The organism is Pseudomonas sp. TMB3-21, from assembly GCF_054898145.1.
This window is the reverse complement of the sequence record NZ_CM142718.1, coordinates 2,567,501-2,796,883: the sequence shown is the minus strand read 5'-3', so window position 1 is coordinate 2,796,883 and position 229,383 is coordinate 2,567,501. Positions and strand designations below refer to the sequence as shown.

The window sequence follows — 229,383 nt, the reverse complement described above, 5'->3', positions numbered from 1 at the left end:
TCGCGTTCATGATGGACGACGCACTGCTGGCAGGCGAAGCGGCCAAGGCGAAGAAGGCCGCTGACTGGGAAGTGACCGGCGATCCGCAGTCATACGAAATCTATGGCTGCATGGTCCGCAAGGGTGACGCACCGTTCAAGAAAGCTGTAGATGACGCGATCGTTGCCACCTACAAGTCTGGCGACATCAACAAGATCTACGAAAAATGGTTCATGCAACCGATCCCGCCAAAAAACTTGAACCTGAACTTCCCGATGAGCGACGAGCTCAAGGCCCTGATCGCCAATCCGACCGACAAAGCGGCTGACGACAAGAAATCCTGATTACTGACTAATCTTGTCTCCTGAGAGGGCAGCTGCCCTTTCAGGGGTTTGTCACTCCCTGCTGGTATTTTTGGAAACACTCGAACCGGTCGCTGTCGAGCCGCTCGTGTGTGTCTGACCATAAGGTCGGACGGGAACGGAATTCCCCAGGCGGGCACTTGTACATCGATCGTATCCGAGGGGAGACCCCTGATGAATTACAACTGGGACTGGAGCGTGTTCTTCAGGTCCACCGGCGTGGGCAGCGAGACGTATCTCGACTGGTACATTTCCGGTTTGGGCTGGACCATTGCCATCGCCATTGTGGCCTGGATCATTGCCCTCCTGCTGGGCTCGATTCTGGGCGTCATGCGCACTGTGCCTAACCGCTTCGTGGCAGGCATCGCAACCTGCTACGTCGAACTGTTTCGTAACGTACCCTTGCTGGTTCAACTGTTTGTCTGGTACTTCCTGGTACCCGACCTGCTGCCGCAAAACCTGCAGGACTGGTACAAGCAAGACCTCAATCCGACCACATCCGCTTACCTGAGCGTGGTCGTCTGCCTCGGTCTGTTCACCGCTGCCCGCGTCTGCGAGCAAGTGCGAACGGGGATCCAGGCGCTGCCTCGTGGTCAGGAATTCGCCGCTCGCGCGATGGGTTTCAAACTGCCACAGATCTACTCGAACGTGCTGCTGCCCCAGGCTTACCGGATCATTATTCCGCCGCTTACCTCTGAATTTCTGAACGTGTTCAAGAACTCTTCGGTTGCGTCGCTGATCGGCCTGATGGAACTGCTCGCGCAGACCAAACAGACTGCCGAGTTCTCCGCCAACCTCTTTGAAGCCTTTACCCTGGCGACCCTGATCTACTTCACCCTGAACATGAGCCTGATGTTGCTAATGCGCATGGTCGAGAAGAAAGTCGCCGTACCGGGCCTGATCTCCGTAGGGGGTAAATGATGGAATTCGACTTCTCGGGCATCATCCCTTCCCTGCCGGGTTTGTGGAACGGCATGGTCATGACCCTTCAACTGATGGTGTTGGGCGTGGTCGGCGGGATCATCCTCGGTACGATCCTGGCCCTGATGCGTCTGTCCCACAGCAAGCTGCTGTCGAACATCGCGGGCGCCTACGTCAACTATTTCCGCTCGATTCCGCTGCTGCTGGTGATCACCTGGTTCTACCTGGCGGTGCCGTTCGTGCTGCGCTGGATCACCGGCGAAGACACCCCGATCGGCGCGTTCGCTTCGTGCATCGTGGCGTTCATGATGTTCGAAGCCGCGTACTTCTGCGAAATCGTCCGCGCCGGTGTGCAATCCATTCCCAAAGGCCAGATGGGTGCAGCCCAGGCGCTGGGGATGAATTACAGCCAGGTGATGCGTCTGATCATTCTGCCGCAGGCATTCCGCAAGATGACCCCACTGTTGCTGCAGCAGAGCATCATCCTGTTTCAGGACACCTCGCTGGTATACGCGGTCGGCCTGGTGGACTTCCTCAATGCTTCGCGGGCCAGTGGCGACATCATCGGCCGCTCCAATGAGTTCCTGATCTTCGCAGGTCTCGTGTACTTCATCATCAGCTTTGCCGCCTCGCAGCTGGTCAAGCGTCTGCAAAAAAGGTTCGCCGTATGATCTCTATCAAGAACGTCAACAAGTGGTATGGGGACTTCCAGGTACTGACTGATTGCAGCACCGAGGTCAAAAAAGGCGAGGTGATTGTGGTGTGCGGGCCTTCGGGTTCCGGCAAATCCACCCTGATCAAATGCGTCAACGCTCTGGAACCGTTCCAGAAAGGCGACGTGGTGGTTGATGGCACATCCATCGCCGACCCGAAGACCGATCTGCCGAAACTGCGCTCCCGGGTGGGCATGGTGTTCCAGCACTTCGAGCTGTTCCCGCACCTGACCATCACCGAAAACCTGACCATCGCGCAGATCAAGGTGCTGGGCCGCAGCAAGGAAGAAGCGACCAAGAAAGGCATGCAATTGCTCGAACGCGTCGGCCTCTCCGCTCACGCCCACAAGCATCCGGGTCAGCTCTCCGGTGGTCAGCAACAGCGTGTGGCCATTGCCCGTGCGCTGGCGATGGACCCGATCGTCATGCTGTTCGACGAACCGACTTCGGCGCTCGATCCGGAAATGGTCAACGAAGTGCTCGACGTGATGGTGCAACTGGCCCACGAAGGCATGACCATGATGTGCGTGACCCACGAAATGGGCTTCGCTCGCAAAGTCGCCGACCGGGTGATTTTCATGGACCAGGGCAAGATCATCGAAGACTGCCAGAAAGAGGAATTCTTCGGCGACATCAGCGCCCGCTCCGAACGTGCGCAGCATTTCCTCGAGAAAATTCTGCAGCACTAAGAAAGGCACCGCTCCCCAAATGCGGGAGTGGGCTCTGTGGCGAGGGGGCTTGCCCCCGTTCGGCTGCGCAGCAGTCGTAAAATTGTACTGTTGCTGCAATTTTGGGGCGGCTTCGCCACCCAACGGGGGCAAGCCCCCTCGCCACAGGCCAGCTCCCACAAGGACCGCTGGTTGTGCTCCAAGTAAGTGTTGTGGTTGACCCAAGGCATCTGTGATGAAATGCGACCCCACTCTTTATCGCGCCGCGCCGCCATCACTCGCCGTGAAACCCCGTCTGATCCGTCATTTGTTCCTGCCGCCGCTGGTCATCGCCCTGATGATCGGATTGGGCTATGTCGGCTATTGGGTCAGCGAACATTATGGAATTCGCAGCCTCAGCGAAAACGGCCAGCGACAGCTCGAACTGCACGCCCGCGCCGTGGAAAGCGAAATCAGCAAATACACTTACCTGCCCAGCCTGCTGGAACTCGAATCCAGTGTTTCCGACTTGTTGGCCGAGCCTTCTGCGGCGAACCGGCAAACGGTGAATGAATACCTCGAAGGCCTCAATCGACGCAGCCGGAGCCGGGCCATCTACGTGATGGACACCACCGGTCGTGTCATGGCCAGCAGCAACTGGCGTGACTTCGACAGCTACCTTGGAGAAGACCTGTCCTTTCGCGCTTATTTTCAGGACGCCGTGCGCGGTCAGCCGGGACGCTTCTATGGCATCGGCAGCACCAATGGCGAGCCGGGTTACTACCTGGCCCACGGCCTCGAGGAACAAGGCAAAATCATCGGCGTGGCCGTGGTCAAAGTGCGCCTCGAAGCCATGGAAGAACGCTGGCAGCGAGCGCGCCTGGAAGCCTTCGTCAGTGACGAAAACGGCATCATCATTCTCTCCAGCGATCCGGCGCGACGCCTCAAGTCAGTCATACCGCTGAGCGAAGAAACCAAGGAAAAACTGGCGCGAAGCCTGCAGTACTACTGGTTTCCACTGAACGAATTGCAGCCGCTGGCCCGGGAGAAACTTGCCGAAGGGGTGGAGAAACTGACCTTCCCCGCCAACAGTGAGGTGGAATCCGAGGCGGAAGACATCAGCTACCTCTCGCAAACCCGCCCGCTGAGCGACACCCCATGGAATTTCACTCTGCTCACGCCGTTGCAGGATTTGCGCCGTGAGGCGATCAATCAGGGCATTCTGGTGGCGGTCGCGTTTGCCTTGGTGGCCTTCCTGCTGATCGCCTGGAATGAACGCCGCAAGGTCATCGCCACCCGCCTCGCCGCGCGGGAAGCCTTGCAGGAAGCCAACAATCAACTGGAGCGTCGGATTACCGAACGCACCACCGATCTGCGCGCCAGCAACGATCGGCTCAAGAGCCAGATCCGCGAGCGGCGGCAGGCTGAAGAGACCTTGCGCCGCGCTCAGGATGAACTGGTGCAGGCCGGTAAACTGGCGGCCATCGGTCAAATGTCCACCAGCATCGCGCATGAACTGAACCAGCCGCTCGCCGCGCTGCGGACGTTGTCCGGCAACACCGTGCGTTTTCTCGAGCGCGGTCAGCTGGACGTCGCCAGTACCAACCTTAAAACCATCAACGAATTGATCGACCGCATGGGCCGGATTACCGCCAGCCTGCGCTCCTTCGCCCGTCGCGGCGATGACAAAGGTCAGGCGAGCCTCGCTAAAGCCGTTGAGGCGGCATTGCAATTGCTGGGCAGCCGTATTGAAAGCGCGAACTTGCAAGTGCTTCGCGATTTCGCCGACGTCCAGGTGCAGATCGACCAGACCCGGCTGGAACAGATTCTGGTCAACCTGATTGGAAACGCGCTGGATGCCATGCAGGCGCAGCCGTCGCCGGCGTTATGGCTGGAAGGCGAAACACTCGATGACAAATATCGCCTGCGCGTGCGCGACAACGGCCATGGCATTGATGCCGAAGCGCGCAAGCATTTGTTCGAACCGTTTTTCACGACAAAACCCGGCGAACAGGGTCTGGGCCTCGGCCTGACACTTTCCGCCAGCCTCGCCGCTGCCACGGGTGGACATCTGGGTGTCGAGCATCCGTCCAGCGGCGGTACCACCTTCGTTCTCAGTTTACCGTTGGTAAGCCTTTCTCCCGCCGAGCCAATATGAACAAAGACCTAAGTGTATTGATCGTCGAAGACGATCCCCATGTGCTGCTCGGTTGCCAGCAGGCCTTGACCCTCGAAGACATTCCCTGCGTGGGCGTCGGCAGTGCCGAAGAAGCGCTCGAACGCGTTGGGGATAACTTTGCCGGCATCGTCATCAGCGACATTCGCCTGCCGGGCATTGATGGCCTGGAACTGCTGACCCGTCTCAAGGCCCGCGACCGCAGTCTGCCGGTGGTGCTGATCACCGGCCACGGTGACATTTCCATGGCCGTTGGAGCCATGCAAAAAGGCGCCTACGATTTCATGGAAAAACCGTTCTCCCCGGAACGCCTGGTCGACGTCGCCCGCCGCGCGCTGGAGCAACGCAGCCTGGCGCGGGAAGTCTCGTCGCTGCGGCGACAACTGGCCGAGCGCGACTCCCTCGAAGGGCGAATCATTGGCCGCTCGCCGGCCATGCAAAACCTGCGCGAACTGATCGCCAACGTCGCCGACACCTCGGCCAATGTGCTGATCGAAGGCGAGACCGGCACTGGTAAAGAGCTGGTCGCGCGTTGTCTGCACGATTTCAGTCGGCGCCACACCAAACAGTTTGTCGCCCTCAACTGCGGCGGTTTGCCAGAGAATCTCTTCGAAAGTGAAATTTTCGGGCACGAGGCCAATGCCTTCACCGGCGCGGGCAAACGGCGGATCGGCAAGATCGAACACGCTGACGGTGGCACGCTGTTTCTTGATGAAGTGGAAAGCATGCCGCTGCCGCTGCAGATCAAATTGCTGCGGGTCCTGCAGGAACGCACCCTCGAACGCCTCGGCTCGAACCAGAGCGTCGCCGTGGATTGCCGGGTAATCGCCGCGACCAAATCCGACCTGGATGAATCGAGCAAGGCCGGCGAATTTCGCAGTGACCTGTATTACCGCCTCAACGTGGTAACCCTCGAACTGCCGCCGTTGCGTGAACGTCGCGAAGACATCCTGCAACTGTTCGAACATTTCCTGCAGCAGTCATCGCTGCGTTTCGACCGTGCAGTGCCGGAGCTGGACAACCAGACCCTGTCGAACCTGATGAGCCACGACTGGCCGGGCAACGTGCGCGAACTGCGCAACGTCGCCGAACGCTTCGCCCTCGGCCTGCCAGCCTTCAAGAAGACTGGTCCGAGCGGCAGCAATCAAGGCCTTGCGTTTGCCGAAGCGGTCGAAGCATTTGAGCGCAATCTGCTCAGCGATGCCTTGCAGCGCAGCGGCGGCAACCTCACTCAAGCCAGCCAGGAACTGGGCATGGCCAAAACCACGCTATTCGACAAAGTGAAGAAATACGGGTTGAGCCACTGATGGACCTGATGTTCAAAGCGCTCCTCGGCGCCGGGGTGGTATTGATCCTCGCCGCACTGGCCAAAACCAGAAACTATTACATTGCCGGGCTGGTGCCGTTGTTTCCGACGTTTGCGTTAATCGCTCACTACATTGTCGGCAAGGGACGTTCGCTGGAGGACCTCAAAGCCACCATCGTGTTTGGCATGTGGTCGATCATTCCGTATTTCATTTACCTGGCGACGTTGTACGTGATGGTTGACCGGATGCGCCTGGAGGCTTCGTTGGCGATAGCGGCCGTGGCGTGGCTGATGGCGGCCACGGCGCTGGTCTCGGTCTGGGTGCGAATCCACGGCTGAATCAATCAGCTGTGGAGGGCGACGCTACAACAGGTTGGGAATCGGCGCGGGATCGACTTGCGCCCAATGCGACGTGTCTTCGCGGTGCGCCTGCAAGTACGGCAACACAGCCGCGAGCAGTGGCACTTTGAACGCCTCCTGAAAGCGATGGGCCAACCCCGGGATCAATTTCAACTGACTGCCCCGGATGTGCGCCGCCAGATGAACGCCATGCATCACCGGTAACAAAGGGTCCGCCGTGCCATGCACGACAAGGGTCGGCACGCGTAACTGATTGAGCAGCGCCACCCTGCTCCGCTCCGCAAGAATCGCCATGATCTGGCGCTTTACGCCCTCAGGGTTGAATGCCCGGTCATAGGATTGCGCCGCTTGCTCCAGCAACGCCTGTCGGTCATCGCTGATCGTCGGGCTGCCCAGTGCCGCAAGCAAATCCGCCTGTTGCTCAAGGGCCACCTCGCGATTCGGTGCACTGCGGCGCGAGAGCAATTGCACCAATGCCGCCGTCGGCGCCGGCAGCCCTTCGGCACCGGAGGTGGTCATGATCAGCGTCAGGGTCTCGACCCGTTCTGGCGCCATGGCGGCCATGTGCTGGGCGATCATGCCGCCCATGCTTGCGCCCAGCACGTGAAACTGCTCGACGTGCAGCGCGTCCATCAAACCGAAGGCATCACCGGCCATATCGGTCAGCGTGTAAGGCGCCGCGACGGGCAAGCCGAGTTTGTAGCGCAGCACTTCGAAGGTCAGGTTGGCGTCCACCGGTGAGGTCCGCCAAGTGGACAGGCCGACATCGCGATTGTCGTAACGAATCACCCGAAAGCCTTGCTGACAGAGGGCGACCACCACCTCGTCCGGCCAGTGAATCAACTGCCCGCCCAGGCCCATCACCAGCAATAGCGCCGGGTCCGACGCACGGCCGATGCTCTGGTACGCCAGGCTGACCTGCGCCAGATCGACCCGCTCGGTGGGAACATCGACATCACATCGCGAAGCCGCAAAGGACGGCAAGCCGAAAAATAACGCGGCCAAAAATATGGCCCTTGATAAAAACAAAGCACGCATGAAAAAACACCGAAACACAGAACCCCAGTAGAGCGCGAGTCTGATGAATTTTGTTCAAGCGCGCTGCCACAGTTACGTGACAGTTTGATGAAGAGTGCTGAGCGGTCGTATTGCGGCTGGCTAGGCAACTGCCGCGCCGCCTGATCAGTTCCGGGTCGAAATTGTGTTCGCGAAAGAGGTCTGCCGGCTGTGCAGCAGCGAACAGGAACTGCTGACCCACAGGTTGTCGCCGAAGCGTTCCTGCGCCGGTTGCAGTTGCGCCAGCGCCTGCTCCAGTTCGCAGCGCCAGGCGTTGGCAGCGCTGACCAGGCCCACCGACAGAATTTTGTAAGTCGGCAGGCGATCCAGCACCTGACCAAGTTGATCCGGCGCGCGCACTGCGTCGATGTGCAAGCCTTGCACAGGTAGGCTGACTGCCAGGCCGAGGTTGCCTCCCAGACCACTTAAGTGAGTGGCCACCAGTTTTTTCAACGGCGAGTATTGAAGGATGTGATAAGCACGCTCGAACGCGTTCTTCCAGGCCTGCGGCAAGTCGAGGGTCAGAATCGGTTCGTCGATCTGGACCCATTCCACACCTTGCCCGGCAAGGCGCACAAGAATTTCGTTGTAAGCCGGCAGCAACCGCTCCAGCAGGTCGAGCTTGTCGAAGTCCTTGCCATCGCCCTTGCCACCGGGGTTGACCTTGCCCTGCCAAAGGTAAGTTAGCGGGCCGATGATCACCGGTTTGACCTGACCGAGTGCCCGGGCTTCACAGACTTCATCGAACAGCTGCTCCCAGCTCGGTTTGAACGACTGTTCAGCGCTGAAGTCCGGAACCTGATGGTGGAAACCAAGTGTGTGTGCCAAGACCATAATGAAATTGCGCTCCATAAAAGATGCAGTAAACCATGGCGCCATTGTCGACAGCTAAAGCAACATGAGACAAACTCAACCTTTTCGTGTTGATCACAAATTTTCCTCATGGAGCCGCCGGTGCTTGAAATCCGTCACCTGAAAACCCTGCATGCCTTGCGCGAAGCCGACAGCCTGGTCGATGCGGCTGATCGCCTGCACCTGACACAATCGGCACTGTCGCACCAGTTCAAGGAACTTGAAGAGCGCATGGGCATGCCCTTGTTCGTGCGCAAGACCAAACCGGTGCGGTTCACCAGCGCCGGTTTGCGCCTGCTGCAACTGGCCGACGCGACGCTGCCGTTGCTGCGCGGCGCCGAGCGCGACATTGCGCGGCTGGCGGGCGGCACCGCAGGGCGTCTACACATGGCGATCGAATGCCACAGCTGTTTTCAGTGGTTGATGCCGACCATCGACCAGTTCCGCGATGCCTGGCCGGAAGTCGAACTTGACCTGGCGTCAGGTTTTGCTTTCGCACCGCTGCCAGCCCTGGCCCGCGGCGATCTGGATTTGGTGGTGACGTCCGATCCTCTGGAGCTGGCGGGCATCACTTATGTGCCGCTGTTCACCTATGAAGCGATGCTCGCGGTGGCCAATCAGCACCGCTTGGCGAGCAAGGCTTATATCGTCCCGGAGGACCTGCTCAGCGAAACCCTGATCACCTACCCGGTGGAGCGCGATCGGCTGGATATCTTCACTCGTTTCCTTGAGCCGGCCGATATCGAACCGGCGCAGGTGCGCACCTCGGAACTGACGGTGATGATGATGCAACTGGTCGCCAGCGGACGCGGCGTGTGCGGCATGCCGCATTGGGCGCTGCATGAATACAGCTCACGGGGTTACGTGAAAGCCAAGCGGTTGGGTGAGAAAGGTCTGTTTGCGACGCTGTATGCGGGGATTCGCGCGGACATGCTGGATGCGCCGTACATGCGTGATTTTTTGCTGACAGCGAAGGACACCTCGTTCTCGACGCTCGACGGGGTCAGTGCAGTTCGTTGATCACGCCACGCTCCCTGTGGCGAGGAGACTTGGCGAAACGATCACCGGGGAAGTTTCAGAGCTCGCGCCACATGTGGATCTTGTCGAAATAATCCTCGCCCACCCGCACAGCCATCGGCTCCAGTCCGAACTGAACAAAACCGCAGCGCTGGTACAGCTTGAACGCTGCGTCGTTGCCGGCCGTGACGGTCAACTGGATCAGCCTCAGCTTGGGATGGTTTTTCGCTTCAACCAATGCTGCCTGCACCAGTTGAGCACCCAGCCCACGTTGACGGGCTCTAGCCGACACGTACATGCCGAACAGGGTCACCTTGTGCCAGGCTTTTTCTCGAGGTTCGAACGCAAGGCCGACGATGCCGGCCAGGCCCGCCTCGTCGAATGCACCGAGCACCACATCCAGCTTGCCGGTGAGGCGCGATTCCCACCAACTTAGCGGCGTCACCGCGCGCTCGCGGACACTGGAAGTAAACGCCTGGGGATGCAGGTCATAGGCTTCGAGCATCAGCGCCCGATAATCCAGCGCATGGCTGACATCCAATCGCTCGATCCACATCGTCATGCCGTCCTGCGTTGCTCGAGCATCAGCCGCACCGCCAGCGCCGCCAGCACGAACCCCATCAAATAGCGCTGCACCGCCAGCCACGTCGGGTTACTGACGAACCATGAGGCAATACCTGCCGCAAACAGCGCGATCAGCAGGTTGACGCTGAAACTGACGCTGATCTGGGTCAGCCCCAGCACAATGCTTTGGGCGAACAACGAGCCATGCTCCGGCGTGATGAACTGCGGAAACACCGAGAGATAAAAAACCGCGATCTTCGGGTTTAACGCACTGGTGAGAAAACCCATGGTGATCAGTTTTCGCGAGGAGTCCGGTGGCAATTGCCGGGCTTCAAACGGCGAACGGGCGCCCGGTCTGACCGCCTGCCACGCCAGCCACAACAAGTACAAGGCACCGGCCCACTTGAGGACTTCGTAGGCCATCGGTACCGCCAGAAACACTGCGGTCAAACCGGCGGCTGCCGTGAACATGTGCACAAAAAAACCCGCGACCACGCCCAGCAGCGAGGTCACCCCGGCCCTGCGGCCCTGACAGATCGAACGGGAGATCAGATAGATCATGTTCGGCCCCGGCGTGAGCACCATGATCAGTGCGGCGGCGGCGAAGATCAGCAGATCTTGAAGCGGAATCATGGCGAGTCCCTTTGACATGAATGGGTAGATGGTCGCGCTTGGCGAACCTCGATCAAACGGCAGGATGAGGTTTGTGTCAATGGCGCCAGCGTGACATCACCGGGGCAACGGAAAGGAGATTCCAGGCTGCGGAAATGATTCGTCTCAGTCAGCTACGCGAAGTCGAAGCCGGGCGACTATGCTCCATTGACTCGGATCCACAATCTCCCCTTCGCCAGGTGATCAGGGAAAGGATGCCCCGTATGAATGTTTCACACCCACTCCCTGCCATTGCAGGCAGATGTTGATGAGCAGGCCGCTGGCCCGGGCCAATCGGCGCATCCTGATCGTCGACGACGCGCCCTCCATCCATCAGGATTTTCGCAAAATCCTCGGCCCTGTACCGGACGGCGAGCAATCTCTGGCAGACACCGAAGCAGCTTTGTTCGGCACCTTGCAGCCACAACGGCCGACCTTTGAACTGGATTCCGCCTATCAGGGCCAAGAAGCCCTGCAGCTGGTAAAACGTGCGCTGGCAGAGGGCCGCCCCTATTCGCTGGTGTTTACCGACATGCGCATGCCGCCGGGCTGGGACGGTCTGGAGACGATCGAACAGCTGTGGAAAGTCGATCCGCACCTGCAAATTGCGTTGTGCACGGCGTATTCCGACTACAGCTGGGAAGCCATGGCCGATCGACTGGAGTTCGGCGACCAGTTGCTGGTGTTGAAAAAGCCCTTCGACAGCCTGGAAATCCGCCAGATGGCCAGCGCCCTCACTTGGAAATGGCAGATGGCTCAGGACGCGGCCAGCAAGATGCTCAGCCTGGAGCAGACCATCGAGGCTCGGGTTCACGAGCTGCTCAAGGTCTCCCATCTGCTGCAGTTCGATGTTCTCACCGAGTTGCCCAACAGCACCTTGCTTGGCGACCGCCTGAATCAATCGCTGGCACTGTCGCGTCGGCATGACAAGCAACTGGCGGTGATGTTTCTCGGGCTCGACCGTTTCAAGCGCATCAACAATGCCCTCGGTCATCCGGCCGGTGATGAAATGCTGAAACGGGTCGGGCAAAACCTGGTGGCGACCGTGCGCGGGTCCGATTCGGTGTTTCGTTACGGCTCGGACGAGTTTGTGCTGATCCTCTCTGACATCCGCCATCCGCAACAAACCAAAGGCATTGCCGAAAAGCTGCTCAAGTCCATCCGCCGTCCGCAGCACATTGCCGGCCACGATTTAAGCGTCACTGCTTGCCTGGGCATCAGCATTTACCCGGACGATGGTGTGGACGCCATCGATCTGATCAAGAAAGCCGAAACCGCAATGCGCAACGTCAAGGAAAGCGGCCCGAACGATTTCAGCTTCTTCATCGAAGAAATGAACCAGCGTGCCCGGGACCAGCAAAGCATCGAAACCGGCATTAGGCTGGCGCTGGAACGCAACGAATTTGTCCTGCATTACCAGCCGAAACTGGGCCTCAGCAGTGGCCAGGTGGTGGGTGCCGAGGCGCTGATCCGCTGGCAGAAACCGGGGCAGGGTTATATCTACCCTTCGGATTTTATCGGGGTTGCCGAAGACAGCGGCCTGATCGTCCCCCTCAGCCGGTGGGTGTTGGTCCAGGCCTGTCGACAAACGTGTGCCTGGCGTAAGGCCGGTCTGCCAAAGATCTGCATGTCGGTAAACATCTCGGCGATCGACTTTCGCCAACGCGACTTCGTTGAAAGTATCGAGCAGATCCTCCAGCAAACCGGTATGGACCCGACCTGCCTGGAGCTGGAGATTACCGAAGGCGTACTGATGCAAAACGTCGAAGCCACGGTCAATACGTTGAACCGGATCAAAGCGTTAGGGGTTCGCCTGGCCATCGACGATTTCGGCACCGGCTACTCCAGCCTCAGTTACCTGCGTCGCTTCCCGATCGATGTGTTGAAAATCGATCAGTCATTCATCCGTGGCTTGAGCAGCGACAGCAATGACGCGGCGCTGGTCAGCGCGATTATCAGCCTGGGCCGCAGCCTCAACCTGACCATCATTGCCGAAGGTGTGGAAACGCTCGAACAACTGGAATTTCTCAAGGCCCGCCAATGTGAGGAAGTGCAGGGTTATTACTTCAGCAAACCGGTGGAACCGGATGCCTTCGTGCAATACCTGAAATCGGTGAAGACCGCTTCCTCTGCCCCTCTGTGAACGGTGCCCAACGGCAGGCGTGCGTTCAACCAAGGAATCACATGATATCGCCGTCCCTGCTCTGCCTGATTCTGATGCTGCTGTCTGGGCTCGGCCTGAACGCCCAGGCCGGGATGCTCAACGAACCGATCAAACCGTTACCGGCCGTACCGCAGCTCAATCCATTACAGGTCGAACTGGGGCGCCAGCTGTTCAACGAACCACGGCTATCCGCCAACAGCACGCTGTCTTGTGCCAATTGCCATCAACTGAACAAAGGCGGGGCTGATACCGTCGCCTTTTCTGTGGGCGTCCTGGGCCTGCCGGTTTCGGTGAACACCCCCAGCATTTTCAACGCTGCGCTGAACTTCAGCCACTTCTGGGACGGGCGTAGCATGACGCTGCGCGCCCAGGTACACGAAGCCGTGCAGAGCCCGGGCGAAATGAGCGGCAACTGGAGGGACGTGGTGCAGATGCTGGGCGCCGATGCCAACTACCGGGCGTCATTCGAGAAGGCGTATCCGGACGGGGTGACTGAAAGCAACGTAAATAACGCGCTCGCTACTTACGAACGGACGCTGATCAGTAGCAATTCGCGTTTCGACCAGTACCTGCGAGGCGATACCGGGATCCTCAGCCAGGAGGAAAAATATGGCTACCAGCGTTTCAAAAGCAACGGCTGCATAGCCTGCCATCAAGGGGTGAACATCGGCGGCAACATGCTGCAGAAATTCGGCGTGATGGGCGACTACTTCAAGGCTCGCGGCAATCCCACCCCGATTGACCTGGGACGCTATCAAGTCACCAAGGACGACATGGACCGCAACGTGTTCAAGGTGCCTAGCCTGCGCAACGTTGCCGTGACCGCGCCGTACTTTCATGACGGCTCGGCAGAAACCCTCGAAGAAGCGGTAGAGGTCATGTTCAGGTACCAGCTGGGGCGCATTCCTTCTGCCGAAGACAAGACGCTGATCATCAAGTTTCTCAAGACCCTGACCGGTGAGTGGGAGGGCAAACCGTTATGAAGATGTCCCGCGGGCGCAGCCTGATACTGCTCAGTGTCGTTGCTGTTCTACTGGCATCGACCCTGCTTTTCTTGTACCTCAAATCAAACTCCAACCAGACATCCACCTACGCAGAGTCGCGAGACCTCATCGGCCGGATCAAACAGCTGAACGCGCATTGGGAGTTACAGATTCTCAAAGCCAGGGTCGCTACCGATCCCAATTACGATCTTCTGGTGATACCGCTGGCCGAGATGAGCGAGTTGTGGGAACGCTTCGACACCATGAAATCGAATCACGGCCGTAACGTCTCGCCAGTCTGGCGCGCCAGTCATGCGGGCTACAGCGATGCACTCGCGGAAAAAATCCGACTGGTCGAGCAGTTCAAATCCCACAATGCACTGCTGCGCAACTCACTGGCCTTTCTGCCCGCGGCCGAAGACGCTATTCAAGAGCAACTCGCTCAACTCGTCGATGGCGACAAACTGCAACTGCAGAACTTCGCCACCGATACTTACGATCTGCTGCTCAGCAGCCTCGAGTTTGCCCAGGTCACTTCCGACGAAAAAGCCGCCGACATTTTAGTCGGCCTGAACAAGCTGGCCGTGAACAAGCTGCGCCTGCCCGAGCAGTTTCACAGCCCCATCGAGATTCTCAGCAACCACATCGCGCTGATCCTGCGCGAGCAGCCGGTGGTCAACGATCTGCTCCAACGTATTGAAGCGATTCCTGTGGCTGAACGCCTGGATGAGATCACCCACTTGCTGAATGCGGATCAGCAGCAGGCTGATGCGGTCGACCAGCGCTACCACTTCCTCATGCTGTTATTTTCGGTGCTGCTGGTGCTGTTGCTGGTGTACCTGGCGATTCACCTGATGCGCAGTTTCACGGTGATTCATCGGGTCAACAACGACCTGCAAACCGCCAATGACGAACTGGAGGTACGGGTCGAAGAACGCACGCGTGAACTCCAGGACACACAAAGCGAACTGCTCGACACAGCGCGCCTGGCCGGCATGGCAGAGATCGCGACGAATGTGCTGCACAACGTCGGCAATGTACTCAACAGCGTGAACATCTCGGCGGATCAGGTCAGTCGCAAACTGCGCGGCAGCAAAGCCTTGGGGCTGGGTAAAGCCATGCAACTGATCAACGAACATCCAGATGATCTCGGCACTTTCCTGACCCGCGACGAGAAAGGCAAGTTAGTGGTCAATTACCTCAATCAACTGGTCGATGCGATTGCTCAGGAGCAGCACGACATGGCTGAGGAGCTGGCGCAGTTGAGTAAAAGCGTCGATCACATCAAGGACATCGTTTCCACCCAGCAATCCTACGCTGGTGCCAACAGCCCGATGGAGCCGCTGAACATCAGCGAATTGCTGGAAGATGCCCTGCGCATGAATGCCGGCGCCCTGACCCGGCATCAGGTCGTCGTGGTCAGAGATTACAGCGAAGTGCCGTCGGTCATGGGCGACAAGCACCGCCTGCTGCTGATTTTGATCAACCTGATCAGCAACGCTAAATACGCGATGTCCGACCTCAACAAGCGACCGCGCGAAATGACGCTGAGTGTCAGAATCATCGATGAGACGACCCTGCAGATCAGCGTCAAGGACGATGGCGAAGGCATCGCTGCGGAGAACATGACGCGCATTTTTGCCCACGGGTTCACCACCCGCAAAGAAGGCCATGGTTTCGGATTGCACAGCTGCGCCCTGGCCGCGATCGAGATGAATGGGCAACTCAGCGCCCACAGCGACGGACCGGGCAAGGGTGCCAGGTTTACCCTGCAAATTCCCCTGACGCCGGTGCCGACTGAGGAGTGACTGCGGATATCAAGTGGCTTCCTGAAAATCCATTTCCGGCGGTTGGCGCCGGAACCCACCGGTCCACTCCGCGAGCCATTGCGGATGTACAGCCTGACCCCGCCTGCGGGCCGTAATCGAGACATTCAGTAATAGCCGTTTTTTTGCAATTCTCTGCAATTCGCGCCACCCTGCGCCCCGCCTTGCACCTGTGGCGAGGGGGCTTGCCCCCGTTCGGCGGCGCAGCCGTCGTACAACCTGCTTTCGCGATATGCCTGAACCAACGACTCATTACTCAATACCCGTTCACGAGCCCGCAGCCATGACGTCTGAACGCGATCACCGAATCGACTTTTTTCGAGGCCTGGCGCTGATCTTCATTTTCTGGGATCACGTGCCGCACAACCCGGTGGGGCAAATTACCCCGCGCAATTTCGGCTTCAGCGATGCCGCCGAGATCTTCGTATTTCTCGCCGGTTATGCGGCCGTTCTGGCGTACGGAAAAATCCTTCAGCGCGACGGTTATCTGATCGCCTGCGTGAAAATTCTACGCCGTGCCTGGGTGCTCTATGTAGTACACATTTTCCTGTTGGCGATGCTGATGGGCATTGTGTTCTTCGCCAACAGCCACGTGGAGACCCGCGACCTTGTCGAGGAGATGGGGCTGCAACACTTCATCAGCAATCCTCAACAGGCGCTGACGGACGAGTTGCTGCTGCGCTTCAAACCGAACCTGATGGACCCGCTGCCGCTGTATATCGTGCTGCTGGCGGGCCTGCCGCTGGTGTTGCCGTTGATGATGCGTAACGCTTGGGCGGTTGTTGCTGCATCGCTGACGGTGTATTTGCTCGCGCCTGCGTTCGACTGGAACCTTGCGGCGATCAAGGACGGCGTCTGGTACTTCAACCCTGTGACGTGGCAGTTGCTGTTTGTGCTGGGCGGATTTGCGGCGATTCAGGGGCAGCGCCCACGCTTGCCGGAGACGCGGCCCGTGTGGCGTCAGCCGCTGTTTAGGGTGGCGGCACTGTACGCGTTGGTGACCGGGATCATTACGCTGCTGTGGCGCTGGCCGGACGTTCACGACGCGTTGATGCCGGCGAGTCTGAGTAATGTGTTGTACCCGATCAGCAAGACCGATCTGTCGCCGGTGCGCCTGCTGCACTTCCTGGCGATCGCTTATGTCACTGCAAAGCTTTTGCCGGACAGAGGCTGGACGCAAAACTGGCTGGCGCAGCAGAGTTGTCGCATGGGGCGCTATTCGCTGGAGATCTTTTGCCTGGGTGTGCTGCTGGCGCCGTTGGCGGATATGGTCAATGCGATGGCTGACGATGCTGTTGCCATACAGGTGATGACGGCGTTGGCAGGTGTCGGGTTGATGGCGTTGCTGGGGGCATGGCTGGATTTCAATAAGCGTTTGAATCGTTCGCTTAGTGCAGTTCCGGGGTGAAGATGGCGGATACTGGTTCCGCTACTTGTACGCATATCCTGTAGGAGCCGAGCTTGCTCGCGATGGCTTTGTCTTGGGCGACGTAGGTTTTGAGGGTGTACATATCCGTTGCTGCGGTCAGGGCTATTGGTTCCGCCCTTAAGCCATAACGGCGAAACCAATATCAGAAGCAAACACAGCAACGGATATGTACACCAGCAAAACCCGGTCGCTCAAAACACAGCCATCGCTGGCAAGCCAGCTCCTACAGTTAACCGAGTACACCGCCCACCCCATCCCCAGTCCACAAAAAAAGCCCCAGTCACCAAAAACCAGGGCTCACCTCAGAACCAGCTCAACTCAATCCCGCAAATCCGACTCATGAATCGGCTGATCCCGATGCGTCGCCCGCTGATACTGCGCTGGCCAGATTGCCTTGCGGCCACCCAGATCATCATCCGCATGCAACGCCCAATACGGATCCCGCAGCAACTCCCGCGCCAGGAAAATAATGTCCGCCTGACAGGTTCGCAAAATATGCTCAGCCTGCGCCGGCTCGGTAATCATCCCCACCGTGCCGGTGGCCATGCCCGATTCTTTGCGCACGCGCTCGGCAAACCGCGTCTGATAACCCGGCCCCGTAGGAATCTCCGCGTTGGCCGCAGTGCCGCCTGAAGAAACGTCGATCAGGTCCACGCCCAAATCCTTGAGCCGTCGCGCGAGTTCAACGGTTTCATCCGGATTCCAACCATCCTCTACCCAATCGGTAGCCGACACCCGCACGAACAGCGGCAACTCCTCAGGCCATACCGCACGCACCGCTTCGGTCACCTGCAGCACCAGACGAATACGATTTTCAAACGATCCGCCATACTGATCGCGTCGCTGATTGCTCAGCGGTGAAAGAAATTGATGCAGCAGATAACCATGCGCCGCATGAATTTCCACCACTTTGAAACCCGCCGTCAGTGCCCTCTTCGCCGAGTCGACAAAAGCCTGGATAACCTCGGCAATCGCGCCCTCGTCGAGTGGCTTGGGCTGAGTGTGTTGCGGGTCGAAGGCAATCGGCGAAGGGCCGACCGGGGTCCAGCCGCCGTCGTCCGGTTTGACGCTGCCATGCTTGCCCAGCCATGGCCGAAAAGTGCTGGCCTTACGCCCGGCGTGCGCCAGTTGAATACCAGCCACAGCCCCTTGAGCCGCGATGAAGCGAGTGATGCGTTGCAGGGGTTCGATCTGTTCGTCGTTCCACAGGCCGAGGTCCTCGGCGGTGATACGTCCGTCGGCAGTGACCGCCGTGGCTTCGGTGAAAATCAAACCGGCGCCACCGACAGCGCGACTGCCGAGATGGACCAGGTGCCAGTCATTGGCCAGGCCATCGACGCTGGAATACTGGCACATAGGCGAGACCGCAATGCGGTTGAGCAGGGTCAATTGGCGAAGTGTGTAGGGTTCAAGCAGCAGACTCATGGGGCACCTCTCAAATCAGTGGGCAGGCTCCAGGGTTCTGTTTGAAAAGTCGACGAGTGACAGGATAGAAGGCACAGCACCCGCCCCCGCGGGCAAAAAAATTCGACAAGACGTCACAAGGATTTCAAGCAGTGCCTAGAGCCTAGTCGACATCGCGGGATGAGCGAGGGTTCATAGAGATTCGGTGTGAGGGAAGATCGCTTTCGCGGGCAAGCCCGCTCCCACAGTGGATATGCGTCGTGCGCAAAACCAGTGTGGGTGCGGGCTTGCCCGCGAAGGGGTCAACGCGGTTCGATATGGGCAATCATCAACTGCACGGTTTCATTTCCGCGAAATTCGTTGAGGTCCAGCTTGTACGCCAACTCCACCCATTTGATGGTCGGATTCGGCCACACCTCGCGGTCAATGCCGAATGCGATCCCGTCCAGCTTCACCGCACCGCATTCGCTTTTGAGCACCACTTTCAAATGTCGCTCGCCGACCACTCGCTGCTCGACCAACTGAAACACGCCATGAAACAGCGGCTCCGGAAAATGCTGGCCCCAAGGCCCGGCATGCCGCAGCGCGCGGGCCAATTCCAGATGGAATTCCTCCACGGCCAGCGTGCCGTCCGAGAGCATTCTTCCGGTCAGGTCTTCCTCGCGCAATTGCCGGCGCACTTCTGCATCGAAGGCTTCAGCGAACAACGGAAAATTCGCTTGCGGCAAAGTCAGACCGGCTGCCATGGCGTGGCCGCCGTATTTGCTGATGAGGTTGGGATGCTGTGCCGCCACCACGCTCAGGGCGTCGCGGATATGGAAGCCCTGAACCGATCGTCCCGAGCCTTTGAGCAGGCCGTCTCCCGCATCAGCGAAGGCAAATGTCGGACGGAAATAGCGCTCTTTCATACGCGACGCGAGGATTCCGATGACGCCTTGGTGCCACTCCGGATCGAACAGGCACAAACCGAACGGCATCGAATCCACCGGCAAATCCTTGAGCTGAGCCAGCGCTTCGCGTTGCATGCCCTGCTCGATGGATTTGCGATCCTGATTCATGCCGTCAAGTTGCACCGCCATTTCCCGCGCCAGCGCTGCACTGTCGGTCAGCAGGCATTCGATGCCCAGGCTCATGTCATCCAGCCTGCCCGCCGCATTCAGGCGCGGGCCGACAATGAAGCCCAGGTCGGTGGAGGTAATGCGCGCGTGATCACGCTTCGCCACTTCGAGGATCGCCTTGATGCCCGGCCGAGCACGCCCTGCGCGAATCCGCTCCAGTCCCTGATGCACCAGAATGCGGTTGTTGGCGTCCAGTGGCACCACGTCGGCGACGCTGCCCAATGCCACGAGATCGAGCAACTCACCGATGTTCGGCTGCGGCGTGTTGTCGTACCAACCGAAACTGCGCAACCGTGCACGCAAGGCCATCAGTACATAAAAAATCACCCCGACGCCGGCCAGCGCCTTGCTCGGAAATTCACAGCCTGGCTGATTCGGATTGACGATGGCGTCGGCCAATGGCAACTCGTCGCCTGGCAAATGGTGATCGGTAACCAGCACTTGCAGGCCAGCCAGTTTCGCGGCGGCCACGCCTTCGACACTGGAGATGCCGTTGTCCACCGTGATCAGCAACTGTGGCGTTCGCGTCAGTGCCACTTCGACGATTTCCGGAGTAAGGCCGTAGCCATATTCGAAACGGTTCGGCACCAGATAATCGACATGAGCCGCGCCCAGCAACCGCAAGCCCAGTACGCCAACAGTACTGGCCGTGGCGCCATCAGCGTCAAAGTCGCCGACGATCAGAATCCGCTGGCGCTGCTCCAGCGCCGTCACCAACAAATCCACTGCGGCATCGATGCCTTTGAGTCGCTGAAACGGGATCAACCGCGCCAGGCTCTTGTCCAGTTCGGCTTCAGACTGCACGCCTCGCGCCGCATATAAACGGGTCAAAAGCGGTGGCAGATCACCAAGGAATGGCAGGGTGTCGGGCAACAGGCGAGGTTCGATGCGCATGGGGTGACAGGTGCTTCTCTTCTAGACGTAGGATAAAACCGGATGAAGCGACGGAAATCAGCCGCGTTCGCCGCTCAGCCACTGCAACTGGACTTCGTGTTGACCGCGGTCGTCGGTGACGAAAATCGTCCCCTCGCTGATCATCACATCCCACTTGATAACGCGGGGCATGTCTTTAGCCAGGGTTTCGAGGATTTCCTGAGGCACGGCCGCGATGTGCACGTTCTTCAGGTTCTTGATCGCCGGGATCACTTTGGTTTCCCAGACGCGCAGGCTGCCGTAGGCCAGCAGACTGGTGCGCTCGGTGCGCCGCGAGCACCAGGTCAGACGGTCGGCGTCAGGCTGGCCGACTTCGATCCAATGCAAAACGCGATCGTCCAGGCTCTTTTCCCACAGGGCAGGCTCGTCCACGTCTGACAGACCGCGGCCAAACGACAGCTGCTCGTTGTACCAGAAGGCGTAGGCCAGCAGCCGAACGGTCATGCGTTCTTCGGTTTCCGAAGGGTGACGGGCGATGGTCTGCTTCACGCTCTCGTAGACGCTGCGATCGAGGTCGGTAAGGTTCAGTTCGAACTTGTAAGTGGTGGACGGCTGGGCCATGAACGGGCTTCTTGATACGTGGAAAGGCGGCAAGTCTAACCGATGCAGCGGGCAATCATCGAATAGAAGGCGATCAACCCCGAGCGACTGACGACGGGCTGTGCTAAAACCCTCTACCAGTCAACCATTGTCCTACAGGAGCCAGCATGCCGTTCACCGCCAAACCGCTCTCAGGCCTGAAAGTCATCGAATTGGGAACCTTGATCGCCGGGCCCTTTGCCTCGCGCATTTGCGGCGAGTTCGGGGCCGACGTGATCAAGGTCGAGTCGCCCGACGGCGGTGATCCGTTGCGTAAATGGCGCAAGCTGTATGAAGGCACGTCCTTGTGGTGGTTCGTCCAGGCGCGCAACAAGAAGTCTCTGACGCTGAACCTGAAACACCCGGAGGGTTTGGCGATTCTCAAGAAACTGCTCAGTGAAGCCGACATTCTGATCGAGAATTTTCGCCCCGGCGTATTGGAGAAACTCGGCTTGGGCTGGGACGTTCTGCACGCCCTCAACCCGAAGCTGGTGATGGTGCGACTTTCGGGTTTCGGTCAGACCGGCCCGATGAAAGACCAGCCAGGATTTGGCGCGGTCGGCGAATCCATGGGCGGCCTGCGTTACATCACTGGTTTCGAAGACCGCCCGCCGGTGCGCACCGGGATTTCCATCGGCGATTCGATCGCCGCGCTGTGGGGTGTGATTGGCGCGCTGATGGCGTTGCGTCATCGCGAAGTCAACGGCGGTCTCGGCCAAGTGGTCGACGTGGCATTGTATGAAGCGATCTTTGCGATGATGGAAAGCATGGTCCCGGAGTTCGACGTGTTCGGCTTCATCCGCGAAAGAACCGGCAACATCATGCCCGGCATCACGCCCTCTTCGATTCACACCAGCGCGGACGGCAAACACGTGCAGATCGGCGCCAATGGCGATGCGATCTTCAAACGTTTCATGCTGATCATCGGTCGCGAAGACCTCGCCAACGACCCGATGCTGGCCAGTAACGACGGCCGCGACAGCCGGCGTGACGAGCTCTATGGCGTGATTGATCGCTGGGCTAATTCGTTGCCGCTGGACACCATCATCGAGCAACTGAATCAGGCCGATGTACCGGCCAGCCGTATCTTCAGTGCCGAAGACATGTTCAGTGATCCGCAGTACCTGGCGCGGGAAATGTTCCTCAAGGCAAAACTGCCGGATGGCAAAGATTTCAAGATGCCGGGCATCGTGCCGAAACTGTCTGAGACACCCGGCAGTTCGGAATGGGTCGGACCGCAGTTGGGCGAACATAATGCGCAGGTACTCAACGACCTTGGCTACGACTTGCAACAGATCGCGAAGCTTCGTACAGACGGAGCCATTTAAGCTGAGACGCCTGTTTGCCTGCGCGATGCTCGGCCATCGTGCGCTCGCGGTTTTGCTGCTGCTCGCCACGCCGACTTCGTCAGCGTTCGCGCAACCAAAGCAAACGCTCGTCTGGCTACTGCGCGATCTGCCGCCGCTGATGATTTTCGAAGGGCCGGAAAAGAGTCGCGGCGTCATCGATCAGTTGTTGCCGTTGCTGATCGCGCGGATGCCGCAATACCAACACACCCTGATGCGGGTAAATCGCGCGCGCGGTTTGCAAATACTTCAGGAGCAGACACTCGTCTGCGATGCGGCGCTGAACCGAAGCGAGGTCCGCGAACAGTGGATTGTCTTCACCGCCCCGGTTTTCCGAGCGATGAGCAACGTGCTGGCGGTGCGGCGCTCCGATCAGGAATTCCTCAAACCCTTCATCAAGGAAGGCGAAGTTGACCTCGGGGCGTTACTGGCCAACGGTGACGAGAAGCTCGGCGTCATTGCCGAGCGCAATTATGGCGACCATCTCGATGCCGTGATCCAACATGCGCCGGCCTCTTCGCTGACCCTGCATTACGGAAATGATGCCCTTGGCAGTCTGTTGCAGATGCAGCGCCTGGGACGTTTGCGAATGCTCTTGGGCTACCGCCCGGAGATCCGCTACCAGGCCAGGCATCAGGGCATCGCCGAAGACGAACTGCAGTTTTTTCCGATTCGCGACACGGGCAAATACCTCTCCGGCTACATCGGCTGCAGCGCCACAACACAGGGTCGACAGGTGATCCGGGAGATCGATCAACTGCTGCGCACCCTCCCTCGCGCAGCCGTGAGCCAGGCGTACGCCGCCTGGCTCGACCCTGAGAGTCGGCATGATTATCTGGAAGCCAGCAGGTTGTTCTTTATCGAGCACGACGCTTGGTGACAAATCGCAGGCAAAAGAAACCCCGAGAAGTGGGGAGACAACTCGGGGTTAAACGTGGTCTATAAAGACCAGTAACGACAGGCTACAAGCACCGGAGCACAATGCTCGATCCCGTCGTTACATGCTCTGACTGACGTCAACGCAGGAAGTTTCCTACCAAAAATAATTCAATTTCGGCCGGCCAGCACCTTGTCCTGAGCGGCATTGCGCAACGCTGCGATGACGCAGGGCTCCAGGCGTCCTTCAGCGATCATCAGATCGCGACGCAGACCGTCGACCACGTCCGTGAGCAGGCGTTTGTCGCTCAGTTGTGCCTGGTTGAATTCGCGCTCGACCACGATTGCGCCGGTTGAGCTCTTGAGTGTCACGAGGCATTCGCCCTGCGCGCCCGACGGCGTCAACGAAACCTGATAAGGGCTCAGAGCCTCGCCGAGCAATAGACTGATACTTTCCATCTCGATCACCACTCAATAGTCCGAAAACAATGTGCCTGGGGGCGTGTCCACAGTAAATGACCACCGGGCCGTTAGGAAAGTTCTGGATTTGCGCTGCGAGCGCTTTGGTGTGTTTGGTTGACTGAGCATGCATGGCGAATATGACAGGGAGAAAACAGTGACTGCCTGGGGTGGCTTTGCACTGTGTGGGAGCGGAGCTGATGACGTTGGCGTTGGCGTTGGGTCAGGCGACAAACCTCTGCGAATGTCCTCGACCAACTGTAGGAGCTGGCTTGCCAGCGATAGCTCGCTGATAGACGACCATTCCCCTGCACATGCCCCCGATCACCTGTGGGAGCTGAGCTTGCTCGCGATGGCGTTGGGTCAGGTGACGCGGATGTGGAAGGGTGTTTATATCCTGAATTTTGGTGATGGCTACTATCGGTTCCGCTTTTACAGCGGGTCACTTGGTGCTGTTCCGTGACTCGCCGTAAGGGCGAAACCAATAAAAGCCATCACCACAGCAATGGATATGTACCCGGCAAATCTAAACGCCCTGTACATAGCCATCACTGGCAAGCCAGCTCCTAAAGTAGACCGAGTACACTCTCGAGAATCCCGCCGAATCCAGACAAGCCATCGTGAGCAAGCCTTGCTCCCACAAAGCTCGCAAGCGACGGCTAGGACCTGTCAGTCAGACGCACAAGTCGAAGCAGTCAAAGCGGCTTCCCACGATTCCCATGCTGAGCAACAAACGCCTGCACCGCCTTCAAATCATTAGGCAACACCGTGCAACGCTCATCCCGCTCAAACAGATCAGTCAAATGCACCGGCAACTCCAGCGCTTTACCCACGCCCGCTTTCAGCACCGCATCCGGGAACTTGACCGGATGCGCCGTCCCCAGGATCACCATAGGAGTATCCAGACTGCGCCGGCATTCGCGCGCAGCTTTCACACCGATTGCAGTGTGCGGATCCAGCAACTCACCCGTCTGCTCGTAAACCTCGGCAATGGTCTCGCACGTCTGCGCGTCATCCACTGCCAGCGAATCGAACAGCTTGCGAGCCTCGGTCCAGCGCTCCTGTTCGACGCTGAAACCACCCCCTTGGCGGAAGCTGTCCATCAAACCGGCAATCGCCGCGCCGTTGCGACCATGCAGGTCAAACAGCAAACGTTCGAAGTTCGACGACACCATGATGTCCATCGACGGCGACAGCGTCGCGTGCAGGGTTTCCTTGGCGTACTGATTGCCGCTCATGAAGCGGTGCAGGATGTCATTGCGGTTAGTGGCTACGATCAGTTGGTTGATCGGCAGGCCCATGTTGCGCGCCAGGTAACCGGCGAAAATGTCGCCGAAGTTACCGGTTGGCACCGAGAACGACACCGAACGCGCCGGGCCACCCAACTGCAGGGACGCGTGGAAGTAGTAAACGATCTGGGCCATGATCCGCGCCCAGTTGATCGAATTCACCGCCACCAGACGCGTGCCCTTGAGGAAGCTCTGGTCCGCGAAGCTCGCCTTGACCATTTCCTGGCAGTCATCGAAGTTGCCTTCGATGGCGATGTTGTGGATGTTCTCGCCGAAGATGGTGGTCATCTGCCGACGCTGCACTTCGGACACACGGTTGTGCGGGTGCAGGATGAAGATGTCGACGTTTTCGCAGTGCTTGCAGCCTTCGATCGCCGCCGAGCCGGTATCGCCCGAGGTCGCGCCAACAATTACCACGCGCTCGCCGCGCTTTTCCAGCACATAGTCGAGCAAACGACCGAGCAGTTGCAGAGCGAAATCCTTGAACGCCAACGTCGGGCCGTGGAACAGTTCCAGAACCCACTCGTTACCGTTCAGCTGACGCAACGGTGCGACGGCGCTGTGCGAAAACACACCGTAGGTCTCTTCCAGAATTCTTTTGAAATCAGCATCGGGAATGCTGCCGGTAACGAACGGACGCATCACCCGGAAGGCCAGCTCGTGATACGGCAGCCCGGCCCAGGATGCGATCTCTTCCTGGGTGAAGCGCGGCAGGTTTTCCGGGACGTACAGACCGCCGTCGGTGGCAAGACCGGTCAGCAGGACATCTTCGAAATTCAGGGCCGGTGCCTGGCCGCGGGTACTGATATAACGCATGACTGGCTCCAATAGACAGTGTTCGTAGAACCGGGCCCTTCAGAGAACCCGGCGAACGTTGAAGGCTTAGTTCAGGTGCTCGACACGAATCCGTACAACCGGACCGACCACACCCGCCAAGGCCTCAAGCGCGGCGATCGCGTCGTTGATGTGCTGCTCGAGCACACGATGCGTGATCAGGATCATCGGCACCAGGCCGTCGTGTTCTTCGACTTCCTTCTGCATGATCGACTCGATGTTGATCCCGCGTTCCGAGAGAATGCTTGCGACCTGCGCCAGCACACCCGGATGATCCTTGGCCTGAATGCGCAGGTAATAGGCGCTTTCGCAGGCTTCGATCGGCAGTATCGGGTGCGCGGACAGCGAATCCGGCTGAAAGGCCAGGTGCGGCACGCGGTTTTCAGGGTCGGACGTCATGGCGCGAACCACGTCGACCAGGTCGGCAATCACCGACGAAGCGGTCGGTTCCATGCCGGCGCCGGCACCGTAGAACAAGGTTGAGCCGGCGGCATCACCATTGACCATCACGGCGTTCATCACGCCATTGACGTTGGCGATCAGACGATCAGCCGGGATCAGCGTCGGGTGCACGCGCAATTCAATGCCGGAAGCCGTACTGCGCGCCACACCGAGGTGCTTGATGCGGTAGCCCAACGCCTCGGCGTAATTGACATCGGCGGTGGTGAGTTTGGTGATGCCTTCGGTGTAAGCCTTGTCGAACTGCAGCGGAATGCCGAACGCGATGGACGCGAGAATCGTCAGCTTGTGAGCCGCGTCGATGCCTTCCACGTCGAAGGTCGGATCCGCCTCGGCGTAACCCAGCGCTTGCGCTTCCGCGAGGACGTCTTCGAAGGTACGACCCTTCTCACGCATTTCCGTGAGAATGAAGTTGCCGGTGCCATTGATGATGCCGGCGACCCAGTTGATGCGGTTAGCAGACAGGCCTTCACGGATCGCCTTGATCACCGGAATGCCACCGGCTACGGCTGCTTCGAACGCTACAATCACGCCCTTTTCGCGAGCCCTGGCGAAAATTTCATTGCCGTGAACGGCGATCAGCGCCTTATTCGCGGTTACTACGTGTTTTCCGTTCTCGATCGCTTTGAGTACCAGCTCGCGGGCAACGGTGTAGCCGCCCATCAGCTCTATGACGATATCGATCTCAGGGTTCGTGGCCACATCGAAGACATCGTTGGTAATCGCAATACCGGTCGTCTGGAACTGAGGCTTTGGCGTGCGCATGGCAATTTGTGCCACTTCGATTCCACGCCCGGCACGACGAGCAATTTCCTCGGCGTTGCGCTGAAGTACGTTGAAGGTTCCGCCACCGACGGTCCCTAACCCACAGATGCCTACTTTGACCGGTTTCACTGTGAACTCCCCATAAAACGGCCGACTCAAGGCCGGCCGTGAAAACAGCCGCAAGCTCGCGGCTCTCTATTAATGGCCCGGCAATAATGCCGCCGGACCATGATCGTCAAAGGCTGGCCGTGACGATGCGAATTTACTTCGCGCCCAGCGCCAGTTTGGCGACTTGTGGCGCAGGCTGGTAGCCCGGAATGACCTGGCCGTCCGCCAAAACGATGGCCGGTGTGCCGTTCACGCCGATCGACTGACCGAGGGCGAACTGCTTGGAAACCGGGTTATCGCATTTGGCGGCTTTGATTTCCGTGCCGTCGACCATTTTGTCCATCGCCGCTTTCTTGTCTTTCGAGCACCACACCGCTTGCAACTGTTCGTCACCCGGCGAGCCAAGGCCCTGGCGCGGGAACGCCACATAGCGCACTTCGATGCCGCGCTTGTTCAGCTCGGGCACTTCGGCGTGCAGCTTGTGGCAGTACGGGCAAGTGGTGTCGGTAAAGACGGTGATGTGCGATTTGGTTTCGCCGATGGCCGGGTAAACCACGGTTTCCGCGAGCGGGATGGCGTTGACCAGCTTGGACACACCGAGGCGCTCGGTTTTCTCGGTCAGGTTGACCGGCTTGCCATCTTTGAGCTGGAACATGTAACCCTGAACCACGTACTGGCCATCGGCGCTGGCGTAGAGCACGCGGCTGCCCTGAAGCTTGACTTCGTAAAGGCCCGGCAACGGACTGGCGGAGATGCTTTCTACCGGGACTTCGAGCTGGAGGTTTTCCAGGCTTTTACGGATGGCTTTGTCGGCCGCGTCATCGGCGACGGCAAAGGTGCTGACCAACGCAAGGGCTGCGGCGGCGAAAATCTGGGTCAGACGCATGAGAACTCCTGAAGACGGACAAATGGGTCGATCAGAACGCCCGTGCCGAAACACCGGGTCATAACCGCCCACCGTGCAAACCGGCAAAGCCTATCACATAAGGGTCCTGTGGCCGAATGCGGCTGTCGCCAGAGATGTTCAGAGCGTCGAAGAACCTGTAGGAGTGAGCCTGCTCGCGATAGCATTAGTCCTGCCAACACAGCGGTGGCTGACAAACCGCCATCGCGAGCAGGCTCACTCCTACAGGGATTTTGTTCAGCCTCTGGGGTGGTGCCTGGCGTGCAGGTCCTGCAGACGTGCGCGGGCGACGTGGGTATAGATTTGCGTAGTCGACAGGTCACTGTGGCCGAGCAGCATTTGCACCACGCGCAGATCGGCGCCGTGGTTCAGCAGGTGCGTGGCGAAGGCATGGCGCAGGGTGTGGGGCGACAGTGATTTGCCGATCCCGGCCACCTTGGCCTGGTGCTTGATGCGGTGCCAGAACGTCTGTCGGGTCATCTGCTCGCCGCGCAGGCTGGGGAACAGCACATCACTGGGACGTCCGCCCAGCAGTTCGCCACGCGCATCGCGCATATAGCGCTCGACCCAGACAATTGCCTCTTCGCCCATCGGCACCAGCCGTTCCTTGCTGCCTTTGCCCATCACCCGCAGCACGCCCTGGCGCAGATTCACCTGCTCGAGCGTCAAACTGATCAGCTCGGTGACCCGTAACCCACAGGCATAAAGCACCTCGAGCATGGCGCGATCGCGCTGACCGATGGCTTCACTCAAGTCCGGCGCTTTCAACAATGCTTCCACGTCAGCTTCTGACAGGGACTTCGGCAGCGGCCTACCCAATTGCGGCATATCGACACGCAGAGTCGGGTCCACAGCAATCAGCTTTTCCCGCAGCAGATAGCGATAAAAGCCACGCACGCCGGATAAAAATCGCGCCGTGGAACGTGGTTTGTAGTTTTGCTCCAGACGCCAGGCCAGATGATCGAGGATCAATTCGCGGCCCGCGCTTAGCAGCTCCACCCCTTGTTCCTGCATCCAGCCGTTGAACAGCGCCAAATCGCTGCGATAGGCATCACGGGTGTTGTCGGAAAGGCCTTTCTCCAGCCACAGGGCATCAAGGAACTGGTCTATCAATGGATGATCGATGGCGGGCATAAGCGCTCAGGCAACGGGAATCAGACAGCAAGTCTTTCACAGCCCGTTCATTCGCGGAACCACCAAGGTATGTCAGGCGGCGAAACCCGGCAGCACCGGCACTGGTCGTTTATCTTCATCGATCGCCACGAAGCTGAACTGCCCATGAATGGCTTTCTCGCGGCCATCGCAACTCATGCTTTCAACAAACACCTCGACCTCTACCTTCAGGCTGGTGTTGCCCACTTTAATCACGCGCCCCACCAGTTCGACGATGGAACCGGCAGGGATCGCGTGATTGAAGTCGATGCGGTCTGTGGACACGGTCACCAACGGCAAGCGGCAGAAGCGTGTAGCGGTGATGAACGATACTTCGTCCATCCAGGCCAGCGCCGTGCCGCCGAACAATGTGTTGTGGTGATTGGTGGTCGACGGGAAAACCGCCTTGGTCACGCGGCTCACCGAGAGTTCGGTGCGGCGTTCGACTTCCTGTTCACGGGTGGTCATGGGCATGGCTCATAAAGGGTGGACCGCAGAGGAATGCAAGATCAACAGATCACAGCCTTCGGCAGTTCCTACAGGGGATCGCATAAACGGCGGCCAACAAAAAAGCAGCCCGTAGGCTGCTTTTTTCTGCATCGGGAAGCTGGACTTAAGCCAGTTTTTCCTTGATGCGAGCTGCTTTACCAGACAGGTCACGCAGGTAGTACAGCTTGGCTTTACGTACGTCACCGCGACGTTTAACGGCCATGCTGTCGATTTGCGGGCTGTAGGTCTGGAAAGTACGCTCTACGCCAACACCGTTGGAAATTTTACGCACGGTGAAAGCACTGTTTACGCCGCGGTTACGCTTGGCGATAACAACACCTTCGAACGCTTGCAGACGCGAACGGTCGCCTTCCTTCACTTTCACCTGAACGACAATGGTGTCGCCCGGGGCAAAGGTAGGGATTTCTTTGGTCATCTGCTCTGCTTCGAGTGCAAGGATGATTTTGTTAGTCATGCTGTGCTCCTAAGGTAAATCGTCGGATTTACCATCGATACGTTGTTAACTATCGTCCCGCTCGCGGATGTATTCCTCGAGCAGCTTCTTCTCTTCTCCAGAAAGCGAGCGGCTTTCCAGAAGATCGGCGCGTCGTTCAAAGGTCCTACCAAGGGACTGCTGTAAACGCCAACGCCGGATATGCGCGTGATTGCCACTTAGCAATACGTCGGGAACACGCTGATCCGCATACACCTCCGGTCGGGTGTAGTGCGGGCAATCCAGCAAACCATCCGTAAAGGAATCTTCCTCGGCGGAGTCCGCATGCCCTAAAGCTCCAGGCAGCAGTCGTGTAACCGCATCGATCAGGACCATCGCCGGCAGCTCGCCACCAGACAGTACATAGTCGCCAATCGACCACTCTTCATCGACATGAGCATCAATAAAACGCTCGTCAATGCCTTCATAACGGCCGGCAATCAGGATCAATGCATCCAGATTCGCCAACTCGCGTACCGCCGACTGAGTCAGTTGACGGCCTTGGGGGGACAGGTAAATCACCTTCGCCGCCTCCCCGGCTGCTGCCTTGGCCTGAACCAGAGCATCTTCCAGGGGCTTGATCTTCATCACCATGCCCGGGCCACCGCCAAATGGGCGATCGTCCACAGTGTGATGTCGATCCGTCGTGTAGTCTCGCGGATTCCAACAGGTGAGCTGCAAGAGCCCCTGTTTCACCGCACGACTGGTGATGCCGTACTCGCTGATGGCGGAGAACATCTCGGGAAACAAACTGATCACTTCTACGCGCAAGTTAGCCACGCTTAGAAGTCCGCATCCCATTCCACCTTCATCTCGCCTGCGGCAAGGTCGACGGCCAACACGCATTGCTCCGTATAGGGCAACAGGCGTTCGCGATCATCCAGGCTGCCAGCGCAAGGCTTGACCACCATTACATCATTGGCGCCGGTTTCCAGAAGATGATCGATTTTCCCGAGCATTTGCCCAAGTTGATCAATAACCTTCAGACCTTCCAGCTGGTACCAGTAGTACTCGCCGTCGGTCAATTCAGGGAACAGGTTGCGCGGCACGCAGATCTCATAACCGGCCAGAAGACGGGCTTCTTCACGATCATCAAGACCCTTGAGCTTTGCGACCAGGAACTTGTCGTTCCCACGTCCGCTGACCAGCTCGACCTGTTTGACATTGCCTTCGCGCTTGAGCGTCCAGGTTTTGTACTGCAACAGGTTTTCAGTCGGATCAGTAAAGGAATACACCTTCACTTCGCCGCGAACGCCATGAACAGAATAAATCTTGCCGATAACGATCAAATCATCAGCAACCGCTGGCGTCGCGTTCATATTGCTCAGGCCGCAGCCTTAGATGCGTCCTTCAACAACTGAGCAACACGCTCAGAAGGTTGTGCACCAACGCTCAGCCAGTAGGCTACGCGCTCTTGGTTCACGGACAGACGAACTTCCTGACCACGAGCAACAGGGTTGAAGAAACCAACCTGTTCCTTGTGCGAACCGTCGCGCGGGTTGCGGCTGTCGGTTACGGTCAAGTGGTAAAACGGGCGCTTTTTGGAGCCGCCAAGGGCAAGACGGATTGTTAGCATGTGAACATCGTTCCTGTAGTCGGTGCTGCAAATCTAAAGGCACAGCGGGCATAGGTGCCCGAAAGGCCGCATATTCTAAGGAATATCCGGACTTTTGCAAATGTCTTTTTCCGGCGCTCTACCAGCCGCCATCCAGATTTGCTATAGAGCCGTCGTTGAAAACGGCCAGTCAGCTCCCGCCAAGTGCGGGTTTGCTGTGTATCCCACGTCCGTGTGGGTTGGCGCCGACATGACTGCCGGCGCGAAATATTTACATCTTCGGCATGCCGCCGCCGGGCAACATACCGCCCATGCCGCGCATCATTTTGGCCATTCCGCCTTTCGCGGAGAATTTCTTCATCATCTTCTGCATCTGCTTGTGCTGCTTGATCAAGCGACCGATGTCCTGCACCTGGGTTCCGGAACCCATGGCGATCCGGCGCTTGCGCGAACCGCTGATCAACTCAGGGTCGCGGCGCTCGGCCGGGGTCATGGAATTGATGATGGCTTCCATTTGTTTGAACTGCTTCTCTGCCGCGCCCTGGGCATTGCCCATTTGCGCCAGATTGACACCGCCGATGTTCGGCAGCTTGTCCATGAGTCCGCCAAGGCCGCCCATGTTCTTCATTTGTTGCAGCTGATCACGGAAGTCTTCGAGGTCGAAGCCCTTGCCCTTCTTCAGCTTTTTAGCAAGCTTGTCGGCCTTGTCTTTGTCGAGAGTCTGTTCAGCCTGCTCAATCAGGCTGAGCACGTCGCCCATGCCGAGGATGCGCGAAGCGATCCGCTCAGGGTGGAAAGGTTCGAGCGCATCGCTCTTCTCACCCATACCGATGAACTTGATCGGTTTGCCGGTGATGGCGCGAACCGACAGCGCCGCACCGCCACGGGCGTCGCCGTCGACCTTGGTCAGGATCACACCGGTCAGCGGCAATGCATCACCGAAGGCCTTGGCCGTGTTCGCGGCATCCTGACCGGTCATGGCGTCGACCACGAACAGGGTTTCGACCGGATTGATCGCGGCGTGCAACGCCTTGATCTCGCCCATCATCTCTTCGTCGATGTGCAGACGACCGGCGGTATCGACGATGACCACATCAATAAACTTGAGCTTTGCTTCTTTAATAGCGGCTTGCGCGATCTCGACCGGCTTCTGACTCAGGTCGGACGGGAAGAAGGTCACACCGACTTCACCGGCCAGCATTTCCAGCTGCTTGATCGCCGCCGGACGGTAGATGTCCGCGGACACCACCATGACCGACTTCTTCTTGCGCTCTTTAAGGAAGCGCGCAAGTTTGCCGGCGGTGGTGGTTTTACCCGCGCCCTGCAGACCGGCCATCAAGACGATGGCGGGTGGCACGGCACTCAGGTTCAAATCTTCGTTGGCCGCGCCCATCAGGCTTTCGAGTTCGGCCTGGACAATTTTCACGAACGCCTGACCCGGCGTCAGGCTGCGCGACACTTCCGTGCCGACAGCGCGTTCCTTGACCGAATTGACGAAGTCCTTCACCACCGGCAAGGCAACGTCAGCCTCGAGCAACGCCATGCGCACTTCGCGCAGGGTGTCTTTGATGTTGTCTTCGGTCAGCTTGGCCTTGCCGGTGACATGGCGCAGCGTCTGCGAGAGACGGTCGGTTAAGTTTTCAAACATTGCGCGATCCTTTCAGGCCCTGTGTTGACCGGGATAATGGCGGCCCGGACCGTGATAAACATGAGCTCGGCGAGCCTGCGGCGTGGGCAGGTCGCGGATTATAGCGAAGACTGCGTCTGGCGGACACCTCGCACTTTCGTGGTGTGGGGGTTCTATGCCAAACTCAGCGCCTTTCGGGCTTGCCTAACAGGATTTATGCTCCCCTTGTCACCCAGTTTGCTTACCACCCTCGCCGCCGCCTGCCTCTATGCCGCTGCGACTCTCTATCAAGGCACTCGTCTGGCCACCGGCGCCAAGGCGAACAAGCGCCTGCTGGTCACGCTCGGCGTGCTGGCGGTGCTGGCCCACAGCGCCAGCCTGCTCACTCACCTATTGACGCCGATCGGCCTGGGCCTGGACTTTTTCAGTGCCGCCAGCCTGATCGCCGCCGCTGTCATTGCCCTGACGCTGCTGGCCTGCTCACGGATTCCGGTGGAAAACCTGCTGGTATTGCTGTTCCCGCTGGGCGCTGCAACCGTCTTGCTGGCGCAGTTCGCGCCGGCCGGCACAGTGCAGATCATCGACGAAGAACCGGGTATTCTCGCTCACATCCTCCTGTCGATCCTCGCGTATGGCATGTTTACCATCGCGGTGTTCCAGGCCTTGTTGCTGCTGGTTCAGGACCATCAACTCAAGCACAAGCACCCGTCCGGGCTGATCAAGAACTTCCCGCCGCTGCAAACCATGGAAAGCCTGCTGTTCGGTTTCCTGTGGGCCGGCTGGACCTTGCTGTCGATGTCACTGATCTCCGGCTGGTTGTTCGTCGAAAACCTGTTTGCCCAACATCTGGTGCACAAAACCTTGCTGGCATGCCTCGCCTGGATTGTTTTCAGCGTGCTGCTGTGGGGTCGCAACCGCCTCGGCTGGCGCGGGCACAAGGCCATTCGCTGGACCCTCGCCGGTTTCTGCCTGCTGATGCTGGCGTACTTCGGCAGCAAGCTGGTCCGTGAATACATTCTGCACATCTGACGGGCGGCACTAATGGACGACTTGCCCTTGGGGCCGATGCTCGCAGTGATGGCCCTGCTGATTTTATGGTCGGGCCTGTTTACCGCGATCGAAGCGGCGCAACAACATGTGCTCGCCCAGCGCACGGCGTCGCGCGCCAAAGACAAGCCGCTGGCGAAGCTGAGTTTTCCGCTCAGCAGCCTGATTCTCTGCAACACGCTATGCCGCTCACTCGTGGTGGTGATCTGCACCTTGCTGGCAATTTTCACCTGGGCCGAAAACGGTCCGTGGGCGGCATGCCTTGGCGCAGCCGCGATTCTGCTGGTATTCGCCGATTACCTGCCGCGTACCCTCGCCGTGCGCTATCCAGACGCTGTGCTGGCGCTGGGCAACACCTTGCTGCGCATCCCTCTGAAAATTCTTTACCCTGCCGCCTGGCTGCTCAGCGGCATCAGCCAGCTGCTGACGCGACCTTTCGCGCGTAAGAGCAAAGTGGTGCAGCAAAGCGAAGACGAAGCGCCGACCGATCGCAATGAGGACCATGACAGCCAGGTCAGTCGCCCGCACCCGCTACCAGGTATTCATGCGCTGGACAACATTACGGTCAACGACATTCTGGTGCCGCGTAGCGAAGTCGACGGGATCAACCTTGATGACTCGATCGAAGAAATCCTAGAACAGCTGCGCGCCAACCGACGCACGCGCCTGCCGGTATTCCATAGCGACATCAATCAGGTGGAAGCGGTGCTCAATACCCGGCAGATCCGCCATCTGCTGGCCGGTGGCGAGCTGACGCGCGAAGCGCTGCAGTCCGCGTGTCACGACCCCTACTTCGTGCCGGAAAGCACCCCGCTGCAGCTGCAACTGCTCAATTTTCACAAGCAGCAGCGACGCCTGGGCATGGTGGTCGACGAGTACGGTGAAGTGCTGGGTATTGTCACCCTCGAAGACATTCTTGAAGAAATTGTCGGCGAATTCGAAAGCCAGCACAGCCTGGAGAATCCGCACATTCATCCGCAGGCCGACGGGCGCATGATGATAGACGGTGCCGCGTCGATTCGCGATGTGAACAAGAACCTCGGCTGGCACTTACCCAGTGACGGCCCGAAAACCCTCAACGGGCTGGTCACCGAGGCGCTGGAGACGATCCCCAAAAGTCCGGTGTGCCTGAAGATCGGACGTTATCGGCTGGAGATTCTCGAAACCGAGGACAACCGCGTTACGCGCGTGCTGATCTGGCATAACAGCACCGTTCCAACCGTTGTGCCCGCCCGCTAGATATTAAAAAGGTTGCAGCCTGAGGCAGCTCCCACAGTTGGAATGTGCTCCGCTGGAGGCTGCGATCTTTTCAGGTTGTTCCCCTTGTTCAATCGTTAGCCGCCTTCCTATAATCGAATCCGCTTACCCAAGCCCCGCCCCACCCCGTGCTACCCGCACCCCGAGTCAAACCCACATCCCTGGGTGTTTCACCATAATAATTCGCTCCACTGGGGCATGACTGTCAGGGATTAACGCATGACGACCAGCACGACTTACAGCGAAACCACGCCCGAACAACCGACCAACTCCGCCACCCGCGTGGCCACGGCGAGCTTTATCGGCACGGCCATCGAGTTCTACGATTTCTACGTTTACGCCACGGCCGCCGCCTTGGTGATCGGCCCTGTGTTCTTTCCGCAGACCTCCGGCACCGCGCAAATGCTCTCGGCATTCCTCACGTTCGGTATCGCCTTCCTCGCCCGCCCGCTGGGTTCGGCGCTGTTCGGCCATTTCGGTGATCGCATCGGGCGCAAGTCGACGCTGGTCGCCTCGTTGCTATTGATGGGCGTGTGCACAACGCTGATCGGCGTGCTGCCGGGTTATGACAGCATTGGCGCCTGGGCACCGATTCTGCTGTGCGTGTTGCGCTTTGGCCAAGGCTTGGGACTGGGCGGCGAATGGGGCGGTGCGGCATTGCTGGCGACGGAGAACGCGCCCAAAGGCAAGCGTGCCTGGTTTGGCATGTTTCCGCAGCTCGGCCCTTCGATCGGTTTCCTGGCGGCGAACGGGCTGTTTCTGACGCTGGCCATGACTCTGGATGACGAACAGTTTCGCTCATGGGGCTGGCGCATCCCGTTCCTGCTGAGTGCTGCGCTGGTGATGGTGGGCCTGTACGTGCGCCTGAAGTTGCATGAAACGCCGGTATTTGCCAACGCCATGGCCCGCCAGGAACGGGTAAAAATCCCGCTGGTCGAACTGTGCAGCCAATACTGGGCACCGATGCTGCTCGGCGCCGGCTCGATGGTGGTGTGTTACGCGCTGTTCTACATCTCCACCGTGTTCTCGCTGAGTTATGGCGTGTCGACGCTTGGGTATACCCGCGAAACCTTCCTCGCGCTGTTGTGCTTCGCGGTGCTGTTCATGGCGGCGGCAACGCCGCTGTCAGCGCTGGCAAGCGATCGTTATGGGCGCAAACCGGTGCTGATCGTCGGTGGCGTGCTCGCGGTGCTGTCCGGGTTTCTGATGGAACCGTTGCTCACCCAGGGTTCGACCTGGGGCGTGGCGCTGTTCCTGTGCATCGAGTTGTTTTTGATGGGCGTAACGTTCGCGCCGATGGGGGCGCTACTGCCCGAGTTATTTCCGACGCATGTGCGCTACACCGGAGCGTCGGCGGCCTACAACCTTGGCGGAATCGTCGGTGCTTCAGCGGCGCCGTTTTTTGCGCAGAAGCTGGTGGCGATGGGCGGATTGAGTTACGTCGGCGGGTATGTGTCGGGAGCAGCGGTGCTGAGTCTGATTGCGGTGCTGTGTCTGAAAGAGACGCGCGATAACGATTTGAATCGGGTTGCCTGATAGACCGCCATCGCGGGCAAGCCTTGCTCCCACAGGTCAATGTCGACACCCAATTATGCGTGCGACGCGAACCTGTGGGAGCAAAGCTTGCTCGCGATGCTTTTAAAGCTCTACAACAACAGCCTGCGAAGCACGGGTCGCTTTAGCGCGAGCAGCCTCGATCGACTCATCCCGCGCCAGCGCCACACCCATCCGACGCTGGCCATGCACTTCTGGCTTGCCGAACAAACGCAACGCCGTATCCGGTTCGCTCAGCGCAGCACCCAGGTTTGCGAACGCTGTCTGCGTCGACTGGCCTTCCACCAGAATCACCGCCGATGCCGAAGGCGCGAACTGGCGGATCAATGGAATAGGCAGCCCCAGAATCGCTCGCGCATGCAAGGCAAACTGCGACAAGTCCTGAGAAATCAGCGTGACCAGACCCGTGTCGTGCGGGCGCGGCGAGACTTCGCTGAACCACACTTGATCACCCTTGATGAACAGCTCGACACCAAACAGGCCACGACCGCCCAAGGCTTCGGTGACGGCTTTGGCGACACGCTCGGATTCAGCCAGTGCCACCGGGCTCATGGCTTGCGGCTGCCAGGATTCCTGATAGTCGCCCTTCTCCTGACGGTGACCCACCGGTGCGCAGAAGGTGGTGCCGCCGACGTGGCGCACGGTCAGCAGGGTAATTTCGTAATCAAAATCGATGAAGCCTTCGATGATCACCCTACCTTTACCGGCGCGACCACCTTCCTGGGCGTAATCCCAGGCGGTTTTCACGTCATCGGCGCTGCGCAGCAGGCTCTGGCCTTTGCCCGACGAACTCATCACCGGCTTGACCACGCACGGGAAACCGAGGTCTTCGACGGCTTTGCTGTAGTCCTCGAAGGTATCGGCGAAAAAGTACGGCGAGGTCGGCACGCCCAGTTCTTCAGCGGCCAGACGACGGATGCCTTCGCGGTTCATGGTCAGCTGCGCGGCGCGCGCGGTCGGGATCACGGTGAAGCCTTCAGCTTCCAGCTCGACCAGGGTCGAAGTGGCGATGGCTTCGATTTCCGGCACGATGAAGTGCGGCTTCTCGGCTTCGATGACCGCACGCAGGGCAGCGCCGTCGAGCATGTTGATCACGTGGCTGCGATGGGCCACCTGCATGGCCGGAGCGTTGGCGTAGCGATCCACGGCAATGACTTCAACGCCCAAGCGTTGCAGCTCGATCACCACTTCCTTGCCCAACTCGCCACAGCCACACATCAATACGCGGGTCGCGGTGGGCGACAATGGAGTTCCGATACGGGTCATCTCAGGTCCTCAAAGAAGCGGATCAGCGAGGGACGCGAGCCTGGCACGCTTCCCATGGGGAGAAAGCGCGGCATTTTACATGAACCGGAGGGTTTCGCTCAGCTGGTGACGGCCTGTTTGCGCAAGCGCCACGCCATGATCAGCCACACCGCCGTGACGCCAGCGAATTTCGAGGCCATGGCAGTCAGGATCACGGCCGGGGTGAAGGCGTCGATCATGCCGAAGAAGATGAAGGTATCGAGCGGGATGCTCAGCGCGGAACTTATCCACAGACGGTCGTGCAGTGGGCGTTTCGTGATGGTGAACACCAGCCAGTCGATGCACTCCGACACAGCGAATGCCGTCGCGCTGGCCAAGGCGATGGAGGGGTCGGAGGTGACGTAGGAAAGTACCAGCGCAGCGAGCATGGCCACAATCGCGCCATGACCAAAGCGGATTTGCACCATGTCGCGGAGAACGAACACCAGCCCGCCCCACGCCGACCAGATGATGTCCAGGTGTGGCGCGGTGGAAAAGGCGTAGTTGATCAGCACGACGCTGCTGATGTAGGCGATCAGAAAGAGCATGTTAGTGGTGATACCTGTCAGTTTGGTGCGCAGGGTACTGCAGCCATCCACAGCTGCCAAACCTGGATACGGTCTTTGTAGCAGCTGGCGAAGCCTGCGTTCGGCGGCGCAGCCGTCGTAAAACCTGAGCGCGAGGTCTTTCTGAAACACCGCGTCGCCTGAACTCACGACGGCTGCGCCGCCGGACGCAGGCTTCGCCAGCTGCTACAGGTCGGGGGTTTTTCCCAGCATCCAGAGCAGCCCACTGGATTTGGCCCGCTCATGACAAAACCCCAGCACCGTTCGGCGCTCGTCGTTACTCATCCGGCTCCAGCGCGTGATCTCTTCCACGGTGCGCTGACACCCGGTGCAGATGTCCGCCTCGTCCAGCGCACAGATATTCACGCAGGGTGAGCGGACCGGGCGCTCCGCTGTGGTCATTGCTCCTGCTCGGCCAGATCGCGGGCATAACGCTGCGAGTTATGCACGTAATGCGCGGCGCTCGCTTCGAGCATGCTCTTCTGTTGCTCGGTCAATTCGCGCACCACTTTGCCGGGCGACCCCATGACCAGCGAGCCGTCGGGAATCTCCTTGCCCTCGCCGATCAGCGAGTTGGCGCCGATGATGCAGTGCTTGCCGATTTTGGCACCGTTGAGGATCACCGCGTTGATCCCGATCAGGCTGTAGTCACCCACCGTGCAGCCGTGAAGCATGGCGTTATGGCCGATGGTCACCCCGGTGCCGAGGGTCAACGGGTAGCCCATGTCGGTGTGCATAACCGTGCCATCCTGCACGTTGCTGTTCTTGCCGATCAGGATCAGCTCATTGTCGCCACGCAGCACGGCGTTGAACCAGACGTTGGCGCCTTCTTCCAGCTTGACCTTGCCCACCAGCACGGCGTTAGGCGCGACCCAGCTCTGTGGGTGGGTTTCGACGCGGGCGTCGCCCAAGCGATATTTCATTTTATTGTCCTCAAGGGCCAGGCAGGCTCACACGCTAATTCACACCATACGAATGGCTTCAGGTATTGATGAAACTCTTGGGCGGTTGGTGCAGGCTGATTTTCGCGTCATACAGAAGGTTGATCAACTCGACGATCATGATTGCCGTCAAACCCCAAATCTTGTACTCGCCGTAACGGTAGCTTGGCACGTACCAGCTGCGGCCCTGGTAATCGATGCGGTGCGTATGTTCGCGCGGGTCCTCGCGAAAGAACTCCAGCGGCACGCTGAACACCGCAGCGATCTCGGCATCATTGGGTTGATACTCGACGAAATCAGGGATCACCCCGACATAGGGCGTCACTTTGATGCCGTGCAGAGAAATCAGCGGGCTGAGCGGGCCAATCACCTCGACCAGGCCCGGCGGCAAACCGATTTCTTCCTGGGCTTCGCGCAAGGCTGTGAAAATCAGGTCCGGGTCTTCGGGGTCACGACGACCGCCGGGGAAGGCGACTTCGCCGCCGTGAGTCGAGAGCCCGCTGGCGCGCAGGGTCAGCACCAGCTCCGGTTCATCGCTGCGGGTGATAGGCACCAGGACGGCGGCCTCGGGGAAACGTTTATCGGTTTCCAGCGTTCGCGGCGTGTGATTGCTTACACGGTGAAGTAGCTCGTCCAGCATGAGTCTTCTCGATTTATTCGCTACCTTGCATCATGCACCAATCACATCGGCCGCCCAACCCCCGAACAACCTCGTGTCGCGAAACGACAACTTGCCGACTGACACCGCCACACGCCAAGATAGGCGCAGACTTCAGGAACCCAAGCATGAAATTTTGCAGTCAGTGCGGCAAACCGGTGACCCAGCGCATTCCAGAAGGCGATTCACGCCTGCGATTTGTTTGCGACAGCTGTCAGACCATTCATTACCAGAACCCCAACATCGTGGCCGGTTGCGTGCCGACGTGGGGCAGCAAGGTGTTGCTGTGTCGCCGCGCGATCGAGCCGCGACTCGGCTACTGGACGCTGCCGGCCGGCTTCATGGAAAACGGCGAAACCATCGAGCAGGCAGCCGTCCGCGAGACGGCGGAAGAAGCCTGCGCGCGGGTGCGTGATTTGAATATCTATACATTGATCGACGTGCCGCACATCAGTCAGGTGCACGTTTTTTTTCGCGCCGAACTGGTTGACCTGGATTTTGCTGCCGGCCCCGAAAGTCTCGAAGTGGCTTTGTTTGAGGAAACCGACATCCCTTGGTCCGAGCTGGCTTTCCGCACGGTGGGCCGTACTTTAGAATGCTTCTTCGCCGATCGGCGCAATGAGGTCTATCCCGTGCGTTCGGAGTCGATTCCACCACTGGTGCAATCCGCCCTGACTTGATTCGCACTCTGCGCAGACGTGGCAAGATCGCAGCCTGCAGCAGCTCCTACAAACATCGCGACACTCTTTGGGATACCGTTTTGATGCGCTGGTTGCTTGCCTTTTTTTGCCTGTCGTTGGTTGCAGTGTCCCAAGCGTCCCCCGTGGGAACCTATGACGGCAAAGTCATCGAGAAAGTCCTGGTTCTCAAATCCGCCCACCAGTTGCAATTGATCAACGACGGCAAGGCACTCAAGACCTATCGCATCTCCCTGGGCAAAGGCGCGAAGAAAGGCCCGAAACTGATAGAAGGCGACAAACGCACCCCGGAGGGGTTTTATTGGCTGGACTGGCGCAAGACCAGCGACAAATTCAACCTTTCGATGCACATTTCCTATCCGAACATCAGCGATGCCGCGCGAGCCCGCCGTGAGGGCGTTGAGCCGGGCGGCATGATCATGATCCATGGCACTCCGCATTCAGAGGAAAACCCCGAAGACCTGTTCCATACCCTGGACTGGACTGACGGCTGCGTCGCCATGCGCAATGTCGACATGCGCGAAGTGTGGGATCTGGTGCCAGACGGCACGATGATCGAGATTCGCCCGTAGGCCTGAATGTCTGGCGCCGTGCAGACCGCCTTCGCGAGCAAGCCCGCTCCCACATTTGATCGGTATACGACAGAACAAATGTCAGAGCAGGCTTGCTCGCGAAAGAGGCCCTGAGAGATAACGCCGCACCGGGCAATAAAAAACCCGCTGATCTGCATCAGCGGGTTTTTCATTTCAGCGACCGGAGACCTAGAACTCCTCCAACCGCACCACTTCATAAGCCGGTGTTTCGTAAGGGTGGCTGAGTTTCAGCGCGGCTACTGCGGCCACAATCAACTCGTCTGCCACTACCAGCTCAACCTTCCATTCCTCAACCTGCTCGACCTGCCCCGCTTCACCGATAAAGGGCTGACTGCCCTCCAGCGGACGAAACTGGCCTTGGCCCAGCACTTGCCACGCACAGTGATCGTAAGCGCCGATCCGACCGCCACCGGCGGCGAATACGGCACTCTTGACACCGTCGACGTGACTGTCGGGAACGAAAAAACTCAGCTTGTACACAGTGCTTAGTTCACCCACACGCGAGCGTTACGGAACATGCGCATCCATGGCGCGTCTTCGTTCCAGTCTTCCGAACGCCACGAGTTCTGCACCGCGCGGAACACGCGTTCCGGGTGCGGCATCATGATCGTCACGCGACCGTCGCGGCTGGTGAGACCGGTGATCCCGCGCGGCGAGCCGTTCGGGTTGGCCGGGTAGCTTTCGGTGACCTTGCCGTGGTTATCGACGAAACGCATCGCCACGCAACCGGACAGATCGGCTTCGAGCAAGGCTTCTTCGCTGGAGAACTCGGCATGCCCCTCGCCGTGAGCGATGGCGATCGGCATACGCGAACCGGCCATGCCCTGCAGGAAGATCGAGTTCGACTCCTGAACCTGAACCATCGCCACGCGCGCTTCGAACTGCTCGGAACGGTTGCGCACGAAGTGCGGCCAGAACTCGCTGCCCGGAATCAGCTCGTGCAGGTTGGACATCATCTGGCAGCCGTTGCACACGCCAAGCGTGAAGCTGTCGGTGCGCTCGAAGAAACCCTGGAACGCATCGCGGGCGCGGCTGTTGAACAGTGCCGATTTGGCCCAGCCTTCGCCGGCACCCAGTACGTCGCCGTAGGAGAAACCGCCGCAAGCCACCAGACCTTTGAACTCGTTCAGGTCGACACGGCCGGCCAGAATGTCGCTCATGTGCACGTCGATCGCGTTGAAACCGGCGCGGTCAAACGCAGCCGCCATCTCCACCTGACCGTTGACGCCCTGCTCACGCAGCACGGCAACCTGTGGGCGGATGCCTTTCTTGATGTAGGGCGCCGCGACATCCTGATTGACGTCGTAGCTCAGCTTGACGCTCAGGCCCGGGTTGTCTTCTTCCAGCAACACGTCGAACTCTTGCTCGGCGCAGTCGGCGTTGTCACGCAGACGCTGGATCTGGTAGCTGGTCTCCGACCACTGACGTTGCAGCAGACGACGCTGACCTTCGAACACGGTGTCACCGTTGAAGGTGATGTTGATCTGGCCGTTGTTCATTGGCTGACCGATTACCGACACGCAATCGCCCAGACCGGCAGCGCTGAATTGCGCGAGGATGTCCGGGGTAGCGTCCTGGCGAACCTGGATGACCGCGCCCAGCTCTTCGTTGAACAGGATCGCCGCGATGTCGGCAGAGGTTTCCGCCAGACCGTCGAGGTTCAGGCTCAGACCGCAGTGGCCGGCAAAAGCCATTTCCACGGTGCTGGTCAGCAGGCCGCCATCGGAACGGTCGTGGTACGCCAGCAGATGACCGTCGGCGTTGAGGCCCTGGATTACCGCGAAGAAGGCTTTGAGGTCTTCGGCATCATCGACGTCCGGCGCTTGCGAGCCGAGCTTGCCGTGAACCTGGGCCAGGATCGAAGCGCCCATGCGGTTCTGCCCACGGCCCAGATCGATCAGGATCAGGTCAGTGGTGCCTTTGTCCATGCGCAGTTCCGGGGTCAGGGTCTGACGGATGTCAGCCACTGGCGCGAAACCGGTCACAATCAGCGACATCGGCGACGTCACGGTTTTGTCGACGCCTTCGTCGTTCCAGCGTGTGGCCATGGACATGGAGTCCTTGCCCACTGGAATGGTGATGCCCAGCTCAGGGCACAATTCCATCCCGACCGCTTTCACGGTGTCGTACAGACGCGCGTCTTCACCCGGGTGGCCGGCCGCGGACATCCAATTCGCCGACAGCTTGATGTCGGAGATCTTGTTGATGCGCGACGCGGCGATGTTGGTGAGGGTTTCGCCGATGGCCATGCGGCCCGACGCCGGAGCGTCCAGCAGCGCCAGCGGAGTACGCTCGCCCATGGCCATGGCTTCACCGGTGTAGACGTCGAAGCTGGTGGCGGTGACGGCAACGTCGGCCACCGGCACTTGCCATGGGCCGACCATCTGATCACGGGCCACGAGGCCGGTGATGGTGCGGTCGCCGATGGTGATCAGGAAGCTTTTGCTGGCGACGGCCGGGTGATGCAGCACGCGCTCGACGCAGTCTGCAATGTCCAGCGTTGACGGATCGAAATCGTCGCCCAGTTCGTTTTCGCGAACGGCCGAACGGTGCATGCGGGGGGCTTTGCCCAGCAGCACTTCCAGCGGCATGTCCACCGGGCTGTTGCCGAAGTGGCTATCTGTAACAGTAAGCTGCGGCTCGGCGGTGGCTTCACCCACAACCGCAAATGGGCAACGCTCACGTTCGCAGATCGCCTGGAAGCGTTCGAAATCCGCCGGACCCACCGCCAGAACGTAGCGTTCCTGGGATTCGTTGCTCCAGATTTCGTGCGGGGCCATGCCCGGCTCGTCGTTTGAAATGTTGCGCAGTTCGAAGCGGCCACCGCGGTTGCCGTCGTTGACCAGTTCCGGGAAGGCGTTGGACAGACCGCCCGCGCCAACGTCATGGATGAAGCTGATCGGGTTCTTGTCACCCAGTTGCCAGCAACGGTCGATGACTTCCTGGCAGCGACGTTCCATCTCCGGGTTTTCACGTTGTACCGAAGCGAAGTCCAGGTCGGCCGAGCTGGTGCCGGTGGCCATCGAGGACGCTGCACCGCCACCCAGACCGATCAGCATCGCCGGGCCGCCGAGCACGATCAGCTTGGAGCCGACAGTGATCTCGCCTTTCTGGACGTGTTCGGCACGGATGTTACCCATGCCGCCCGCCAGCATGATCGGTTTGTGGTAGCCGCGAACTTCCTCGCCACGCGGAGTGGTGATCGACTGCTCGAAGGTGCGGAAATAACCGGTCAGGGCCGGACGCCCGAATTCGTTGTTGAACGCGGCGCCGCCCAGCGGGCCTTCGATCATGATGTCCAGCGCGGTGACGATGCGCTCGGGCTTGCCGTACGGCACTTCCCACGGCTGTTCAAAACCGGGGATCTGCAGGTTCGATACGGTGAAACCGGTGAGGCCAGCCTTGGGCTTGGCACCGCGACCGGTAGCGCCTTCGTCGCGAATCTCGCCGCCGCTGCCGGTCGATGCGCCAGGGAACGGGGCAATCGCGGTCGGGTGGTTGTGGGTTTCAACCTTCATCAGGATGTGCACCGGCTCCTGCACCGCGCCGTACTGGCGGGTTTCCGGGTCCGGGAAGAAACGGCCGGCGACATTACCGACGATTACCGAAGCGTTGTCCTTATAAGCAGACAGAACGCCTTCGCTGTGCATCTGGTAAGTGTTCTTGATCATGCCGAACAGGCTTTTTTCCTGGCTCTGACCGTCAATATCCCAACTGGCGTTGAAGATCTTGTGACGGCAGTGCTCGGAGTTGGCCTGGGCGAACATCATCAGTTCGATGTCGTGCGGGTTGCGCTTCAAGCCGATGAAGGCGTTGACCAGGTAGTCGATTTCGTCTTCAGCGAGCGCAAGGCCCAGCTCGGTGTTGGCTGTTTCCAGCGCAGCACGGCCGCCACCCAGCACATCAATCGCCGTCAGTGGCTTCGGTTCGGCATGGCTGAACAGGCCGGCGGCCTGTTCGAGGTTGTCGAGGACGATCTGGGTCATGCGGTCGTGCAGAGCAGCCGAGATCAACTGCGCATCGGCGTCGCTGAACTGGCCCGCCACGTAGAACGCGATGCCGCGTTCCAGGCGCTGGATCTTGCTCAGGCCGCAGTTGCGTGCGATGTCGCTGGCTTTACTGGACCATGGCGAGATGGTGCCGAAACGCGGCAACACCAGGAACAGACGGCCGGTGGGTTCTTGTACCGGGACAGTCGGGCCGTACTTCAGAAGGCGCGCGAGCACCTGCTGTTCATCGCCGGTCAGGACGCCGGTAACCTCGGCGAAGTGAGCGAATTCAGCGTACAGGCCACTGACAGCCGGGACCTTCTGGCTCAGTTGCTCAAGGAGTTTGCTGTGGCGAAAGGCAGAAAGGGCAGGAGCGCCGCGCAGGATCAACATCTTCGGGACAGCCTCGGGAAGGGGTGTGCTTTGAGGCCGTGCATTCTAGCCTAAACCGCCCGCGACATCACCCGAAACGCTACGCACGGCAATCCCCGGACGTCGGGCAGGCCAATCGCGCCTTGGAGGAGCACTTCCGGGCGCTTAATTTTTATGTGACAAATTGCCCCCGGAGCCTATTCCTACGGGCTGCGGGCAAGTTTCTTGCGCTCTAGCAGACAAGCCCTTCGCTGTCGAGATATGGCGCTCGTTGTCCTTTGCGTATACTGCGCAGATGTTTTCTCCAACGGCTTTGCGTCCGCGGTACGCCAAATGGCTGATCGCAACCGGACTCTTCCTGGTGCTCGGTGGCTGTGTTGATAAACCCAACACGCTTGAGCGCGTTAAGGAGGATGGCGTGCTGCGGGTGGTTACCCGAAACAGCCCCGCTACCTACTTCCAGGATCGCAACGGTGAAACCGGCTTCGAATACGAGCTGGTGAAGCGCTTTGCCGACGATCTGGGAGTCGAACTCAAGATCGAAACCGCTGACAACCTCGACGACCTGTTCAATCAGGTCGGCAAGCCCACCGGCCCGGTGCTGGCGGCTGCCGGCCTGGTCAGCAGCGAAGAACGCAAGAAGCAGGTGCGGTTTTCCCACTCTTACCTGGAAGTCACCCCGCAGATTATCTATCGCAACGGCCAGTCGCGGCCGACCGATGCGAAGGATCTGGTGGGCAAGAAGATCATGGTGCTCAAGGGCAGCACTCACGCCGGGCAACTGCTAGCGCTGAAGCAGACGTTTCCCGGCATTGAATACGAAGAATCCGACGCGGTTGAGGTGGTTGACCTGCTGCGCATGGTGGATGAGGGCCAGATCGACCTGACCCTCGTCGACTCCAACGAAGTGGCGATGAACCAGGTTTATTTCCCGAACGTGCGGGTGGCCTTCGACCTCGGTGACGCCAGCAATCAGAGCTGGGCGGTAGCCCCCGGCGATGACAACAGCCTGCTCAACGAGATCAACGCGTACCTCGACAAGGTGAAGAAAAACGGCACCCTTCAACGCCTGAAGGACCGCTACTACGGTCACGTCGACATGCTTGGCTACGTCGGCGCTACTACATTCGCACAGCATCTGCAGCAACGGCTGCCCAAATACGAGCAGCACTTCAAAAATTACGCGAAGAAGGAAAAAGTCGATTGGCGCCTGTTGGCCGCAGTGGGTTATCAGGAATCGCTGTGGCAGGCCGCGGTGACGTCTAAAACCGGTGTGCGCGGCTTGATGATGCTGACCCAGAACACCGCGCAGGCCATGGGCGTGTCCAATCGTCTGGACCCCAAGCAAAGCATCATGGGCGGCGCCAAGTATCTGGCTTACATGAAAGATCAGCTCGATTCGTCCATTCAGGAACCGGATCGTACGTGGTTCGCTCTGGCAGCCTACAACGTCGGCAGCGGCCATCTGGATGACGCGCGCAAACTGGCGGCAAAGGAAGGGCTGAACCCGGACAAATGGCTGGACGTGAAGAAAATCCTGCCAAGGCTGTCCGAGAAGAAATGGTACAGCAAGACCCGCTACGGTTATGCCCGGGGCGGCGAGCCGGTGCATTTCGTGGCGAACATTCGTCGCTACTACGACATTCTCACCTGGGTGACGCAGCCGCAGCTCGAAGGTGATCAGGTCGCCGAGGGCAACCTGCACGTACCGGCGATCGACAAATCCAAGCCGAATCAGGAAAGCCCGCAGCTCTAGATTTGCGCGATGTTCGAAGACGCTATCGCCGGCAAGCCAGCTCCTACAAGTTCGGGTCGCTGCGCAGGTCAGGTTTGCAACACGTTTCTGTAGGAGCTGGCTTGCCGGCGATGGGAGCGCCTCGGTCTTACCCCTTCAGCGCAGCAGCCAGAATCAGCGCTTTCATCTCCGACACCGCCGACTTGAACCCGACAAACAACGCATGCGCCACCAGCGCATGACCAATGTTCAGCTCGTTGATGCCCTTGATCGCCGCGACCGCTTCAACGTTGTGATAGTGCAAACCGTGACCGGCGTTGACGATCAAACCCTGCGCAAGACCGAACGCCACGCCATCGGCGACACGCTTGAGTTCTTCGGCAACATCCGACGGCGTCTCGGCATCAGCATAACGGCCGGTGTGCAATTCGATGGCAGGCGCACCGACGCGACGCGACGCTTCGATCTGACGCTCGTCCGCATCAATGAACAGCGATACTTCGCAGCCAATCTTCGCCAGACGATCCACCGCCGCCTTGATCCGCGCTTCCTGCCCCGCCACGTCCAGACCGCCTTCGGTGGTCAGCTCCTGACGGGTTTCAGGGACCAGACAAATGTGCGCCGGGCGGATGCGCTCGGCAAACGCCATCATTTCTTCGGTGACGCCCATTTCAAAGTTCATGCGCGTTTGCAGCACGTCCTTGAGCAGCAGCACATCGCGTTCCTGAATGTGCCGACGGTCTTCACGCAGGTGCACGGTGATGCCGTCTGCGCCCGCCTCTTCCGCGTCCAGTGCCGCCTTGACCGGATCCGGATACCGTGTACCCCGGGCCTGACGCAGCGTGGCAACGTGGTCGATGTTCACGCCGAGAAGAATGCGATTGCTGGTGGTCACGGAAGCGCTCCTGAAGAGGGGAAAGTTCGGTGCACAGCATACACAAGGAATTTACGGCTTTCGAAACAACTCTCGGGAAACCAGCGGACGCCCGCCCAAATGCACGGCCAGCGCCTGGCGCATGAGTCGTTTCGCAGCAGACAGCGCACCCGGTGCCGCCCAGTCAGCCTCAGCCATGGCCAGCAGTTCGGTGCCGTTGAACAGGCCGGGTTGCAGCAGATAGACCTGCTCCAGACCGGCGTCCACCTGCAATCGGTAGAGACCGTCCGGCGCGATGGGTTCGCCGTGGATGTCGGTGGTCAGCGCAAAGCCATAGCCCAAGTCGTCCAACAGCCGCCACTCGAAGGAGCGCAACAGCGGCTCCAGCGCACGACCTTCGGCGAGCGCGAGCAGCGTCGCGGCGTAGTGATCGAATACGCCGGGGTGCGGATCTTCGGCGGGCAGCAGGCGAATCAGTAGTTCATTGAGGTAGAGGCCGCTGAACAGTGCCTCGCCGTTGAGCCAGGTTGAAACGCCGGCGGCCTCCATGCGGCCGACGTTCTTAAGTTCGCCGCGTCCGCGAAATTCGACTTCCAGCGGCACGAACGGCCGCGCCAATGTGCCCGCCTTGCCCCGCGCACTGCGCAACACCGCCCGCAGCCGACCTTGCGGCGTGAGGAAGTCCACCAAAGCGCTGGTTTCGCGATAGGCGCGCGAGTGCAGGACGTAGGCGGGCTGAGCGATGGGCTGGGACATGGAGTTCTCAATGAACAAACGCAATCTTGTAAACGCCAGAAACCAATGTGGGAGCGGGCTTGCTCGCGAATGCGGTCCGCCAGTCAACAATGATGTTGAATTTCAGGCCCTCATCGCGAGCAGGCTCGCTCCCACAGGGGTTCATCGGTGTAGCAGAAATCCGAGTCTTACAGGTCACCGTAACCCAACGAACGCAACGCACGCTCATCATCGGACCAGCCGCCCTTCACCTTGACCCAGAGGTTGAGCATGATCTTGGAGTCGAACAACAGCTCCATGTCTTTGCGCGCTTCGGTGCCGATGCGTTTGATGCGCTCGCCCTTGTCGCCAATGATGATTTTCTTCTGGCCGTCACGTTCGACGAGAATCAAGGCATGAATGTGCAAGGTCTTGCCCTGCTGCTTGAATTCTTCGATTTCCACGGTGATCTGGTACGGTAGCTCGGCGCCCATCTGGCGCATGATTTTCTCGCGCACCAGTTCCGCGGCGAGGAAACGGCTGCTGCGGTCGGTGATCTGGTCTTCCGGGAAGAAGTGATCGTTCTCCGGCAGATAGCCGGCAATCACCCGCTCCAACGCTTCGAGGTTATGCCCGTGCTGGGCCGAGATCGGCATGATCTGTGCGTTCGGCAACTGCTCCTGCAACCAGGAGAGGTGCGGCATCAATTCGGCTTTGTCCTCGATGCGATCGGTCTTGTTCAGCGCTACGATCAACGGGCCGGTCACATACTGGACGCGCTCGAGGACCATCTGGTCTTCGTCGGTCCACTTGGTGCGGTCAACCACAAAAATCACCACGTCGACATCTTTCAACGCCGCCGAGGCAGTTTTGTTCATGTAACGGTTGAGGGCTTTTTCGCCACCCTTGTGCATGCCCGGAGTGTCGACGTAGATCGCTTGCACGTCGCCTTCGGTCTTGATACCGAGCATGTTGTGGCGAGTAGTCTGCGGCTTGCGCGAGGTAATCGCCAGCTTCTGGCCGAGGATGTGATTGAGCAACGTGGACTTGCCCACGTTCGGACGGCCGACGATGGCAACATAGCCACAGCGTGTTGCGGTTGTATCAGTCATTGCCATTCTCCACACCCAGGGCAATCAGTGCTGCGGCGGCCGCTACCTGTTCGGCAATACGACGACTCACACCCTGACCTCGGCTTTTTTCATTCAGTAAGGTGATTTCACATTCGACGAAGAACGTCCGGCAATGCGGCTCACCCTGGATATCCACCACTTCGTAACGCGGCAGTTCGCAACCACGGGACTGCAGGTGTTCCTGCAGGCGGGTTTTTGGATCTTTGTTGGTATCGACCAGCGTCAGGCCTTCGAACTCGCCGGCCAGCCAGGCCAGCACGCGCTCGCGGGCGACGTCCATGCCGGCGTCCAGGTATATGGCGCCAATCAGCGCTTCGAGAGCATCGGCTAGAATGGACTCACGACGAAAACCGCCGCTTTTCAATTCGCCGGAACCCAGGCGCAGGTACTCGCCCAGATCAAAACCGCGGGCCAGTACGGCCAGGGTTTCACCTTTCACCAGGCGGGCGCGCAAACGCGACAACTGACCTTCGCGGGCGAGCGGGAAGCGATCGAACAGCGCTTCGCCAGCGACAAAGTTGAGGATGGCATCACCGAGGAATTCCAGACGTTCGTTGTTGCGCCCGGCAAAGCTGCGGTGAGTCAGGGCCAGGACCATCAGTTCCTGATCCTTGAAAGTGTAGCCGAGCTGACGCTCTAGACGGCTCAAGGAAACGCTCACGGTTTACCCACGCTGAGTTCGTGGCTGGATTCCACCGCCATGGCCGAGAGGCAGAGGCTTGGGACAAATAACGCTGTGTTCAAAAATTACGTCCTGACTATCAGTGTTTTCATGCGTCGGGGGCCGATTGTGGCGGCTCCAGAAATGCATTCGGCGCTGTGTTCAACAGCGCCGTTGTGATTACTTGATCAGGCCAACCCGCGAAAAATTCGGCAGGTGACTGAGTTTGGGTTCCGGCCAGCTCATCCAGACTGCGAAGGCCTTGCCGACGATATTCTTGTCGGGAACCATGCCCAGCAGATCCTTGGGAATGTTCGGATCATCCCAGTAGCGACTGTCGTTCGAGTTGTCGCGGTTGTCGCCCATCATGAAATAGTGCCCGGCGGGTACGGTCCATGAACGATCCGGCGGCGTGCGGTAACGACTCATTTCCTTGCGGATTTGATGCTCTGCAGCGCCCAGCTTCTCTTTGTAGAGTTCAGCGCTGCCCAGCGTACCCGGCTCGGAACCGACCAGTTGTTCGGCAACCGATTCACCGTTGACGAACAGGCGCTTGTCGGCGGTGTACCGGATCTGGTCACCCGGCAGGCCAACGACACGCTTGATGTAGTTGACGCTCGGATCACTCGGGAAGCGGAACACCATCACGTCACCGCGTTGCGGATCACCGACCTCGATGACTTTCTTGTCGAGCACCGGCAAGCGGATCCCGTAAGAAAATTTGTTCACCAGAATGAAGTCACCCACATCCAGGGTAGGTTTCATCGAGCCCGATGGGATCTGGAACGGCTCCACCAGGAATGAACGCAGCACCAGCACGATGAATAGCACCGGAAAGAACGACTTGCCGTATTCGACCAGCAGCGGCTCTTTGTTCAGTTTCTCGACCACCACGCCATCAGGCTGGCTAACGCTGCCCTGATAGGAAGCAATGGCGGCACGCCGACGTGGCGCCAGAAACACCAGATCGAGCAATGCCAACAGGCCGCAGACGAAAACAGCGATGACCAGCAACAGCGGGAAATTTAGCGACATAGGACCTAACTATCCAACCTGAGCACTGCAAGGAAGGCTTCCTGTGGAATTTCCACGTTGCCGACCTGCTTCATGCGTTTTTTACCGGCCTTCTGCTTTTCCAACAGCTTGCGCTTCCGGCTAACGTCACCGCCGTAGCATTTGGCCAATACGTTCTTTCTGAGTGCCTTGACGGACGTTCGCGCAATGATCTGCCCCCCGATGGCGGCCTGGATCGCAACGTCGAACATCTGACGCGGAATCAGTTCTTTCATCTTCTCGGTCAACTGGCGACCTTTGTAGTGCGCGTTATCCTTGTGCACGATCAGCGCCAGGGCGTCGACCTTGTCACCGTTGATCAGCACATCCAGCTTCACCAGATTAGCCGACTGATAACGATCGAAATGGTAATCCAGCGAAGCATAGCCACGGCTGGTGGATTTGAGACGATCGAAGAAGTCGAGGACCACTTCGTTCATCGGCAAATCGTAAGTCACCTGGACCTGAGTGCCGAGGAAGAGCATGTCGTGCTGCACGCCACGCTTCTCGATGCACAGGGTAATGACGTTACCCAGGTGTTCTTGCGGCACAAGAATATTGGCCCGCACGATCGGTTCACGCATGTCCTCGATCGAAGACAGGTCTGGAAGCTTCGATGGGTTATCGACGTAAATCGTTTCACCGGTTTTCAGCAACAGTTCGAAAATTACCGTCGGTGCCGTGGTGATCAGGTCCAGGTCGTACTCGCGCTCGAGGCGCTCCTGGATGATTTCCATGTGCAGCATGCCGAGGAAGCCGCAACGGAAGCCGAAGCCCAGCGCGTCGGAACTTTCCGGGGTGTATTGCAGGGACGAATCGTTGAGCGTGAGCTTTTGCAGGGCTTCACGGAAGTCCTCGAAGTCGTCGGAACTGACCGGGAACAGACCGGCATAGACCTGCGGCTGGATACGTTTGAAGCCGGGCAGAACATCAACATCCGGCGTAGAGCTCAAGGTCAGGGTGTCACCGACGGGTGCACCGTGGATGTCCTTGATACCGGCGATGATGAAGCCCACTTCACCGGCTTTGAGGTCGGTGGTGGCGGTGTGTTTCGGGTTGAACACGCCGACGCTGTCCACGAGGTGGATCTTGCCGGTGGACTTGACCAGAATCTTGTCGCCCTTCTTCACACGACCGTGGCGCACCCGAACCAGAGAGACAACGCCCAGGTAGTTGTCGAACCAGGAATCGATGATCAACGCTTGCAGCGGATCTTCGTAGTTGCCGGTCGGCGCGGGAATGGTGTGAACCAGACGCTCAAGCACTTCGTCGACGCCCAGGCCGGTTTTGGCACTGCACTCGACTGCATCCGTGGCGTCAATGCCGATGATTTTTTCGATTTCTTCCTTGACGCGGTCCGGATCGGCCTGCGGCAGGTCGATCTTGTTCAGGACCGGCATGACTTCCAGGCCCTGCTCGATCGCTGTGTAGCAGTTGGCAACCGACTGCGCTTCAACGCCTTGACCGGCATCGACCACCAGCAACGCACCTTCACAGGCCGCCAGCGACCGACTGACTTCGTAGGTGAAGTCAACGTGGCCCGGGGTGTCAATGAAGTTCAGCTGATATTTGATGCCATCGCGAGCGGTGTAATACAGAGTAACGCTGTGGGCCTTGATGGTGATCCCGCGTTCACGTTCCAGGTCCATGGAGTCGAGGACCTGAGCTTCCATTTCGCGCTCGGCAAGGCCGCCACACATCTGGATGAACCGATCGGCCAGCGTCGACTTGCCATGGTCAATGTGGGCGATGATGGAGAAATTGCGGATATGACTCAAATCACTCACGGATCAACACTCAAAAAGGCTGCAGGCATAGCCCGCCGAAAAATAGCCGGGAATTGTACCTGATCCTCGGCGCAAGCGTCACGTTCACAGGTCAGACGGCACTTACAAAAACGCCCCGGCCATAAGACCAGGGCGTTTTTTGGAGACCTGCATGCCCGGAAAATATCCCGGATTAACCCGCCCGTCGCAACAGCCAGACCCCTGCCAGGGCGCAAATGCTCGCTGGAACCAGCACCGCAAACAGCGGCGAGAAACCGAACACCAGACTCGATGGCCCCAGCAGGTCCTGGACGATGCGGAAGGTGAAACCCACCAGAACGCCCGTGAATACCCGTTGGCCCAGCGTTACCGAACGCAATGGACCGAAGATGAACGAGATCGCCATCAGCACCAGCGCGGCGGTCACCAGCGGTTGCAACACCTTGACCCAAAACGCCAGCCAGTAACGGCCGTTCGCCAGGCCCTGATCCGCCAGATAGTGGATGTAACCCCACAGCCCGCTGATCGACAATGAATCAGGCGACATCACCACAGTGCTGAGCAATTGCGGGCTGAGGGCCACATCCCAACGCTCGACCGGTGCGTTCACCACCTCGGTAGTTTTCTCGTGGAATATCGTGGTCGCGACCTCGCTCAGTTGCCAGTGATCCTTGTCGAACTCCGCGCGCTTGGCGAAGCTCGACGAAAGCATGTGGCGTTGATCGTCGAAACGGTAGCGGGTTACGCCGTAAAGCACACCATTGGGTTGCACCGAGTTGACGTGAATGAACTCGTCACCTTGACGGTGCCACAGGCCGTGCCGGGCACTTTGCGCATCGCCGCTGCCCTGAGCCAGCGAACGGTTGGCCTGAGCGGCGCTTTCAGTGGCCGGCGCCACGTACTCGCCAATCAACAGACCCGCGACCATCAGCACCAGCATCGGCTTCATCACGGCCCAGACAATCCGGCCGATCGAAACGCCCGCCGCCCGCATGATGGTCAGCTCGCTGTGACTGGCCAGGGTGCCAAGGCCGATCAGGCAGCCGATCAGCGCTGCCATCGGCAACATGTCGTAGAGCCGGCGCGGTGCCGTCAACAGGACGTAACTCAGGACATCAAGCAGAGTGTAGGTATCGCTGACGTCGCCCATCTCGTCGATGAAGGCAAACAGCGTGGCCAGACCGAGAATGATCCCCAGCACAGCGAGGATCGCAATAAAAACGGTGCTGCCGATGTAGCGGTCAAGTTTAACCACGGGTCACCTCCAGCGCGCTGCGGCGACTCGCCATTTTCAGGCGTAACGGCTCCCAATAGAGCAAGCCAAGGCCGATGGCCAGGAAGATCGCATGCACCCACCACAGGCCCAGCGCCGGTGGGATCTTGCCCTTTTCGAGGGCGCCGCGAGCGGCAATCAGGATGCTCAGGTAAGCCATATAAAGAAGAATCGCCGGCAGTAACTTGAGGAAGCGGCCCTGACGCGGATTGACCCGCGACAGCGGCACCGCCATCAAGGTCACGATGAACACCAGCAGCGGCAGCGAAAGACGCCATTGCAGCTCGGTTCGGGAACGGATGTCGTCACTGCCGAACAGCGAGCGGGTGGTCATCGCATCACGATCGGTGACTTCGTCACTGACGTCGGGTTTGGGCAATAGAACGCCATATTCCTGGTACTTGATCGCCCGGTAGTCAGCCTGACCCGGATTACCGTCGTAGCGATAGCCGTTGTCGAGAATCAGGTAACGGTTGCCGTCGGGGCGAATTTCCTGACGCCCCTTCTCGGCCACCAGCACGGAAATCCCGCGGTCTTTCTTGTCGGAAGAAATGTTCTTTTGCGAAATGAAAACGCCGCCGAGGTTGATGCGATCATCGGACAGCATTTCGGTGTACGTCACCCGGGTGCCATCGCGCAGGGCCTGGAAACGACCCGGTTCGAGGGTATCGAACTCGGTCAGGGCGTCCTGCTTGTTCAGCAATAGCTGGAACTGATTGGCCCCTTGCGGCGCGAGGCTGAGGCTCAGCCACGCCACCACCAACGCCACCAGCGTAGCTGGAAACAAAGTCATCGCGAACAGGCGCTGCTGGCTCATGCCCGTGGCGGAAAGTACGGTCATTTCGCTTTCCAGGTACAAGCGACCGTACGCCAGCAGGATCCCCAGAAACAGGCCCAGCGGCAGGATCAACTGCAGGAAGCCTGGCAGACGAAAGCCCATGATCAGGAACAGCGAGCCCGGATCCAGCAGGCCTGCCGCCGCCTGGGCGAGGTATTTGATGAAGCGTCCGCTCATGATGATGACCAGCAGCACGGCACTGACGGCGCTCAGGGTCAACAGGACTTCGCGGGATAGGTAACGGAAGACGATCAAACCAGACACTCCAGGGTTGTCAGGCTAAGGCGGCCAAACAAGCAAACGTATCAGGCGACCCGCAAGCCAGGGCCGCCGAAAAAAGTTGGCGCATTATCCTGTGATTGGGTGCGCCTGTCACTGCGCACAGTTGAGCAGGCGGTCGATGGCTTGAAGAACCTACCAACCGAGGGTTGTCAGGCGCCGGTAGCGAGGTTCAAACTGCGGCCTTTGTCGCAGGCCGTGTCCTGCGTCTTTTCTGTTTATAAGCAAGTTCAGATACTTGCGTATTGACCATTCATTCAGGGACCCGGACATGGAACTGGTTGTAAAAAGCGTTAGCCCAGAAACGTTGAAGACTGCCACCCTGGTCGTCGCCGTCGGCGAAGGCCGCAAACTCGGCGCCGTTGCCAGACAACTCGACGATCTGAGCGGCGGTGCGATCAGCGCTGTGCTCAAGCGTGGCGACCTGGCCGGCAAAGTCGGTCAAAGCCTGATGCTGCACAGCCTGCCGAACCTCAAAGCAGAGCGCGTCCTGCTGGTCGGCATCGGCAAAGACGAAGAACTGTCCGACCGCCCGTTCCGTAAAATCATCGCCGGCATCCTCAATACCCTCAAAGGCCTGGGCGGCAGCGACGCCGTACTGGCGCTCGATGAAGTGGTGCTCAAGGGTCGCGACAGCTACGGCAAGACCCGTTTGCTGGCTGAAACGCTGGTCGACGGCGAATACACGTTCGATCGCTTCAAGAGCCAGAAAGCCGAACCCCGCGCCCTGAAGAAAATCACCCTGGTGACCATCAAGGCGGCCCAGGCTGAAGTCGAGCGCGCCGTCGCCCACGCGACCGCTATTGCCAACGGCATGGCATTTACCCGCGACCTGGGCAACCTGCCGCCGAACATCTGCCATCCGACGTTCCTCGGCGAGCAGGCGAAGAATCTCGGCAAGGAATTCAAGAGCCTGAAAGTCGAAGTTCTCGACGAGAAGAAAATCAAGGACCTCGGCATGGGCTCGTTCTACGCCGTCGGCCAAGGCAGCGCCCAGCCACCGCGCCTGATCGTCATGCAGTACAACGGCGGCAAGAAATCCGAGAAGCCGTATGCACTGGTCGGCAAGGGCATCACGTTCGATACCGGTGGCATCAGCCTGAAACCGGGCGCCGGCATGGACGAAATGAAGTACGACATGGGCGGCGCCGCGAGCGTCTTCGGTACCCTGCGCGCCGTGCTCGAACTACAGCTGCCGATCAACCTGGTCTGCATCCTCGCCTGCGCCGAGAACATGCCGAGCGGCAATGCTTCGCGTCCGGGCGACATCGTCACCACCATGAGCGGGCAGACTGTGGAGATTCTCAACACCGACGCCGAAGGCCGTCTGGTGCTGTGCGACGCCCTGACCTACTCGGAACGTTTCAAGCCGCAGGCAGTGATCGACATCGCAACCCTGACGGGCGCTTGTGTCGTGGCACTGGGCGCGCACACATCCGGCCTGCTGGGCAACAACGACGAGCTGATCGGCCAGCTGCTGAGCGCCGGCCAGGTGGCCGACGACCGCGCCTGGCAGCTGCCGCTGTTCGATGAATACCAGGAGCAACTGGACAGCCCGTTCGCCGACATCGCCAACATCGGTGGTCCGAAAGCCGGGACCATCACTGCCGCGTGCTTCCTTTCGCGTTTCACCAAGAACCTCAACTGGGCGCACCTGGACATCGCCGGCACGGCATGGACCAGCGGCGGCAAGGACAAAGGCGCAACCGGTCGCCCGGTGCCTCTGTTGACCCAATACCTGCTGGACCGCGCCAAAGCCTGAAACCGATGACCTCTGGTGGCGTTGCCTGACGGTGGCGCCGCTGGAGGCTCAGGAACCGCAATGACCCAAGTCGACTTTTATATCCTGCCCAGCGCCGATCCATCGGCGCGGCTGGATTTCGCCTGCAAACTCACCGAAAAAGCCTGGCGCATGGGCCATCGCATCTACTTGCATTGCAGCGATGCCGCCCAGCGTGACGATCTCGACGCGCGCCTGTGGACCTTCAAGGGTGAAAGCTTCGTGCCGCATGGCCCCGCCGAAAGCGAGCCGGACAGTTTGATCGTGCTGGGCCTTGGCGATGACTGCGGTCAGCACCAGGATCTGCTGGTCAACCTTGACCTGAAAGTCCCGGCCTTCGCCAACCAGTTCGCCCGCGTGGCGGAAGTGGTAGTCGAAGACCCGGCGATTCGCACGGCCGCGCGGGAGAGTTTTCGCTTCTACCGCGAACAAGGCTATTCTCTGCAAGATCACCGTTTACAGCGACTCTGAGCATTCTGATGGACACTCCAAAACCGCTGCAAAAGCCCACGCACCTGCTGGACGACCTTGAGTCGATCCGTCAATTGCTCGGCGATGACAACCTGCAACCGCCGCTGCTGACCGACACGGTCGAGGACGACGACCAGGAACAGATTCCGATGTTGTTCGATTCGGTCAGTGCCTCCCAGCCAACCGTCGAACCATCCGCACCCGCCACTGCTGCCCAGCCGGCGAAGGCCGCGAGCAAGAATCCCGACGACCTGCTGCACCTGGACAGCGAACTTCGAGCCGCCGCGCAATTGATCATGCAAGACGTGATCGACGATTTTGCGCCACACATCGAAACCGAAATCAAACGCCGCCTCAGTGCGCGACTGGAACGCTTACTCAGCCAGTACAACGACTGAATCTCAGTGGTGAGGGGGCTTGTCGGAATGCCGCACCACCCCGATCGGCTGCGCAGCAGTCGCCAACCTGGCAGCGCCTCAGGATGGAAAGCTGGGGCTGCTTCGCAGCCCAACGAGGTGGTGCGGCATTCCGACAAGCCCCCTCGCCACAGATAAATGCCCTTCCCACAGATAAACCCCCTCGCCACAAAAACCAATTTCACAATTCGCTTCGCACCCCATCCCCACCCGCTCGCCCTATCCACCATGCCCCGCTATACTCGTCGGCTTTTCCTGAATTACTGCCAATAGGGTCCCGCCGCGCATGGACAAGACCTACCAGCCGCACGCCATTGAAACTTCCTGGTACAACACCTGGGAGTCCGAGAATTACTTCGCCCCGCAAGGCGCGGGCGAGTCCTACACCATCATGATCCCGCCGCCGAACGTCACCGGCAGCCTGCACATGGGTCACGGCTTCAATAACGCGATCATGGACGCACTGATCCGTTTCCGCCGCATGCAGGGTCGCAACACCCTGTGGCAGCCGGGCACCGACCACGCTGGTATCGCCACGCAAATGCTGGTGGAACGTCAGCTCGAAGCCCAGGGCCAGAATCGCCACGACCTGGGCCGCGAAAAATTCCTCGAGAAAGTCTGGGAGTGGAAGGATCAGTCCGGCGGCAACATCAGCCGTCAGATCCGCCGCCTCGGCTCGTCCGTTGACTGGAGCCGCGAGCGCTTCACCATGGACGACGGTCTCTCGGAAGCGGTCAAGGAAGCCTTCGTGCGTCTGCACGAAGACGGCCTGATCTATCGCGGCAAGCGCCTGGTCAACTGGGACACCAAGTTGCACACGGCGATTTCCGACCTCGAAGTGGAAAACCACGACGAGAAAGGTTTCCTGTGGAACCTGAAATACCCGCTGGCTGACGGCGTGAAAACCGCTGAAGGTAAGGATTACCTGATCGTCGCGACCACTCGACCGGAAACCATGCTCGGCGACGCCGCCGTGGCCGTAAATCCGAACGATGAACGCTACAAAGCCCTGATCGGCCAGTTTGTCGAGCTGCCTCTGGTGGCCCGCCGCATCCCGATCATCGCCGACGATTACTGCGATCCCGAATTCGGCACCGGTTGCGTGAAGATCACGCCGGCACACGATTTCAACGACTATGAAGTCGGCAAGCGCCACAATTTGCCGCTGCTGAACATCTTCGACAAGAACGCTGCGGTGTTGTCGGCCTGCCAGGTGTTCAACCTTGACGGCACGCTGAACGAAAGCATCGACGGCAAAATCCCGGCCGAATACGCCGGCCTCGACCGTTTCGAAGCGCGCAAGCAGATCGTGGCCGCGTTCGATGCCGCCGGCCTGCTGGTCAGCATCGATGATCACAACCTGAAAGTGCCTAAAGGCGACCGCTCCGGCACCGTCATCGAGCCGTGGCTGACCGATCAATGGTATGTCTCGACCAAACCATTGGCCGAGCCTGCGATTGCCGCAGTTGAAGACGGCCGCATTCAATTTGTGCCCAAGCAATACGAAAACATGTACTTCTCGTGGATGCGCGACATCCAGGATTGGTGCATCAGCCGTCAGCTGTGGTGGGGCCACCGGATTCCGGCCTGGTACGACGAATCCGGCAAGGTCTATGTCGGCCGCGACGAAGCCGAAGTACGTGCCAAGCACAACCTCGGCCCGGACGTTGCGCTGCAACAGGACAACGACGTTCTCGACACCTGGTTCAGTTCCGGACTGTGGACATTCTCCACGCTGGGCTGGCCTGAGCAGACCGAATTCCTGAAGAAATTCCACTCCACCGACGTGCTGGTCACCGGTTTCGACATCATCTTCTTCTGGGTTGCCCGGATGATCATGATGACCATGCACTTGATGAAAAACGAAGACGGCACGCCTCAGGTACCGTTCAAGACTGTTTATGTGCACGGTCTGGTAAGGGACGGGCAAGGTCAGAAGATGTCCAAGTCCAAGGGCAACGTCCTGGACCCGCTGGACATCATCGACGGTATCGAGCTGGAAGCGCTGGTACAGAAGCGTACTTCGGGCCTGATGCAGCCGAAACTGGCGAAGAAGATCGAGAAGCAGACCCGCGACGAGTTCGCCGATGGCATCGCCAGCTATGGCACCGACGCCCTGCGCTTCACGTTCTGCTCGCTGGCGTCCACCGGTCGCGACATCAAGTTCGACATGGGCCGCGTCGAAGGCTATCGCAACTTCTGCAACAAGATCTGGAACGCCGCGCGTTATGTTCTGGACAAGGGCGAAGACTGCGGGCAGAACGGCGAAACCTACGAGCTGTCGCTGGCGGATCGCTGGATCATTTCCCAGCTGCAACGCACCGAAGCCGAAGTGACCCGTCAACTGGATCAATTCCGTTTCGACCTGGCGGCGCAAGCCTTGTACGAGTTCATCTGGAACCAGTATTGCGACTGGTACCTGGAACTCTCCAAACCTGTGCTGTGGGACGAGAATGCGCCGGTTGAACGTCAGCGCGGCACGCGTCGCACGCTGGTTCGCGTGCTGGAAGTCGCGCTGCGTCTGGCGCATCCGTTCATGCCGTTCATCACCGAAGAAATCTGGCAGCGCATCGCGCCGCTCGCCGGTATTCAAGGCAAGACGATCATGCTGCAACCTTGGCCTGTGGCCAATGAAGAGCGCATCGATCCGGCCGCCGAGAGCGACATCGAATGGCTGAAGGAACTGATGCTCGGCACACGCAACATTCGTGGCGAAATGAACATCGGTCCGGGCAAGCCGCTGCCGATCTATCTGAAAAACGTCAGCGCTGAAGATCAGCGTCGCTTGACCGAGAACGAGGCGCTGCTGAAGAAGCTTGCACGTCTGGAATCGATCACCGTGCTGAAGGCTGGCGAAGAAGCACCGCTGTCCGCCACCGCCCTGGTTGGCGAGATGGAAGTGCTGGTGCCGATGGCCGGTCTGATAGACAAGGACGCCGAACTGGCGCGCCTGGATAAGGAAATGCTACGTCTGCAAGGTGAAGTTCAGCGCGTGGGCGGCAAGCTGTCCAACGCAGGTTTCGTCGACAAGGCCCCGGCTGAAGTCATCGAAAAAGAACGCGCCAAACTGGCCGAAGCCGAACAGGCTTTGGGCAAGCTGGCGGAGCAACATGCGCGGATTGCCAGTTTGTAACGGCAAATCGCAATGAAAAAGGGAGGCCCTAAATGGCCTCCCTTTTTTTGTCCAATCGCCGCAATGCCCCTGTGGGAGCGGGTTTGCTCGAAGGCGATGTGTCAGTCATTACCAATGTTGAATGTTAAATCGCATTCGCGAGCAAGCCCGCTCCCACAGGTATTGGGTTCAAAATGCTTGAATGTGGGACAATACCCGCCACTTTCAGCCATACCCGAATCGACCACGCCCATGAACGCCCCTCGCACTCCCCGCCCTGCGCGCAAGAAGCCCGACTCCGCGACCCCGGCCAATGCCGCCGAGCCCCGGGAAAAGGCCAGCCTGCACCCGCGCAATCGCCATCAGGGTCGTTACGACTTCCCGGCGTTGATCAAAACCACGCCGGAACTGGCGAAGTTCGTGATCATCAACCCGTACGGCAAGGAAAGCATCGACTTCGCCAGCCCGGACGCCGTGCGCGTGTTCAACCGGGCGCTGCTGAAGTCGTTTTACGGCATTGCCCATTGGGACATTCCGGCGGACTACCTCTGCCCACCGGTGCCGGGCCGTGCTGATTACGTGCACTTCCTGGCAGACCTGCTGGCCAGCGTCAACGATGGCGAGATCCCGCGCGGTGCACCGGTCAAGGTGCTCGACATCGGCATGGGCGCCAACTGCGTCTATCCGTTGATCGGCTATAGCGATTACCGCTGGCAGTTCCTCGGCTCGGAAATCGACCCGACTGCCGTAGCCGCAGCAAAAGCCATCGTGCAATCGAACGGGCTGAATAAAGCCATCCAGCTGCGCCTGCAAAGCAATCCCAAGCACATTCTGCTGGGCCTGCTGGAACCGGGCGAGCGCTTTGACCTGACCATGTGCAACCCGCCGTTCCACGCGTCGATGGACGAGGCGACCAAAGGCAGCGAGCGCAAATGGCGCGCCCTGGGCCGCGCCGATCCCAAGCGCAAACTGCCAGTGCTGAACTTCGGCGGGCAGTCCGCCGAGTTGTGGTGTGAGGGTGGCGAAGCACGCTTCGTTACGCAACTGATTGCCGAGAGCGCGCACTTCCAGCACAAGGTGTTGTGGTTCAGCACACTCGTGTCGAAAGCCTCGAATCTGCCGACGATCGAGACGGCCCTGAAAAAGGCCGGCGTGCTGGAAAGCCAGGTCGTGGAAATGTCTCAGGGGCAGAAGAAGAGTCGGTTTGTGGCGTGGACGTTCCAGACCAAATCCGAGCAGCAGGTCTGGCGCGAGCGTTGGGCCCGCAAGAGCTGAGTAATTGACCGCAGCAGACCAACTGTAGGAGTGAGCCTGCTCGCGATGGTTGCGTGTCAGTTATCGATGATGTCGACTGATGCGACGCTATCGCGAGCAGGCTCGCTCCTACAGGGGATTCGTGGTGTCGGCGGGTTAGTTCTAAACCCGAGACACAAAAAAACCGTGCCCGGATCACTCCGGTGCACGGTTTTTTCTAATGCGTCTTACTTGTTAACAGCGTCGGTCAGGCCTTTGGCCACAACCAGCTTGATAACTTTTTTGGCAGCGATTTCGATGGCAGCGCCAGTCGAAGGGTTACGGCCAGTACGGGCAGGACGCTCAGTCACTTTCAGTTTGCCGATACCTGGCAGAGTGATTTCGCCGCCGTTTTCCAGCTGATCAGCAACGATTTGGCCCAGTTGGTCCAGAGCGTTACGCGCGGTGGTTTTTGGCGCGTCGATAGCTTCAGCGATGTCGGCGATCAGTTGGTCTTTAGTAAGAGCCATGTAGTGTTCCTTCCCTATCAAATTCATATGGATTGCAGAGTGCAGTGTCAGCCATCGAGCCGGATCTTCTGGATCTGGCACCCTCGGCCAATAACCACGGGATCGGGGTTATAGATGCCGAAATCAGGGTTTGGTTCGACCTGACAAATGCTGAATGCACGCTTAACGCAGTGACTTCGCGTAAGACCGGGCAAAACTAGCACAGAGACGGGGAAATATCCGCCTCTAGCTACCCATTTGGTCAGCTTTATTGCTCTAAACCGGGAAAAAACTGCATAAGCAGTGCCGCACGAGCCGGAATTGGACCAAGCGCGCCCTGTAGGAGCTGCAGAAGGGTGCGATCTGTTGATCTGGTTATAACATCAAAAGATCGCAGCCTTCGGCAGCTCCTACCTTGAGCGCGCCAATCCGTTGGCCTGTCATGCCCAAAGATTGCGGTACACTGCGCGCTTTTTCGGGGAGCACGCCCTCCTCTCTTCAATCAGCCGAGAAGCCCATGCCGATCCGTCATTGCATCGTCCACCTGATCGACAAAAAACCCGACGGCACACCTGCAGTTCTTCATGCCCGCGACTCCGAACTGGCCGAGTCGAGCGCCATCGAAAACATGCTCGCCGACCTCAACGAAAGCTACAACGCGAAACAAGGCAAGGCCTGGGGTTTCTTCCATGCCGAGTCCGGTGCGCATCCGTTCAGCGGCTGGCTGAAGGAGTATTTCGACGGCGGCAAGGATTTCACCGCCTTCAGCCGTGTGGCGGTGGAACACCTGCAGAAGTTGATGGAAGAGTCGAACCTGTCAGTGGGCGGCCACGTGCTCTTCGCCCATTACCAGCAGGGCATGACCGATTACCTGGCGATCGCCCTGCTGCACCACAGCGAAGGCGTTGCAGTGACCGATCAGCTCGATGTCACGCCATCGCGCCATCTTGACCTGGGCCAGTTGCACCTCGCTGCACGGATTAACGTCTCGGAGTGGCAGAACAACAAGCAGTCCAAGCAATACATTTCGTTTATCAAAGGCAAGAACGGCAAAAAGGTTTCGGAGTATTTCCGCGATTTCATTGGCTGCCAGGAAGGCGTCGACGGACCCGGCGAAACCCGTACGTTGCTCAAGGCTTTCAGTGACTTCGTCGAAAGCGAAGACCTGCCGGAGGAATCCGCCCGCGAGAAAACCAAGACCTTGGTCGATTACGCCAGCAGTCAGGCAAAGATGGGCGAACCCATGGGTCTGGAGGAGTTGTCGGAGCTGATCGACGAAGAACGTCCGAAGGCCTTTTACGACCACATTCGCAACAAGGATTACGGCCTGTCCCCGGAGATTCCGGCGGACAAGCGCACCCTTAACCAGTTCCGCCGCTTCACCGGTCGCGCCGAAGGCCTGTCGATCAGCTTTGAAGCGCACCTGCTGGGCTCGAAGATCGAATACGACGAAGAAGCCGGCACGCTGATCATCAAGGGCCTGCCAACGCAGCTGACCGATCAGCTCAAGCGACGCAACTGATGCTGGCCGGGGTCCTGAAAAAATTCCTGCTGATTTTGCTGGTGGTGGTGGTGTACCAGAATTGGGGCAAGATCGAGCGGGTGCTCAACCCCTCGCACGTGGTGTCGGAACAGACTCAAGCCAAAGCCAATGTCGTGCTGTACGCCACTGAATGGTGTGGCTACTGCAAACTGACCCGGCGTTTTCTTGATCAGAAAGGTATTCCGTACCAGGAATTCGATATCGAAAAGAATGCCGAAGCGCGCAAGGCCTATGAGGCCTTGGGCGGGGCGGAATTCCGATCGTTGATGTGAATGGCACACTGATTCGCGGGTATGACCCCGACGCCATCCTTGCGGCACTGAAATAACGCCTAACACAATCCCATGTGGCGAGGGGGCTTGCCCCCGTTCGAGCGCGAAGCGGTCGCAAAACCTGGGGCTGCTTCGCAACCCAACGGGGGCAAGCCCCCTCGCCACAAATAAGTGTGAATTACCAAGCCTCGACCAGGTGTGAATCAGCAAGCCTCGATACGGAACCCGAACCGCGGAAAGTGCACATGCACCACACCGCCGCGCGCGTCTTCGCGACGCAGAATCAATTCTTCACTCCCTGCAAACAGCAATTCGCCGGCCACCGGATCAACACCGTAATCGGTAGCGGCAATCGTCACCTGCTGGCCAGGTTCAAAGCCGTTCGGCTCTTCGAACTGCTCATCCGGCAAGGGCGCCGGGGTCGCATCGCGCGCCACTTGCAGCGCCTCCTCGGCTGTCATCTCGCTCGAAGCGCCATGGCCGAAACCCATCACCCTGGCGAGCCATGCTGAAACCGCGGGATAAGCATCAACCAGCGGTGCAGTCACCGGCGTCGCCTTGAGGAACCACAGCGGATGAGCCAGTGCGATGTCGGCAACCGACGGCGCGCCGAACAGGAAATCACCCTGCTCGCGCTGAAGCTGCTGCTCCAGACGCGCCATGATCGTCGGCCACTGATGCCGCGCCTGCTCGGCCGACAACCGGGTGGCACTGCCACCGCTGAACAGACCGGCCCGATCCGCCAAAAACGCCTTGATCGCTTCCGGTGGCAAACTGGCGAAACGCACGGCCACTGATTCCGGCTGGAATACCAGGCTGACAGCATGCTGGAACACCACCGAATCGACCCACGCCGCGAAAGACGCGACGATCATTTCCTGGCCTTCGGGGAAGAACGCCGGCAACGCTTTCTCTTGCTCAAGCCGACGGGCGATCAACGCCGTGTCGCAGTAAATATCGGCGCCAATCTGCAACACCGGCGTCTTGCGATAGCCGCCGGTCAACGCTGTCAGATCGGGTTTTGGCATCACCGGGGAAATTTTTACCGAGCGCCAGGACAAGCCTTTGAAACCCAGCAGGAGTCGGGCCTTTTCGGCGAACGGGGACGTCGGGTAATGATGAAGGATCAACTCGGACATGCTCGGCTCCGCCGCTGGAATAGGAACCCGCAGCTTAGCGCGCAAATCGGTAGCAGCCTACAGATCTGCCTGATGGGAACTGATCAGTCAGATTGATAAGACGCCAGCGGCGCTCGCCACAAGGCATTCCTTGGCGCTTTTCTTGAGTTTTTTGATCAGACGTTCCTGGCGCAGCGCTTCGCTTCTGTCGCAGCAAGCTTCGGTGTAGACCAGCGCTACCGCCGGGCTGGAGAGAAAAAATCGCGCGCCCTTGCCACTTTGATGCGTGGCAAAGCGACGTACGGGATCATCGCTGATCCCGCAATACAGTGAGCCATTGGCTGCGCGAACGAGGTACACAAACCAGGGTTTGCTCACCGGTGGCGGCTCGACGGCAAGGGTGGACGATTGGGTTGGGGTTTTCACGTGACGATTGAGGTTTGATCAGGACAAGTGGCGATCTTATCAGCGACCGGCCTGAAATGCCCTCAGCCCCTTCAACGCTTGAGTACGAACAGCGTTTCTGACCAGCGGCGTCCAGCCCAGCAGCAAGCCCTTGAGGCCCAGCGCCTGACGCGACCAGGCCCACAGATCGAAATGGTCATGGTGCTCGCAGATCTTGCCCTCGCGAAAAACGAACCGCGCCTGTATGTCATTGACCACGGTGTTGCCGGTCTGGCTGAACAAATAAGTCGCCACCCAATGGGCGCCGCCCGTGCGCTCATCGCTGCGAACATTATCGAACGTCAGCGAGAAGTCTTTGGCCCGGGTGGTTAACATGCGCCACATGTCGCAGGCATCACGCCCGCGCAATTCGCCAAAAGCCGGGTCGCTGAACACCACGTCGTCGGTGTAGCAGGCGCTCATGGCCTCGGCATCCAGGCGTTGGAAAGCCTGGTAGAAGCGGGTAATTAACGTGTTGTGGGCATCACTCATTGGAATACTTCGCACGCAGGTCAGTAGCCCAGCACAATAATTCGCAGCGCCGTTAAAGACCACGGTTATTCAGCGCAGGAATACGGTCGCAGCGGTTTTCGCGTGAATGATGCCCCAAGCGGATTACAGGTACACGACATCCAGTGTCGCGCTACCGTCCAGGCGGATTTCATCCGTGGTCATGGTGGGTTTTCTTACTGTCGTTGCAATTACCAGGTCAGCCAGCAGATTTTGTACGGCGGCTGGTATATAGCCCGGGGCGCTGACCGACCTCATCCAACCGGGTTGCCAGACTGTATCTGGCGAAGCATGGAACCAGGTATTGCCATTAGCCGATTCAATAAGCAGACGATCCGTGCCGTCAGCGATCGCGTTCTCCATCGTCAGCCCATAATTGCCAAGCTTCTGGTTATCGGCACTCAAACCCAGACCGTAAAGGGATGGGGTATCCCATCCGTCATTGGTGGCGCTACCTTTTCTATTATCGGTACTTTTTATTGCGAAAAACGTAGATGCAGCGCAATCGACCTTTAACTGCAGCGTTACTTTTTCGAGCTTGGTATTCCAGGCCAGATCCTTTATTGAAATCTTCCCATGATCCACTACTCCACCATTCGACAACTCCGGCGTACAGGCGGAGGGCGTGATAAGACCTGTAACGGTCAAATCCGCACCTGGTGCGGCAAATGCGTTCGATGCACCGGCCAGGAGCAATGAGGCAGCCATCAAGCTTAACTTTTTATTCATTTACTCAGTCCTTAAGATATTTCATTGAATGCGAAATCTATGCGCGCAAATATTCCTACAAAGACAAATTCGTATGAATCGACCGCGCAAGCTTCGACAACAATGTAAGCCGGCAACTGCCCAACAGAAATACAACTAATACGAATCTGGCCTGTCAGGCTCGGCATCTGTAACAAACAAAGGCCAGCCACACAATTTATTGAACAACCAACTATTATCTGATGGGGCCACTGCAGAAAGAAATCAATGCACCATACCGCTTTCGCGCGCATAGGCAAAAAGGTCCACATCCGTGGACACACCCAGTCGTTGCATGGCCATATTTTTCTGTTTGCTGATGGTAGAAACGCTACGTTGGAAACAGGCGGCAATTTCGCTCACGGTCATACCGCTGGCGAGCATTCTGACAACCTCACGCTCTTTGACCGACAGCGTTGCAGAGAGCGACTGTGCCTCTGTGCCGCAGTGCGCCAAGGGCACGCGGAATAGTTCGCTGATGAACCCCCTGCCCTCGCTCACCGACTTGATCGCCATAGGCAACTCTTTTGCCGAGGCGCCTTTGGCGACAATCGCCATTGCCCCCTGATCGATGGCAGATCTGAGTGTCGGGGCATTAGCCAACATCGTGACCAGAATGATCGGTAATCTCGGGTAGCGACGATGCAAAGTACAGATCAACTTCAACCCATCGGCCTGCAAATCCCCCGGCATGCAGAAGTCCGTGATCAGAAGATCGCAAGGCGTATGGGAGAGAAGGCTCAATAAACTGTCAGGCCCCTCTGCCTCCCCCACTACCACGCACGTGCGGGTTACATCGACGAGCATTCGCAGACCGATGCGAACGACGGGATGGTCGTCGGCAATAATTACGCGCATTGTCGGATACGTCCTTTGGTGAGTGGAAGACGCGAAAATAGCGCCGTCCTGCTCCCGCGACAACGCCACCTCCCAATTGGCGGATTGAGTTCACCCAACGCGTCAGGGCCTTCGATCCTTCTCCTATAAAACAAAAGGAATCGCCTTACGTTGTTTCAAGCTTATAGACGACAGGGCAAAGGCTCAGAAGACTACAGAGCTAACGATTTGAAGCCCGTAACACTCGTTCATATATGGCTCGCTTAGTTTCGTATTAGTTGTATTTCACTGAACTGACGGGACCGCTATCTTGCGCTCTCTCCCAAATGGGGCAACTAACAATCAAAAAAGGAAGAGTCAAAACATGCTCAGACATTTGTCCGTCCTGACAGCCGCAATCCTGCTAACCGGCACCTCGTCAGTATTTGCCGCGTCTACCACCGACCTGACTGTCACCGGCATTATTACCCCAGCGGCGTGCACACCTGGGCTGGCCAATAACGGCAATATTGATTACGGGAAGATTGCAGCGAAAGACCTTAATCAAACCCAAACAACGTTTTTGGGCCGAACACCACTGCAAGTAAATATCGAGTGCGACGCAGCAACCCGGTTTGCATTGCATCTCGTAGATAACCGCGCAAGTTCGACGCTGTTTCCTGGCGTAATGTACGGCCTGGGTATGACCAACTCCAGTGAAAAACTGGGCGCGTTCGATTTGTCCTATTCCGACGCAGTCACTGAAAACGGTGCGACGTCGATGGTCGCCTCGGTCAATCAAGGAACAACATGGGATAGACATGACGAGGGTGATGGAACTCCTCCCACCATGTGGACGGCTGCTGGAGATAAATCCACCGGAAGCTGGCTACCCGTCGCCACTAAAAATCTCACGATGAATATGAACGTTGGCGCATTTATCGCGCGCGCCGACAGCCTGACTCTAACGGATGAAGTGTTGATCGACGGCTCGGCAACTCTCGAAGTGAAGTACCTGTAGCGCATGGCCAACAAGCGGGTGGCGGGCAATCTGCCGCGCTGCCCGCTTGATCAACCTAAGCGTTTACATATCGCTCCCATTTCTGGAAATGAAACGAGTCACGTCATGACGATTTTTTGCACATTCGCACGACCCTTGATTCCTGTCGCCTTGGTCGCAGCGACGCTGCTGTCGTCCCTTCAGGTGCATGCCGACGGCATGGTCCCGAACACGTCGGTTGTGATAGTCAACGAAGCTGACGGCGAAGCTTCGATCTCGGTGACCAACACCGACAGCAGCGTGGCGTTGATGCACGTCACCGTTGAAAACATTCCCGAGGACACCGAGTCGCTGGTGTTCGTGACGCCGCCGCTGGCACGCGTCGAGGCCTCGCAAACGCAACTGGTGCGGTTCATCTTGCAAACCGAAAAACCTCTGCAGACCCAGCGCCTCAAACGGGTGATTTTCGAGGGCATCCGGCAAGGCAAGGCTGCCGCAGCGCCAGGCCACGCCCGCGTCGGCGTGACGGTGCGGCAGAACCTGCCGGTGATTCTGCACCCCAAAGGCCTGGCACCCAACCGTACGCCCTGGACGGATCTGCAATGGTCACTCAAAGACGGCCAACTGACCGTAGGCAATGACACGCCATACGTGGTGCGGCTAGGCCAGGAGGTGCAATTGTTGCCGTCCGCCGCCACCGCAATGTTGCCCAGATCCTACGTACTGCCTGGCGAACACATCCGCATTCCAGTACCTGAGTCGGCGGCCACGCAAGTGCGGTTTCAACCCGCAACTGTCTACGGTTTTGCCGTGCCGCACTATGAGGCGGACATCAAGATCTGAAGCCGTAGCACTTTCACCGCGCACCGAAGGAACCGTGAGCGCAGATGCTTCCAGCGACGGCACTTTAACCATCGCCACGCGGCTGCATGACGCCATGGCGAAACTGGGCGGCACGCTGAAATAACCCAAGTGAAACCCCAATGAACACTGTGAGGATTTACCGTGATGGCGAAGCCATGCCTGGTACTCAAGAGTCCGCCGCGCGAGCATGGCTGCGGCAAGCGGCGCTCGTGTCCGTGCTGCTGAGCAACGCTGCGGTGATGGCCAATGCTCAAGGTGCGTCGCCGACGTCGTTCGACCAGCACACGCTGATACAACGAGGTATCGACCCGGCGCTGGCCACCTTGCTGATGCAAGCGCCGCAATTCACACCGGGCACCCATCCGGCGACCCTGACCGTCAACGGCCGGCGCCACGGCCGGGTCGACGTCACGTTCGATCGTGAAGGCGTACTGTGCTTCGACCGCGCACTGCTTGACGCGGGCAACTTGAAGGTGCCCGAGCGTGTACTCGACGACGGACGCTGTTTTGACTTCCTCAGCACCTCGCCGCAAGCCGTAGTTGAAACGGATCCGGCGAACCTTGCGGTGTCATTGCTGGTGCCCACTGACGCGATTCGCATCGCGGCCCGGGATTTTTCCGGTTATCAAACGGGCGGCGTGGCCGGTTTGCTCAATTACAGCGTGACGGGTCTGCACAACCGTTCCGGCGACCAAACCAGTCGGTACGCATCGGCCAACACCGAGCTGGGTTTCAACGCCGGCGACTGGATCGTCCGCAGCCGTCAGGTGCATACATGGCAGGACGACCTGTCGCGCACTAACCACATTGCTGCGTATGCCCAGCGCACCTTCGCCCGTCAGGAAGCGGTGCTGCAAGCGGGCCAGATCAGTCTCTACAATCCGGTGCTGGCCGGAGCCCAGATAACCGGCGTGCAGGTCCTGACCGAGCAAGCGTTGCAGGGTGAAGGTCAGAAGGCCGTCATCGAAGGGATCGCTCACAGCCAGGCGCAGATCGAAGTGCGGCAGAACGGCGCACTGATTCATTCCACCGTGGTGCCTGCCGGGCCGTTTACGCTTAACGATGTGCGCCGCCTCAACAGTCGCACCGATGTGGAAGTGACCGTCAAGGAAAGCGATGGCAGCGAACGCAGCTTCATCGTGCCCGCCGCGATGCTCGGCGTCGGTTTGCCAGCGCCCGGCTACTCGCTGGCGGCGGGTCAGTTGCGCAACAGCAACGACGAGCAAGCCGGCAATCCCTGGGTGATCAGCGGCGGCTGGAGCGGCGCACTTCACCCGCAAGTGCTGCTGGGCGCAGGGCTCACCGGTGCCGCCGATTACCATGCCGCGGGTGCCAGTGTCGGTCTGTTGCTCTCACCCGATACCCAGCTGCATACCGCGCTGACCGGCGCTGAAGCCAGCGGCAAACAGCACAGCACAGGTTTGCAGGCCGATCTCACCGCTTCGCACCGTTTGGGCGAGCATTGGGCGCTGAGCGCCGGCAGTTCTTATCGCACGTTCGGCTATCGGGAGCTGGAAGATGCGGTGTTCGGCGAGAGCTCCGACGGCAACAAATCCCGCTATCGCGACCAGCAAAGTCTGGGCCTGTCGTGGTCACACCCGTGGCTGGGCGCTTTCAGCAGCGGGTTCAGTCGGTCCGCTTCATTTGACGGCCTCAGTAGCAGCCGCGCCTTGGCGTCATGGGGCACCCACATCGGCGGTGTGTCGGTTTCAGCAACGGCCGAATGGCAGCTTAGCGGGGCGGCGCGCAGCGATGACAGCGTTTACCTGAACCTGAGCATGCCATTGGGACAGAACCGGCGGGGGCGCTCCTGGGTGCGCAGTTCGGCGGGCGAATACCGCAGCGGCATCGGCGTGAACGAACAGCTCACCGACCAATTCGCTTATCGGGTCGGCGTCGAACACGACACTCGCAACAGGCAGGCGCAATCTTCGCTCGGCGTTTCGGTGCTGCCGCGCTACAGCCAACTGGACTTCAATTACACCCGCGCCAATACCGAACAGTCCAGCTATCAGGCCAGTGCGCGGGGTGGCGCGGTGTTGCACGGTGGCGGCTTGACCTTCTCGCCATATCCGATCAGCGACACCTTTGCGCTGCTGTCCGTCGGCGACATGGGCGCCATCAAAGTGACCACGCCAAGCGGCCCGGTCTGGACTGACTGGCAAGGTCAGGCCGTGGTCGCGAATGTCAGCGCTTACGGGCGCAGCACCGTCGAAGTCGATACCAAAACCCTGCCACGCAATGCCGACATCCATAACGGGCTGGCGGTAATTTCGGCGGGCCGAGGGGCCGTCGACACCGTCGAATTCGGCATCAGCACCACCCGCCGTGCGCTGCTCAAAGTCGTCACCGCCAATGGCGCGCCGTTGCCGCGCGGGGCTGCGGTGAATACCGAAGCGGGTGAATTCGTCACCCTGGTGCAGGACGGTGGCCTGGTGTTTTTGCCCAACGTACTCGACCGGTCCGCGTTGTGGATTACCGCACCCGGCCTGGAGCGTTGCGAACTGCTTTTCGAACTGCCGGCCGACGCCGACGCCGAGGCGTACTACGAGACCACCACCGCCAAGTGCCGGGCACTTTGAGGATGACTCCATGAATCTCTCCCGCTACTTACTGTTGCCCCTCATCCCGTTTGCCCTGGGCGGGTTCACCCCACTGGCGATGGCAGCCGCGGATGACTGTCAGTTGAGCGTGAGCCAGTCAGTGCTCGACTTCGGACTCATGAACCGGGCGATACAGCCTGAATCTGCCGCTGAACGCCTGCTTGGCGAGCGCCCGGTGAACCTTACGCTCAGCTGTTCGCAAGCTGTCGACATGAGCGTGTTCTATCGAGCCATGGCGGCGACGGCCGAGCGTTTTCATTTCGCCGAACGCGGCAGTTACCGGATTCGGATTCGCGATGCGCTACTGGATGGCCGATCGGTGGACATCGGGCTGATTGCCGGCGTCGGTCAAGCGCCAGTGGAAAGCGCAGCGAGCCTGATCTGGCGACCTCACCACGCAGTCATACCCGTACAGGCTGGCGTGCCGACGCAAGGCCATCGTTTCTCAGCGCACCTGGAAGTAAGCGCCTCGGTCGAGGAGCAAGGGATGCGGGTGCGCGATGCGGTGACCTGGGAGGCTTCCGGTGTGTTCGACGCCGTATCCGCCGGCCGCAGCCAAGACCTCAACCTGCGGGCCCGTTTTGCCCCGGCGGCGTGTGAACCATCACTGTCCAGCGGTGGCCTGGTCGACTTTGGAACCCTGTCAAAAAACGACCTGAACAACGACAAAAGCACACGACTGGCGGCCAGGTCGTTAACGCTGCGCGTGACCTGCGATGCACCCACGATATTCGCCCTCACCATGCAGGACAACCGCCTCGGCTCGGCCACGGTCAACAGCGAAATTTACTATGGACTCGGCACAGACAGTCGCGTCAACAGGATCGGCCTCTATTCACTGAGCATCGACCCAACCGACGCCAGCGCCGACAGCTTTTCCCGTCTCTACCGAACCGACTCCACCACCAATGGCAACGCCTGGAGCACCGCCCAATCGAAGCCGATTTCGATAGGCCAGAAGAGCTACCTGGGTTTCACCGACAGCGCTGGCAGCACGGCCGGGCCGGTGGCCATCCAGAACCTCACGAGCACCGTGACCGTTGATGCCGTCATAGCGCCCCTGAATAGCCTTGATCTGAGCACTGCCGTTGAGCTCGATGGCTCGGGAACCCTCGAAATCATTTACCTGTAACACCCAAACGAGCCCTGCCGAATCCGCGGTGCATGTTGCACTTTTGGTTAGTGGGACAACTTCAATCAAAGAGAGTAACAAGATGAAAAAAACCCTTACAGCATTCGCTACCACCGTCCTTCTGGGCGCCATGCCCCTTGCATGGGCCGCTTCCAGCACCGACTTGACGGTCACCGGCACCATTACCCCGACGGCATGCACACCGCTTTTGTCGAACGGCGGAGTTGTGGACTACGGCAAGATCGCCGCGAAAGACCTCAATGAGACGACAAACACAATCATAGGCAGGGACACGCTGCAATTGACTGTGAACTGTGTGGCGCCGGTCCAGTTCGCCCTCGCGCCCGTCGATAACAATCCCGGGACCGCATCGAACGGGGACTGGTGGGGCCTTGGGCTGACGAACGCGGCAGAACGGCTGGGCTTTATCGTCACGACCATGAGTAATACGCTGGCCGACGGAAAACCCGCGCAGACAATTATCTCGACCAACGACGGCAGCACCTGGCATGCCCATCATCACATGAGACCTGGGCGCCTCCTTTCCGTGGCTTCCAGTGCCGATCCGACCACCCCGCTGGCAGCGCAGGATATGGGGATTGATCTGCTGGTCACTACCCACATTGCTCCGACCAACGGACTGACCCTGATAGACGATGTCGTTATCAATGGGTCTGTAACATTTGAAATGAAGTACCTGTAAGCGCCAATCGCTGAGCCGCTCGCTGACCAGCGAACGGTTCAGCACAGCGCCGTGACAGCTTCAAAGGTCGGGCTCTATCCGCTGCATATTGAGCCCGCTGACACTTGCAGACCGTTATCGCACCGACCGCCGGGCTGGACGTGAGTGGCGACGTGCAACTCGACGGCTCAGCGACGCTGGACGTTGTGTAACTCAGACCTTTTCGCTGACCGCTTGAACGTAGAGCGATCGCCCGGCGCCGAGGCCGGCGACGATTGCACCCAGGCCGATCACGCCGAAGATCCAGCCGACGGCCGACCACCCACCGGTCCAGTCGTGCACAACCCCGACCGCGAATGGTCCCATCGAGGCGAGCGTGTAGCCGAAGCCCTGAGCCATGCCCGACAGGTTGGCGGCGACGTGGGAATCGCGCGAGCGCAGCACGATCAACGTCAGTGCCAGGCTGAATGCACCGCCCTGGCCCAGGCCCAGAATAATTGCCCAGCCCCACAGGCCTTCGATTGGTGCGTACAGGCAACCGAACAAGCCGCCGAGAACCAGCGCCATGACCACCACAATCGCCAGTCGCTGGTCCTTACCGCGCGTGGCCAGCCACGGTGCGGCCAGAGAACTCGCCAATTGCACAATCACTGAGCCCGAGAGCACCAGGCCGGCCTGGGTCGGCGTCAGTCCGCGGCCGATGAGAATCGACGGCAACCAGCCGAAAACGATGTACGCCAGCGACGATTGCAGGCCCATGTACAAGGTCACTTGCCAGGCCAGTCGATCGCGCAACAGTCCGCGAACGCGATAAGCCACTTGATGCGCACCGTGTTTCGGTCCGACCTGGGGTAACCAGAAGATCGCCGCGACCACCGCCGGAATGACCCAAATGCCGAGACCTACTGCCCAGCTATGGTCAAAATGCTCGCTCAATGGCACGGTCGCGCCCGCTGCCATGGCGGCGCCCAGACACAGGGCCATGGTGTACACCCCGGTCATGGTGCCGGCATGTTTGGCGAAGTCACGTTTGACGATGCCCGGCAGTAAAACGCCAATCACGCCGATACTCGCCCCGGCCATTACGCTGCCAGCAAACAGGCCGATCTGACCGAACGAGCTGCGCACGATAATCCCGGCGGCCAGCGTCAGCAGAATCCCCAGCACCACCCGCTCGGCGCCGAAACGACGTGCGAGGATCGGTGCCAGCGGTGCAAACAGACCCAGGCAAAGCACCGGCAGCGTAGTCAGAAGACCGGCCTGCGCGGCGGATAGCCCGAGGGCTCTGGAGATTTCGCTGAGCATCGGCGCCATGCTCGACAGCGCCGGGCGCAGGTTCAGTGCCACCAGGATCAGGCCCAGCAACAGCAGCCACGGGCGGCGCAGTAACGGGGGGCGTTGCTGGACTTCGTCGTCATCAGCTTCGGCGTCGATCAGCAGCTCTTCTAGCTCAGCCGTGCGCTTGTTTTGTTGCGTGTTACTGGACATGGATTTCTCGGTTTCAAGGTTCATTGATCAACCGCCTCGACAGGGCTTTGGCCCGTTCGGGGTCGCATTGCTCTACGGCATCAAGCAGTTCGATATGCAAATCGAACAGTTCCTGGCGTCGCGGTGTGATGTTCAGGCAGTGGCGCAATTGCGCACCGACAATGCTGGAAAAATAGCCATACAGCTCGCTGAGCGCGGGGTTGTGCGCGGCGGCTACCAACCGGCGATGAAACACCAGATCGCAGGCGATATACGTGTCGAGGTCGCCGTGATAATGGCTGCCGCTGACGCCGAGCGCCTCGCGCAGCGCTTGCAGATCTTCATCCGTGCGGCGCAGTGCAGCGAGACCGATCGCCTCGACTTCAAGGATGTGCCGCGTCTCGCGCGCTTGTTCAGCCGTACAGCGCGACAAGGCCTTTACGGTGTCGAGCGGGTCAACCACCGCCCGCAGGTAACTGCCATCTCCCTGGCGGATCTCGATCAAACCGCTAAACGCCAGCACGCGCATCGCTTCGCGCACGGTGTTGCGACTGATGCCCAGCTCTGCCGACAACTCGGGCTCGGTGGGCAAACGCTGGCCGACGACCCAGGCACCTTGGTTGATTCTCAGGCGAAGCTGATCCAGCGCCTGGTCGACCAGGGAGCGTTTAACGAGTGGAGAAATGTCTGACATGGAATCCGCCCTTTCATCCAATCATAGGATGAATTTTCTGACATGTTAGTCAGCTTCGCGTAGGACGGCAACCGTCTACCGTGAATGAGTACCAAAAGGAGCGGTGTTTTCGATTAGTCAAAATTACCCTTTAAGGGTAATTTTAGGGATGGGTTAACGGCTTCTTATGGAGAAGAACACGCCTCATTACGACTTGGCGGTTGTAAGGGAAGAGGTCAGACGGCAAGGCGCCAAAGCGTTTACCCACGTCGCGTTGAGGTCTGGCAAGCGTATGGGACTGAACCTGCGGGATATGGAGTCAGTCATTTGCTCGCTGGAACGTCGGATGCTCTACAAGTCGATGACTTGCTACGCGGATCACCGAAGGTGGCAGGACGTTTACCACACTAAATTTCATGAGATGGAGCTCTATATCAAGGTGACGTACTGCCCCAAAGGCGGCCCCCCGGTGATCTCTTTCAAGGAGCAAAACATATGAATACTCGGCAATGTATGAGTTGTGGTACTCAACACGCCATGCAACATTTCGAAGGTCGCAGTCTTAGTGTTGATTACAGGAACGTGTCACGCTGGGTACACGACATCGTCGGCTGGGAGTGCAAAGTCTGCGGCGAAATCATTTTCGATCATGATACTGATAGCGCCCAGCGTTACTCCGACGCTGGCGATAAACTCCTGGAAGACTGCTTTCAGATCATGGGAACAGAGATGAAGCGCATCCGCCGCAAACTGCACCTCACACAAAAGGACGCAGTAAAGCTGCTTTCCGGAGGTGGGCATAACGCGTTTTCGCGCTACGAGCGAAGTGAACTCGCCCCTCCACAGGCGCTGTACACGCTAATGCGATTGTTGGATCGTCATCCCCATTTGCTGGCAGAAATCCAGTCCCTCAACGGAGGCTCTGAGCTGAAACGTCTACTTGCCGCGCACTTCCCTGAACAGGAAACCGTGCTGGCGCCCTGACTGCCAAATGACCGGCAAAAATAAACCCGGAACGTTATCCGGGTTTATCTCACTGCCGTGTTTTGATCAATGCAAAATCTGGCTCAAGAACAACTTGGTCCGATCATTCTGCGGGTTATCGAAGAAGTCATTCGGCGACGCCTGTTCGACGATTTCACCTTTGTCCATGAAGATCACGCGATTGGCCACGGTACGCGCGAAGCCCATTTCGTGGGTGACGCACAGCATGGTCATGCCGTCTTCGGCGAGGCCGATCATGGTGTCCAGAACTTCTTTCACCATCTCCGGATCGAGGGCCGAAGTCGGTTCGTCGAACAGCATGATTTTCGGCTTCATGCACAGGGCGCGGGCAATCGCCACGCGCTGCTGCTGACCACCGGACAACTGCCCCGGAAATTTATGCGCCTGCTCCGGAATGCGTACGCGCTCCAGGTAATGCATGGCGATTTCTTCGGCCTTGCGCTTGGGCATCTTGCGCACCCACATCGGCGCCAGCGTGCAGTTCTGCAAGATGGTCAGGTGCGGGAACAGATTGAAGTGCTGGAACACCATGCCCACTTCGCGACGCACCGTTTCGATCTGTTTAAGATCGTTGGTCAGCTCGACGCCATCGACCACGATCCGGCCTTGCTGGTGTTCTTCCAAGCGGTTGAGGCAGCGGATGGTGGTGGACTTGCCGGAACCCGACGGGCCGCACAGGACGATACGTTCGCCCTGCTTGACGTTCAGGTTGATGTCTTTCAACACGTGGAACTGGCCATACCACTTGTTCACGCCCTGCATCTGAATAATGCCTTCAGGGCTCACAGGCTGTTTGATCGCTTCACTCATAAACTACGCTCCTAACGCTTGTGGCCAGTGTCGAGCTTGCGTTCCAAATGCATGGAATAGCGCGACATACCAAAACAGAAAATCCAGAACACCAGGGCCGCAAACACGTAGCCTTCAGTGGCCATACCCAGCCATTTCGGGTCGGCGGCGGCTTGTTTGACGCTGTTGAGCAAGTCGAACAGGCCGATGATGATCACCAGGCTGGTGTCCTTGAACAGCGCGATGAAAGTGTTGACGATGCCCGGAATCACCATCTTCAGGGCTTGTGGCAGGATCACCAGGCCCATGCTGCGCCAGTAGCCGAGGCCCATCGCTGCAGCGGCTTCGTACTGACCTTTGGGAATCGCTTGCAGACCACCGCGCACCACTTCGGCGACGTACGCCGACTGGAACAGGATCACGCCGATCAACGCCCGCAGCAATTTGTCGAAGTTCATACCCTCGGGCAGGAACAGCGGCAGCATCACCGAGGACATGAACAGCACTGTGATCAACGGCACGCCGCGCCAGAATTCAATGAAGGTCACGCAGACCACCCGAATCGCCGGCATGTTCGAACGACGCCCCAGCGCCAGAACAATCCCCAGCGGCAACGCACCGGCGATGCCGACAGTTGCGATCACCAGGGTCAGCATCAAGCCGCCCCATTGGCTGGTCGACACGGTGCTCAGACCGAACACGCCGCCGTGCAGCAGGCACCAGGCAATGATCGGGTACAGCACGAGGAAGCTCAGGCCGTACACCGCTTTACGTGGGAAGCGCGAAATGAACAACGGCGCCACGCCGATCACCGCCAGCCACACGGTCAGGTCCACGCGCCAGCGCATGTCCACCGGGTAATAGCCGTACATGAACTGGCCGAACCGCTGCTGGATGAACACCCAGCAGGCGCCTTCCTTGGTGCAGTCCGCTTGGGTGGTACCGACCCAGTTGGCGTCGATGACGGCCCAGCCGAGGATCGGCGGAACCACCAGGTAGATCAGGTAAAACGCAAACAGGGTCAGCAGGGTGTTGAGCCAGCTGGAGAACATGTTCGCGCGCATCCACGCCACTACCCCGATACTGCGGTTCGGTGGCGGCATGTCCGGTTTGAAAATATGAGTACTCATGCGCTTTTCCTTACCGCTCGATCAGCGCAATGCGCTTGTTGTACCAGTTCATCAGCAGAGAAATGCTGATACTGATCGCCAGGTACACGCTCATGGTGATGGCAATCACTTCGATCGCCTGTCCGGTCTGGTTCAGCACCGTGCCGGCAAACAGCGAGACCATTTCCGGATAACCGATACCGGCCGCCAGCGAAGAGTTTTTCGCCAGGTTCAGGTATTGGCTGGTCAGCGGCGGGATGATCACGCGCATGGCTTGCGGGATGATGACCTTGCGCAGGGTCGGACCGTTGCGCAGCCCGAGCGAGTGCGCCGCTTCGGTCTGGCCGTGACTGACCGACTTGATGCCCGAACGCACGATCTCGGCGATGAACGCCGCGGTGTACACCGTCAACGCCAGCGTGAGCGCCAGCAGTTCCGGAATCAGCACCCAGCCACCAACGAAGTTGAAGCCCTTGAGCTCGGGCATTTCCCAATGCACCGGCGCGCCGAAGATCAATGCGCACAGCGCTGGAATCACCAGCAACAGCGCCAGGCCGACCCAGAATTTGTGGAAGGGTACGCCGGTCGCTTCGAAACGTTTATTGGCCCAGCGGCACATCATCACGATGGCGACGATGGCAATAACGACGCTCACCACAAACGGCCAGAAACCTTCCGACGCCAGCGCGGCCGGCATGTTCAGGCCACGGCTGCTGACGAAGAACGTGTCACCGAAGTTGTGGCTGGCGCGCGGCCCCGGCATGGTCAGGAACACCGCGAAATACCAGAACAGGATCTGCAGCAGCGGCGGAATGTTCCGGAAAACTTCCACGTACACCGTCGCCAGTTTGGCAATGATCCAGTTCTTCGACAGCCGTGCCACGCCGACAATGAAGCCGAGCAGTGTCGCCAGAATCACACCGATAAATGTCACCAGCAGTGTGTTGAGCAAGCCGATGACAAAGACGCGGGCGTAGCTGTCTGATTCGGTGTAGCCGATCAGGGTTTGAGCGATGCCGAAACCGGCACTGCGCTCCAGAAAACTGAAGCCGGAGGTAATGCCCCGGTGTTCAAGGTTGGTTTGCGTGTTATCGAACAGAAACCAGCCCAGCGAGACCACACCAATAATGGTGACGATCTGAAATACCCACGCACGCACTTTAGGATCGCTGAGGCTGAACCTCTGCTTTGGTGCGCCGATTGAATTTTGCATGAAGTGCCCCGGATGTAATGGAACAGAACATCACCCGGCGGTTGGCCCACCGGGTGATAGAACCATCAGCGCACTGGTGGTGCGTATTGAATGCCGCCGTTGTTCCACAGAGCGTTCAGCCCGCGGTCGATTTCCAGCGGAGTGCTCTTGCCAAGGTTCTTCTCGAACACCTCGCCGTAGTTGCCCACCTGCTTGATGATCTGAACCACCCAGTCTTTCGGCAGTTTCAGGTCTTTGCCGTATTCACCGTCAGCGCCGAGCATACGAGCCACGTCCGGGTTCTTGGTGGCTTTGGCTTCGGCTTCGACGTTCTTCGAAGTGATGCCGGCTTCTTCAGCGTTGAGCATGGCGTAGCCAGTCCAGCGCACGACAGCCAGCCACTCGTCGTCGCCATTACGCACGACCGGGCCCAATGGTTCCTTGGAAATGGTTTCCGGCAGAACCACGTAGTCCTTCGGCGCGGCCAGCTTGCTGCGCTGGGCGAACAGTTGGGACTTGTCGGAGGTCAGTACGTCGCAACGACCGGATTCCAGCGACTTGGCGCTTTCGTCGGAGGTGTCGAACGTGATCGGGGTGTATTTCAGACCGTTGCCGCGGAAGTAGTCGGAAACGTTCAGCTCGGTCGTGGTACCGGCCTGGATGCAGATGGTTGCACCGTCCAGTTCCTTGGCACTTTTCACGCCCAGCTTGTTGTTCACCAGGAAGCCGATGCCGTCATAGTAGGTAATGAAGCCTGGAAATTTCAGGCCCATGCCCGCATCACGCGAACTGGTCATGGTGGTGTTGCGCGACAGAATGTCGATTTCGCCGGACTGCAGCGCGGTGAAACGCTCTTTGGCGTTCAACTGGCTGAATTTCACTTTGTTCGCGTCGCCGAAAACGGCAGCGGCCACTGCGCGGCAGAAGTCAGCATCGATGCCGAGGATCTTGCCGGTAGCATCCGGTACCGAGAAACCCGGCAAACCATCGCTGACGCCGCACTGTACGAAACCTTTTTTCTGCACTGCATCCAGGGTCGCGCCCGCCTGAGCGAACCCACTGACGCCAAGCACTGCGGCTGCAGTCACGACGGCCAGGGTGGATTTCAACATCTTCATTCAAACCTCCAGTTTTGCTCTTGTTGTGTCGGAGCGTGAGTCCAGTCGCACCCTTATGAGGCGTTGTTGACCCGTGTTGGTTTTTTTTGGGGTCAACCGACGTAGGACTTAGCTATAAGTCGAGTAGGAGAGTTCCACTTTCATGGGCCCTCGCTTCTCACCAATCGGCCGAACAGGCTGTAGCCCTTTCACATTCGCGAAGCCCGTTGCGGCCGCTGGCGAACATCCATCACCGGATTTTTTTGCTATCCCGCTGCTGACGATGGCCTGATAGTGTTACCGCCAAGCGTGGGAATATTCGTACAAGTGTTTACATAGCAAAGCCCGTACCAGACCGCTTGCCGACCTCGATACGCGACAGGTCAATAGCTAAACTTGTAACCTTGCGACATCTTCTTAACTGATCAACCCGACGCGCACTCAGATCACGCACTCATTGAGAGCGCATGCACATATTTGGAGCAGCCATGACCGAGCCCTTGATTCTTCAACCTGTTAAGGCCGCTGATGCCTGTGTTATCTGGCTGCACGGCCTGGGCGCCGATCGTTATGACTTCCTCCCGGTAGCGGAAGCGCTGCAGGAAAGTTTGCTGACCACCCGTGTCGTTCTGCCGCAGGCACCGACCCGCGCCGTGACCATCAATGGCGGTTACGAGATGCCGAGCTGGTACGACATATTGGCCATGAGTCCGGCGCGCGCGATCAGTCGCGAACAGCTCGACGAGTCGGCCGACCGCGTGCTGGCATTGATCGAAGAACAGCGCGCCAGCGGAATAGACGCCTCGCGGATTTTCCTCGCCGGTTTTTCCCAGGGCGGCGCGGTTGTCTTGCATGCCGCCTTTCTGAAATGGCAGGGGCCGTTGGGTGGCGTACTTGCCCTCTCCACTTATGCGCCGACGTTCAGTGAAGAGCTGGAATTGTCTGCCAGCCAGCAGCGCATTCCGGTGCTTTCCCTGCATGGTCAGTACGATGACGTGGTGCAGAACGCCATGGGGCGGACGGCATACGAATACTTGAAGCACCATGGTGTCACCGTGACATGGCAGGAATACCCAATGGGTCACGAAGTGTTACCCGAAGAGATCCGCGACATCGGCGTGTGGCTCGGTGAGCGTTTGCGTTGAGCGCGGGAAAACAGCCCATTGATCCCTCCCACTACGCCGCGCCCGATTCTTGCATTACACTGGCCGGCACTTAACCTATTGATGAGATGACCGTGCTCAAAGCACTCAAGAAAATGTTCGGTAAAAGCGAGACTGAGCAGCTCGCGCCAGTCTCCGCTCCGTCTCACAGCCCCGGCCACCGCGCCGACGTTATCCAGCCGGGCCGCAGCCCAAGCGCAGAGGCAGCAATGCCGGCGCCGGTTGTCGAGACAGTTGCCGCTGAACAACCGCTCGCCGAAGCTCCGAAACCCGCGCGACCGCGTCGTGAACCCAAGCCAAAAGCGCCGGTGATCCCCTGGAAACTCGAAGATTTCGCCGTTGAACCCCAGGAAGGCAAAACCCGCTTCCACGATTTCAAACTCTCGCCAGAACTGATGCATGCCATTCAGGACCTGGGCTTTCCGTATTGCACGCCGATCCAGGCGCAGGTGCTCGGTTTTACCCTCGCCGGCAAAGACGCCATCGGCCGCGCCCAGACCGGCACCGGCAAAACCGCCGCGTTTCTGATCTCGATCATCACCCAGCTGCTGCAAACACCGCCGCCGAAAGAGCGCTACATGGGTGAGCCGCGCGCGCTGATCATTGCGCCAACCCGCGAGCTGGTGGTGCAGATCGCCAAGGACGCTGCCGATCTGACCAAGTACACCGGCCTTAATGTCATGACCTTCGTCGGCGGCATGGACTTCGACAAGCAGCTCAAGCACCTCGAAGCCCGTCACTGCGACATCCTGGTGGCAACGCCTGGCCGACTGCTCGATTTCAACCAGCGCGGCGATGTGCACTTGGACATGGTCGAAGTGATGGTGCTGGACGAAGCCGACCGCATGCTCGACATGGGCTTCATCCCGCAAGTGCGTCAGATCATTCGCCAGACCCCGCCGAAAGAAGAGCGTCAGACGCTGCTGTTCTCCGCGACCTTCACCGAAGACGTGATGAATCTTGCCAAACAGTGGACGACCGACCCGTCGATCGTCGAGATCGAGTCGCAGAACGTCGCCAGCGAAAACGTCGAGCAGCACATCTACGCGGTGGCCGGTGCCGACAAGTACAAATTGCTCTACAACCTGGTCAACGACAACGGCTGGGAACGGGTGATGGTGTTTGCCAACCGCAAGGATGAGGTGCGACGCATCGAGGAACGCCTTGTGCGCGATGGCGTCAACGCCGCGCAACTGTCTGGCGACGTGCCGCAGCACAAGCGCATCAAGACCCTCGAAGGTTTCCGCGAAGGCAAGATTCGCGTGCTGGTTGCCACCGATGTCGCCGGTCGCGGCATTCACATCGACGGCATCAGCCACGTGATCAACTTTACCCTGCCGGAAGTCCCGGATGACTACGTGCATCGCATCGGTCGTACGGGTCGTGCCGGCGCCGATGGCGTGTCCATCAGCTTTGCCGGGGAAGACGATTCCTATCAGCTACCGTCCATCGAGGCGCTGCTGGGCCGCAAGATCAGCTGCGAAACACCGCCGACGCATCTGCTTCGGGCGGTTGAGCGCAAGCGCCCGTAATCCGGCGCAAAGCAAAAAATGGCGCAGCCGGAATCGGACTGCGCTTTTTTTTCGCCTGGATATTGCCCACCGGAACTAAATGTCCATAATGGACAAATAAGTTTATCTGCAGGTTCCGGAGCCGACATGTCCAGCCCCCCTAATGTAATCAACCAGCTTCAGGCACGCGAACTCCTGGCTCAGATCGATGTGCCCCACATCCTGCGCAAACTGTTCAGTGACCTCGCTGCCGGGCAAGCGGTGCAACCGGCACAGCAACTGGTCGAGTTTCCACATGGCGCGGGCGACTTCATCAATTTCCTCGGTGTGCTGGCGCAGGACGGCGTATATGGAGTGAAGACGTCGCCGTACATCGTCCGCGAGCAAGGGCCGCTGGTGACAGCGTGGACGCTGCTGATGTCGATGCAGACCGGCCAGCCGCTGCTGCTTTGCGATGCAGGTGAACTGACCATTGCTCGTACGGCGGCGACCACTGCTGTAGCCGTCGATGCCCTCGCCCCGCCTGATGCTCGACGTCTGGCAATTATTGGCAGCGGCAAGGTCGCCCTGGCACATCTGCAATACGTGAAAAATCTACGGGACTGGCAGAGCATTCGCATGTATTCGCCGAGTCTGGGCGGCAAAAGTCCTGAGGTTCTGGCCGAGTTGCAGCGTATCGATCCTCGCCTCACGATCGTTCACAACCGTGAAGCGGCGCTGCAAGAGGCGGATGTGATCATGCTCTGCACGTCGTCTGCCGCACCGGTTATGGACCCGGCCAGCCTCAACAAACCAGCACTGATGACCTCCATCAGCACCAATGCCCCGCGCGCCCACGAAGTGCCGCCGCGAACCCTCAAAGACATGCAAGTGTTCTGCGATTATCGGCCGACGACTCCGGAGTCGGCCGGCGAGATGCTGATTGCCGCTGAGCTGCATGGCTGGGATAAAAATCTGATCGTTGGCGATTTGCCTGAGCTGATCAGCGCGAAAGTGGAGCGTCCCGAGTACGACCGTCACGTGTTTTTCCGTTCCATCGGCCTGGGCCTGGAAGACATTGCGCTGGCCAATGCCATCTACCGCCTGCAACCCTGACACCTGAATCCTTGTGGGAGCGAGCCTGCTCGCGAATGCGCAGTGACATTCAGAACAATGTCGCCTGACATGCCGCCTTCGCGAGCAGGCTCGCTCCCACCTGGAGTACCGACACCATTGGCATTTGCGCTCGACAGGAGACGTTCATGAGCCAGGCAGACTTCATCATCATTGGCGGCGGGATTGCCGGCGCTTCCACCGGTTTCTGGCTGTCGCAGCACGCCCGGGTCATCGTGCTCGAGCGCGAATCGCAAGCGGGTTATCACTCCACCGGACGCTCCGCCGCGCTCTACACCGCCGCGTACGGCACACCGCAGGTGCGGGCGCTGACCCAGGCCAGTCGCGACTTCTTCGACGCGCCGCCCGCCGGTTTCTGCGAACACCCGCTGTTGACCCCGCGCGGTGAAATGACCGTGGATTTCACCGGCGACCCGGCCGAATTGCACAACCAGTACCTGAGCGCGAAGGCCACCGTTGCCGAAATGCAGATGCTCAGCGCCGAAGAGGCCTGCGTGCGCCTGCCGATACTGCGCCGGGAAAAAGTCCACGGCGCCATCTACGACCCGACTGCCTGCGACATCGACACCGATGCCTTGCACCAGGGCTATCTGCGCGGAATCCGGCGCAATCAGGGCGAAGTGCACACCGACAGCGAGGTCACACGGCTGACCCGAGATAACGAGGGTATTTGGCACGTACAAACCCCCAGCCAGACCTTTAGCGCACCGATCATCATCAATGCCGCTGGCGCCTGGGCCGACAAGATCGGTGCATTGGCCGGCACTCTACCGCTAGGCCTGCAGCCCAAACGCCGCGCCGCGTTCATCTTCGCCGGGCCCGAGGGTGTGGACATTCACCAGTGGCCAATGCTGGTCAGCCTCGACGAATCGTTCTACATGAAACCCGACGCCGGCATGTTCCTCGGTTCCCCGGCCAACGCCGACCCGGTCGAACCCCACGACGTACAGCCCGAAGAGCTCGACATCGCGATGGGCATTTACCAGATCGAAGAAGCCACCACGCTGACCATCCGCCGACCGACCCGCACCTGGGCCGGCTTGCGCAGTTTTGTTTGCGACGGTGATTTGCTGTCAGGTTTCGATCAGCATGTCCCGGGGTTTTTCTGGGTGGCAGCGCAAGGCGGTTATGGTATTCAGACGTCCCCGGCCATGGGCCAGGCCAGCGCCGCACTGGTTCGTGGCGGAGCCTTGCCCGAGCAACTCGCACGCTTCGGGCTGGACGCTTCAATGCTCTCCCCCGCACGCCTGGGTTAAGGCTGCTCAGGTGACGCGTCGTCCCGATTGCGGCAAACTCCCTGCGCGCTTTTTATCGGCGCAGAAGCCGCCTGGAGCTCCACTGAATGAATGCACTTGAACAAACCCCAAGCCAGGATGAGGCCGCGCTGGACAACTACCGGGCGATCGCCGATGCGATCGCCACATTGTTTTTCCCCCACGCCGAGGTGGTGCTGCACGATCTGCGCACGCAGAAGGTTGATTACATCGCCAACAATCTGTCGAAACGGGAAATCGGTGACGACTCGTCGCTGGAGGACATGCTCAGCGACGACGTCAGCGAACGAAACATCGGGCCGTACGAAAAGCTCAATTGGGATGGTCAGAAGATTCGCAGCCTGAGCAGCGTTCTGCGCGACGGCACGGGTCACCCGCTGGCCGTGCTGTGCATCAATCTGAATATTTCGCTGTTCGAAAATGCCAAGGCCGCGCTGGACCTGTTTCTGTCGCCGAGCAAACTGATCCCGCAGCCGGATTCACTGTTCCGCGATGACTGGCAGGAGCGCATCAACACGTTTCTCCACGCCTGGCTGCGTGAGCGGCAGTTGAGCCTGAACCTGCTGACCCGCGATCACAAACGTGAACTGGTGCTGGCCCTGCACGCCGAAGGCGCCTTCAAAGGCAAAAGCGCCTCCAACTATGTGGCGAATGTGCTGAACATGGGACGGGCGACGGTGTACAAGCATTTGAAGGAACTCAAGGCCTAAGAGCGTCACGCCCGCACTTATCCACTGGAAAAACCAATCTCCAGCAGCTGGCGCACCCTGCGTCCGAGGACGAAGTCCTCGCTATACGTGTCGCCGCGTTGCATCAGGTAGATCGCGATAGGCGCGTGAGCGAGGACTGCGTCCTCGCACGCAGGCTTCACCAGCTGCTACAGGAATCGTGTCACCCGACAGGGTTTTACTCCAGCGCCGAAGCCGGGCCGAAGAACTCGTAACGGCTTTGCTTCTCCGGCACACCCAAGGCCTTGAGGTGACGTTTAATGGCCGCCATGAAACCCTTCGGCCCCAGGAAGTAAGCGTCCATATCACGATGCTGCGGCAACCACTCGCCCAACTGTTCCTGGCTCAACAAACCGACCTTGTCTGCGGCCGGGCTGACGCCATCGTCCTCGGCATAGCAATAAAAACGCTTGAGTTGCGGGTGACTCCCGGCTAACTCGTCGATCCAGTCACGGAATGCGTGGACGCTACCGTTGCGAGCGCAGTGGATAAAATGTACCGGGCGCTCGGTGGCCAGCGCCGCTTCGAGCATTGCCAGGGTCGGAGTGATGCCGACGCCGCCACTGATCAGCACCAGCGGTTTATCGCTGGCGGTCAGGGTGAATTCGCCCGATGGCGGGAACAGCTGAATGCTTGAGCCGACGTGCAATTGATCATGCAAGTGGTTAGACGCACGACCACCGTGCTCGCGTTTGACGCTGATGCGGTACTGGCCTTTGTTCGCCAGTGCCGACAACGAATAGTTACGACGAATTTCTTCGCCATCGAGGATCAATTTCATGCCGATGTACTGGCCCGGTTCCGCCGCCAGGATCGCGCCTTTGTCCGCCGGTTCGAAGTAGAACGAAGTGATTTCCGCGCTCTCCTCCACTTTGGCCGAAACAATGAATTCCCGCGCCCCGCGCCAGCCGCCGGGCGCCTGCGCTTTCTGGTCGTAGATGCTGGTTTCCGCACCGATCAGGATGTCAGCCAACTGGCCGTAAGCCGCGCCCCAGGCACTCATTACCTGCGGCGTGGCGATCTCCTCGCCGAGCACTTCGGAGATCGCGCGCAACAGGCAGCTGCCGACAATCGGATAATGTTCAGGACGAATTTGCAGGGCGACGTGTTTGTTGATGATCTTCGCCACCAGGTCGCCCAGTTGATCGAGCTGGTCGATATGACGTGCGTACATCAATACGCCATTCGCCAGAGCGCGGGGCTGATCACCGCTGGCCTGGTGGGCCTGATTGAACAATGGACGAACTTCCGGGTATTCAGAGAGCATCATCCGGTAAAAATGGGTGATCAACGCTTCGCCACCGCTTTCCAGCAACGGCACGGTGGACTTGACGATTGCACGGTCTTGAACGCTAAGCATAAGGGGACTCCTGGCGACTTGAAGTATTAACTGGTTCGCTTATGTCTATCAGTTTCCATGCCAGAAAGTTTTTCCTTGAGAATCATATAGTTGAAACCTACCTAGTCATATCGACACAATCTGATTTATAGTCATCTCGACTACATGGAGTCACTATGACTGCGAAATCCCTGCTGACAGCTTTGTTGCCTTTGGTCTCCGATCTGTCCCGCGAACTTCCCGAGAGCGAGCGCTACCGGCGCCTGCTCGAAGCGATGCGCGCCCTGCTCCCCTGCGACGCCGCCGCCCTCCTGCGCCTGGATGGCGAATGGCTGGTGCCGCTGGCCGTCGACGGGTTGAGCACCGACACCCTTGGCCGGCGTTTCAAGGTCAGTGAACACCCACGCTTCGAGATCCTGCTGAGTAGCCCTGACCCGACCCGGTTTGCTGCCGACAGCAACCTGCCTGACCCTTACGACGGACTGGTCGATGGGCTCGATGATCATCTGGAAGTCCACGATTGCCTGGGCTGCCCACTGTTTATCGACGAACGACCATGGGGATTGCTGACCCTCGACGCGCTCGATCCGCAGCGACTCGAACCGATCGAACTGGACGCCTTACAGGCTTTTGCCAGCCTCGCCGCCGCCACGGTCAATGCCGCCGAGCGCATTCAGCGACTGGCCAATCGTGCAGAACACGAACACCAGCGTGCCGAGGTCTATCGCCAGGCCAGCGGTCAGCAAACGCGCGAAATGATCGGTCAGAGCAAGGCGCATAAACGGTTGGTAGAGGAAATCAATCTGGTCGGGGGCAGCGATCTCACTGTGCTCATCACCGGCGAGACCGGCGTCGGCAAAGAGCTGGTCGCGCAGGCGATCCACGCCGCGTCGTCGCGGGCAGACAAGCCGATCATCAGTCTCAACTGCGCCGCATTGCCAGACACCTTGGTGGAGAGCGAACTGTTCGGCCATGTGCGCGGCGCCTTCACCGGCGCGACCAGCGACCGTCGCGGCAAATTTGAACTGGCCGACGGTGGCACGCTGTTTCTCGATGAAGTCGGCGAACTGTCACTGACCGTGCAGGCGAAATTGCTCCGTGTGTTGCAAAGCGGCCAACTGCAGCGTTTGGGTTCGGACAAAGAGCATCAGGTTGATGTGCGTCTCATCGCCGCCACCAACCGCGACCTGGCGCAAGAAGTGCGCAGTGGCCGTTACCGCGCCGACTTCTATCACCGGTTGAGCGTTTATCCGTTACTGGTGCCGGCGCTGCGCGATCGTGGTCGCGATGTGCTGTTGCTCAGCGGTTATTTTCTGGAGCAAAACCGCTCGCGCATGGGCCTCAACAGCTTGCGCCTGAGTGCAGATGCTCAGGCTGCGTTGCTGGCCTATGACTGGCCGGGCAACGTGCGGGAACTGGAGCACCTGATCGGTCGCAGCGCGTTGAAAGCGTTGGGCCACTGCAAGGAACGGCCGAAAATCCTCAGCCTGAGCGCAGCGGACCTTGACCTGCCCGGCGTCAACGTCGAAGTCATCCAGGAGCAACCGGCGGCGGCGCCAATGACGGTAGTGACGGGGGATTTACGCCAGGCCACGGACAACTATCAGCGCCAGTTGATCAGCGCCTGTCTTGAACGCCATCAAAACAACTGGGCCAGCGCCGCCCGCGAACTGGGCCTCGACCGCGCCAACCTCGGACGCATGGCCAAGCGCCTGGGCATGAAATAACCCCGATTCCCTGTAGCAGCTGCCGAAGGCTGCGTTCGGCTGCAGAGCAGTCGTCAATGGCTGAACTCAGTGCCTTGGACATTGCGCGTTGCAGGGTCGGGCGAGGACTTCGTCCTCGAACGCAGCCTTCGGCAGCTGCTACAAGGTCGCGCTCCCCCAGGTGTCGATGGAATGTTGTTAAAGCCTGCCCTCAACAAGTCGATAACCCGGCATCGATAGTTGTTGGCACTCTTCACGGATGCCCATCACGCTCTACACAGAAGGTTTTTATGTCCTCCACCAAAGCCCGCGCAGATTCCCTTTCGCTTCTGCTGTTTACCTTGCGCAGCGGCAAGCTGATGGCGATCAACCTGCTTAAAGTCAGTGAAATCATTCCTTGCCCGCCGCTGACCAAGCTGCCGGAGTCGCATCCACACGTCAAAGGCATCGCCACCCTGCGCGGCATGTCGCTGTCGGTGATCGACCTCAGCCGCGCCATCGGCGAGCGACCGCTGGAAGACCCGAATGGCGGTTGCCTGATCGTCACGGATGTCAGCCGTTCCAAACAGGGCCTGCACGTCCAGGCTGTGAGCAAGATTGTGCATTGCCTGACCACCGACATCCGCCCGCCGCCCTTCGGTTCCGGCGGCGTACGTTCGTACATCACCGGCGTGACGTCGGTGGACGGCACGTTGGTCCAGGTGCTGGATATCGAAAAAGTCATCCACGGCATCGCCCCGGCGCAAATCGAAATGGCCCCGACCGAGCTGAGCATGGAAGACGCCGAAGTGCTGGGCAATGCGCGCATTCTGGTGGTCGACGACAGTCAGGTCGCGCTGCAGCAGTCGGTGCACACACTGCGTAATCTCGGCCTGCAATGTCACACCGCCCGCAGCGCGAGGGAGGCCATCGACTGCCTGCTGGACCTGCAAGGCACGGCGCAGCAGATCAACCTGATCGTCTCGGACATCGAAATGTCCGAAATGGATGGCTACGCTTTAACCCGGACCCTGCGCGAAACCCCCGACTTCGCGCACCTGTACGTGCTGCTGCACACCTCTCTGGACAGCGCAATGAACAGCGAAAAAGCTCGACTGGCCGGCGCCAACGGCGTACTGACCAAGTTCTCTTCGCCGGAACTGACCAAGTGCCTGATCGAAGCGGCGAAGGCCGTCGCCGAACAGGGTCACTAAGCAGTGGCCGACGATTTCTGCTTTCTGATGCGGCGCAACCTGATGGAGGTTTGCGCAGCGGTGGTGTGGCCGTCGTCCATCGTCCTCAGCGAATACCGTCCGGAGCTTGCGGAGGCCGTGCATGGCCTGATGGACCTGGGCTATGTCGACGGCGGCGGTCGCGTGCCGTCACTGGACGTCTGGCAGCAAAGGTTTGAAACCGATCCCGAGTACGATCCTTCACTGTGTTTCATCGCCCTGGATGCTGAAGGCATCGTCGGCGTTTGTCAGTGCTGGACCAGCGCCTACATCAAGAATCTGGTGGTGCATCCTCGCGCGCGAGGTCTGGGCCTCGGCCGCGCATTTTTGCTGCACGCGTTCAGGGTTTTTCAGCAACGGCGCGAAGGATTTGTCGATTTGAAGGTGAAGGAAGACAACCTGCGGGCGCAGCGCTTGTATGAAAATGTTGGGATGTATGTCGTCCGGCGCGAGCAAGTTCCTGGCTGACAAACCGACATCGCGAGCAAGCTGTGCTCCCACACTGGATCACCGTCTGTGGGAGCAAAGCTCGCTCGCGATGAGGCCGACACATTCAAACTAAAACCCTCAGGCATACTCCAACCCTCGGCCAACCCAACGCCCAAGGATGCTGAACCATGAAAGCCACCACCCTGACCTTCCTCTGCCTCACCGCCCTCGCCACTCAGGCCCACGCCTCCAGCCCCGACGCCTGGGCAGCCTTCGACAAAGCAGTGCTCGCCAGTTGCACCAAGGCCAGCGGCCTGAAAGATGCCAAACCCGTCGGCAACGCGGCGCAGTTCGATGATCGGGTAGGCTACGTCGCCGTCCTGCTACAAGGCCAATACCCGCAGAAACACATGAAAGGCCAGCAGGGCACCGAGCTGTGCCTGTACAACAAGAAGAGCAAAACCGCCTACGTCAATGAGTGGGATTCGATCCGTACGCCCGGCAAAACCCGCTGAGTGGCGCACAACTTGCTTCGACGCAGTCTTTGGCGGTGACATTCTGTCGCCGTTTCTAACGCTGAGAGTCGACTAACCGCTCAATGAATACGACCTTTTCCTGCGTAGGCTGTGGCAAATGCTGCAATGACCATCACGTGCCCCTGACCCTGGCGGAAGCGCGAATGTGGGCGGCTGACGGCGGTCAGGTGATCGTGCTGGTGGAGGCGTTCCTCGACAACGGACTTGGCTTGCCGCTACTTCAGCGCGAACACGCTGAACGCCGGTCAGCGCGAGTGTCCAGCGGCAAATCGGACGTTCATGTTGCAATCACTTTTGCTGCATTCAATGCCGGCCGCTGCCGGAATCTTGACGAAGAAAACCTCTGCAGGATCTATGAACGCCGGCCATTGGTGTGCCGAATCTATCCTATGGAAATCAATCCGCACATTCCCTTGAATACCGCCGTGAAGGAATGTCCGCCCGAGTCGTGGGAACAAGGACCGGCACTGATCATCGGTGGCGAGCTGATCGATCAGGAACTTGCAGGGCTCATCCAGCGCTCGCGTCAGGCGGACCGTGATGACATTCGCAGCAAAGATGCGATCTGCGCACTACTGGGGATTCGCACGACGGCGCTGAAAGGCGATGGGTTCACCGCGTACTTGCCGGACATGACCGCGTTCGCCGCCGCGATCGAACAGATTGCGCAACAACCGCTGGCCGGCACCGGCAGTGAATGGTTGTTTCATGTTTCCGGTGAGGACATTGCCGCGCAAGTGATAGAGGCTGGAGCGCTGGTGGCGACAAATGTACCCGGAACCTATGCGTTTATTTCGTTGCGAGGAGCCTGAAACACCAGGTGACAGACCCAAAAAAATCACTGCGCAATTGCGTTGCGCAGTGGTTCGTCGTCGACAGCGTCAGCTGGCCTTCACTGCCAGACAATCCACTTCTACCCGCGCGTCGCCTATCAACTTGCCGGCAAACGTTGTACGAGCGGGCAGACGGTCTACCGGGAAATAACTGCGATACACGGTACTCATGGCGGAAAAATCCTTGATGTCGGCGAGGATGACCGTGCATTTAGCCACTTGCGCCATAGACGAACCGTTGCGTTGCAGCGCGGTACGCAAGTTCTCCATGGCCTGAGTCGTCTGCGGGCCAATGCCGCCCTTCACCAGTTCACCATCACCTCCCAAGCCGACCAAGCCGGAAAAGTAAATCGTCTCGCCGACCTGCACCGCATCGGAAAATGGCAAGCCTTCGTCGTTAGGAACGTAGCGGGGTGAGATGGGCGCAGCCAGTGGCAAGTAGCGTTGGGTAATCGCCTGGTGCTGGCCATTTTTCTTGAGACGCTCAAGCGCTGCATTCAGGTTATCGCGCAGCTGGGTGTCGGTTTTCCGTACAGCCATTGCCACACCACTGCCCAGCATGGGGTCCTTGATAGAGGGGCCGGCGAAATCGAAAGCCTGACCTTGTGGCAGGCTTAATAATGCGTGGGTAATTTCAATGGAGTCTTGCAGGGTTGCATCGATTTCCCCCGACAGCAGGCTTTCAACCAGTTGATTATTGAGCGCGAAACTGCGCACCGTCACTCCCGCCGGGGCCCAACGGGACCTGGCGAACGCTTCACGGTGGGTGCCTGTCAGGACGCCGACACTCTTGCCCTTGAGCGATTGCACATTCGGTTGCAGATTCGCCCCTTTGCGCGCCACCAGTCGGCTGCTCAGGGGGTAAAGATCATCGGTGAAATCGACCCGGTCGCGACGTGCAGATGTGGCGGTCATGGGCATGATCACGTCGAAACGATTGGTTTCAAGGGCATGAATGTTGGTGGCGTAATCCTGGTCGACCCAGACACAGCGGGATTTGAGTTCGGCACACAACGCGTTGCCCAACTCGATGTTCAATCCGACCAGCTCGCCCTTGTCGTTTCTGCTCTCAAATGGCGGAACCAGTGCTTCGACACCCATACGGATCTGTGGATCGGACGCAGACGACATGCAGCCAGTGGTCAGGGCCACCAGCGACAGTAGAGAGAGGGTTTTTACCAGAGTCATTTCAGCGGCCTTCATCAAGAATTCAGGGGGATGAATCTTTGACGAGAGGCCGCTTTATTTCCCAGAGGACGAATCGCTCATCCTTGTAGGAACGCTCTCAATGACAAGAGGAACAATTACCGGTCAACAATACGCCTGACAGTCAGCGTTTACCCATCGAACGACGAGTGCCGGGAGGCGCTGCACCGGGGGTTTTGGTATGGCCGTTCTTGGCGCCATTCTTGTACCAAGGCTGGCTGGCGTTCTTCGCTGCGGCCAGGTCGCCCGGCTTGAACGGGAACTTGAACGCCGGGATAGCGGCTTTGGTTTCGCTGTCTGCGCTGGAGTCGACGCTGTCTGGCAGGTCTGCCTGGTCGTCGCTCAAAGCGTCGGCAACCGGCGGTTGTGTCGGGGAAGTCATGAAAGCTCCGGGTGATGCGTAAAGTCGGGCCCGGTCAGCGAGCCACGAAAGGCGGCAGTATACCTCTCCAATCGCCACTGCATGGATCCTGATCTTCACCCAGCGCCAAACTGACAGTGCCGTCAGCTAGCCGTCACCTTGGCGACCGCCAAACAGGTTTATAAAGGACGATATCCTGACCTTTCTCCGACCCACCAGACCGGCGCCCCAATCGCATGCGAATACAGAAAAAAACCGCCCTGATTGCCAGCCTGCTGGCCGTGCTGGTTGCGTTGGGCATCTGGTACGTGAGCAAACCTGCCACGGCGAAACTGGCGACCCCGACCGCTATTCCCGTGCGTGTAGTCAGCGTTGCCGAAAAAGACGTGCCTCGTTATGTCACCGGGATCGGCTCGGCGCTGTCTCTGCACAGCGTGGTGGTGCGGCCACAGATCGATGGGGTCCTCACTAAAATCCTGGTCAAGGAAGGTCAATTGGTGAAGAAGGGCGATCTGCTCGCGACCGTCGATGACCGTTCAATTCGCGCCAGCCTCGATCAGACCCGTGCGCAATTGGGCGAAAGCCAGGCGCAGCTGCAAGTAGCAACGGTCAACCTCAAGCGCTATAAATTGCTGAGTGTCGATGACGGTGTGTCCAGGCAGACGTTTGACCAGCAACAGGCGTTGGTCAATCAACTCAAGGCCACCGCCCAAGGCAATCAGGCATCGATTGACGCCGCTCAGGTGCAACTTTCCTACACGCAGATTCGCTCACCGGTGACCGGACGAGTCGGGATTCGTACGGTGGACGAAGGCAATTTCCTGCGCATGACCGATACCCACGGTCTTTTCACCGTCACCCAGATCGACCCGATCGCCGTGGAGTTCTCCCTGCCGCAACAGATGCTGCCGACCTTGCAAAGTTTGATCGGTGACCCGCAGCGGGCCCGGGTCAAGGCTTACATCGGCGCCGACACCGATGGCGAAACCGGCAACCTGCTTGGCGAAGGCCATTTGACTCTGATCGACAACCAGATCAGCGCCAACACCGGGACCATCCGCGCCAAGGCCGAATTCGATAACGCCGAGCAAAAACTCTGGCCTGGCTTGCTGGTGACGGTACAAATTCAGACAGCTCTGGAGAAAGACGCCCTGGTGGTGCCGCCCACCGTCGTGCAACGTGGGCTCGATCAACATTTCGTCTATCGAATCAACGGCGACAAAGTCGAGATCGTCGACGTGCAGATGGTGTATCAGGACGCCGACCAGAACATCGTCAAAGGCGTCAAATCGGGCGATGTGCTGGTCAGCGACGGTCAGTCGCGGCTCAAACCCGGCGCGACGGTGCAGATTCTCACCGAGCCGCCGCAAGTGGTGCAGGCGGAGCCGAAGCCATGAAAGGCCACCGTTCGATTTCAGCCTGGTGCATCGATCATCCGGTGGCGACGATTCTGCTGACGTTCGCCTTGGTGCTGCTGGGCGCGATTGCCTTTCCAAAGTTGCCGATAGCGCCGCTGCCGGAGGCGGAATTTCCGACCATCCAGGTCGCCGCGCAGTTGCCCGGCGCCAGCCCGGAAACCATGGCGTCGTCGGTAGCCACGCCGCTGGAAGTGCAATTCAGCGCCATCCCCGGCGTGACGCAAATGACCTCAAGCAGCGCCTTGGGCTCGACCAACCTGACTCTGCAATTCACCCTCGACAAAAGCATCGACACCGCCGCGCAGGAGGTGCAGGCCGCAATCAACACCGCCGCCGGCAAACTGCCCAGGGACATGCCGAACCTGCCGACCTGGCGCAAGGTCAATCCGGCCGACAGCCCGGTGCTTATCCTCAGCATCAACTCAACCCTGATGCCCGGCCCCGAACTCAGCGATCTGGTGGAAACCCTGCTGTCCCGTCAGATCAGTCAGATCGACGGTGTAGGCCAGGTCAATATCACCGGTCAACAACGTCCGGCCATCCGGGTTCAGGCTTCGGCGGACAAACTCGCCGCCATCGGTTTGACCCTGGCGGACATTCGTCTGGCGTTGCAGCAGACCAGCCTTAACCTCGCCAAAGGTGCGTTGTACGGCGAATCGAGCATTTCCACCCTGTCCACCAACGACCAGTTGTTTCACCCGGAGGAGTACAGCGAGCTCATCGTTTCCTACAAGGACGGCGCCCCGGTTCACCTGCGCGATGTCGCCAAAGTCGTCAACGGTGCAGAAGATGCCTACGTGCAGGCCTGGGCAGGCGACCGCCCAGGCGTGAACCTGGTGATCTTCCGCCAGCCGGGCGCCAACATTGTCGAAACCGTTGACCGGGTGCAGGCCGCGCTGCCGACGCTTACGGCGATGCTGCCGGCGTCGGTGCAGGTCAGCACCCTGGTCGACCGCACCCAGACCATTCGCGCTTCGCTGCACGAGGTGGAAATCACTCTGCTGATTGCGATCGGGCTGGTGGTCGCAGTGATGGCGCTGTTCTTGCGCCAGTTGTCAGCCACGTTGATCGTGACGGCCGTGCTCGGCGTGTCGCTGATCGCCAGTTTCGCCCTGATGTACATCATGGGTTTCAGTCTGAACAACCTGACCCTGGTAGCGATCGTGGTGGCCGTGGGGTTTGTGGTGGACGATGCAATCGTGGTGGTGGAAAACATCCACCGGCATCTGGAGGCCGGCGACGACATGCGCGAGGCCGCAATCAAGGGCTCCAGCGAAATCGGATTCACCGTGGTCTCGATCAGCTTCTCACTGGTGGCGGCGTTTATTCCGCTGCTGTTCATGGGCGGCGTGGTCGGGCGATTGTTCAAGGAATTCGCCTTGACGGCGACCTCGACCATCATGATTTCGGTGGTGGTGTCGTTGACCCTCGCGCCCACTCTCGCGGCCCTGTTCATGAAAGCGCCGGTGCATCGCGCCCACGATAAACCCGGTTTTGGCGATCGCTTGCTTGGCTGGTACGAACGCGGCCTGCGGCGCGCCCTCGCCCATCAGACATTGATGATCGGCGTGTTCGGTCTGTCGGTGGTGTTAGCGGTGACCGGTTACATCTTCATACCCAAAGGCTTCTTCCCGGTGCAGGACACCGGTTTTGTCCTCGGCACCACCGAAGCCGCTGCCGATATTTCCTACGGCGACATGGTGAAAAAACACCTGGCCATGGCAGAAATTGTCGCGGCAGACCCCGCCGTCGATGTGTTCTCCCACTCGGTAGGCGTCTCCGGCAGCAACCAGACCATTGCTAACGGCCGCTTCTGGATCTCGCTGAAAAAACGCGGTGACCGCGACGTCTCCGCCAGTGAATTCATCGACCGGATTCGCCCGCAGCTGATGAAAGTCCCGGGCATTGTCTTGTACCTGCGCGCCGGTCAGGACATCAACCTCAGCTCCGGCCCGAGCCGCGCGCAATATCAATACGTACTCAAGAGCAACGACGGCGCGACCCTCAGCACCTGGACCCAACGGCTCACGGAAAAACTGCGCAGCAACCCGGCGTTCCGCGACATTTCCAACGACCTGCAGCTGGGCGGCAGCATCACGCACATCAGCATCGACCGCAGCGCAGCGGCACGTTTTGGCCTGACCGTCAGCGATGTCGACGAAGCGCTGTACGACGCTTTTGGCCAGCGCCAGATCAACGAATTCCAGACCCAGACAAACCAGTACAACGTGATTCTGGAGCTGGACACAAAACAACGCGGCAAGGCTGAAAGTCTCAACTATTTCTACCTGCGCTCGCCATTGAGCGGGGAAATGGTACCGCTGTCGGCACTGGCGCGATTCGATGCGCCAACCGTTGGCCCGTTGTCCATCGCTCATGACGGTATGTTTCCGGCCGCCAACCTGTCCTTTAACCTCGCGTCCGGCGTGGCGTTGGGCGACGCGGTGATCATGCTCGATCAGGCCAAGGCCGAGATCGGCATGCCGGCGGCCATGAGCGGCAATTTCCAGGGCGCGGCACAGGCATTCCAGAGTTCGCTGGCCAGCCAGCCGTGGCTGATTCTGGCGGCGCTGGTGGCGGTGTACATCATTCTTGGCGTGCTCTACGAAAGTTTCGTGCACCCATTGACGATCATCTCGACCTTGCCCTCGGCGGGGCTCGGGGCGGTGATCATGCTGTGGATCTGTGGCCAGGATTTCTCGATCATGGCGCTGATCGGGCTGGTGCTGCTGATCGGGATCGTCAAGAAAAACGGCATCCTGATGATCGACTTTGCGCTGGATGCTCAGCGCAATCGTGGTTTGCCGCCCGAAGAGGCGATCTACGAGGCGTGCATCACACGGTTCCGGCCGATCATCATGACTACCCTCGCCGCCCTGCTCGGCGCCCTGCCGCTAATGTTCGGGTACGGCCCCGGCGCCGAATTGCGTCAGCCGCTGGGCATCGCGGTCGTGGGCGGGCTGCTGGTGAGTCAGGCGCTGACGCTGTTTACCACTCCGGTCATATACTTGTGGCTTGAGCGGCTATTCCATCGACCTAAACCCGCGCCAGCACAGGTGCCGGCGTTGGCGACCATAGACTGAGGCGGGGTCATGCGCGTTCTGATTATCGAAGACGAGGAAAAAACCGCGGACTATCTGCACCGCGGCCTCACCGAACAGGGTTACACAGTTGACTTGGCACGTGACGGCGTCGAGGGCCTGCACATGGCGCTGGAAAATGACTACGCCGTGATCGTCCTCGACGTCATGCTTCCGGGCCTCGACGGCTTTGGTGTGCTGCGTGCATTGCGCGCGCGCAAGCAAACGCCGGTGATCATGCTGACCGCTCGCGAGCGCGTTGAAGACCGCATCAAAGGCTTGCGCGACGGCGCCGACGATTACCTCGGCAAACCGTTTTCCTTCCTTGAACTGGTCGCACGTCTGCAGGCGCTGACCCGGCGCAGCGGCGGCCATGAACCGGTGCAGGTCAGCGTTGCAGACCTGTGGATCGACTTGATCAGCCGCAAGGCCACCCGCGCCGGCACCCGCCTGGACCTGACCGCCAAGGAGTTCTCGTTGCTCAGCGTGCTGGCCCGTCGACAAGGGGAAATCCTCTCGAAAACGTCGATTGCGGAAATGGTCTGGGACATCAATTTCGACAGTGACGCCAATGTCGTCGAAGTGGCGATCAAGCGTCTGCGCGCCAAACTGGACGGGCCGTTCGAAGAGAAATTGCTGCACACGATCCGAGGCATGGGTTATGTGCTGGAGAGCCGCAGTGTTTAGCCATTCGATTGCGCTGCGCCTCAGCGGGATGTTCACGCTGGTGGCCCTGGTGGTGTTTCTGCTGATCGGCGGCGCGTTGTATCAACAAGTCGATAAAGGCCTTGGCCTGCTGCCGGAAGCGGAACTGGACGCGCGCTACAGCGTGCTCGAATCCACCGTCGGCCGTTTCGGCACGCCCGAGCATTGGGTGAAGATCAACAACAAGCTCAAGCTGCTGAGTGAGGAAGACAAGCGCATCCGCTTCTGGGTCATCAGCGGAAATCCGCAATACGAATACGGCAACGCCACCGCGCCGATTCGTGCGTTCGCTGAAGGGCCGCTGGGCATGCGCGATCTCAACCTGCCCGGCCAGCCCTATCCGCTGAAAGTGCTGGTCAGCCAGTTCCCGGCCAAGGATCAGCGTCCGCCGTTGCGTTTCATGATCGGCATCGACACCGAGACGTTCTACCAGACTCAGCATCACCTGCTGATTGCCTTGATCAGCTTGGCGATTGTCGGCGTACTGCTGGCCTCGGCGCTGGGTTATTGGGTGGCGCGGATCGGCCTCAAGCCGCTGATCAAGTTGTCCCAGGAAGCCCAGCGACTGGCGCCGCCGCTACGCTCCGGGCGGTTGCGCCTGGCCTCGCTGCCGCCGGAGCTGAATCAGTTCGTCAACTCGTTCAATTCAACGCTGGAGCGGGTCGAACAGGCCTACTCGCGGCTGGAATCCTTCAATGCCGATGTCGCCCACGAACTGCGCTCGCCGCTGACCAATCTGATCGGTCAGACCCAAGTCGCGCTGACCCGTGGCCGCTCGGCCGAGCATTATTTCGAGGTGCTGCAATCGAACCTCGAAGAGCTGGAGCGACTGCGCTCGATCATCAACGACATGCTGTTCCTCGCCAGCGCCGACCAAGGCAGCAAGGCCACTAAACTGACCTCTGCGTCCCTCGCCGATGAAGTGGCGACGACCCTGGAGTATCTGGATTTCATTCTTGAGGACGCGCACGTTCAAGTGCAGGTCAGTGGTGATGCGCAAGTGCACATCGAAATCGCGCATTTGCGCCGGGCGTTGATCAATCTGCTGAATAACGCGGTCCAGCACACCGAGCCCGGCCAGGTTATCGAGGTGCGGATCGAGGTGGACGAGTTCCAGGTGAGCATTGGCGTTGCCAACCCCGGCTCGCCGATTGCCAACGAGCATTTGCCACGCCTGTTCGAACGGTTTTACCGGGTGGATGCTTCGCGCAGCAACAGCGGTAACAACCACGGTCTGGGGTTGGCGATTGTGAAAGCCATCGCTTTGATGCATGGCGGCGATGTGTTTGTGCGTAGTGATCGGGGGATGAACACCTTCGGGATTCATTTGCCTGTGTGAGGCCCATGCGCCGTTGTGGCGAGGGAGCTTGCTCCCGCTGGGCCGCGAAGCGGTCCCGAAAATCTGACTACCCGCCGAACGTCTTCTAAGCTTCAATCAGTGAAAGGCCAGCGCGTTTGCTGGCTTTTTGTCGTTGATCGCTCATGCAGACAGTGTCCCGATGACCGCATATCACCCTACCTACGTTTCAGGCAAGACCCGGCTACCTGAGTTGATGGTGATGCTCGTTAGCACGCTGACCGTGATTGCGATTCTGTGCATCGTCACTTTCCTGTTGATCCGTGAACATGCCAACGCCCAGCAGGCGGCTACCCGCAGCGCTACCACAATCGTCCAGTTGATCAACGCCGATGTCCTGCGCACGATCGAGCTCTATGACCTCACTCTGCAGGGTCTGATCGCTGCTGCCCGGCGCGATGACCTCAAACAGGTATCCCCGCAGATCCGCCATATGGCGTTGTTCGACCGTTCGACGACGGCCCGTTTCAAGGGCGACGTTCTCCTGCTGGACCCGCACGGCCAGGTGCTCGCGGACTCGTCGGCCATCGAGCCCGGAACGGGCAGCTACGCCGAGCGGGATTTTTTCCTTGAGCATGCCGCCAGGCCAGACACCCGCATGTTCATCAGCCCACCGTTCAAGCTGCAGTGCGAGTGTGAGCTCAACGGTGAATGGCGGATCACCTTCAGCCGCCGTATTTCCACTTCCATGGGAGGCTTTCTCGGTGTGGCCGTAGCCTCGATGCGATTGAGCTACTTCGATCAGCTCTTCAACAGCCTCGACATCGGCACTGGCAGCACGCTGAGCATCATCAATGCCGACGGTATTCTGCTCGCGCAAAAGCCTAACCTGGAGAACGATGCCATTGGCAAGAGCTTCGCCAAGCGGCCCAACGTCGAGCGCATCCTGCGCGACGGCAATGGCAGTTTCGACAGCGTTTCCAGCATCGATGCCCAGCGGCGTCTGTACACCTTTGCCAGGGTAGGCAATCTGCCGCTGACCGTGATCGTCGCCCTGTCCGGCGACGAAGTGTTTGGCACCTGGAAGCGCACTGCGATCGTCATCAGCGGCGCCACTGGCGTGCTCTGTATCGGTCTGCTGTGGCTGAGCGGCTTGCTCTGCCGGGAGCTACGCTTGCGCCGCCATGCCGAGAAGGAGCTGGCGCAACTGGCGGCCACCGATGCGCTGACCGGTGTGGCAAATCGGCGAATCCTCGACCTGACCCTGCGTCACGAGTGGTTCCGGGCGCAGCGCTCCGGCCAGCCGTTGTCACTGCTGATGATTGACGCCGATCACTTCAAGGCCTTTAACGATCAGCACGGCCATCAGGCCGGCGACGATGCCTTGCGCGCGATCGCCAAGGTGATTTCCGATAATGTGCGAAGGCCGGCCGACATGGTCGCCCGTTACGGCGGTGAAGAGTTTTCGGTGGTATTGGCCGAAACCGACAGCGCAGGGGCGCAACAGATTGCCGAACATATTCGAGGGGCGGTGGAGCAGCTACCGTTTGCAGCGGGTGTGGAGTCGCCAGTGACGGTCAGTATCGGACTGAGCACGTGGACGACTGCCAACGATGTGAGTCTGGAGCAGTTGCTGTTTGCGGCGGACAAGGCGTTGTATCAGGCCAAGGAACGCGGGCGGAACCGGGTGGTGGCTACGCCGTGAGCTCTTCAGCGAATCGACTGGCCTCATCGCGAGCAGGCTCGCTCCCACAGGGGATCGAGGGCCAAATGCAGGAGCGCGCCTGGTCGCGATGGCGTCCGAACAGGCACTTCATGACTTTCCGCCAGATATAAAAAAAGGCCACCCGGAGGCAGCCTTTAAAAACTAGAGAGGTTTTTACTTACACGGCCGCAACTGGACGCATGTAAGAGATCGGTGCAGCGCTGGCGTCTTCGAAAGTCACGACTTCCCAAGCATCTGTCTGCTCAATCAACTTGCGCAGCAGCTGGTTGTTCAATGCATGTCCGGACTTGAAGCCCTTGAACTCACCAATCAGGCTATTGCCCAGTAGGTAGAGGTCACCAATTGCATCGAGGATCTTGTGCTTCACGAATTCGTCTTCATAGCGAAGACCGTCTTCGTTCAGTACGCCATCCGCGTCGACCACAATAGCGTTTTCAACGCTGCCGCCGAGTGCGAGGTTGTGCTTGCGCAGGTACTCGATGTCACTCATGAAACCAAAGGTACGGGCGCGGCTGACTTCTTTCACGAACGAAGTACTGGAAAAATCCACGCTTGCACTTTGTGTGCGGTCACGGAAAACCGGGTGATCGAAATCGATCTCGAAACTCACCTTGAAACCTTCGAAAGGGACGAAAGTGGCGCGCTTGTCGCCGTCTTCCACTGTCACTTCACGCAGGATGCGGATGAATTTCTTGGCGGCGTCCTGTTCTTCCAGGCCGGCCGACTGAATCAGAAATACGAAGGGTCCAGCGCTACCATCCATGATCGGGACTTCGGACGCGGAGAGCTCGACGTAGGCGTTATCGATGCCCAGGCCAGCCATGGCCGAGAGCAAGTGCTCCACCGTATCCACCTTGGTGTCACCACTGACCAATGTGGTCGACATCGTGGTTTCACCAACGTTTTCCGCGCGGGCAGGGATCTGCACCACAGGGTCGAGGTCGGCACGACAAAACACGATGCCGGTGTCGACAGGCGCTGGCTTGAGGGTCAGGTAGACCTTCTCCCCGGAGTGCAGGCCTACACCTGTGGCACGGATAATATTTTTCAGTGTGCGTTGTTTAATCATGGCTTGGGCCGCTTCAGCGCAAATTGCGAACTGGTATCAACAAAGGCTGGCGATGATAGCAGACCACGCCTTTGCTGAACACCAATCACCTTCATAGCCCTGATACATTCCATCAATCAGCCTGACGACGCAGGAATGCCGGGATGTCCAGGTAGTCCAGGTCATCTTGCGGATTCATCTTCGCGGCAGTCGCAGCACCGGCCTGAGCCTGGTTGCGCATGACGGTCGGACGGTCCAGATCACGGTAGTTCACTGGCGATTGCTCTTGACGGGCAGGCGCCTGCTGTTGCGGTTGCGATGGCATGGACGTGTGAACGGTATTGTCGATGACCTTCACAGGCTTCTCGATTTTCGCGCCCAGACCGGTGGCAACGACAGTGACGTGCAGCTCGTCGCGCATGTCCGGATCGATAACGGTACCGACCTTGACCATCGCGTGCTCGGAAGCAAAAGCTTCGATGATGCTACCCACGTCGGAGTACTCACCCAGGGACAGGTCAGGACCGGCGGTGATGTTCACCAGAATGCCGCGTGCACCTTGCAGGTTCACGTCTTCCAGCAACGGATTGCGAATGGCCGCTTCGGTGGCCTCACGTGCACGGTTCGGACCGCTGGCGCAGCCAGTGCCCATCATCGCCATGCCCATTTCGCTCATCACGGTGCGTACGTCAGCGAAGTCGACGTTGATCATGCCTGGACGTTTGATGATGTCGGAGATACCGCGAACGGCACCGGCCAGTACATCGTCAGCCTTGGCGAAAGCCGACAGCAGGCTCGCGTCCTTACCAAGGATGGTCAGCAGCTTCTCGTTGGGAATGGTGATCAACGAGTCGACGCTTTCCGACAGCAGACGAATACCTTCGTCGGCGATCTGCATACGCTTGCGACCTTCGAACGGGAACGGACGAGTCACCACCGCAACGGTGAGAATCCCCATTTCCTTGGCCACTTCGGCAATGATCGGCGCAGCACCAGTACCGGTACCACCGCCCATGCCGGTTGTAATGAACACCATATTGGTGCCCTGCAGGACTTCGGCAATGCGCTCACGATCTTCGAGAGCGGCCTGACGACCTACTTCAGGGTTGGCGCCAGCGCCTAGACCTTTGGTCACGCCGGTACCCAGTTGCAGGATGGTCCGCGCGCCGATGCTCTTCAGCGCTTGGGCATCAGTGTTGGCGCAGATGAATTCAACGCCTTCAATGTTGCTCTTGACCATGTGATTGACAGCGTTGCCGCCGCCTCCGCCAACACCGATAACTTTAATGACCGGGCTTGCGGGGATGTTGTCTACGAGTTCGAACATTTTCCCTCTCCTTTACGTTCTCTAGTTTTTTCGCCTACTGCGTTTGTTGCGGTCTTGCGGTGTTGCATAAATCTTTAGAAGTTGCCTTGTACCCAGCTCTTGATGCGATCGAGCAAGGCGGCTTTCGGTTCTTCGTTGCTGTAGCTGTCGCGGCTGCCGATGCCCGAGAACGAAATCCCGTCGGACTGCTTTTGCAGGCCGTACATCAACAGGCCAACGCCGGTGGAATAAATCGGGTTGCGCACCACGTCATCCAGGCCCTTGACGCCATGCGGCACGCCCAGGCGTACCGGCATGTGAAAGATCTCTTCGGCCAGTTCAGTGGCGCCTTCCATTTTCGAAGTACCGCCAGTCAGCACGATGCCGGCCGGGATCAGGTCTTCGTAACCGCTGCGACGCAGCTCGGCCTGAATCAGTGTGAACAGCTCGTCATAGCGCGGCTCGACCACTTCGGCCAAGGCCTGACGGGACAGCTCGCGGGGCGGACGGTCGCCAACGCTTGGCACCTTGATGGTTTCACCGGCGCCGGCCAGCTTGGCCAGGGCGCAGGCATAGCGAATCTTGATTTCTTCGGCGTACTGGGTCGGGGTGCGCAACGCCATGGCGATGTCGTTGGTCACCTGATCGCCCGCAATCGGGATCACGGCGGTGTGACGAATCGCACCCTCGGTGAAGATCGCGATGTCGGTGGTGCCGCCGCCGATGTCCACCAGGCACACGCCCAGCTCCTTCTCGTCGTCGGTCAGTACCGAATACGCGGAAGCCAGCTGCTCGAGAATGATGTCGTCGATCTCCAGACCGCAGCGGCGCACGCATTTTTCAATGTTCTGCGCAGCGTTGACGGCGCAGGTGACCACGTGAACCTTGGCTTCCAGACGAACGCCGGACATGCCCAAGGGCTCGCGAACGCCTTCCTGGTTATCGATCACATAATCCTGCGGCAGGGTGTGCAGCACACGCTGGTCGGCCGGGATCGCCACAGCCTGGGCGGCATCGAGCACACGCTCAAGGTCGGCAGAACTGACTTCGCGATCACGAATCGCGACGATGCCGTGGGAGTTCAGGCTGCGGATGTGATTGCCCGCCACGCCAACGAACGCCGAGTGAATCCGGCAACCGGCCATCAGCTGCGCTTCTTCGATCGCGCGCTGGATCGACTGCACGGTGGACTCGATGTTCACCACCACGCCCTTCTTCAGGCCACGGGACGGATGGGTACCGATACCGACGATTTCCAGCGTGCCGTCGTCCGAAACCTCGCCTACCAGCGCCACCACCTTGGAGGTGCCGATATCGAGACCGACGATCATTTTGCCGCTTTGCACGTTTGCCATGGGTCCTGCCTCTTCTTAATTCTTCGCGACAGCGGGTTGATCTGTCGTGGGCGCTGCAGGTTCCCGCCAGCCAACAGCGAGGCCGTTGGCGTAGCGCAGATCGATGCGCGCAATGTTCGTAATCTGTTCTTTAAGTGTCTTGTCATAGATGGCGATGAAACGGCGCATCTTTTCCACCAGCTTGCCGCGTCCCAGCAGCAGTTCGATCCCCGGGCCCGAACTGCCGGCACCGGTGGTCAAAAACCAGCTGCCTCGCTCACGCAACTCCAGACGCGCAATCGAGAAGCCCAACGGCCTGAGCATCTGGCTCAGGACCTGGTATTGCTGCATCACTTGCTGCTGGGCCCGTTGGGGGCCGAACAGTTGCGGCAGGTGTTCGTAATTCGCCAGCTCACGCGGAGTAAACGCCTGACCCTGGTTGTTGAGCAGCGACTCATCGCCCCAACGCGCCACCGGCAGCTGTTCCTCAAGGCGGATCACTACTTGATCCGGCCACACCCGGCGCACTTCGGCGTGGGCGATCCATGGCATCTGTTCCAGCTCGGTGCGCATGCCCGCCAGGTCGATGGTGAAGAAGCTCGACGCCACAAACGGTGCGATCCGCTGCTGCACCGCTTGCTGGCTGATGTAACTCAAGTCGCCCTGCACCGCGACTTTGGAGATCGGCCGATCGGCATACGGCAACAAACGCTGCGCACCTTCGTAAGTACCAAACCCCAGCGCGACCAACAGCACCGGCCAGAACAAGGCTTTGAGAAAACCAAAATTGGCTTTCGGCAGGCGCGCGGACATCGGCTCTTTCGCCACCATTCGGCTGGCACCCCGAGGCACCGGCTTGCGGCCGGGTACTGGAGGGGGCTGATGTCGCAGCTGAGCGCCTTGCATGTCTTACCCTCGCGCCTCGCTGTTGCCAGCAAAACCGGCGGCCAGAATGGCCAGAACCAGTTGCTGAAAATCCAGACCGGCGGCACGGGCCGCCATCGGCACCAGGCTGTGATCGGTCATGCCCGGTGCGGTGTTGACTTCGAGGAACCAGAACTGCCCATCGGCGTCCTGCATGACGTCTGCCCTGCCCCAACCGGCGATACCCAGCGCCTCACAGGCTTTCGCCGTGAGGTCCATCAGTTCCTGTTCTTTGTCGCTGTCGAGCCCGCACGGGATCCGGTACTGCGTATCGGAAGCCACGTACTTGGCGTCGTAGTCGTAGAAAGTGTGGGGCGTACCCAGGGCAATCGGAGGCAACACCTGGTCACGCAGGGTGGCGATGGTGAACTCCGGACCTTGAATCCATTGCTCGACCAACACTTGCGAATCGTAGGTACTGGCCGCTTTCCACGCCTCGATCAATTCGGACGTGGACGTCACTTTGGCCATACCGATACTTGAACCTTCATGGGCGGGTTTGACGATCATCGGGAAGCCCAGTTCCGTCGCTGCCGAAATACAATCCGCCTCGCTGGTCAATACCGCGTGACGTGGCGTCGGAATGCCGAGGCTGTGCCAGACCTGTTTGGTCCGCAGCTTGTCCATCGCCAGCGCTGACGCCAGGATGCCGCTGCCGGTGTACGGAATGCCGACGCATTCGAGCAAGCCCTGAATGCTGCCGTCTTCGCCACCACGACCGTGCAAAATGATGAAGGCGCGATCGATTTTTTCCGCAAGCAAACGCTGCAGCAGGTCATCGCCCACGTCCAGGCCGAACGCATCCACGCCCGCGCCCTGCAGCGCCTGGAGCACCGCGTTACCGGACTTCAGCGACACTTCGCGTTCAGCACTCTTGCCGCCGAACAGCACGGCGACGCGGCCGAAATCTTTCGGTGCAATCGTGGAGAACAGGTTGGCGTAAGCAGCAGTCATTTCAACTTCCCCACGGTTGGCGCGGCAACAGCGCCGGCAAACAACGGACTTTTCAACAGTTTTGGTGCGAGACCGCCGATATCGCCGGCGCCCTGACACAGCAGGATGTCGCCGGCACGCAGCAGCGGCTTGACCAGCGGCGCGAGGTCGACACCGCGCTCGATGTAAATCGGGTCGAGCTGACCGCGCTGACGAATGCTGTTGCACAGTTTGCGGCTGTCGGCACCCGGGATCGGCTCTTCGCCGGCCGGGTAGACTTCCATCAGCAACAGTACGTTGGCATCAGCCAGTACATTGACGAAATCGTCGTACAGATCGCGGGTGCGGCTATAACGGTGCGGCTGGTAAACCATCACCAGCCGGCGATCCGGCCAACCACCGCGCACGGCCTGAATCACTGCGGCGACCTCGGTCGGGTGATGACCGTAGTCATCGACCAACATGACGTTGCCACCTTCGACCGGCAGTTCGCCGTACACCTGGAAGCGACGACCGACGCCCTGGAACCCGGACAGGCCCTGAACGATGGCTTCATCGCTGACGCCCTCGTCGGTGGCGATGCAGATGGTCGCGAGCGCATTCAATACGTTGTGATTGCCCGGCATGTTGACCGACACATCCAGCGGTTCGCGATCAGGGCGCAGCACGGTAAAGAAAGTCTGCATGCCTTGCTGACGCACATTGATTGCGCGCACGTCGCAGTCATCGCCGAAGCCGTAAGTCACGGCCGGCCGTTTGACCAGCGGGAGGATTTCGCGAACGACCGGGTCGTCCAGGCACACAACTGCCAAACCGTAGAACGGCAGGTTGTGGAGGAACTCGACGAAGGTTTTCTTCAGCTTGTTGAAGTCACCGTCGTAGGTCGCCATGTGATCGGCGTCGATGTTCGTGACCACGGCTACCAAAGGTTGCAGGTGCAGGAAACTGGCATCGCTTTCGTCGGCTTCAGCAATCAGGTACCGGCTGGTTCCGAGCTGGGCATTGGTGCCCGCTGCGTTCAAGCGGCCACCGATCACGAACGTCGGGTCCAGGCCACCGGCCGCGAACACCGAAGCGATCAGGCTGGTGGTGGTGGTTTTGCCGTGCGTACCGGCAACGGCGATGCCGTGGCGATAGCGCATCAGTTCGGCCAGCATCTCGGCGCGAGGCACCACCGGAATACGGCGTTCCAGCGCAGTGGCGACTTCCGGGTTGGAGGTGTTGACGGCACTCGACGTGACCAGCACATCGGCGGTCGCGGCGTTCTCGGCTCGGTGACCGATATAAATGGTGGCGCCGAACGATTCGAGGCGCTCGGTGACTGGGGAAGCCTTGAGGTCGGAACCGGACACTTCGTAGCCCAGGTTCAACAACACTTCGGCGATCCCGCACATGCCCACGCCGCCGATGCCGACGAAGTGGATGCGACGGATGCGGCGCATTTCCGGCTGTGGAATGGCTTTCTGATTCTCAACCATGGGCCACCTCCAGGCAGGTATCGACCACGTTACGGGTGGCATCGGGTTTGGCCAGGCGGCGGGCCGCGTTCGCCATGTCGGTGAGTCGTTGTGGTTGCATCAGGACCTCTGTCAGGCGTGCGGCAAGATCCGCTGCGCCAGTCGTTCTTTGTGGCATCAGGAAGGCTGCGCCTTCACGGGCCAAATAATCGGCGTTGCGGGTCTGGTGATCGTCGATCGCGTGGGGCAAAGGCACCAGCATCGAGGGCAGACCGGCGGCGGCCAGTTCACTGATGGTCAGTGCGCCGGCACGGCACACCACCAGGTCGGCCCAGCCATAAGCGTGGGCCATGTCTTTGATGAAAGGCTGCACTTGCGCCTCGACGCCAGCCGCGCGATAGCGCTCTGCAGTCACTTCATCGTGGTTTCTGCCGGCCTGATGGAACACTTCCGGGCGCAGGTCGAAGGCGACATGCGACAGGGCTTCAGGCAGCAATTTGTTCAACGGTTCTGCGCCCAGGCTTCCGCCAAGGATCAGCAAACGCGCCTTGCGACCGGCCAGGGCTGGTCGCAGTGTTTCGAGGAACAGCTCGGTGCGCACCGGATTGCCGGTGGTTCGACGGCTGTTCGACAGGGTAAAGGTGTCGGGGAACGCTTCACAGACCCGGGCGGCCAACGGCACCAGCAACCGATTGGCGGTACCGGCCACGGCGTTCTGTTCGTGCACGATCACCGGCACACCGGCCAGTCTGGCTGCAACGCCGCCAGGACCGGTCACATAACCGCCAAAACCGACTACGCACACCGGCCGCAGCCGACGAATGATCGCCCGCGCCTGCCAGACCGACTTGAGCAACATCAGCGGCGCCTTGAGCAGGGACAATTTGCCCTTGCCACGCAAGCCGCTGGCGTTGATCCGGTGCAGCTCAATGCCAGCCGCCGGGACCAGGTCGTTCTCGATACCGCGCGGCGTACCGAGCCAGTGCACGGTGTAACCGCGCGACTGGAACTCGCGGGCACAGGCCAGCGCCGGGAACACGTGGCCACCGGTGCCGCCCGCCATGATCAGCACGTTAGCGCCCATGGGTCGGCTCCTCGGCAAAGTCACTCTCCTGAAACTCCATCTCTTCACTGCCCAAATGGGTTCGACTCTCCCATTCGATGCGCAGTAACAAGCCGAGACAGGCACAGCAGATCACCAGCGAACTACCGCCATAACTGAGGAACGGCAGCGTCAGGCCTTTGGTTGGCAGCAGGCCGACGTTCACACCGATGTTGATCAGGAACTGGCCGATCCACAGGAACGACAAGCCATAGGCGATGTAGGCCGCGAAAAACTGCTTGGCCTTCTCCGCCCAATAGCCGATGTACATGCCGCGAATACAGACGAAAGTGAACAACGCGACCGTCAACAGCGAACCCAATGCACCCAGCTCTTCAGCCAGTACCGAGAACACGAAGTCGGTGTGCGCTTCCGGCAGATAGAACTGCTTCTGCACGCTGTTGCCCAGGCCGACGCCCAACCATTCACCGCGGCCGAAGGCGATCAATGCTTGAGACAATTGATAGCCGGCACCGAACTGATCGGCCCACGGGTCGGCAAAGTTGGTCAGACGCGCCATTCGATACGGCTGCATCTGAATCAGCAAGACAACTGCACCCACCGCCAGCACGACCATCAGCAGGAAGCGGAACAGCCCGACCCCACCGAGGAACAGCATCGCCGCAGCGGCGCCCATCATGACCACGGTGGCCCCGAAGTCCGGCTCCATCAGCAGCAGGCCTGCCATCGGCAGCAGCACGATGAACGGCTTGAAGAAGCCCATCCAGCTTTCGCGCACTTCTTTCTGACGACGCACCAGGTAGCCGGCGAGGTAGATCACCACGAACACTTTGGCGATCTCGGAAGGCTGCACGTTGAAGAAACTGAAGCCGATCCAGCGCATCGAACCGTTCACTTCCCGCCCGATGCCCGGGATGATCACCATCACCAGCAAACCGAACGCACCGATCAGCATGAGCCAGCCCAGGCGCTGCCAGGTGGCGATCGGGATCATCATGGTGACGATGCAGGCACCCAGGCCCAGCACCACGTAAATCAAGTGGCGGATCATGTAATAAAGCGCACTGCCCGACTGCACGGCGGCCACTTCGGTCGAGGCCGAGGCAATCATGACCAGGCCAAGACCCAGCAGCGCGAGGCAGCCAGCGAGCATCGGGAAATCGAGGTCGATACCGCGCCCGGTGATCAGCGGCGAAGGATACGGTTTGATGATGTTGGCCAGGCTCATGCCAAGTCCTCCACGACGCGGACAAATTGATGTCCGCGATCTTCGTAGTTCTTGAACATGTCGAAACTGGCGCAAGCCGGCGACAACAGCACCACGTCGCCCGGTTGCGCAGCGGCGCGGCATTGCTCCACGGCTTCGAGCAGCGAAGCGACGCGGATCAGCGGCACGGCGTCGCCGAGGGCCTGACCAATCTGGTCGGAGTCGCGTCCCATCAGGATCACGGCGCGGCAGTTGGCCGCCACCGGTTCACGCAGATCATTGAATTCAGCGCCCTTGCCGTCGCCACCGGCGATCAACACGACCTTGCCTTCGATATCTGCACCCAGGCCTTCGATGGCGGCCAATGCGGCGCCGACGTTGGTGGCCTTGGAATCGTTGTAATAATTGACGCCATCCAGATCACGGACCCACTGGCAGCGATGTTCAAGCCCGGCAAACGTGCGCAGGCTGGTGAGCATGGCGTCGAATGGCAGCCCGACCGCATGGCCCAGCGCCAAGGCCGCCAGAGCATTGGACTGGTTATGCGCGCCACGGATTTTCAGTTCACGGACCGGCATCAGGTTCTGGAATTCGAAGGCGAGGTATTTCTCGCCATTCTCGTCACGGATACCAAACGCCTTGAAATCCGGTTGGCTCAGACCGAAGGTCCAGCACGGCTGGCCCTCGCCCATCAATGGACGCGTCAGCGCATCCTGACGGTTGACCACAAACTGCCTGGCACCACGGAAAATCCGGTGCTTGGCCAGATGATAGGCCGGCAGGCCGCTGTAGCGGTCCATGTGGTCTTCGCTGATGTTGAGCACAGTGGCGACTTCGGCGCCAAGGTGTTCAGTGGTTTCCAGCTGGAAGCTCGACAACTCCATCACGTACAGCTCGACGTCGTCGCTGAGCAGATCCAGCGCCGGCACACCGAGATTGCCGCCGACAGCAACACGCTTGCCAGCCGCGGCAGCCATCTCGCCGACCATTGTGGTGACCGTACTTTTCGCGTTGGAACCGCTGATCGCAACAATCGGTGCTTTCGCGTTACGCGCAAACAACTCGATGTCGCCGGACAATTTCACACCACGGGCGGCAGCAGCCTGCAGGGCCGGAGTCGCCAGCGCCAGGCCGGGGCTCACGTAGAGTTCGTCGGCACGGCACAGAAACTCGACATCCAGCTCGCCACAACGCACTTCCACGTGCGGATAGTCACGCTTGAGCGTGGCCAGTTCCGGTGGATTTTCCCGCGTATCGGCGACGGCAAACGACGTGCCCCGGTTCGCCAGGAAGCGAACCAGGGACATGCCGCTCTTGCCGAGGCCGACAACGATGCGGAAGTGGTCAGAAGCGATCAGAGACACTCGTTCTACCTCAGCTTCAGGGTGGCAAGGCCAACCAGTACGAGAATGACGGTGATGATCCAGAAACGGACGATCACACGCGGCTCGGGCCAGCCCTTGAGTTCAAAATGGTGATGAATCGGTGCCATGCGGAACACGCGGCGACCGGTCAGCTTGAAGGAAGCAACCTGAATGACGACTGACAGGGTTTCCATTACGAACACGCCGCCCATAATGAACAGGACGATTTCCTGGCGAACGATGACCGCGATCGTGCCCAAGGCCGCGCCCAGCGCCAGTGCGCCGACATCGCCCATGAAGACTTGCGCCGGGTAAGTGTTGAACCAGAGAAAGCCCAGGCCTGCGCCGATCAGCGCACCGCAGAAAACGATCAGCTCGCCCGCGCCCGGGACATACGGGATCAGCAGGTATTCGGCGAATTTCACGTTACCGGACAGGTAGCAGAAAATCCCCAGACCGCCGCCCACCATCACGGTCGGCATGATCGCCAGGCCGTCGAGGCCGTCAGTCAGGTTGACCGCGTTGCTCGAGCCGACAATCACGAAGTAGGTCAGCACCACAAAACCGACGCCCAGCGGAATGCTGTAGTCCTTGAGCATCGGCAGGATCAGGGTGGTTTCCACCGCCGAAGGAGCCGTCATATAAAGGAAGATCGCGGCGCCCAAACCGAACACCGATTGCCAGAAATACTTCCAGCGGCTCGGGAGGCCGCGGGAGTTCTTCTCGATCACCTTGCGATAGTCATCGACCCAGCCGATGGCGCCAAACAGCAAAGTCACCAGCAACACGGTCCAGACGTAACGGTTGCTCAGGTCGGCCCAAAGCAAGGTGCTGACGCCGATGGACGACAGGATCAGCGCGCCGCCCATGGTCGGCGTGCCCGATTTGGACAGGTGCGATTGCGGACCATCGTTGCGAACAGACTGGCCGATCTGACGGTTCTGCAGGGTGCGGATCATCCACGGGCCGTAGCACAGCGACAAGACCAGCGCGGTCAGCACACCGAGAATCCCGCGCAGGGTCAGGTACTGAAAGACCGCGAAGCCTTTGTGGAACTGTTGCAGATACTCCGCTAGCAGCAGCAGCATTAATGTTTCTCCAGACTGGACCCGCACAAAGCGGCGACGACGTTTTCCATCGCAGCGCTGCGCGAGCCCTTGATCAAAATGGTGGTATTGGTGTCTTGCTCGGCTTTCAGGGCTTTGATCAGTTCAGCCTGCGTGGCGAAGTGACGAGCCTGTTCACCAAAAGCGTTCACGGCGTGGACCATCATGGGTCCGACGGCATACAGCGCGGATACCTTGCCGTGGGCGTATTCGCCCACGTCGCGGTGGCCCTGTTCAGCCCAGTCGCCCAATTCGCCGATATCCCCGAGCACCAGGACGGTGCGGCCGGAAAAGCCGGCGAGTATATCAACGGCGGCGCACATGGACGTCGGGTTGGCGTTGTAAGTGTCATCGATCACGCGCATGCCATTGCTGGCCAGCTGCGCGACGGTGCGGCCCTTGACCGGTTGCACCGCGCCGAGTCCGGTGGCGATGCCGAACAGCGACACGCCCAAGGCATGCGCGGCAGCGGCTGCGGCCAAGGCGTTGGCAACGTTATGGGTGCCGAGCAGGTTGAGTTGAACGCGCTCCACACCTTCAGGACTGTGCAGATTGAATGCCGGGCAGCCGCGAGCGTCGCGGTCCAGGTCACTGGCGTAAAAGTCGGCGCTGACATTGCTCAGGGCAAATGTCAGCACTTGGCGACCGGCTGCGCGGGTCTTCCAGATGTCGAATGCCTTGTCGTCCAGATTGAGCACGGCGACGCCATCGGCCGCCAGTCCTTCAATGATCTCGCCTTTGGCTTCAACGATTTTGTCCGGGCCGCCGAATTCGCCGACATGGGCAGTCCCGGCATTGTTAAGCACGGCCACGTGCGGTTTGGTCATGGCCACGGTGTAGGCGATTTCGCCGAGGCGCGATGCACCGAGCTCGATCACGGCGGCAGTGTGTTCCGGCGCCAGTTCGAGCAAGGTGAGCGGTACGCCGAGGTCGTTGTTCAGGTTGCCACGGGTGGCCAGCACCGGGCCACGCGTGCGCAGAATGCTCGCGAGCATTTCCTTGACCGTAGTCTTGCCGCTGGAACCAGTGATTGCCGCAACCGGGCTGGTGAAGGCCGAGCGGTTCATCGCACCCAACTGGCCCAGAGCCATACGGGTATCCTTGACCAATAGTTGCGGCAGCGTGCTGTCGGCGACTTCACGCTCGACCAGCGCTGCGACCGCGCCTTTGCTCGCCACGTCGTTCAGATAGTCATGACCATCGAAGCGCGGGCCGGTCAGTGCAATAAACAGTTGGCCGGCAACGATCGCGCGGCTGTCGATGCTGACGCCATTGAACGTGGCGTCATCGGCAACCAGGCGAGCATTCAATGCGCCGGTCAATTCGCTCAGCTGCAAAGCCTTAAGCATGAGCCACCTCCCATGCGGTCAAGGCTCGATCGGCCTCGACCAGATCGGAAAAGGCCTGACGCTGGCCATTGATTTCCTGGTAGTCCTCATGGCCTTTGCCGGCCAGCACGATCACGTCGTCCGCCGACGCGCTGGCAATCAGCTTGGCAATCGCCGCCCCACGGCCAGCGACGAAATCGACTTTATCCACAGCGTTGAAACCGGTGCGGATGTCGTCAAAGATCGCGGCCGGGTCTTCCGTGCGCGGGTTGTCATCGGTCACCAATACACCGTCGGCCAGACGCTCGACCACTTCAGCCATCAGCGGTCGCTTGCCGCGATCGCGATCGCCGCCGCAACCGAACAGGCACAGTAACCGGCCCTTGGCGTGAGGGCGCAGAGCCATCAATACTTTTTCCAGCGCATCCGGGGTATGGGCGTAATCGACCACCACCAAAGGCTGAGTGCCGCCGCCGAGACGCTGCATGCGACCGGCCGGGCCTTCGAGTTTTGGCAGCACTTTGAGAATTTCGTCCAGCGCGTAATCCAGACCGAGCAAGGCGCCAATCGCCGCCAGCACGTTGCTCAGGTTGAAACGACCGAGCAAGGTGCTGCGCAAATGATGCTGGCCTTGAGGGGTCACCAACGTGGCGCGCACGCCTTCGTCATCGAACTGTGCGTCGCGGCAATACAGATAAGCGCTGCTGTCTTCGAGGCTGTACGTGATCAGGCGCGATTCGCGCTTGTCGGCGGCCAACTGCCGGCCGAACGCGTCGTCGAGGTTGACCACGCGGCATTTCAAATCATTCCAGGCAAACAGCTTGGCCTTGGCTTCGCCATAAGCCGCCATGGTCCCGTGATAGTCCAGATGATCACGGGACAGGTTGGTCATTACGGCCACATCGAACGCCAGCGCAGTGACGCGACCTTGATCCAGACCATGGGAGGACACTTCCATCGCCACGGCTTTGGCGCCGGCCTTTTTCAGGTCGGCAAGGGTCGCTTGCACGGCGATCGGGTTAGGCGTGGTGTGCAGGCCGCTTTCCAGTGCGCCGTAGAAACCGGTGCCCAGCGTGCCGACAATGCCGCAATGCTGGCCAAGCAAATCCAGTGCTTGCGCAACCAGCTGCGTAACGCTGGTTTTGCCGTTGGTGCCGGTCACACCGACCAGATTCAGATGGCGGCTCGGATCACCATAGAAACGCCCAGCGATGTCGGACAGCTGCGCGGCCAGGCCTTTCACCGGAATCAACGGCACATCGGTGATCGGCAGCACGGTCGCGCCTTCGACTTCATAAGCCACGGCGGCAGCCCCGCGCTGCAACGCATCGACGATATGCGCACGACCATCGAACTTGCCGCCAGGGACGGCAAGAAACAGGTCACCGGCGCGCACGTTGCGACTGTCCAGGGTCAGCTCGCGGATCAACAGATCGCGACCGGCGTGGGCGAAAATCTTGTTCAGACTCAGAGACATCAGCCGCGCCCTCCATTGGCTTTCAGTGGAACGACCGGTGCTGCATTGGCCTGTTGCACAGGCGGCAGGTTGTCCGGCGTGATGTTCATCAGACGCAAGGTCCCGGACATCACTTTGCTAAATACCGGTGCGGACACCAGACCACCGTAGTAACCGGCCTTGGTCGGCTCATCGATCACCACTACGATGGCGTAGCGCGGATCGCTCATCGGGCCGAACCCGGCGAACAGCGAACGGTAGGAATTCTCGGCGTAGCCTTTAGTGCCAACCGACGTCTTGCGCGCAGTACCCGATTTGCCGCCGACGTGATAAGCCGGCACCTGTGCACGGAACACACCGCGCGGCGCTTCGATCACTTGTTGCAGCATGGTCTGCATGGTTTTGGCCACGGCTTCAGGCAGCACTTCAGTGGATTGCGGAATCTTGTCGGTTTTGATCAATGTCAACGGTGCGAGGCGACCGTTGTTGGCCAGCGCCGAGAATGCATGCACCAACTGAATCGCGGTCACGGAAATCCCGTAGCCGTAAGACAGCGTGGCCGTTTCAGCCTTGCGCCACTCGCGGTAATTCGGCAGGTTGCCGACGCGTTCACCAGGGAAACCGAGACCGGTGTCCTGGCCGAGGCCGACTTTTTGCGCGAGACGGAAAATGGTTTCCCCGCCGATATCGAACGCGACCTTACTCATGCCGACGTTACTGGAATTGATCAGAATACCGGTCAGGTCAAGCACCGGCCCTTCACTTTTCGACACGTCCTTGATGGTGTATTTGCCAATCTGCAAAGTACCCGGGTAAACGTCGACCGTGTCAGTAGGTTTCCAGCGGCCGGTTTCGATCGCGGCGCTCATGGAGATCGCTTTCATGGTCGAGCCCGGCTCGAACACGTCGATCATCGCGCGGTTACGCATCATCGCCGGCTGCAGGTTGCGACGGTTATTCGGGTTGTAGGTCGGCTGGTTGACCATGGCGAGAATCTCGCCAGTCTTGACGTCCATGATCACCAGGCTGCCAGCCTTGGCACCGTTCTCGATGATCGCGTTACGCAGTTCGCGGTTCGCCAGGTATTGCAGGCGCAGGTCAATCGACAACGCCAAGGGCTTACCGGCCTTGGCGTTTTTGGTGACCTGCACATCTTTAATGAGTCGACCGCGCCGATCCTTGATGACCTGGCGTTTGCCGGGCACGCCGGCAAGCCATTCGTCATAGGCCAACTCGACGCCTTCGCGCCCATGATCGTCGATGTCGGTAAATCCGACCATGTGCGCGGTCACTTCACCCGCTGGGTAGAAACGCCGAAATTCTTCAATGCCGTAAACGCCCGGCACTTTCAGATCAAGCACCGCCTGGCCCTGCTCGGGGGTAAGTCCGCGTACCAGATAAATGAATTCTTTGTTGGCCTGCGCCAGAAGGCGCTCGGACAGGGCTTTTGGGTCCTGCCCCAATGCCGCCGCGAGGGCTGGCCATTTTTCTTTGGCCTGCTGCATCTCCTTGGCGTTGGCCCACAGGGTGGTGACCGGAGTACTCACGGCCAACGGCTCGCCATTACGGTCGGTGATCAGACCACGGTGAGCCGGAATCGGAATATGACGCACGCTGCGCGCATCGCCCTGGCCTTTGAGGAAGGCGCGGTCGACCACTTGCAAGTCGATGATGCGCCAGCAGATCGCCGCGACCATCACGCCGAGCAAACCCACCACCAGGCGAAACCGCCATGGGAACAGTGCGCCTTCGAGTTTCATCATGGCGCCACCATCTGCACTTCAGCGGCGCCGGGAATGCGCATATTCAATTGCTCGGTGGCCAGTACTTCGATGCGGCTGTGCGCGGTCCAGGTGCTCTGTTCGAGAATCAACCGGCCCCACTCCGCCTGCGCTTTGTCGCGCACGCTCAATTCGCTGTATAGCGAGTTCAACAGCTGACGATTCCAGTGCGCGCTATACGCCACGCCGATCGCCGAAACGAGCACGCCGACGAACAACAGCAGCATGAAAAAGCTTCCGCCTGGGAGTGGCTTGGCGAACAACTTGCTCACCGCAACTTCTCCGCGACGCGCATGACGGCGCTACGGGAACGTGGGTTGGCTTTGAGTTCGGCCTCGGAGGCGGACTGCGCTTTGCCATGGACTTTGATTTTCGGCTCAAAGGCGACGTGACGAACCGGCAGATTGCGCGGCAGGTTGTCGGCTTCACCTTTCACCAGTTTGCGCATGAACAATTTGACGATGCGGTCTTCCAGCGAGTGGAAGCTGATGACCACCAGACGGCTGCCGATTTCCAGGCAGTCCATTGCAGCTTCGAGGCCTGCTTCCAGATCGCCGAGCTCATTGTTGACGTGGATGCGCAGACCCTGGAACGCGCGGGTGGCCGGGTTCTTGCCCTTTTCCCACGCAGGGTTGGCAACTTTGAGCACTTCGGCCAGATCGCCGGTGCGCTCAAAAGGCTTGATGTCGCGACGTTCGGCAACGGCACGGGCCATGCGCCCGGAGAAACGTTCTTCGCCGTATTCCTTGAACACCCGGGCGATTTCTTCCACCGGTGCGGTGTTGACGAACTCGGCAGCGCTGATGCCACGGGACGGGTCCATGCGCATATCCAGCGGGCCGTCGTTGAGAAAACTGAAGCCGCGCTCAGGGTCATCGAGCTGCGGCGACGACACGCCGAGATCCAGCAAAATACCGCTGACCTTTCCGGCAAGACCGCGCTCGGCCACTTCCGAACCCAGCTCGGCAAAGCTGCGCTGCACAACGACAAAGCGGCCGTCTTCGGCCGCTAGCGTTTGCCCGGTGGCAATCGCTTGAGGATCCTTGTCGAATCCAAGCAACCGACCATCGGGACCGAGCTGGCTGAGGATCAGCCGGCTGTGTCCGCCGCGCCCGAACGTGCCGTCCAGATAGCAGCCATCAGGACGTACGGCGAGAGCCTCGACGGCTTCGTCAAGCAGTACGGTGATGTGGTTAAAGCCGCTATCAATAGTCACAGGATCAAATCACGCAGTTCATCAGGCATGGCGCCTGGTTGTTGTATGGCAGCCAGGTCAGCGGCAGAAACCGCATCCCAGGCATCTTCGTCCCACAATTGGAACTTGTTCAGTTGGCCTACCAGCATCGCGCGCTTATCCAGCTTGGCGTATTCGCGCAAACGCGGTGGAACCAGAAAACGACCACTGCCATCGAGCTCGAGGTCGACGGCATTACCAATCAATAAACGTTGCAGGCGACGGTTCTCTTCGCGAAGCGAAGGCAGTGCGCGCAGTTTGGTTTCGATAATTTCCCACTCATCGAGGGGGTAAACGCACAAACATGGATCAACGGCATCAATCGTCACGATTAGCTGACCGGAACTACGCGAAACGAGCTCGTCACGGTACCGGCTCGGCATAGCGAGACGGCCCTTTGCATCGAGACTGATTGCGTTGGCTCCGCGAAACACGTCAGCGTTTCTCCAAATATTAGCGTTTTACGTTCAAAAAACCCACTTCATGCCACTTTCCGCCACTTGCGCACACTATAGGAATGCGGCTACCGCACCGTCAAGGCGCGGATAGAAGGAAAAGCCTTATAGAACTGAGATTTAGCAGCGTATTAGGAGAGGTAACGACATTCTGACGGGCAAATCGGAGCAATAACTTGAGTCAGCACGGGAAGCTGCACTCAGAAGTTAAAGTAGTTTGTGAAGTGTAAGATTTTTTCGGTATTACAAAGGCGCTTCTGCTAGTGATTCAGCAGGGAGGGGAGTAGCCACTACGCACATCGCTGCAACTGATTGAAGCAGAGAAGAAAAAAGGTGGAGAGTCGATCTGTAAGCCGGGTTCTGTCTTGAACAGTCATTCGTCTACGATGGCCATCACTGGACATCTTTAGCAACCTACCCGGTCCCAGCGCGGGCCACGCCTTGGGACCCTATTTGGTCTTGCTCCAAGTGGGGTTTACCTAGCCACGAACTGTTGCCAGACGTGCGGTGCGCTCTTACCGCACCTTTTCACCCTTACCGGCGCCGAAGCGCTTAGGCGGTTATTTTCTGTGGCACTTTCCGTAGGCTCACGCCTCCCAGGCATTACCTGGCACTTCGCCCTATGGAGCCCGGACTTTCCTCCCCCCCCTAATTTTCATAGAAGGCAGCGACTGTCCGATCGACTCTCCGCCGCGAAGGTTAACGGCAGAGCGGCTGAAGAACAAGCGCTAAACGCCTTGGGACATGGCGGCACGTCGGGATTTTATTCGCCCTTCTGTTTATCCAGCGCGACCTGATAGAGAACATTCTTACGCTCACCGGTAATTTGTGCCGCCAGTGCAGCCGCGCGTTTGAGCGGCATTTCCTCAAGCAGAAGATCAAGGATGCGCATGGCTTCGCTACTGACAGCGTCTTCAGTTTCCGGCTGCGACCAGCCCGCCACCAGCACTACGCACTCGCCGCGCTGCTGATTGCTGTCCGACTCGACGAACTCGCGTAATTGCGTCAGAGGCAAGCCTTTAAGCGTTTCAAAGGTTTTGGTCAGTTCGCGTGCCAGCAATGCCGGGCGCTCCGGACCAAACACCAACTCCATGTCTTGCAGGCACTCGAGGATACGGTGCGGCGCTTCGTAGAAAATAAGCGTGCGCGGCTCCTCCTTGACCAGCTCAAGGCGCGCGCGGCGACCCACTGCCTTGGCCGGCAAAAAGCCTTCGAAGATGAATCGGTCCGACGGCAGACCGGCGGCAGACAACGCCGCAATCAATGCACAGGCGCCCGGCACCGGAACGACGTTGATGCCCGCCGCGCGTGCCTGGCGCACCAGGTGATAGCCCGGATCGGAAATCAGTGGCGTGCCGGCGTCCGAGATCAACGCCACATCGTCGCCTGCCAGCAAGCGCGTGATGAAGCGACTGCCTTCGTCTCGCTCATTGTGCTCATGACAGGCTGCCAGCGGCGTCGGAATACCAAAATGTTGCATCAGGCGCTGAGAGTGACGGGTGTCTTCGGCAGCGATCAACGCCACGTCGCGCAGGATTTTCAGCGCACGGGCACTGATGTCGTCCAGGTTGCCAATGGGCGTCGCCACCACATAAAGCGAGCCAGCAGCGGAATTCAAAGCACCTGGAGCAGTCAAAGCGCACACCTCATGATCGGTAAAAGCCGACATTGTAGCGCGTCGCGACTATTGCGATACCTGCAAGCAAGCCTCGTCTTTGCAGCCTTTTATGCGGCGCTGCAACATTTGCACGAGCTAAATTGCTCGATTCACGCCACTAACATCGCGCCCCGGCCAGTGCTTGGGTACACTTCCACGCTAATTTGATCGAGTATCGGGAACACTACATGATCGCTTGCCTGCGGCTGTTCACTGCCCTCTGCCTCGCTGCGTTGCTGGCGGCCTGCGCCAGCTCGCCCTCCTCCAGCCTTGGCGAACTTCCACGGACCCCGGATGCCAGCATCGAGCAGCTGCTCGATCAGGCGGCTAAGGCCAAGACGCCAGAGCAGGCTGCTCTGTTGCGTCTGAGCGCTGCCGACCTGGCCTTCCGCCAGGGCGACGCCGGCCAGTCGGCACAAATCCTCCAGCAGGTGCCCGTCGACCAGCTCAAACCCGGCCCGCAGGTTTTCGCCAGTACGCTGGCGGCGGAACTGGCAATGGCGCGCAATCAGCCGAAAGCGGCGCTGACTGCACTGACCCATCCGAGCCTGCAGCACTTATCGGAATTGTCAGCCGAGCAGCAGGTTCGCACCGGCACCGTCCGCGCCCGCGCACTCGAAGCCGACGGCCAGACACTGGCTGCCGCGAAGGAGCGCATCTTCATCGCACCGATGCTGGAAGGCGAAGCCGCCGGCAAAAACCACGAGGCGATCTGGACCTTGATCGCTTCGCTGCCGGCCGACCAGTTGCAGCCGACCACTGCCGATGACCTTGGCGGCTGGATGAGCCTGGCACTGGCGGTGAAAACCGCCGGCACACTGGAGCAGCAGCAAGCAGCGATTGACGCATGGCGCGCTCAGAACCCCAAGCACCCGGCTGCCATCCAGCTGCCGCTGCCATTGACTCAACTCAAAGAACTCGCCAGCCAGCCGCTGACCAAGATTGCGCTGCTGTTGCCGCAAGAAGGCCCGCTGGCTTCGGTCGGTCGCGCTCTACGCGAAGGCTTCATGGCGGCGCACTATCAGGCTCAGCAAGCCGGCCAGAAGCCGCCAGCCATTGAGTTCTACGACAGCTCGCGCCTCACTTCACTCGACGAGTTCTATCGCAAGGCTCAGGCGGACGGCGTGCAAATGGTCGTCGGCCCGCTGGAAAAGCCGCTGGTCAAACAGCTCAGCGCTCGCCCGCAATTGCCGATCACCACACTGGCGCTCAACTACAGCGAAGGCGAACAAGGTCCGGCACAGCTGTTCCAGTTTGGTCTCGCCGCTGAAGACGAAGCCCGCGAAGTCTCCCGTCGCGCTCGCGCCGATGGCTTGCATCGCGCCGCAATCATGGTACCCAAGGGTGAATGGGGCGATCGCGTGATGAAAGCGTTCAGCCAGGACTGGCAAGCCAACGGCGGCAGCATCGTTGCCACCGAACGTGTCGATCAGCCGGTGCAACTGGCCCAGCAGATTGCTGACATGTTCCAGCTGCGCCAGAGCGAAGGTCGCGCCAAGAGCCTGCAAAGCACTGTCGGTTCTCAGGTCGCGGCCCAACCGTCGCGGCGCCAGGACATCGAATTCATTTTCCTCGCCGCTACGCCCCAACAGGCTCAGCAGATCAAGCCAACGCTGAATTTCCAATACGCGGGTGACGTGCCGGTTTACGCGACATCCCACGTGTTCAGCGCCAGTGGTGACCAGAATCAGTACAACGACATGAATGGCGTGCGCTTCTGCGAAACGCCGTGGTTGCTTGATTCCACCGATCCGTTGCGCCAGCAGGTCACTGCTCAATGGCCGCAAGCTGCCGGCAGCCTCGGACGCTTGTATGCCATGGGCGTTGATGCCTACCGCCTGGCGCCACGCCTGGGACAACTGAAGACCCTGCCGGACAGCCGCATCGAAGGCCAATCGGGCAGCCTCGGCATGACCCAGACCCAACGTGTGGTTCGCCAGTTGCCATGGGCGCAGTTCGTTAATGGTCAGGTTCAACGCCTGCCGGATACGCCACGCTGATGCCTGACCGGTCACGCCAGCAAAGCGGTAAAGATGCCGAGCGCCATGCGCTCGGGCATCTGCAACAACAGGGTCTGAGCCTGCTGGCGCAGAACTGGTTGTGCAAACGCGGCGAGCTTGATCTGGTCATGCTTGATGGCGATACAGTAGTATTCGTCGAGGTCCGCTACAGGAAGAACACTCAATGGGGTGGCGCGCTCGACAGCGTTGATGCGCGCAAACGGCAAAAACTGATTTTCGCCGCGCAGTATTTTCTTCAGCGCGAATCGCGTTGGGCCAACTCCCCCTGCCGTTTTGACGTGGTTGCCATCGACAGCAGCCTCGATCAGTTGAACTGGCTGCAAAATGCCTTCGACAGCTGATCGCACGCGCTCCGAACCGTGCACTTTCACCCTACACTTTTGCTCTTTGCTTTGCGGGCTGCACATTCATGTGCCAGGTAGCCGCGCTAATTAAGGTCACACAGATGGACATGCAATCGCGAATTCGCCAGCTCTTTCAGGCCAGTATCGACACCAAGCAACAGGCGATGGAAGTACTTGCACCGCACATCGAGCAAGCCAGCCAGGTCATGGTCAACGCCCTGCTCAATGAGGGCAAGATGCTGTCCTGCGGCAACGGCGGCTCAGCCGGCGACGCCCAGCATTTTTCCTCCGAGCTGCTCAATCGTTTCGAGCGCGAACGCCCGAGCCTGCCAGCCATTGCGCTGACCACCGACAGTTCGACGATCACCTCGATCGCCAACGATTACAGCTATAACGAAATCTTCTCCAAACAGATTCGCGCCCTTGGCCAACCAGGCGATGTGTTGCTGGCGATTTCCACCAGCGGCAACTCGGCGAACATAATTCAAGCGATCCAGGCCGCACATGATCGCGAAATGATTGTCGTAGCAATGACCGGTCGTGATGGTGGCGGCATGGCGTCCCTGCTATTGCCTGAGGACGTCGAAATTCGCGTACCGGCCAACGTCACCGCACGTATTCAGGAAGTCCACCTGCTGGCGATCCATTGCCTTTGCGATTTGATCGACAGCCAATTGTTCGGGAGTGAAGAATGACCCCTAATCGCCTAGGCCTGATGGCCTTGACCCTGTGCCTCGGCATCAGCGGGTGCACCTCGGTGGTTAACGCCAGCCGCGAAGCGCCGATTGATGACGACCGTGGCACACGCACTTTCGGCAGCAAAATCGATGATTCGCTGATCGAAACCAAAGCCGGCGTGAACATCGCCAAGGCTGACCCCGCCCTGGACGACGATTCGCATATCGTCGTCACCAGCTTCAACGGCGTGGTACTCCTGGCCGGGCAGACACCCCGCGCAGACCTGAAAGCCAAGGCCGAACAGGCTGCGGCTTCGGTGCAACGGGTGAAGAAGGTCCACAACGAGCTGCAAGTGTTGCCGCCCTCCGGTTTCCTGGCTCGCCAGAACGACACCTGGCTGACTTCCAAGATCAAGACGCAGATGCTCACCGATGCGAGCATTCCAGGCTCGCGAATCAAGGTTGTCACTGAGAATGGCATCGTTTATCTGCTTGGCCTGCTGACCAAGCAGGAAGCTGCGCAAGCGACCAATCTGGTACAAGGGGTTTCTGGCGTGCAGAAGATTGTGAAGTTGTTTGAGTACATCGACTGACAGTTGCTGATGGCATCTACTCACCATCGCCCGTGGAACCGTAGGAGCCACGAGCAAGCAAAGCTGCGATCTTTTGACCTTTGTCGAACACATGATCAAAAGATCGCAGCCTCGCTTCACTCGACAGCTCATACGTTTGAAGGTGGTGAAACAATAAAAAAGGCGATCCATTCGGATCGCCTTTTTTATTACTTCACCACCTTCAAACTGGGTCGACCGCTGGGACGCGGAGGCTCGCTGTCGGGTGGTGGGATATCATCATCCGGCTCAATCTCATCCTCGCCATCCATAGGCGACTCCAGATCAAACACCATGCCCTGGCCATTCTCCCGGGCGTAAATGCCCAGGATCGATGCGATAGGCACGTATAAAGTATGCGGCACACCGCCAAAGCGACCTTCGAAGCTGACCGCTTCGTTGTCCATGTGCAGATGACGCACGGCGGCTGGCGATACATTCAGGACAATCTGTCCGTCATTGGCGAAACCTTGCGGCACCTGCACCGACGGGTATTCGGAATTGACCAGCATGTGCGGGGTGCAATCGTTATCCACAATCCACTCGTAGAGCGCGCGGACCAGATAAGGTCGACTGGAGTTCATAGCGGCTCCTTAAGCCTTAGCGCATATCGCGTTCGACACCAGACAGACTCGCCTGGAAAGCCTCACGCGCAAACGAGCGCTCCATGTAATCAAGCAACGGCTTGGCAGGCCGCGGCAGTTCAATACCCATGATCGGCAAGCGCCAGAGTATGGGTAATAGGCAGCAATCCACGAGGCTTTGTTCCTCACTGAGGAAAAACGGCTTGTCCGCGAACAATTGCGAAACACCAGCCAGGCTCTCACGCAGCTCTTTTCGAGCCACTACACGGGCAGCTTCCTTGGATCGCGAATCCAGAATCAGATCCACCAGGCCACACCAGTCACGCTGGATTCGATGAATCAGCAGACGGCTATTGGCGCGCGCCACTGGGTAAACCGGCAGTAATGGCGGGTGCGGGTAACGCTCATCCAGATATTCCATCACCACGGTCGACTCCCACAACGCCAGGTCACGATCGACCAGTGTGGGCAGGCTGCCGTAAGGGTTCACCTCAATCAGTTTAGGCGGCTGACGACCAGCCTCCACATAAATGATCTCGGCGCTGACACCCTTCTCTGCAAGTACAATACGCACTCGGTGGGAATAGTGGTCGGCGGGGTCGGAGTAACAGGCCAACCGATTGGTCACGCCCATGGCGGTCCTCCTCGCTTGTAAAAATTATCGGGAGCGGAAAAACGAGCGCGCCCAGAGGGCGCCTCCCCGTAACGCCTGGCTCACCAGGCTCGTTACACGTTCAGAGACGCCCTTGGGCGCGCGCGATTAACAGCAATTGCTTGAATCTTAATCAGTGCACATCTTTCCAGTATTCACGCTTGAGCAAGTATGCGAATACGAAGAAGAACGCCAGGTACAACAAGACGTAGGTACCAATGCGCTGATGCTGCAGCTTAACCGGGTTAGCCGAGTAAGCGAGGAAGGTTACCAGATTCTTGACCTTCTCATCGAACTGCTCTTCGGTCAGCGCGCCGCTTTTCGGCACGATGGTCAACTGATCGCACGCTTCATGCGTCAAAGGCGTACCGGTCAGCGGATCATATTGCTTCTTGCCGTCTTCGACGATCTGCACCTGTTTGCATCCGACCACCTGACGACCTTGCAAAGGCGCAAGGACGTTAGGCATACCGACGTTCGGGAAAACCTTGTTGTTCACGCCCCAAGGGCGCGTCGGGTCCTCGTAGAACGCTTTCAGGTAACCGTAGAGCCAATCAGTGCCACGAACACGTGCAACCAGGGTGAGATCGGGCGGCGCCGCACCGAACCAGGTCTTGGCGTCAGCAGGCTGCATGCCGATGTTCATGTGGTCGCCAATCTTGGCACCGGTGAAAACCAGGTTCGACAGCATCAGATCGTGAGGAATGCCCAGATCGTCGGCAACGCGTTCATAGCGCTGGAACTTGGCGCTGTGGCAGCCCATGCAATAGTTGGCGAACGTACGCGCGCCATCCTGCATGGCAGCCTGGTCGGAAACGTCGATGTCGACTTTTTCCAGCTCCGGACCACCTTCTGCAGCGGCGAACGACAGTGCTGGCAGAGCAGCAAAAATCAGTACAGCAAATAGCTTTTTCATCAGCCAGTCACCCTTTCCGGAACCGGTTTGGTCTTCTCGAGCCTGGTGTAGAACGGCATCAGAATGAAGTAGGCGAAGTACAGGAAAGTACAGACCTGCGACAGCAGCGTACGACCCGGAGTCGGTGACAGAACACCCAGCACGCCGAGGATCACGAACGAGATGCAGAACACCCACAACCAGATCTTGCTCATCCAGCCTTTGTAGCGCATCGACTTGACCGGGCTGCGGTCGAGCCACGGCAGGACAAACAGGACAGCAATGGCCGCGCCCATGGCGATGACGCCCAGGAGCTTGTCCGGCACCGCCCGCAGAATTGCGTAGAACGGTGTGAAGTACCAGACCGGAGCGATGTGCTCAGGGGTCTTGAAGGCGTTCGCCACTTCGAAGTTCGGCTTCTCCAGGAAGTAACCGCCCATTTCCGGGAAGAAAAACACGATCGAGCAGAAGATGAAGAGGAACACCACCACGCCGACGATATCTTTCACGGTGTAGTACGGGTGGAAGGCGATGCCGTCCAGTGGAATACCGTTTTCGTCCTTGTGTTTCTTGATGTCGACGCCATCCGGGTTGTTCGAACCCACTTCGTGCAGCGCCAGGATGTGCACCACCACCAAGCCGAGAATAACGATTGGCAGTGCGACCACATGCAAGGCAAAGAAGCGGTTCAGCGTGATCCCCGAAATCAGGTAGTCACCACGAATCCACTGCGTCAGGTCGTCACCGATGACCGGGATCGCACCGAACAGCGAGATGATGACCTGGGCGCCCCAGTAGGACATCTGGCCCCACGGCAGCAAATACCCCATGAACGCTTCAGCCATCAGCGCCAGGTAGATCAGCATGCCGAAGACCCATACCAGCTCGCGCGGTTTCTGGTAGGAACCGTATAGCAAGCCGCGGAACATGTGCAGGTAAACCACGATAAAAAACATCGATGCGCCGACTGCGTGCAGCATACGCAGGATCGACCCGTGCTCGACGTCGCGCATGATGTATTCGACCGACGCGAAGGCTTCTTCGGCCGACGGGGTGTAGCTCATGGTCAGCCAGACACCGGTGACGATCTGGTTGACCAGAACGAGCAGCGCGAGCGAACCAAAAAAATAGAAGAAGTTGAAGTTCTTCGGGGCGTAATACTTGCTGAGGTGGTCTTCCCACATTTTGGTCGCGGGAAAGCGCGCATCAACCCAATCCATGAACTTGCTCATCACGCTTTCTCCGTATCGACGCCGACGACAATGATGTCATCAGTCTCATAGGAATGCGGGGGAACTGGCAGGTTCAAAGGCGCAGGTTGCGACTTGTAGACGCGACCAGCCAGATCGTAGTGGGAACCGTGGCACGGGCAGAAATAACCACCTACCCAGTCTTTGCCCAGATCAGCAGGTGCCACTTCAGGACGGAAAGTCGGCGAGCAACCCAGGTGAGTGCAGATACCGATCAGCAGCAGAACTTCTGGCTTGATCGAACGCGTCTCCGGGTCGACATAAGTCGGTTGTGTCGAGTTCTTGGAGGTTGGGTCAGACAGCTGGCCCTCGATCTTTTTCAGATTCCCCAGGATTTCCTCGGTACGGCGGACGATGAATACCGGCTGACCACGCCATTCAGCAATCATTTGCTGACCTGGCTCGATTTTGCTGACATTCACCTTCACCGGTGCACCTGCAGCTTTCGCTTTGGCACTGGGAAACCATGACCCCACGAACGGGACCGCAGCCCCCACCGCTCCTGCAGCACCCACCACGGATGTGGCTGCTACCAAGAAGCGACGCCGGCCTGCATTCACGCCGTCATTGCTCATTCAGTCCTCTCCCATCAGCTTTGTGGCCTGTTAAATCAGGCGTCTACTAAATTAAAACTATGTACTTATAAAAATTTTGCCGAATGGTAATGAAAAGCCCCAATCCTGACAAGGTAATTACCGAAGGGCTCCACTGCCGAGCCTTGCAGTATAGGGCCTCTGCGTCTGTGGCAAGTTGTCACAGCGCAATTCTTTGATAAATCGCGCCCATAAAAAAACGCCCTGCTTCGCGAGGAAGCAGGGCGTTCTTTTTGAACGAGAAAGCGAATTAACGCTTCGAGTACTGCGGACGCTTACGCGCTTTACGCAGACCGACTTTCTTACGTTCAACTTCACGAGCATCGCGAGTAACGAAGCCAGCTTTGCGCAGAGCGCCACGCAGGGTTTCGTCGTACTGCATCAGTGCGCGAGTGATACCGTGGCGGATTGCGCCAGCTTGACCACTTACACCACCGCCGATCACGGTGACGTAGATGTCGAACTTCTCGACAGTCTCAGTCAATTCCAGCGGCTGACGAACTACCATGCGGGCAGTTTCGCGGCCGAAGAAATTATCCAGCGAACGGTTGTTGATGGAGATGTTACCAGTACCCGGACGCAGGAAAACGCGTGCGGTTGCGGTCTTGCGACGGCCAGTGCCGTAATTTTGAGTCGCCGACATAATGAACTATTCCGTTAAAACTTCAGTTCTTGGGGCTGCTGAGCAGTATGAGGGTGTACAGCGCCCGCATAGACTTTCAGCTTACGATACATGTCGCGACCCAGCGGGTTCTTAGGCAGCATGCCTTTGACCGCGGTCTCGATCACGCGCTCAGGGGCTTTGGCGATCAGCTTTTCAAAGTTGATCGACTTGATGCCGCCCGGGAAACCGGAGTGGGAGTAGTAGATTTTGTCGGTGGTTTTAGCACCGGTTACACGAATCTGCTCGGCGTTGATAACGACGATGTAATCGCCGGTGTCAACGTGAGGAGTGTACTCAGCTTTATGCTTGCCACGCAGACGGCTCGCGATTTCGGTGGCCAGACGACCCAGGGTCTGACCTGCAGCGTCGACGACAAACCAGTCGCGCTGTACTGTTTCCGGTTTAGCAGTAAAAGTTTTCATTCTTTATAGCCTCAGGGGCCGCCCTGTAAATTAGACGGCGGATCTTACTGAATAGTGCGTACTTTGACAAGTCAAAGGCAGCCGGATACAGACGCTTTCGGGGGCTCGGGTCGGCGCGTCCGTTCAACGGCAAGATTCTTCGGCGGCGGCGCATCACTTCCACTGCAGAAAGAGGTGCGCAATTATGCAGATTGCGAAAAATATTTCAACCTGCTTTTATGATTGTTTTGCCCAAGGAGCATCCGATGGACTATCGCCAGCTAGGCCGAACCGATCTGAACGTGAGTGCACTGTGCCTCGGGACCATGACCTGGGGTGAGCAAAACAGCGAGGCTGAAGCCTTCGCCCAGATTGAAAGGGCCAAAAGCGCCGGGATCAATTTCATCGATACTGCCGAGATGTATCCGGTGCCGCCCAAGGCCGAAACCTACGCCACCACCGAACGCTACATCGGCAATTATTTCAAAAGTCGGGGTGATCGTACCGACTGGATCCTCGCCAGCAAGATCGCGGGCCCCGGCAATACGATCGATTACATCCGCGACAAAAACCTGCGCCACAACCGTCAGCACATCACCGAAGCTGTGGACGCCAGTCTCAAGCGCCTGCAGACCGACTACATCGATCTTTATCAATTGCATTGGCCGGAGCGCAGCACCAACTTCTTCGGGCAGTTGGGCTACAAACACAAGTCCGAGGCCAACCTGACACCGCTGGAGGACACCCTCGAAGCGCTGGACGAACAGGTCCGGGCCGGCAAGATCCGCCACATCGGCCTGTCCAACGAGACGCCGTGGGGCACCATGCGTTTCCTCGCGCTGGCTGAAGCCCGCGGCTGGCCGCGTGCGGTATCGATCCAGAATCCGTACAACCTGCTCAACCGCAGCTTCGAAGTCGGTCTGGCAGAAATCGCTATTCGCGAACAGTGTGGCCTGCTGGCTTATTCGCCGCTGGCGTTTGGTTTCCTGTCAGGGAAATACGAAGGCGGCGCGCGTCCACCTAAAGGTCGACTGAGCTTGTACAGCCGCTTCAGCCGTTATTTCAATGCGCAGTCGGAAGCGGCGTGCAGCCGATATGTGGCGCTGGCGCGAGAGCATGGTCTGGACCCGGCACAAATGGCATTGGCGTTTGTCACGCAGCAGCCGTTCGTCACCAGCAATATCATTGGCGCGACGACGCTAGAGCAGCTGGACAGCAACATCGCCAGCTTCGATTTGAAACTGTCCGATGAGGTGCTTGAGGGAATTGAGGCGATCCACAAAGACCACCCCAATCCTGCGCCTTGATTGATTCATAGATCCAATCGCGAGCAGGCTCGCTCCCACAGTTGATTGGTGTTGATCCACACCCTTGTGATCAACCCAGAACCCAAGTGGGAGCGAGCCTGCTCGCGATGGCGACCTGACAGTCACCACAGCATCAAAGCGAGCGCGCAATAATCTCCTTCATGATCTCGTTAGTCCCCGCATAAATCCGTTGCACCCGCGCATCCGCCCACGCGCGGGCAATCGGGTATTCCCACATGAAGCCATAGCCGCCATGCAACTGCACGCACTCGTCGAGCACCTTGCATTGCAGGTCAGTGCCCCAGTATTTGGCCATTGCCGCCGTCGGCACATCCAGCTTGCCCTGCAGGTGAAGCTCCAGGCAGCGGTCAACGAAAACCCGGCCGATCTGAATTTCGGTCGCCATCTCCGCGAGTTTGAAGCGGGTGTTCTGAAAGTCCGCAATCGCCTTGCCGAAAGCTTTGCGTTCACGGGTGTAATCCAGCGTCCATTGCAGCGCCGCTTCGGCGGATGCGAGGCCGCCGATGGCGACTGTCAGACGCTCCTGCGGCAATTCCTGCATCAGGTAGGCAAACCCCATCCCGGCCTGCCCCAGCAGGTTTTCCTTGGGCACGCGAACGTCCTGGAAGAACAGCTCGGAGGTGTCCTGTGCTTTCATCCCGACTTTTTCCAGGCGTTTGCCTTTGTCGAAACCGGGCGTGTTCGCCTCCACCAGAAAAAGACTGGTGCCCTTCGCGCCCGCCTTCGGATCGGTCTTGGCGACAACGATCACCAGGTCCGCGAGAAAACCATTGGTGATAAACGTTTTCGAACCGTTGATCACGTATTCGTCGCCATCGAGCACGGCAGTGGTCTTCACCCCTTGCAGGTCGGAACCGGCGCCCGGCTCGGTCATCGCAATCGCGGTGACCATCTCGCCCGACACCAGTTTTGGCAGGTATTTGTGTTTCAGCGCTTCACTGCCGTAATGCAGGATGTAAGGCGCGACAATATCCGAATGCAGGGAGAATCCGATCCCGGTCAGGCCCAGACGGCCGACCTCTTCAATTACCACCGTGCTGTACAGGAAGTCGGCACCCAGCCCACCGTATTCTTCGGGCAAGTGCGAGCAGAGCATCCCCGCCTCCCCTGCCTTGTTCCACAGGGCACGGTCGATGAAACCTTGTTTTTCCCATTGCCCATGAAAGGGCACGGCTTCTTTCTCGAGGAACGTTCGCACGCTGTCACGAAAAAGTTCGTGCTCGGAACTGAACAAGGTTCTGGGGATCATGCGGCACCTGTCGTTATTGTTAGAGAGTTAGCCTCCAGAGACTAAGCCTCGCCTGCGCTACAGGACACTGGACACATCAGACAAAAAATAAGACGATCCAGCCGTCTGGTGACCACTTTCCCCTATAAGAATAAAGTTGAATTATGTCTAACCAAGCCTCCACGCCTTTACGGCGCGTCAGCATCCTCGCGATCGACCGCGTTTTCGCTTCCACTCTCATGCAAGCCAAGGATTTCTTCCATCTGGCCAGCCTGCGCTACGGCAAACAACTGGGCCACGGCCTGACACCAGCGTTCGAAACGCGGCTGGTCAGCCCCGACGGCAAACCGGTCAACAGCTTCAGCGATGTGATCATGCCGGTAGACGGCGCTCTGGAAAATGCCGATATCATCATTCTCCCGGCGTTCTGGGACGATTTTGAAACGTTGAGCAGACGCTATCCGCAGATCTTGCCGTGGCTGCGCCAGCAACATGCTCGCGGCGCAGTTCTATGCGCAGAGGCCACCGGCGTGTTCTGGCTGGCCGAGGCCGGCCTGCTCGACGGTAAGGAAGCGACCACCTACTGGCGTTTCTTCAACGCATTCGCCGAGCGCTTCCCCAAGGTTTATCTCAATCAGGACAAGCACCTGACCGATGCAGACAACCTGTACTGCGCCGGCGGCACTACGTCGGCGTGCGACCTTTACATTTATCTGATCGAGCGGTTCTGCGGCGCCAACATCGCTCAAGCGGTGGCGCGCGATATTCTTTACGAAGTCCAGCGCAACTATGCGCCCGGGCGGATCGGTTTTGGCGGACAAAAACTGCATCAGGACTTGATCATCCTGCAGATTCAGCACTGGCTCGAAGAGCACTTCGCCGACAAGTTTCGTTTCGAAGATGTCGCCCGCGAACATGGCATGAGCATCCGCAATTTCATGCGCCGCTTCCAGACCGCCACCGGCGACAAGCCGCTGCACTACCTGCAACGCCTGCGCATCGAAACCGCCAAAGGCTTGCTGTCAGGCAGTCGCAAAAGCATCAAGACCATCAGTTATGAAGTCGGTTATGACGATGCGAGCTTCTTTGCGCGGTTGTTCCGCCAGCACACGGATTTGTCGCCGAATCAGTATCGGCAACAGTTTCAGCGGGCTGCTTGAACGCGCCCGCATTACCCGATGTGGGAGCAAGCGCGCTCCCACATTGTTCGGCGCTGTGCCCGAATCGGTTATTTTCCCACGCCAGAAAACGAATTCTGAGCCCCCTCCCGGTCCTTTTGACTGCTAGTCGCTGAGCGCTGAAGTCTTCAACATCTTCCTGCCAACACCATCAGGGAAGATGAACAATGACCATCGGATCAAGCTATAACTACCCCGCACACGTCGCCAAAAATGCACGAAAAAAGCGTTCGCCACACACTCCGTGGGCGGGCCGATTCCCCAATCCGCCAGACCTGTGCTTCGACTATCGCGCGTTGGTTGAACAGGAAAACGGCATCGCCAAAGCAACCGACCCACACCACAGAATCTGCATCATTGGCGCCGGCGTGACCGGCCTGACGGCTGCCAGAGAGCTGCATCGCTGCGGATTCACCCGCATCACCCTCATCGAGCAATCGACCCGTATCGGCGGCAGGCACTTGACTGTGCCGGGCAGTCGCAACTCCGAGGCGAGCCACACGCCGTTCGAGATGGGCGCCATGCGCATGCCTTTTTTCAACCGCGCAGACGAGTCACCGACCGAGGGCCGCTCGTTGATGGCTTACTACGCTAAAGCCTTCGATCTGGCGTTTACGGACTTTGCCAACCCCGGCAGCCAGTTCGTCACTTCTACCGGTATCTACCTGCGCGAGGGCAGCATGGGCGGTGCAGAGACGCCGCAGATGTTGATCTGGAAGAATGACGACGGCAACACCGCGCCACCCGGTGACGAATTGCGGGCAGTGCATACCAAGTGGAAGGCCTTTGCCGACCGCATGACGCGGCACGTTGCGCAGGTTTATGACAGCCCGGAATGGGAAGGCATGTGGGCGGCCATTGTCGAGAAATACCACAATGTTTCGTTTCGGGACCTGGTCAGCATGCCGGTCCTGAACGCCTGGACGGAAACCGCTCCCGGCGATTTCGGCGGGATGGGCATGACCGCCAGGGAATCCGCCACTTTCTACGCCATCGGCATTGGCGATGGCAGCTGGGGGGCGTTCTATGATGTCTGCTCGCTTTACCCACTGCGCACGGCCATCTTCGGTTTTAGCAGTCAGTTGCAACTGATCCAGGGCCGGGTCGACGCGAACGGCGATCCGTTAACGGACTGCCCTCACTTGAAAAGCAAGGCCGTGTTTGATTCGACCGGGCTGAGGTTCGACCAGCCTCGCTACCTTGGTCTTGCCGCGCTGGACGAATGCCTGCTGTTCCTGAAGCCTGCTGAAACGGAAAAATCCTTATACGAACACTGCCTCGAACGGCCGAAAGGCTTGCTGACGGATTCGTCCGTCACCAAGATCAGAAAGCTCGGTAATCAGCAAACCCGTGTGTATTACAACTGGAAACACAGCCAGCCGGAGCACGCCCAGGAACACTACGAAGACTTCGATTCGGTCATCTTGACCCTGCCTTCCTGGCTGATCGAAACCCGCATCAAGCTGGAAAATTTTACCCCGCAGATGCTGCCTTTCGAGACGATCCATGCCTATAAGACAGCGCACTGGGAAACCAGCTGCAAAGTCTTCGCACCGCTGAAAAAATCGTTTCTGTCCGGGAACAGCAAAATCCCCCAGGCCATCGTCACGGACAGCTTCATCCACGATGTCTACACCTACCGCTACAACGACAAATACAGTTATGACTGCATTTTGCTGAGCTACACGTGGGAGGACGACGCGACCAAACTTGCCACCTTCAGCGACAAGGAACTGGTGACCCGCTGCGCCGACGAGCTGGACCGGATCCTGCTCAAATCAGCCAACATTCAGCAACGGATTTCGCCCTATATAGGACTGGAGCAAGCCGTGGTTCAGCGCTGGATCACCGATAAAAATGCCCTTGGCTGTGCAAAGTTGTATCGCCCTGGCGCCTATTACGACGCGGTGAGCCTGATGAAATACAACCGCGAGTTCGCTCACGTTTCAGGCCTGTACTTATCCGGCGAATCGTTCTCCGTTGACGCTGGGTGGACCGAGCCTTGTTTCCGGGGTGCGGTCGATGCGGTCATCCATATCTGCAACAAAACCGCAGCAACTTTCAATGGTGGCTTCTCAATGGCCGACTACCCGCATTACGCCGTTGCAACCTGAAGTCCCGGGCCAGAGGCCTGTCTGGCGTCTGAATCCTGCCATCTTGTACTGCCAAGCCCAGGCTCGGCCAATACAGTTTGGGACATGGACTACACGCTAAACGGAAGCGGCTGACTTACTCGCCCATACCGATTCGACTCTTATGAACACGCAATTCAACAGCGTGAATAACAATAAAAAGAGGTCATTCGGTATGAGCGAAGCAATCAGCCCTGTTCGTGTAGCAGTTGTGCAATTCGATCCACAGGTCGGCATGCAAAACCGGGACGCGAATGTGCGTCAGAGCCTGGATCTGGCTCGTGAGGCAGCGTTGGGCGGGGCGAATCTGATCGTCCTGCCGGAGCTGTCCAGCAGCGGATACTTCTTCAAAAATCGTCAGGACGCGTTTGACCATGCTGAGGGTGTTCCCGATGGAACGAGCGTGCGGGCGTGGATGAATTTTGCCCGCGAGCACCAGGTTTATCTGGTGGCCGGCCTGACCGAGCGCGATGGCATGCAGCTGTTCAACACCGGTGTGCTGGTGGGTCCTGACGGTTTCATCGGCAAGTACCGCAAAGCGCATTTGTGGAACCTGGAAAAGCTGTGGTTCACACCGGGTGATCTGGGTTTCCCGGTGTTCGATACGCCCATCGGCCGCATTGGTCTGCTGATCTGCTGGGACATCTGGTTTCCGGAGGTGCCGCGCATCCTCAGCCAGCAAGGCGCGGACATCATCTGCAGCCTGAACAACTGGGTCTGGACACCACCGCCGCTGTTCGATGAGGCGGGCAAATGCATGGCTTCGTACCTGACCATGACCGCTGCACACGTCAATAATGTGTTTATCGCGGCCGCAAGCCGAATCGGCGAAGAACGAGGCGCCCGTTACCTGGGCTGTTCATTGATCGCCGGCACCAACGGCTGGCCGATCGGAGCCGTGGCATCAGCCGATCAGCAGGAAATCCTGTTCGCCGATATCGACCTGACCAGCTCCCGCAGCGCGCCGATCTGGAACAGCTTGAACGATCTGCATCGCGATCGCCGCACCGACCTCTACGATCCGATGCTGGGGTACCTTCAGCACCCTTGCCTGCCGCGCTGACCGGAGGCGATGACTGATGGAATCCTCGACCCAAAAACAGACACAGAGCCGCCAGGTCACGCGATCAACGCTGGATATCGCCATTGTTTTGCTGGTACTCGGCGCGGCGCTGTCGATCATCTGGCTGTCATTCACTCACCGCGAGTCCTGGTCCGCCCACTGGCCGGATTACGCGCACATGGTCTCGAGCCTGCCCGATCCCGGCGCGTGGTTGCGCTGGGTCATCGGTGACATCAGCGAGGTCGCGTTCTACAAACACGAGTTCGCCTCGATCGGATTGTTGGCCGGTGCCTATCTCGCGTATTGGGCAAACCGCACGGGCAAAGTCTGGCAAGGTTTCAGCATTTGTTACGGCACCGGCTTATGGCCCTGGCTGATCACCAGCTCATTGCTGGGCCTGCTGCTGAGCAATGCGTTATGGGGCTGGACCGTGACCGCCGACAGTTGGCAACCAACTTTCGCCGCCTTTGTTTCCTTGCCGGCGGCGATGGTGCTGATGTTCGGCGCGGGCTGGAAGGTCACGATCAATGGCGCAATCATGGGTGCACTGCTGGTCACACCGATGTGCCTGCTGATCGTCAACTACGTGTGCGTGCCGCTCGGTTTGCCGGTGGTCATTGGCAACGTTACGGGCATGGCCGTCGCCAGCGTCGTGGCCTTTTTGCTCTGCCGTTATCTGCCGAGCCTGGTGAAATCCGAGCAGTCACGCAAACCGCAGGAGCCGCCACCCGCAGTTGGCAAGGCGCCCGATTACGGCGTCGTCTGGAGCCTGCGTCGGGTGTTGGCAGACTTTTCCGAAGCGCCGTTTTTCGGCAACGAATGGGCCAGCCTCGGCCTGATCGCTGGCGCCTTGCTGGCCTTCACCCTGAATCCGCTGAGCCCGGCGTACGGATCAGGCCTGCTGCCGCAACTGATCGGCGCGCAGGCGCTGACTTCGGCAATAGGAGTGGTCATTTGGCGTAAGCAGTGGATCCGGCTCGGCTGGTACCCCACTTACGTTCCGCTGGTATCCGTGGTGCCGGCCGCAGTGCTGACGTACGGCGGCACCTGGCCGGTGATTGTCTCGAGCGCTGTGCTGGGCGCACTGATTGCGCCGCCGCTGGCCTGGGCCTTCGCCAAGCGCTTGCCGCCAGACATGCACGGCTTTATCGGCAATGTCCTGTCGATGGCGATGAGCACCGTGCTGATCATTCCATTGGTCGGCTGGTTGACGAGCAACTGATAGAGGCCGCCAAGGCTGTGCCAGGAACCCGTTCCGGGCACAGCCTTCTTTCTTCTACCCACACGAGCTATTCCATGGACCTGCCCAAACTGGCCATCGCCGCGCTTGGCGGCACCGTCAGCATGAAAGCCCGCCATATCAACGAAGGTGTCATCCCGACGGTTAACGGCGAAGCACTTCTGGCGTCTGTGCCTGAGTTGAAAACACTCGCACGGGTCAACGTAGAAACACTCGGAATGCTGCCGAGTGCGTCAGTTGATTTCGAGTTCTTGCTGAGCGTTCTGTCCTGGGCAAGCTTTCAAATCAAGCAAGGCGCCGCTGGCGTTGTGATCACCCAAGGCACCGACGCTCTGGAAGAAGTCGCAACCTTCTTCGACCATTTATGGCACCACGATCAACCGTTGGTGCTGACCGGCGCCATGCGTTCCGCCGCGCAAGCGGGGGCCGATGGTCCGGCAAATCTGCTCGACGCTTGCCGTGTTGCACTGGCCGCCAGTAGTTATCAACGGGGTGTGCAAGTGGTCATCCACGGGCAGATTCACCGGGCGAGCGCGGTGCGCAAAACCGATTCCCTGGCGCTCCAGGCATTTTCCTCTCCCCTTGTCGGACCCGCCGGCCTGCTGGTGGAGGATGCTGTTTGCTATCTGCGGCCACCCTCCCTGCGCAAAGTACTGCCCCTGCCGCACCAGACCAGCCACAAGATTGCCCTGCTGGAAGCTTCGCTTTCTGCCGACACCCGGATCCTCGAAAACATCGTCGGCCTGGACTACGAAGGATTGGTGATTGCGGGTTTTGGTGCGGGGCATGTTTCTGAGAGCTGGGCGCGCTCAATTGAACTCATCGCCAAACACATTCCAGTGGTCGTCGCGACCCGGACTGGCTCGGGTTGTACCGCTCGGGCAACCTATGGTTTCGATGGCAGCGAAATGGATCTGGTACGCAAAGGCGCGTTGATGGCCGGGTTTGTGTGCCCGCGCAAAGCGAGGATTTTGCTGTGGCTGCTGGTGGGGTGCGAGCGGCAGGATGAGTTGGCGCAATACCTGACTCAACACTGACCATGGCCTGTGGGAGTGGCTTACCAACTCCCATAGGGAATCCCGAATTTGTCGACATAGGCTTTGGACTCTTCTGATAGCGGTCGATGCTTGCCGTTGGATTTTCCGCCGTAGGGGCCTTCGGGATTGATGGTGCCTTGGACGCGGGAGACTTCGGTTGCTTTCAGGCAGGGTCCTTTTACCCAGACCTTTGCAACTCCCCCGGGGGCCAAGCCCACGACCAAAAGTTTGCGATATTGCGTGATTACTCTGCCATCAAATGTACAAAATACGTTTTCGCGTTTACGCATCAACCGTCTGACTGACTCATTAATCTCAATGTACGCTTCATAAGTTTGCGGTTCGGCCATAGATTGCCATCGTACGTAGACCAACCGTGGTAGATCAGCGCCCACTACATACCGGCCTTTGCCTCCTGGGTTGTCTCGCCATCCCGCCGGTTTGCCCCTGAACTCAGTCGGAATGCCTTCACTCAACGCGCGCGGATACCCCATTGCCGGCAGACCGCTACCAGCACCGCCGAATACGCGTTCATTACTATCTACAACATCCGCAGTTTCAATCCATGCCTCCATATAATCAGGCGTAAAAAAATTTAGACTCCACGCCTCGTAAGGTAAGGAACTGCTTTCACCATGAGCACATCCGCCCAACAACACGAAAATCAGCGTGCTCAGGCACCGGAAACTGCCCAGTTTCTCACCAGCTTTCATAGGGAATACCAAATTTTTCGACGTAGGCTTTGGACTCTTCTGATAGCGGTCGATGCTTACCGTTAGACCTACCGCCATACGGGCCTTCAGGATTGATCGTGCCTTGGACGCGGGTGACTTCGGTCGACAACAGACATTGACCGCCCAGCCAAACCTTGGCAATGCCTCCAGGCGCCAGGCCGATTATCACCATGTCTCGGTAATCCGTTATCCACCTGCCATCTGCGCGGCAAAAGGTTCTTTCACCCTCGAGCATGCTCTTTCGCGCTGGCTCGGGGATCTCTATGTAAGCTTCATACGTCTGCGGTTCGGCCATCGACTGCCAGCGTACGTAGACCAAACGCGGCAGGTCTGCACCTCTTACAAAGCGACCTTTTCCTCCCGGATGTTCCGGCCAGCCTCTAGCATCACCCTTGAAGTGGCTTGGTACGCCTTTACTGAACGGGCGCGGATACATGCCGGCCGGGATTCCACTACCGGCACCTCGAAAGACACGGTCTTTGACGTCAACGACATCTGCTGTTTCGATCCAGATCTCCATGTAGTCGAGTGAGAAAAAATTGAGGCTCCAAGCGTCATAGGGCAATGATCTGTGGCCGATGTCGGCACATCCTGCCAACACTGCAATTAGCAGCGTTAGACCAGTCTTGAGCACGATTGAGCACTTATGCATTGGGGTGCACTACACGGGTGTAGTTGGCGGCAGGTCGGTTGACAAATACGATGTTCAGATCGCTGTTGTTGAGGTCTTTGGCAGCATTCCAATTGGCGGACATATGGATGTAACGGCGGAAGAGCAACTCCTCCTCATCAAGGCTCAAGCCGGCGTGACGTACATCACCCAGTGCGTAGGCCATCAGTTTTTCGGCAATCGGCTTGAGTTCCTCCGGCAGAACTAACCTCCGGTCCTCTTCATCAATCACCTTGAACGGGACCCCGTGTCTGGCTCCCAACTCGCGCATGATGCGCAAGTAAATCAAAGCCAGGTCATTGCGCACACGCCGCTCGCTATGGACTGCTGCGTAAACATGTTTAACTCTGGATCTATCGCCTTTGGCGGTTCGACTCGACTCCACCCCCCATGTTCTTACGCTGAGGTTAAGGCCATAGAGATTGAGCTGGTCCTGAAGGCGATGCAGCTCTTGCTGAGACCAACGATAAGCGGTTGTGTCCGTTGAAGCTTTGTAAAGATCTTCGTCACGGCTACAGCGCGGTTTGCTGAGCAGAACCCGCTCGATGACCTCCGGCAGGTACCCACCACCCAAGTCTGAGTGGACACCGGGCAACACGATATCGGCGGCGCCGGCACTGTTGAGTGAGAAGTTGTGGCGACGCTCGTCCCGCGCCACCAAATGCACGACCTTTTTGGCGATATCGGGCGCGAGATACAAGTGGACTCCGGGATTGTTGGCGTCGTGGACGCTCAGATCCCCGCTGACCAGGCTCGCTACTGCGGCTGCAGTGTCGAAGATGCCGATAAAGTTGATTGAGACATCGGCGTTGGCGAGCCATTCGAAACTGTCAACGAGACCCGGAGCATCCCTCAGCACTGAGGCCGGAATACTGTGGTAATCCTTCATGACTTCATTTGCGAAGTGCCGAGCAGCGGCGGCGCCTCGACTGAAGCCAAAAATATCGAATTCGATTCTTCCTATGTGCCGCTTCGGATTACTCTGCTGAAACTCCTGAACTTTTTCGACTATTAGTGAGGGACTTTGCTTAACTCGCGCCAGTACGCCTTGGTCACCAACGCCAGTCATTTGCGAAAATATCGAGTCCTCTTGACCACTGGTAGTACCGATACCTTCCAAATAAACAGGAATAAATCCAACAGATTCGTCATCTGCCAATAGCCGTTGGCTGTCATCGCTGTAAAGGTCATACAACTTCGCCACATTACTCGTATCATTCCCAAAACTGTTATCCGGCGCACTCCCATTACCGTCATACCCATACGTCTGACAAAACTGAAGAATATCCGCAGCCGCTTCCTCCAGACTCACATCCCGCGCGTAACAACCGGCGACCGCCTCGCTGTTGGATCGGTTATTCCCGGTGCCATCGAAAAACACCCCGATGCGCAACGTTATCCCTTCCTCCTCGACCTCTTCCTCTTCTTCCTCCAGTTCCTCCAGTTGTTCCACTTGCACGGGCTCAGGCGCGACCGGCGCCAACAAACCTGCCACTGTTCCCGGCAACAATGCTTGCGCCGCCAATCCTGCCAGCGGCGCACCACCGACCTCAATCTCGCTGCTGCTGAAAACACCATTGCCGTCAATCACGATGTGGTGACCCGCGGCTTTCAACGTGATGCTGGCGCCCGCGTCCAGCACCAGACTGGCCCCGGCCTTGATATGCACGTGCTCGCCAGCCTCAACCACCAACGCTTCGCCGATTCGGCTATGGCTGCTTCCGGCAATCCGCATATAGTCATTGGCATGGAGTTGGATCATGCGATCCGCCGTGACGGTGTGGTGCTCTTGCGCCCCAAGTACCGTAATGGAGTCGCCCTTGATCGCAACCCTGTGCTCGTTACCCACTTCCAGCCGGCTGTCGTGCTCGACCTTCTGCTCCATATCCCGCTGTGCACGCAGGTAGATCAGCTCTTGTCCGGCGCGATCTTGAATCGACAGTTCGTTGTAACCACCGGTGTAAGGTGAACTCTGACTGCGCAGTACGGTTCTGGTGTTGTTCTCGGGCAACGGATAGGGCGGCGGCGTGACCTTGTTGATCAGGCACCCGGTGATGAGCGGATTATCAGGATTGCCCTCAAGACAAGTGACCAGGACTTCCATGCCAATACGCGGAATGGTGAATGCGCCGAATTTGTCTCCGGCCCAGCTGGAGGCGACCCGCAACCAGCAACTGCTTTGTTCGCTATTACGCTCGGCCCGATCCCAGTGAAATTCAACTTTGACGCGACCGTGTTCATCGCAATAGATCTCTTCCCCGGCGGGCCCTGTGACCCGGGCCGTCTGGCAGACAAATGCGGGTCGCGGTTCAGGCAGCGGCGGGCGATAAAACACGTCCCAGGGAATCGCAGTGAAGCGGTTGCGGTAACCCTGAGTGAAGCCGTCCTCAGGTTTGACGACGGCGGCTGATTCTTCGAGGACCTGCGGTTGCTTTCCAGAGTGAGTGACGCTGAGCAGCAGCCATAAATCGTTATAGGTCTGGCGAGGGTGATCGGTCAAATTGAAAAAGTGACCGCTACGCAGGAATGGCTGATCGCCCTCGCCCTCCGCCACCTGGTAATCCGCGCGATGGCGTTCCAGTGCCTGTCTGGCAAGCTGCTTACCGCGCTTTTCACTTTCAGATTGCTGCGGGTAACCATAGTCTTCAAGGTCGGGGCTGAATTCGGCAGTGAAGCGACTTTCCAACAGCGCGTTTGGCCGCCGGAGGTCGTAGTCCCGCCGGGTGACGGTGCTGGGCCGGGTGTTGAAACACATGGTTAACCGGCTGATCACCGGATGCTCTGCTACCAGGCCAGCGTCCGGCTGATAAGGGGTGACGCCCAGCTTGGGGAAGAAGGTCTGGTCATTGGTAAACACCAGGGTATGGTCATCCCGGGAATGCTGGTGATGCCAGGCAATGCCCTCCTCCGCGCAAAGCCGCTGCACAAACTCGAAATCGCTCTCCCCATACTGAGTGCAGTATTCACGTTCCGGACTGCCTTGGACGTGGAAGGTAAACGCATCAGCCTGGATGCCATGTCCCCTGAGCACCTGAGCGATGATCTGTGGCACTGTTTGCCGTTGAAAAATCCGCAAGTCGCGGCTGAACTGCAGATAGTGCAGCGCCGGCATCAGGCTCAAGCAATAGCGGGTCAGACGTTTACCCACCTCGCCCGCTGACACGCTGGCGATATGACCATGAATGCCTTCGCCATTTAGGCCGAATTGAAGAAACGCACGTTGGTTGAGCAGGCTTTCCAGATCGAAATCGGGATATTCGCTGACGAGATCAACATGGATGCAATACAAAGAGCTGATGGTTTCAGTGCCTTCAAATGCCAGCACTTTAAAATCGTGTTGAACAGTCGGAATGACCAAGGTGAAATGGGCCGCATTCGCCGGTGCAAACATGCGCTTTTCCTTTTGCTTTTTTAGCCCATCCTTGAGCTGAGAGAGACAAACTTCGCGACAGGTGGCCATGCCTGATCTGGGCGGGTCGCAAAGTGGCCGGAACGCTAACAGCGCCGGAAAAGGAATGCTGTAGGAGGGATCTTTACATCCGGTAAGAAACCTCTGAAACCTCGTTTTGCTTCATAAAAAAAGGCCTGCAATGCAGGCCTTTTTTATTTTCCGAAATATCCTACGGCTTATGCGCCCGGGACAGAAACTCGTGCGACTGCATTTCCAGCAGACGACTGAGCGTGCGCTGGAATTCAAAGTTCAGACGCCCGCCGGTATAAAGGTCTTTCAGTTCGACTTCAGCCGAAATGATCAGCTTGACGTTACGGTCGTAGAATTCGTCGACCATGTTGATGAAGCGCCGGGCGATGTCGTCGGTGGTGACGCTCATCTGCTCAACGCCGCTGAGCAACACCGCATGGAAGATCTTGCCCAGTTCGATGTAGTCGTTCTGGCTGCGCGGGCCGTCGCACAGCTCGCGGAATTCGAACCAGGCCACGTCATCACAGGTGCGCAAGGCGCGGATGGCGCGGTTTTCAATCATCAGCACGTCGTTTTCGACTGCCGCCGTGCATTCCGGGGTCAGCGCGCGGAAGCTCTTGCGCAGGCTTTCGTGGGACGCTTCGTCGAGCGGAAAGTGAAACAACTCCGCTTGCTCAAGGTGACGCAGGCGGTAATCGACGCCGCTGTCGACGTTGACGATTTCGGTGTGCTGCTTGATCAGCGCGATGGCCGGCAGGAAGCGCGCGCGTTGCAGGCCGTCCTTGTACAAACCGTCCGGCACGATGTTCGAGGTCGCCACCAGGGTCACGCCGTTTTTGAACAGCTCTTCCATCAGCGTGCCGAGGATCATGGCATCGGTGATATCGGAGACGAAAAATTCATCGAAGCAGATCACTCGCGACTCGTCGGAGAAGCGCTTGGCGATGATGGTCAGCGGGTTTTTCTCGCCGCCCAACGTCTTCATTTCTTCGTGCACGCGCTTCATGAAACGGTGGAAGTGTGTGCGGGTCTTTTCCTTGAACGGCAGCGCTTCGAAGAAGGTGTCGACCAGGTAAGTCTTGCCGCGACCCACGCCGCCCCAGAAATACAGGCCTCTGACCGGTACCTGGTCTTTTTTGCCGAACAGTTTGCCGAGCAGCCCCGGCTTGTGTTGCGAGGCCGCGACCAGATCGTCGTACAGGCGCTGCAAATGGCGCACGGCAGTTTCCTGCGCGGCGTCATGGAAGAAGTCCGGGCGTTTCAGATCTGCTTGATATCGTTCTAGGGGCGTCATAATTCGTTAGCAAGGCAACAAAAACGGGCCGTCACTGTAGCGACGGCCCGTAAGAATGGCAATCGGCCCTTGGTCGGACCGTGCCGCTGATTATTCCTGAACCGGCGTCAGAGCGATGCGCAACGTCTCGATGGCAGCGTCCCGAGCGGCGTTGTCGGCAAACGTCGGGCTGTCCGCCACGCATTCACTTTCCAGCCAGACACTAAAGCTGCGGTCTTCGCTGCGCACATCCAACGGTTGGCCCACTTGCAATTGCTTGGTCACTTGCCCGGCAGTCTTGCCGTCCGGGAAGTTGCGCGACAGCAGCAATTGCTCGCCATCGGCCGCCAGCAGACGAAAACGGAAACTGCTGTCTTCTTCACGGAAACTGACAAAACGCGGGCCTTTAACGGCTTTCTTTTTAGTTGTAGCAGCGACTTGGGTCTGCGCAACGAAAGAGCGCAGGCCGACCGCTTCACGCAGTTCGTTGAGGAACGGCGTCGCCACAGCCCGGGCCTTTTTCGCGCCGATCTGCAGCATGTCTTCCAGGTCCGCCGGGCGTTCGATCAACTGGTGATAACGTTCGCGGGGCTCGCCCAGCTCGCTGTCGAGCAGCTGGAACAGGCGGTTTTTCGCTTCACCCCAACCCAGGCCCTGCAACAGTTCGCTGCGGAACTCGTCGGACTGCGCCGGCGTGGCGAAGGCCTGGAACAAGGTGAACAGGTGCGAATTGTCCGGATCTTTCGCTTCGCCCGGCGCGCGGGAGTCGGTGACGATCCGCGAGATCGCGTCTTTCATTTCCTTGGCGCTGCTGAACAACGGGATGGTGTTGTCGTAGCTTTTCGACATCTTGCGACCGTCGAGACCTGGCAGCGTGGCGACGCTTTCTTCGATCAGCGCCTCAGGCATGGTGAAAAATTCCTTGCCCTGGCCAAACAGGTGGTTGAAGCGCTGACCGATGTCACGGGCCATTTCCACGTGCTGGATCTGATCACGGCCGACCGGCACTTTGTGCGCATTGAACATCAGAATGTCCGCGGCCATCAGCACCGGATAGCTGTACAGGCCCATGGTAACGCCCGCGTCCGGGTCTTCGCCGGTTTCGACATTTTTGTCGACCGAGGCTTTGTAGGCGTGGGCACGGTTGAGCAGGCCCTTGGCGGCAACGCAGGTCAGCAGCCAGGTCAGCTCGGGAATTTCCGGGATGTCGGACTGGCGATAGAAAGTCACGCGCTCGACATCGAGGCCACCGGCCAGCCAGGTCGCGGCGATTTCCAGACGCGAGCGCTGAATGCGCAGCGGATCATCGCATTTGATCAGGGCGTGGTAGTCGGCCAGGAAGTAAAACGAGTCGGCATTGCTGTCGCGACTGGCGAGGATTGCCGGGCGGATGGCGCCGGCGTAGTTGCCCAGGTGCGGCGTGCCGGTGGTGGTGATGCCGGTGAGGATGCGGGTACGAGTCGTCATGGGTAATCGCTTGTCAGACTGCAATCAATTCGAAAGGCGCGGCAGGATCAAATCTTTGAGATCGGTCAGCTTGCCATGAAAAAAGTGTCCGCATTCTGCCACTTTCAGCAGCTCATGGGGGCGTTCCAGCTTGTCGGACCATTCGTAAACCAGCCCCGGATCGATGACTTCGTCGGATTCCGGCTGGATGAGTGTCAAGGCGCCGTGCTGCGGCAGTTGATCCTGATCGCTCAGACGCATGACCGCCGGGGCGACCATGAACAAATGCGCGAGTTGCTCGCCTTTGGCTTCAAGACGTCCGCCGAGACTTGCTGCAACAAAACCGCCGAAGGAAAAACCGAACAGGGTCAGCGGCAGTTCAGGATGTTTCGCCCGCAGCCATTCAGCGGCGGCCTGCGCGTCGTCGACTTCGCCGGTGCCCATGTCGTGGGTACCTTCACTGGCACCGACGCCACGGTAATTGAAACGCAAGGTAATCAACCCGGCGTCGCGCGCGGTGCGTTGCAGGGTCGAGACGACTTTGTTGAGCATGGTTCCGCCCTGCACCGGGTTCGGATGGCAGATCAGCGCGATGCCGCGCGGCTGTTCATTATCCAGATACAGGGCTTCCAGTTGACCCACCGGGCCATCAATCACTACGGGGGTTTCGCGCATAAGCAAGGAAGGAACTCCGTGACCTCGAATCGGGTCGACTCGTCTAGCAAATTGTCTGTGCTGGTGAATTGCGAGTGATCGCGGTATACAGCGCAGGTTCGAGCCGTTAACGTAAAGCAAAGCCGTTTATAGAGGAAGGACTCGTGGAACACTCGCTCTTAGTTTGGTTGTTGCCGACTCTTGCCCTGGTTGTGGGTGTCGCCATTGGATTCCTGATCGCTCGCCTGGCGCCGAATGCTGCGCCTAACCGCACGCAACGTCAGCTGGACGATATTCAGGAACGTTTCGACAGTTATCAAAACGAAGTGGTCACCCACTTCAACACCACTGCAACCCTGGTCAAGAAAATGACCGCAAGCTATCAGGAAGTGCAGGAACACCTCGCCGACGGTGCAAACCGTCTCGCCCTGGACGAGCAGACTCGTCAACGTTTGCTGGCCGCCCTGCATGCCGACGCAGCACAGGCTCCCCGTGAGCGCCTGACGCCACCGCGCAGTCAGGAGCCACCGCGCGATTACGCACCGAAATCCCCGAACGCGCCGGGCATGCTGGACGAGCATTACGGCCTGAAGAAGTAATCAGGTTTTCGCGTGCCATGAAAAAGCCCCCGGATGAGTGATCGTCCGGGGGCTTTTTTGTGTCTGCGGGATCAGGGGCGCTGACCGGGCCTCACCCCGCAGGGTTGTCTCAGGCTGTTACGGATATTGCTGAACGTTGCCTTGCTGCTGACCACCGTACTGCTGGCCCGGAATCGCTTTCAGATTCACTTCAACGCGACGGTTCTGTGCGCGACCGTTGACGTCGCCGTTGCTCGCCACCGGATTATCCGGACCCGCACCGCGGGCGCTCAGGTTGGCTCCGCTGACCCCTTGTGAAGTCAGGTAAGTCGCTACGCTCTGCGCACGGCGTTGAGACAGATCCATGTTGTGCTGGCGGCTGCCGGTGCTGTCGGTGTAACCGACGATTTCGATCTGGTTCTGGCTGAATTCTTTCAACGAGCCGGCGAGGTTATTCAGTGGCTGGAAGAAGCTTGAAGCAATGTTTGCCGAGTCGGTGGCGAAGGTGATGTTACCCGGCATGATCAGCTTGATCTGATCGCCTTCACGTTGAACTTCGACACCGGTATTGGCCATGCTGGCGCGCAATTTTTTCTCTTGCTGGTCGGCGTAGTAACCATAACCGGCGGCAGAAGCACCGACCACAGCGGCACCGATCAGCGCCCCTTTGCCACGGCTGTTGTGATCGATGGCAGCACCGGCCAAGGCACCGGCCAGCGCACCAAGGCCACCGTACTTGGCGGTCTTGCTCATGCCGGTGGAACCGCTATCAGCCTGGCCCTGATTGTCATAAGGGTTGGGCGATGCGCAGCCGGACAGCAAGGCCACAGCCGATGCGACGATAATCAAACGCTGCTTGGTGAACATTAAGTGCTCCTACTTTTGCATTCGGTGGTGCAACGGCTCAAGGCATCAGCCTTTGCGGATTTTGGATCATGTCCGACGACGAAAATTCCCTGGCCACCCTCAGGCGCGCACAAAAGGGTTGTCACGCATTTCATCCCCCAGTCGCGTATCCGCACCGTGGCCGGTCACCACGGTCGCGTCTTCGTCGAGGGTGTACAGCCGCTGTTTGATCGAACGCACGATGGTAGCCTGATCGCCACCCCACAAATCCGTGCGCCCCACTCCGCGACGGAACAACGTATCGCCGGCAATCAGCAGTTTGGCATCGGCGAACCAGAAACTCATCGAGCCCGGCGTATGCCCCGGCGTGTGCAGCGCAACGCCGCAACCGCAGGCCAGCTCTTCATCATCGCTGAGCCAGCGATCCGGCGAAGGCACTGGCGTATAGGGCACGCCGAACATCTGGCATTGCATCTCCAGATTGTCCCAGAGGAATTGGTCTTCCTTGTGCAGATGCAGGGTCGCGCCGGTTTTCTCTTTCAACTGACCGGACGCCAGGAAGTGATCGAGGTGTGCGTGGGTGTGAATGATGCTGACGACCTTCAGGCCCAACGCGTCGAGCCGCGCCAGTATCAGTTCATGATTGCCGCCCGGGTCGACCACGATCGCCTTTTTGCTGATCGGATCGCCGATGATCGTGCAGTTGCACTGCAACGGGCCGACGGGGAAGGTTTCGCGGATGAGGGTCGGTAACTGGGACATCGCTTCGCACTCAAAAAACAGGGATGGGCGATTTTCGCACATTTGTATCAGCGTACTGGCCGCCACCTGAAACACGCAAATGGCTCAGCCCAACACCCCCAACGTCTTGGCCCGCGCCACCGCTTGTGTGCGCCGTTCAACCCCAAGTTTGCTGTTGATATGACTGGCATGGGTTTTTACCGTGTGCAGCGAGATGAACAACTGATCGCTGATTTCCTGGTTCGAGCAGCCTTGCGCGATCAATTTCAGCACAGCCAATTCACGGGAGCTGAGTTGTTCGCGCGTGTGGTTGGGTTCGGCAGCGATATGGACTGCCGCCGCAGGCAGGCGCTCGAAGAGACTTTGCCACACTGGAGTTTTAGCGGCGTGCCGCAGTTGCTCGCGCAGCCAGTCCGGATGTTTTTTCAACAGATCGTCAAATGCCTGCAGAACGCCGCCGCTGGCAGCCTCCAGTGATTGCGCGAATGCCTGCCGTGCTTCGGGTTCGCGATCATGAGCGAGGAGCAGTTCGGTTTTCTGGGTCAGGGCCATGACGCTGAGCATCAGCCTGCCGCTTTGCAGACCGTGTTCGATCAACGCATTCAAGCGCCCTTCGGCGAGCATCGGCTGGCCCTGAATGACTTCGAGCAATGCTTGCTGCAGCTCGATGTGCAGCGGCAGTTGCGGGTGGAATTCCGGCGGCGCTGCCGGTTGCTCGCCATTGTAGGTCTGCCCCAGCCGGGCGAGCCATGCTTGCGCGAGATCAGTGCGGCCCTGGGCCAGCCAGAGCTCGCATTTGACCAGAGTGATCATCGCCAGGTAGTAAATCGGCGGGACGTCCCAGATGTGCATCAGCCGTTCGGCTTCGGCGAGTTCGGCAAACGCCTTGGCAAATTCACCGCAATTGCCTTCGAGCCGGGCGATTACGCAATGACCGATCAGTACGCTGATGTCGCGACAGGCGCGAGCTTCCGCCAGACCGGCCTGCAAACGCGCGCGCGCTGCTTGCGGCTGCAGGCGCAGGGTTAGCAGAAAACCTTCGTATAACGTCAGGCGCGCGCGTACCGCGTAAAGCCTTTGCGGCGACAGCCCTTGCAGGCGCTGCAGCCCTTGGCGCACTTCATCCAGCGATCGCAAAATTTCACCGCGTGCCTGCAGCACCCGTGCGCGATCGTAATGGGCCAGCGCTTCAAACAACGGGTTACCGACACGCTGCGCCAGCTCTAGAGATTCGCGGTTCAAGCCCCGTGCTTGCCATAGATCGCCGTCGGCAATCGCCAGGTTCGACAAGGTCGACAGGCACATCAGGCGCTGGCCATACCGTTTGGAGGGCAGGCTTTCCAGCGCTTCGCCGCAATACAGCAGCGTCAGCTCACGGTTGCCGCGACCGCGAGCGATGATTCCGCTCAGGGCCAGCCACTGCGCCAGCATGGATTTCTGCGCCGTGGCCGACGGCGCCGGCAGGAATCGGCTCAAGTGACTCGCCAGTTCCTCGGCGGCGTCCAGCTGACAGGCCAGCCCCAGCGCCCAGCTGTAGAGCACGATCAAGCGCGGGGTGCTTATCAGGAGGCTGTCTGGCAAGTCCATTTTCCAGCGCAGCAACATGCCGACATTCTGTTCGGCGAGCAGTTGTTCTTCCGAAAGGTTCTGCACCAGATTGGCGGCGACGTCGAGGTGACCGGCGCGTAATGCCTGCTCCACCGCATCATCGAGCAGCCCTTGCGCGTTAAACCAGCGACAGGCGCGCAGATGCAGGCTGGCCGGCGGGACGATTGATTGAGTCGCAGGACGCGTGCGCAGCAGATCGGAAAACAGATGGTGGTAGCGGTACCAATGGCCCTGTTCGTCGAGCGGCACCAGAAACACCTGGTGGGCGAGCAGATAACGCAGGATCTCGGCGCTGTCATGCGCTTCGCGGACGGCGTCGCACAGCTCGCTGCAGAAACGCTCCTGAGGCGCCGTGTCGTAAAGGAACGACTGGACTTCGGCGGGTAGGCAATCGATCACCTCCTCAAGCAGGTAATCGCGGATCAGCCCCTCGCCACCGTGCAACGATTGCGGCAGCGCACCTTCGGTACCTGCTTCGGAAGCGGCCAGCAACCAGAACCGCAGGCCGGCCACCCAGCCTTCGCTGCGTTGAATCAGGTTTTCCAGCGCTTCGCCGCGCAAGGAAGTGCTGTGGCGATCAAGCAGGGTCACGGCTTCATCATGGGTCAGGCGGAGGTCCTGCTCGTGCAGTTCAAGCAGTTGCCGCGATAGCCGCAGGCGCGCCAGATGCCAGTCCGGACGCTGACGACTGGTGACCATCACCAGCAAGCCATCGGGCAAGTGATTGAGAAAAAACTGCAGGCAACGATCGAGCACTGGCCCTTGGGCAAGATGGTAATCATCCAGTACCAGAAGCAAGGGGGCGGTGGGCATCAAATGCTCCGCCAACTCATCAAGCAGCCCGTCGAGCCATTCTTCGAAAGCGAACGGCTGGTGCCGCTGACGCATTTTCAGCAGGCCCAGGGATTGCCGGCCCAATGAGGGGTAAAAATCCTGAAGGCCTTCGAGCAGCCGTTCGAGGAACCGGCCCGGATCGTTATCTCGTGGGCTCAAACCGAGCCAGAGGCTTTGCCAATGCACTGGAAGGCTCTGGCAGAACTCCACCGCCAACGAGCTCTTGCCGAATCCGGCCGGGGCGCTGACCAGCAACAGTCTGCCAGCGAGCCCCGCACTCAAGCGCTCGCACAGACGCGGCCGCAGCACGTGGCCATCAGGCAGCGGGGGCCGAAAGAAGCGACCGTCGACTGTGGCGACGGCAGCGCTTGCGTGGCCCGGGAGTGGGGACAGATCAGTCATGGCCGGCTCTTGTTTGAATTGCTGTTGGCGGCGTTGCAGATGTCCGCAGACTAGCGGTAAACGCGGAGGTAATGAAGGTTAATGCTACAAATGGCTACAAAAAGGCTGGGGTGGTGGAGCGTTGGGGTTGGGTACATATCCATTGGTGGGGTAACGGCGGCTACTGGTTTCGCCCTCGCGGCTAACCCGGCATCCATGCCGGGTTGCCCACTGCGCAGAACCTGCGCTCAGCCTCCCGAGGTGGCGCTCACCGCCACAGCCGCCGAGGCGGCCTGATAGCCGACCTGGCTCGCAGGCGTTGCGCCACATCTGCGCAGCAACACAAAACCGTGTAGCAGCTGGCGCAGCCTGCGTCCGGCCCAACCCAAAGGCATCGGGTGTCCGTTATGCCGCTTTCGCGAGCAAGCTCTACTCCCAAAGATCATTCACACATCCGGGCACTGAGACTGCTTTATAAACCGCAAAAAAAAAACGCCCCGAACCAGTCGGGGCGTTTTGCGCAGGTAAGCTTCTATCCACGCCGTTTAGCGAACACCTTCCTGGCGCAGTGCCGCCGGGGTGAAGTCGCCGGTAGTTGCGGTGAAGCCGAAGTCATAGGCTGATTTCTCTTCGTTCTTCATCCCCAACGCCAGGTAACGGCCCGACTGCAAGTCGTACAAGGTCTCCAGGGTGTACCAAGGCACTTGAACGTTGTAGTAGTTCTGCGAGTGAGCTTCCGCCACACGCCACAGCTGATTACGACCGTCGTAGTGATCGATCACTGCGGCTTGCCAGGTGTCCTCGTCGATGTAGAAGTCACGTTTGGCGTAGATGTGACGCTGGCCTTCCTTCAAGGTAGCGACCACGTGCCAGACCCGGCGCAATTCGTAACGAGTCAGATCCTGGTTGATGTGACCGGCCTTGATGATGTCTGCGTACTTGAGCTGCGGCGAATCGAGCTTGTAACTGTCGGAGGCGATGTACATTTCTTTCTTGCCTTCGAGCTTCCAGTCGTAGCGATCCGGCGCCCCGTTGTACATGTCCAGGTTGTCGGAGGTGCGCAAGCCATCGGCAGCGGTACCCGGCCCGTCATAGGACACTTGCGGTGCACGGCGCACGCGACGCTGACCGGCGTTGTAGACCCACGCCGAGCGCGGTTCCTTGACCTGATCAAGCGTCTCGTGAACCAGCAGCACGCCACCTGCCAGACGAGCCGGCGCGGTCACTTTCTGCTTGAAGTAAAACAGAATGTTGCCCGGGTTTGCTGGATCGTAATCCTTCATCTTGTCGCGGAAGACGAACTGGTCCTGGAAGTACACCAGGCTGAACGAGCCGTTCGGCTGTGGCGTCGCCTGAGTTACCAGGCGGGTCACGCTACCGCCGCGATAGCGAGTGATGTGGTTCCAGATCACTTCCGTACCGGTCTTCGGGATCGGGAACGGCACGGCGGTTTCGAAGTTTTCCAGTCCGTTGCCGCCCGACACCAGGTTGGTGCTGGTCGCGTTTTTCTTGATGGAGGCGAACACGGCATCCGGCACGGTAGCGCCACGATGCGACGGGAAGACCGGCATCTTGAAAGTTTCCGGGTAGCGCTTGAACATCGCGTACTGGCCCGGGGCGAGCTTGTCCTTGTACTGGTCAACGTTTTGCGCGGTGATGGTGAACAGTGGTTTTTCGCTGGCGTACGGGTCAGACAGGAAACCCTTGCCGTCAACGGAACCGGCGTTTTTTGGCAGCGGTTTCCAGGCCGGGATCGAACCGTCGGCATTGCCGGCCATTTCGGCGCCCATCGGGGTCAGGCTCTTGCCCAGTTTGTCCGCTTCGGCGGCCGGGACCGCAGCCATCACGCTGGTAGCCAGCAGCGACAGCCCCAGAACACCGGCTTGGAACAGACTCTTTGTTGTTTTCATAGGTGTGTTCGTCCTGATCATCAATGCTTAGAAGTTCACGCCAAAGCTGAGCGCTACGAAATCGCGATCATCAACGGTGGTGTACTTGCCGTCGAAGAAGTTGGTGTACGCCAGGCTCGCAGTGTAGGTGTTCTGGTATTCGGCATCGACGCCCAGGCTGACAGCCTTGCGACCTTCTTCGAAGTTGCCGCCAGGGCCAGGCGAATAACCGCTCACGTCATGAGACCAGGCCACGTTCGGCCGCAGGTTCACACCCGCGAACACGTCGTTGTAATCCCAGATGGCACGACCGCGGTAACCCCACGATGTCGACGTGGTAAAGCCTTCATTGTCGCAGTTGCGGGTGCGATTGTTGGTCGCAGCGCCAGGACCGGCACCGGCGATAGTGCTGGAGTTGAGCGCAAGGCAGGTGTCGGCACCGCCAGTGGCAGGCAATTCACCTGGGCCGTACACCGGATCGCGTCCGTAACGGACGTCGGAAGTGCTTTCCAGACCGCCGACGTGCGTCACGCCCACTTCACCCACCAGGGTCATACGGCTGGCGCCCATGACCTGATCGAAGAAGTGCGTCAGGGTGGTCTGGAACTGGGTCACTTCTTTGCGGCGATAACCGTGCAGGTCCTGACCAGGCACACCATTGAGCAGCGAAGCGTTGGTCAATGCGCCGCCCAGGGGGCGTACACCGGCGAACAGGATATCGGTGGAGTTGAGCTGCACCGGTGCGTTCGGACGGTAGCTGACTTCACCGCTCCACGCCGTACCGGTAGGCAAGGTAGTAGAGAAGCTCAAACCGTACAGGCGGATGTCTTCCGGATACTCGACGAAGTAATTCGAGTTACCCGCGACAACCAACGGCGCCAGTGCTCGTAATGCCGGTGGCAATGCTGCCGCACGGGCGTAAACCGAGGCCGGAGCACCGGTGGCGCTGAAGATCGGCGCGCGGCTGTGATAGTTCATGAAATATGCGCCGAACTCGGTGTCCAGCGGCTCGAACATGTATTTGAGCGACGCGCCCCACTGACCGCTGTCGCGCGCATCGCGATCCGGGCCACGGCGCACCAGCACACCTTCGCTGTCAACGTCGACGCCCAGTGCAGTCAGCGTCGGCAGTGCTGCGCCCGGAATGGTCGAACGCCTGTTCAGGACGCGCAGGTTATTGTCGCAACCGTCGGCAATGATGTCCGGCTGAGAGAAGAAGGTGCCGCAGTTATCAACGACGGTCTGGTCCCATTCGAGCTGATAGAACGCTTCTGCCGAAAGGGTATCGGTGAGGCTCTGCGAGACGTAGAACATGTTGACCGGGATCAGGCCTTCCTTGACCTCGGCGCCCGGACGGCGGAACGCGGAAACGTCGATCGGGTTGATCGAGTTGATACCGCTGCCGATGAAGGTGCTTTCACCCCAGCTCACGACCTGTTTGCCCAGACGCACGGAGCCCGGCTGATCGGCAACGGAGTAGTTGTGGTAAACGAAGGCGTCGAGCAGCTGAACGCCGGACGACTTGGCGCCTTCCTTGCGGTTGCTGTCGCTGATGTCCTTGAATGGGCGGCTTTCGTCCTTGAGTTCGAAGTCATACCAGTACTTGCCACGCACAAAGACGCCGGTGTCGCCGTACTTCAGTTCCAGGTCATGCAGGCCCTTGAAGATCTTCGAGAAGGTTTCACCGCTCTTGAAGTTCATGTGGCCGTCATCGGAAGTCTGCGACAGCCCGCGCCCACCGTTGTTAACGCCGATTAGATTCTTGTTGGGACTCTGGGTAGACCAGCTCGCCCCGACCGACAGGGATGAATCGAACTGACCTTCGATTTCACCGACGTTGAAACTGACGCCGAATGCAGGCCCGGCGAGCGTAGAGGCGAGACTGACAGCCAGGGGCAGCTTCGCCCGGCGCCAGAACTGGTTTACTGATGTCATCGACGCTACTCCATGTGCATTATTGTTTTGGCAGTGAGTACTTTTAAAAACGCTGAGGCTGACCGGGCGCCATGGCGTCCCCAAGTCACTCCAAAGTTGCATCGCCCCGTTTTGTGCGTGTGCCACGTTCTTAAAAATCCTTGAGCGGACTATAGCCAGCAGGTTGTATTGCTTGATCCCTCTAAAGTGTGATTTGCAGCTGCCGGCCACTCTGGAACAGTCCTTTCGCCAGGCCGACACCTGTCGGCAGGGCAAGGATGGCTCAAATTACGGATTTGACAAGCCGAGCGCTTGCTTGGTGGGCCTGGCGTGCCATTTCAGGCACGCCGCAAAGGCTTAAAGGGTCGAGAGAAAGGTGCTGTTGTTGGCTTGCCATTCGGTGATGTCGATGCGAATGCGCTTCTTGTCGAGCTTGCCGACACTGGTCTTGGGAATTTCCGTAACAAGGGCAATCTGGCTCGGGATCGCCCACTTGCTCAGGTGCCCCAGTTCGACAAACGGCTTGAGGTGTTCCTTGAGTTCCTTGGCCCCGACTTCATGGCCCTCGCGGATCACTAGCAGGGCAAACGGTCGCTCGCCCCACTGCGGATCGGCGATACCCACCACTGCTACTTCGCGTACCGCCGGGTGCCGGCTGATCAGGTCTTCGAGGTCCAGCGAGGAGATCCATTCGCCACCGGTTTTGATCACGTCCTTGATACGGTCGCGAATGTCGATCACGCCCATGGTGTCCAGAGTCGCCACATCCCCGGTGTGCAGCCAGCCCCCGGCCCAGAGTTCTGCGCCCTTTTTCGGCTCATTGAAATATCCCTCGGTGAGCCACGGTGCTCGCAGTACCAGCTCGCCCTGCGTCTCGCCATCGGCCGGCAGGAAATTGCCGTTTGCGTCGACAATCGCCGCCTCGACCAACGGCCCCGGCACGCCGGCCTTGATTCGATAGGTTGTGCGTTCGTCTTCGGTGCCCGCCATGAGTTCATCGTTCAGGTGCGCGCAAGACACCAGCGGCCCGGTTTCCGACATACCGTAAGCAGCGGTCAACTGAATGCCCTTGGCCTTGGCCGCGTCATACAAGGCGCGATTCAGCGCGCTGCCGCCGATAACAATTTTCCAGCCACCGAAATCGGCGCTCTGCGCAGCCTTCGCGTTGAGGACCATCTGCAGAATGGTGGGTACACAGTGCGAGAAAGTAACCTTTTCTTTGCGCCACAACTCCACGAGATATTCCGGATCGTAACGTCCGGGATAAACCTGCTTGAGCCCGAGCATGGTCGCTACATACGGCAGGCCCCACGCGTGCACGTGGAACATCGGCGTGATCGGCATGTAGACGTCGTTGGTTCCGAGCAGCCGAACGCTGTCGATCGAGCCCATGATGGTCGACACGCCCATGGTGTGCAGAACCAGCTGCCGATGGGTGAAGTAGACGCCCTTGGGGTTGCCGGTGGTGCCGGTGGTATAGAACGTGGTCGCAACGGAGTTTTCGTCGAAATCCTGAAAGTCGTACTGAGGACTCGCGGCGGCCAGCAACTGTTCGTACTCGCCGACGAGGTTCGGCAGGTCGGCGGTTTTGTCCGGCAGATCGGTTAGCAGCAAGGTTTTGTCGACCGTGGTCAGATGCCCGGCAATCGCGTTGTACAAGCCCACGAACTCGCTGTTGACCAGCACGAAGCGGTCCTCAGCGTGGTTCATGGTGTAGAGAATCTGCTCCGGCGAGAGGCGCACGTTGATGGTGTGGATCACGGCGCCGATCATCGGGATGGCGAACATGCATTCCAGATAACGATGGCTGTCCCAGTCCATCACCGCCACGGTGTCTCCAGCCTTTACGCCGGCAGCCGTAAGCACATTGGCCAGCCGTGCCACCCTCTCGATCAGGGTCGGATAGCTATAACGCAACTGGTCGCGATAGACGATCTCGCGGGTTTTCTCGTAACGCGCGCCGGACATCAGCAGGCGCTTTATCAGCAGCGGATACTGGTAAGCGCCTTCGGCTGGGGGGATAACGCGAGTCTGCAACATAAGAATCCCTATTCTGACTGCACGGTCGTGGCTGAAAGCAAGCACTCTAGTGCCCTTGATCTGCGACCAAATCAGCCGAAGGAATGATTTCACCGCAGGTTTAAATACTAGCTTTGCGCCACTATTTAGGGCGTTCGACGGCAGGCTTATTGCCCATAGCGGGCAACTTGCAATGGAAGCGAACACAGGTTTCGTGCGAGCCTATGCATCTTTATCGACACAATGACAACGATGAATACAGAAGTAACCGCCCCTCTGGATCGCTCCAGCAAACAAGCACCCCTGGTTTCCATCGTGGCGCCTTGTTACAACGCGGAAAAATACCTGGAAGAAGCGATCGACAGCATCTTCGCTCAGAATTACCCGAATTTTGAGGTCATCATCGTCGATGATGGCTCCAGTGATAACAGCGTCGCGATGCTCAGACAGCTGCAGCAAACCCATGATTTCCAGCTGTACTCGCAAGCCAATCAAGGCGTAAGTGCAGCACTCAACCACGGCTTGCGTTACGCCAAAGGCGACTACGTTTCGACGCCGGACCTGGACGACATCATGCTGCCCGATTCGCTGCACCTCAGGGTAAATTACCTGGAACAGCACCCGAAGGTCGGCTGTGTAGGTGCACTGATCATCTACATGGACTGCGATGGTAACGCCATCAAGCAGCAGCAGCGCGATGAGATCCGCACCTATGATTTCGATCAGATTCTCAGCGGCGCCGTGGTGATTGGCGCACCGGTGGCGTTGTACCGCATGAGTGCAATGCGCAGTGCCGGCTTCTATGCACCGACCTTGCGGGTCCAGGACTTTCAAATGACCCTGCGCATCGCCCGGCAGGGGTACGAAGTGCATGAGTTGCCAGTGTGCGTGACGCGCTATCGCCGGCATGCCAACAATCTGTCCAGGAATTACAAGGTGTTGCTACAGGCGGACCTTGCGGCCATCGCACCCTACGTTGATCATCCCGGGTACCAGAGCGCACGCACCCAACTGCTGAACAAGGCTCTCAAGTACGCGGTAGTCGAAGACAAGAAAGAGGCCTGGAAGCTGTTGCGCTCCATTCCCTGGCGCCAATTGAACCGAACCAGTTTCCGTCGTATGAAACGCTTGATGCTGCATCGCTGAACGTGCCCTTCCCGTTTCTCCAGGCCCTGCCATGAAATTTCTCGAAAAACTCAAAGAACGAAAAGTCCGAAAACATCTCAAGCGCCTGGAAAAACTGCAGCGTGCTCCGGAAAAAATCCGCCTGCGTTACCCTCGTTATGAGATCGGCGTGGGGACCTATGGCATTCCCGAGGTTATGGAGTTCGGCGACGATACGATCCTCAAGGTCGGCTCCTACACCTCGATTGCCGACGGCGTTCGAATTCTGCTCGGTGGCGGGCATCGCACCGACTGGGTCAGCACCTACCCGTTCCCGTTGATGATTGACGAGGCCCGGGACATACCCGGCTGCAGCCCGACCAAGGGCGATGTGGTGATCGGCAGCGATTGCTGGATCTGCGCCGACGTGATGATCCTGTCCGGTGTCACCATCGGCCACGGCGCGGTAGTCGCGGCCGGGGCCGTAGTGACCCGCGATGTCGAACCCTATTCAATTGTCGGCGGCAACCCCAGCCGCCATATTCGCTGGCGCTTCGAAGAAGACGTGCGCCAGGAACTGTTGGCGTCCGCCTGGTGGAACTGGCCCATCGAAGAGGTCAAGACGGCGTCGCGTATTCTGTGCAGCAGTGACATGGACGGGTTTCTGGAGTACGTCCGCCAGCGCCAGGCGAATCAGCCCGGGTAACGGATTGGCTGCGACACCGGCATCGCGGTCGTATTCCGTCGCCTCAATGCATTTCGGTAAATGCGATTTTCACACCCAGCGCAATCAGTACGGCGCCCATAGTCCGGTCGAACCAGTGGCCCATGCGCGCGAAACCGGCGCGCACGCGTTGCTGGCTGAACAGCATCGCCACAAGGCAGAACCACACCGCAGTCGCCACCGCCAGATAAACTCCGTAACCGGCTTGTATCGATAACGGTGTATGCGGGTTGATGACGACGGTGAACAGCGACAGGAAAAACAAGGTCGCTTTAGGGTTCAGGCCGTTTGTTACAAAACCGGACGTGAACGCACCGCGAGCTGTGCGCTCACCGGCTTCCTTGTGCAGATCTTCAGACAGCGGTTGGGCCGGTTTCGCCCGCAGCGCCTTGAAGCCGATGTACAACAAGTAAGCGGCAGCGGCCCATTTCAAGGCATTGAACAGCACGATCGATTGCGAAACGATCAGGCCGATGCCAAGCAGTGAATAGCCGACATGCAGGAAAATCGCCGTGCCAACACCCACCGCCGTCCATGTGCCGGCGCGCCGACCATGGGTCACGCTTTCGCGCACCACCACAGCAAAGTCCGGACCCGGGCTGGCTACGGCCAGAAGGTGGATAAGCGCGACAGTCAGGAATTCTGTCCAGTACATGGGGGGCTCCTCGGGGGCAGCTTGGTCTGGTAAATAATTCTGAAACGAAATCAATTTCTGTGGCGAGGGGGCTTGCCCCCGTCCGGCTGCGCAGCAGTCGCCAACCTGTCCACTCGATACACCCGCCAAAACTGGTTGCCGGTAAAGGGGCCGCTGCGCGACTCAACGGGGGCAAGCCCCCTCAACACCTTGTTTCATCTGATAGGCTCAGCAGGTTACGCCTTCAGTTCACTGCACAAAAGGTACAGTTGATGACGAACACTCGCCGCGCCGTTTTCCTCGACCACCCTTCGCTGGACCTCGGCGATCTGGACCTCGGTCCATTGCGCGCCTGCTTCGATGATCTGCAGCTGTTCGCGCAGACCGCGCCGGAGCAAGTCACCGAACGCCTCAAGGGCGCCACTGTGGCTATCACCAACAAAATCGTGATCGATGCCGCCGCCATCGCCGCCAGCCCCGATCTGAAGCTGATTCTGATCAGCGCTACCGGCACCAACAACGTTGATCTGGCCGCCGCTCGTGCGCACGGCATTACAGTTTGCAACTGTCAGGGTTACGGCACGCCATCGGTGGCGCAGCACACGATCATGTTGCTGCTGAATCTGGCGACGCGTCTGGGCGACTATCAAAAAGCCGTCGGCGAGGGTCGCTGGCAGCTGGCGAAACAATTTTGTCTGCTGGACTACCCGATCGTTGAACTGCAAGGCAAAACCCTCGGCCTGCTCGGTCACGGAGAGCTCGGCGGTGCAGTGGCGCGACTGGCCGAAGCCTTCGGCATGCGCGTGCTGCTGGGGCAAATTCCCGGCCGCCCTGTCCGCCCGGATCGCTTGCCACTGGACGAACTGCTGCCACAGATCGATGCACTGACCCTGCATTGCCCGCTCAACGAATACACGCGTCACTTCATCGGCGCCCGTGAACTGGCCTCGATGAAACCCGGCGCGTTCGTGGTCAACACTGCGCGCGGCGGCCTGATCGACGAACAGGCGCTGGCCGATGCATTGCGCAACGGGCACCTCGGCGGCGCAGCGACCGACGTGCTCAGCGTCGAACCGCCCACCGCCGGCAATCCGTTGCTGGCCGCCGACATCCCTCGCTTGATCGTCACCCCGCACAACGCCTGGGGCAGTCGTGAAGCGCGGCAGCGAATCGTTGGCCAATTGACCGAAAATGCTCAGGGCTTTTTCAGCGGTACAGCGCTGCGGGTCGTCAGTTGATAGACTGCGGCACTTTTTTCAGGGAGCACAGTATGGATCCGCGCAGTGAAGTACTGCTTCGTCAGGCCGGTTTATTCCAGGGTTCGGTGTTACTCGCCGGTTTGCCCGCCGACGATTTGCTCGGGCGCCTGCCCGACGCGCATGGCTGGTGCTGGCATGCCGGCGATCAAGCGGCGCTGGACGCCCGATTCGTCGAGCGCAGCCATTTCGGCGTGACCGCACCCGAGCGCGAGTTCGACAGCGCCGTGGTCTTTCTGCCTAAATCCAAGGAGCTCACCGACTACATCCTTAACGCCCTTGCCTCGCGGCTGGCCGGTCGTGAGCTGTTCCTGGTCGGCGAAAAGCGCAGCGGCATCGAAGGCGCAGCCAAGCAACTGAGTCAGTTCGGCAAGCCGCGCAAGCTCGACAGCGCGCGCCATTGCCAGCTTTGGCAAGTGACCGTGGCCGATGCACCGCAGGCGAAATCCCTGGAAAGCCTCGCCCAGACCTACGAGTTGCCGCTGGCGGAAGGCCCGCTGACCGTCATCAGTCTGCCAGGCGTGTTCAGCCATGGTCGCCTCGACCGTGGCAGCGCGCTGTTGCTTGAACATCTGGACAAATTACCCAGTGGCCATCTACTGGACTTCGGTTGTGGCGCAGGGGTTTTGGGTGCGGCGGTTAAACGGCGCTACCCGCATAACCAGGTGACACTGCTCGACGTAGATGCGTTCGCGGCCGCCAGCAGCCGCCTGACACTGGCCGCCAATGGACTGGAAGCGGACGTGATTACCGGTGACGGAATCGACGCAGCGCCAATGGGTTTGAGTGCGATTTTGAGCAACCCGCCTTTCCATGTGGGCGTTCATACCGATTATTTTGCCACCGAGAACTTGCTGCGAAAAGCTGCTAAACATCTGAAAAACGGTGGCGAACTTCGCTTGGTTGCGAACAGTTTCCTAAAGTATCAACCGCTGATTGAAGAGCACTTGGGCATCTGCGCAATCAAGGCCGAAGGTCAGGGATTTCGGATCTACCGTGCCAAACGCGGCTGAAAAATAAGTGCTTGCCTAACAGGATTCGCCTAGGCAGAATCCGCTCCGTCCTAGGGGAGTAGTCTCCCACGAGCGCCATGCTCGTCCGGCATACGTCAACATACTTGGTCAACAGACCATGGCGTATGCGACCCCAGCGTCCGCATCAGACGGTTCGCAGGGTTTGACAAGACCTATGACACGAACACCTTACCCGGGGCGGGGAGGTCGTACGTGTCATAGCCGTGTCGACCCGCCCCTTAGGAAAACCCTGATGCTGGATTCTCTACTCGTTCCCACCGCTGTCGTTGCCTTGGCCGAAATCGGCGACAAGACGCAACTGCTCGCGCTCATTCTCGCTGCCCGCTTTCGCAAGCCTTGGCCTATCATCGCCGGCATCGTCGCCGCGACCCTGGCCAACCATGCGGCTGCCGGTGCGGTAGGCGCCTGGGTCGGTGGGTTCTTCTCGAGCGTGATGCTGCATTGGATTCTGGCGATCAGCTTCGCCGCGACGGCGCTATGGACCTTGGTGCCAGACAAGATGGATGACGACGAAGCCAGCACCGCGCGCAAGTTCGGGCCGTTTCTGACCACGCTCATTGCGTTCTTTTTTGCTGAAATTGGCGACAAGACACAGATCGCGACAGTGATGCTCGCCGCGCAATATCCGGATCTTTGGCTGGTTATTATCGGCACGACGGTCGGCATGTTGATTGCCAACGTGCCGGTGGTACTGGCGGGTAATTTTGCGGCAGAAAAATTGCCATTGACGCTGATCCGTCGACTGGCCGCCTCGGCATTCCTGATTCTGGCGATTGTCGCGGTGTACAAAGCGATGCAGAGCAGTGGTTGGGTTTGAAGCGCTAGGCCGGTAAGCCGTGTCATCGTTATTCGCGAGCAGGCTCGCCCTCACAGCTTCTCGACCGGGCTCATGATGGGTACGGCACAAAAACTGTGGGAGCGAGCCTGCTCGCGAAAGCGTCAGCAGCCTCGCCCTATGAACATCAGGACTTCGGCGCCTTCTCGTACAACGGCATCACTTTCGGAATCGCTGCCTGCAGCGAGGCAATACGACTGCTCGATGCCGGGTGAGTGCTCATGAACTCAGGCGGCGAACCTTCCGAGGCCTTGGCCATCTTGTTCCACAGGGTGATCGCCGCGTTCGGGTTGTAACCGGCGCGTGCGGCCAGTTCAAGGCCGATCAGGTCGGCTTCGTTTTCGTTGGAGCGGCTGTTCGGCAAGGTCATGCCGTAGTTGGCCACGGTGTCGGCCAGCGCCAGGCTGCTCTGACCCAGGCCGAACAAGGCACCGGCGCCCTGCTTGGCCATTTCAATTCCGTAAGCTTTGGACATCGCTTCGCGACCGTGCTCGCGCAGGGCGTGGGCGATTTCGTGGCCGAGAATGGCCGCGATCTCATCATCTGTCAGTTTCAGGCTGTCGATCAGGCCGGTATAGAAAATGATCTTGCCGCCAGGGCCGCAGTTGGCGTTGAGCTCGTCACTCTTGATCAGATTAACTTCCCATTTCCACTGAGCAGAGTCAGGACGGAAAATCGGCGCCTGGGCAATCAGTCGATTGGAGATGGCCTGTACGCGCTTGGCTTCAGTGCTGGTCTTGTCCAACACGCCCTTGCTGGTCGCCTCGCCCACAGTCTTCTGATAAGACTGAGCGTACATCTGATTGACCTCGTCCGTGGACAACATGCTGAACATGTACTGTTTGCGTTCAACGCCAACGGCGCCGCCGCTGGTGGTGTTGACCGACTGACAGCCGGCGAGCAGCAGACTTGCGCTCAGTGCACACAAAACCAATCGCTTCTTCATCAAAAAACTCCGTGGAAACCTGCCGGGTATCCTAGGCGCGGAATGATATCGGCGCCAGATACAACTGATATACAGACTTTCATTTGAGGAAAAGCTCCCCTCGCCTCAGGGAAAAATTTTCAGGTTTCACAGGCACGAATCAACCCGGAGTCAGACACTCCGGCCCATTGAGCTTCGGATCATTCACCAGATTCGCCAACACCCGCTCGCGCAACGCAGCGGGTTCACCAAACAGCAACGCCTGCAAGGTATGTAGCGGTGTTTGCGGATCAAGCCACGCTTGCTGCCCGACCTCATCAAGAATCAGCGGGCGCCGTTGATTTGATGCCGGCTGGGTAATCACCGCCGTGCTCAGCCACACCTGCTCCTGTACTGGATAGGCTTCCCAGATGGCGGCAAAAAACAACGTCGAACCCTCCCCCGGCGTCAGCCAGTAAGGGCGTTTGCGCGCAGTGCCGCGCCATTCGTAAAAACCATTGGCCGGCAGCAGGCAGCGCCGCTCGCGCAATGCCTGACGAAACATCGGCTGCTCGGCAACGGTTTCAGCGCGGGCATGGGCCGGGGTGCGCGACAAATCGGTCAGCCATGGCGGCGTTAAACCCCAACGGGCGCGGGCCAACTCGCGTGGGCCGTCAGCACCGGCTCGCAGCATCAACACCGAATCGTTGGGAGAAATGTTCCACTGGGCCTGCTGATCGGCAGGGAAGCCAGGCAGGGCCGCGAAGGCGGGGTTCCAGCGAAACAAGGCATAACGTCCACACATGGGGCAACACGACTCTTGATAAAACGAACGTCAGCCTAACAGACCAGCGTGCCGGGAAAGCTGTCCGGTTCTTCCCCGGGCAGCGGCAGCGCCGCATTGTACGCAGCGATCAGTTCGCGGGCGTAGTCAGCCTGGTCGTTTTCGACCGACAAGCCCAACAGGCCGAATATCGGCAGCTCGCCACCGCCACCGACCAGATCACGCCCGGCCAGATGCGCCTCGATGCCCTCACTGGCGAGCATCCCTTGCAGCAGCTCGCCTTCCATCAGGTTTTCCGGTTCGTAGATTCGCTGCATGGCCGCCCCTTACTCGTTTTCGCTGAACACTTCGAGATGCCATTCCTCGCCGTGCACCTGCAGCACAAACGTTATCGGCCGACAGCACACCTGGCAGTCTTCGATATAGGTCTGATCCCCCCCCGACAGGTCGACGGACGTCTCGACCCCTTCACCACAATACGGACAATCATACTGCGCAGTTTCCAGCATCGCGGTCTCCCAGGTGACTTGTGCGTATAATCGCCGGTCTATTTGCAGGGCTATTTTTGTCTGGCCCACTTTTCAGACCGTGCCCTGTTGGTTTTCGATCAAAAACCTTTACTTACCCTAGCCGTTTCTAACAAGAGAGCATGATGGGCGAATTCGATGCCATCCGACCTTACGACGACAGCGAAGTCCCAGCGGTACTGAACCGGCTGCTCGGCGACAAGGCATTTCTAGACATCCTCATTCACTTCCGCTTCCCGCGTTATGCCGGTGCCTTCGGCTGGATGCTCAAACCCCTTATAGCCCATAAGCTGCGCCGTGAGTTTGCCGGCATCACTTCGGTGGCGACTTTGCAGGACAAGGTCGAATATTACGTCGACCACACCATCGAACGCGCCACCGACGGCGTTACCTATACCGGCGTCGAGCAGTTCAAATCCGGCAGTGCCTACCTGTTCATCGCCAACCACCGCGACATCGTCATGGACCCGGCCTTCGTCAACTATGCCGTGTATCACGCCGGTTTACCGACGCCGCGTATCGCGATTGGTGACAACCTGTTGCAGAAGCCCTTCGTCAGCGACCTGATGCGTCTGAACAAGAGCTTCATCGTGCACCGCTCCATCAGTGGTCGACGCGAGAAAATGGCGGCATATCAGCTGCTGTCGGCGTACATCAACCACTCGATTCGCAACGACTGCGCTTCGATCTGGATTGCCCAGGCAGAAGGCCGGGCCAAGGATGGCGACGACCGCACCGAGTCGGCGATCCTGAAGATGTTCCACATGAGCCGCAAGGACGAGCCGTTCGGTGAAGTCATTCGCTCGCTGAACGTAACCCCGGTGTCGATCAGCTATGAATACGACCCGTGCGATCAGGCCAAAGCGCGCGAGTTGTACATCCGCGCCACCACCGGCACTTACACCAAAGTGCCAGGCGAGGATGATGTGAGCATCGCCAAGGGCATCACCGGCTACAAGGGTCGTGTGCATGTGAATTTCGCCGCGCCGATCACCGAACTGTTTGAAGACACCAAGTTGTTGGCAATCGAGATGGACAAGCAGATCCTCGGTGGATATCGCCTGTTCCCGGTGCATTACCTGGCTTACGCGCAGTGGAAAGATGCCGACCCGCAGCTGCTGGTGCCACTGGCCGCCGAGGTGTTCGAGTCGGATGAACTGGCCAAGGCGCAGGAAGAATGGCAGCGTCGCCTGGCTGAATGTCCGTCGGAACACCGTCCGTTCATGGTGCAGCAGTATGCGACGCCGGTGCGCAATCAGTATCGGGTGAAGGCGGGACTGGCGCTGTAGGTTTTGCTGGATACGACAACGGCGCCTTCGAGGCGCCGTTTTTGTCTGTCTGCACCACATCCCCTGTGGCGAGGGGACTTGTGTGCGCCTAAGGAGGTGCCGCAGGCGCGTGCTGCGTTCGGACAATCCTTTTGCTTAAAGCGGGATTCAAACCCGGGTGCTGATCCACGACACCAGCAGCGCCACGCCCAGGCAGGCAAAGCCGAAGCGGTAAAAAAACCGGTTCATGCGCAGGGTCGCCCAATCCAGCGCAGGCTCTTCACTGGGCCGACTCTGACGCTGAGCCTGAAGGCTGGCCAGTGCGCGCTGCTCACGTTGACGTGTGGCATGCAGCAGCCAACTGCCGGGAAACGCCAGAAACAGGGCGAGCAGGTTGATCAATTTGGCGGGATGGGCAGTAAACAGCGTGATCAAATGCAGCGACATCTCAAACCTCGGCAAACCCTGGGCAAGGTCGCCCGACCGGCGACCGCAGGGCGGATTCTACCGAAAGCCTGCCCGCGTGCCGTTCATTTCTGACAAAAAACAGCGAAACATCCGACAGAGTGTTGCTCTGTGTCACGGCACCGTCATCTGAATAAGCCAGTCTGGCGCCCCTCGAAAACGACACGGACATCACCATGCTGCACGCCGAAAATCAGGACCGCCTCTACCTCATCGCACAAAATGACGAACAACAGGCGTTGGTCGGCAGCCTCGCTTTCAACGTTCAGGATCGCAATTGGCTGGTCTACTGCGCACTGGGCGGGCACCAGCATGCGGATTTGCCGGAGATGGATTTGCTGACTGGGGTCAGTGTTCTCGATTTCTACTCGCAGGCCGCCTGAAACCGTATCCCTGTGGGAGCGAGCATGCTCGCGATGACGGCTCGACATTCACTATTGAAGTCGTCCGACGCGCCGCCATCGCGAGCAAGCTCACTCCCACAAAAGCCTGCCAAAACGAGCAGGCACAAAAAAGCCCGGAGCCATCACTGGCACCGGGCTTTTTGATTTCAGCGTACGATCATTCGGCGAGAACCTGACCTACCGTCGGGTCCTTGAACAGGCGAGTCAGCGCGTCGCTCAAGACATCACTCACCAGCTTGGTGTTGGTTTCCTGGTTAGGCGCCATACCGAAACGCTGGTCCAGCGAAGCGCCGTAACGGCCGCTGTAACGGCGATTGGCGTTTTGCACATCGGAGCGGAACGTCGCGCCGATGGTCGCTTCAGTCACGTACATGCCTTCTTTCGGCGACTGATACTTCAGCTCGGCGAGGGTCACGGTCAATTGCGGCGCGTTCATCGCGTTCGAGGTTGGCGTGAAGCCCAACAGGCGTACGGCTGCTTCGGCTTGCGCTTGCAGTTTCGGCAGGATCTGCGCGCCCTGCACCGTGATCGCGCTGGTTTCCGGGTACATGCCACCCCGGGTGCCCAGGGTTGGCGAAGGACGACCGTCCACCACTCTCACCACCACCGGCTGACCGCGGCCGACCGGCGCGAGTTGAGCGTTCAGCTTCGGCTCGGGATTCAGTTGTTGCGGGCTGTGGGCGCAGCCGGCCAGGGTCAAACCGGTCACAGTGATCAAACCGAACAACAGGCGTTGCAACATGCTCATCTCTCCAGAATCAGGCACTAACAGGCCGGCAGTATAGCGGTGCGCCATCGTCGCGACCTAGCGTCTCGCAACGATTGCTGAAAACTCTGACAAAGCCGGCGGGTAGCGGTTCCTGTCACACAGATGTCATCGCTCATACATGGCTGCGTCACGCGTCGCTGGCACTCTTCACAGCAATCACCCTCACACGGTATTTCGTCATGCGCTATCTCATCTCGCTGTTCGCGCCACGCCCGTTGCACCGCTGCTTCGCCCTGCTCGACCGCAACGGTCACTGCCAGGCTTTCAAGCAGTGCAGCCTCCAGCCGATGGGCGATGGCTGGGTCGAAATCGAAGAAATCCGTCTCAACTGGCTGCACCAGGCGTTGCCGCCCAGCGCACGCGTCAGCCCGCGTCGTCCACGCTCACGCGTGCAACATCTGTTGACCACCTGACCAGACGCTTAATAAAAGTCATTAAACACGTCCATTTCCCCACGTTTCTTCGCTACAATCTCCCCCCGATTATAAGGACGTCTCCTGATCGGGCCTCGCGACATCGCCAATGCGCTTGCATTGGCACCTTGTACCGCCCACAGAGAGCCGCCCACACAGATCGAGTGAAGCTGGCGCGCTTGCTGTTCCTCTGGCAAAACCTCCACTTTTCGCGAATCTGCAGAGCTGTCATTCCGCTCGGTCACTGAGCTTGTTTGCCCGTTTTTGCCTGTCATGACATCCATGTCGGCGACTCACTCGGGCACAGTGCCAGGCCTGGACAGCCCTTTTTGAGGTTCACGTCTTCAAAAGAGCGTGAAAAAAACGGGTTTTCACAACTTCACAAGAGTGTGGCGAGCAAATGAATAGTTTTGCGTCTGAACATGCACCATTAGCGTCTGAAACAGCCCAACGACACAGGACCGAGTACTCCTCGAACACCGGAGCCTGAAGCCTGTCCGCGACGGATTTGGTTGCACAAACGGATGACTCGACCATAAGTCGAATTGCCAGCCGCGCGTTGAAATGAGTTCATAGACCTCATTGACCCGGCCGGTAGCGTCCGTCGAAGTTGCGATGAATTGCGAAGATTCGGACATGGCATCACCGCCACGGCGACCTGGGGCTTCACTGACATGCCCCGAACCGCCTGGCAGCCATGCCGACAATTTGGTGCTGCAGATTTTGGAGACGCGTTAAATGGCGCATAACGAAGCAGTCGACGTAGTACTTGTTGGGGCCGGCATCATGAGTGCCACCCTGGCGGTACTGCTCAAAGAGCTCGACCCCGCGATCAAGCTGGAAGTCGTCGAGCTGATGGATTCCGGTGCTGCCGAGAGTTCCAATCCGTGGAACAACGCCGGTACTGGCCACGCCGGGCTGTGTGAGCTCAATTACACGCCGCAGGCCGCCGACGGCACCGTCGACATCAAGAAAGCCGTGCACATCAACACCCAGTTTGAAGTGTCGAAGCAGTTCTGGTCGTACCTGACCAAAAAAGGCACCTTCGGCTCGTGCAAAACCTTCATCAGCCCGGTGCCGCACCTGAGCTTCGTGCAGGGCGACGGCGGCGTTTCCTTCCTCAAGAAACGCTTCGACGTGCTGAGCAAGCACCACGCCTTTGCCGACATGGAATACACCGAAGACAAGGCGAAGATGGCCGAGTGGATGCCGCTGATGATGCCGGGCCGTCCGGCTGACGAAGTGCTGGCAGCCACCCGCGTGATCAACGGCACCGACGTCAACTTCGGCGCCCTGACCAACCAATTGCTCAAGCACCTGACCAGCGCACCCGATGCCCAGGTCAAGTACTGCAAGCGCGTGACCGGCCTTAAGCGTAACGGCAGCGGCTGGACCGTCAGCATCAAGGACGTCAACAGCGGCAACAGCCGTGAGGTCGACGCCAAATTCGTATTCCTCGGCGCAGGCGGTGCGGCACTGCCGTTGTTGCAGGCGTCAGGCATCGAAGAAAGCAAAGGCTTCGGCGGTTTCCCGATCAGCGGCCAGTGGCTGCGTTGCGACAACCCGGACGTGGTCAAACATCACCAGGCCAAGGTGTACAGCCAGGCAGCGGTCGGTTCGCCGCCCATGTCGGTGCCGCACCTCGACACCCGTGTGGTGGATGGCAAGAAGTCGCTGCTGTTTGGACCTTACGCCGGTTTCACCACCAAGTTTCTCAAGCACGGTTCGTTCATGGACCTGCCGATGTCGGTTCGCGCCGGTAACATCGGTCCGATGCTGGCCGTGGCGAAAAACAACATGGACCTGACCAAATACCTGGTCAGCGAGGTGATGCAGTCGATGGAGCAACGCCTCGATTCCCTGCGCCGTTTTTACCCGGAGGCGAAAGCCGAAGACTGGCGCCTTGAAGTGGCCGGCCAACGGGTGCAGATCATCAAGAAAGACCCGAAAAAAGGTGGCATTCTGCAGTTCGGTACCGAGCTGGTGGCGGCGAAGGACGGTACGCTGGCCGCGCTGCTCGGCGCTTCTCCGGGTGCCTCGGTAACGGTTTCGATCATGCTGGAGCTGATCGAAAAATGCTTCCCGGCCAAGACGTCCGGCGAATGGGCAACCAAGCTGGCGGAAATCTTCCCGGCGCGGGAAAAAGTCCTGGAAGCCGATGCTGCGCTGTATCGCAAGATCAACACGCAGAACAACATCGCCCTGGAACTGGTTGAAGAAAGCAGCGAAACCCCAAGTTTCGCTTGATTGAGCCCCATAAAAAACGCCCCGCTCTCATCGAGATCGGGGCGTTTTTTTATAGGTGCTGCAACAACTCTTGTGGCGAGGGAGCTTTCTCCCGGTGGGCTGCGAAGCGGCCCCAAAATGCGGCAAACGACGCAGATTTTGTGAGCGCTACGCACTCAAGCGGGAGCAAGCTCCCTCGCCACAAAGAACGGTGCGCCTGACCTTAACCGCGAGCCTTGGCAATCAGCTCGATGTACTCGGCCGCATTGCGCTGATCCTTGATCAAGGCCACGAAATCATTGCCGTGCTCATCCTTGCCATCCAGATCAAAACCGCCGGCAACAAAGAACGTCAGAAACCGCTCGAAATCATCGATACGCAGGCCACGGTACGCCTTGATCAGTTTGTGCAGCGACGGTGAAGTGGCATCGACCGGCTCGAAATCGAGGAACAATTTGATCTGCTCATCGCCGATCTCGTCACCAATCACTTGCTTCTTATCTTTACGCATTGCCGACTCCAGCTCGCAGACATTTCACGGGGCGGGCAGTTTACCCTTCACTAGCCGCCGGGCTCAACGCGAACGAACCGCACCCGTGTGCAGATCAGCCCAGATGTGGCCGTTGGCGTAGCTGAGGAACTGGCAGTACACCGTGCCGTTGCGCAACAAATCCATGACCACGCGGTATTGTGCCATCGGGTAGTTCAACGTCAGGGTTTTGCTCTTGTCGTCATAAACCGGCTTTTTCAGGCTTTTGCTTTCGCCATCGAAATTGATCACGACCTGATTGATGGTTGCGCCTTTGTTCAGGGATTTGCCCTTGAGGCGAATCAGCATCGGCGACGTAACCGGGATGGGCTGTTGATTGGACTGGCGCTGACTGCCGACCACCACCGAATATTCGGTGACCTGCAGCAGCTGTTGCTGCTCGGGGTCGGCATCGCGAAGGGTCTGGTCATCCGGCGGCAGGAACTGCGCGTGCATCGGCGCAGGCGCGGCGGCCAGGGGCAGACTGAGGGTGAGCAACAAGGCGGCGCAGCTGCGGATCAAGAAACGCATGAAAGGCTCCGGGGGGCGGGGCCGAGCACTTTATCACGGGCAGGCATGAATCAATGTGGGAGCGAGCCTGCTCGCGATGGACTTCAACGATGACGCGAGCTGTCTGGATGCAAGCGGCAGCTGGACGTTCATCGCGAGCAGGCTCGCTCCTACAGGGGTGATTTTAATCGAACTGAGCACGCATCCAGGCTTGGTACTCGGCAACGCCCGGCTGGCCTTCCCGCGGCGCCCAGTCAGCGAGTTCGCCATCACCCACCGGTCGGTAAGGCCCGGCCTTGCATTCGAACATCACGGTGTCAGCCTCCAGCACCACCAGGCCGTGGAACACACCCGTTGGCAGGTCAACGCCAATGCACTCGCCGCCAGCCTGCAGGATCTGCTGTTTAACCACCGCACCGGACTCGTCGAAAATCAACAAGCCCAGTCGCCCTTTGACCACCAGCAACGTCTCGGCCTTGTGCTCCCCCAAATGGCGGTGCGGCGGAATATAGGTGCTGGGTTGCAGCCCTACCGCCATGCGATGACAGGCATCGTCCATCTGATGGAAATTGTGATGCTGACGCCCACGAGGACTGGCCGTCGCTTTCTCGGCCAATTCGCTGAACAGGGTTTGATCAAGAAAGCTCGGCACGGTCATTTCTTACATTCCTTTAACGGCGAAAATGCCGTTGGCGTTACGCCAGTAGCCTTTGTAATCCATGCCATATCCGAAGATGTAGCGGTCGATGCACGGCAACCCGACGAAATCGGCCTTGAGGTCCGGACGCGCCTTGCGCTCGTGATCCTTGTCGATCAGCACGGCGGTGTGCACTTTGCGCGCACCGGCGTGTTTGCAGAAGTCGATGATCGCGCCCAGGGTGTGGCCTTCGTCGAGGATGTCGTCAATGATCAGCACGTCGCGATCAATGAACGAAACTTCCGGCTTGGCTTTCCAGAACAGGTCGCCGCCGCTGGTTTCGTTACGGTAACGGGTCGCGTGCAGATAAGACGCTTCCAGCGGGAAGTGCAGATGAGTCAGCAGCTTGCCAGCGAAAATCAGCCCGCCGTTCATCACACAGAAAACCACCGGATTGCTGTCAGCCAGTTGTTCGTTGATGTGCGCACCGACGCGGGCGATGGCCGCCTCGACTTCAGCTTCGGTGTACAGGCAGTCAGCCTCTCGCATGACTTGACGGATATGCTCGAGATCAGCGGACATGGCGCTCTCCGGGGTTGAGGAATCAGGAAAAGCGGGCAAAGGTACGCATCCCGCGCGGTCAGATCAAGGGTTTGTGGACTAACGTACTCTGTGTCTATAGGACAACACCCTCGGATAGATTAATCTAGGCCGGTTTTTTTGCCCGCCGCCGGAGCCTTTCCCATGCCCATCCTCGAGATCCGCCACCCGCTGATCCGCCATAAACTCGGCCTGATGCGCCGTGCAGACATCAGCACCAAGAATTTCCGCGAGCTCGCTCAGGAAGTCGGAGCTCTGCTCACCTACGAAGCCACCAAAGACTTGCCGCTGGAAGCCTACGACATCGAAGGCTGGTGCGGCACTGTGTCGGTCGAGAAAATCGCCGGCAAGAAAATTACCGTGGTGCCGATTCTGCGTGCCGGTATCGGCATGCTCGAAGGCGTACTCAGCCTGATCCCGGGCGCCAAAGTCAGCGCCGTCGGCGTGGCCCGCAACGAAGAAACCCTGCAGGCCCACACCTATCTGGAAAAACTGGTCCCGGAAATCAACGAACGTCTGGCGATGATCATAGACCCGATGCTCGCCACTGGCAGTTCCATGGTCGCCACCATCGACCTGCTGAAAAAGGCCGGTTGCCGCGACATCCGCGCGATGGTCCTGGTCGCTGCGCCGGAAGGCATCGCGGCTGTAGCGAAGGCGCACCCGGACGTGACCATCTACACGGCCTCCATCGATGAACGCCTCAACGAACACGGTTACATCATTCCAGGCCTGGGCGACGCCGGTGACAAGATCTTCGGCACCAAGCAGAAGGACGCTTGAGCATGCAGGATGAGTTCAACGATCCGCTCTGGCGTACGGTGCTGTCCGGCGCCCAGATGCTGTTCGTGGCGTTCGGCGCCCTGGTGTTGATGCCGCTGATTACCGGCCTCGACCCCAACGTGGCGCTGTTTACTGCAGGTCTGGGAACGATTCTGTTCCAGATCATCACCGGCCGTCAGGTGCCGGTGTTTCTGGCGTCGAGCTTTGCCTTTATCACCCCGATCATTCTCGCCAAGGGCCAGTTCGGCCTCGCCGCGACCATGGGCGGTGTGATGGCTGCCGGTTTCGTCTACACATTCCTCGGTCTGGCCGTGAAAGTTAAAGGCACCGGTTTCATCGACCGCCTGCTGCCACCCGTGGTGATTGGGCCGGTGATCATCTCGATCGGCCTGGCCATGGCGCCGATTGCCGCGAACATGGCGATGGGTAAGGCGGGCGACGGTACCGAGCTGATTCCTTACCAGACAGCCATGCTGATCTCGATGCCAGCGCTGCTGACCACGCTGATCGTCGCGGTGTTCGGCAAAGGGATTTTCCGTCTGGTGCCGATTATCTCCGGCGTACTCGTAGGGTTTGGGATGGCCTTCTACTTCGGCGTCGTCGATACCGCGAAGATCGCTGCTGCACCGTGGTTCGCGATTCCGGCATTCACCGCGCCGGAATTCAACTGGCAGGCGATTCTGTTCATCGTGCCAGTGGCCCTGGCGCCAGCGATCGAGCACATCGGCGGAGTGATCGCTGTCGGCAGCGTGACCGGTCGCGATTACCTGAAGAAGCCAGGCCTGCATCGCACCCTGCTCGGTGACGGTGTCGCCACCACCGCTGCCGGTCTGTTTGGCGGTCCGCCGAACACCACATACGCCGAAGTCACCGGCGCGGTGATGCTGACCAAGAACTACAACCCGAAGATCATGACCTGGGCGGCGATTTTCGCTATCAGCCTGGCGTTCGTCGGCAAATTCGGCGCATTGCTGCAGAGCATCCCGGTGCCGGTGATGGGCGGGATTCTGTGCCTGCTGTTCGGCTCGATTGCAGCGGTGGGCATGAACACGCTGATCCGCCACAAGATCGATCTGGGCGAAGCGCGCAACCTGGTGATTGTCTCGGTGACACTGGTTTTCGGTATTGGCGGTGTGCTGGTCGGCACGGGCACGGGCCCGGACGACTGGGGCCTGAAAGGCATCGCGTTGTGCGCGGTGACGGCGATTGCGCTGAATCTTTTGTTGCCGGGCAATGATGGCTGGAAGCATAAGAAGCCGGAGGACCCGTTGTTGTAATCCCTTTGGCAATTCGCAATCTGCCAGATAGCTTCGCGAGCAGGCTCACTCCTACATTGACCTTTGGTGTGCACACCGAAAGCCAGTGTAGGAGTGAGCCTGCTCGCGATACTTTTACAGCGCCAACGGCGCCCTTTCGCACAATGTGCTCAGCGCCTTTGCCCACTGCGGGTCATCGTTCAGGCACGGTATAAGCAGCAATTCCTCGCCCCCTGCTTCAACAAACTGCTCTTTGCCGCGATCGCCAATTTCTTCCAGCGTCTCGATGCAATCGGCCACAAACGCCGGGCACATCACCAGGACTTTTCTCACACCCATCCCCGCCAGTTCATCAAGGCGCGCTTCGGTGTAAGGTTCGATCCACTTCGCCCGCCCCAAACGTGACTGAAACGACACCGACCATTTATCGTCCGGCAAGCCCATGCGCTTGGCGAACTCCGACGCGGTGCGCAGGCACTGCGCGCGGTAACAGGTGGCGAGCACCTGCGGCGGAGCGTTCTTGCAGCAATCCTGGTCTTTGAAGCAGTGCTGACCCGTCGGGTCGAGCTTGGTCAGGTGCCGCTCTGGCAGGCCGTGAAAGCTCAAGAGCAAATGATCGTAATCCTGCTGCAAATGCGGTCTCGCACTGGCCACCAGTGCATCAAGGTATTCCGGCTGATCGTAAAACGGCTGAAGAATCGAGAACTGCACATCGAGATTTTTCTCGCGCACCACCCGCCGCGCTTCTTCGATCACTGTGGTCACGGTGCTGTCGGCAAACTGCGGATACAGCGGCGCAAGGGTGATTCTCTTGTGGCCCTGTGCAACCAGTTGCAGCAACTTCGTTTCAATCGACGGCTCGCCGTAGCGCATCGCCAACTCCACCGGCCCGTGAGTCCACTGCGACGTCATCGCCTGCTGCAAGCGACGGCTGAGCACCACCAGCGGCGAGCCCTCCTCCCACCAGATCGACTCGTAGGCATGGGCTGACTGCTGCGGGCGCTTGATCAGGATCAGCGACACCAGCAAGCGGCGCACCGGCCACGGCAAGTCGATCACATACGGGTCCATCAGAAATTGATTGAGGTAACTTCGCACGTCCGCCACCGACGTGGAGGCAGGCGAGCCCAGGTTAACCAGAAGCAATGCGTGATCAGTCATGCAACGTCCTATTTCAAAGGCGGCTGGACAAGTCGTCCAGGGCCGCGCGCAATTCGGTGAACTGGAAAGTGAATCCCGCTTCCAGCAAGCGTGCCGGCATGGCCTTCTGGCCGCCGAGCAGCAGCAACGACATCTCGCCCAGTAACACTTTCAGTGCCAGGGTCGGCATCGGCATGAACGTCGGGCGGTGCAGCACACTGCCAAGCGTCTTGGCGAAATCGCGATTGCGCACCGGGTTTGGCGCGCAAGCATTATAAGGACCGCTGGCGGCATTTCGTTGCAGCAGAAAATCAATCAGGGCGATTTGATCCTTGATATGAATCCACGGCATCCACTGCCGACCATTGCCCAACGGCCCGCCCATGCCCAGTTTGAACGGCAGCAACAGCCTCGACAAAAAGCCGCCGTCGGCCGACAGCACCAGCCCGGTGCGCACCAGTACCACGCGAATGCCCATGGCTTCGGCGCGTTGCGCGGTTTCTTCCCAGGCAATGCACAGCTGACTGGCGAAATCATCGATCACCGGCGGCGATTCTTCGCTCAACTCACGCTCGCCGCCATCGCCATACCAGCCTATCGCCGAACCCGAGATCAGCACCTGGGGTTTCTGCGCACGACGTTCGAGCCAGGCCAGCATCGTCTCGGTCAGTGTGATGCGACTGCTCCAGAGCAAGGCTTTGCGCCGGGTTGTCCAGGGACGGTCGGCTATAGGTGCGCCGGCCAGATTGACGATGGCGTCCAGCGTGTCCTGACCCATGTCTTCAAACAGCGCAATACCGCGCACCCCGGCACCGCAAATGGCCGCGACTTTTTCCGGTGAACGGCTGAGAACCGTCAACCGATGGCCCTGACTCAGCCAGTGTTTGCAAAGCTGACGTCCTATCAAACCAGTACCGCCGGTCAGCAATATGTGCATGACTTCTTCCTCGCGTGGCGTTTTACCGTGATCACTAGTCTATTTTTATAAGCAGGGATCTTTGGTATCGGGCAGGCTCTGTGATTAACCATAGGCCAAGCTGTCAGAACGAGAACGCTAAAAGTTATACCAAAAAACAATATTGTACAGGTTTCATCCACGGCGTAGTCTGTACAGAAAGGTAAACGAGGCCCCTATGACTGTACCTATCGCAATCATTGGCACCGGCATCGCCGGGCTTTCCGCCGCCCAGGCGCTAACGGACGCCGGGCATGTCGTTCAACTTTTCGATAAAAGCCGTGGCAGCGGCGGTCGCATGTCGAGCAAGCGCAGCGATGCGGGTGCGCTGGACATGGGGGCACAATATTTCACTGCACGTGACCGGCGTTTTGTCACGGAAGTTACGCGCTGGCAGTCCGAGGGCTGGGTTGCCGAATGGACGCCGCAGCTGTACACCTTCCACGGCGGTCAACTGAGCCTGTCGCCGGACGAGCAGACTCGCTGGGTCGGAACGCCGCGCATGAGTGCAATCACTCGGGGCCTGCTGGGTAATCTCGAAGTGCAATTCGCCTGCCGGATCACCGAGGTCTATCGCGGTGAAAATTATTGGCATCTGCAGGATGCCGAAGGTTTCACTCACGGGCCGTTCAGTCATGTCGTCATTGCGACGCCGGCACCGCAAGCCACTGCCTTGCTGGCCAGCGCGCCAAAACTCGCCGGCGCTGCTGCCGGGGTGAAAATGGACCCTACCTGGGCCGTCGCGCTGGCTTTTGAGACACCACTTGAGACACCCATGGAAGGTTGCTTCGTGCAGGACAGTCCGCTCGACTGGCTGGCTCGCAACCGCAGCAAGCCCGGACGCGACACGACGCTGGATACTTGGGTATTGCATGCCAGCAGCGCCTGGAGCCGCCAGCATATCGACCTGTCCAGGGAAGCGGTGATCGAGCAATTGCACGGTGCCTTCGCCGAACTGCTGCACGACGCCATGCCCGCACCGACCTTCAGCCTCGCCCATCGCTGGCTTTACGCACGTCCCGCCACCAGCCACGAATGGGGCACCCTGGCCGACGCCGATCTGGGTCTGTATGCCTGCGGCGACTGGTGCTCGTCGGGTCGCGTCGAGGGCGCCTGGCTCAGTGGTCAGGAAGCCGCTCGCCGCCTGCACGAACATTTGCAATGAACCGCATCAGTCCAGACAAACTGCTGCTGTCGAAGTGGACAGCAGCCCATCCGCAAAATCGTGAAAAGCACTTTCTGGTAACCGAGCTGTTCCGCGACGAGGAAGGCACGGTGGTGGACGTGGAATTGCAGGCCGTGTTGACCAAGCGCAGTGAACGACTTGATTGGCGGTCGCTGAAAAACAGCGACGCGTGGACCCTTGGCTGGAATTAAATTTTTGTAGAAGCCAGCTTGCTGGCGAAGCAGACAGCGCGTTTTTGCCAGAGATACCGCATTCCGTTCATCGCCAGCAAGCCGGCTCCTACGAGGATGTGTTTGGAGATGAGCCGACAATTGACAGCGTAAAACCTATACAAATAATTTGACTTGTACACCTTTGAATCTATGATTAAGCATTCTTGTACAGATATTGAGATCTGTAGAGATCTGATTCGAGGTGATCCGATGCCCCCTACCACCGCGAAACCTAAAATTGCGATCAGCGCCTGCCTGATGGGTGCCGAAGTGCGCTTTAACGGTGGGCACAAGGAATCGCGGTTGTGCAGTCGCACCCTTACTGAATATTTCGATTTCGTCCCGGTCTGCCCTGAAGTGGCCATCGGCCTGGGCATTCCTCGCGAACCGATTCGTCTGGTCGGCAACCCCGATCATCCGCACGCCATTGGCTCCGTCCACGCCGACATCGACGTCACCCAGTCACTGGCTGCGTACGGGCAAAAGATGGCTGCAGAACTGGACGATATCTGCGGCTACATTTTCATGCAGAAGTCACCGTCCTGCGGCCTCGAAAGGGTCAAGGTCTATCACACCAACGGTGCGCCAGTGGACGGGGGCGGACGCGGCATCTACGCCCAGGCGTTCTGCGAGCAGCATCCGGATTTGCCGGTAGAAGAAGACGGCCGGCTCAACGACCCTGTCCTGCGGGAAAACTTCCTCACTCGGGTATTCGCCTACAGCGCGTGGCAGCAGGTGTTGCAGGAAGGCTTGACCCGCCATGGCCTGACGCAATTTCACGCGCGCTACAAATACCTGTTGATGGCGCACAGCCCGTTGCATTACAAGACTCTGGGCAACTTGCTGGGCAACATGGGGCACACCGACCCCCAGGAGCTCGGCCCGCGATATTTCAGCGAGTTGATGGCGGCATTGAAAACCTGCGCGACCCGGCGCACTCACACGAATGTCCTTCAACACATCAGCGGATATCTGAAACAAGCGATCAGCGCCGAGGACAAACAGGAGATGCAGCATGTGATCGGTCAGTATCGCCAAGGCATCGTGCCGCTGGTGGTCCCGCTGACTTTGCTCAAACACCACTTTCGGCTACATCCCGATCCGTACATCGCGCAACAGGTTTACCTGCAACCGCACCCGGAAAACCTCAGCCTGCGAAATGCGATTTGATGAAAACCCCACTCGATACCAGCGCTGCCGAAGACCTCGGCGCGGATTTCAGCAAAGCCCTTGAAGAAGGCTGGCTGCCCATCCGCGAAGTGTCGCGCCAGACCGGTGTCAACGCCGTCACGTTGCGCGCCTGGGAACGCCGTTACGGCTTGATCGTGCCGCAACGTACACCCAAGGGCCATCGGCTGTTCAGCGCCGAACACGTGCAGCGCATTCTGACCATTCTCACCTGGCTCAATCGCGGGGTCGCTGTCAGCCAGGTCAAACAACTGCTCGACACCCCACAGGCGTTCACTGGAGCGGTGGAGAATGATTGGCAGCTATTGCGCCAGACACTGCTGCAAGCCATCACACAACTGAACGAACGCCTGTTGGACGATACCGTCAATCAGGCCATGGCACTGTATCCGCCACGAACCCTGTGCCAACAATTGCTGATGCCATTGCTCAACGACCTCGAGCAACGTTGGCAAGGCCAGTTCGGTGCGCAAATGGAGCGGGGATTTTTTTATTCCTGGCTGCGCAGCAAATTCGGTGCGCGTATCTACCACAACAACCGTCAGTTACGCACTGCGCCGTTTCTTCTGATCAATCAATCGGATGTGCCCCTCGAGCCGCATTTGTGGCTCACCGCATGGCTGATCAGCAGCGCTGATTGCCCGGTAGAGGTATTTGACTGGCCGCTGCCCGCCGGCGAGCTCGCACTGGCAGTCGATCACCTCAAAGCCCGAGGTGTCCTGCTGTACTCCAGCAAGGCGCTAAACGTTGTGCATCTGACGAAACTATTCAATGGCGTCAGTTGCCCAAAAGTGATTGCCGGGCCCACGGTGTGCATCCACCACGCCGAGCTGTCCGCACAAACGTGCAAGACAGCTGCTGTGTATCTCGCCCAAGATCCGCTATCAGCGCATCAAGTGCTCGTCGAGCGCGGGTTGATCTGATGACGCTTTTTCAATGAATTCTGCGGACTTCTCCATGCAATTGATCTGGCTGCGCAGCGACTTGCGCCTGAACGACAACACAGCCCTCTCTGCCGCTGCGGCTCGCGGGCCGTGCGTGGCGGTGTTCCTGTTGAGCCCGCAGCAATGGCAAGAACACGACGACGCGCCATGCAAAGTGGATTTCTGGTTGCGCAACCTCGCCGAGTTGAGCCCGATGCTCGGCGAACTGAATATTCCTTTGCTGATCCGCCAGGCGCCGCGCTGGGAGCAGGCGCCCGCCGTCCTGCTGGAGCTGTGTCAGCAACTGAAGATCGAGGCCGTACACGTCAACGAAGAATACGGCATCAATGAATCCCGCCGTGATGCGGCAGTGGCCGAGGCGTTGAACGCCGGCGATGTGCAATTCTTCAGCTATCTGGATCAACTGTTGTTTAAACCGGGCAGTGTGCTGACCAAAACCGGCACTTACTTTCAGGTCTTCAGTCAGTTCCGCAAGGCCTGTTATGAACGCCTGCACCGATCACTGCCGTATCTGGTGGCCGCGCCCGACACTCAGGCGCCGCTGAATATTCGCAGCGACGAGGTCCCTGCGCGGATCGAAGGCTTCGACACCCCGAGTGATCACCTGCAGGCTCTCTGGCCAGCAGGCGAATCCGAGGCGCGTCGACGCCTCGACACCTTCACTGACGCGCAGATCGACTACTACAAAAACGAACGGGATTTCCCCGCCAAACCCGGCACCAGCCAGTTGTCGGCGTACCTTGCGGCCGGGGTGGTTTCGCCCCGCCAATGCCTGCATGCGGCGTTGCAAAGTAATCAGGGCGAGTTTGAAAGCGGCAAGGTCGGCGCGGTCACCTGGATCAATGAACTGCTTTGGCGGGAGTTTTACAAACATATTCTGGTGGGCTACCCGAGGGTGTCCCGTCACCGCGCATTCCGCCCGGAAACCGAAGCGCTGACCTGGCGCGACGCCCCGGATGACCTGCTTGCCTGGCAGGAAGCGCGCACTGGCCTGCCAATCATCGACGCCGCCATGCGCCAGTTGCTCGATACCGGGTGGATGCACAATCGCTTGCGCATGGTCGTGGCAATGTTTCTGACCAAGAACCTGCTGATCGACTGGCGTGAAGGTGAGCGGTTTTTCATGCGCCACTTGATTGATGGCGACTTGGCGGCGAATAACGGCGGCTGGCAATGGAGTTCATCCACCGGCACTGATTCGTCCCCATACTTCCGTATTTTCAACCCGCTCAGCCAATCGGAAAAATTTGATAGCGAAGGCGTGTTCATCAAACAGTGGCTACCGGAACTGGCCGCACTGAATAAAAAGGACGTGCACAACCCGGGAAATCTCGGAGGTCTGTTTGGCGTGGCAGATTACCCTTCGCCGATCGTCAACCTCAGTACATCCCGTGCGCGGGCGTTGGCGGCGTTCAGGGACCTGCCTTCGCGACAGCCTGCCGGAGGGGAGCGCGATTGAGGGCAGACGTTTTTTGCACGACCCGGCTGCCAATCACTGCAGCGAAAGGAGCGGTTTGCGTATGAACAGGAGCGCAGGATGAGTCTGACACCCCCACGTCGTTATTGGTTGACCGGCGCAGGCAACGGCATTGGTGCCGCACTGGCCGAGGAAATTCTCAAGACAGGCGTTAGTCTGGCCGTCAGCTCGCGCTTGGTGGCGCCACTGAAAACCTTGTCTCAACGGTATCCCAGGCAGGTTCTGATGTTGGCCGGCGATTTGACGAGTGCTCAGACGGTGCGAGAAATTGGCGAGCAGATCGCTCGCGAATGGGGCTCGCTGGATTCAGTGATCCTCAATGCAGGCACCTGCGAATACGTCGACGTCCAGCAGTTTGACGCTACCATTGTCGAGCATGTCGTGCGCACCAATCTGCTCGCCTGCAGCTATTGCATTGAAGCTGCATTGCCATTGTTGCGGGCAGGTACCGCGCCTCATCTGGTAGGGATTGCCAGTCCCGTGACCTCCCTGCCGCTGCCACGCGCCGAAACGCACGGCAGGGCCAAACCCGGCTTGCAGCATCTGTTTGAGTCGATGCGCATAGAACTGGCGCCAAGCGAAATAGAGGTTACCTTCGTCAGTCCGGGGTCGTTTCCAACGCCCGCAACAACAGCCGACGATTCGCCGTTATCCCTCCGGTGGCCCGCCGGGAAAGCCGCGCGGCATATCTTCGCCGAACTCAAGCATCGGCCATTGAACATAGCCTTCCCTGCTTTGTTTATGGCGGCGCTGTGGCCTCTGGAAAAAATCACCAACCGACCGCAACTGGCGATTGGCAAACGCATAGTGCGCAAACACCCACCGATCCTTGATCGACTGTAAGCTCGCTGAGCTGAACGCCCGTCAGGCCTTCACCCTGCGCTCGGCCGTTTGCCTTACACTGCGCCCCATGAAAACCATTGCCCATACGCAAATCGTCGAGTCCGCGGTCACGTGCTCGACCTGCGCAGCCTGCTGTTGTCAGCTCGAAGTCATGCTGATCACGGACACCGGTGTGCCCGAACGATTCATCGATACCGATGATTGGGGTGGGGAAGTAATGTTGCGTCTGGACGACGGCTGGTGCGCCGCACTGGATCGCGACAGCATGATGTGCACGATCTACGAGAAGCGTCCGCTGATTTGCAGAGAGTTCGAAATGGGCGCGCCTGAATGCCTCGAAGAGCGCCAGGGCATTACCACGGCGTATCGCTGAAAAACGACCTCTATAAAAATGTGGGAGTTAACCTGCTCGCGATGGGTGCCTGCCATTTAACAACTATGTTGAATGTACAAGCGCCATCGCGGGCGAGCCTTGCTCCTACAGATCGTAGATATCTTACAGCGGCATTGTGTAGTGCAACGCGTAGCTCTCTACGCCATCGTTGTCACTGCTCAGACCGGCGTTGGAATAGTGCGTCGCACGGATCCCGACTTCATGTCCGCCTTTCAAACGCAAGCCGAAACCGATGCGGTCTTCAAACTGGAAAGAGCTGCCAATGTTGTTGTCTTCGTATTCGGTGTTGGAGAAGAACGCCACACCAATACCGGCTTCTACATACGGCTTGACGTTTTCACCGGCAAATTCGTAAACGAACACTGGCGAGAACGACAGGCTGTTGTTGCTGGAGGTCTTGTCGCCTTCCCAATAGGTGTAGGCGCCGCTCCAGTAACCGGTCACGCGACCGACGTCACTTTGCAGCCAGCTCTTGTCCCAATCGAACTGCATACCCAGTCGATAGGTCATGGTCGAATCGCTGGTTGCGCCAACCCCAAATTCCACACCTGCCGCCTGTGCGGTGTAAGTGTGCCCCAACATCGCGGCCGCAATCGCGGCCAAGCAGAATAGTCGCTTCACTTGAAACATCCTTTTCCGAACTGAATTCGTATGGTTTTTTTGGTCAATCAACAGACTAGCTATAGAAATCGGCGCTTAAGTAGAAGTTCAGCCCGTTTAGATGTTATTTCACATTTTTTTACAATTCAAAGCTTCTCACACTGCCTTTTGAATTCCAAAGCATCGCAAGGACATGCTGAAAGTGCTCAGGATCGGCGCTGGTCCAGAACTGCGCGGCGCGGGCGGGGCCTTCCGCCAACAGTTCGCGCGCAGTCAGCAAGCGTTTAAGTTGACGTGCCACTGCGGCGCCGGTATCGATCAGGCTGATGTCATCCGCAAGCATATGCCTGAGCATAGGCCTTAGAAACGGATAATGTGTGCAGCCGAGAATAATCGTGTCACATCCGGCGGCCAACAGCGGCTGGACATAGCGTTCCAGCAGCTGACGCAGGACCGGGCTGTGCAGGTCGCCGTTTTCAATCAGCTCAACCAGGCCCGGACAGGGCTGGGTGATAACTCGCACATCGGTCGCAAAACGGTCGAGCAATGCCGCAAATTTGGCGCTCTGCAACGTGCCGGTCGTGGCCAGCACTCCGACCACGCCGCTGCGGGTCGCGGCGGCAGCAGGCTTGACCGCCGGCTCCATGCCGACAATGGGCCAGTCGGGATAATCGCGGCGCAAATCGGCGACGCCCGCCACCGTCGCAGTGTTGCAGGCCAGCACCAGCGCCTTCGCACCCTGCTGACGAAAAAAACCGGCCATGACGCTGCAACGCTGACGGATGAATTCCGGAGTTTTCTCGCCGTAGGGGACGTTGCCGCAATCGGCGACGTACAACAAAGATTCCTGCGGCAGCAAGTGCTGGATTTCACCAAGCACCGACAAGCCTCCGACCCCGGAGTCGAACACGCCGATGGGCGCTTCACGCATGCGTCGGCCCACAGACGCTGCAACCCGGATCACGCTTGACTCGCAGCTCACGGAAACGCGAGCCCAAGGCGTCGATCAACAACAGCCGCCCCACCAGCGGTTCGCCAAAACCAGCCAAAAGCTTCAACGCTTCCAGCGCCTGGAGGCTGCCGACAAGACCCACGAGAGGCCCCACAACGCCGGCTTCACTGCACGTCAATTCGGCTTCGCTGCCGTGCCCGTATAAACAGTGGTAGCAGGGACTTTCCGGCCGACGCGGGTCAAACACCGACAGTTGACCTTCGAGGCGGATCGCCGCGCCGCTGACCAAAGGTTTGCTGCCGGCAACGCACGCGGCGTTGACGGCTTCGCGAGTGGAGAAATTATCGGAGCAGTCCAGCACCAGATCGACTGCAGCCACGGCGGCGGCGAGAGAATCATCGTCCAGCGCAGCACGATGGGCGACCAGACTGATTTCGGGATTGATGGCGCTCAGCCGGCGAATCGCCGAATCGACTTTGCTTACGCCAACGCTGTCGGTGTCATGGATGATCTGGCGTTGCAGGTTTGTCAGATCGACCGTATCGAAGTCGGCCAGATGCAGCTCACCGACGCCAGCGGCGGCGAGGTAAAGCGCCACAGGCGAGCCAAGACCGCCGAGGCCGACGATCAACACGCGGCTGCCCTTCAGTCGAAGTTGACCTTCGATGTCGACGTGCTGCAGGAGGATCTGCCGACTGTAGCGCAACAATTCCTGATCATTCAGCACGGCAGGCGTCCCAGACTGATGCGTTGGTGGCCGCCCAGGTCGGTGCGGCTGTGGACTTCTTCGAAACTTTGGGTCAGCAGTAAATCGCGCACGGCTTCGGCTTGATCGTAGCCGTGTTCGAGCATCAACCAGCCGCCCGCCTCAAGGTATTGCGGCGCCTGCGCGACGATCAGACGCAAATCGTCGAGCCCGTCGACGCCAGCCACCAACGCACTCTCAGGCTCAAAGCGCACATCACCCTCTGCCAGATGCGGATCGGACGAAGCGATATAAGGCGGGTTGCTGATGATCAGGTTGAAGCGCTGACCTGCAAGCGCGCTGAACCAATGGCTGCTGAGCACCGTGGCATTTTTCAGGTGCAGTCGCTCGCGGTTGCGCTCGGCCAGGGCCACGGCTTCGAGCACGCGATCAACTGCCGTGACCTTCCAGGTCGGGCGTTCGCTGGCGAGGGCCAATGCGATGGCGCCGCTGCCGGTGCCCAGATCCAACACCTTGGCAGGTGTCGCCGGGATCAGTTCCAGCGCCGCTTCGACCAGCAATTCGGTGTCCGGGCGCGGGATGAGCGTGTGCGGCGCGACTTCCAGATCGAGTTTCCAGAAACCCTGCTGGCCCAGAATATACGCCACGGGCTCACCGCCTCGACGGCGCTGCAAATAACTGGCGAACGTTAACGCGGCGTCGCTCGGGACAATGCGCTCCGGCCAGGTGTGCAGAAAACTGCGTGATTTGCCCAGCGCCGCGGCGAGCAGTAATTCGGCATCCAGACGCGCCGTCGGCGAATCGGGCAAATCGGCCGCGCGCAGCAAACTGGCAATGATGGTCATTCTATCGCTGCCAATTGGTCAGCCTGGTATTCGGCCAGTAACGGCTCAATGACCGCATCGACGCCGCCGGCGAGAATTTCATCGAGGGAGTACAACGTCAGGTTAACGCGGTGATCAGTGACCCGGCCCTGAGCGAAGTTATAGGTGCGGATGCGTTCAGAGCGATCACCCGAGCCCACCAGCAACTTGCGTTCGCTGGCGATGGCATTGGCGGCAGCGCTGGTCTGCTGATCGTTAAGCTTGGCCGACAGCCATGCCATCGCCCGGGCACGGTTCTTGTGCTGCGAACGTTCTTCCTGACACTCGACAACGATGCCGGACGGAATGTGCGTGATGCGGATCGCCGAGTCGGTCTTGTTGACGTGCTGGCCGCCGGCGCCCGAGGATTTGTAGGTGTCCACGCGGATATCCGCCGGGTTGATCTCGATCGCTTCCTGCTCATCCGGCTCGGGCAATACGGCCACGGTGCAGGCCGACGTGTGAATCCGCCCTTGGGATTCCGTTGCCGGAACCCGTTGCACACGGTGCGCGCCGGACTCGAATTTCAGTTTGCCATACACATTCTCGCCTTCAACCCGGGCGATGACTTCTTTATAGCCGCCATGCTCGCCGATGTTCTCCGAGAGAATCTCAACGCGCCAGCCGCGACGCTCGGCGTACCGCGAATACATGCGAAACAGGTCGCCGGAGAAAATCGCCGCCTCGTCACCACCGGTGCCGGCGCGGATTTCCAGAAAGACATTACGCCCGTCGTTCGGATCCTTGGGCAGCAGCAGCCGTTGCAGGCTCGCCTCGATTTCGACCAGTTGCTCCTTGGCTTCGCGAACTTCTTCCACGGCCATTTCGCGCATGTCCGGGTCGCTGTCCTTGAGCAGTGCCTGCGCTCCTTCGAGGTCGCTTTGCACCTTGAGCAACTGTTTATAGGTATTCACCACCGGCTCGACTTCGGCATATTCCTTGGAATAGGCGCGGAATTTGGTCTGATCGGAAATGACTTCGCCGTCGCCAAGCAACGCGGTCAGTTCCTCGAAACGATCCTGGAGGATGTCCAGCTTATTGAGCAGTGACGCTTTCATTGCGGTTTCTTATCCGAAAAGCTATCCGATGAGCCCTCACCGAGGGCAAAGAGTTCCTGGGCCATGGCCAGTGCGTCGAGGCGACCTTCGGCAGAAAGTTTTTTCAACTGCACGCTCGGGGCATGCAGGAGTTTGTTGGTAAGCCCGCGCGCCAATTGCACCAGCACGTCTTCGGCGCTGCTGCCGTTGGCCAGCATGCGCTGGGCTTTCTGCAATTCTTCATCACGCAGCCGCTCGCTCTGTTGGCGATACGCCTTGAGCACATCCACAGCCGCCAATTCGCGCAGGCGCACCATAAAATCTTCAGCGCCGACCGAGACCATTTCTTCAGCGGCCTGGGCTGCACCCTGCCGACTCTTGAGGTTTTCGGCGACCACTTCGTGGAGATCGTCGACGCTGTAGAGGTAAACATCGTCCAGCTCGCCGACTTCCGGTTCGATGTCCCGAGGGACGGCGATATCCACCATGAAGATCGGCTTGTGTTTGCGCAGTTTCAACGCACTTTCTACGGCGCCTTTACCGAGAATCGGCAACTGACTGGCGGTGGAGCTGATGACGATGTCGCTGCGCACCAGTTCGGCCGGAATGTCCGAGAGCAGTACGGCATGAGCACCGAACTGCTCGGCCAGAATACTCGCGCGTTCCAGCGTGCGGTTAGCGACGACGATGCGTTTCACACCCAGCTCATGCAAATGGCGGGCGACCAGGGTGATAGTCTCGCCAGCACCGATCAACAGAGCCTGACTGCGTTGCAAATCACTGAAAATCTGTTTCGCCAGGCTCACCGCCGCAAACGCAACGGACACCGGGTTCTCGCCAATGGCGGTGTCGGTGCGCACTTGTTTGGCGGCATTGAACGTCGCCTGAAACAACCGCCCCAGCAGCGGACCGATAGTGCCGGCCTCGCGAGCCACGGCATAGGCCGACTTCATCTGGCCGAGAATCTGCGGCTCGCCCAACACCAGCGAATCGAGCCCGGAGGCGACTCGCATCATGTGACGAACTGCCGCATCATCTTCGTGCACATAGGCACTCGCGCGCAGGTCCTCGAGGCTCAAATGATGATAATCGGCCAGCCAGCGCAACACGATGTCAGCCGAAAGGTGATCCTGTTCTATATAGAGTTCACTGCGATTGCAGGTGGAGAGGATCGCAGCTTCGCGGCTGTCGGTGAGTCGGCAGAGCTGCTGCAATGCCTCAACCAGCTGCTCAGGGGTAAAGGCCACGCGCTCGCGGACGTCTACTGAAGCAGTCTTGTGGTTGATACCGAGTGCAAGGAAGGCCATTCAAAGTCGCTGATGGTGACGTGAAGCCGGCAATTGTCCTACTTCGACAGATTGAGAACAACTACTCGATATCTATTGACCTGGTAGGCGACGCCCAGGTTTGCGAGCGGTTCTCGTTTACAACATAACCTGAGGTGCATACCGCCCTTGTGGGAGCCGGCTTGCTGGTGCTGGACTTGCATGTGACGTGTCCTCTCCAGAGTAACCGCGTCATCGTTCTCGACCATCGCGGCAAGCTGGCTGCTACAGGGTTGCGTGCGTTTTCAAGTCAGGTCGCCGACACCTGCCGGTGTGCAACGGTAAATTGGCCGGCCGGTTATGTTTGGCCCAACGCTTGTGTCATGATGATCCGACCGCAGGTTAGTCGTCCTCCTCCTATATGAATAGATCCTCCGCGTTGCTCCTCGCTTTTGTCTTCCTCAGCGGCTGCCAGGCCATGGCACCCGTTCCGTCGGACGGCACGCCGCCGGTCGAAGACAGCGTCAAAGCACCTGAAAAGCCCAAGGTCTACGGCTCCTTCAGCGAAGAAACCGTCTTCAGCCTGCTGAGCGCCGAACTCGCTGGCCAGCGCAATCGCTTCGACATTGCCCTGGACAACTATGTCACTCAGGCCATCAACACCCAGGATCCGGGCATTTCCGAACGGGCATTTCGCATCGCCGAGTACCTCGGCGCCGATCAGGCCGCGCTGGACACCGCGCTGATCTGGGCGAAAAACGCCCCGGACGACCTTGAGGCGCAACGGGCTGCAGCGGTGCAACTGGCGCGGGCCGGTCGCTACGACGACTCCATGATCTATATGGAGAAAGTCCTGCTGGGCAAAGGCGATACGCATTTCGACTTTCTTGCCCTGTCCGCCGCGGACACCGATCAGGAAACCCGCGACGGCCTGAGGAAAAGTTTTGACCGGTTGTTGCAGCGACACCCAAACAACAGTCAGCTGATTTTCGGCAAGGCTTTGCTTATGCAACAGGACGGAGACGCCAAAGGCGCACTGGCCCTGCTGGAAGACCATCCGCCGGAAGACGGCGAAGTCGCACCGATTCTGCTGCGTGCGCGCCTGCTGCAAGCGCTTGATCGTGGCGACGAGGCGCTGCCGCTTCTCAAGAAAAGCATCAAGAAGTACCCGGACGACAAGCGCCTGCGCCTGACCTATGCACGCACGCTGGTCGAGCAGAACCGCATGGACGACGCCAAAGTCGAGTTCTCCAGCCTGGTTCAGCAATATCCGGAGGACGACGATCTGCGTTACTCCCTGGCGTTGGTATGCCTGGAAGCCAAGGCCTGGGACGAGGCCAAGGGTTATCTGGAAGACCTGATCGCGCGGGAAAGCCACGTCGACTCGGCTCACCTGAACCTCGGCCGTATCGCTGAAGAGCGCAACGACCCTCAGGGCGCGCTGATCGAGTACGCCCAAGTGGGTACCGGCAACGATTACCTGCCGGCGCAACTGCGTCAGACCGATATCCTCATGAGCAACGGCAGCACGGCCGAAGCGCAGCGGCGTCTTGCCGCTGAGCGCGACGAGCAGCCCGATTATGCGATTCAGCTTTACCTGATCGAAGCCGAGACCCTGTCCGCCAACAAGCAGGGCGACAAGGCATGGTCGGTGCTCGCCAAGGCCTTGCAGAAGTATCCGGACGATCTGAATCTGCTGTACACCCGCGCCATGCAGGCCGAGAAACGCAATGATCTGGCGCAGATGGAGAAAGACCTGCGCCTGATCATCAAGCGCGACCCGGACAATGCAATGGCGCTGAACGCTCTCGGCTATACCTTGTCGGACCGTACGACACGTTATGCCGAAGCCAAGGCGCTGATCGAGCAGGCGCACCAGATCAGTCCGGAAGACCCGGCGGTACTCGACAGCCTCGGCTGGGTGAACTTCCGCCTTGGCAATCTCGACGAAGCCGAACGCTATCTGCGTCAGGCGCTGGAGCGCTTTCCCGACCAGGAAGTCGCCGCGCACCTTGGCGAAGTTCTGTGGGCCAACGGCAAACAAAGTGAAGCCCGGCAAATCTGGAGCAAGTTCCTCAAGGAACAACCCGATAGCCCAATCCTGCGCAGCACCATCAAGCGCCTGACCGGATCAGAGACTCTTTAAGATTATGTTTTTGCGCCACCTCATCGTTTTCAGCTTCATCGCCTTGCTCGCCGGTTGCGCGGGCTTCGGTGCCCGCGAGTCGGTTCAGGGTCAAGGCGATCCAGGTCAATGGCGTCAGCACAAACAACAGCTGACCGGCCTTGACGGCTGGCAGATCAACGGCAAGATCGGCATTCGCGCACCCAAAGACTCAGGCAGCGGCACCCTGTTCTGGCTGCAGCGGCAGGATTACTACGACATTCGCCTGTCCGGCCCGCTGGGACGCGGCGCGGCACGCTTGACCGGACGCCCCGGCAACGTCTCGCTGGAAGTGGCCAATCAGGGACGCTACGAAGCGCCAACGCCAGAGCAACTGCTCGAAGAACAGCTGGGCTGGAAGCTGCCGGTGTCTCATTTGGCCTGGTGGGTGCGCGGACTCCCCGCACCTGACAGCAAAAGCCGCCTGACCCTCGATGCCGATAGCCGCCTGGCGAGCCTGGATCAGGACGGTTGGCAGGTCGAATACCTGAGTTATGCCGAGCAAAACGGTTACTGGCTGCCCGAGCGAATCAAGCTGCATGGCACCGACCTTGACGTCACGCTGGTGATCAAGGAATGGCAACCTCGCAAGCTGGGGCAGTGAAGATGAGCGCTCCACGTCTGACACTGCCCTCCCCGGCCAAACTGAATCTGATGCTGCACATTCTTGGTCGCCGTGAAGACGGTTACCACGAGTTGCAGACGATTTTTCAGTTTCTCGATTACGGCGATGAAATTACTTACGCCGTGCGCGACGACGGCGTGATTCGTTTGCACACCGAATTTGCGGGCGTACCTCACGACAGCAATCTGATTGTTCGCGCGGCGAAAAAACTTCAGGAACAATCCGGTTGTTCGCTCGGCATCGACATCTGGATCGAAAAAATCCTGCCCATGGGCGGTGGAATAGGCGGCGGCAGTTCGAACGCCGCAACCACATTGCTAGGGCTGAATCATTTGTGGCAACTGGGCTGGGACGAAGATCGGCTAGCCGCTCTGGGCCTGACGCTTGGCGCCGACGTCCCGGTTTTCGTGCGCGGCCACGCCGCTTTTGCAGAGGGCATTGGCGAGAAACTCACCCCTGTAGACCCCGAAGAACCGTGGTATGTCGTGCTTGTCCCGCAAGTATCTGTAAGTACAGCAGAAATTTTTTCGGATCCGCTGTTGACACGTAACTCTCCTCCCATTAAAGTGCGCCCCGTTCCCAAGGGAAACAGTCGAAATGACTGCTTGCCGGTGGTAGCAAGGCGTTATCCAGATGTTCGTAACGCATTGAATTTGCTAGGTAATTTTACCGAAGCAAAACTCACCGGAACTGGAAGTTGTGTGTTTGGGGGCTTCCCAAGCAAAGCTGAAGCTGATAAAGTCTCGGCCCTTCTTACAGAGACCCTTACAGGGTTTGTAGCAAAAGGAAGCAACGTTTCGATGTTGCATCGCAAGCTGCAAAATCTGCTCTAAAGGAATCGAGTACTCGGTACTCGTTGCAACAGATACAGGGGCGTCGCCAAGCGGTAAGGCAGCAGGTTTTGATCCTGCCATGCGTTGGTTCGAATCCAGCCGCCCCTGCCATTTTCTATACTCATCCAGGTTACCCTCAGCCTCTAGGTACTGCGCGTGTCCAAGATGATGGTCTTTACGGGGAACGCTAACCCCGATCTGGCTCGGCGTGTTGTACGTCAGCTGCATATCCCTCTCGGTGACATCTCTGTCGGCAAGTTCTCCGACGGCGAAATTACTGCCGAGATCAATGAAAACGTCCGCGGTAAAGATGTCTTCATTATTCAGCCGACTTGCGCTCCGACCAACGATAACCTGATGGAACTGGTAGTGATGGCCGATGCCTTCCGCCGCTCCTCGGCTACTCGTATCACTGCTGTAATTCCTTACTTTGGTTATGCCCGTCAGGATCGCCGTCCGCGTTCCGCACGTGTGGCTATCAGCGCGAAAGTCGTCGCTGACATGCTTACCGTAGTCGGCATCGATCGTGTTCTCACGGTTGATCTGCATGCTGACCAGATTCAGGGCTTCTTCGATATCCCTGTAGATAACATCTACGGCTCCCCGGTTCTGGTGGACGACATTGAAGATCAGCGCTTCGAAAATCTGATGATCGTGTCCCCGGACATTGGCGGCGTCGTGCGTGCACGTGCTGTTGCCAAATCCCTGGGCGTTGATCTCGGGATCATCGACAAACGCCGTGAGAAAGCCAATCACTCTGAAGTGATGCATATCATCGGTGATGTTGAAGGGCGCACCTGTATTCTGGTCGATGACATGGTCGATACCGCCGGCACTCTGTGCCACGCGGCAAAGGCTTTGAAAGAGCATGGCGCAGCCAAGGTTTTCGCTTACTGCACGCACCCTGTGCTGTCGGGTCGGGCAATCGAAAACATTGAAAATTCCGTGCTGGACGAGCTGGTGGTGACCAACACCATTCCGCTGTCCGCTGCAGCACAAGCCTGTGCGCGTATCCGTCAACTGGATATCGCACCGGTAGTTGCCGAAGCGGTTCGCCGCATCAGCAATGAAGAATCGATCAGCGCGATGTTCCGTTAAGGGCCCTGCCCTTTCCATTACATCTCGTTGTCGAAAAGCGCCCCGCCCCGGCATTCCTGTCGGGGCGGGGCTTTTTTGCCCATATCGCCTTTAGCGCTGGTCGCAAACGCTGGGGCGAATGTGGTTATTTTGGAGATACAACATGAACGATTTTACCCTGAATGCTGAAGTGCGTTCCGACCTGGGGAAAGGTGCGAGCCGCCGCCTGCGTCGTCTCGCAAGCCTGGTTCCAGCTGTAGTTTACGGTGGCGACAAAGCCCCTGAATCCATCAGCATGCTGGCTAAAGAAGTTGCCAAACTGCTCGAAAACGACGCGGCTTACAGCCACATCATCGAGCTGAACGTTGGCGGCACCAAGCAAAACGTAATCATCAAAGCTCTGCAGCGTCACCCGGCCAAAGGCCACGTGATGCACGCCGACTTCGTACGCGTTGTAGCTGGCCAGAAACTGACCGCTATCGTGCCTGTACACTTTGTTGGTGAAGAAACTCCGATCAAGAAAGGCGGCGAAGTTTCGCACGTTACCTCCGAAATCGAAGTGACTTGCTTGCCGAAAGATCTGCCTGAGTTCATCGAAGTCGACGTGTCGAAACTCGAAATCGGCGACATCATTCACATGTCCGACATCAAAGCCCCTAAAGGCGTTGAGTTTGTTGCTCTGGCACACGGTGATGACAAGGCTGTTGCCAACGTCCACGCCCCACGTGTCGTTCCAACAGAAGATGCTCCTGAAGAAGGCGCTGCAGAGTAATTATTACTCTGTAATGCCGGAGTGAGCAGATAACATCGCGGACTGGTACGTAGCGAGAAAGCGGGCGAGAACGCGGAGTTTACATAATGGTAAATGAGCATTTGTCGTCCACTTTCGCCGCACACACTCATCGCGGCGATGTTATCCACCACTCCAAGGAAGGGCCCCTATCGTGACTGCCATCAAACTGATCGTTGGCCTGGGAAATCCAGGCACTGAATACGAACAGACCCGGCATAACGCAGGGGCCCTTTTTGTTGAGCGCATCGCGAGCGCACAAGGTGTGAACCTTGTGGCGGATCGCAAATATTTCGGCCTGACCGGACGCTATTCGCATCAGGGTCAGGATGTTCGTCTGCTGATCCCCACCACGTACATGAACCGTAGCGGCCAGGCCGTGGCGGCACTTGCAGGGTTTTTCCGCATTACGCCTGAAGAAATCCTCGTGGCACATGACGAACTCGACCTGCCGCCCGGTGTTGCCAAGCTCAAGCAAGGCGGCGGGCATGGTGGTCATAACGGGTTGCGCGACATCATTGCGCAACTGGGCAATCAGAATACCTTCTACCGCTTGCGGCTTGGCATTGGCCACCCGGGCGTAGCCAGTATGGTTTCAAATTTCGTCCTGGGTCGTGCGCCACGCGCCGAACAGGAAAAACTCGATGCCAGCATCGACTTTGCCCTCGGCGTGCTGCCGGATATCCTCGCCGGGGAATGGAACCGCGCGATGAAAAACCTGCACAGCCAGAAGGCCTGACTCTACTCCTCGGGGAAAACACCATGGGATTCAATTGCGGCATCGTCGGCCTGCCTAACGTCGGTAAGTCCACCCTGTTCAACGCCCTGACCAAATCCGGGATCGCGGCCGAGAACTTCCCCTTCTGCACCATCGAGCCGAACACCGGTATCGTGCCGATGCCAGACAGCCGTCTCGAAGCATTGGCAGCGATCGTCAATCCCAAGCGCATCCTGCCGACCACCATGGAGTTCGTCGACATCGCCGGCCTGGTTGCCGGCGCCTCGAAAGGTGAAGGTCTGGGCAACAAGTTCCTCGCCAACATTCGCGAAACCGATGCCATCGCGCACGTGGTCCGCTGCTTTGAAGACGAGAACGTGATTCACGTCTCCAACAGCGTCGACCCGAAACGCGACATCGAGATCATCGACCTCGAATTGATCTTCGCCGACCTCGACAGCTGCGAGAAACAACTGCAGAAAGTCACCCGCAACGCCAAAGGTGGTGACAAGGACGCCGTAGTCCAGAAAGCCATGCTCGAGCAACTGATCGCGCATTTCACCCTCGGCAAACCGGCGCGCACCTTGATGAAGGGTATGAACGCTGACGAAAAAGCGGTACTGCGTGGTTTCCACCTGCTGACCACCAAGCCAGTGATGTACATCGCTAACGTCGCTGAAGACGGTTTCGAGAACAACCCGCTGCTGGACGTGGTCAAGGCTATTGCCGAAGAAGAAGGCGCGATGGTGGTTCCGGTCTGCAACAAGATCGAGGCTGAAATCGCCGAGCTCGACGACGGCGAAGAAAAAGACATGTTCCTCGAAGCCCTGGGCCTCGAAGAGCCTGGCCTGAACCGCGTAATCCGTGCTGGTTACGAAATGCTGCACCTGCAGACTTACTTCACTGCCGGAGTCGAAGAAGTCCGCGCCTGGACCGTCCGCGTCGGTGCCACTGCACCACAAGCCGCTGGCGTGATCCACACCGACTTCGAAAAAGGCTTCATCCGCGCCGAAGTCATTGCCTACGACGACTTCATCCAGTACAAGGGCGAAGCAGGTGCTAAAGAAGCCGGCAAATGGCGCCTGGAAGGCAAGGAATACATCGTCAAAGACGGCGACGTGATGCACTTCCGTTTCAACGTCTGAGTTAATTCAGAACGGGAAACCCGCCCATGAAAAAGCCGCGTTTGATACGCGGCTTTTTTGTGCCTGCAATTTGGACAACCCCCTGTAGGAGCCGGCTTGCTGGCGATCCAGACACCGCGGTTATCCAGCCAGACCGCGTGATCGTTGATCGCCAGCAAGCCGACTCCTGCAGGGGCGGTTCAAGCCTTTTTGGTTCTTGGCAAAAAGATCGCCAACACACCCAATAGCGGCAAGAACGAACACAGGAAGTACACGTACTCAATCCCGTGAATATCCGCGAGGTGTCCAAGCAACGCCGCACCAATCCCGCCAAAACCGAACATCAATCCGAAAAACACGCCGGCGATCATGCCGACATTGCCCGGCACCAGTTCTTGCGCGTACACCACGATCGCCGAAAACGCCGAGGCGAGGATGAAGCCGATCACTACGCTGAGCACCGTCGTCCAGAACAGGTCGACGTGGGGCAGCAGCAAGGTGAATGGCGCGACGCCAAGGATCGAAAACCAGATCACTGCTTTACGCCCGATCTTGTCGCCGATCGGTCCGCCAAAGAAAGTCCCCGCCGCCACCGCGCCGAGGAACAGGAACAGATGCAGTTGCGAGCTCGCCACCGACAGGTCGAACTTCTCGATCAGGTAAAAGGTGAAGTAGCTGGTGAGACTCGACATGTAGAAGTACTTGGAGAACACCAGTAAACCAAGGACCACCAATGCACTGGTCACCCTGCCCTTCGACAGTCCGTGAGTCGCCGCCTGGCCTTGTTTCAATTTGAACAGATTGAGGTGATTAGCGTACCAGCGGCTGATTCGGTAGAGCACGAACAGCGCAAATACCGCGAACAGACCAAACCACGCCACGTGGCCTTGACCGAACGGAATGATGATTGCTGCCGCCAGCAGCGGCCCGAATGCCGAACCCGCATTGCCGCCGACCTGGAACGTCGATTGGGCAAAGCCGTAGCGTCCGCCAGATGCCAATCGAGCCACCCGCGAGGCTTCCGGGTGAAACGTCGAGGAGCCGATACCGATCAGCCCCGCCGCCAGCAAAATCATCGGGAAACTGCCGACCACCGACATCATCAAAATGCCGATCAACGTGCACACGGTCCCCGTCGGCAGCAGCCAGGGTTTGGGATGGCGATCCGTGTGGTAACCCACCCACGGCTGCAACAGCGACGCCGTCAGCTGAAAGGTCAGCGTGATCAAGCCAACCTGGGTAAAGGTCAGGCCATAGTTGGCCTTGAGCATGGGGTAAATCGACGGCAGCACGGACTGAATCAGGTCGTTGATCAAATGCGCCAGCGCTACCGCGCCGATGATGCGCATGACCAACGGGCTGCTTTGTGAAGTCGCGGACGCCGGCGCCGGGCCGGTCTGGGCGTTGCTGATAGCCATGTGAGTTTCCGTACTACAGTTGGGTGCAAACAGCGGGTGCGCCAATGTGCCATTTTTCGGTGCAGCAGCGCCATCCCCTTAGCGTGCTAACGACCTTTATTAAACGGTGATAGCGCAACGCCATGGTCTGAATCTTGCCTTGGTTATCCACTTGAACGTGGCGCTCTTACAAAGGGTGCCGAGAATGGGAAGTTTCGCTACAGAGTCAGCCTACAGAGCAGACAAAGGTGAACTTTCGAGGCTGTTAAACGGAGCACGAGTCCGGGTCGCAACGACCTCGACGCACGCAACAAGTGCGTGGTGCTCAAAGGAGTCATGGGGCATGCAGGCGTTTTTATCTCCGGGGATCAAGCTGCTGGGGCGTTTCGGCTTCGCACGCAAGTTTCAACTGTTGTTCCTGCTGTTCATTCTGCCGCTGGCGGGCAGCCTGTTGATGATCGGCCAGGATTATCGCGAAAAACTCAGCCTGATCTCTGGCGAGCGGGCCGGGGTCCGCCAGCTGCTCGCACTGGATGCACTGGACAACCTGCTCGCCGCGCAACGTGATCGCGCTGCTCGCTGGCGCGCCACTGAAACCAATCGTCAGCCGACTCCGGCAACACTGGCCGCGATGGCCGCGTTCGATGCGGTCCAGCCAGCTGTTGCGCAGGCCACCAGCAACCTCGGCGACACATTGCAAAACGAAGGCGCTGCGGCCGAAACGCTGACGCGTTATCAGGCCCTGCAAACCGCGCTCAACGGGCTCGATTCCAAAAGTCTGAGCAGCGTAGGCTGGTGGCCTGACGGCTACGATCGTTTCACCAGTGCCTTGAGCAGCTTGCAGGCGTTACGTGAGGAGATCGCCATGGACAATCGCCTGACCCTCGCGCCGTGGCTGGAAACCTATTTGCTGACGCAGATCTCCACACAGCACGCGCCAGACCTGATCGAGCGGGTCGGCCGTCTGGCCAGTGTCGGCCAGGCTTCGGTGGTCTCCGGACAATTCACCCTGCAAAGCCGTCTGCAATTACGCGATCTGCGCAGCCGCATCGGTGACGCCCGTGAGCAACTGGTCAAAACCGCCGGCGTGCTTGAGGCCCGTTTGCCCAGCGCATTACAGGCCTGGGCCGGGCAATATCACGACAGCCTCAAGCACCTCGATACCGAGCTGAAAGTGCTGGATGACGGCGTGTTCGGCGGCAGCATCAAACTCAAGCCGGACGAGTTCGAACACAGCCTCGATGCGTTGTTATCCGACCTCGCTGCGCTGCGCCAGCAATCGTTGGTCTCTCTTGATCAACGCCTGGATCATTACCACGGTTCGGCGGTTCGCCAGTTCATATTGGTGGCAACGGTATTGGGTTGCCTGCTGCTGGCCGCGTTGTACCTGTTCGTTTGTTTACAGGCCTCGATTCGGCGCAGCGCGAGCGGCATCACGCTGTTGGCCGAAGCCCTGCGCGACGGAAACCTGAGCTTGCAAGTGCCGGTGCAGGGACGCGATGAATTGGCTGCTATCAGCATCGCGCTCAACGTCGCAGTGGTGCAACTGCGCAACAGTTTGCTCGGGGTCGATCACGAAACGCTGCAGTTAAGCAACGCGGTACGTACGCTCAATCATCATTCCAGCGGGGCCTTGGGCGAGGTCGAAGCACAACAGTTGCAGATCAGTCAGATTGCCGCCGCCGCAACGCAATTGGCTGCCACCTCTCAAGGCGTCGCGCAGAGTTGCGAACAAGCCTCCGGCAGCGCTCAGAATACCCAGCGCATTGCCGCCGACAGCAGCCGCGACAGCCTGCGCACCACGGCCAGTATTCAGCAACTCAATCAGCGTCTGAACGAAACAGCGGCAGCACTGGGCCGGGTCAGTGAACAAGGACAGCAGATTCAACTGGTGGTCGATACCATTCGCGGCGTCGCCGAGCAGACCAACCTGTTGGCACTCAACGCGGCTATCGAAGCCGCCCGCGCCGGCGAGCAAGGCCGCGGCTTTGCCGTGGTGGCCGATGAAGTGCGTAGCCTGTCGCAACGCACCCAGTCTTCCACCGCGCAAATCGCCGGCACTGTCGACAGTTTGCGCAACACGGTGAATGAGGCGGTCAGCTTGATGGAAGCGGCCTGTGGTCAGGCGCAATCCGATGCCCAAGCTGTCACCGGCCTGGGTGAGCGGCTGGGGGAAATCGCCAGCGCCGTGCAGAGTGTCACCGACACCCTGGCGCAAATTGCCACGGCAGTAGACGAGCAGGCGACGACCGCCGATGAGGTCAGCGGCAATATTCAGCAGGTCGATCAGGCTGCAGTGCGCTTGCTCGAAGGCGCTCGGGCGGTGAACCTCGCGGCAGATACCCTTAGCCAGGGCAGTAAGGCATTGAGTGCGAATACAGGAAGATTTAAGCTCAGTTGAGCCATGCCTGAGTCATATTTCTACTTCAGAAGGATAAGCGGTTGAAAGTGTAGAGAAATATTTTTGATTTACGCTTGACGCATCCCTGATAGCGGTGAATAATGCGCGCCACTTGGCTACATAGCTCAGTTGGTTAGAGCATAGCATTCATAATGCTGGGGTCCGGGGTTCAAGTCCCTGTGTAGCCACCAAGTACTAAAAACGGCTTACCGAAAGGTAGGCCGTTTTTTTATGCCTCGAGAAAAGCGACCGCAGCCGACGGCCAAATACGTCTCCACTGAAGCCCGCTGTTTGCGTCACTCAGCATCCGCCGATAAAGTCCTCAGACCTTTCCCACGGATGGAGCGCCCCGCGTGTTCTCGATATCGCCTTTGAGCCGCCATCGCCGCTCAGCACTTTCGCTGATCGCAGCTGCATTGACCCTCGCCGCCTGCAGCGCTCCACCCTCCTCCACATTGCCGATGGCCCCGGAGATCGGTTCCGGTTACCGCGCCGATCTGCAAACCCGATACGCCTCGAAACACATGGCCGCAGCGGCAAACCCGCTGGCGGCAGAAGCCGGGCGGGAGATGTTGCGTGAAGGCGGGTCAGCGATTGATGCGGCCATTGCGATGCAAGCCGTGTTGACGCTGGTCGAGCCGCAGTCTTCCGGCATTGGTGGCGGTGCATTCATCGTGTTGTGGGATGGCCAGAATGTGCGCACGTATGACGGCCGGGAAACTGCGCCAGCCAAGGCAACCGAAAAACTGTTCCTGCAAGCGGACGGTAACCCGATGGGGTTCACTCAGGCGCAAATCGGCGGCCGCTCGGTGGGTACTCCGGGTGTATTGCGCGCGCTGGAGCTGGCCCATCAAAAACACGGACGCCTGCCGTGGGCGCGACTTTTCGAGTCGGCAATCCAGCTTGCCGAGCAGGGTTTCGCGATTTCGCCTCGCCTGCATCAGTTGATTAGCTCGGACAGATCCCTGCGCAGCTCACCGGAAATGGTCGCCTACTTCCTGAATGCCGACGGTAGCCCGAAAGCCGTCGGCACCCGTTTGAAAAACCCGGCGCTGGCCGCTGTGTTGAAACGCATCGCCAAAGAAGGTCCGGATGCGCTTTACAAAGGCGCGATTGCGCAGGAAATCGTCGCCAAGGTTCAGGGTCATGCCAATCCTGGCAGCCTGTCGCTGAGTGATCTGTCCGGTTACACCGCCAAGGAACGCCCGCCACTCTGTACTGACTACAAGCGCTGGCAGGTCTGCGGCATGCCACCGCCGTCGTCCGGCGGTATTGCCCTCGCACAAATTTTCGGCACCTTGCAGGCACTGCAACAGCGTGACCCGCGCTTCAACCTGGCGGCACTCGCGCCGGTCAAAAACGTCAAGCCTGCGGGTATCGAGCCGACTGCGCAAGCCGTGCACCTCATCTCCGAAGCCGAGCGTCTCGCCTACGCCGACCGCGCGCAATACCTCGCGGATGCGGACTTCGTACCGGTCCCGGTCAAAGGTCTGGTAGACCCAGGTTATCTGGCCAGCCGCGCCGCCCTGATCGGCGATCGCAGCATGGGCATGGCCAAACCTGGCACACCGCCAGGCATTCAGGTCGCCTACGCACCGGACCGCTCGCCGATGCGTATTTCAACTTCGCAAGTGGTGGCGGTCGATGACGCCGGCGGCGCAGTGTCGATGACTACCACGGTTGAATCGGCGTTCGGCTCGCACCTGATGGTTCAGGGCTTTCTGCTCAACAATCAGATGACCGACTTTTCGTTCATCCCCGAAGAGAACGGACAGAAAGTCGCCAACCGCGTCGAACCCGGCAAACGTCCGCGCTCATCCATGGCGCCGACCCTGATTTTTGACCGTCAGAGCGGCGAATTCCTCGTCACCCTTGGCTCGCCGGGTGGTTCGCAAATCATCGAATACGTGGCCAAGTCCGCCATCGGCCTGCTCGACTGGAACCTTGACCCACAAACCGCCATCAACCTGCCCAATTTCGGCAGCCGTAACGGCCCGACGGAACTTGAGCAGGGACAATTCAGCGCAGAGCTGATCGAGGGTTTGAAAGCCAAAGGCCACACAATCAGCGAAATCGACATGACCAGCGGCACGCAGGCGATTGTCCGGGTCAAGGACGCGCAGGGCAAAACATCGCTCGCGGGTGGTGCGGATCCGCGGCGGGAGGGTGAGGCGTTGGGGGATTAGATCCTACGCCGCGATGAAAAAGGGCTTACCAAGAGGTAAGCCTTTTTTACGAGTCAACAACGCTGATCGGTAGGCTTGCGCTGCCTTTTCCTACCCCCAAATGAGTTCGGACAACGTAGAGTTTCAGGATGAAATTCCTGCCGGCATGCCCCACAAGGCTGCCCTCAGTCTCAGCAGGGAACGACCACAGAACAGCTTTCTTATTCCGCACGCTCCTCGGGGCCTGCCCAGACTTGCATCAGTCCCAAGACGGGACTAGGATCATGGCATGAGAATAATCGCAATCAGTCACCTGAAGAGCTTTTGGACGAAATACCCGGAATCCGAACAATCTCTTCTCGCTTGGATTGACGAAGTCAGAAATGCAGGATGGAAGGCACCTTCAGACATAAAAGCGCATTTTGCTGCCGCCAGCATTCTCAAAAGTCGCAGAGTTGTATTCAACATCAAGGGCAACGACTTTCGATTGGTTGTCGCTGTCGCTTATCGCTTCGGCGCTGTGTACATAAAATTTGTCGGCACTCACAAGCAGTACGACGCAATTGACGCTGAACGCGTCGAGATGGAGTAACCATGAACATTCGTCCGATTCACACAGACGAGGATTACCGCGCGGCCCTGCGAGGCGTCTCTGCATTGTTCGACGACGAGCCGGAGCCGGGTACTTCTGAGGGCGACTTTTTTGACATTATGATCACGCTGATTGAGGCTTATGAAGCGAAGCAGTTTCCGGTCGATTTACCGAACCCGATTGATGCGATCAAATTTCGTATGGAGCAAGCAGGTTTATCCGCAGCTGATCTGGCTCCAGCCATTGGCCGAACAAACCGTGTTTATGAGGTGCTCAATGGCAAACGAGCCTTGACGCTTCCTATGATCTGGAAACTACACCAGTTATTTGGAATACCAGCAGAAAGCCTCATAAAGCCCATGAAGCAAGCCTGATGGCCCGATTGACGAAACGGCTGAGACCATGACCAAACCCCCGCCCCGCCACGACTGGTTCCACCGCGCCCCCGACGTCAGCGGGCTGCAGCGTTTCGAGGTGTATTTCGCCGGGCATGGTTATGACCTGCACCGTCACGACACGTATGCCATCGGTCATACCCTGGCCGGTGTGCAGAGTTTTCAGTATCGCGGGGGCTGGCGGCACAGCTTGCCCGGCGCGACGATGGTGCTGCACCCGGACGAAGTGCACGATGGCGAGGCGGGTACCGAGACCGGGTTTCAGTACCGGATGATGTACATTGAGCCGGCGCTGATTCAGCAGATGCTTGGCGGTCAGCCGCTACCGTTCATCAAGAACGGACTGTCGGCCGATCCACGTTTGTTTGCGGCCACCAACACGCTGTTGCGCAGTCTCGAATTCCCGCTCGATCCACTGGAAGAGCAGGATGCGCTGTTCGATCTGGCGCATGCGTTGAACCATGAATCCGGCGTCAAGACCGGGCGGCCAAGCTTCGACTACGTGGCGGCGGAGCGCGCTCGGGAATACATGCACAGCGCACTGGACCGCACCGTCACACTGGAAGAACTGGCCAACCACAGTGGTCGCGATCGCTGGAGTCTGTCACGGGATTTTCGTCTGTTGTTCGGCACCAGCCCCTACCGTTACCTGACCATGCGCCGTCTGGATCTGGTTCGCTCGCTGTTGATGCAGGGCCAGTCACTGGTGAGTGCGGCCCTGATCGCCGGTTTCACTGACCAGAGCCATATGACCCGTCAATTCAGCAAGGCCTACGGACTGACGCCGGCGCGCTGGATTAAGATGCACCGCCGCTGAGCGACGCACAATCGTACAAGATGCAAGAAGGGCTGCTGGTTATCGTAGTTTCACGATCAACCAGGAGACCTGTTTCATGAAAGCCTACGAAAGCCTCAACTTCGCCGAGAAAATATCCCGGATCGGCCCACACTGGACGCCGCGCGTTATTGCCGAAATGAACGACTACCAGTTCAAAGTGGTGAAGCTGTTAGGCGACTTCATCTGGCACGACCATCACGACACCGATGAAACCTTCATCGTTCTCGAAGGCCAGTTACGCATCGACTTCCGTGATGGCCAAGTCCTGGTGAATGCAGGGGAAATGTACGTAGTGCCCAAAGGTGTCGAGCACAAACCCTCTGCCGAACAGGAGGTGAAACTCCTGCTGATCGAACCCAGAGGCGTACTCAACACCGGCGACAAGGGTGGCGAACGCACCGCGCAAAATGACGTTTGGATATAACCCTGAAATGCAGTTACGCCGGGCTTATGTCGACAACTGATTGGCAAACTGGCCGACCGCGTTCACTACTTTCTGCGCGCCGTCCTGAATCTCGACGATCACCGTGCCCGCTTCCGCCGCCAGCGCCAGGCCTTGTTCTGCCTGGCGCTGACCGTCGGTCATCAGGGCCACGGCGTTGCGCGCCATGTCCTGATTTTGCCGCACCACTATGACGATCTCGTCGGTCGCCTGGCTGGTGCGCGAGGCCAGTTGACGAACCTCGTCCGCTACCACGGCGAACCCTCGACCCTGCTCACCGGCGCGCGCCGCCTCGATGGCTGCGTTAAGCGCCAGCAGGTTGGTTTGCTCGGCAATGCCGCTGATGGTTTTGACGATGCTGCCAATTACCAGTGACTGCGCATTCAGTGCCTCGATGCCTTCCCCGGCCGTTTGCATGTGCCGCGCCAGATCACGCATGACATCCACCGCCTGAGTCACCACGGCAGTGCCGCGCTGGGCGGTGCTATCAGTGAGTTGCGAGGTGCTGTAGGCAATGGTTGCCGCCTCAGCGACGGCCTGTTCTTGGTTGACCTGATCGGTGATCACCGTGGCGAACTTGACCACTTTGTAGAGCGTGTTGTTGGCGTCGACCACCGGGTTATAGGACGCCTCCAGCCAAACCACCCGACCGTGGCTGTCGACACGCTTGAAGCGGTCGGCCACGAATTCTCCAGCATTCAAGCGACGCCAAAACGCCTGATATTCGGCGCTGTTGTATTCCTGTGGTTCGCAAAACATGCGGTGATGTTTGCCTTTGATCTGCGCCAGGTTGTAACCCATGCCATTGAGAAACCGTTCGTTGGCCGCCAGCACGTTGCCGTCGAGGTCGAACTCGATCACGGCGGTAGACCGCACCAGCGCGCCAATCAGGTTTTCGTGCTCTCGCGACGCTTCAATGGTACGGGTGAGGTCGCTGGAATAAATCGAGAAGTGTTTGATGCGACCATCCTGTGAGCGCACCGGTTGCAGGATCGAGCGCAGCCACGCTTCCTTGCCATTGCCACGCAACAACCGCACGGCGCCGGCAAAATGCTCTCCTCGGGTGAGCGCAGTCTTGAAACGTTGGTAGGCGTCATTGGACTTTACGTGCGCGGGTACGATGTCTTCAAGAGGACGCCCAATCAAATCGCCGCCCTTGTAGAGCATCTCGTCCATGAAGTTCTGATTGACCGAGTGAACACGTCCATCAGGACTCAGGGTCAGGACCAGCATTTCACTGTCCAGACTTTCCTTCACTTGTTGCAGGCTGGAGAGTTCTTCGCGAAGAGCCGTCAGCTCCTGCTTCAAGCGTTTGTTGAACATGGGAAAATACCGATGGCAGGAATGGTAGCCGCTTATAGCTATGCCATCGGCTCGGTAGATCTTTTCTAAAGCGCGCTGCCGGATTGTCCGACAAAATACTGTGCTCAGACAGCCCCGGCAGCGCGGCAGTTTGCAGACAGTGGCATCCGCGCGCCGAAATACGCCGCGCTGCCCACGCCCACTACCCCCATCACCGCCGAGAAGATCACGCAGATCCATGGACTCCAGGGCATCAGACCGATCAGCAGCAGCGGCGTGATACTCGCCCAGGCGGCGTAGGCAATGTTGTAAGTGAATGAAATCCCCGAGACGCGGATCCGCGCCGGAAACAGGCTGATCATCACCGAAGGCACTGCGCCGACCACGCCACAACCCAGGCCGGCAATTGCATAGGCCAGGCCAATCCAGTCACCGCCGGTGATCAGGCAGGTATAAAGCACGCCAATGCCCAGCGGCAGCAACAGGCTGTACAGCATCACTGCGCGCCAGGCGCCGATGCGGTCAACCAGCAACCCCGCCAGCACGCAGCCAATGTTGAGAAAAACAATGCCCAATGCACTCAGGCCAAAGGTGTGACTGGCAGTCATGCCGAAGGTTTTCTGCATCATGGTCGGCGTGATGACCACAAACACCACGACCGCGGAGGTCAGCACGCAGGTCAGGAGCATCGCTGGCAGCATGGCCAGCTGATGCTCACGCAGGACGGTGCGCAATGGCAGTTCGACGGTGGCCTCGCGCTGGGCCTGCAACGCCATGAACACTGGGGTTTCGCTGAGCCAGCGGCGCAACCAGACGCCGAGGATGCCGAACGCGCCGCCGAGCAAAAACGGGTAACGCCAGGCGTAATCGAGAATTTCCTGCGGGGTAAAGGCTTGCGCGAGGAAGGTCGCGGTCAGGGCGCCGATCAGGTAGCCGAACGTTAATCCAGCCTGCAGAAAGCCGAGCGCATAGCCCCGATGCCCGACCGGCGCGTGCTCGGCAACGAATACCCAGGCACTCGGCACTTCGCCGCCCACGGCCGCGCCCTGAAAAATTCGCAGCGCCAGCAGTAACAGCGGGGCGAAATAGCCGATTTGCGCGTAGGTTGGCATGATGCCGATCAGCAGGCACGGCAGCGCCATCATCAAAATGCTTAGGCTGAAGACTTTCTTGCGACCGAGCCGATCGGCGAAATGCGCCATCAGAATCCCGCCCAGTGGCCGCGCCAGATAACCCGTCACGAAAATCCCGAAGCTTTGCAGCAGGCGCAGCCATTCCGGCATTTCCGGCGGGAAGAACAGCTGACTCAGGGTCAGGGCAAAAAATACGAAAATGATGAAATCGTAGATTTCCAGCGCGCCGCCAAGGGCCGCGAGCCCTAGCGTTTTGTAGTCCGAGCGACTGAACGGCGCCGGGCGCGAATCGATTTGGGCTGTCATCAAAAATAACTCTGGCACAGGCTAAAAACCAAGGCGCACATGGTCTACGCAAACGCGCCCACGGACAAGCCGTTAGACCATAGTCATGGAAGGCTGAAAGTTCGTCACAAAACGTGACTGATTGATTTACTGTTGGCACCTGTCCAAACGGCCCTCTGCGGCCCTGAAGACCACAACAAACATAAAAAATCCGAGGTATTCCCGTGGCCGCTGATATCGAAGATAGCCGCTCCGCCCGCTTTGCCCTACGTTGCTCAAGTTTCGCCGAACGCTGGTTCCCCGACTCCTGGGTGTTCGCCGCGCTGGCGGTCATCATCGTCGCGGTTGCCACGCTGTTCATGGGCGCCAAACCGACGGATGCCGCGATGGCCTTCGGCGACGGTTTCTGGAGCCTGATTCCTTTCACCATGCAAATGGCCTTCGTGGTGATTGGCGGTTATGTGGTGGCCAGCTCCCCGCCTGCGGTGAAGCTGATTGATCGCCTCGCGCGCATCCCCAAGAACGGTCGATCCGCAGTGGCGTGGGTGGCGTTGATTTCGATGGTCGCCTCGTTGTTGAACTGGGGCTTGTCGCTGGTGTTCGGCGGCTTACTGGTGCGCGCCCTCGCCCGCCGCACGGATCTGAAAATGGACTACCGTGCCGCTGGCGCTGCGGCCTATCTGGGTCTCGGTGCGGTGTGGGCTTTGGGTTTGTCATCTTCGGCAGCCCAATTGCAGGCCAACCCTGGCAGCCTGCCGCCGTCGATTCTGGCGATCACCGGGGTGATCCCGTTTACCCAGACGATTTTTCTCTGGCAGTCAGGGGTGATGTTGCTGGCACTGATCGTGATCTCGCTGATCATCGCCTATGCCACCGCGCCCGGCCCGAACTCTGCGCGTGATGCCGAAGCCTGTGGTATCGATCCAAGCTTCAATCTGCCGCCGCTGCAGCCGCGCACCCGGCCCGGTGAATGGCTGGAACACAGTCCGCTGCTGATTATTCTGCTGGTACTGCTGGCCGCCGGATGGCTGTTCCACGAGTTCTCGACCAAACCGGCGATCAGTGCGATCTCTGGCCTTAACACTTACAACTTCCTGTTCATCATGCTCGGTGCGCTGCTGCACTGGCGCCCGCGCAGCTTCCTCGATGCAGTGTCACGCGCCGTGCCGACCACCACTGGTGTGCTGATTCAATTCCCGTTATACGGTTCGATTGCCGCACTGATGACCACGGTCAAAGGCAGCGATGCGCAAACGCTGGCGCACCATATCTCGACTTTCTTCGTCAGCATCGCCTCCCACGACACCTATGCGCTGCTGATGGGTGTGTATTCGGCGATCCTCGGTTTCTTCATCCCCTCGGGGGGTGGTAAATGGATCATCGAAGCGCCTTACGTGATGCAAGTGGCCAATGACCTGAACTACCACTTGGGTTGGGCCGTGCAGATCTACAACGCTGCCGAAGCGCTGCCGAACCTGATCAACCCGTTTTACATGTTGCCATTGCTGGGCGTGCTCGGCTTGAAGGCCCGGGACCTGATCGGGTTCTCTTTCGTGCAACTGCTGGTGCACACGCCGCTGGTGCTGTTTCTGCTATGGGCGCTGGGGACGACATTGACGTACACACCGCCGGTGCTGCCTTAAACGCAAAAAAGGGCCGATATTTTTATCGGCCCTGCTTTTTGTTCAGCGCAGTCTGTTTCAGTATGTGCTCGCCCCGCTTCCGGGCTCACACGCTGCAAAGGATCTGAGCATGTTCAAACTCGCAGGAATCACCCTGGCTGCGCTTACCCTGAGCGCCACCGCCCACGCCGATGTCGACCTGAAGCTGGGCAGCACTGAACGCGTCACCCGTCTATTTGCCTATCCCAACAATTGCAGCGTGATCTGCTTTCGCAACTGGACACTGGAGCAGACCGTCGCGCATTACCTGACGCAGAGCGTGCAGCGCGATGGTTACAGCGCCGCGAAGGTGCGGGTCAAAACCGACAACGACCAGCTCTACGTTGAAATCAGCGGCGTACCTGATGGTTACGAAAAGCCGCTGGCCGCACTGCTTGATGCCGGCGACCTCGCCTACAAAGGCGCCAGCAAGCTGAATGCCGACGGCAAGTGGGCCTACAACTGGTATTTGTTCCTGCCGCTGGGCATGGCGTTGGACAATCGCAAGAGCGTCGAACTGCTGCACTTCCCACCCGATTATTCGCTGACCCAGGCGCAGGACTACTTGCGATCGGCGACCACCGATCGTTGGGCCACATTGCTCACCGACAACGGCATCGCCGCAGAACAGACGCCGGGCTACCAGACCATCATCGACATCGCCCCGATTGCCGCACCGTCTAACGCGGGCAAGGATCTGGAAGGCGTGTATGACTATTTCAAGGATTACCAGACCACTATGGTCGACGTCATGAGCCGTAGCGCCAGCGGGGCCGCGTTGCCGATGGTTGCTTTCGGTGCCCCAGTGCGCAATTGGATCAAGCAACAATACGGTCCGACCGTCGACGTTCTTGGCCTGGCGACGATCAGTCCGCGCGATGGGGTGAAAGTGCCGGTGCTGGGCTCCAATCACCCGAGTTATATCTGGTACGCCGCTGATCCGGACAGCTACACCGGTGTTGATGCGCAAGCCAAAGCGGATGCTGCCGGCCTTAAAGTCATGGCACAGGATTTGAGTGCTGCGTGCTGGCAAGCCGCAATGGGCAGCAAACCCGGGAGCGATCCTCAGACTCAGCTGAAAAGCTGTACGCAAACCTGGCAAGTGACGCAAAAAGAGAAAACCTGCGAGCTGTTCCACACCTCGATCCGCAATTTGCCGGCCGAACAAGCGGCCGCCAAGTGCGCAACCTCGTCAGTCCAGTCTGAGCTCGGGCAGCTGCAAGCTCCACTACCCGGCCCCGCCGAATCTTTGCCCCGCCTGTAGAACCAGCCGGACGCACGATCCAAACACTCGCGCAAATAGCTCGGTCTCAACTGTCAGTTCTGTCAGTAGACCCACCGTACCTTTTGCGCGAATCTTGCAGTTAACCCACGTGCTGCAGGGCTGACAGGAAGTCAGCTGACGGAGGTCGCAGCACCCAGTCAACAGGGATTGTTATGAGCGTTAACCACCCGCAGCGATCCTCTCCATCGAACGGCATTTATCCATTTGTGGAACTGCCCCTTCGCCTTGGATTCCCCTCCCGGCAAGACTTTGAAATCATCTGCGACAAGGAAGGTTCAGACACGGCGGTCACAGCCCTGCGCGAATTTCAACGCATCACCCGTATGTGCCGGATTTCCGGGCACCTTTTGCCTTATCGCAGCCGCCACACCCGACAGCTGGCGCCTGGGATTCATATACATGATCCGCACTTCTGCGGTCTGCTCGACCATTCCTGCGACCCCAATGTCTTTATCGACATGAGCGAGTTGTGGATATGGGCGCTCAAGGACATCAAGAAAGGCGAACGCTTGAACATGGATTTCGCGGCGACGGAAGACCAGCTGCAGCGGCAGTTTGCCTGCCACTGCGGCTGCTACAACTGTCGAGGCTGGATCGTCGGCTACGGAGAAGCGCCCAATGCCGAGGGCATGAAGTTCTTCGAGCATTGGCGCCGACTGAACCTGCGCTGAAGATCTTTACTGCGCGTCGACCGGACGCAAACGGTACTGCGCCGGCAACTGCTCGAAGCCACTGATGGTCGCATTCAGGCTTTTCCAGCGACCATCCTTGATGCCGTAGATGCAACCGTGGATCGACAGTTTCTGCCCGCGGTGCCAGGCGTTCTGCACGATGCTGGTGTGCCCGACATTGGCCACTTGCTGGATCACGTTGAGTTCGCAAAGACGATCGACACGTTCCTCTTCGGTCGGCAGCTTCGCCAGCTCTTCGCGCTTCTCGTAATACAGATCGCGAATGGAGCGCAGCCAGCCGTCGATCAGACCCAACTGGCGGTCCTGCATCGAGGCACGCACGCCGCCGCAACCATAGTGGCCGGTAACGAGGATGTGTTTGACCTTGAGCACATCGACCGCATACTGAATCACCGACAGGCAGTTGAGGTCGGTGTGCAGCACCACGTTGGCCACGTTGCGATGGACGAACAGGTCGCCCGGCAGCATGCCGACGATCTCGTTGGCCGGCACGCGGGCATCGGAACAGCCGATCCACAGGAACTCCGGAGTTTGCTGACGGGCCAGCTTGGCGAAGAAGTCAGGATCTTCCTGTTTGATCGCATCGGCCCAACGCGCGTTGTTATCAATCAGATCTTGTAATTCGTTCATGCAATGACGCCTCGTGAATAGTGCGCTGTTCTGACAAACGACCCTTGGTCGGGGTCACGCGCAAGATGCAGATCGCTGTCTTTGCGCTGATCAATATTACGGCGAACCCGCGCTCAATGCCGGTGGAATTCTCGCGCGCTCAGCGGGTCCACCTAGTAAGGCCCACAGTATGAGGAATTGCCATGACTGATTCACGACGTCCTTTTGATGCGACTCAACCCGAGCCTATCGATGACAACGAAGACCGCATGGGCTCGATGCATGAGCTGGATTTCGACGAAGATCAACCCAGCGCAAAAATTGGCGACGAACTGCCGGAGAATGAGCGCGAGCAGCTGATGCCTGAAGAGCGCGTTCGCGAGGCTGGCATGACAGGCGCCTCGACCGCAGACCACGAACCAACTGACGACGACATGAGCCCGGAAACGTTGATTCGTGAGGACGGTGCGCGGGATGCGCGAGAAGCTGGAGAGAGTGAGGCGGCCGATTGGGATTTAAGCATTGTCGATGAAGATGAGATCGGCGGTGGCAACGGGCTGGATGAAGAAGAGCTGGCGCGGCGGGATCCGCTGGACGGAAATCGTTGATCTGATGCTCCACGCACGAGCTGCCGAAGGTACGGGCAGCTCCTACGGGCGATCAATCCACCAAAGTGCAGGCCATGACCACCGCGTCTTCACGCCCACCTACCGCTGGATAATAATCCCGCCGCCGGCCGATCTCGTTGAACCCGTACCGCTCATACAAGCGAAACGCACCGCGGTTGCTGTCGCGCACTTCCAGAAAACACTCCCGCGCCTCTGCCTTGTAGGCGATCGACATCAAGTGCTCCAGCAGCGTCAAACCCAACCCGCGCCCCTGATTCTCCGGTTTGACTGTGATGTTCAGCAGGTGCGCTTCATCGAGAATGATCTGCACCACGCCATGACCGACCTGCTGCTGGCCTTCGAACATTAGCCAGATCTGATACTTGCCCAGACCATCGAGGAAAATCCCTCGGGTCCACGGATGGCTGTACGCCGCGTATTCGATTTTCAGCACAGCGTCGAGATCCGCCTCGGTCATCGGGCGAAACGATACAGCGTCACTCATTTGATTCTTTCCAGCGCGCCATCAGCCGACGCATGGCTTGCCAGACATCAGCCTTACGCTGTGGCTCTTCCATTAATAATTCCAGACCCGGCAGGGCCCAGACCGAGCCCAGGCCTTCGACCTGGAGTTCACGGTTGAAGGATTCTGCATTCGCTTCACCGGCAAACCGCACTGCCGGCAAACCGATCAGCCAGACACACACGCAGGGTGCATCTTCCAGCCGTGCCGAAAGGAAACCCTGCACGAAATCCCGCGCGGCGTCCGGCCCTTGATCCATGGTGCCGCGTGCGAGCAACGGCCAGCGCACCGGTTCGCCGATGATTTGCGGAGCGTCCGGCAGACCGGCGGCGCGCAGCATGTCTTTAAGCAGCAGATACGCAGGATCGCGGGTCTGGAACGTTTCGCCTGTGGGTAACTCCACCAGCAGCAGACACCGCCCGGCGCGCAGCAATTGCAAAGCGAAACGCGGCGGCGGTACGACCGGCGCCTTGGCGACGACGGGCGCCTCTTCTTCCTCGGTTTTGGCGTTGGTGCGCGTGCTCGCCAGCGACGGGCGCGGCACCTCGATTTTCACCCGTTCGGCCGGCTTGACCACGGGCTCCACGGGCGTATCGGCAACCGGCGCGGGGGCCACGGGCACGACGAGCGCCGGTTCGGGCATCTCGAGCAGCTCGGGACGCGACGGCGCGGCAAAGGGCAATTCGGTGCGCGGCAGCCAGTTGACCACCTGCATGGCGGTCAAATAAGCGCGGCGACGGGACTCGATTAACAAAGGTCGGCCACTTGTGGATAACTGAAGTGCGCCGATTCTACCGCCCTTCGCTGAAGATCGCCCGCGCTGTTGATCGATAGACTTCACCGATAGTCTTTGCACCTGTGAAAAATGGCGACAGCCCGTCCCAAGAGTGAATCGCATCGGCCCCGATGCAGTACAATCGCGGCTTTTCTTCGCCAACCAGCCGGCCATTCCGATGATCGAACCCAAGCGCGTCTTGCGCGCCCTCGCTGAACACTGGGCACTTCTGGAGCCACTGTGCGAGCACTTCGACCAAGGCACCCTGAGCCTCAACGAACTGCGCACGCAGCTGTCCGCCCAGCAACTCGACAGTACGCCGCAGGACATCACCAGCCTGCTGGACGTGTGGATCCGTCTCGACATTCTGGTGCCCGTGGCGAAAAGCCCGAACCGCTTCGAGCTCAATGCACAGATCCACGATTTTCTCGCCTACCTGCGCCGTGAACACCGTCTGGGCCTATGCCTGGAAATCGAAGCCTATCTGCGCCACCTCGAGCGCCTGGCCGGTTACATCCAGGACGCCTTCGACATCCGCGACGGCAACGATCTGGCGCGTCAGCTGCGCTTGCTCGACATGCGCGTGCGCGATGTGCTGAAGAAACTCGCCAACGACGAGCAGGCTCTGGTGGCCGTCGCCGAACGTGCGAAGACCAGCGATCGGCAGATCCCGCTGCGTCAGCGTTACGCCGAGGTGCTGGCGACCTGGGATGAATACGTCGAACCGATGATTCAGTTGGTGAACGCCGACGGCGCCTTCGAACAAGGCGTGCGCAAAGTCGAAAACGTTCTGCTGAAAATGCTCACTGAACAGCAGCGCCTCGGTCATCTGGTCGACGACGACATGCTGCTGCGCACCCACGCGCGCATTCTGGAAATGCAGACCAGCGCCCAGCTGACCTTGCGTCATGCCCGCGAGCTGCTGCTGCCATTGCGCGAAGAAGCGCGCCGCCATAACGCGGTGACCCGTGGCGCCGCGCTGGCCTTGGCGGCGATCCGTCGTAAAGGTCTGGATGCGGTGCCGCAAGCGGCGATGCCGATGTTCACCCGGCCGCAAAGTACCTTCCTCGGCAGCGCCAGTCAGGTCGAAGCCTACGTTTACGCCTTGGCACGTTTCGAGCCGAAACCGGCGCGTTTCCCAAAGGCTCATACATCGCGCAAAGGCGAGGCCCCACGCGCGCCTCGCACCGTCCGCGAGATGCTCGATCGCTGCGAAAACGCCCTGCCGATGCCGGACCTGATGACTTGGCTGCTGGAGCAGGAACCGGACGGCGCCACTGACGAATTGCTCTACTGGTTCTCGCGCCTGTCGCGGGAAAAACGCTTCAAACGTGAGCGTCTCGAACGTCGCGATTACCACACTTATGAGCATCAGGTCAGCCTGCGCTCCTTCGCCCTGCTCTCGGCGCGCGATGCCGCCGAGGATTCTGCGAGCGCCCTCCCTGCAGGTACTTCTAATGCAACTTGATCTATCCGAACTGTCCCAGCTGGCGCCGATCTTCCGCGAGCTGTTCAAGGGTTACCACGTCAGCCGCCGCGATCCGGAGCTGTACGCGCAGCTGTCGAACTTCCAGGATCAGTACCGCACGCTGTTCAAGGCGTTGGGCTTTGAACTGGTCTGCGACACCCGCGGTTTCTACTACTTCGTGCCGGACCTGGCCGCCGCAGCCGTCAACAAGACGGCGCAGCGCCTGGCGCTGTTCACGTTCATCCTCGTCGAGCATCTGGCGGATCAGGGCCGTGACCCGATTGCCGTGCTCGACGGTGGCAGCCTTGGCCGTGATGAGCTGCCATCGTTGCTGGAAAAATACCGCGACCTGTTTATCCAGGCCGAAGTGCAGACGGTCGAAGAACTCGAAGAAAAAATCATGCGCCGCATGACCCAGCTCGGTTTTGCCAGCGAAGAGACGGGCATTTACCGGTTCCTGCCGCCGATGCACCGTTTCCTCGATGTCTGCCTGTCGGTTCAACAGGACCGCGATCTGGCAGCCAGCCTGCACAGCGTCCTGCCGTTGCCGGTTCCAGTGCTGATCGATGACGACAGTGATGAAAAATTGCTGGAAACCGATGACCCGTTGGACCTTACGGACTTTGAAGAAGAAAGCGAAGAAGACGCCATGGCCCGTGCCATCGCCGAAGAACAGGAGACCGACGCATGAGCAAGGAACGCTACGGCATTCGCCGCTTCGCCCTTTTGAATACCGCCGGTTACAGCCTGGGCCTGTTTCCGCTGGAAGAACCTTTGTCGGTCTACGGCGCGAACAACCTCGGTAAATCCGCCTCGATCAACGCCTTGCAGTTTCCGATTCTGGCGCGCATGTCGGACATGAGTTTCGGCAAGTACAGCCTCGAACAATCCCGGCGCTTCTACTTCGCCTCGGACACCAGTTACATCCTCGTCGAGGTGTCGCTGCCCCACGGTCCGCATGTGATCGGTGTGGTCGGCCGCGGACCGGGCGGTGGTTTCGGCCACCAGTTCTTTGCCTACGCCGGCAAACTGGATCTCGCGCATTATCAGCAGAACGACACCTGCCTGCGCCAGAAAGAGCTGTTCACCAACCTTGAGCGCGAAGGCCTGAAAGCCTACGAACTCAAGCCGGACGAATTGCGTCGCTTGCTGGTCGGCGGTCACACTTCCATTCCACTGGATCTGACCCTGATCCCGCTGCGCTCCACCAGCGAACAGAGCCTGAAAACCTTCCGCGCCTTGTTCATCAACCTGCTGCACATGCGCGAAATCACGGCGGCCAAGCTCAAGCAATTGTTCCTGGATGCGTTCGAGCACAGCCTGCGTTCCGGCAGCGTCGATTACATTGCCGCGTGTGAAGAAGCTTTCCGCGATGTACGACGCATGGAGCAGGACTACAACTCGCTGGTCACCGCAGGTCCACTGGTTGAAGCGCTTGCTTCAGGCGTTGCACAGCGCAACATTCTGCGCGGCAAATTGCACCGCATCTCGCCATTGCTCGATTCCTTGCTCGGCACCTGGTCGGACTACGCCAGTGCGCGCAAGGAAGAGCTGACGATTCAGGCCGAGCATTACCGCAACGAACAGGACGCGCTACAAAACGATCAGCGCGGCGGTACTCAAGAGCTGATGCGCCTGGAACGGGAAATCAGTGGGATCCAGCGCTGGCTCGGCGAGTTGTCGGTGCTCAAGCACCGCTTCGCGCTGGTGACCGACGTCAAAGTCCTCGAACAGCAACTGCTCGCGGCCAAAGACGCACACGATGAGTTGGCCGGCGCGCTGGCGCAGTCCCGGCAGTTCAGTGCCGAAGACCTCGAAGAACGTCTGCGCGATCTGGAAAAACGCCTGAAGTCGGTCAAACAACAACTCGATCACGCCGACAACAACAGCTACGCGCGTTTGCGTGAGGAGTTCTCGCAACAGGACGTCGAACGCCTGATGCGCCTGTTCAACAGCGCGTTGTTCAGCCTGCCGCTGGGCGAACACGGGATCACGCTGGACGAGGACGGTCAGTGGGTAAAATCCATGGAATTAATCCTCGACGGTTTCAAAGGCGAGCGCTTCGAAGTGCCTGGTCTGTCCATCGACATCACGCACATCGAGCCACCGGCGTTGCAAGCGCTGGCTGACCGCGCAGCGTTGCGCGATCAGAAAGAGCGTCTGGATAAAGAACTCAAACAGTTGAAAACCCAGCAGGCCGTCGCCGCTGACCGCGCCGCGAGCAAGACCCAGACAGAAGCGCTGTATCAGCAAGTGCTCGACGCGCAGAAAGCCCTGGAAGATTTCCGTCGCGCACAAACCCTGAGCGCCGAGGAAGACGACAAGCTCGAACAACTCGCGCAGATGGAAGCCGCCCAGGACGAGTTGAAGCGTTCCAGCGATGCCTTTACCGAACGCGTCCAGCAGCTGTCAGCCAAGCTGCAACTGGTGGGCCGCCAGATCGGCGACATGGAAGCCAAGCAGCGCACCCTCGACGACGCCCTGCGCCGCCGTCAGCTGTTGCCGGCGGACATGCCATTCGGCACGCCGTTCATGGATCCGGTTGACGATTCCATGGACAACCTGCTGCCGCTGCTCAATGACTATCAGGACAGTTGGCAGGGTTTGCTGCGCACCGACGGTCAGATCGACGCGCTGTATGCGCAGATCCGCCTCAAAGGCGTGGCCAAGTTCGACAGCGAAGACGATATGGAGCGTCGCTTGCAATTGCTGATCAACGCTTATGCGCACCGCACCGATGAAGCCCTGACACTCGGCAAGGCACGTCGCGCAGCGGTCACCGATATCGCGCGAACACTGCGTAACATCCGCAGCGACTACGACAGCCTCGAGCACCAGCTGGCGCTGTTCAACCGCGAGATCAACAAGCGTCAGGTCTCCAACCTGCAGAGCTTCCGCATCGTCCTCGCGCCGAACAAGGAAGCCCTCAAGCACATCGACCAGATCATCCACAGCGCCGGGCAATACGAAGAAGGTGAAACCCTGTCCGTGTTCGACCTCAACCAAAGCGCTGATCAGGACAACAAGAACGAAGAGGCCAAGGAATATCTGGCACGCCTTGTTGCGGCGAACCATAATCAGCTCGGTCTCAAGGATCTCTTCGAGCTGGCGTTCGAGATCACCAAGGTCAACGGCACGCCGGTCATTCATACCGACATCGACGGCGCCGCCTCCAACGGCACGACGATGACCATCAAGGCGCTGACCAACATGTACTTGTTGCTGCACTTGATGGACCGCGACCAGGCCGGTCGGGTGCGTTTGCCGTACTACCTCGACGAGGCGGCGGATATCGATGAGAAGAACCAGGCAGCGCTTTTGGAAACCAGTCTGCAACTGGGTTTCGTGCCGATTCTGGCGAGTGTGAAGCCGCAGGTTTGCGCCAGTGTTGCCATCGATCTGGAGGGTGGCAGCGGCCCGAACGGCATCTACATTGATGAGGCGGACTGGAAGTATATTCGTCGTCACGATGAGGTGAAGGCTGTCGTTAGTACTGAAGCGGAGCTGGATGCTGTCTGATTGGGTTTTGAAATCGAAGGTAATAAAAAGGCCGCGATCCAATGGATCGCGGCCTTTCTTTATAGCTTGGGAATTGTGCCGAATTGGGTGGCCCTATCGCGAGCAGGCTCACTCCTACATTTGGAATGCGTTCCCCCTGTGGGAGCTAACCTGCTAGCGATGACGTCAATCCAGACGCCGCCGGATCACTTGCCGATCGGGATCTTCGGCGCCCACGTCAGCCATTCATCCTCGAACTGATCGAACAGCGGGAATGTTTGCTGCGGTCGCGCCGGGTTACCCATGCGCTCACCGTCCGGTGTGGCAAATGCGATGCCGCCCTGAATCAAGGTTTCCAGCGATTCAGTCCTCACTGTCGCGCCCTTGAACAAACTGTAATCGAGCCCGAAACCGCTGGTGTTCCAGAAGCGCGAGCCGCTGCGCACCAACGGCGCGTACTTCGGCTCAATCAGAATATGCACAAGCACACGGTCAGCGGTCTGGCCCAGTTCATAAGCCGTGACCTTGCCCACTGTCACCTCACGATATGTCACCGGAACGCCGGGTTTGAGAGAGCCACGACGCGCAGCGCTTAAGACCAGGCTCAGGCCTGCCTCTTTGTTGACTGCCTCCGGCGGATTGGGCAAGGCCACGAAGTTCTTTTGTGGACCGAGATTTTTAGCCGCTGGTTGCACCTCGATGTACTGCCCGGTCACCAGGGTTTCAAGATTTGATGTCTTGATCAGACCCAATTCAGGTTTAACCACCCAGAACTGACTGCCTACCCGGGCGATTCGCTCAGGCACTTCGGTGATCCGTGCGGTCAGCAGCACCGACTGCAGGTCATCGCTGAGATCCACGTCTTCAATCTTGCCGACATCCAGCCCTTTGAATCTCACCGGAGTACCGCTGCGCAGTCCATCAGCGCGATCGACCTTGATCGTCACGACGGTGCCTTTTTGATTGGCTTCGTCATGGTTCGCGTGCAGACGGAAGCGTGGAATGCGCTTCTGCAGCGGCGCATTGGCCACTGGTGTTTCAAAAGCGATCCCGCCGGCCATCAGGCTTTGTAAAGACTCGCTTTTGACCTGAATGCCACCGGTCAATCCCCCTGTCAGCGTAATGCCGCTAGCATTCCAGAACCGTGTCGAAGCGTTGACCAGCCCCTCGTATTCTTTTTCGATGTGTACGCCGATGACCAGCTGCTTTTTGGTGCGGGAGAACTGGTAGCTCTGCACCGAACCCACTTTGACCTGCTTGTAGAGAATCGGGCTGCCGACTTCCAGCGAGCCCAGGTTTTCGGTAAACAAGACCAAGTGCAGACCCGGCGAACGCAGGTCGAGCGGCGGCGCTTTCGGCCTGGCAACAAATTCGCGTTGCGGAGCGGCGCCTTTGTCACCCGGGCGAATGGCGATGTAGTTACCTTTGACCAACGCCTCCAGCCCCGTGATGCCGGCCAGAGAAATCGACGGTTTCACCACCCAGAACTGCGTACCGTCAACCAGATAGTCTTCGGCCAGCGGATCGAGTGTCAATTCGGCCGTGGCGGTGGAAAGATCCGGATCGACCTTCAGCGCTTTCAAATTGCCGACCTGAATCCCTTTGTACATGACCGGCGTGCGATTTGCCTGTAGGCCTTCGAAATCGCTGAGTTTGACCTTCACGCGAATACCGGCGGCGGCTGCATCAAAGTCTTCATAAAGCCGAAATGGCAGGCTCGGATCGGTGGCCGGACTGTCCTTGCGGTTTTCCGGGGTAGCGAAAGCGATGCCACCGGCTACGATGCTGGCCAGCGACTCACTGCGTACTTTCACACCCGACAGATTGGCGTCGATGCTAATGCCGCTGGCGTTCCAGAAACGCGTGTGTTTGCGCACCAGCTTGGCGTAGGTCGGTTCGATAAATACCTTGAGTTCAACAGTGCTCTGGTCTTCAGACAGCAAGTAGCTTTTGACCTGGCCTACTTTGATCTGCTTGTAAAACACCGGGCTGCCGCGATTCAGCGATCCGAGGCGATCAGCTTTGATGGTCAGGTGCAGGCCAGGTTGCGCATCGGACAGCGGCGGCTCTTCGGCGAGCGCCTTGAACTTGCGGATCGGCTCACCTTCGCCTGGGCTGATCGCAACGTAATTGCCTGACACCAGCGTTTCCAGACCCGTGATACCGGCCAGGGTCACGCTCGGTTTAACCAGCCAGAAGCGCGTGCTGGTCTTGAGGTATTGCTCTACGTCCTTGTTCATCTCGACGGTGGCGATCACACCTTTGGAGGTGCCTTCGTCATCAAGCTTGAGTGTTTTTACCTTGCCAACTGACATGCCCTTATAGACGACTTCGGTTTTGTTGGCTTGAATGCCTTCACCGCTCTCGAAACGAACTTGAATCTCGATGCCGGTTTCATTATAGGCACGCCAGCCAAGCCAGCCGCCGATGACCAGGGCGATCAGTGGCAACACCCAGATGGCAGACCAGTTGGAGGCCGGTCGGGTTTTCGCTGTAGGCAAATCAGTCATGGTCGTCGTCCGACTCCGTGTTATCCCAAATCAGTCGGGGATCGAAAGTTACTGCGGCAAGCATCGTCAGTATCACCACACTGGCGAAGGCGATGGCGCCAAGATTGGCTTCGACGCTGGCAAGGCGACCGAAATTCACAACCGCCACCAGAATGGCGATCACAAAGATGTCGAGCATCGACCATCGGCCGATGAACTCGATGAAGCGGTACATCCAGACACGCTGGCGCGCCGATAGCGGTTGATGGCGTTGCACGGAGAACAGCAGCAATGCGAGGCCCACCAATTTGAATGTGGGAACCAGAATGCTGGCGATGAATACCACTGCTGCAATAGGGATCATGCCGTGTTGAGCTAATTCGATCACGCCAGACATGATGGTGCTGGGATCCCCCTTGCCTAACGAAGTGACCGTCATGATCGGTAGCATGTTGGCAGGGATATAAAGAATTGCCGCGGTGATCAGCAGCGCCCAAGTACGAGCAAGGCAATTCGGGCGTCGGGCATGAACCACCGCGCCACAGCGAGTGCAGTTTTGCTCTTCGGTGTCTGCTTCCTGCTTGTTCAATTCATGACATTCAGTGCAAATCAGAATGCCGGCATCAATCGCCCGCATGGGCATCCTCTCCTGACAAAGCCTGCCAGATCTGATGAGGTGACATCGCAACCTCCAGCCAGACCTGAACCAACAACAAACTGATAAAACACGCGAGCCCGAGTCCTACGGTGATCGCGGCCATGTCCGCAAGTTTGACAATCGCAACCAGGACACCCATGAGGTATACCTCAAGCATCCCCCAATCCCGTAGATGGTGGTACATACGGTAAAGGAGCAGGCCGTAACTGCGGCCAACATCGAAACGGATTGTCAGCAATACGGCCAGCTGACAGAGCAGTTTGATCAATGGGATCGCCATGCTGCATAGAAACACGACCAAAGAGACGCCGTGCATGCCGCTATCGAACAGGCCGACCACACCGGTCCATACCGTGTCTTGCGACGACTGTCCGAGTAGATTGAGCTCCATGATCGGTAAAAAGTTCGCCGGGATGTATAACAACAGAGCGGCGATGACCAGAGCGAGGCTGCGTTGCACGACGTTGTGTCTTTGCGCATAAAGCTCGAAGCCGCACCGCGGACACTCGGCCTTCTCGCCACGGGAGAGCTGCGGCTTGCGCATCAGCAAGTCGCACTCATGGCACGCTACCAACGCATCCAGCGGTAATTCTGACAGCCCTGAGGCGTCAACCTTAACTGGCATAAAGGCTCTGACTCCGAAAATGTTGCGACCTATTCTAGTGTCATGACTCAAAAATAACTGTGCAAATTTGTGCGATTGAATTTTGTTTCGGCCAAAACAAAACCCCTACCTGCATACGCAGATAGGGGTTTCGGAATTTAATCTTGACGATGACCTACTCTCACATGGGGAAACCCCACACTACCATCGGCGATGCATCGTTTCACTGCTGAGTTCGGGATGGGATCAGGTGGTTCCAATGCTCTATGGTCGTCAAGAAATTCGGGTACTGAGTCGTGGCCAGCTGGCCGCGCTTCAGCAAATTGGGTATGTGACAGCTTTCGGTGTTTGTGAGCATCGAACTTTCGGTTCATCTCGTCTTCACACACCGCAATCTGGTGCTCATTAGAGCAAGCAAATTGCTTGGGTGTTATATGGTCAAGCCTCACGGGCAATTAGTATTGGTTAGCTCAACGCCTCACAGCGCTTACACACCCAACCTATCAACGTCGTAGTCTTCGACGGCCCTTCAGGGGACTCAAGGTCCCAGTGAGATCTCATCTTGAGGCTAGTTTCCCGCTTAGATGCTTTCAGCGGTTATCTATTCCGAACATAGCTACCCGGCAATGCCACTGGCGTGACAACCGGAACACCAGAGGTTCGTCCACTCCGGTCCTCTCGTACTAGGAGCAGCCCCTCTCAAATCTCAAACGTCCACGGCAGATAGGGACCGAACTGTCTCACGACGTTCTAAACCCAGCTCGCGTACCACTTTAAATGGCGAACAGCCATACCCTTGGGACCGGCTTCAGCCCCAGGATGTGATGAGCCGACATCGAGGTGCCAAACACCGCCGTCGATATGAACTCTTGGGCGGTATCAGCCTGTTATCCCCGGAGTACCTTTTATCCGTTGAGCGATGGCCCTTCCATACAGAACCACCGGATCACTAAGACCTACTTTCGTACCTGCTCGACGTGTCTGTCTCGCAGTCAAGCGCGCTTTTGCCTTTATACTCTACGACCGATTTCCGACCGGTCTGAGCGCACCTTCGTACTCCTCCGTTACTCTTTAGGAGGAGACCGCCCCAGTCAAACTACCCACCATACACTGTCCTCGATCCGGATAACGGACCTGAGTTAGAACCTCAAAGTTGCCAGGGTGGTATTTCAAGGTTGGCTCCACGCGAACTGGCGTCCACGCTTCAAAGCCTCCCACCTATCCTACACAAGCAAATTCAAAGTCCAGTGCAAAGCTATAGTAAAGGTTCACGGGGTCTTTCCGTCTAGCCGCGGATACACTGCATCTTCACAGCGATTTCAATTTCACTGAGTCTCGGGTGGAGACAGCGCCGCCATCGTTACGCCATTCGTGCAGGTCGGAACTTACCCGACAAGGAATTTCGCTACCTTAGGACCGTTATAGTTACGGCCGCCGTTTACCGGGGCTTCGATCAAGAGCTTCGCGTTAGCTAACCCCATCAATTAACCTTCCGGCACCGGGCAGGCGTCACACCCTATACGTCCACTTTCGTGTTTGCAGAGTGCTGTGTTTTTAATAAACAGTCGCAGCGGCCTGGTATCTTCGACCGGCATGAGCTTACGGAGCAAGTCCTTCACCCTCACCGGCGCACCTTCTCCCGAAGTTACGGTGCCATTTTGCCTAGTTCCTTCACCCGAGTTCTCTCAAGCGCCTTGGTATTCTCTACCCAACCACCTGTGTCGGTTTGGGGTACGGTTCCTGGTTACCTGAAGCTTAGAAGCTTTTCTTGGAAGCATGGCATCAACCACTTCGTGTTCTAAAAGAACACTCGTCATCAGCTCTCGGCCTTAAGATCCCGGATTTACCTAAGATCTCAGCCTACCACCTTAAACTTGGACAACCAACGCCAAGCTGGCCTAGCCTTCTCCGTCCCTCCATCGCAATAACCAGAAGTACAGGAATATTAACCTGTTTTCCATCGACTACGCTTTTCAGCCTCGCCTTAGGGACCGACTAACCCTGCGTCGATTAACGTTGCGCAGGAAACCTTGGTCTTTCGGCGTGGGTGTTTTTCACACCCATTGTCGTTACTCATGTCAGCATTCGCACTTCTGATACCTCCAGCAAGCTTCTCAACTCACCTTCACAGGCTTACAGAACGCTCCTCTACCGCATCACCTAAGTGATACCCGTAGCTTCGGTGTATGGTTTGAGCCCCGTTACATCTTCCGCGCAGGCCGACTCGACTAGTGAGCTATTACGCTTTCTTTAAAGGGTGGCTGCTTCTAAGCCAACCTCCTAGCTGTCTAAGCCTTCCCACATCGTTTCCCACTTAACCATAACTTTGGGACCTTAGCTGACGGTCTGGGTTGTTTCCCTTTTCACGACGGACGTTAGCACCCGCCGTGTGTCTCCCATGCTCGGCACTTGTAGGTATTCGGAGTTTGCATCGGTTTGGTAAGTCGGGATGACCCCCTAGCCGAAACAGTGCTCTACCCCCTACAGTGATACATGAGGCGCTACCTAAATAGCTTTCGAGGAGAACCAGCTATCTCCGAGCTTGATTAGCCTTTCACTCCGATCCACAGGTCATCCGCTAACTTTTCAACGGTAGTCGGTTCGGTCCTCCAGTTAGTGTTACCCAACCTTCAACCTGCCCATGGATAGATCGCCCGGTTTCGGGTCTATTCCCAGCGACTAGACGCCCTATTAAGACTCGCTTTCGCTACGCCTCCCCTATTCGGTTAAGCTCGCCACTGAAAATAAGTCGCTGACCCATTATACAAAAGGTACGCAGTCACCCAACAAAGTGGGCTCCCACTGCTTGTACGCATACGGTTTCAGGATCTATTTCACTCCCCTCTCCGGGGTTCTTTTCGCCTTTCCCTCACGGTACTAGTTCACTATCGGTCAGTCAGTAGTATTTAGCCTTGGAGGATGGTCCCCCCATATTCAGACAAAGTTTCTCGTGCTCCGTCCTACTCGATTTCATGACTAAGAGATTTTCGCGTACAGGGCTATCACCCACTATGGCCGTACTTTCCAGAACGTTCCGCTAATCTCAAAGCCACTTAAGGGCTAGTCCCCGTTCGCTCGCCACTACTAAGGGAATCTCGGTTGATTTCTTTTCCTCAGGGTACTTAGATGTTTCAGTTCCCCTGGTTCGCTTCTTAAGCCTATGTATTCAGCTTAAGATACCTAACTTATGTTAGGTGGGTTCCCCCATTCAGACATCTCCGGATCAAAGTCTGTTTGCCGACTCCCCGAAGCTTTTCGCAGGCTACCACGTCTTTCATCGCCTCTGACTGCCAAGGCATCCACCGTATGCGCTTCTTCACTTGACCATATAACCCCAAGCAATCTGGT

General features: G+C 58.9%; 208 protein-coding genes, 2 tRNA genes, 2 rRNA genes, 1 other RNA gene, 4 pseudogenes and 1 riboswitch (1 of these 218 running past the window's edge). Of the genes and pseudogenes, 100 read left to right on the top strand and 117 right to left on the bottom strand.

The annotated features are described in order from the left end of the window. From ACYZTS_RS12940 to ACYZTS_RS12910, 7 genes are all read left to right on the top strand, one after another. Positions 1-323 carry the 3' portion of a glutamate/aspartate ABC transporter substrate-binding protein gene (locus tag ACYZTS_RS12940; RefSeq protein WP_028623855.1) on the top strand. The gene continues 592 nt to the left of window position 1, outside the view, so only the last 323 of its 915 coding nucleotides appear in the window; the start codon falls outside the window, past its left edge; it ends in the stop codon at positions 321-323. 192 nt (positions 324-515) lie between these two features. Continuing rightward, positions 516-1,262: an amino acid ABC transporter permease gene (locus tag ACYZTS_RS12935; protein ID WP_028623856.1), complete on the top strand. Its 747-nt coding sequence runs from the start codon at positions 516-518 to the stop codon at positions 1,260-1,262. Continuing rightward, positions 1,262-1,933: an amino acid ABC transporter permease gene (locus tag ACYZTS_RS12930; RefSeq protein ID WP_028623857.1), complete on the top strand. Its 672-nt coding sequence runs from the start codon at positions 1,262-1,264 to the stop codon at positions 1,931-1,933. Before ACYZTS_RS12935 ends, ACYZTS_RS12930 begins: the two co-directional genes overlap by 1 nt. After that, positions 1,930-2,664, top strand: coding sequence for an amino acid ABC transporter ATP-binding protein (locus ACYZTS_RS12925; protein ID WP_028623858.1), 735 nt, complete (start codon positions 1,930-1,932; stop codon positions 2,662-2,664). Before ACYZTS_RS12930 ends, ACYZTS_RS12925 begins: the two co-directional genes overlap by 4 nt. 214 nt (positions 2,665-2,878) lie before the next feature. Further along, on the top strand, positions 2,879-4,780 hold the full coding sequence (aauS, locus tag ACYZTS_RS12920; RefSeq protein WP_028623859.1) for a two-component sensor histidine kinase AauS: 1,902 nt from the start codon (positions 2,879-2,881) through the stop codon (positions 4,778-4,780). Next, a complete protein-coding gene (gene aauR / locus ACYZTS_RS12915) occupies positions 4,777-6,105 on the top strand; it encodes a two-component response regulator AauR (protein WP_028623860.1) in 1,329 nt (442 codons plus the stop codon). The genes aauS and aauR overlap by 4 nt, the downstream gene beginning before the upstream one ends. A gap of 8 nt (positions 6,106-6,113) precedes the next feature. Continuing rightward, positions 6,114-6,443: a GlpM family protein gene (locus ACYZTS_RS12910; RefSeq protein ID WP_461996431.1), complete on the top strand. Its 330-nt coding sequence runs from the start codon at positions 6,114-6,116 to the stop codon at positions 6,441-6,443. Positions 6,444-6,467: 24 nt separating this feature from the next. On the opposite strand, the gene ACYZTS_RS12905 is transcribed toward ACYZTS_RS12910, so the two are convergent. Together ACYZTS_RS12905 and ACYZTS_RS12900 are read right to left on the bottom strand one after the other, a co-directional pair. After that, a complete protein-coding gene (locus tag ACYZTS_RS12905; RefSeq protein WP_461996271.1) occupies positions 6,468-7,502 on the bottom strand; it encodes an alpha/beta fold hydrolase in 1,035 nt (344 codons plus the stop codon). Between the two features lie 145 nt (positions 7,503-7,647). Then, a pseudogene (locus tag ACYZTS_RS12900) lies at positions 7,648-8,330 on the bottom strand (5-methyltetrahydropteroyltriglutamate--homocysteine S-methyltransferase); the annotation flags it as partial. A gap of 144 nt (positions 8,331-8,474) precedes the next feature. Here ACYZTS_RS12900 and metR point away from each other — a divergent pair. Beyond that, positions 8,475-9,392 (top strand): transcriptional regulator MetR, encoded by a 918-nt coding sequence (gene metR / locus ACYZTS_RS12895; protein WP_028623864.1) that lies wholly within the window; start codon positions 8,475-8,477, stop codon positions 9,390-9,392. A 55-nt stretch (positions 9,393-9,447) separates the two neighbouring features. Here metR and ACYZTS_RS12890 read toward each other — a convergent pair whose 3' ends face one another. After that, entirely contained in the window at positions 9,448-9,945 is a 498-nt protein-coding gene (locus tag ACYZTS_RS12890; protein WP_461996429.1) for a GNAT family N-acetyltransferase, read from the bottom strand. A 2-nt stretch (positions 9,946-9,947) separates the two neighbouring features. Continuing rightward, a complete protein-coding gene (locus ACYZTS_RS12885) occupies positions 9,948-10,586 on the bottom strand; it encodes a LysE family translocator (RefSeq protein ID WP_028623866.1) in 639 nt (212 codons plus the stop codon). Positions 10,587-10,872: 286 nt separating this feature from the next. Between ACYZTS_RS12885 and ACYZTS_RS12880 the strand changes: the two genes are divergently transcribed. The 4 genes from ACYZTS_RS12880 to ACYZTS_RS12865 all read left to right on the top strand — a co-directional run bounded on the left by ACYZTS_RS12880 (position 10,873) and on the right by ACYZTS_RS12865 (position 16,985). Further along, complete coding sequence (locus tag ACYZTS_RS12880; RefSeq protein WP_028623867.1) at positions 10,873-12,747, top strand: putative bifunctional diguanylate cyclase/phosphodiesterase; 1,875 nt, start codon at positions 10,873-10,875, stop codon at positions 12,745-12,747. Between the two features lie 44 nt (positions 12,748-12,791). Then, on the top strand, positions 12,792-13,751 hold the full coding sequence (locus tag ACYZTS_RS12875; RefSeq protein ID WP_461996428.1) for a cytochrome-c peroxidase: 960 nt from the start codon (positions 12,792-12,794) through the stop codon (positions 13,749-13,751). Continuing rightward, on the top strand, positions 13,748-15,559 hold the full coding sequence (locus ACYZTS_RS12870) for a DAHL domain-containing protein (RefSeq protein ID WP_461996270.1): 1,812 nt from the start codon (positions 13,748-13,750) through the stop codon (positions 15,557-15,559). Before ACYZTS_RS12875 ends, ACYZTS_RS12870 begins: the two co-directional genes overlap by 4 nt. 301 nt (positions 15,560-15,860) lie before the next feature. Further along, positions 15,861-16,985: an OpgC family protein gene (locus tag ACYZTS_RS12865; RefSeq protein WP_461996268.1), complete on the top strand. Its 1,125-nt coding sequence runs from the start codon at positions 15,861-15,863 to the stop codon at positions 16,983-16,985. 339 nt (positions 16,986-17,324) lie between these two features. On the opposite strand, the gene ACYZTS_RS12860 is transcribed toward ACYZTS_RS12865, so the two are convergent. The 3 genes from ACYZTS_RS12860 to ACYZTS_RS12850 all read right to left on the bottom strand — a co-directional run bounded on the left by ACYZTS_RS12860 (position 17,325) and on the right by ACYZTS_RS12850 (position 21,022). After that, positions 17,325-18,431 carry an NADH:flavin oxidoreductase/NADH oxidase gene (locus tag ACYZTS_RS12860; protein WP_461996266.1) on the bottom strand — a complete coding sequence of 369 codons (1,107 nt, stop codon included), beginning with the start codon at positions 18,429-18,431 and terminating at the stop codon, positions 17,325-17,327. A gap of 281 nt (positions 18,432-18,712) precedes the next feature. After that, a complete protein-coding gene (gene recJ, locus ACYZTS_RS12855; RefSeq protein WP_028623871.1) occupies positions 18,713-20,422 on the bottom strand; it encodes a single-stranded-DNA-specific exonuclease RecJ in 1,710 nt (569 codons plus the stop codon). A 57-nt stretch (positions 20,423-20,479) separates the two neighbouring features. Further along, positions 20,480-21,022: a YaeQ family protein gene (locus tag ACYZTS_RS12850; RefSeq protein WP_028623872.1), complete on the bottom strand. Its 543-nt coding sequence runs from the start codon at positions 21,020-21,022 to the stop codon at positions 20,480-20,482. A gap of 146 nt (positions 21,023-21,168) precedes the next feature. Between ACYZTS_RS12850 and ACYZTS_RS12845 the strand changes: the two genes are divergently transcribed. Together ACYZTS_RS12845 and ACYZTS_RS12840 are read left to right on the top strand one after the other, a co-directional pair. Next, complete coding sequence (locus tag ACYZTS_RS12845) at positions 21,169-22,368, top strand: CaiB/BaiF CoA transferase family protein (RefSeq protein ID WP_461996264.1); 1,200 nt, start codon at positions 21,169-21,171, stop codon at positions 22,366-22,368. Beyond that, on the top strand, positions 22,295-23,266 hold the full coding sequence (locus ACYZTS_RS12840) for a TIGR02285 family protein (RefSeq protein WP_461996262.1): 972 nt from the start codon (positions 22,295-22,297) through the stop codon (positions 23,264-23,266). The genes ACYZTS_RS12845 and ACYZTS_RS12840 overlap by 74 nt, the downstream gene beginning before the upstream one ends. Before the next feature lie 167 nt (positions 23,267-23,433). On the opposite strand, the gene ACYZTS_RS12835 is transcribed toward ACYZTS_RS12840, so the two are convergent. From ACYZTS_RS12835 to ffh, 11 genes are all read right to left on the bottom strand, one after another. Next, complete coding sequence (locus ACYZTS_RS12835) at positions 23,434-23,721, bottom strand: DUF3509 domain-containing protein (protein ID WP_028623875.1); 288 nt, start codon at positions 23,719-23,721, stop codon at positions 23,434-23,436. A gap of 695 nt (positions 23,722-24,416) precedes the next feature. After that, positions 24,417-25,826, bottom strand: a complete 1,410-nt coding sequence (thrC, locus tag ACYZTS_RS12830) for a threonine synthase (RefSeq protein WP_028623877.1) — start codon at positions 25,824-25,826, stop codon at positions 24,417-24,419. Positions 25,827-25,892: 66 nt separating this feature from the next. Beyond that, a complete protein-coding gene (locus ACYZTS_RS12825) occupies positions 25,893-27,197 on the bottom strand; it encodes a homoserine dehydrogenase (RefSeq protein WP_028623878.1) in 1,305 nt (434 codons plus the stop codon). 133 nt (positions 27,198-27,330) lie between these two features. Further along, a complete protein-coding gene (gene dsbC / locus ACYZTS_RS12820; RefSeq protein ID WP_461996259.1) occupies positions 27,331-28,062 on the bottom strand; it encodes a bifunctional protein-disulfide isomerase/oxidoreductase DsbC in 732 nt (243 codons plus the stop codon). 255 nt (positions 28,063-28,317) lie between these two features. Further along, positions 28,318-29,214, bottom strand: coding sequence for a site-specific tyrosine recombinase XerD (gene xerD, locus ACYZTS_RS12815; protein ID WP_461996258.1), 897 nt, complete (start codon positions 29,212-29,214; stop codon positions 28,318-28,320). A 72-nt stretch (positions 29,215-29,286) separates the two neighbouring features. Beyond that, positions 29,287-29,700, bottom strand: a complete 414-nt coding sequence (locus ACYZTS_RS12810) for an acyl-CoA thioesterase (RefSeq protein ID WP_461996256.1) — start codon at positions 29,698-29,700, stop codon at positions 29,287-29,289. A gap of 145 nt (positions 29,701-29,845) precedes the next feature. After that, complete coding sequence (gene rplS / locus ACYZTS_RS12805; RefSeq protein ID WP_003175895.1) at positions 29,846-30,196, bottom strand: 50S ribosomal protein L19; 351 nt, start codon at positions 30,194-30,196, stop codon at positions 29,846-29,848. A gap of 45 nt (positions 30,197-30,241) precedes the next feature. After that, positions 30,242-31,015: a tRNA (guanosine(37)-N1)-methyltransferase TrmD gene (trmD, locus tag ACYZTS_RS12800; protein ID WP_173860472.1), complete on the bottom strand. Its 774-nt coding sequence runs from the start codon at positions 31,013-31,015 to the stop codon at positions 30,242-30,244. Then, positions 30,997-31,533, bottom strand: a complete 537-nt coding sequence (rimM, locus tag ACYZTS_RS12795; RefSeq protein ID WP_028623882.1) for a ribosome maturation factor RimM — start codon at positions 31,531-31,533, stop codon at positions 30,997-30,999. The genes trmD and rimM overlap by 19 nt, the downstream gene beginning before the upstream one ends. Positions 31,534-31,538: 5 nt before the next feature. Beyond that, the gene (rpsP, locus tag ACYZTS_RS12790; protein WP_010463010.1) at positions 31,539-31,790 is read right to left on the bottom strand and encodes a 30S ribosomal protein S16; all 252 of its coding nucleotides are present in this window, start codon (positions 31,788-31,790) and stop codon (positions 31,539-31,541) included. A 250-nt stretch (positions 31,791-32,040) separates the two neighbouring features. After that, the gene (ffh, locus tag ACYZTS_RS12785; RefSeq protein WP_028623883.1) at positions 32,041-33,417 is read right to left on the bottom strand and encodes a signal recognition particle protein; all 1,377 of its coding nucleotides are present in this window, start codon (positions 33,415-33,417) and stop codon (positions 32,041-32,043) included. Between the two features lie 195 nt (positions 33,418-33,612). Between ffh and ACYZTS_RS12780 the strand changes: the two genes are divergently transcribed. The 3 genes from ACYZTS_RS12780 to ACYZTS_RS12770 all read left to right on the top strand — a co-directional run bounded on the left by ACYZTS_RS12780 (position 33,613) and on the right by ACYZTS_RS12770 (position 37,236). After that, positions 33,613-34,425, top strand: coding sequence for a cytochrome C assembly family protein (locus ACYZTS_RS12780; RefSeq protein ID WP_461996253.1), 813 nt, complete (start codon positions 33,613-33,615; stop codon positions 34,423-34,425). A gap of 12 nt (positions 34,426-34,437) precedes the next feature. Beyond that, a complete protein-coding gene (locus ACYZTS_RS12775) occupies positions 34,438-35,682 on the top strand; it encodes an HlyC/CorC family transporter (protein WP_461996251.1) in 1,245 nt (414 codons plus the stop codon). A 237-nt stretch (positions 35,683-35,919) separates the two neighbouring features. Further along, entirely contained in the window at positions 35,920-37,236 is a 1,317-nt protein-coding gene (locus ACYZTS_RS12770) for an MFS transporter (RefSeq protein WP_461996249.1), read from the top strand. 102 nt (positions 37,237-37,338) lie between these two features. Here the strand turns inward: ACYZTS_RS12770 and purT are convergent, their stop codons facing one another. The 5 genes from purT to ACYZTS_RS12745 all read right to left on the bottom strand — a co-directional run bounded on the left by purT (position 37,339) and on the right by ACYZTS_RS12745 (position 40,685). Next, entirely contained in the window at positions 37,339-38,520 is a 1,182-nt protein-coding gene (gene purT / locus ACYZTS_RS12765) for a formate-dependent phosphoribosylglycinamide formyltransferase (protein WP_028623886.1), read from the bottom strand. A gap of 98 nt (positions 38,521-38,618) precedes the next feature. Next, positions 38,619-39,086 (bottom strand): preQ0 transporter, encoded by a 468-nt coding sequence (locus tag ACYZTS_RS12760; RefSeq protein ID WP_461996247.1) that lies wholly within the window; start codon positions 39,084-39,086, stop codon positions 38,619-38,621. A gap of 204 nt (positions 39,087-39,290) precedes the next feature. Beyond that, on the bottom strand, positions 39,291-39,506 hold the full coding sequence (locus ACYZTS_RS12755) for a DUF1289 domain-containing protein (RefSeq protein WP_461996245.1): 216 nt from the start codon (positions 39,504-39,506) through the stop codon (positions 39,291-39,293). Further along, entirely contained in the window at positions 39,503-40,027 is a 525-nt protein-coding gene (locus ACYZTS_RS12750) for a gamma carbonic anhydrase family protein (RefSeq protein ID WP_028623889.1), read from the bottom strand. The genes ACYZTS_RS12755 and ACYZTS_RS12750 overlap by 4 nt, the downstream gene beginning before the upstream one ends. A gap of 58 nt (positions 40,028-40,085) precedes the next feature. Further along, entirely contained in the window at positions 40,086-40,685 is a 600-nt protein-coding gene (locus ACYZTS_RS12745; RefSeq protein ID WP_028623890.1) for a CoA pyrophosphatase, read from the bottom strand. Between the two features lie 146 nt (positions 40,686-40,831). Here ACYZTS_RS12745 and ACYZTS_RS12740 point away from each other — a divergent pair, with 146 nt between their 5' ends. After that, positions 40,832-41,383 carry an NUDIX hydrolase gene (locus tag ACYZTS_RS12740; protein ID WP_028623891.1) on the top strand — a complete coding sequence of 184 codons (552 nt, stop codon included), beginning with the start codon at positions 40,832-40,834 and terminating at the stop codon, positions 41,381-41,383. Between the two features lie 83 nt (positions 41,384-41,466). After that, positions 41,467-41,973 (top strand): L,D-transpeptidase family protein, encoded by a 507-nt coding sequence (locus ACYZTS_RS12735; protein WP_028623892.1) that lies wholly within the window; start codon positions 41,467-41,469, stop codon positions 41,971-41,973. Positions 41,974-42,162: 189 nt separating this feature from the next. Here ACYZTS_RS12735 and ACYZTS_RS12730 read toward each other — a convergent pair whose 3' ends face one another. Both ACYZTS_RS12730 and purL read right to left on the bottom strand, forming a co-directional pair. Then, positions 42,163-42,474, bottom strand: a complete 312-nt coding sequence (locus tag ACYZTS_RS12730) for a YqfO family protein (RefSeq protein WP_028623893.1) — start codon at positions 42,472-42,474, stop codon at positions 42,163-42,165. A 5-nt stretch (positions 42,475-42,479) separates the two neighbouring features. After that, positions 42,480-46,376, bottom strand: coding sequence for a phosphoribosylformylglycinamidine synthase (gene purL / locus ACYZTS_RS12725; protein ID WP_461996241.1), 3,897 nt, complete (start codon positions 46,374-46,376; stop codon positions 42,480-42,482). A gap of 274 nt (positions 46,377-46,650) precedes the next feature. Between purL and mltF the strand changes: the two genes are divergently transcribed. Further along, on the top strand, positions 46,651-48,111 hold the full coding sequence (mltF, locus tag ACYZTS_RS12720; RefSeq protein WP_028623895.1) for a membrane-bound lytic murein transglycosylase MltF: 1,461 nt from the start codon (positions 46,651-46,653) through the stop codon (positions 48,109-48,111). Positions 48,112-48,238: 127 nt separating this feature from the next. On the opposite strand, the gene pdxJ is transcribed toward mltF, so the two are convergent. The 8 genes from pdxJ to lptF form a co-directional block, all read right to left on the bottom strand. Beyond that, complete coding sequence (gene pdxJ, locus ACYZTS_RS12715) at positions 48,239-48,985, bottom strand: pyridoxine 5'-phosphate synthase (RefSeq protein ID WP_461996239.1); 747 nt, start codon at positions 48,983-48,985, stop codon at positions 48,239-48,241. Between the two features lie 51 nt (positions 48,986-49,036). After that, a complete protein-coding gene (gene recO, locus ACYZTS_RS12710) occupies positions 49,037-49,720 on the bottom strand; it encodes a DNA repair protein RecO (RefSeq protein ID WP_028623896.1) in 684 nt (227 codons plus the stop codon). A 167-nt stretch (positions 49,721-49,887) separates the two neighbouring features. Next, positions 49,888-50,790 (bottom strand): GTPase Era, encoded by a 903-nt coding sequence (gene era / locus ACYZTS_RS12705; RefSeq protein ID WP_028623897.1) that lies wholly within the window; start codon positions 50,788-50,790, stop codon positions 49,888-49,890. Continuing rightward, complete coding sequence (rnc, locus tag ACYZTS_RS12700; RefSeq protein WP_150580640.1) at positions 50,783-51,472, bottom strand: ribonuclease III; 690 nt, start codon at positions 51,470-51,472, stop codon at positions 50,783-50,785. Before rnc ends, era begins: the two co-directional genes overlap by 8 nt. 180 nt (positions 51,473-51,652) lie before the next feature. Beyond that, positions 51,653-52,507, bottom strand: coding sequence for a signal peptidase I (lepB, locus tag ACYZTS_RS12695; RefSeq protein WP_461996236.1), 855 nt, complete (start codon positions 52,505-52,507; stop codon positions 51,653-51,655). Between the two features lie 5 nt (positions 52,508-52,512). Next, positions 52,513-54,312, bottom strand: a complete 1,800-nt coding sequence (gene lepA, locus ACYZTS_RS12690; RefSeq protein ID WP_028624229.1) for a translation elongation factor 4 — start codon at positions 54,310-54,312, stop codon at positions 52,513-52,515. 172 nt (positions 54,313-54,484) lie between these two features. Further along, a complete protein-coding gene (gene lptG, locus ACYZTS_RS12685) occupies positions 54,485-55,546 on the bottom strand; it encodes an LPS export ABC transporter permease LptG (protein WP_028624228.1) in 1,062 nt (353 codons plus the stop codon). Next, positions 55,539-56,657, bottom strand: a complete 1,119-nt coding sequence (gene lptF / locus ACYZTS_RS12680) for an LPS export ABC transporter permease LptF (protein WP_028624227.1) — start codon at positions 56,655-56,657, stop codon at positions 55,539-55,541. The genes lptG and lptF overlap by 8 nt, the downstream gene beginning before the upstream one ends. Before the next feature lie 295 nt (positions 56,658-56,952). Between lptF and ACYZTS_RS12675 the strand changes: the two genes are divergently transcribed. From ACYZTS_RS12675 to rlmF, 5 genes are all read left to right on the top strand, one after another. Then, on the top strand, positions 56,953-58,443 hold the full coding sequence (locus tag ACYZTS_RS12675; protein ID WP_461996233.1) for a leucyl aminopeptidase: 1,491 nt from the start codon (positions 56,953-56,955) through the stop codon (positions 58,441-58,443). A gap of 60 nt (positions 58,444-58,503) precedes the next feature. Beyond that, positions 58,504-58,932, top strand: a complete 429-nt coding sequence (locus ACYZTS_RS12670) for a DNA polymerase III subunit chi (protein WP_028624225.1) — start codon at positions 58,504-58,506, stop codon at positions 58,930-58,932. Between the two features lie 8 nt (positions 58,933-58,940). Beyond that, positions 58,941-59,330, top strand: a complete 390-nt coding sequence (locus ACYZTS_RS12665) for a hypothetical protein (RefSeq protein WP_028624224.1) — start codon at positions 58,941-58,943, stop codon at positions 59,328-59,330. Positions 59,331-59,634: 304 nt separating this feature from the next. Further along, positions 59,635-62,481, top strand: coding sequence for a valine--tRNA ligase (locus ACYZTS_RS12660; RefSeq protein ID WP_461996231.1), 2,847 nt, complete (start codon positions 59,635-59,637; stop codon positions 62,479-62,481). A gap of 231 nt (positions 62,482-62,712) precedes the next feature. Continuing rightward, complete coding sequence (rlmF, locus tag ACYZTS_RS12655; protein ID WP_461996229.1) at positions 62,713-63,735, top strand: 23S rRNA (adenine(1618)-N(6))-methyltransferase RlmF; 1,023 nt, start codon at positions 62,713-62,715, stop codon at positions 63,733-63,735. A gap of 206 nt (positions 63,736-63,941) precedes the next feature. Here the strand turns inward: rlmF and ACYZTS_RS12650 are convergent, their stop codons facing one another. Beyond that, the gene (locus ACYZTS_RS12650) at positions 63,942-64,223 is read right to left on the bottom strand and encodes an HU family DNA-binding protein (protein ID WP_007905514.1); all 282 of its coding nucleotides are present in this window, start codon (positions 64,221-64,223) and stop codon (positions 63,942-63,944) included. 496 nt (positions 64,224-64,719) lie between these two features. Between ACYZTS_RS12650 and yejK the strand changes: the two genes are divergently transcribed. Further along, on the top strand, positions 64,720-65,724 hold the full coding sequence (gene yejK, locus ACYZTS_RS12645; RefSeq protein ID WP_461996227.1) for a nucleoid-associated protein YejK: 1,005 nt from the start codon (positions 64,720-64,722) through the stop codon (positions 65,722-65,724). Continuing rightward, positions 65,724-66,073 (top strand): annotated as a pseudogene (locus ACYZTS_RS12640) (glutaredoxin family protein). Before yejK ends, ACYZTS_RS12640 begins: the two are co-directional and overlap by 1 nt. Positions 66,074-66,220: 147 nt before the next feature. Here ACYZTS_RS12640 and ACYZTS_RS12635 read toward each other — a convergent pair. From ACYZTS_RS12635 to ACYZTS_RS12615, 5 genes are all read right to left on the bottom strand, one after another. Beyond that, positions 66,221-67,156, bottom strand: a complete 936-nt coding sequence (locus ACYZTS_RS12635; protein WP_461996226.1) for a glutathione S-transferase family protein — start codon at positions 67,154-67,156, stop codon at positions 66,221-66,223. An 87-nt stretch (positions 67,157-67,243) separates the two neighbouring features. Beyond that, positions 67,244-67,561: a GIY-YIG nuclease family protein gene (locus tag ACYZTS_RS12630; protein ID WP_028620857.1), complete on the bottom strand. Its 318-nt coding sequence runs from the start codon at positions 67,559-67,561 to the stop codon at positions 67,244-67,246. A 39-nt stretch (positions 67,562-67,600) separates the two neighbouring features. Beyond that, positions 67,601-68,071: a nuclear transport factor 2 family protein gene (locus tag ACYZTS_RS12625; protein WP_461996224.1), complete on the bottom strand. Its 471-nt coding sequence runs from the start codon at positions 68,069-68,071 to the stop codon at positions 67,601-67,603. 123 nt (positions 68,072-68,194) lie between these two features. Next, the gene (locus tag ACYZTS_RS12620) at positions 68,195-68,818 is read right to left on the bottom strand and encodes a DUF1120 domain-containing protein (RefSeq protein ID WP_461996222.1); all 624 of its coding nucleotides are present in this window, start codon (positions 68,816-68,818) and stop codon (positions 68,195-68,197) included. Positions 68,819-69,061: 243 nt separating this feature from the next. Then, positions 69,062-69,694 (bottom strand): response regulator, encoded by a 633-nt coding sequence (locus ACYZTS_RS12615; protein WP_461996220.1) that lies wholly within the window; start codon positions 69,692-69,694, stop codon positions 69,062-69,064. Between the two features lie 343 nt (positions 69,695-70,037). On the opposite strand from ACYZTS_RS12615, the gene ACYZTS_RS12610 reads away from it, so the two are divergent. The 5 genes from ACYZTS_RS12610 to ACYZTS_RS12590 all read left to right on the top strand — a co-directional run bounded on the left by ACYZTS_RS12610 (position 70,038) and on the right by ACYZTS_RS12590 (position 75,954). Further along, positions 70,038-70,673, top strand: a complete 636-nt coding sequence (locus ACYZTS_RS12610; RefSeq protein ID WP_461996219.1) for a DUF1120 domain-containing protein — start codon at positions 70,038-70,040, stop codon at positions 70,671-70,673. Positions 70,674-70,778: 105 nt separating this feature from the next. Further along, complete coding sequence (locus ACYZTS_RS12605; RefSeq protein ID WP_461996217.1) at positions 70,779-71,495, top strand: fimbria/pilus chaperone family protein; 717 nt, start codon at positions 70,779-70,781, stop codon at positions 71,493-71,495. Positions 71,496-71,635: 140 nt separating this feature from the next. After that, positions 71,636-74,098 carry a fimbria/pilus outer membrane usher protein gene (locus ACYZTS_RS12600; RefSeq protein WP_461996215.1) on the top strand — a complete coding sequence of 821 codons (2,463 nt, stop codon included), beginning with the start codon at positions 71,636-71,638 and terminating at the stop codon, positions 74,096-74,098. Between the two features lie 10 nt (positions 74,099-74,108). Further along, positions 74,109-75,251 (top strand): DUF1120 domain-containing protein, encoded by a 1,143-nt coding sequence (locus ACYZTS_RS12595; protein WP_461996213.1) that lies wholly within the window; start codon positions 74,109-74,111, stop codon positions 75,249-75,251. 82 nt (positions 75,252-75,333) lie between these two features. Further along, positions 75,334-75,954, top strand: a complete 621-nt coding sequence (locus ACYZTS_RS12590) for a DUF1120 domain-containing protein (RefSeq protein WP_461996211.1) — start codon at positions 75,334-75,336, stop codon at positions 75,952-75,954. Positions 75,955-76,146: 192 nt separating this feature from the next. Here the strand turns inward: ACYZTS_RS12590 and ACYZTS_RS12585 are convergent, their stop codons facing one another. Both ACYZTS_RS12585 and ACYZTS_RS12580 read right to left on the bottom strand, forming a co-directional pair. Continuing rightward, entirely contained in the window at positions 76,147-77,445 is a 1,299-nt protein-coding gene (locus ACYZTS_RS12585; protein WP_461996209.1) for a CynX/NimT family MFS transporter, read from the bottom strand. Beyond that, positions 77,435-78,094: a FadR/GntR family transcriptional regulator gene (locus ACYZTS_RS12580; RefSeq protein ID WP_461996208.1), complete on the bottom strand. Its 660-nt coding sequence runs from the start codon at positions 78,092-78,094 to the stop codon at positions 77,435-77,437. The genes ACYZTS_RS12585 and ACYZTS_RS12580 overlap by 11 nt, the downstream gene beginning before the upstream one ends. Positions 78,095-78,260: 166 nt before the next feature. On the opposite strand from ACYZTS_RS12580, the gene ACYZTS_RS12575 reads away from it, so the two are divergent. After that, positions 78,261-78,572 carry a type II toxin-antitoxin system MqsR family toxin gene (locus ACYZTS_RS12575; protein WP_461996206.1) on the top strand — a complete coding sequence of 104 codons (312 nt, stop codon included), beginning with the start codon at positions 78,261-78,263 and terminating at the stop codon, positions 78,570-78,572. Continuing rightward, positions 78,569-79,057 carry a type II toxin-antitoxin system MqsA family antitoxin gene (locus ACYZTS_RS12570; protein WP_461996204.1) on the top strand — a complete coding sequence of 163 codons (489 nt, stop codon included), beginning with the start codon at positions 78,569-78,571 and terminating at the stop codon, positions 79,055-79,057. Before ACYZTS_RS12575 ends, ACYZTS_RS12570 begins: the two co-directional genes overlap by 4 nt. Before the next feature lie 66 nt (positions 79,058-79,123). Here ACYZTS_RS12570 and ACYZTS_RS12565 read toward each other — a convergent pair whose 3' ends face one another. The 4 genes from ACYZTS_RS12565 to ACYZTS_RS12550 all read right to left on the bottom strand — a co-directional run bounded on the left by ACYZTS_RS12565 (position 79,124) and on the right by ACYZTS_RS12550 (position 83,286). Then, entirely contained in the window at positions 79,124-79,888 is a 765-nt protein-coding gene (locus ACYZTS_RS12565; RefSeq protein ID WP_028620844.1) for an amino acid ABC transporter ATP-binding protein, read from the bottom strand. A gap of 11 nt (positions 79,889-79,899) precedes the next feature. Further along, positions 79,900-80,997: an amino acid ABC transporter permease gene (locus ACYZTS_RS12560; protein WP_461996202.1), complete on the bottom strand. Its 1,098-nt coding sequence runs from the start codon at positions 80,995-80,997 to the stop codon at positions 79,900-79,902. Positions 80,998-81,007: 10 nt separating this feature from the next. Further along, the gene (locus ACYZTS_RS12555; protein WP_461996200.1) at positions 81,008-82,189 is read right to left on the bottom strand and encodes an amino acid ABC transporter permease; all 1,182 of its coding nucleotides are present in this window, start codon (positions 82,187-82,189) and stop codon (positions 81,008-81,010) included. Positions 82,190-82,254: 65 nt separating this feature from the next. Beyond that, on the bottom strand, positions 82,255-83,286 hold the full coding sequence (locus ACYZTS_RS12550; protein ID WP_150580620.1) for an amino acid ABC transporter substrate-binding protein: 1,032 nt from the start codon (positions 83,284-83,286) through the stop codon (positions 82,255-82,257). A 467-nt stretch (positions 83,287-83,753) separates the two neighbouring features. Between ACYZTS_RS12550 and ACYZTS_RS12545 the strand changes: the two genes are divergently transcribed. The 5 genes from ACYZTS_RS12545 (at position 83,754) to ACYZTS_RS12525 (ending at position 89,036) form a co-directional block, all read left to right on the top strand. Next, the gene (locus tag ACYZTS_RS12545) at positions 83,754-84,410 is read left to right on the top strand and encodes an alpha/beta hydrolase (protein WP_461996198.1); all 657 of its coding nucleotides are present in this window, start codon (positions 83,754-83,756) and stop codon (positions 84,408-84,410) included. Between the two features lie 86 nt (positions 84,411-84,496). Then, positions 84,497-85,960 (top strand): ATP-dependent RNA helicase RhlB, encoded by a 1,464-nt coding sequence (gene rhlB, locus ACYZTS_RS12540; RefSeq protein ID WP_461996197.1) that lies wholly within the window; start codon positions 84,497-84,499, stop codon positions 85,958-85,960. A gap of 126 nt (positions 85,961-86,086) precedes the next feature. Then, entirely contained in the window at positions 86,087-87,034 is a 948-nt protein-coding gene (locus tag ACYZTS_RS12535) for an ornithine cyclodeaminase family protein (protein ID WP_461996195.1), read from the top strand. A gap of 146 nt (positions 87,035-87,180) precedes the next feature. After that, complete coding sequence (locus ACYZTS_RS12530) at positions 87,181-88,308, top strand: NAD(P)/FAD-dependent oxidoreductase (RefSeq protein ID WP_461996193.1); 1,128 nt, start codon at positions 87,181-87,183, stop codon at positions 88,306-88,308. Positions 88,309-88,394: 86 nt separating this feature from the next. After that, entirely contained in the window at positions 88,395-89,036 is a 642-nt protein-coding gene (locus ACYZTS_RS12525; protein ID WP_461996191.1) for a helix-turn-helix transcriptional regulator, read from the top strand. Between the two features lie 196 nt (positions 89,037-89,232). Here ACYZTS_RS12525 and hmpA read toward each other — a convergent pair whose 3' ends face one another. Next, positions 89,233-90,414, bottom strand: coding sequence for an NO-inducible flavohemoprotein (hmpA, locus tag ACYZTS_RS12520; RefSeq protein WP_461996189.1), 1,182 nt, complete (start codon positions 90,412-90,414; stop codon positions 89,233-89,235). Between the two features lie 155 nt (positions 90,415-90,569). On the opposite strand from hmpA, the gene norR reads away from it, so the two are divergent. From norR to ACYZTS_RS12495, 5 genes are all read left to right on the top strand, one after another. Beyond that, positions 90,570-92,120, top strand: coding sequence for a nitric oxide reductase transcriptional regulator NorR (norR, locus tag ACYZTS_RS12515; RefSeq protein ID WP_028620834.1), 1,551 nt, complete (start codon positions 90,570-90,572; stop codon positions 92,118-92,120). Between the two features lie 269 nt (positions 92,121-92,389). Further along, a complete protein-coding gene (locus ACYZTS_RS12510; protein WP_028620833.1) occupies positions 92,390-93,292 on the top strand; it encodes a chemotaxis protein CheV in 903 nt (300 codons plus the stop codon). Between the two features lie 27 nt (positions 93,293-93,319). Beyond that, on the top strand, positions 93,320-93,778 hold the full coding sequence (locus ACYZTS_RS12505; protein ID WP_028620832.1) for a GNAT family N-acetyltransferase: 459 nt from the start codon (positions 93,320-93,322) through the stop codon (positions 93,776-93,778). A gap of 149 nt (positions 93,779-93,927) precedes the next feature. After that, the gene (locus ACYZTS_RS12500; RefSeq protein WP_028620831.1) at positions 93,928-94,254 is read left to right on the top strand and encodes a hypothetical protein; all 327 of its coding nucleotides are present in this window, start codon (positions 93,928-93,930) and stop codon (positions 94,252-94,254) included. Positions 94,255-94,337: 83 nt separating this feature from the next. Next, positions 94,338-95,087, top strand: a complete 750-nt coding sequence (locus ACYZTS_RS12495) for a YkgJ family cysteine cluster protein (protein ID WP_461996186.1) — start codon at positions 94,338-94,340, stop codon at positions 95,085-95,087. A gap of 69 nt (positions 95,088-95,156) precedes the next feature. Here ACYZTS_RS12495 and ACYZTS_RS12490 read toward each other — a convergent pair whose 3' ends face one another. Together ACYZTS_RS12490 and ACYZTS_RS12485 are read right to left on the bottom strand one after the other, a co-directional pair. Next, positions 95,157-96,296, bottom strand: a complete 1,140-nt coding sequence (locus ACYZTS_RS12490; RefSeq protein WP_028620829.1) for a transporter substrate-binding domain-containing protein — start codon at positions 96,294-96,296, stop codon at positions 95,157-95,159. A 142-nt stretch (positions 96,297-96,438) separates the two neighbouring features. Further along, complete coding sequence (locus ACYZTS_RS12485; protein ID WP_007943495.1) at positions 96,439-96,696, bottom strand: hypothetical protein; 258 nt, start codon at positions 96,694-96,696, stop codon at positions 96,439-96,441. A gap of 215 nt (positions 96,697-96,911) precedes the next feature. Between ACYZTS_RS12485 and ACYZTS_RS12480 the strand changes: the two genes are divergently transcribed. From ACYZTS_RS12480 to ACYZTS_RS12460, 5 genes are all read left to right on the top strand, one after another. Beyond that, on the top strand, positions 96,912-98,072 hold the full coding sequence (locus ACYZTS_RS12480; protein ID WP_461996183.1) for an efflux RND transporter periplasmic adaptor subunit: 1,161 nt from the start codon (positions 96,912-96,914) through the stop codon (positions 98,070-98,072). Then, the gene (locus ACYZTS_RS12475) at positions 98,069-101,176 is read left to right on the top strand and encodes a multidrug efflux RND transporter permease subunit (RefSeq protein ID WP_461996182.1); all 3,108 of its coding nucleotides are present in this window, start codon (positions 98,069-98,071) and stop codon (positions 101,174-101,176) included. The genes ACYZTS_RS12480 and ACYZTS_RS12475 overlap by 4 nt, the downstream gene beginning before the upstream one ends. A gap of 9 nt (positions 101,177-101,185) precedes the next feature. Next, the gene (locus ACYZTS_RS12470; protein ID WP_461996180.1) at positions 101,186-101,860 is read left to right on the top strand and encodes a heavy metal response regulator transcription factor; all 675 of its coding nucleotides are present in this window, start codon (positions 101,186-101,188) and stop codon (positions 101,858-101,860) included. Next, positions 101,853-103,217 carry a heavy metal sensor histidine kinase gene (locus tag ACYZTS_RS12465; protein WP_461996178.1) on the top strand — a complete coding sequence of 455 codons (1,365 nt, stop codon included), beginning with the start codon at positions 101,853-101,855 and terminating at the stop codon, positions 103,215-103,217. Before ACYZTS_RS12470 ends, ACYZTS_RS12465 begins: the two co-directional genes overlap by 8 nt. A 160-nt stretch (positions 103,218-103,377) precedes the next feature. Continuing rightward, complete coding sequence (locus ACYZTS_RS12460; protein ID WP_461996176.1) at positions 103,378-104,880, top strand: diguanylate cyclase; 1,503 nt, start codon at positions 103,378-103,380, stop codon at positions 104,878-104,880. Between the two features lie 178 nt (positions 104,881-105,058). On the opposite strand, the gene lpxC is transcribed toward ACYZTS_RS12460, so the two are convergent. The 18 genes from lpxC to rsmI all read right to left on the bottom strand — a co-directional run bounded on the left by lpxC (position 105,059) and on the right by rsmI (position 124,566). After that, positions 105,059-105,970, bottom strand: coding sequence for a UDP-3-O-acyl-N-acetylglucosamine deacetylase (lpxC, locus tag ACYZTS_RS12455; protein ID WP_028620362.1), 912 nt, complete (start codon positions 105,968-105,970; stop codon positions 105,059-105,061). Between the two features lie 112 nt (positions 105,971-106,082). Further along, on the bottom strand, positions 106,083-107,276 hold the full coding sequence (ftsZ, locus tag ACYZTS_RS12450; protein WP_028620363.1) for a cell division protein FtsZ: 1,194 nt from the start codon (positions 107,274-107,276) through the stop codon (positions 106,083-106,085). A 74-nt stretch (positions 107,277-107,350) separates the two neighbouring features. Continuing rightward, complete coding sequence (ftsA, locus tag ACYZTS_RS12445) at positions 107,351-108,610, bottom strand: cell division protein FtsA (RefSeq protein WP_461996174.1); 1,260 nt, start codon at positions 108,608-108,610, stop codon at positions 107,351-107,353. 15 nt (positions 108,611-108,625) lie between these two features. Next, positions 108,626-109,495: a cell division protein FtsQ/DivIB gene (locus ACYZTS_RS12440; RefSeq protein ID WP_028620365.1), complete on the bottom strand. Its 870-nt coding sequence runs from the start codon at positions 109,493-109,495 to the stop codon at positions 108,626-108,628. A 3-nt stretch (positions 109,496-109,498) separates the two neighbouring features. Beyond that, positions 109,499-110,467: a D-alanine--D-alanine ligase gene (locus ACYZTS_RS12435; RefSeq protein ID WP_461996172.1), complete on the bottom strand. Its 969-nt coding sequence runs from the start codon at positions 110,465-110,467 to the stop codon at positions 109,499-109,501. Then, positions 110,464-111,924, bottom strand: a complete 1,461-nt coding sequence (gene murC, locus ACYZTS_RS12430) for a UDP-N-acetylmuramate--L-alanine ligase (RefSeq protein ID WP_461996170.1) — start codon at positions 111,922-111,924, stop codon at positions 110,464-110,466. The genes ACYZTS_RS12435 and murC overlap by 4 nt, the downstream gene beginning before the upstream one ends. Continuing rightward, a complete protein-coding gene (gene murG / locus ACYZTS_RS12425; RefSeq protein ID WP_461996169.1) occupies positions 111,917-112,987 on the bottom strand; it encodes an undecaprenyldiphospho-muramoylpentapeptide beta-N-acetylglucosaminyltransferase in 1,071 nt (356 codons plus the stop codon). Before murG ends, murC begins: the two co-directional genes overlap by 8 nt. Beyond that, the gene (gene ftsW, locus ACYZTS_RS12420) at positions 112,977-114,194 is read right to left on the bottom strand and encodes a putative lipid II flippase FtsW (RefSeq protein ID WP_150580598.1); all 1,218 of its coding nucleotides are present in this window, start codon (positions 114,192-114,194) and stop codon (positions 112,977-112,979) included. The genes murG and ftsW overlap by 11 nt, the downstream gene beginning before the upstream one ends. Then, positions 114,191-115,537, bottom strand: coding sequence for a UDP-N-acetylmuramoyl-L-alanine--D-glutamate ligase (gene murD / locus ACYZTS_RS12415; protein WP_461996167.1), 1,347 nt, complete (start codon positions 115,535-115,537; stop codon positions 114,191-114,193). Before murD ends, ftsW begins: the two co-directional genes overlap by 4 nt. A gap of 5 nt (positions 115,538-115,542) precedes the next feature. Further along, positions 115,543-116,625 (bottom strand): phospho-N-acetylmuramoyl-pentapeptide-transferase, encoded by a 1,083-nt coding sequence (mraY, locus tag ACYZTS_RS12410; RefSeq protein ID WP_028620371.1) that lies wholly within the window; start codon positions 116,623-116,625, stop codon positions 115,543-115,545. Beyond that, positions 116,625-117,992 (bottom strand): UDP-N-acetylmuramoyl-tripeptide--D-alanyl-D-alanine ligase, encoded by a 1,368-nt coding sequence (locus tag ACYZTS_RS12405; RefSeq protein WP_028620372.1) that lies wholly within the window; start codon positions 117,990-117,992, stop codon positions 116,625-116,627. Before ACYZTS_RS12405 ends, mraY begins: the two co-directional genes overlap by 1 nt. Beyond that, positions 117,985-119,448: a UDP-N-acetylmuramoyl-L-alanyl-D-glutamate--2,6-diaminopimelate ligase gene (locus tag ACYZTS_RS12400; protein ID WP_461996165.1), complete on the bottom strand. Its 1,464-nt coding sequence runs from the start codon at positions 119,446-119,448 to the stop codon at positions 117,985-117,987. Before ACYZTS_RS12400 ends, ACYZTS_RS12405 begins: the two co-directional genes overlap by 8 nt. Next, positions 119,448-121,187, bottom strand: a complete 1,740-nt coding sequence (locus ACYZTS_RS12395) for a peptidoglycan D,D-transpeptidase FtsI family protein (protein ID WP_461996426.1) — start codon at positions 121,185-121,187, stop codon at positions 119,448-119,450. The genes ACYZTS_RS12400 and ACYZTS_RS12395 overlap by 1 nt, the downstream gene beginning before the upstream one ends. Beyond that, positions 121,187-121,480 (bottom strand): cell division protein FtsL, encoded by a 294-nt coding sequence (gene ftsL / locus ACYZTS_RS12390; protein ID WP_028620375.1) that lies wholly within the window; start codon positions 121,478-121,480, stop codon positions 121,187-121,189. The genes ACYZTS_RS12395 and ftsL overlap by 1 nt, the downstream gene beginning before the upstream one ends. Further along, positions 121,477-122,424, bottom strand: coding sequence for a 16S rRNA (cytosine(1402)-N(4))-methyltransferase RsmH (gene rsmH, locus ACYZTS_RS12385; protein ID WP_461996163.1), 948 nt, complete (start codon positions 122,422-122,424; stop codon positions 121,477-121,479). The genes ftsL and rsmH overlap by 4 nt, the downstream gene beginning before the upstream one ends. Then, complete coding sequence (gene mraZ, locus ACYZTS_RS12380; RefSeq protein ID WP_008147486.1) at positions 122,421-122,876, bottom strand: division/cell wall cluster transcriptional repressor MraZ; 456 nt, start codon at positions 122,874-122,876, stop codon at positions 122,421-122,423. Before mraZ ends, rsmH begins: the two co-directional genes overlap by 4 nt. 354 nt (positions 122,877-123,230) lie before the next feature. Further along, positions 123,231-123,584, bottom strand: an RNA gene (gene rnpB, locus ACYZTS_RS12375) — RNase P RNA component class A. Positions 123,585-123,660: 76 nt separating this feature from the next. Beyond that, on the bottom strand, positions 123,661-124,566 hold the full coding sequence (gene rsmI / locus ACYZTS_RS12370; RefSeq protein ID WP_161781270.1) for a 16S rRNA (cytidine(1402)-2'-O)-methyltransferase: 906 nt from the start codon (positions 124,564-124,566) through the stop codon (positions 123,661-123,663). A gap of 176 nt (positions 124,567-124,742) precedes the next feature. Between rsmI and ACYZTS_RS12365 the strand changes: the two genes are divergently transcribed. From ACYZTS_RS12365 to ACYZTS_RS12350, 4 genes are all read left to right on the top strand, one after another. Beyond that, a complete protein-coding gene (locus ACYZTS_RS12365; protein WP_461996161.1) occupies positions 124,743-126,554 on the top strand; it encodes a penicillin-binding protein activator in 1,812 nt (603 codons plus the stop codon). Further along, positions 126,554-126,916 (top strand): YraN family protein, encoded by a 363-nt coding sequence (locus ACYZTS_RS12360; RefSeq protein ID WP_461996159.1) that lies wholly within the window; start codon positions 126,554-126,556, stop codon positions 126,914-126,916. Before ACYZTS_RS12365 ends, ACYZTS_RS12360 begins: the two co-directional genes overlap by 1 nt. Before the next feature lie 104 nt (positions 126,917-127,020). Continuing rightward, positions 127,021-127,614 (top strand): phosphoheptose isomerase, encoded by a 594-nt coding sequence (locus ACYZTS_RS12355; RefSeq protein ID WP_028624534.1) that lies wholly within the window; start codon positions 127,021-127,023, stop codon positions 127,612-127,614. Continuing rightward, entirely contained in the window at positions 127,611-128,189 is a 579-nt protein-coding gene (locus ACYZTS_RS12350) for a BON domain-containing protein (protein ID WP_028624533.1), read from the top strand. The genes ACYZTS_RS12355 and ACYZTS_RS12350 overlap by 4 nt, the downstream gene beginning before the upstream one ends. Positions 128,190-128,377: 188 nt before the next feature. On the opposite strand, the gene ACYZTS_RS12345 is transcribed toward ACYZTS_RS12350, so the two are convergent. From ACYZTS_RS12345 to rplM, 7 genes are all read right to left on the bottom strand, one after another. Further along, complete coding sequence (locus tag ACYZTS_RS12345; protein WP_028624532.1) at positions 128,378-128,791, bottom strand: ClpXP protease specificity-enhancing factor; 414 nt, start codon at positions 128,789-128,791, stop codon at positions 128,378-128,380. Positions 128,792-128,807: 16 nt separating this feature from the next. After that, the gene (locus ACYZTS_RS12340; protein ID WP_461996156.1) at positions 128,808-129,425 is read right to left on the bottom strand and encodes a glutathione S-transferase N-terminal domain-containing protein; all 618 of its coding nucleotides are present in this window, start codon (positions 129,423-129,425) and stop codon (positions 128,808-128,810) included. A 151-nt stretch (positions 129,426-129,576) separates the two neighbouring features. Continuing rightward, a complete protein-coding gene (locus ACYZTS_RS12335) occupies positions 129,577-130,359 on the bottom strand; it encodes a cytochrome c1 (protein ID WP_028624530.1) in 783 nt (260 codons plus the stop codon). Next, positions 130,359-131,570 (bottom strand): cytochrome b, encoded by a 1,212-nt coding sequence (locus tag ACYZTS_RS12330; protein WP_028624529.1) that lies wholly within the window; start codon positions 131,568-131,570, stop codon positions 130,359-130,361. Before ACYZTS_RS12330 ends, ACYZTS_RS12335 begins: the two co-directional genes overlap by 1 nt. Then, on the bottom strand, positions 131,570-132,163 hold the full coding sequence (gene petA / locus ACYZTS_RS12325; RefSeq protein ID WP_008060255.1) for a ubiquinol-cytochrome c reductase iron-sulfur subunit: 594 nt from the start codon (positions 132,161-132,163) through the stop codon (positions 131,570-131,572). The genes ACYZTS_RS12330 and petA overlap by 1 nt, the downstream gene beginning before the upstream one ends. 268 nt (positions 132,164-132,431) lie before the next feature. Beyond that, positions 132,432-132,824: a 30S ribosomal protein S9 gene (gene rpsI, locus ACYZTS_RS12320; protein WP_002555064.1), complete on the bottom strand. Its 393-nt coding sequence runs from the start codon at positions 132,822-132,824 to the stop codon at positions 132,432-132,434. 14 nt (positions 132,825-132,838) lie between these two features. Beyond that, a complete protein-coding gene (gene rplM / locus ACYZTS_RS12315; RefSeq protein ID WP_007905295.1) occupies positions 132,839-133,267 on the bottom strand; it encodes a 50S ribosomal protein L13 in 429 nt (142 codons plus the stop codon). 245 nt (positions 133,268-133,512) lie between these two features. Here rplM and ACYZTS_RS12310 point away from each other — a divergent pair, with 245 nt between their 5' ends. Beyond that, the gene (locus tag ACYZTS_RS12310; RefSeq protein ID WP_461996153.1) at positions 133,513-134,553 is read left to right on the top strand and encodes an NADP(H)-dependent aldo-keto reductase; all 1,041 of its coding nucleotides are present in this window, start codon (positions 133,513-133,515) and stop codon (positions 134,551-134,553) included. Between the two features lie 133 nt (positions 134,554-134,686). On the opposite strand, the gene ACYZTS_RS12305 is transcribed toward ACYZTS_RS12310, so the two are convergent. After that, the gene (locus ACYZTS_RS12305) at positions 134,687-135,823 is read right to left on the bottom strand and encodes an acyl-CoA dehydrogenase family protein (RefSeq protein ID WP_461996151.1); all 1,137 of its coding nucleotides are present in this window, start codon (positions 135,821-135,823) and stop codon (positions 134,687-134,689) included. 242 nt (positions 135,824-136,065) lie between these two features. Between ACYZTS_RS12305 and ACYZTS_RS12300 the strand changes: the two genes are divergently transcribed. From ACYZTS_RS12300 to ACYZTS_RS12280, 5 genes are all read left to right on the top strand, one after another. Continuing rightward, positions 136,066-136,962 (top strand): GlxA family transcriptional regulator, encoded by an 897-nt coding sequence (locus tag ACYZTS_RS12300; protein ID WP_461996424.1) that lies wholly within the window; start codon positions 136,066-136,068, stop codon positions 136,960-136,962. A gap of 185 nt (positions 136,963-137,147) precedes the next feature. After that, positions 137,148-139,094: a flavin monoamine oxidase family protein gene (locus ACYZTS_RS12295; protein ID WP_461996149.1), complete on the top strand. Its 1,947-nt coding sequence runs from the start codon at positions 137,148-137,150 to the stop codon at positions 139,092-139,094. Positions 139,095-139,287: 193 nt separating this feature from the next. Next, complete coding sequence (locus ACYZTS_RS12290) at positions 139,288-140,175, top strand: nitrilase family protein (RefSeq protein ID WP_461996147.1); 888 nt, start codon at positions 139,288-139,290, stop codon at positions 140,173-140,175. Between the two features lie 16 nt (positions 140,176-140,191). After that, complete coding sequence (locus tag ACYZTS_RS12285; protein ID WP_461996145.1) at positions 140,192-141,397, top strand: hypothetical protein; 1,206 nt, start codon at positions 140,192-140,194, stop codon at positions 141,395-141,397. 74 nt (positions 141,398-141,471) lie between these two features. After that, positions 141,472-142,452 (top strand): asparaginase, encoded by a 981-nt coding sequence (locus ACYZTS_RS12280; RefSeq protein WP_461996143.1) that lies wholly within the window; start codon positions 141,472-141,474, stop codon positions 142,450-142,452. A 20-nt stretch (positions 142,453-142,472) separates the two neighbouring features. Here ACYZTS_RS12280 and ACYZTS_RS12275 read toward each other — a convergent pair whose 3' ends face one another. The 6 genes from ACYZTS_RS12275 to ACYZTS_RS12250 form a co-directional block, all read right to left on the bottom strand. Next, positions 142,473-143,165 carry a DUF2931 family protein gene (locus tag ACYZTS_RS12275; protein WP_461996141.1) on the bottom strand — a complete coding sequence of 231 codons (693 nt, stop codon included), beginning with the start codon at positions 143,163-143,165 and terminating at the stop codon, positions 142,473-142,475. Continuing rightward, complete coding sequence (locus tag ACYZTS_RS12270) at positions 143,152-143,838, bottom strand: DUF2931 family protein (RefSeq protein WP_461996139.1); 687 nt, start codon at positions 143,836-143,838, stop codon at positions 143,152-143,154. The genes ACYZTS_RS12275 and ACYZTS_RS12270 overlap by 14 nt, the downstream gene beginning before the upstream one ends. Further along, positions 143,831-147,247, bottom strand: a complete 3,417-nt coding sequence (gene tssI, locus ACYZTS_RS12265) for a type VI secretion system tip protein TssI/VgrG (protein WP_461996137.1) — start codon at positions 147,245-147,247, stop codon at positions 143,831-143,833. Before tssI ends, ACYZTS_RS12270 begins: the two co-directional genes overlap by 8 nt. Positions 147,248-147,476: 229 nt before the next feature. After that, positions 147,477-148,571: a cell division protein ZapE gene (zapE, locus tag ACYZTS_RS12260; protein WP_028622656.1), complete on the bottom strand. Its 1,095-nt coding sequence runs from the start codon at positions 148,569-148,571 to the stop codon at positions 147,477-147,479. Positions 148,572-148,661: 90 nt separating this feature from the next. Beyond that, a complete protein-coding gene (locus ACYZTS_RS12255) occupies positions 148,662-150,017 on the bottom strand; it encodes a tryptophan--tRNA ligase (RefSeq protein ID WP_461996135.1) in 1,356 nt (451 codons plus the stop codon). A gap of 24 nt (positions 150,018-150,041) precedes the next feature. Then, positions 150,042-150,671, bottom strand: a complete 630-nt coding sequence (locus tag ACYZTS_RS12250) for an alpha/beta hydrolase (RefSeq protein ID WP_461996134.1) — start codon at positions 150,669-150,671, stop codon at positions 150,042-150,044. A 143-nt stretch (positions 150,672-150,814) separates the two neighbouring features. Here ACYZTS_RS12250 and ACYZTS_RS12245 point away from each other — a divergent pair, with 143 nt between their 5' ends. After that, a complete protein-coding gene (locus ACYZTS_RS12245; RefSeq protein WP_028622659.1) occupies positions 150,815-151,249 on the top strand; it encodes a Z-ring associated ZapG family protein in 435 nt (144 codons plus the stop codon). Positions 151,250-151,366: 117 nt separating this feature from the next. On the opposite strand, the gene ACYZTS_RS12240 is transcribed toward ACYZTS_RS12245, so the two are convergent. The 6 genes from ACYZTS_RS12240 to ACYZTS_RS12215 all read right to left on the bottom strand — a co-directional run bounded on the left by ACYZTS_RS12240 (position 151,367) and on the right by ACYZTS_RS12215 (position 161,481). Beyond that, entirely contained in the window at positions 151,367-152,095 is a 729-nt protein-coding gene (locus tag ACYZTS_RS12240) for an OmpA family protein (RefSeq protein ID WP_461996132.1), read from the bottom strand. A 99-nt stretch (positions 152,096-152,194) separates the two neighbouring features. After that, positions 152,195-152,836 (bottom strand): MBL fold metallo-hydrolase, encoded by a 642-nt coding sequence (locus ACYZTS_RS12235; protein WP_461996130.1) that lies wholly within the window; start codon positions 152,834-152,836, stop codon positions 152,195-152,197. An 84-nt stretch (positions 152,837-152,920) separates the two neighbouring features. Next, positions 152,921-155,659: a LuxR C-terminal-related transcriptional regulator gene (locus ACYZTS_RS12230; protein WP_461996129.1), complete on the bottom strand. Its 2,739-nt coding sequence runs from the start codon at positions 155,657-155,659 to the stop codon at positions 152,921-152,923. A gap of 524 nt (positions 155,660-156,183) precedes the next feature. Beyond that, positions 156,184-157,548 (bottom strand): DUF1329 domain-containing protein, encoded by a 1,365-nt coding sequence (locus ACYZTS_RS12225; protein WP_028622663.1) that lies wholly within the window; start codon positions 157,546-157,548, stop codon positions 156,184-156,186. Positions 157,549-157,575: 27 nt separating this feature from the next. Further along, the gene (locus tag ACYZTS_RS12220) at positions 157,576-159,462 is read right to left on the bottom strand and encodes a DUF1302 domain-containing protein (protein ID WP_461996127.1); all 1,887 of its coding nucleotides are present in this window, start codon (positions 159,460-159,462) and stop codon (positions 157,576-157,578) included. Positions 159,463-159,798: 336 nt separating this feature from the next. Then, the gene (locus tag ACYZTS_RS12215) at positions 159,799-161,481 is read right to left on the bottom strand and encodes a fatty acid--CoA ligase (protein WP_461996125.1); all 1,683 of its coding nucleotides are present in this window, start codon (positions 161,479-161,481) and stop codon (positions 159,799-159,801) included. Positions 161,482-161,712: 231 nt separating this feature from the next. On the opposite strand from ACYZTS_RS12215, the gene ACYZTS_RS12210 reads away from it, so the two are divergent. Then, entirely contained in the window at positions 161,713-162,606 is an 894-nt protein-coding gene (locus tag ACYZTS_RS12210) for a glycosyltransferase family 2 protein (protein WP_461996124.1), read from the top strand. Positions 162,607-162,637: 31 nt separating this feature from the next. Continuing rightward, positions 162,638-163,270 (top strand): CatB-related O-acetyltransferase, encoded by a 633-nt coding sequence (locus tag ACYZTS_RS12205; protein ID WP_461996122.1) that lies wholly within the window; start codon positions 162,638-162,640, stop codon positions 163,268-163,270. A gap of 43 nt (positions 163,271-163,313) precedes the next feature. Here the strand turns inward: ACYZTS_RS12205 and ACYZTS_RS12200 are convergent, their stop codons facing one another. After that, on the bottom strand, positions 163,314-163,943 hold the full coding sequence (locus ACYZTS_RS12200; RefSeq protein ID WP_461996120.1) for a LysE family translocator: 630 nt from the start codon (positions 163,941-163,943) through the stop codon (positions 163,314-163,316). 251 nt (positions 163,944-164,194) lie between these two features. Between ACYZTS_RS12200 and ACYZTS_RS12195 the strand changes: the two genes are divergently transcribed. The 3 genes from ACYZTS_RS12195 (at position 164,195) to ACYZTS_RS12185 (ending at position 167,029) form a co-directional block, all read left to right on the top strand. Continuing rightward, a complete protein-coding gene (locus ACYZTS_RS12195; protein WP_461996118.1) occupies positions 164,195-165,160 on the top strand; it encodes a 2-hydroxyacid dehydrogenase in 966 nt (321 codons plus the stop codon). Positions 165,161-165,192: 32 nt separating this feature from the next. Continuing rightward, positions 165,193-166,191 (top strand): methyltransferase, encoded by a 999-nt coding sequence (locus ACYZTS_RS12190; RefSeq protein ID WP_461996116.1) that lies wholly within the window; start codon positions 165,193-165,195, stop codon positions 166,189-166,191. A 40-nt stretch (positions 166,192-166,231) separates the two neighbouring features. Next, positions 166,232-166,356: riboswitch (yybP-ykoY riboswitch) on the top strand. A gap of 88 nt (positions 166,357-166,444) precedes the next feature. Then, positions 166,445-167,029 (top strand): TMEM165/GDT1 family protein, encoded by a 585-nt coding sequence (locus ACYZTS_RS12185; RefSeq protein ID WP_028622671.1) that lies wholly within the window; start codon positions 166,445-166,447, stop codon positions 167,027-167,029. Between the two features lie 145 nt (positions 167,030-167,174). Here ACYZTS_RS12185 and ACYZTS_RS12180 read toward each other — a convergent pair whose 3' ends face one another. The 4 genes from ACYZTS_RS12180 to ACYZTS_RS12165 form a co-directional block, all read right to left on the bottom strand. Next, complete coding sequence (locus tag ACYZTS_RS12180) at positions 167,175-167,993, bottom strand: M48 family metallopeptidase (protein ID WP_461996114.1); 819 nt, start codon at positions 167,991-167,993, stop codon at positions 167,175-167,177. Positions 167,994-168,132: 139 nt separating this feature from the next. Continuing rightward, positions 168,133-168,756 carry an SOS response-associated peptidase gene (locus ACYZTS_RS12175; RefSeq protein ID WP_028622673.1) on the bottom strand — a complete coding sequence of 208 codons (624 nt, stop codon included), beginning with the start codon at positions 168,754-168,756 and terminating at the stop codon, positions 168,133-168,135. A gap of 35 nt (positions 168,757-168,791) precedes the next feature. Further along, entirely contained in the window at positions 168,792-169,052 is a 261-nt protein-coding gene (locus ACYZTS_RS12170; RefSeq protein ID WP_461996112.1) for a putative signal transducing protein, read from the bottom strand. Positions 169,053-169,061: 9 nt separating this feature from the next. After that, entirely contained in the window at positions 169,062-169,244 is a 183-nt protein-coding gene (locus ACYZTS_RS12165; protein ID WP_461996110.1) for a CPXCG motif-containing cysteine-rich protein, read from the bottom strand. Positions 169,245-169,387: 143 nt separating this feature from the next. Here ACYZTS_RS12165 and ACYZTS_RS12160 point away from each other — a divergent pair, with 143 nt between their 5' ends. After that, on the top strand, positions 169,388-170,551 hold the full coding sequence (locus ACYZTS_RS12160; protein WP_028622676.1) for a 1-acyl-sn-glycerol-3-phosphate acyltransferase: 1,164 nt from the start codon (positions 169,388-169,390) through the stop codon (positions 170,549-170,551). Positions 170,552-170,698: 147 nt separating this feature from the next. Here the strand turns inward: ACYZTS_RS12160 and ACYZTS_RS12155 are convergent, their stop codons facing one another. Further along, complete coding sequence (locus ACYZTS_RS12155) at positions 170,699-170,977, bottom strand: hypothetical protein (protein ID WP_028622677.1); 279 nt, start codon at positions 170,975-170,977, stop codon at positions 170,699-170,701. A gap of 194 nt (positions 170,978-171,171) precedes the next feature. Between ACYZTS_RS12155 and ACYZTS_RS12150 the strand changes: the two genes are divergently transcribed. Beyond that, positions 171,172-171,378, top strand: a complete 207-nt coding sequence (locus tag ACYZTS_RS12150) for a hypothetical protein (RefSeq protein ID WP_028622678.1) — start codon at positions 171,172-171,174, stop codon at positions 171,376-171,378. A 178-nt stretch (positions 171,379-171,556) separates the two neighbouring features. Here ACYZTS_RS12150 and ACYZTS_RS12145 read toward each other — a convergent pair whose 3' ends face one another. Continuing rightward, the gene (locus ACYZTS_RS12145) at positions 171,557-172,141 is read right to left on the bottom strand and encodes a YajG family lipoprotein (protein WP_028622679.1); all 585 of its coding nucleotides are present in this window, start codon (positions 172,139-172,141) and stop codon (positions 171,557-171,559) included. A 206-nt stretch (positions 172,142-172,347) separates the two neighbouring features. Between ACYZTS_RS12145 and ACYZTS_RS12140 the strand changes: the two genes are divergently transcribed. Together ACYZTS_RS12140 and mqo are read left to right on the top strand one after the other, a co-directional pair. Next, on the top strand, positions 172,348-172,581 hold the full coding sequence (locus ACYZTS_RS12140) for a hypothetical protein (RefSeq protein ID WP_028622680.1): 234 nt from the start codon (positions 172,348-172,350) through the stop codon (positions 172,579-172,581). A gap of 738 nt (positions 172,582-173,319) precedes the next feature. Further along, positions 173,320-174,828: a malate dehydrogenase (quinone) gene (gene mqo, locus ACYZTS_RS12135; protein WP_461996106.1), complete on the top strand. Its 1,509-nt coding sequence runs from the start codon at positions 173,320-173,322 to the stop codon at positions 174,826-174,828. Positions 174,829-175,030: 202 nt separating this feature from the next. Here the strand turns inward: mqo and ACYZTS_RS12130 are convergent, their stop codons facing one another. From ACYZTS_RS12130 to ACYZTS_RS12115, 4 genes are all read right to left on the bottom strand, one after another. After that, positions 175,031-175,318, bottom strand: a complete 288-nt coding sequence (locus tag ACYZTS_RS12130; RefSeq protein ID WP_028620509.1) for a PA4642 family protein — start codon at positions 175,316-175,318, stop codon at positions 175,031-175,033. Between the two features lie 63 nt (positions 175,319-175,381). Next, positions 175,382-175,867: a hypothetical protein gene (locus ACYZTS_RS12125; RefSeq protein ID WP_461996104.1), complete on the bottom strand. Its 486-nt coding sequence runs from the start codon at positions 175,865-175,867 to the stop codon at positions 175,382-175,384. 163 nt (positions 175,868-176,030) lie between these two features. After that, a complete protein-coding gene (locus ACYZTS_RS12120) occupies positions 176,031-176,504 on the bottom strand; it encodes a WbuC family cupin fold metalloprotein (RefSeq protein WP_461996102.1) in 474 nt (157 codons plus the stop codon). Positions 176,505-176,507: 3 nt separating this feature from the next. Next, the gene (locus ACYZTS_RS12115) at positions 176,508-177,065 is read right to left on the bottom strand and encodes a hypoxanthine-guanine phosphoribosyltransferase (protein WP_028620506.1); all 558 of its coding nucleotides are present in this window, start codon (positions 177,063-177,065) and stop codon (positions 176,508-176,510) included. Between the two features lie 162 nt (positions 177,066-177,227). On the opposite strand from ACYZTS_RS12115, the gene upp reads away from it, so the two are divergent. Together upp and ACYZTS_RS12105 are read left to right on the top strand one after the other, a co-directional pair. Next, on the top strand, positions 177,228-177,866 hold the full coding sequence (upp, locus tag ACYZTS_RS12110; RefSeq protein ID WP_028620505.1) for a uracil phosphoribosyltransferase: 639 nt from the start codon (positions 177,228-177,230) through the stop codon (positions 177,864-177,866). 2 nt (positions 177,867-177,868) lie between these two features. After that, positions 177,869-179,143, top strand: a complete 1,275-nt coding sequence (locus ACYZTS_RS12105; protein WP_461996099.1) for a uracil-xanthine permease family protein — start codon at positions 177,869-177,871, stop codon at positions 179,141-179,143. A 114-nt stretch (positions 179,144-179,257) separates the two neighbouring features. On the opposite strand, the gene hemH is transcribed toward ACYZTS_RS12105, so the two are convergent. After that, positions 179,258-180,283, bottom strand: a complete 1,026-nt coding sequence (hemH, locus tag ACYZTS_RS12100) for a ferrochelatase (protein WP_461996097.1) — start codon at positions 180,281-180,283, stop codon at positions 179,258-179,260. Between the two features lie 13 nt (positions 180,284-180,296). Beyond that, entirely contained in the window at positions 180,297-181,199 is a 903-nt protein-coding gene (locus tag ACYZTS_RS12095) for a TIGR01777 family oxidoreductase (RefSeq protein ID WP_461996095.1), read from the bottom strand. Positions 181,200-181,395: 196 nt separating this feature from the next. On the opposite strand from ACYZTS_RS12095, the gene ACYZTS_RS12090 reads away from it, so the two are divergent. The 7 genes from ACYZTS_RS12090 (at position 181,396) to ACYZTS_RS12060 (ending at position 187,440) form a co-directional block, all read left to right on the top strand. After that, on the top strand, positions 181,396-182,382 hold the full coding sequence (locus ACYZTS_RS12090; protein WP_028620501.1) for an NAD(P)/FAD-dependent oxidoreductase: 987 nt from the start codon (positions 181,396-181,398) through the stop codon (positions 182,380-182,382). Beyond that, positions 182,379-182,594 carry a TIGR02450 family Trp-rich protein gene (locus tag ACYZTS_RS12085; protein WP_028620500.1) on the top strand — a complete coding sequence of 72 codons (216 nt, stop codon included), beginning with the start codon at positions 182,379-182,381 and terminating at the stop codon, positions 182,592-182,594. Before ACYZTS_RS12090 ends, ACYZTS_RS12085 begins: the two co-directional genes overlap by 4 nt. Positions 182,595-182,825: 231 nt before the next feature. Further along, positions 182,826-183,785, top strand: a complete 960-nt coding sequence (locus ACYZTS_RS12080; RefSeq protein WP_461996093.1) for a YbgA family protein — start codon at positions 182,826-182,828, stop codon at positions 183,783-183,785. After that, positions 183,785-184,726: a MerR family transcriptional regulator gene (locus ACYZTS_RS12075; RefSeq protein WP_461996091.1), complete on the top strand. Its 942-nt coding sequence runs from the start codon at positions 183,785-183,787 to the stop codon at positions 184,724-184,726. Before ACYZTS_RS12080 ends, ACYZTS_RS12075 begins: the two co-directional genes overlap by 1 nt. A gap of 34 nt (positions 184,727-184,760) precedes the next feature. After that, positions 184,761-186,206 carry a deoxyribodipyrimidine photo-lyase gene (phrB, locus tag ACYZTS_RS12070; RefSeq protein ID WP_461996089.1) on the top strand — a complete coding sequence of 482 codons (1,446 nt, stop codon included), beginning with the start codon at positions 184,761-184,763 and terminating at the stop codon, positions 186,204-186,206. Between the two features lie 78 nt (positions 186,207-186,284). Continuing rightward, positions 186,285-187,067, top strand: a complete 783-nt coding sequence (locus ACYZTS_RS12065) for an SDR family NAD(P)-dependent oxidoreductase (protein ID WP_461996087.1) — start codon at positions 186,285-186,287, stop codon at positions 187,065-187,067. Positions 187,068-187,134: 67 nt separating this feature from the next. Beyond that, positions 187,135-187,440, top strand: coding sequence for a YkgJ family cysteine cluster protein (locus ACYZTS_RS12060; RefSeq protein ID WP_028620495.1), 306 nt, complete (start codon positions 187,135-187,137; stop codon positions 187,438-187,440). Positions 187,441-187,563: 123 nt separating this feature from the next. On the opposite strand, the gene ACYZTS_RS12055 is transcribed toward ACYZTS_RS12060, so the two are convergent. The 6 genes from ACYZTS_RS12055 to hemA form a co-directional block, all read right to left on the bottom strand. Continuing rightward, complete coding sequence (locus tag ACYZTS_RS12055) at positions 187,564-188,082, bottom strand: acyloxyacyl hydrolase (RefSeq protein WP_028620494.1); 519 nt, start codon at positions 188,080-188,082, stop codon at positions 187,564-187,566. A 118-nt stretch (positions 188,083-188,200) separates the two neighbouring features. Further along, entirely contained in the window at positions 188,201-188,992 is a 792-nt protein-coding gene (murI, locus tag ACYZTS_RS12050) for a glutamate racemase (protein ID WP_028620493.1), read from the bottom strand. Then, entirely contained in the window at positions 188,985-189,740 is a 756-nt protein-coding gene (locus ACYZTS_RS12045; RefSeq protein WP_028620492.1) for a molybdopterin-synthase adenylyltransferase MoeB, read from the bottom strand. The genes murI and ACYZTS_RS12045 overlap by 8 nt, the downstream gene beginning before the upstream one ends. After that, the gene (gene prmC, locus ACYZTS_RS12040) at positions 189,734-190,564 is read right to left on the bottom strand and encodes a peptide chain release factor N(5)-glutamine methyltransferase (RefSeq protein ID WP_028620491.1); all 831 of its coding nucleotides are present in this window, start codon (positions 190,562-190,564) and stop codon (positions 189,734-189,736) included. The genes ACYZTS_RS12045 and prmC overlap by 7 nt, the downstream gene beginning before the upstream one ends. After that, positions 190,561-191,640 (bottom strand): peptide chain release factor 1, encoded by a 1,080-nt coding sequence (gene prfA, locus ACYZTS_RS12035; protein ID WP_028620490.1) that lies wholly within the window; start codon positions 191,638-191,640, stop codon positions 190,561-190,563. The genes prmC and prfA overlap by 4 nt, the downstream gene beginning before the upstream one ends. Beyond that, complete coding sequence (hemA, locus tag ACYZTS_RS12030; protein ID WP_461996083.1) at positions 191,637-192,926, bottom strand: glutamyl-tRNA reductase; 1,290 nt, start codon at positions 192,924-192,926, stop codon at positions 191,637-191,639. The genes prfA and hemA overlap by 4 nt, the downstream gene beginning before the upstream one ends. A 379-nt stretch (positions 192,927-193,305) precedes the next feature. Here hemA and ACYZTS_RS12025 point away from each other — a divergent pair, with 379 nt between their 5' ends. The 8 genes from ACYZTS_RS12025 (at position 193,306) to ychF (ending at position 200,236) form a co-directional block, all read left to right on the top strand. After that, on the top strand, positions 193,306-195,030 hold the full coding sequence (locus tag ACYZTS_RS12025) for a tetratricopeptide repeat protein (protein WP_461996081.1): 1,725 nt from the start codon (positions 193,306-193,308) through the stop codon (positions 195,028-195,030). A gap of 4 nt (positions 195,031-195,034) precedes the next feature. Then, on the top strand, positions 195,035-195,652 hold the full coding sequence (gene lolB, locus ACYZTS_RS12020; RefSeq protein ID WP_028620486.1) for a lipoprotein insertase outer membrane protein LolB: 618 nt from the start codon (positions 195,035-195,037) through the stop codon (positions 195,650-195,652). 2 nt (positions 195,653-195,654) lie between these two features. Continuing rightward, positions 195,655-196,506 carry a 4-(cytidine 5'-diphospho)-2-C-methyl-D-erythritol kinase gene (gene ispE, locus ACYZTS_RS12015; protein WP_028620485.1) on the top strand — a complete coding sequence of 284 codons (852 nt, stop codon included), beginning with the start codon at positions 195,655-195,657 and terminating at the stop codon, positions 196,504-196,506. Positions 196,507-196,542: 36 nt separating this feature from the next. After that, a tRNA-Gln gene (locus tag ACYZTS_RS12010) sits at positions 196,543-196,617 on the top strand. A 45-nt stretch (positions 196,618-196,662) separates the two neighbouring features. Then, complete coding sequence (locus ACYZTS_RS12005) at positions 196,663-197,604, top strand: ribose-phosphate pyrophosphokinase (RefSeq protein WP_003171603.1); 942 nt, start codon at positions 196,663-196,665, stop codon at positions 197,602-197,604. Between the two features lie 142 nt (positions 197,605-197,746). After that, complete coding sequence (locus tag ACYZTS_RS12000; protein ID WP_028620484.1) at positions 197,747-198,355, top strand: 50S ribosomal protein L25/general stress protein Ctc; 609 nt, start codon at positions 197,747-197,749, stop codon at positions 198,353-198,355. Between the two features lie 172 nt (positions 198,356-198,527). Then, entirely contained in the window at positions 198,528-199,112 is a 585-nt protein-coding gene (pth, locus tag ACYZTS_RS11995) for an aminoacyl-tRNA hydrolase (protein ID WP_028620483.1), read from the top strand. 23 nt (positions 199,113-199,135) lie between these two features. After that, positions 199,136-200,236, top strand: a complete 1,101-nt coding sequence (gene ychF, locus ACYZTS_RS11990; protein ID WP_028620482.1) for a redox-regulated ATPase YchF — start codon at positions 199,136-199,138, stop codon at positions 200,234-200,236. 179 nt (positions 200,237-200,415) lie between these two features. Here ychF and ACYZTS_RS11985 read toward each other — a convergent pair whose 3' ends face one another. Next, complete coding sequence (locus ACYZTS_RS11985) at positions 200,416-201,633, bottom strand: MFS transporter (RefSeq protein WP_461996079.1); 1,218 nt, start codon at positions 201,631-201,633, stop codon at positions 200,416-200,418. A 322-nt stretch (positions 201,634-201,955) separates the two neighbouring features. On the opposite strand from ACYZTS_RS11985, the gene ACYZTS_RS11980 reads away from it, so the two are divergent. From ACYZTS_RS11980 to ACYZTS_RS11950, 7 genes are all read left to right on the top strand, one after another. After that, positions 201,956-204,013: a methyl-accepting chemotaxis protein gene (locus ACYZTS_RS11980; protein ID WP_461996078.1), complete on the top strand. Its 2,058-nt coding sequence runs from the start codon at positions 201,956-201,958 to the stop codon at positions 204,011-204,013. 114 nt (positions 204,014-204,127) lie between these two features. After that, positions 204,128-204,204 (top strand) — tRNA-Met (locus tag ACYZTS_RS11975). Between the two features lie 162 nt (positions 204,205-204,366). Continuing rightward, positions 204,367-206,199: a gamma-glutamyltransferase gene (ggt, locus tag ACYZTS_RS11970; protein ID WP_461996076.1), complete on the top strand. Its 1,833-nt coding sequence runs from the start codon at positions 204,367-204,369 to the stop codon at positions 206,197-206,199. 268 nt (positions 206,200-206,467) lie between these two features. Continuing rightward, positions 206,468-206,770: a type II toxin-antitoxin system HigB family toxin gene (locus tag ACYZTS_RS11965; RefSeq protein WP_461996075.1), complete on the top strand. Its 303-nt coding sequence runs from the start codon at positions 206,468-206,470 to the stop codon at positions 206,768-206,770. A gap of 2 nt (positions 206,771-206,772) precedes the next feature. Continuing rightward, positions 206,773-207,144 (top strand): helix-turn-helix domain-containing protein, encoded by a 372-nt coding sequence (locus ACYZTS_RS11960; RefSeq protein ID WP_028624726.1) that lies wholly within the window; start codon positions 206,773-206,775, stop codon positions 207,142-207,144. A 28-nt stretch (positions 207,145-207,172) separates the two neighbouring features. Beyond that, positions 207,173-207,982 carry an AraC family transcriptional regulator gene (locus ACYZTS_RS11955; RefSeq protein WP_461996072.1) on the top strand — a complete coding sequence of 270 codons (810 nt, stop codon included), beginning with the start codon at positions 207,173-207,175 and terminating at the stop codon, positions 207,980-207,982. A gap of 76 nt (positions 207,983-208,058) precedes the next feature. Beyond that, positions 208,059-208,427, top strand: coding sequence for a cupin domain-containing protein (locus ACYZTS_RS11950; RefSeq protein ID WP_028624728.1), 369 nt, complete (start codon positions 208,059-208,061; stop codon positions 208,425-208,427). Positions 208,428-208,451: 24 nt separating this feature from the next. Here ACYZTS_RS11950 and ACYZTS_RS11945 read toward each other — a convergent pair. The 3 genes and pseudogenes from ACYZTS_RS11945 to ACYZTS_RS11935 form a co-directional block, all read right to left on the bottom strand. Next, positions 208,452-208,886, bottom strand: a pseudogene (locus ACYZTS_RS11945) (methyl-accepting chemotaxis protein); the annotation flags it as partial. Positions 208,887-208,991: 105 nt separating this feature from the next. Continuing rightward, positions 208,992-209,678, bottom strand: a pseudogene (locus ACYZTS_RS11940) (PAS domain-containing protein); the annotation flags it as partial. 194 nt (positions 209,679-209,872) lie between these two features. Beyond that, entirely contained in the window at positions 209,873-211,186 is a 1,314-nt protein-coding gene (locus ACYZTS_RS11935; RefSeq protein WP_461996070.1) for an MFS transporter, read from the bottom strand. A gap of 203 nt (positions 211,187-211,389) precedes the next feature. Between ACYZTS_RS11935 and ACYZTS_RS11930 the strand changes: the two genes are divergently transcribed. The 3 genes from ACYZTS_RS11930 to ACYZTS_RS11920 all read left to right on the top strand — a co-directional run bounded on the left by ACYZTS_RS11930 (position 211,390) and on the right by ACYZTS_RS11920 (position 214,782). Continuing rightward, positions 211,390-212,808 (top strand): short-chain fatty acid transporter, encoded by a 1,419-nt coding sequence (locus ACYZTS_RS11930; protein WP_461996068.1) that lies wholly within the window; start codon positions 211,390-211,392, stop codon positions 212,806-212,808. 109 nt (positions 212,809-212,917) lie between these two features. Continuing rightward, positions 212,918-214,090: a hypothetical protein gene (locus ACYZTS_RS11925; RefSeq protein WP_461996066.1), complete on the top strand. Its 1,173-nt coding sequence runs from the start codon at positions 212,918-212,920 to the stop codon at positions 214,088-214,090. Positions 214,091-214,263: 173 nt separating this feature from the next. Next, positions 214,264-214,782 (top strand): SET domain-containing protein-lysine N-methyltransferase, encoded by a 519-nt coding sequence (locus tag ACYZTS_RS11920; RefSeq protein WP_461996064.1) that lies wholly within the window; start codon positions 214,264-214,266, stop codon positions 214,780-214,782. A 6-nt stretch (positions 214,783-214,788) separates the two neighbouring features. Here the strand turns inward: ACYZTS_RS11920 and can are convergent, their stop codons facing one another. After that, positions 214,789-215,433 carry a carbonate dehydratase gene (gene can / locus ACYZTS_RS11915; protein ID WP_028624734.1) on the bottom strand — a complete coding sequence of 215 codons (645 nt, stop codon included), beginning with the start codon at positions 215,431-215,433 and terminating at the stop codon, positions 214,789-214,791. Between the two features lie 182 nt (positions 215,434-215,615). Between can and ACYZTS_RS11910 the strand changes: the two genes are divergently transcribed. Then, positions 215,616-216,020, top strand: a complete 405-nt coding sequence (locus ACYZTS_RS11910; protein WP_461996061.1) for a serine kinase/phosphatase — start codon at positions 215,616-215,618, stop codon at positions 216,018-216,020. A 52-nt stretch (positions 216,021-216,072) separates the two neighbouring features. Here the strand turns inward: ACYZTS_RS11910 and rimI are convergent, their stop codons facing one another. Beyond that, a complete protein-coding gene (rimI, locus tag ACYZTS_RS11905) occupies positions 216,073-216,525 on the bottom strand; it encodes a ribosomal protein S18-alanine N-acetyltransferase (RefSeq protein ID WP_028624736.1) in 453 nt (150 codons plus the stop codon). After that, positions 216,518-217,258 carry an energy transducer TonB gene (locus tag ACYZTS_RS11900; protein ID WP_461996421.1) on the bottom strand — a complete coding sequence of 247 codons (741 nt, stop codon included), beginning with the start codon at positions 217,256-217,258 and terminating at the stop codon, positions 216,518-216,520. The genes rimI and ACYZTS_RS11900 overlap by 8 nt, the downstream gene beginning before the upstream one ends. 238 nt (positions 217,259-217,496) lie before the next feature. On the opposite strand from ACYZTS_RS11900, the gene mksB reads away from it, so the two are divergent. From mksB to mksF, 3 genes are read left to right on the top strand one after another with little or no spacing between them, the layout of a single operon-like run. Beyond that, complete coding sequence (mksB, locus tag ACYZTS_RS11895) at positions 217,497-218,786, top strand: Mks condensin complex protein MksB (RefSeq protein ID WP_461996059.1); 1,290 nt, start codon at positions 217,497-217,499, stop codon at positions 218,784-218,786. Then, positions 218,776-219,477 carry an Mks condensin complex protein MksE gene (mksE, locus tag ACYZTS_RS11890; RefSeq protein ID WP_461996057.1) on the top strand — a complete coding sequence of 234 codons (702 nt, stop codon included), beginning with the start codon at positions 218,776-218,778 and terminating at the stop codon, positions 219,475-219,477. The genes mksB and mksE overlap by 11 nt, the downstream gene beginning before the upstream one ends. Beyond that, positions 219,474-222,305 carry an Mks condensin complex protein MksF gene (gene mksF, locus ACYZTS_RS11885; protein WP_461996055.1) on the top strand — a complete coding sequence of 944 codons (2,832 nt, stop codon included), beginning with the start codon at positions 219,474-219,476 and terminating at the stop codon, positions 222,303-222,305. Before mksE ends, mksF begins: the two co-directional genes overlap by 4 nt. Positions 222,306-222,490: 185 nt before the next feature. Here mksF and ACYZTS_RS11880 read toward each other — a convergent pair whose 3' ends face one another. From ACYZTS_RS11880 to ACYZTS_RS11860, 5 genes are all read right to left on the bottom strand, one after another. Beyond that, positions 222,491-224,794, bottom strand: a complete 2,304-nt coding sequence (locus ACYZTS_RS11880) for a PqiB family protein (protein WP_461996054.1) — start codon at positions 224,792-224,794, stop codon at positions 222,491-222,493. Further along, positions 224,787-225,410 carry a paraquat-inducible protein A gene (locus tag ACYZTS_RS11875; protein ID WP_028624742.1) on the bottom strand — a complete coding sequence of 208 codons (624 nt, stop codon included), beginning with the start codon at positions 225,408-225,410 and terminating at the stop codon, positions 224,787-224,789. Before ACYZTS_RS11875 ends, ACYZTS_RS11880 begins: the two co-directional genes overlap by 8 nt. After that, positions 225,397-226,056: a paraquat-inducible protein A gene (locus ACYZTS_RS11870; RefSeq protein ID WP_028624743.1), complete on the bottom strand. Its 660-nt coding sequence runs from the start codon at positions 226,054-226,056 to the stop codon at positions 225,397-225,399. The genes ACYZTS_RS11875 and ACYZTS_RS11870 overlap by 14 nt, the downstream gene beginning before the upstream one ends. Before the next feature lie 141 nt (positions 226,057-226,197). Then, positions 226,198-226,313: ribosomal RNA gene (gene rrf, locus ACYZTS_RS11865) — 5S ribosomal RNA — on the bottom strand. A 156-nt stretch (positions 226,314-226,469) separates the two neighbouring features. Then, positions 226,470-229,361 (bottom strand): 23S ribosomal RNA (locus tag ACYZTS_RS11860). Positions 229,362-229,383 lie beyond the last annotated feature (22 nt).

Excerpts from the sequence above, each read along its gene's own strand:
- ACYZTS_RS11920 (WP_461996064.1), top strand. The coding sequence starts at position 214,264 with ATGAGCGTTAACCACCCGCAGCGATCCTCTCCATCGAACGGCATTTAT.
- ACYZTS_RS12845 (WP_461996264.1), top strand. The coding sequence starts at position 21,169 with ATGCCGTTCACCGCCAAACCGCTCTCAGGCCTGAAAGTCATCGAATTG.
- ACYZTS_RS12510 (WP_028620833.1), top strand. The coding sequence starts at position 92,390 with ATGTCCTCCACCAAAGCCCGCGCAGATTCCCTTTCGCTTCTGCTGTTT.
- ACYZTS_RS12435 (WP_461996172.1), bottom strand. The coding sequence starts at position 110,467 with ATGACTGCTGCTTACGCCAACCTGTTCTCCACGATTGCACCGAAAGAT.
- ACYZTS_RS12360 (WP_461996159.1), top strand. The coding sequence starts at position 126,554 with ATGCCTGACCGGTCACGCCAGCAAAGCGGTAAAGATGCCGAGCGCCAT.
- hemH (WP_461996097.1), bottom strand. The coding sequence starts at position 180,283 with ATGACTGATCACGCATTGCTTCTGGTTAACCTGGGCTCGCCTGCCTCC.
- ACYZTS_RS12255 (WP_461996135.1), bottom strand. The coding sequence starts at position 150,017 with ATGACGACTCGTACCCGCATCCTCACCGGCATCACCACCACCGGCACG.
- ACYZTS_RS12545 (WP_461996198.1), top strand. The coding sequence starts at position 83,754 with ATGACCGAGCCCTTGATTCTTCAACCTGTTAAGGCCGCTGATGCCTGT.
- ACYZTS_RS12295 (WP_461996149.1), top strand. The coding sequence starts at position 137,148 with ATGACCATCGGATCAAGCTATAACTACCCCGCACACGTCGCCAAAAAT.
- ACYZTS_RS11880 (WP_461996054.1), bottom strand. The coding sequence starts at position 224,794 with ATGACTGATTTGCCTACAGCGAAAACCCGACCGGCCTCCAACTGGTCT.
- era (WP_028623897.1), bottom strand. The coding sequence starts at position 50,790 with ATGACTGATACAACCGCAACACGCTGTGGCTATGTTGCCATCGTCGGC.
- ACYZTS_RS12365 (WP_461996161.1), top strand. The coding sequence starts at position 124,743 with ATGATCGCTTGCCTGCGGCTGTTCACTGCCCTCTGCCTCGCTGCGTTG.
- ACYZTS_RS12570 (WP_461996204.1), top strand. The coding sequence starts at position 78,569 with ATGAATACTCGGCAATGTATGAGTTGTGGTACTCAACACGCCATGCAA.
- ACYZTS_RS12485 (WP_007943495.1), bottom strand. The coding sequence starts at position 96,696 with ATGACTTCCCCGACACAACCGCCGGTTGCCGACGCTTTGAGCGACGAC.
- lolB (WP_028620486.1), top strand. The coding sequence starts at position 195,035 with ATGTTTTTGCGCCACCTCATCGTTTTCAGCTTCATCGCCTTGCTCGCC.
- ACYZTS_RS12105 (WP_461996099.1), top strand. The coding sequence starts at position 177,869 with ATGCAGGATGAGTTCAACGATCCGCTCTGGCGTACGGTGCTGTCCGGC.
- ACYZTS_RS12625 (WP_461996224.1), bottom strand. The coding sequence starts at position 68,071 with ATGAGTGATGCCCACAACACGTTAATTACCCGCTTCTACCAGGCTTTC.
- ACYZTS_RS12290 (WP_461996147.1), top strand. The coding sequence starts at position 139,288 with ATGAGCGAAGCAATCAGCCCTGTTCGTGTAGCAGTTGTGCAATTCGAT.
- ACYZTS_RS12595 (WP_461996213.1), top strand. The coding sequence starts at position 74,109 with ATGAATCTCTCCCGCTACTTACTGTTGCCCCTCATCCCGTTTGCCCTG.
- ACYZTS_RS12740 (WP_028623891.1), top strand. The coding sequence starts at position 40,832 with ATGAAATTTTGCAGTCAGTGCGGCAAACCGGTGACCCAGCGCATTCCA.
- ACYZTS_RS12130 (WP_028620509.1), bottom strand. The coding sequence starts at position 175,318 with ATGCGTAAAGATAAGAAGCAAGTGATTGGTGACGAGATCGGCGATGAG.
- ACYZTS_RS12330 (WP_028624529.1), bottom strand. The coding sequence starts at position 131,570 with ATGAGCAAGTTCATGGATTGGGTTGATGCGCGCTTTCCCGCGACCAAA.
- ACYZTS_RS11910 (WP_461996061.1), top strand. The coding sequence starts at position 215,616 with ATGACTGATTCACGACGTCCTTTTGATGCGACTCAACCCGAGCCTATC.
- ACYZTS_RS12560 (WP_461996202.1), bottom strand. The coding sequence starts at position 80,997 with ATGAGTACTCATATTTTCAAACCGGACATGCCGCCACCGAACCGCAGT.
- mksF (WP_461996055.1), top strand. The coding sequence starts at position 219,474 with ATGAGCAAGGAACGCTACGGCATTCGCCGCTTCGCCCTTTTGAATACC.
- lpxC (WP_028620362.1), bottom strand. The coding sequence starts at position 105,970 with ATGATTAAACAACGCACACTGAAAAATATTATCCGTGCCACAGGTGTA.
- recO (WP_028623896.1), bottom strand. The coding sequence starts at position 49,720 with ATGTCCCAGCCCATCGCTCAGCCCGCCTACGTCCTGCACTCGCGCGCC.
- ACYZTS_RS12905 (WP_461996271.1), bottom strand. The coding sequence starts at position 7,502 with ATGCGTGCTTTGTTTTTATCAAGGGCCATATTTTTGGCCGCGTTATTT.
- ACYZTS_RS12350 (WP_028624533.1), top strand. The coding sequence starts at position 127,611 with ATGACCCCTAATCGCCTAGGCCTGATGGCCTTGACCCTGTGCCTCGGC.
- rpsP (WP_010463010.1), bottom strand. The coding sequence starts at position 31,790 with ATGCTAACAATCCGTCTTGCCCTTGGCGGCTCCAAAAAGCGCCCGTTT.
- ACYZTS_RS12530 (WP_461996193.1), top strand. The coding sequence starts at position 87,181 with ATGAGCCAGGCAGACTTCATCATCATTGGCGGCGGGATTGCCGGCGCT.
- ACYZTS_RS12405 (WP_028620372.1), bottom strand. The coding sequence starts at position 117,992 with ATGCTTAAGGCTTTGCAGCTGAGCGAATTGACCGGCGCATTGAATGCT.
- ACYZTS_RS12175 (WP_028622673.1), bottom strand. The coding sequence starts at position 168,756 with ATGTGTGGACGTTATGCCTTGTTTCGCTGGAACCCCGCCTTCGCGGCC.
- ACYZTS_RS12910 (WP_461996431.1), top strand. The coding sequence starts at position 6,114 with ATGTTCAAAGCGCTCCTCGGCGCCGGGGTGGTATTGATCCTCGCCGCA.
- ACYZTS_RS12440 (WP_028620365.1), bottom strand. The coding sequence starts at position 109,495 with ATGCAAGGCGCTCAGCTGCGACATCAGCCCCCTCCAGTACCCGGCCGC.
- ACYZTS_RS12115 (WP_028620506.1), bottom strand. The coding sequence starts at position 177,065 with ATGTCCGCTGATCTCGAGCATATCCGTCAAGTCATGCGAGAGGCTGAC.
- murI (WP_028620493.1), bottom strand. The coding sequence starts at position 188,992 with ATGCGTGAAGCGCCCATCGGCGTGTTCGACTCCGGGGTCGGAGGCTTG.
- ACYZTS_RS12080 (WP_461996093.1), top strand. The coding sequence starts at position 182,826 with ATGCCCCCTACCACCGCGAAACCTAAAATTGCGATCAGCGCCTGCCTG.
- ACYZTS_RS12555 (WP_461996200.1), bottom strand. The coding sequence starts at position 82,189 with ATGCAAAATTCAATCGGCGCACCAAAGCAGAGGTTCAGCCTCAGCGAT.
- ACYZTS_RS12580 (WP_461996208.1), bottom strand. The coding sequence starts at position 78,094 with ATGTCAGACATTTCTCCACTCGTTAAACGCTCCCTGGTCGACCAGGCG.
- ACYZTS_RS12750 (WP_028623889.1), bottom strand. The coding sequence starts at position 40,027 with ATGAAATATCGCTTGGGCGACGCCCGCGTCGAAACCCACCCACAGAGC.
- ACYZTS_RS12675 (WP_461996233.1), top strand. The coding sequence starts at position 56,953 with ATGGAACTGGTTGTAAAAAGCGTTAGCCCAGAAACGTTGAAGACTGCC.
- ACYZTS_RS12550 (WP_150580620.1), bottom strand. The coding sequence starts at position 83,286 with ATGAAGATGTTGAAATCCACCCTGGCCGTCGTGACTGCAGCCGCAGTG.
- ACYZTS_RS12775 (WP_461996251.1), top strand. The coding sequence starts at position 34,438 with ATGGACGACTTGCCCTTGGGGCCGATGCTCGCAGTGATGGCCCTGCTG.
- prmC (WP_028620491.1), bottom strand. The coding sequence starts at position 190,564 with ATGACCATCATTGCCAGTTTGCTGCGCGCGGCCGATTTGCCCGATTCG.
- ftsW (WP_150580598.1), bottom strand. The coding sequence starts at position 114,194 with ATGAGCCTGGCCAACATCATCAAACCGTATCCTTCGCCGCTGATCACC.
- ACYZTS_RS12495 (WP_461996186.1), top strand. The coding sequence starts at position 94,338 with ATGAATACGACCTTTTCCTGCGTAGGCTGTGGCAAATGCTGCAATGAC.
- petA (WP_008060255.1), bottom strand. The coding sequence starts at position 132,163 with ATGAGCAATGACGGCGTGAATGCAGGCCGGCGTCGCTTCTTGGTAGCA.
- ACYZTS_RS12490 (WP_028620829.1), bottom strand. The coding sequence starts at position 96,296 with ATGACTCTGGTAAAAACCCTCTCTCTACTGTCGCTGGTGGCCCTGACC.
- rsmI (WP_161781270.1), bottom strand. The coding sequence starts at position 124,566 with ATGTCGGCTTTTACCGATCATGAGGTGTGCGCTTTGACTGCTCCAGGT.
- ACYZTS_RS12770 (WP_461996249.1), top strand. The coding sequence starts at position 35,920 with ATGACGACCAGCACGACTTACAGCGAAACCACGCCCGAACAACCGACC.
- ACYZTS_RS12095 (WP_461996095.1), bottom strand. The coding sequence starts at position 181,199 with ATGCACATATTGCTGACCGGCGGTACTGGTTTGATAGGACGTCAGCTT.
- rplS (WP_003175895.1), bottom strand. The coding sequence starts at position 30,196 with ATGACTAACAAAATCATCCTTGCACTCGAAGCAGAGCAGATGACCAAA.
- ACYZTS_RS12635 (WP_461996226.1), bottom strand. The coding sequence starts at position 67,156 with ATGTCCGAGTTGATCCTTCATCATTACCCGACGTCCCCGTTCGCCGAA.
- ACYZTS_RS12880 (WP_028623867.1), top strand. The coding sequence starts at position 10,873 with ATGAGCAGGCCGCTGGCCCGGGCCAATCGGCGCATCCTGATCGTCGAC.
- ACYZTS_RS12270 (WP_461996139.1), bottom strand. The coding sequence starts at position 143,838 with ATGCATAAGTGCTCAATCGTGCTCAAGACTGGTCTAACGCTGCTAATT.
- ACYZTS_RS12155 (WP_028622677.1), bottom strand. The coding sequence starts at position 170,977 with ATGTCGCTGCATTTGATCACGCTGTTTACTGCCCATCCCGCCAAATTG.
- mltF (WP_028623895.1), top strand. The coding sequence starts at position 46,651 with ATGTTTTCTCCAACGGCTTTGCGTCCGCGGTACGCCAAATGGCTGATC.
- ACYZTS_RS12120 (WP_461996102.1), bottom strand. The coding sequence starts at position 176,504 with ATGACCGTGCCGAGCTTTCTTGATCAAACCCTGTTCAGCGAATTGGCC.
- mqo (WP_461996106.1), top strand. The coding sequence starts at position 173,320 with ATGGCGCATAACGAAGCAGTCGACGTAGTACTTGTTGGGGCCGGCATC.
- ispE (WP_028620485.1), top strand. The coding sequence starts at position 195,655 with ATGAGCGCTCCACGTCTGACACTGCCCTCCCCGGCCAAACTGAATCTG.
- ACYZTS_RS12345 (WP_028624532.1), bottom strand. The coding sequence starts at position 128,791 with ATGAACTCCAGTCGACCTTATCTGGTCCGCGCGCTCTACGAGTGGATT.
- rimI (WP_028624736.1), bottom strand. The coding sequence starts at position 216,525 with ATGAGTGACGCTGTATCGTTTCGCCCGATGACCGAGGCGGATCTCGAC.
- recJ (WP_028623871.1), bottom strand. The coding sequence starts at position 20,422 with ATGCGCATCGAACCTCGCCTGTTGCCCGACACCCTGCCATTCCTTGGT.
- thrC (WP_028623877.1), bottom strand. The coding sequence starts at position 25,826 with ATGCGTTATATCAGTACCCGCGGCCAGGCACCGGCCCTGAATTTCGAA.
- ACYZTS_RS12160 (WP_028622676.1), top strand. The coding sequence starts at position 169,388 with ATGGGCGAATTCGATGCCATCCGACCTTACGACGACAGCGAAGTCCCA.
- ACYZTS_RS12210 (WP_461996124.1), top strand. The coding sequence starts at position 161,713 with ATGAATACAGAAGTAACCGCCCCTCTGGATCGCTCCAGCAAACAAGCA.
- ACYZTS_RS12395 (WP_461996426.1), bottom strand. The coding sequence starts at position 121,187 with ATGAAACTCGAAGGCGCACTGTTCCCATGGCGGTTTCGCCTGGTGGTG.
- ACYZTS_RS12500 (WP_028620831.1), top strand. The coding sequence starts at position 93,928 with ATGAAAGCCACCACCCTGACCTTCCTCTGCCTCACCGCCCTCGCCACT.
- ACYZTS_RS12735 (WP_028623892.1), top strand. The coding sequence starts at position 41,467 with ATGCGCTGGTTGCTTGCCTTTTTTTGCCTGTCGTTGGTTGCAGTGTCC.
- ACYZTS_RS12760 (WP_461996247.1), bottom strand. The coding sequence starts at position 39,086 with ATGCTCTTTCTGATCGCCTACATCAGCAGCGTCGTGCTGATCAACTAC.
- hemA (WP_461996083.1), bottom strand. The coding sequence starts at position 192,926 with ATGGCCTTCCTTGCACTCGGTATCAACCACAAGACTGCTTCAGTAGAC.
- ACYZTS_RS12185 (WP_028622671.1), top strand. The coding sequence starts at position 166,445 with ATGCTGGATTCTCTACTCGTTCCCACCGCTGTCGTTGCCTTGGCCGAA.
- norR (WP_028620834.1), top strand. The coding sequence starts at position 90,570 with ATGACTGCGAAATCCCTGCTGACAGCTTTGTTGCCTTTGGTCTCCGAT.
- dsbC (WP_461996259.1), bottom strand. The coding sequence starts at position 28,062 with ATGCGTCTGACCCAGATTTTCGCCGCCGCAGCCCTTGCGTTGGTCAGC.
- ACYZTS_RS12610 (WP_461996219.1), top strand. The coding sequence starts at position 70,038 with ATGCTCAGACATTTGTCCGTCCTGACAGCCGCAATCCTGCTAACCGGC.
- upp (WP_028620505.1), top strand. The coding sequence starts at position 177,228 with ATGCCCATCCTCGAGATCCGCCACCCGCTGATCCGCCATAAACTCGGC.
- ACYZTS_RS12000 (WP_028620484.1), top strand. The coding sequence starts at position 197,747 with ATGAACGATTTTACCCTGAATGCTGAAGTGCGTTCCGACCTGGGGAAA.
- ACYZTS_RS12935 (WP_028623856.1), top strand. The coding sequence starts at position 516 with ATGAATTACAACTGGGACTGGAGCGTGTTCTTCAGGTCCACCGGCGTG.
- ychF (WP_028620482.1), top strand. The coding sequence starts at position 199,136 with ATGGGATTCAATTGCGGCATCGTCGGCCTGCCTAACGTCGGTAAGTCC.
- ACYZTS_RS12305 (WP_461996151.1), bottom strand. The coding sequence starts at position 135,823 with ATGATCCCCAGAACCTTGTTCAGTTCCGAGCACGAACTTTTTCGTGAC.
- ACYZTS_RS11985 (WP_461996079.1), bottom strand. The coding sequence starts at position 201,633 with ATGGCTATCAGCAACGCCCAGACCGGCCCGGCGCCGGCGTCCGCGACT.
- ACYZTS_RS12475 (WP_461996182.1), top strand. The coding sequence starts at position 98,069 with ATGAAAGGCCACCGTTCGATTTCAGCCTGGTGCATCGATCATCCGGTG.
- ACYZTS_RS12250 (WP_461996134.1), bottom strand. The coding sequence starts at position 150,671 with ATGCGCGAAACCCCCGTAGTGATTGATGGCCCGGTGGGTCAACTGGAA.
- ACYZTS_RS12505 (WP_028620832.1), top strand. The coding sequence starts at position 93,320 with ATGCGGCGCAACCTGATGGAGGTTTGCGCAGCGGTGGTGTGGCCGTCG.
- zapE (WP_028622656.1), bottom strand. The coding sequence starts at position 148,571 with ATGACGCCCCTAGAACGATATCAAGCAGATCTGAAACGCCCGGACTTC.
- ACYZTS_RS12215 (WP_461996125.1), bottom strand. The coding sequence starts at position 161,481 with ATGTTGCAGACTCGCGTTATCCCCCCAGCCGAAGGCGCTTACCAGTAT.
- aauS (WP_028623859.1), top strand. The coding sequence starts at position 2,879 with ATGAAATGCGACCCCACTCTTTATCGCGCCGCGCCGCCATCACTCGCC.
- ACYZTS_RS12885 (WP_028623866.1), bottom strand. The coding sequence starts at position 10,586 with ATGATTCCGCTTCAAGATCTGCTGATCTTCGCCGCCGCCGCACTGATC.
- ACYZTS_RS12525 (WP_461996191.1), top strand. The coding sequence starts at position 88,395 with ATGAATGCACTTGAACAAACCCCAAGCCAGGATGAGGCCGCGCTGGAC.
- ACYZTS_RS12860 (WP_461996266.1), bottom strand. The coding sequence starts at position 18,431 with ATGAGTCTGCTGCTTGAACCCTACACACTTCGCCAATTGACCCTGCTC.
- can (WP_028624734.1), bottom strand. The coding sequence starts at position 215,433 with ATGAACGAATTACAAGATCTGATTGATAACAACGCGCGTTGGGCCGAT.
- mksE (WP_461996057.1), top strand. The coding sequence starts at position 218,776 with ATGCAACTTGATCTATCCGAACTGTCCCAGCTGGCGCCGATCTTCCGC.
- ACYZTS_RS12220 (WP_461996127.1), bottom strand. The coding sequence starts at position 159,462 with ATGACATCAGTAAACCAGTTCTGGCGCCGGGCGAAGCTGCCCCTGGCT.
- ACYZTS_RS12025 (WP_461996081.1), top strand. The coding sequence starts at position 193,306 with ATGAATAGATCCTCCGCGTTGCTCCTCGCTTTTGTCTTCCTCAGCGGC.
- ACYZTS_RS12605 (WP_461996217.1), top strand. The coding sequence starts at position 70,779 with ATGACGATTTTTTGCACATTCGCACGACCCTTGATTCCTGTCGCCTTG.
- ACYZTS_RS12665 (WP_028624224.1), top strand. The coding sequence starts at position 58,941 with ATGGACACTCCAAAACCGCTGCAAAAGCCCACGCACCTGCTGGACGAC.
- ACYZTS_RS12400 (WP_461996165.1), bottom strand. The coding sequence starts at position 119,448 with ATGTCTCTGAGTCTGAACAAGATTTTCGCCCACGCCGGTCGCGATCTG.
- ACYZTS_RS12810 (WP_461996256.1), bottom strand. The coding sequence starts at position 29,700 with ATGACCACCCGTGAACAGGAAGTCGAACGCCGCACCGAACTCTCGGTG.
- purT (WP_028623886.1), bottom strand. The coding sequence starts at position 38,520 with ATGACCCGTATCGGAACTCCATTGTCGCCCACCGCGACCCGCGTATTG.
- ACYZTS_RS12615 (WP_461996220.1), bottom strand. The coding sequence starts at position 69,694 with ATGCGCGTAATTATTGCCGACGACCATCCCGTCGTTCGCATCGGTCTG.
- phrB (WP_461996089.1), top strand. The coding sequence starts at position 184,761 with ATGCAATTGATCTGGCTGCGCAGCGACTTGCGCCTGAACGACAACACA.
- ACYZTS_RS11960 (WP_028624726.1), top strand. The coding sequence starts at position 206,773 with ATGAACATTCGTCCGATTCACACAGACGAGGATTACCGCGCGGCCCTG.
- ACYZTS_RS12195 (WP_461996118.1), top strand. The coding sequence starts at position 164,195 with ATGACGAACACTCGCCGCGCCGTTTTCCTCGACCACCCTTCGCTGGAC.
- ACYZTS_RS12225 (WP_028622663.1), bottom strand. The coding sequence starts at position 157,548 with ATGAAAACAACAAAGAGTCTGTTCCAAGCCGGTGTTCTGGGGCTGTCG.
- ACYZTS_RS12745 (WP_028623890.1), bottom strand. The coding sequence starts at position 40,685 with ATGCTGGACGAGCTACTTCACCGTGTAAGCAATCACACGCCGCGAACG.
- ACYZTS_RS12585 (WP_461996209.1), bottom strand. The coding sequence starts at position 77,445 with ATGAACCTTGAAACCGAGAAATCCATGTCCAGTAACACGCAACAAAAC.
- rplM (WP_007905295.1), bottom strand. The coding sequence starts at position 133,267 with ATGAAAACTTTTACTGCTAAACCGGAAACAGTACAGCGCGACTGGTTT.
- ACYZTS_RS12200 (WP_461996120.1), bottom strand. The coding sequence starts at position 163,943 with ATGTACTGGACAGAATTCCTGACTGTCGCGCTTATCCACCTTCTGGCC.
- ACYZTS_RS11950 (WP_028624728.1), top strand. The coding sequence starts at position 208,059 with ATGAAAGCCTACGAAAGCCTCAACTTCGCCGAGAAAATATCCCGGATC.
- ACYZTS_RS12060 (WP_028620495.1), top strand. The coding sequence starts at position 187,135 with ATGAAAACCATTGCCCATACGCAAATCGTCGAGTCCGCGGTCACGTGC.
- prfA (WP_028620490.1), bottom strand. The coding sequence starts at position 191,640 with ATGAAAGCGTCACTGCTCAATAAGCTGGACATCCTCCAGGATCGTTTC.
- purL (WP_461996241.1), bottom strand. The coding sequence starts at position 46,376 with ATGTTGATCCTGCGCGGCGCTCCTGCCCTTTCTGCCTTTCGCCACAGC.
- ACYZTS_RS11955 (WP_461996072.1), top strand. The coding sequence starts at position 207,173 with ATGACCAAACCCCCGCCCCGCCACGACTGGTTCCACCGCGCCCCCGAC.
- ACYZTS_RS12190 (WP_461996116.1), top strand. The coding sequence starts at position 165,193 with ATGGATCCGCGCAGTGAAGTACTGCTTCGTCAGGCCGGTTTATTCCAG.
- ACYZTS_RS12230 (WP_461996129.1), bottom strand. The coding sequence starts at position 155,659 with ATGACTGATCTGTCCCCACTCCCGGGCCACGCAAGCGCTGCCGTCGCC.
- murC (WP_461996170.1), bottom strand. The coding sequence starts at position 111,924 with ATGGTTGAGAATCAGAAAGCCATTCCACAGCCGGAAATGCGCCGCATC.
- ACYZTS_RS12280 (WP_461996143.1), top strand. The coding sequence starts at position 141,472 with ATGGACCTGCCCAAACTGGCCATCGCCGCGCTTGGCGGCACCGTCAGC.
- ACYZTS_RS11900 (WP_461996421.1), bottom strand. The coding sequence starts at position 217,258 with ATGCAGGTGGTCAACTGGCTGCCGCGCACCGAATTGCCCTTTGCCGCG.
- ACYZTS_RS12140 (WP_028622680.1), top strand. The coding sequence starts at position 172,348 with ATGCGCTATCTCATCTCGCTGTTCGCGCCACGCCCGTTGCACCGCTGC.
- murG (WP_461996169.1), bottom strand. The coding sequence starts at position 112,987 with ATGGGCGCTAACGTGCTGATCATGGCGGGCGGCACCGGTGGCCACGTG.
- ACYZTS_RS12145 (WP_028622679.1), bottom strand. The coding sequence starts at position 172,141 with ATGTTGCAACGCCTGTTGTTCGGTTTGATCACTGTGACCGGTTTGACC.
- trmD (WP_173860472.1), bottom strand. The coding sequence starts at position 31,015 with ATGGGATGCGGACTTCTAAGCGTGGCTAACTTGCGCGTAGAAGTGATC.
- ACYZTS_RS11980 (WP_461996078.1), top strand. The coding sequence starts at position 201,956 with ATGCAGGCGTTTTTATCTCCGGGGATCAAGCTGCTGGGGCGTTTCGGC.
- ACYZTS_RS12850 (WP_028623872.1), bottom strand. The coding sequence starts at position 21,022 with ATGGCCCAGCCGTCCACCACTTACAAGTTCGAACTGAACCTTACCGAC.
- ACYZTS_RS12925 (WP_028623858.1), top strand. The coding sequence starts at position 1,930 with ATGATCTCTATCAAGAACGTCAACAAGTGGTATGGGGACTTCCAGGTA.
- ACYZTS_RS12310 (WP_461996153.1), top strand. The coding sequence starts at position 133,513 with ATGGACTATCGCCAGCTAGGCCGAACCGATCTGAACGTGAGTGCACTG.
- ACYZTS_RS11925 (WP_461996066.1), top strand. The coding sequence starts at position 212,918 with ATGTTCAAACTCGCAGGAATCACCCTGGCTGCGCTTACCCTGAGCGCC.
- rlmF (WP_461996229.1), top strand. The coding sequence starts at position 62,713 with ATGAACGCCCCTCGCACTCCCCGCCCTGCGCGCAAGAAGCCCGACTCC.
- ACYZTS_RS11965 (WP_461996075.1), top strand. The coding sequence starts at position 206,468 with ATGAGAATAATCGCAATCAGTCACCTGAAGAGCTTTTGGACGAAATAC.
- ACYZTS_RS12340 (WP_461996156.1), bottom strand. The coding sequence starts at position 129,425 with ATGGGCGTGACCAATCGGTTGGCCTGTTACTCCGACCCCGCCGACCAC.
- ftsZ (WP_028620363.1), bottom strand. The coding sequence starts at position 107,276 with ATGTTCGAACTCGTAGACAACATCCCCGCAAGCCCGGTCATTAAAGTT.
- xerD (WP_461996258.1), bottom strand. The coding sequence starts at position 29,214 with ATGCCCGCCATCGATCATCCATTGATAGACCAGTTCCTTGATGCCCTG.
- ACYZTS_RS12890 (WP_461996429.1), bottom strand. The coding sequence starts at position 9,945 with ATGTGGATCGAGCGATTGGATGTCAGCCATGCGCTGGATTATCGGGCG.
- ACYZTS_RS11935 (WP_461996070.1), bottom strand. The coding sequence starts at position 211,186 with ATGACAGCCCAAATCGATTCGCGCCCGGCGCCGTTCAGTCGCTCGGAC.
- mksB (WP_461996059.1), top strand. The coding sequence starts at position 217,497 with ATGATCGAACCCAAGCGCGTCTTGCGCGCCCTCGCTGAACACTGGGCA.
- ACYZTS_RS12835 (WP_028623875.1), bottom strand. The coding sequence starts at position 23,721 with ATGGAAAGTATCAGTCTATTGCTCGGCGAGGCTCTGAGCCCTTATCAG.
- yejK (WP_461996227.1), top strand. The coding sequence starts at position 64,720 with ATGCCGATCCGTCATTGCATCGTCCACCTGATCGACAAAAAACCCGAC.
- ACYZTS_RS12355 (WP_028624534.1), top strand. The coding sequence starts at position 127,021 with ATGGACATGCAATCGCGAATTCGCCAGCTCTTTCAGGCCAGTATCGAC.
- mraY (WP_028620371.1), bottom strand. The coding sequence starts at position 116,625 with ATGCTGCTGCTGCTAGCGGAGTATCTGCAACAGTTCCACAAAGGCTTC.
- hmpA (WP_461996189.1), bottom strand. The coding sequence starts at position 90,414 with ATGCTTAGCGTTCAAGACCGTGCAATCGTCAAGTCCACCGTGCCGTTG.
- ACYZTS_RS12085 (WP_028620500.1), top strand. The coding sequence starts at position 182,379 with ATGAACCGCATCAGTCCAGACAAACTGCTGCTGTCGAAGTGGACAGCA.
- ACYZTS_RS12535 (WP_461996195.1), top strand. The coding sequence starts at position 86,087 with ATGTCCAGCCCCCCTAATGTAATCAACCAGCTTCAGGCACGCGAACTC.
- ACYZTS_RS12125 (WP_461996104.1), bottom strand. The coding sequence starts at position 175,867 with ATGCGTTTCTTGATCCGCAGCTGCGCCGCCTTGTTGCTCACCCTCAGT.
- ACYZTS_RS12660 (WP_461996231.1), top strand. The coding sequence starts at position 59,635 with ATGGACAAGACCTACCAGCCGCACGCCATTGAAACTTCCTGGTACAAC.
- ACYZTS_RS12565 (WP_028620844.1), bottom strand. The coding sequence starts at position 79,888 with ATGAGTGAAGCGATCAAACAGCCTGTGAGCCCTGAAGGCATTATTCAG.
- ACYZTS_RS11870 (WP_028624743.1), bottom strand. The coding sequence starts at position 226,056 with ATGCCAGTTAAGGTTGACGCCTCAGGGCTGTCAGAATTACCGCTGGAT.
- ACYZTS_RS12755 (WP_461996245.1), bottom strand. The coding sequence starts at position 39,506 with ATGACCACAGCGGAGCGCCCGGTCCGCTCACCCTGCGTGAATATCTGT.
- ffh (WP_028623883.1), bottom strand. The coding sequence starts at position 33,417 with ATGTTTGAAAACTTAACCGACCGTCTCTCGCAGACGCTGCGCCATGTC.
- ACYZTS_RS12620 (WP_461996222.1), bottom strand. The coding sequence starts at position 68,818 with ATGAATAAAAAGTTAAGCTTGATGGCTGCCTCATTGCTCCTGGCCGGT.
- lepB (WP_461996236.1), bottom strand. The coding sequence starts at position 52,507 with ATGTCGCTAAATTTCCCGCTGTTGCTGGTCATCGCTGTTTTCGTCTGC.
- ftsA (WP_461996174.1), bottom strand. The coding sequence starts at position 108,610 with ATGGCAAACGTGCAAAGCGGCAAAATGATCGTCGGTCTCGATATCGGC.
- ACYZTS_RS12590 (WP_461996211.1), top strand. The coding sequence starts at position 75,334 with ATGAAAAAAACCCTTACAGCATTCGCTACCACCGTCCTTCTGGGCGCC.
- tssI (WP_461996137.1), bottom strand. The coding sequence starts at position 147,247 with ATGTTTGCACCGGCGAATGCGGCCCATTTCACCTTGGTCATTCCGACT.
- ACYZTS_RS12075 (WP_461996091.1), top strand. The coding sequence starts at position 183,785 with ATGAAAACCCCACTCGATACCAGCGCTGCCGAAGACCTCGGCGCGGAT.
- ACYZTS_RS12285 (WP_461996145.1), top strand. The coding sequence starts at position 140,192 with ATGGAATCCTCGACCCAAAAACAGACACAGAGCCGCCAGGTCACGCGA.
- ACYZTS_RS12470 (WP_461996180.1), top strand. The coding sequence starts at position 101,186 with ATGCGCGTTCTGATTATCGAAGACGAGGAAAAAACCGCGGACTATCTG.
- ACYZTS_RS12170 (WP_461996112.1), bottom strand. The coding sequence starts at position 169,052 with ATGCAGCGAATCTACGAACCGGAAAACCTGATGGAAGGCGAGCTGCTG.
- ACYZTS_RS12670 (WP_028624225.1), top strand. The coding sequence starts at position 58,504 with ATGACCCAAGTCGACTTTTATATCCTGCCCAGCGCCGATCCATCGGCG.
- ACYZTS_RS12165 (WP_461996110.1), bottom strand. The coding sequence starts at position 169,244 with ATGCTGGAAACTGCGCAGTATGATTGTCCGTATTGTGGTGAAGGGGTC.
- ACYZTS_RS12865 (WP_461996268.1), top strand. The coding sequence starts at position 15,861 with ATGACGTCTGAACGCGATCACCGAATCGACTTTTTTCGAGGCCTGGCG.
- ACYZTS_RS12335 (WP_028624530.1), bottom strand. The coding sequence starts at position 130,359 with ATGAAAAAGCTATTTGCTGTACTGATTTTTGCTGCTCTGCCAGCACTG.
- rpsI (WP_002555064.1), bottom strand. The coding sequence starts at position 132,824 with ATGTCGGCGACTCAAAATTACGGCACTGGCCGTCGCAAGACCGCAACC.
- ACYZTS_RS12090 (WP_028620501.1), top strand. The coding sequence starts at position 181,396 with ATGACTGTACCTATCGCAATCATTGGCACCGGCATCGCCGGGCTTTCC.
- ACYZTS_RS12065 (WP_461996087.1), top strand. The coding sequence starts at position 186,285 with ATGAGTCTGACACCCCCACGTCGTTATTGGTTGACCGGCGCAGGCAAC.
- ACYZTS_RS12460 (WP_461996176.1), top strand. The coding sequence starts at position 103,378 with ATGACCGCATATCACCCTACCTACGTTTCAGGCAAGACCCGGCTACCT.
- rhlB (WP_461996197.1), top strand. The coding sequence starts at position 84,497 with ATGACCGTGCTCAAAGCACTCAAGAAAATGTTCGGTAAAAGCGAGACT.
- ACYZTS_RS12205 (WP_461996122.1), top strand. The coding sequence starts at position 162,638 with ATGAAATTTCTCGAAAAACTCAAAGAACGAAAAGTCCGAAAACATCTC.
- ACYZTS_RS11875 (WP_028624742.1), bottom strand. The coding sequence starts at position 225,410 with ATGCGGGCGATTGATGCCGGCATTCTGATTTGCACTGAATGTCATGAA.
- ACYZTS_RS12180 (WP_461996114.1), bottom strand. The coding sequence starts at position 167,993 with ATGAAGAAGCGATTGGTTTTGTGTGCACTGAGCGCAAGTCTGCTGCTC.
- ACYZTS_RS12650 (WP_007905514.1), bottom strand. The coding sequence starts at position 64,223 with ATGGCTCTTACTAAAGACCAACTGATCGCCGACATCGCTGAAGCTATC.
- ACYZTS_RS12150 (WP_028622678.1), top strand. The coding sequence starts at position 171,172 with ATGCTGCACGCCGAAAATCAGGACCGCCTCTACCTCATCGCACAAAAT.
- ACYZTS_RS12780 (WP_461996253.1), top strand. The coding sequence starts at position 33,613 with ATGCTCCCCTTGTCACCCAGTTTGCTTACCACCCTCGCCGCCGCCTGC.
- aauR (WP_028623860.1), top strand. The coding sequence starts at position 4,777 with ATGAACAAAGACCTAAGTGTATTGATCGTCGAAGACGATCCCCATGTG.
- ACYZTS_RS12235 (WP_461996130.1), bottom strand. The coding sequence starts at position 152,836 with ATGTCCCAGTTACCGACCCTCATCCGCGAAACCTTCCCCGTCGGCCCG.
- ACYZTS_RS12840 (WP_461996262.1), top strand. The coding sequence starts at position 22,295 with ATGCGCAGGTACTCAACGACCTTGGCTACGACTTGCAACAGATCGCGA.
- ACYZTS_RS12240 (WP_461996132.1), bottom strand. The coding sequence starts at position 152,095 with ATGTTCACCAAGCAGCGTTTGATTATCGTCGCATCGGCTGTGGCCTTG.
- ACYZTS_RS12930 (WP_028623857.1), top strand. The coding sequence starts at position 1,262 with ATGGAATTCGACTTCTCGGGCATCATCCCTTCCCTGCCGGGTTTGTGG.
- rimM (WP_028623882.1), bottom strand. The coding sequence starts at position 31,533 with ATGAACGCGACGCCAGCGGTTGCTGATGATTTGATCGTTATCGGCAAG.
- ACYZTS_RS12275 (WP_461996141.1), bottom strand. The coding sequence starts at position 143,165 with ATGAAAGCTGGTGAGAAACTGGGCAGTTTCCGGTGCCTGAGCACGCTG.
- ACYZTS_RS12575 (WP_461996206.1), top strand. The coding sequence starts at position 78,261 with ATGGAGAAGAACACGCCTCATTACGACTTGGCGGTTGTAAGGGAAGAG.
- ACYZTS_RS12870 (WP_461996270.1), top strand. The coding sequence starts at position 13,748 with ATGAAGATGTCCCGCGGGCGCAGCCTGATACTGCTCAGTGTCGTTGCT.
- ACYZTS_RS12600 (WP_461996215.1), top strand. The coding sequence starts at position 71,636 with ATGAACACTGTGAGGATTTACCGTGATGGCGAAGCCATGCCTGGTACT.
- ACYZTS_RS12480 (WP_461996183.1), top strand. The coding sequence starts at position 96,912 with ATGCGAATACAGAAAAAAACCGCCCTGATTGCCAGCCTGCTGGCCGTG.